Annotated in this window: 191 protein-coding genes, 1 tRNA gene, 2 pseudogenes and 1 riboswitch (2 of these 195 cut by a window edge); of the genes and pseudogenes, 97 read left to right on the plus strand and 97 right to left on the minus strand. The window is 70.9% G+C overall.

Annotated features, from left to right (window positions below; genetic code table 11):
- A protein-coding gene (locus EHO50_RS29090) for an O-acetyl-ADP-ribose deacetylase (protein WP_128434186.1) crosses the window boundary here: on the plus strand, positions 1-114 show its end. The gene continues 396 nt to the left of window position 1, outside the view; 114 of the gene's 510 nt are visible here — the last part of the coding sequence; its start codon lies beyond the left edge, outside the window; it ends in the stop codon at positions 112-114.
- Positions 115-223: 109 nt separating this feature from the next.
- Positions 224-820, plus strand: coding sequence for a response regulator transcription factor (locus EHO50_RS29095; protein WP_246101531.1), 597 nt, complete (start codon positions 224-226; stop codon positions 818-820).
- A gap of 81 nt (positions 821-901) precedes the next feature.
- On the opposite strand, the gene EHO50_RS29100 is transcribed toward EHO50_RS29095, so the two are convergent.
- The 4 genes from EHO50_RS29100 to lanKC (EHO50_RS29115) all read right to left on the minus strand — a co-directional run bounded on the left by EHO50_RS29100 (position 902) and on the right by lanKC (EHO50_RS29115) (position 7,341).
- Positions 902-2,740 (minus strand): ATP-binding cassette domain-containing protein, encoded by a 1,839-nt coding sequence (locus EHO50_RS29100; RefSeq protein ID WP_246101533.1) that lies wholly within the window; start codon positions 2,738-2,740, stop codon positions 902-904.
- Positions 2,740-4,461, minus strand: coding sequence for an ABC transporter ATP-binding protein (locus tag EHO50_RS29105; protein WP_128434189.1), 1,722 nt, complete (start codon positions 4,459-4,461; stop codon positions 2,740-2,742). The genes EHO50_RS29100 and EHO50_RS29105 overlap by 1 nt, the downstream gene beginning before the upstream one ends.
- A 115-nt stretch (positions 4,462-4,576) precedes the next feature.
- Complete coding sequence (locus tag EHO50_RS46120; protein ID WP_128434190.1) at positions 4,577-4,717, minus strand: SapB/AmfS family lanthipeptide; 141 nt, start codon at positions 4,715-4,717, stop codon at positions 4,577-4,579.
- A complete protein-coding gene (gene lanKC / locus EHO50_RS29115; RefSeq protein ID WP_128434411.1) occupies positions 4,714-7,341 on the minus strand; it encodes a class III lanthionine synthetase LanKC in 2,628 nt (875 codons plus the stop codon). The genes EHO50_RS46120 and lanKC (EHO50_RS29115) overlap by 4 nt, the downstream gene beginning before the upstream one ends.
- A gap of 287 nt (positions 7,342-7,628) precedes the next feature.
- Between lanKC (EHO50_RS29115) and EHO50_RS29120 the strand changes: the two genes are divergently transcribed.
- Both EHO50_RS29120 and EHO50_RS29125 read left to right on the plus strand, forming a co-directional pair.
- Positions 7,629-9,158, plus strand: coding sequence for an FAD-dependent monooxygenase (locus EHO50_RS29120; RefSeq protein WP_128434191.1), 1,530 nt, complete (start codon positions 7,629-7,631; stop codon positions 9,156-9,158).
- A gap of 41 nt (positions 9,159-9,199) precedes the next feature.
- On the plus strand, positions 9,200-9,682 hold the full coding sequence (locus EHO50_RS29125; protein WP_246101535.1) for a hypothetical protein: 483 nt from the start codon (positions 9,200-9,202) through the stop codon (positions 9,680-9,682).
- Position 9,683: 1 nt separating this feature from the next.
- Here the strand turns inward: EHO50_RS29125 and EHO50_RS29130 are convergent, their stop codons facing one another.
- Positions 9,684-10,052, minus strand: coding sequence for an ArsR/SmtB family transcription factor (locus tag EHO50_RS29130; protein ID WP_128434192.1), 369 nt, complete (start codon positions 10,050-10,052; stop codon positions 9,684-9,686).
- A gap of 178 nt (positions 10,053-10,230) precedes the next feature.
- On the opposite strand from EHO50_RS29130, the gene EHO50_RS29135 reads away from it, so the two are divergent.
- The 3 genes from EHO50_RS29135 to EHO50_RS29145 all read left to right on the plus strand — a co-directional run bounded on the left by EHO50_RS29135 (position 10,231) and on the right by EHO50_RS29145 (position 12,615).
- Complete coding sequence (locus EHO50_RS29135; RefSeq protein ID WP_128434413.1) at positions 10,231-11,709, plus strand: AlkA N-terminal domain-containing protein; 1,479 nt, start codon at positions 10,231-10,233, stop codon at positions 11,707-11,709.
- A 29-nt stretch (positions 11,710-11,738) separates the two neighbouring features.
- Positions 11,739-12,227, plus strand: a complete 489-nt coding sequence (locus tag EHO50_RS29140; RefSeq protein ID WP_128434193.1) for a methylated-DNA--[protein]-cysteine S-methyltransferase — start codon at positions 11,739-11,741, stop codon at positions 12,225-12,227.
- Positions 12,228-12,327: 100 nt separating this feature from the next.
- Entirely contained in the window at positions 12,328-12,615 is a 288-nt protein-coding gene (locus EHO50_RS29145; protein WP_128434194.1) for a hypothetical protein, read from the plus strand.
- A gap of 46 nt (positions 12,616-12,661) precedes the next feature.
- Here the strand turns inward: EHO50_RS29145 and EHO50_RS29150 are convergent, their stop codons facing one another.
- Positions 12,662-13,387: an SIR2 family NAD-dependent protein deacylase gene (locus tag EHO50_RS29150; protein ID WP_128434195.1), complete on the minus strand. Its 726-nt coding sequence runs from the start codon at positions 13,385-13,387 to the stop codon at positions 12,662-12,664.
- Positions 13,388-13,464: 77 nt separating this feature from the next.
- Between EHO50_RS29150 and EHO50_RS29155 the strand changes: the two genes are divergently transcribed.
- Both EHO50_RS29155 and EHO50_RS29160 read left to right on the plus strand, forming a co-directional pair.
- Entirely contained in the window at positions 13,465-13,665 is a 201-nt protein-coding gene (locus EHO50_RS29155) for a type II toxin-antitoxin system VapB family antitoxin (RefSeq protein ID WP_128434196.1), read from the plus strand.
- An 88-nt stretch (positions 13,666-13,753) separates the two neighbouring features.
- Complete coding sequence (locus EHO50_RS29160; RefSeq protein WP_128434197.1) at positions 13,754-14,608, plus strand: alpha/beta fold hydrolase; 855 nt, start codon at positions 13,754-13,756, stop codon at positions 14,606-14,608.
- 32 nt (positions 14,609-14,640) lie between these two features.
- On the opposite strand, the gene EHO50_RS29165 is transcribed toward EHO50_RS29160, so the two are convergent.
- The 12 genes from EHO50_RS29165 to EHO50_RS29220 all read right to left on the minus strand — a co-directional run bounded on the left by EHO50_RS29165 (position 14,641) and on the right by EHO50_RS29220 (position 32,897).
- Positions 14,641-16,041, minus strand: a complete 1,401-nt coding sequence (locus EHO50_RS29165; protein WP_128434198.1) for an aldehyde dehydrogenase family protein — start codon at positions 16,039-16,041, stop codon at positions 14,641-14,643.
- A complete protein-coding gene (locus EHO50_RS29170; RefSeq protein ID WP_128434199.1) occupies positions 16,041-16,415 on the minus strand; it encodes a nuclear transport factor 2 family protein in 375 nt (124 codons plus the stop codon). Before EHO50_RS29170 ends, EHO50_RS29165 begins: the two co-directional genes overlap by 1 nt.
- A 37-nt stretch (positions 16,416-16,452) precedes the next feature.
- Positions 16,453-17,736 carry an ATP-grasp domain-containing protein gene (locus tag EHO50_RS29175; RefSeq protein WP_128434200.1) on the minus strand — a complete coding sequence of 428 codons (1,284 nt, stop codon included), beginning with the start codon at positions 17,734-17,736 and terminating at the stop codon, positions 16,453-16,455.
- Positions 17,733-19,361, minus strand: a complete 1,629-nt coding sequence (locus EHO50_RS29180; RefSeq protein WP_128434201.1) for a condensation domain-containing protein — start codon at positions 19,359-19,361, stop codon at positions 17,733-17,735. Before EHO50_RS29180 ends, EHO50_RS29175 begins: the two co-directional genes overlap by 4 nt.
- Positions 19,362-19,371: 10 nt before the next feature.
- On the minus strand, positions 19,372-20,664 hold the full coding sequence (locus EHO50_RS29185; RefSeq protein ID WP_246101537.1) for a cytochrome P450: 1,293 nt from the start codon (positions 20,662-20,664) through the stop codon (positions 19,372-19,374).
- A complete protein-coding gene (locus tag EHO50_RS29190; RefSeq protein ID WP_128434415.1) occupies positions 20,661-22,427 on the minus strand; it encodes a non-ribosomal peptide synthetase in 1,767 nt (588 codons plus the stop codon). The genes EHO50_RS29185 and EHO50_RS29190 overlap by 4 nt, the downstream gene beginning before the upstream one ends.
- 2 nt (positions 22,428-22,429) lie before the next feature.
- Positions 22,430-23,221 carry a thioesterase II family protein gene (locus tag EHO50_RS29195; RefSeq protein ID WP_128434202.1) on the minus strand — a complete coding sequence of 264 codons (792 nt, stop codon included), beginning with the start codon at positions 23,219-23,221 and terminating at the stop codon, positions 22,430-22,432.
- Positions 23,218-24,090, minus strand: a complete 873-nt coding sequence (locus EHO50_RS29200) for a hypothetical protein (protein WP_128434203.1) — start codon at positions 24,088-24,090, stop codon at positions 23,218-23,220. The genes EHO50_RS29195 and EHO50_RS29200 overlap by 4 nt, the downstream gene beginning before the upstream one ends.
- Positions 24,087-25,412 (minus strand): MFS transporter, encoded by a 1,326-nt coding sequence (locus EHO50_RS29205; RefSeq protein ID WP_128434204.1) that lies wholly within the window; start codon positions 25,410-25,412, stop codon positions 24,087-24,089. The genes EHO50_RS29200 and EHO50_RS29205 overlap by 4 nt, the downstream gene beginning before the upstream one ends.
- A gap of 3 nt (positions 25,413-25,415) precedes the next feature.
- Positions 25,416-25,643 (minus strand): MbtH family protein, encoded by a 228-nt coding sequence (locus tag EHO50_RS29210; RefSeq protein ID WP_281288267.1) that lies wholly within the window; start codon positions 25,641-25,643, stop codon positions 25,416-25,418.
- Positions 25,643-31,555 (minus strand): amino acid adenylation domain-containing protein, encoded by a 5,913-nt coding sequence (locus EHO50_RS29215; protein WP_128434205.1) that lies wholly within the window; start codon positions 31,553-31,555, stop codon positions 25,643-25,645. Before EHO50_RS29215 ends, EHO50_RS29210 begins: the two co-directional genes overlap by 1 nt.
- A gap of 262 nt (positions 31,556-31,817) precedes the next feature.
- A complete protein-coding gene (locus EHO50_RS29220; RefSeq protein ID WP_128434206.1) occupies positions 31,818-32,897 on the minus strand; it encodes an ADP-ribosylglycohydrolase family protein in 1,080 nt (359 codons plus the stop codon).
- Between the two features lie 191 nt (positions 32,898-33,088).
- Here EHO50_RS29220 and EHO50_RS29225 point away from each other — a divergent pair, with 191 nt between their 5' ends.
- Positions 33,089-34,240 carry a glycerate kinase gene (locus tag EHO50_RS29225; protein WP_246101541.1) on the plus strand — a complete coding sequence of 384 codons (1,152 nt, stop codon included), beginning with the start codon at positions 33,089-33,091 and terminating at the stop codon, positions 34,238-34,240.
- Positions 34,241-34,346: 106 nt separating this feature from the next.
- Here EHO50_RS29225 and pssA read toward each other — a convergent pair whose 3' ends face one another.
- From pssA to EHO50_RS29280, 11 genes and pseudogenes are all read right to left on the minus strand, one after another.
- Complete coding sequence (pssA, locus tag EHO50_RS29230) at positions 34,347-35,201, minus strand: CDP-diacylglycerol--serine O-phosphatidyltransferase (RefSeq protein WP_234439685.1); 855 nt, start codon at positions 35,199-35,201, stop codon at positions 34,347-34,349.
- Positions 35,188-35,847, minus strand: a complete 660-nt coding sequence (locus tag EHO50_RS29235; protein ID WP_128434207.1) for a phosphatidylserine decarboxylase — start codon at positions 35,845-35,847, stop codon at positions 35,188-35,190. Before EHO50_RS29235 ends, pssA begins: the two co-directional genes overlap by 14 nt.
- 170 nt (positions 35,848-36,017) lie before the next feature.
- Positions 36,018-37,223: an acyl-CoA dehydrogenase family protein gene (locus tag EHO50_RS29240; protein ID WP_128434208.1), complete on the minus strand. Its 1,206-nt coding sequence runs from the start codon at positions 37,221-37,223 to the stop codon at positions 36,018-36,020.
- 3 nt (positions 37,224-37,226) lie between these two features.
- Positions 37,227-37,754 carry a MaoC family dehydratase gene (locus EHO50_RS29245; protein WP_030936941.1) on the minus strand — a complete coding sequence of 176 codons (528 nt, stop codon included), beginning with the start codon at positions 37,752-37,754 and terminating at the stop codon, positions 37,227-37,229.
- 5 nt (positions 37,755-37,759) lie between these two features.
- On the minus strand, positions 37,760-38,734 hold the full coding sequence (locus EHO50_RS29250; protein WP_128434209.1) for an HpcH/HpaI aldolase/citrate lyase family protein: 975 nt from the start codon (positions 38,732-38,734) through the stop codon (positions 37,760-37,762).
- Positions 38,731-40,779, minus strand: a complete 2,049-nt coding sequence (locus tag EHO50_RS29255; RefSeq protein WP_128434210.1) for a protein meaA — start codon at positions 40,777-40,779, stop codon at positions 38,731-38,733. Before EHO50_RS29255 ends, EHO50_RS29250 begins: the two co-directional genes overlap by 4 nt.
- A 31-nt stretch (positions 40,780-40,810) precedes the next feature.
- On the minus strand, positions 40,811-42,154 hold the full coding sequence (gene ccrA, locus EHO50_RS29260; protein WP_128434211.1) for a crotonyl-CoA carboxylase/reductase: 1,344 nt from the start codon (positions 42,152-42,154) through the stop codon (positions 40,811-40,813).
- Positions 42,155-42,523: 369 nt separating this feature from the next.
- Positions 42,524-42,712 (minus strand): hypothetical protein, encoded by a 189-nt coding sequence (locus tag EHO50_RS29265; RefSeq protein WP_128434212.1) that lies wholly within the window; start codon positions 42,710-42,712, stop codon positions 42,524-42,526.
- A gap of 633 nt (positions 42,713-43,345) precedes the next feature.
- A complete protein-coding gene (locus EHO50_RS29270) occupies positions 43,346-43,564 on the minus strand; it encodes a hypothetical protein (RefSeq protein ID WP_062716548.1) in 219 nt (72 codons plus the stop codon).
- A gap of 125 nt (positions 43,565-43,689) precedes the next feature.
- Positions 43,690-44,502 carry a TetR family transcriptional regulator gene (locus EHO50_RS29275; protein ID WP_181449713.1) on the minus strand — a complete coding sequence of 271 codons (813 nt, stop codon included), beginning with the start codon at positions 44,500-44,502 and terminating at the stop codon, positions 43,690-43,692.
- 211 nt (positions 44,503-44,713) lie between these two features.
- A pseudogene (locus EHO50_RS29280) lies at positions 44,714-46,528 on the minus strand (3-hydroxyacyl-CoA dehydrogenase family protein); the annotation flags it as partial.
- Positions 46,529-46,904: 376 nt separating this feature from the next.
- Here EHO50_RS29280 and EHO50_RS29285 point away from each other — a divergent pair.
- Positions 46,905-47,480 (plus strand): adenylosuccinate lyase, encoded by a 576-nt coding sequence (locus EHO50_RS29285; protein WP_128434213.1) that lies wholly within the window; start codon positions 46,905-46,907, stop codon positions 47,478-47,480.
- 56 nt (positions 47,481-47,536) lie between these two features.
- Here EHO50_RS29285 and EHO50_RS29290 read toward each other — a convergent pair whose 3' ends face one another.
- From EHO50_RS29290 to EHO50_RS29305, 4 genes are all read right to left on the minus strand, one after another.
- Positions 47,537-48,070, minus strand: a complete 534-nt coding sequence (locus EHO50_RS29290; protein ID WP_128434214.1) for a GNAT family N-acetyltransferase — start codon at positions 48,068-48,070, stop codon at positions 47,537-47,539.
- Positions 48,071-48,110: 40 nt separating this feature from the next.
- Positions 48,111-48,509 (minus strand): RidA family protein, encoded by a 399-nt coding sequence (locus EHO50_RS29295; protein ID WP_128434215.1) that lies wholly within the window; start codon positions 48,507-48,509, stop codon positions 48,111-48,113.
- A 52-nt stretch (positions 48,510-48,561) separates the two neighbouring features.
- Positions 48,562-50,139: an alpha/beta hydrolase gene (locus tag EHO50_RS29300; protein WP_128434216.1), complete on the minus strand. Its 1,578-nt coding sequence runs from the start codon at positions 50,137-50,139 to the stop codon at positions 48,562-48,564.
- A gap of 136 nt (positions 50,140-50,275) precedes the next feature.
- Positions 50,276-51,319: an Rv2578c family radical SAM protein gene (locus EHO50_RS29305; protein ID WP_128434217.1), complete on the minus strand. Its 1,044-nt coding sequence runs from the start codon at positions 51,317-51,319 to the stop codon at positions 50,276-50,278.
- Positions 51,320-51,512: 193 nt separating this feature from the next.
- On the opposite strand from EHO50_RS29305, the gene EHO50_RS29310 reads away from it, so the two are divergent.
- The 4 genes from EHO50_RS29310 to EHO50_RS29325 all read left to right on the plus strand — a co-directional run bounded on the left by EHO50_RS29310 (position 51,513) and on the right by EHO50_RS29325 (position 58,052).
- A complete protein-coding gene (locus EHO50_RS29310) occupies positions 51,513-51,956 on the plus strand; it encodes an SRPBCC family protein (protein WP_128434218.1) in 444 nt (147 codons plus the stop codon).
- Between the two features lie 146 nt (positions 51,957-52,102).
- Positions 52,103-54,487 (plus strand): MFS transporter, encoded by a 2,385-nt coding sequence (locus tag EHO50_RS29315; protein ID WP_164904974.1) that lies wholly within the window; start codon positions 52,103-52,105, stop codon positions 54,485-54,487.
- A 185-nt stretch (positions 54,488-54,672) separates the two neighbouring features.
- A complete protein-coding gene (locus tag EHO50_RS29320; protein WP_128434219.1) occupies positions 54,673-57,150 on the plus strand; it encodes an ATP-binding SpoIIE family protein phosphatase in 2,478 nt (825 codons plus the stop codon).
- A 176-nt stretch (positions 57,151-57,326) separates the two neighbouring features.
- Entirely contained in the window at positions 57,327-58,052 is a 726-nt protein-coding gene (locus EHO50_RS29325) for a class I SAM-dependent methyltransferase (RefSeq protein WP_128434220.1), read from the plus strand.
- A gap of 60 nt (positions 58,053-58,112) precedes the next feature.
- Here EHO50_RS29325 and EHO50_RS29330 read toward each other — a convergent pair whose 3' ends face one another.
- From EHO50_RS29330 to EHO50_RS29345, 4 genes are all read right to left on the minus strand, one after another.
- Positions 58,113-60,656, minus strand: a complete 2,544-nt coding sequence (locus tag EHO50_RS29330) for an immunoglobulin I-set domain protein (protein ID WP_128434221.1) — start codon at positions 60,654-60,656, stop codon at positions 58,113-58,115.
- Between the two features lie 32 nt (positions 60,657-60,688).
- A complete protein-coding gene (locus tag EHO50_RS29335) occupies positions 60,689-61,228 on the minus strand; it encodes a hypothetical protein (protein WP_128434222.1) in 540 nt (179 codons plus the stop codon).
- Positions 61,229-61,399: 171 nt separating this feature from the next.
- Positions 61,400-62,398, minus strand: coding sequence for an HtaA domain-containing protein (locus tag EHO50_RS29340; RefSeq protein ID WP_128434223.1), 999 nt, complete (start codon positions 62,396-62,398; stop codon positions 61,400-61,402).
- Between the two features lie 73 nt (positions 62,399-62,471).
- On the minus strand, positions 62,472-63,278 hold the full coding sequence (locus EHO50_RS29345; protein ID WP_128434224.1) for a hypothetical protein: 807 nt from the start codon (positions 63,276-63,278) through the stop codon (positions 62,472-62,474).
- A gap of 83 nt (positions 63,279-63,361) precedes the next feature.
- On the opposite strand from EHO50_RS29345, the gene EHO50_RS29350 reads away from it, so the two are divergent.
- Positions 63,362-64,390: a heme/hemin ABC transporter substrate-binding protein gene (locus tag EHO50_RS29350; RefSeq protein ID WP_128434225.1), complete on the plus strand. Its 1,029-nt coding sequence runs from the start codon at positions 63,362-63,364 to the stop codon at positions 64,388-64,390.
- A 54-nt stretch (positions 64,391-64,444) separates the two neighbouring features.
- Here the strand turns inward: EHO50_RS29350 and EHO50_RS29355 are convergent, their stop codons facing one another.
- The 6 genes from EHO50_RS29355 to EHO50_RS29380 form a co-directional block, all read right to left on the minus strand.
- A complete protein-coding gene (locus EHO50_RS29355; protein ID WP_246101544.1) occupies positions 64,445-65,119 on the minus strand; it encodes a formylglycine-generating enzyme family protein in 675 nt (224 codons plus the stop codon).
- Between the two features lie 12 nt (positions 65,120-65,131).
- Positions 65,132-66,634 carry an APC family permease gene (locus tag EHO50_RS29360; RefSeq protein WP_128434421.1) on the minus strand — a complete coding sequence of 501 codons (1,503 nt, stop codon included), beginning with the start codon at positions 66,632-66,634 and terminating at the stop codon, positions 65,132-65,134.
- Positions 66,635-66,756: 122 nt separating this feature from the next.
- Positions 66,757-67,605 carry an energy-coupling factor ABC transporter ATP-binding protein gene (locus EHO50_RS29365; protein WP_128434226.1) on the minus strand — a complete coding sequence of 283 codons (849 nt, stop codon included), beginning with the start codon at positions 67,603-67,605 and terminating at the stop codon, positions 66,757-66,759.
- Positions 67,602-68,351, minus strand: a complete 750-nt coding sequence (gene cbiQ / locus EHO50_RS29370; protein ID WP_128434227.1) for a cobalt ECF transporter T component CbiQ — start codon at positions 68,349-68,351, stop codon at positions 67,602-67,604. Before cbiQ ends, EHO50_RS29365 begins: the two co-directional genes overlap by 4 nt.
- 6 nt (positions 68,352-68,357) lie before the next feature.
- Positions 68,358-68,762, minus strand: a complete 405-nt coding sequence (locus tag EHO50_RS29375) for an energy-coupling factor ABC transporter substrate-binding protein (RefSeq protein ID WP_128434422.1) — start codon at positions 68,760-68,762, stop codon at positions 68,358-68,360.
- Between the two features lie 11 nt (positions 68,763-68,773).
- Positions 68,774-69,481: an energy-coupling factor ABC transporter permease gene (locus EHO50_RS29380; RefSeq protein WP_128434228.1), complete on the minus strand. Its 708-nt coding sequence runs from the start codon at positions 69,479-69,481 to the stop codon at positions 68,774-68,776.
- Positions 69,482-69,511: 30 nt separating this feature from the next.
- Positions 69,512-69,697, minus strand: a riboswitch (cobalamin riboswitch).
- 99 nt (positions 69,698-69,796) lie between these two features.
- Here EHO50_RS29380 and EHO50_RS29385 point away from each other — a divergent pair.
- From EHO50_RS29385 to EHO50_RS29420, 7 genes are all read left to right on the plus strand, one after another.
- On the plus strand, positions 69,797-70,630 hold the full coding sequence (locus EHO50_RS29385; RefSeq protein ID WP_128434229.1) for a M55 family metallopeptidase: 834 nt from the start codon (positions 69,797-69,799) through the stop codon (positions 70,628-70,630).
- Positions 70,623-71,936 carry a M20/M25/M40 family metallo-hydrolase gene (locus tag EHO50_RS29390; protein ID WP_128434230.1) on the plus strand — a complete coding sequence of 438 codons (1,314 nt, stop codon included), beginning with the start codon at positions 70,623-70,625 and terminating at the stop codon, positions 71,934-71,936. The genes EHO50_RS29385 and EHO50_RS29390 overlap by 8 nt, the downstream gene beginning before the upstream one ends.
- A complete protein-coding gene (locus EHO50_RS29395; RefSeq protein ID WP_128434231.1) occupies positions 71,933-73,897 on the plus strand; it encodes a S9 family peptidase in 1,965 nt (654 codons plus the stop codon). The genes EHO50_RS29390 and EHO50_RS29395 overlap by 4 nt, the downstream gene beginning before the upstream one ends.
- Complete coding sequence (locus EHO50_RS29400; RefSeq protein ID WP_128434232.1) at positions 73,894-74,829, plus strand: S66 peptidase family protein; 936 nt, start codon at positions 73,894-73,896, stop codon at positions 74,827-74,829. Before EHO50_RS29395 ends, EHO50_RS29400 begins: the two co-directional genes overlap by 4 nt.
- Positions 74,830-75,154: 325 nt before the next feature.
- Positions 75,155-76,924 (plus strand): CocE/NonD family hydrolase, encoded by a 1,770-nt coding sequence (locus tag EHO50_RS29410; RefSeq protein ID WP_181449720.1) that lies wholly within the window; start codon positions 75,155-75,157, stop codon positions 76,922-76,924.
- A 57-nt stretch (positions 76,925-76,981) separates the two neighbouring features.
- Complete coding sequence (locus EHO50_RS29415) at positions 76,982-77,236, plus strand: LapA family protein (protein WP_128434234.1); 255 nt, start codon at positions 76,982-76,984, stop codon at positions 77,234-77,236.
- Between the two features lie 19 nt (positions 77,237-77,255).
- On the plus strand, positions 77,256-77,822 hold the full coding sequence (locus EHO50_RS29420) for a GNAT family N-acetyltransferase (protein WP_128434235.1): 567 nt from the start codon (positions 77,256-77,258) through the stop codon (positions 77,820-77,822).
- A 15-nt stretch (positions 77,823-77,837) separates the two neighbouring features.
- Here the strand turns inward: EHO50_RS29420 and EHO50_RS29425 are convergent, their stop codons facing one another.
- The gene (locus EHO50_RS29425) at positions 77,838-78,185 is read right to left on the minus strand and encodes a VOC family protein (protein ID WP_128434236.1); all 348 of its coding nucleotides are present in this window, start codon (positions 78,183-78,185) and stop codon (positions 77,838-77,840) included.
- A gap of 150 nt (positions 78,186-78,335) precedes the next feature.
- Here EHO50_RS29425 and EHO50_RS29430 point away from each other — a divergent pair, with 150 nt between their 5' ends.
- Positions 78,336-78,857 carry a phage holin family protein gene (locus tag EHO50_RS29430; protein ID WP_128434237.1) on the plus strand — a complete coding sequence of 174 codons (522 nt, stop codon included), beginning with the start codon at positions 78,336-78,338 and terminating at the stop codon, positions 78,855-78,857.
- The gene (locus EHO50_RS29435) at positions 78,857-79,900 is read left to right on the plus strand and encodes an SDR family oxidoreductase (protein ID WP_128434424.1); all 1,044 of its coding nucleotides are present in this window, start codon (positions 78,857-78,859) and stop codon (positions 79,898-79,900) included. The genes EHO50_RS29430 and EHO50_RS29435 overlap by 1 nt, the downstream gene beginning before the upstream one ends.
- Here EHO50_RS29435 and EHO50_RS29440 read toward each other — a convergent pair.
- Both EHO50_RS29440 and EHO50_RS29445 read right to left on the minus strand, forming a co-directional pair.
- On the minus strand, positions 79,897-80,988 hold the full coding sequence (locus EHO50_RS29440) for an enolase C-terminal domain-like protein (RefSeq protein WP_128434238.1): 1,092 nt from the start codon (positions 80,986-80,988) through the stop codon (positions 79,897-79,899). The two genes, EHO50_RS29435 and EHO50_RS29440, sit on opposite strands and share 4 nt — an antisense overlap.
- Before the next feature lie 19 nt (positions 80,989-81,007).
- Positions 81,008-81,964 (minus strand): LLM class F420-dependent oxidoreductase, encoded by a 957-nt coding sequence (locus tag EHO50_RS29445; protein WP_128434239.1) that lies wholly within the window; start codon positions 81,962-81,964, stop codon positions 81,008-81,010.
- Between the two features lie 255 nt (positions 81,965-82,219).
- Between EHO50_RS29445 and EHO50_RS29450 the strand changes: the two genes are divergently transcribed.
- Genes EHO50_RS29450 through EHO50_RS29510 form a run of 13 tightly spaced genes read left to right on the plus strand, consistent with a single transcriptional unit; the run spans position 82,220 to position 92,511 of the window.
- Complete coding sequence (locus EHO50_RS29450) at positions 82,220-84,373, plus strand: NAD(P)/FAD-dependent oxidoreductase (protein WP_246101549.1); 2,154 nt, start codon at positions 82,220-82,222, stop codon at positions 84,371-84,373.
- Positions 84,370-86,217 (plus strand): transketolase, encoded by a 1,848-nt coding sequence (locus tag EHO50_RS29455; RefSeq protein WP_128434240.1) that lies wholly within the window; start codon positions 84,370-84,372, stop codon positions 86,215-86,217. Before EHO50_RS29450 ends, EHO50_RS29455 begins: the two co-directional genes overlap by 4 nt.
- The gene (gene ligD, locus EHO50_RS29460) at positions 86,214-87,143 is read left to right on the plus strand and encodes a non-homologous end-joining DNA ligase (protein WP_128434241.1); all 930 of its coding nucleotides are present in this window, start codon (positions 86,214-86,216) and stop codon (positions 87,141-87,143) included. Before EHO50_RS29455 ends, ligD begins: the two co-directional genes overlap by 4 nt.
- A 60-nt stretch (positions 87,144-87,203) precedes the next feature.
- The gene (locus EHO50_RS29465; RefSeq protein WP_128434242.1) at positions 87,204-87,536 is read left to right on the plus strand and encodes a gas vesicle protein GvpO; all 333 of its coding nucleotides are present in this window, start codon (positions 87,204-87,206) and stop codon (positions 87,534-87,536) included.
- A gap of 52 nt (positions 87,537-87,588) precedes the next feature.
- Entirely contained in the window at positions 87,589-88,014 is a 426-nt protein-coding gene (locus tag EHO50_RS29470) for a gas vesicle structural protein GvpA (protein ID WP_128434243.1), read from the plus strand.
- Positions 88,011-88,781, plus strand: a complete 771-nt coding sequence (locus EHO50_RS29475; protein ID WP_128434244.1) for a GvpL/GvpF family gas vesicle protein — start codon at positions 88,011-88,013, stop codon at positions 88,779-88,781. The genes EHO50_RS29470 and EHO50_RS29475 overlap by 4 nt, the downstream gene beginning before the upstream one ends.
- A gap of 4 nt (positions 88,782-88,785) precedes the next feature.
- Positions 88,786-89,049 carry a gas vesicle protein GvpG gene (locus EHO50_RS29480; RefSeq protein ID WP_128434245.1) on the plus strand — a complete coding sequence of 88 codons (264 nt, stop codon included), beginning with the start codon at positions 88,786-88,788 and terminating at the stop codon, positions 89,047-89,049.
- Positions 89,046-89,774, plus strand: coding sequence for a DNA primase (locus EHO50_RS29485; protein ID WP_128434246.1), 729 nt, complete (start codon positions 89,046-89,048; stop codon positions 89,772-89,774). Before EHO50_RS29480 ends, EHO50_RS29485 begins: the two co-directional genes overlap by 4 nt.
- A complete protein-coding gene (locus EHO50_RS29490) occupies positions 89,774-90,874 on the plus strand; it encodes an SRPBCC family protein (protein ID WP_128434247.1) in 1,101 nt (366 codons plus the stop codon). Before EHO50_RS29485 ends, EHO50_RS29490 begins: the two co-directional genes overlap by 1 nt.
- The gene (locus EHO50_RS29495; RefSeq protein ID WP_128434248.1) at positions 90,871-91,197 is read left to right on the plus strand and encodes a gas vesicle protein; all 327 of its coding nucleotides are present in this window, start codon (positions 90,871-90,873) and stop codon (positions 91,195-91,197) included. The genes EHO50_RS29490 and EHO50_RS29495 overlap by 4 nt, the downstream gene beginning before the upstream one ends.
- On the plus strand, positions 91,194-92,027 hold the full coding sequence (locus EHO50_RS29500; RefSeq protein ID WP_128434249.1) for a GvpL/GvpF family gas vesicle protein: 834 nt from the start codon (positions 91,194-91,196) through the stop codon (positions 92,025-92,027). Before EHO50_RS29495 ends, EHO50_RS29500 begins: the two co-directional genes overlap by 4 nt.
- Complete coding sequence (locus tag EHO50_RS29505) at positions 92,024-92,212, plus strand: gas vesicle protein (protein ID WP_128434250.1); 189 nt, start codon at positions 92,024-92,026, stop codon at positions 92,210-92,212. Before EHO50_RS29500 ends, EHO50_RS29505 begins: the two co-directional genes overlap by 4 nt.
- Positions 92,209-92,511, plus strand: a complete 303-nt coding sequence (locus tag EHO50_RS29510; protein ID WP_128434251.1) for a gas vesicle protein K — start codon at positions 92,209-92,211, stop codon at positions 92,509-92,511. The genes EHO50_RS29505 and EHO50_RS29510 overlap by 4 nt, the downstream gene beginning before the upstream one ends.
- Before the next feature lie 42 nt (positions 92,512-92,553).
- Here the strand turns inward: EHO50_RS29510 and EHO50_RS29515 are convergent, their stop codons facing one another.
- From EHO50_RS29515 to EHO50_RS29525, 3 genes are all read right to left on the minus strand, one after another.
- On the minus strand, positions 92,554-92,724 hold the full coding sequence (locus EHO50_RS29515; protein WP_128434252.1) for a hydrophobic protein: 171 nt from the start codon (positions 92,722-92,724) through the stop codon (positions 92,554-92,556).
- A 41-nt stretch (positions 92,725-92,765) separates the two neighbouring features.
- Entirely contained in the window at positions 92,766-93,608 is an 843-nt protein-coding gene (locus EHO50_RS29520) for a class I SAM-dependent methyltransferase (protein WP_128434253.1), read from the minus strand.
- Positions 93,609-93,732: 124 nt separating this feature from the next.
- Complete coding sequence (locus EHO50_RS29525) at positions 93,733-95,241, minus strand: bifunctional phosphatase PAP2/diacylglycerol kinase family protein (protein ID WP_128434254.1); 1,509 nt, start codon at positions 95,239-95,241, stop codon at positions 93,733-93,735.
- Between the two features lie 72 nt (positions 95,242-95,313).
- On the opposite strand from EHO50_RS29525, the gene EHO50_RS29530 reads away from it, so the two are divergent.
- Both EHO50_RS29530 and EHO50_RS29535 read left to right on the plus strand, forming a co-directional pair.
- Positions 95,314-95,967: a histidine phosphatase family protein gene (locus EHO50_RS29530; RefSeq protein ID WP_128434255.1), complete on the plus strand. Its 654-nt coding sequence runs from the start codon at positions 95,314-95,316 to the stop codon at positions 95,965-95,967.
- 272 nt (positions 95,968-96,239) lie between these two features.
- Positions 96,240-97,859, plus strand: coding sequence for an ABC-F family ATP-binding cassette domain-containing protein (locus tag EHO50_RS29535; protein WP_128434256.1), 1,620 nt, complete (start codon positions 96,240-96,242; stop codon positions 97,857-97,859).
- A 306-nt stretch (positions 97,860-98,165) separates the two neighbouring features.
- Here the strand turns inward: EHO50_RS29535 and EHO50_RS29540 are convergent, their stop codons facing one another.
- A complete protein-coding gene (locus tag EHO50_RS29540) occupies positions 98,166-99,272 on the minus strand; it encodes a baeRF2 domain-containing protein (protein WP_128434425.1) in 1,107 nt (368 codons plus the stop codon).
- A gap of 58 nt (positions 99,273-99,330) precedes the next feature.
- Here EHO50_RS29540 and EHO50_RS29545 point away from each other — a divergent pair, with 58 nt between their 5' ends.
- A complete protein-coding gene (locus EHO50_RS29545) occupies positions 99,331-99,615 on the plus strand; it encodes a DUF6158 family protein (protein ID WP_128434257.1) in 285 nt (94 codons plus the stop codon).
- Between the two features lie 66 nt (positions 99,616-99,681).
- Here EHO50_RS29545 and EHO50_RS29550 read toward each other — a convergent pair whose 3' ends face one another.
- The 4 genes from EHO50_RS29550 to EHO50_RS29565 all read right to left on the minus strand — a co-directional run bounded on the left by EHO50_RS29550 (position 99,682) and on the right by EHO50_RS29565 (position 103,529).
- Positions 99,682-101,775, minus strand: coding sequence for a catalase (locus tag EHO50_RS29550; protein WP_128434258.1), 2,094 nt, complete (start codon positions 101,773-101,775; stop codon positions 99,682-99,684).
- Positions 101,775-102,326, minus strand: a complete 552-nt coding sequence (locus tag EHO50_RS29555; protein ID WP_128434259.1) for a type 1 glutamine amidotransferase domain-containing protein — start codon at positions 102,324-102,326, stop codon at positions 101,775-101,777. Before EHO50_RS29555 ends, EHO50_RS29550 begins: the two co-directional genes overlap by 1 nt.
- 291 nt (positions 102,327-102,617) lie before the next feature.
- Positions 102,618-103,037: a CBS domain-containing protein gene (locus EHO50_RS29560; protein ID WP_128434260.1), complete on the minus strand. Its 420-nt coding sequence runs from the start codon at positions 103,035-103,037 to the stop codon at positions 102,618-102,620.
- Between the two features lie 87 nt (positions 103,038-103,124).
- Complete coding sequence (locus EHO50_RS29565; protein WP_128434261.1) at positions 103,125-103,529, minus strand: DUF2795 domain-containing protein; 405 nt, start codon at positions 103,527-103,529, stop codon at positions 103,125-103,127.
- 127 nt (positions 103,530-103,656) lie between these two features.
- Between EHO50_RS29565 and EHO50_RS44190 the strand changes: the two genes are divergently transcribed.
- Positions 103,657-103,797, plus strand: a complete 141-nt coding sequence (locus EHO50_RS44190; protein ID WP_164904975.1) for a hypothetical protein — start codon at positions 103,657-103,659, stop codon at positions 103,795-103,797.
- Positions 103,798-103,817: 20 nt separating this feature from the next.
- Here EHO50_RS44190 and EHO50_RS29570 read toward each other — a convergent pair whose 3' ends face one another.
- The 4 genes from EHO50_RS29570 to EHO50_RS29585 all read right to left on the minus strand — a co-directional run bounded on the left by EHO50_RS29570 (position 103,818) and on the right by EHO50_RS29585 (position 112,055).
- Positions 103,818-107,255, minus strand: a complete 3,438-nt coding sequence (locus EHO50_RS29570) for a toll/interleukin-1 receptor domain-containing protein (protein ID WP_128434262.1) — start codon at positions 107,253-107,255, stop codon at positions 103,818-103,820.
- Positions 107,252-108,358 carry an AAA family ATPase gene (locus EHO50_RS29575; protein WP_220096475.1) on the minus strand — a complete coding sequence of 369 codons (1,107 nt, stop codon included), beginning with the start codon at positions 108,356-108,358 and terminating at the stop codon, positions 107,252-107,254. Before EHO50_RS29575 ends, EHO50_RS29570 begins: the two co-directional genes overlap by 4 nt.
- 2 nt (positions 108,359-108,360) lie before the next feature.
- A complete protein-coding gene (locus EHO50_RS29580) occupies positions 108,361-110,166 on the minus strand; it encodes a VMAP-C domain-containing protein (protein WP_128434263.1) in 1,806 nt (601 codons plus the stop codon).
- A gap of 86 nt (positions 110,167-110,252) precedes the next feature.
- Positions 110,253-112,055, minus strand: a complete 1,803-nt coding sequence (locus EHO50_RS29585) for a thiamine pyrophosphate-requiring protein (RefSeq protein ID WP_128434264.1) — start codon at positions 112,053-112,055, stop codon at positions 110,253-110,255.
- Between the two features lie 248 nt (positions 112,056-112,303).
- Here EHO50_RS29585 and EHO50_RS29590 point away from each other — a divergent pair, with 248 nt between their 5' ends.
- Complete coding sequence (locus EHO50_RS29590) at positions 112,304-113,095, plus strand: RNA polymerase sigma factor SigF (RefSeq protein ID WP_128434265.1); 792 nt, start codon at positions 112,304-112,306, stop codon at positions 113,093-113,095.
- 60 nt (positions 113,096-113,155) lie between these two features.
- Here EHO50_RS29590 and EHO50_RS29595 read toward each other — a convergent pair whose 3' ends face one another.
- Positions 113,156-114,292: a GAF domain-containing protein gene (locus tag EHO50_RS29595; RefSeq protein ID WP_128434266.1), complete on the minus strand. Its 1,137-nt coding sequence runs from the start codon at positions 114,290-114,292 to the stop codon at positions 113,156-113,158.
- 152 nt (positions 114,293-114,444) lie between these two features.
- Between EHO50_RS29595 and EHO50_RS29600 the strand changes: the two genes are divergently transcribed.
- The 4 genes from EHO50_RS29600 to EHO50_RS29620 all read left to right on the plus strand — a co-directional run bounded on the left by EHO50_RS29600 (position 114,445) and on the right by EHO50_RS29620 (position 119,017).
- A complete protein-coding gene (locus EHO50_RS29600; RefSeq protein ID WP_128434267.1) occupies positions 114,445-115,161 on the plus strand; it encodes an ANTAR domain-containing response regulator in 717 nt (238 codons plus the stop codon).
- Positions 115,162-115,432: 271 nt separating this feature from the next.
- Positions 115,433-116,407 carry a hypothetical protein gene (locus tag EHO50_RS44560; RefSeq protein ID WP_181449724.1) on the plus strand — a complete coding sequence of 325 codons (975 nt, stop codon included), beginning with the start codon at positions 115,433-115,435 and terminating at the stop codon, positions 116,405-116,407.
- Positions 116,408-116,660: 253 nt separating this feature from the next.
- The gene (locus EHO50_RS29615; protein WP_128434268.1) at positions 116,661-117,908 is read left to right on the plus strand and encodes an aminotransferase class I/II-fold pyridoxal phosphate-dependent enzyme; all 1,248 of its coding nucleotides are present in this window, start codon (positions 116,661-116,663) and stop codon (positions 117,906-117,908) included.
- Positions 117,905-119,017, plus strand: coding sequence for an MBL fold metallo-hydrolase (locus EHO50_RS29620; protein WP_128434269.1), 1,113 nt, complete (start codon positions 117,905-117,907; stop codon positions 119,015-119,017). The genes EHO50_RS29615 and EHO50_RS29620 overlap by 4 nt, the downstream gene beginning before the upstream one ends.
- Before the next feature lie 104 nt (positions 119,018-119,121).
- On the opposite strand, the gene EHO50_RS29625 is transcribed toward EHO50_RS29620, so the two are convergent.
- Complete coding sequence (locus tag EHO50_RS29625; protein WP_128434270.1) at positions 119,122-119,742, minus strand: DedA family protein; 621 nt, start codon at positions 119,740-119,742, stop codon at positions 119,122-119,124.
- Positions 119,739-120,512 (minus strand): MBL fold metallo-hydrolase, encoded by a 774-nt coding sequence (locus tag EHO50_RS29630; RefSeq protein ID WP_128434271.1) that lies wholly within the window; start codon positions 120,510-120,512, stop codon positions 119,739-119,741. Before EHO50_RS29630 ends, EHO50_RS29625 begins: the two co-directional genes overlap by 4 nt.
- 83 nt (positions 120,513-120,595) lie before the next feature.
- Between EHO50_RS29630 and EHO50_RS29635 the strand changes: the two genes are divergently transcribed.
- From EHO50_RS29635 to dnaK, 6 genes are all read left to right on the plus strand, one after another.
- On the plus strand, positions 120,596-121,003 hold the full coding sequence (locus EHO50_RS29635) for a hypothetical protein (RefSeq protein WP_128434272.1): 408 nt from the start codon (positions 120,596-120,598) through the stop codon (positions 121,001-121,003).
- Positions 121,004-121,183: 180 nt separating this feature from the next.
- Positions 121,184-123,223, plus strand: coding sequence for a phage holin family protein (locus EHO50_RS29640; protein WP_181449721.1), 2,040 nt, complete (start codon positions 121,184-121,186; stop codon positions 123,221-123,223).
- A gap of 81 nt (positions 123,224-123,304) precedes the next feature.
- A complete protein-coding gene (locus EHO50_RS29645) occupies positions 123,305-124,366 on the plus strand; it encodes an ATP-binding protein (protein ID WP_128434274.1) in 1,062 nt (353 codons plus the stop codon).
- Complete coding sequence (locus EHO50_RS29650; protein ID WP_128434275.1) at positions 124,363-126,180, plus strand: vWA domain-containing protein; 1,818 nt, start codon at positions 124,363-124,365, stop codon at positions 126,178-126,180. The genes EHO50_RS29645 and EHO50_RS29650 overlap by 4 nt, the downstream gene beginning before the upstream one ends.
- A gap of 65 nt (positions 126,181-126,245) precedes the next feature.
- A complete protein-coding gene (locus EHO50_RS29655) occupies positions 126,246-126,674 on the plus strand; it encodes an OsmC family protein (RefSeq protein WP_128434276.1) in 429 nt (142 codons plus the stop codon).
- A gap of 237 nt (positions 126,675-126,911) precedes the next feature.
- A complete protein-coding gene (gene dnaK / locus EHO50_RS29660) occupies positions 126,912-128,786 on the plus strand; it encodes a molecular chaperone DnaK (protein ID WP_128434277.1) in 1,875 nt (624 codons plus the stop codon).
- 22 nt (positions 128,787-128,808) lie between these two features.
- Here dnaK and narI read toward each other — a convergent pair whose 3' ends face one another.
- The 6 genes from narI to EHO50_RS29690 form a co-directional block, all read right to left on the minus strand.
- The gene (narI, locus tag EHO50_RS29665) at positions 128,809-129,531 is read right to left on the minus strand and encodes a respiratory nitrate reductase subunit gamma (protein WP_128434278.1); all 723 of its coding nucleotides are present in this window, start codon (positions 129,529-129,531) and stop codon (positions 128,809-128,811) included.
- On the minus strand, positions 129,528-130,022 hold the full coding sequence (gene narJ, locus EHO50_RS29670) for a nitrate reductase molybdenum cofactor assembly chaperone (protein WP_128434279.1): 495 nt from the start codon (positions 130,020-130,022) through the stop codon (positions 129,528-129,530). Before narJ ends, narI begins: the two co-directional genes overlap by 4 nt.
- Positions 130,022-131,653: a nitrate reductase subunit beta gene (narH, locus tag EHO50_RS29675; RefSeq protein WP_128434280.1), complete on the minus strand. Its 1,632-nt coding sequence runs from the start codon at positions 131,651-131,653 to the stop codon at positions 130,022-130,024. The genes narJ and narH overlap by 1 nt, the downstream gene beginning before the upstream one ends.
- Complete coding sequence (locus EHO50_RS29680) at positions 131,653-135,294, minus strand: nitrate reductase subunit alpha (protein ID WP_128434427.1); 3,642 nt, start codon at positions 135,292-135,294, stop codon at positions 131,653-131,655. Before EHO50_RS29680 ends, narH begins: the two co-directional genes overlap by 1 nt.
- A gap of 201 nt (positions 135,295-135,495) precedes the next feature.
- Positions 135,496-136,311, minus strand: a complete 816-nt coding sequence (locus tag EHO50_RS29685) for an SAM-dependent methyltransferase (RefSeq protein ID WP_128434281.1) — start codon at positions 136,309-136,311, stop codon at positions 135,496-135,498.
- Between the two features lie 153 nt (positions 136,312-136,464).
- Positions 136,465-137,328, minus strand: a complete 864-nt coding sequence (locus EHO50_RS29690) for a helix-turn-helix domain-containing protein (protein WP_181449714.1) — start codon at positions 137,326-137,328, stop codon at positions 136,465-136,467.
- Between the two features lie 297 nt (positions 137,329-137,625).
- Here EHO50_RS29690 and EHO50_RS29695 point away from each other — a divergent pair, with 297 nt between their 5' ends.
- Positions 137,626-138,051: a hypothetical protein gene (locus EHO50_RS29695; protein WP_128434282.1), complete on the plus strand. Its 426-nt coding sequence runs from the start codon at positions 137,626-137,628 to the stop codon at positions 138,049-138,051.
- Here the strand turns inward: EHO50_RS29695 and EHO50_RS29700 are convergent.
- The gene (locus EHO50_RS29700) at positions 138,033-138,863 is read right to left on the minus strand and encodes a helix-turn-helix domain-containing protein (RefSeq protein ID WP_128434283.1); all 831 of its coding nucleotides are present in this window, start codon (positions 138,861-138,863) and stop codon (positions 138,033-138,035) included. The two genes, EHO50_RS29695 and EHO50_RS29700, sit on opposite strands and share 19 nt — an antisense overlap.
- Before the next feature lie 421 nt (positions 138,864-139,284).
- On the opposite strand from EHO50_RS29700, the gene EHO50_RS29705 reads away from it, so the two are divergent.
- The gene (locus tag EHO50_RS29705) at positions 139,285-139,587 is read left to right on the plus strand and encodes a 4a-hydroxytetrahydrobiopterin dehydratase (protein WP_128434284.1); all 303 of its coding nucleotides are present in this window, start codon (positions 139,285-139,287) and stop codon (positions 139,585-139,587) included.
- 37 nt (positions 139,588-139,624) lie between these two features.
- The gene (locus tag EHO50_RS29710) at positions 139,625-140,368 is read left to right on the plus strand and encodes a class I SAM-dependent methyltransferase (RefSeq protein WP_128434285.1); all 744 of its coding nucleotides are present in this window, start codon (positions 139,625-139,627) and stop codon (positions 140,366-140,368) included.
- Here the strand turns inward: EHO50_RS29710 and EHO50_RS29715 are convergent.
- Complete coding sequence (locus tag EHO50_RS29715) at positions 140,352-140,813, minus strand: hypothetical protein (protein WP_128434286.1); 462 nt, start codon at positions 140,811-140,813, stop codon at positions 140,352-140,354. The genes EHO50_RS29710 and EHO50_RS29715 overlap by 17 nt on opposite strands.
- A 548-nt stretch (positions 140,814-141,361) precedes the next feature.
- On the opposite strand from EHO50_RS29715, the gene EHO50_RS29725 reads away from it, so the two are divergent.
- The 3 genes from EHO50_RS29725 to EHO50_RS29735 all read left to right on the plus strand — a co-directional run bounded on the left by EHO50_RS29725 (position 141,362) and on the right by EHO50_RS29735 (position 144,998).
- The gene (locus EHO50_RS29725; protein WP_128434429.1) at positions 141,362-142,312 is read left to right on the plus strand and encodes a helix-turn-helix transcriptional regulator; all 951 of its coding nucleotides are present in this window, start codon (positions 141,362-141,364) and stop codon (positions 142,310-142,312) included.
- Between the two features lie 40 nt (positions 142,313-142,352).
- On the plus strand, positions 142,353-144,227 hold the full coding sequence (locus EHO50_RS29730; RefSeq protein WP_128434288.1) for a rhamnogalacturonan lyase: 1,875 nt from the start codon (positions 142,353-142,355) through the stop codon (positions 144,225-144,227).
- Positions 144,228-144,389: 162 nt separating this feature from the next.
- Positions 144,390-144,998: a DUF4352 domain-containing protein gene (locus EHO50_RS29735; protein ID WP_128434289.1), complete on the plus strand. Its 609-nt coding sequence runs from the start codon at positions 144,390-144,392 to the stop codon at positions 144,996-144,998.
- Between the two features lie 57 nt (positions 144,999-145,055).
- Here the strand turns inward: EHO50_RS29735 and EHO50_RS29740 are convergent, their stop codons facing one another.
- On the minus strand, positions 145,056-147,713 hold the full coding sequence (locus EHO50_RS29740) for a cellulose binding domain-containing protein (RefSeq protein ID WP_128434290.1): 2,658 nt from the start codon (positions 147,711-147,713) through the stop codon (positions 145,056-145,058).
- A gap of 222 nt (positions 147,714-147,935) precedes the next feature.
- On the minus strand, positions 147,936-150,851 hold the full coding sequence (locus EHO50_RS29745) for a glycoside hydrolase family 48 protein (RefSeq protein ID WP_128434291.1): 2,916 nt from the start codon (positions 150,849-150,851) through the stop codon (positions 147,936-147,938).
- 251 nt (positions 150,852-151,102) lie between these two features.
- On the opposite strand from EHO50_RS29745, the gene EHO50_RS29750 reads away from it, so the two are divergent.
- Entirely contained in the window at positions 151,103-152,617 is a 1,515-nt protein-coding gene (locus EHO50_RS29750; RefSeq protein WP_181449715.1) for a cellulase family glycosylhydrolase, read from the plus strand.
- Between the two features lie 30 nt (positions 152,618-152,647).
- A complete protein-coding gene (locus EHO50_RS29755; protein WP_128434292.1) occupies positions 152,648-154,372 on the plus strand; it encodes a glycoside hydrolase family 6 protein in 1,725 nt (574 codons plus the stop codon).
- A 111-nt stretch (positions 154,373-154,483) separates the two neighbouring features.
- Here the strand turns inward: EHO50_RS29755 and EHO50_RS29760 are convergent, their stop codons facing one another.
- Entirely contained in the window at positions 154,484-155,254 is a 771-nt protein-coding gene (locus tag EHO50_RS29760; RefSeq protein WP_246101551.1) for a phytanoyl-CoA dioxygenase family protein, read from the minus strand.
- 137 nt (positions 155,255-155,391) lie between these two features.
- On the opposite strand from EHO50_RS29760, the gene EHO50_RS29765 reads away from it, so the two are divergent.
- The 3 genes from EHO50_RS29765 to EHO50_RS29775 all read left to right on the plus strand — a co-directional run bounded on the left by EHO50_RS29765 (position 155,392) and on the right by EHO50_RS29775 (position 157,873).
- Positions 155,392-156,294 carry a class I SAM-dependent methyltransferase gene (locus EHO50_RS29765; RefSeq protein WP_128434294.1) on the plus strand — a complete coding sequence of 301 codons (903 nt, stop codon included), beginning with the start codon at positions 155,392-155,394 and terminating at the stop codon, positions 156,292-156,294.
- A gap of 67 nt (positions 156,295-156,361) precedes the next feature.
- Complete coding sequence (locus EHO50_RS29770) at positions 156,362-157,108, plus strand: SDR family oxidoreductase (RefSeq protein WP_246101553.1); 747 nt, start codon at positions 156,362-156,364, stop codon at positions 157,106-157,108.
- A gap of 153 nt (positions 157,109-157,261) precedes the next feature.
- A complete protein-coding gene (locus EHO50_RS29775; RefSeq protein WP_128434295.1) occupies positions 157,262-157,873 on the plus strand; it encodes a hypothetical protein in 612 nt (203 codons plus the stop codon).
- 71 nt (positions 157,874-157,944) lie between these two features.
- On the opposite strand, the gene EHO50_RS29780 is transcribed toward EHO50_RS29775, so the two are convergent.
- Together EHO50_RS29780 and EHO50_RS29785 are read right to left on the minus strand one after the other, a co-directional pair.
- Positions 157,945-158,781 (minus strand): aldo/keto reductase, encoded by an 837-nt coding sequence (locus EHO50_RS29780; protein ID WP_128434296.1) that lies wholly within the window; start codon positions 158,779-158,781, stop codon positions 157,945-157,947.
- Between the two features lie 131 nt (positions 158,782-158,912).
- Positions 158,913-160,739 carry an AMP-dependent synthetase/ligase gene (locus EHO50_RS29785; protein WP_128434297.1) on the minus strand — a complete coding sequence of 609 codons (1,827 nt, stop codon included), beginning with the start codon at positions 160,737-160,739 and terminating at the stop codon, positions 158,913-158,915.
- Positions 160,740-161,245: 506 nt separating this feature from the next.
- Between EHO50_RS29785 and EHO50_RS29790 the strand changes: the two genes are divergently transcribed.
- Entirely contained in the window at positions 161,246-164,869 is a 3,624-nt protein-coding gene (locus EHO50_RS29790) for an NACHT domain-containing protein (protein WP_128434298.1), read from the plus strand.
- Positions 164,870-164,943: 74 nt separating this feature from the next.
- Here EHO50_RS29790 and EHO50_RS29795 read toward each other — a convergent pair whose 3' ends face one another.
- Entirely contained in the window at positions 164,944-165,819 is an 876-nt protein-coding gene (locus EHO50_RS29795; protein ID WP_128434299.1) for a LysR substrate-binding domain-containing protein, read from the minus strand.
- A gap of 194 nt (positions 165,820-166,013) precedes the next feature.
- On the opposite strand from EHO50_RS29795, the gene EHO50_RS29800 reads away from it, so the two are divergent.
- The gene (locus EHO50_RS29800) at positions 166,014-167,063 is read left to right on the plus strand and encodes a bile acid:sodium symporter family protein (RefSeq protein WP_164904977.1); all 1,050 of its coding nucleotides are present in this window, start codon (positions 166,014-166,016) and stop codon (positions 167,061-167,063) included.
- Here EHO50_RS29800 and EHO50_RS29805 read toward each other — a convergent pair.
- The 3 genes from EHO50_RS29805 to EHO50_RS29815 form a co-directional block, all read right to left on the minus strand.
- A complete protein-coding gene (locus tag EHO50_RS29805; protein ID WP_128434301.1) occupies positions 166,999-168,237 on the minus strand; it encodes a DUF4185 domain-containing protein in 1,239 nt (412 codons plus the stop codon). The two genes, EHO50_RS29800 and EHO50_RS29805, sit on opposite strands and share 65 nt — an antisense overlap.
- A gap of 19 nt (positions 168,238-168,256) precedes the next feature.
- Positions 168,257-170,137 (minus strand): exo-alpha-sialidase, encoded by a 1,881-nt coding sequence (locus EHO50_RS29810; RefSeq protein ID WP_128434302.1) that lies wholly within the window; start codon positions 170,135-170,137, stop codon positions 168,257-168,259.
- Between the two features lie 132 nt (positions 170,138-170,269).
- Entirely contained in the window at positions 170,270-171,187 is a 918-nt protein-coding gene (locus tag EHO50_RS29815) for a quinone oxidoreductase family protein (protein WP_128434303.1), read from the minus strand.
- Between the two features lie 83 nt (positions 171,188-171,270).
- On the opposite strand from EHO50_RS29815, the gene EHO50_RS29820 reads away from it, so the two are divergent.
- Together EHO50_RS29820 and EHO50_RS29825 are read left to right on the plus strand one after the other, a co-directional pair.
- Positions 171,271-171,708, plus strand: coding sequence for a MarR family winged helix-turn-helix transcriptional regulator (locus EHO50_RS29820; RefSeq protein WP_128434304.1), 438 nt, complete (start codon positions 171,271-171,273; stop codon positions 171,706-171,708).
- 19 nt (positions 171,709-171,727) lie between these two features.
- Entirely contained in the window at positions 171,728-172,246 is a 519-nt protein-coding gene (locus EHO50_RS29825; RefSeq protein ID WP_128434305.1) for an isochorismatase family protein, read from the plus strand.
- A gap of 73 nt (positions 172,247-172,319) precedes the next feature.
- Here EHO50_RS29825 and fdhD read toward each other — a convergent pair whose 3' ends face one another.
- From fdhD to EHO50_RS29850, 5 genes are read right to left on the minus strand one after another with little or no spacing between them, the layout of a single operon-like run.
- Positions 172,320-173,183 carry a formate dehydrogenase accessory sulfurtransferase FdhD gene (gene fdhD / locus EHO50_RS29830; protein ID WP_128434306.1) on the minus strand — a complete coding sequence of 288 codons (864 nt, stop codon included), beginning with the start codon at positions 173,181-173,183 and terminating at the stop codon, positions 172,320-172,322.
- A gap of 23 nt (positions 173,184-173,206) precedes the next feature.
- On the minus strand, positions 173,207-174,067 hold the full coding sequence (locus EHO50_RS29835) for a 2Fe-2S iron-sulfur cluster-binding protein (protein WP_128434307.1): 861 nt from the start codon (positions 174,065-174,067) through the stop codon (positions 173,207-173,209).
- The gene (locus tag EHO50_RS29840; protein WP_128434308.1) at positions 174,064-175,887 is read right to left on the minus strand and encodes an NAD(P)H-dependent oxidoreductase subunit E; all 1,824 of its coding nucleotides are present in this window, start codon (positions 175,885-175,887) and stop codon (positions 174,064-174,066) included. Before EHO50_RS29840 ends, EHO50_RS29835 begins: the two co-directional genes overlap by 4 nt.
- Positions 175,888-175,892: 5 nt before the next feature.
- A complete protein-coding gene (locus EHO50_RS29845; protein ID WP_128434309.1) occupies positions 175,893-177,839 on the minus strand; it encodes a molybdopterin oxidoreductase family protein in 1,947 nt (648 codons plus the stop codon).
- Positions 177,836-178,807, minus strand: coding sequence for a 2-dehydropantoate 2-reductase (locus EHO50_RS29850; RefSeq protein WP_128434310.1), 972 nt, complete (start codon positions 178,805-178,807; stop codon positions 177,836-177,838). The genes EHO50_RS29845 and EHO50_RS29850 overlap by 4 nt, the downstream gene beginning before the upstream one ends.
- 236 nt (positions 178,808-179,043) lie before the next feature.
- Between EHO50_RS29850 and EHO50_RS29855 the strand changes: the two genes are divergently transcribed.
- From EHO50_RS29855 to EHO50_RS29875, 6 genes are all read left to right on the plus strand, one after another.
- Complete coding sequence (locus tag EHO50_RS29855) at positions 179,044-180,375, plus strand: OFA family MFS transporter (RefSeq protein ID WP_128434311.1); 1,332 nt, start codon at positions 179,044-179,046, stop codon at positions 180,373-180,375.
- The gene (locus EHO50_RS45690) at positions 180,350-180,478 is read left to right on the plus strand and encodes an MFS transporter small subunit (RefSeq protein ID WP_274245889.1); all 129 of its coding nucleotides are present in this window, start codon (positions 180,350-180,352) and stop codon (positions 180,476-180,478) included. The genes EHO50_RS29855 and EHO50_RS45690 overlap by 26 nt, the downstream gene beginning before the upstream one ends.
- Before the next feature lie 148 nt (positions 180,479-180,626).
- Positions 180,627-181,148 (plus strand): DUF6232 family protein, encoded by a 522-nt coding sequence (locus EHO50_RS29860; RefSeq protein ID WP_128434312.1) that lies wholly within the window; start codon positions 180,627-180,629, stop codon positions 181,146-181,148.
- A 23-nt stretch (positions 181,149-181,171) separates the two neighbouring features.
- Positions 181,172-181,498, plus strand: a complete 327-nt coding sequence (locus EHO50_RS29865; RefSeq protein ID WP_128434313.1) for a hypothetical protein — start codon at positions 181,172-181,174, stop codon at positions 181,496-181,498.
- A 175-nt stretch (positions 181,499-181,673) separates the two neighbouring features.
- The gene (locus EHO50_RS29870) at positions 181,674-182,612 is read left to right on the plus strand and encodes a beta-ketoacyl-ACP synthase III (RefSeq protein ID WP_128434314.1); all 939 of its coding nucleotides are present in this window, start codon (positions 181,674-181,676) and stop codon (positions 182,610-182,612) included.
- 178 nt (positions 182,613-182,790) lie between these two features.
- The gene (locus EHO50_RS29875; protein WP_128434315.1) at positions 182,791-183,468 is read left to right on the plus strand and encodes a GntR family transcriptional regulator; all 678 of its coding nucleotides are present in this window, start codon (positions 182,791-182,793) and stop codon (positions 183,466-183,468) included.
- Between the two features lie 15 nt (positions 183,469-183,483).
- On the opposite strand, the gene EHO50_RS29880 is transcribed toward EHO50_RS29875, so the two are convergent.
- Entirely contained in the window at positions 183,484-184,311 is an 828-nt protein-coding gene (locus EHO50_RS29880) for an NAD(P)H-binding protein (RefSeq protein ID WP_128434316.1), read from the minus strand.
- Positions 184,312-184,650: 339 nt separating this feature from the next.
- On the opposite strand from EHO50_RS29880, the gene EHO50_RS29885 reads away from it, so the two are divergent.
- The 16 genes from EHO50_RS29885 to EHO50_RS29960 all read left to right on the plus strand — a co-directional run bounded on the left by EHO50_RS29885 (position 184,651) and on the right by EHO50_RS29960 (position 205,508).
- Entirely contained in the window at positions 184,651-185,832 is a 1,182-nt protein-coding gene (locus tag EHO50_RS29885) for an ROK family transcriptional regulator (RefSeq protein WP_128434432.1), read from the plus strand.
- A 186-nt stretch (positions 185,833-186,018) separates the two neighbouring features.
- Positions 186,019-187,539: a sugar ABC transporter ATP-binding protein gene (locus tag EHO50_RS29890; protein ID WP_128434317.1), complete on the plus strand. Its 1,521-nt coding sequence runs from the start codon at positions 186,019-186,021 to the stop codon at positions 187,537-187,539.
- Positions 187,536-188,555 carry an ABC transporter permease gene (locus tag EHO50_RS29895; RefSeq protein ID WP_128434318.1) on the plus strand — a complete coding sequence of 340 codons (1,020 nt, stop codon included), beginning with the start codon at positions 187,536-187,538 and terminating at the stop codon, positions 188,553-188,555. The genes EHO50_RS29890 and EHO50_RS29895 overlap by 4 nt, the downstream gene beginning before the upstream one ends.
- Positions 188,556-188,604: 49 nt before the next feature.
- Positions 188,605-189,642: a substrate-binding domain-containing protein gene (locus tag EHO50_RS29900; protein WP_128434319.1), complete on the plus strand. Its 1,038-nt coding sequence runs from the start codon at positions 188,605-188,607 to the stop codon at positions 189,640-189,642.
- A 59-nt stretch (positions 189,643-189,701) separates the two neighbouring features.
- A complete protein-coding gene (locus EHO50_RS29905; RefSeq protein WP_128434433.1) occupies positions 189,702-190,916 on the plus strand; it encodes a Gfo/Idh/MocA family protein in 1,215 nt (404 codons plus the stop codon).
- Positions 190,917-190,930: 14 nt separating this feature from the next.
- Positions 190,931-191,929: a sugar phosphate isomerase/epimerase family protein gene (locus tag EHO50_RS29910; protein ID WP_128434320.1), complete on the plus strand. Its 999-nt coding sequence runs from the start codon at positions 190,931-190,933 to the stop codon at positions 191,927-191,929.
- A gap of 152 nt (positions 191,930-192,081) precedes the next feature.
- Positions 192,082-194,601 (plus strand): PQQ-dependent sugar dehydrogenase, encoded by a 2,520-nt coding sequence (locus EHO50_RS29915; protein WP_128434321.1) that lies wholly within the window; start codon positions 192,082-192,084, stop codon positions 194,599-194,601.
- Positions 194,602-194,616: 15 nt separating this feature from the next.
- Positions 194,617-195,996: a ThuA domain-containing protein gene (locus EHO50_RS29920; protein WP_128434322.1), complete on the plus strand. Its 1,380-nt coding sequence runs from the start codon at positions 194,617-194,619 to the stop codon at positions 195,994-195,996.
- Between the two features lie 107 nt (positions 195,997-196,103).
- Positions 196,104-197,441: an inositol-3-phosphate synthase gene (locus tag EHO50_RS29925; RefSeq protein ID WP_128434323.1), complete on the plus strand. Its 1,338-nt coding sequence runs from the start codon at positions 196,104-196,106 to the stop codon at positions 197,439-197,441.
- Between the two features lie 179 nt (positions 197,442-197,620).
- Positions 197,621-198,625: an SCO3242 family prenyltransferase gene (locus tag EHO50_RS29930; protein WP_246101578.1), complete on the plus strand. Its 1,005-nt coding sequence runs from the start codon at positions 197,621-197,623 to the stop codon at positions 198,623-198,625.
- Positions 198,622-199,650, plus strand: coding sequence for a sugar phosphate isomerase/epimerase family protein (locus EHO50_RS29935; RefSeq protein WP_128434325.1), 1,029 nt, complete (start codon positions 198,622-198,624; stop codon positions 199,648-199,650). Before EHO50_RS29930 ends, EHO50_RS29935 begins: the two co-directional genes overlap by 4 nt.
- Positions 199,651-200,048: 398 nt before the next feature.
- Positions 200,049-200,741: an EboA domain-containing protein gene (locus EHO50_RS29940; RefSeq protein ID WP_128434326.1), complete on the plus strand. Its 693-nt coding sequence runs from the start codon at positions 200,049-200,051 to the stop codon at positions 200,739-200,741.
- Positions 200,741-201,721, plus strand: a complete 981-nt coding sequence (locus EHO50_RS29945) for a TatD family hydrolase (protein ID WP_128434327.1) — start codon at positions 200,741-200,743, stop codon at positions 201,719-201,721. Before EHO50_RS29940 ends, EHO50_RS29945 begins: the two co-directional genes overlap by 1 nt.
- 3 nt (positions 201,722-201,724) lie before the next feature.
- Entirely contained in the window at positions 201,725-202,894 is a 1,170-nt protein-coding gene (eboE, locus tag EHO50_RS29950) for a metabolite traffic protein EboE (protein WP_128434328.1), read from the plus strand.
- Positions 202,891-204,351 (plus strand): alkaline phosphatase family protein, encoded by a 1,461-nt coding sequence (locus EHO50_RS29955; RefSeq protein WP_246101555.1) that lies wholly within the window; start codon positions 202,891-202,893, stop codon positions 204,349-204,351. Before eboE ends, EHO50_RS29955 begins: the two co-directional genes overlap by 4 nt.
- 116 nt (positions 204,352-204,467) lie before the next feature.
- Positions 204,468-205,508 carry a sugar phosphate isomerase/epimerase family protein gene (locus EHO50_RS29960; RefSeq protein WP_128434329.1) on the plus strand — a complete coding sequence of 347 codons (1,041 nt, stop codon included), beginning with the start codon at positions 204,468-204,470 and terminating at the stop codon, positions 205,506-205,508.
- A gap of 64 nt (positions 205,509-205,572) precedes the next feature.
- Here the strand turns inward: EHO50_RS29960 and EHO50_RS29965 are convergent, their stop codons facing one another.
- From EHO50_RS29965 to EHO50_RS29990, 5 genes are all read right to left on the minus strand, one after another.
- Positions 205,573-206,961, minus strand: a complete 1,389-nt coding sequence (locus EHO50_RS29965) for an OFA family MFS transporter (RefSeq protein ID WP_128434330.1) — start codon at positions 206,959-206,961, stop codon at positions 205,573-205,575.
- 1 nt (position 206,962) lies between these two features.
- Positions 206,963-208,348, minus strand: coding sequence for an OFA family MFS transporter (locus tag EHO50_RS29970; RefSeq protein ID WP_164904978.1), 1,386 nt, complete (start codon positions 208,346-208,348; stop codon positions 206,963-206,965).
- Positions 208,349-208,537: 189 nt separating this feature from the next.
- A complete protein-coding gene (locus EHO50_RS29980) occupies positions 208,538-210,682 on the minus strand; it encodes an acetate--CoA ligase family protein (RefSeq protein WP_128434435.1) in 2,145 nt (714 codons plus the stop codon).
- A gap of 4 nt (positions 210,683-210,686) precedes the next feature.
- The gene (gene frc / locus EHO50_RS29985; protein WP_128434331.1) at positions 210,687-211,919 is read right to left on the minus strand and encodes a formyl-CoA transferase; all 1,233 of its coding nucleotides are present in this window, start codon (positions 211,917-211,919) and stop codon (positions 210,687-210,689) included.
- A gap of 9 nt (positions 211,920-211,928) precedes the next feature.
- Positions 211,929-213,611 carry a thiamine pyrophosphate-binding protein gene (locus EHO50_RS29990; RefSeq protein WP_128434332.1) on the minus strand — a complete coding sequence of 561 codons (1,683 nt, stop codon included), beginning with the start codon at positions 213,609-213,611 and terminating at the stop codon, positions 211,929-211,931.
- A 145-nt stretch (positions 213,612-213,756) separates the two neighbouring features.
- Here EHO50_RS29990 and sucC point away from each other — a divergent pair, with 145 nt between their 5' ends.
- The 5 genes from sucC (at position 213,757) to EHO50_RS30015 (ending at position 218,916) form a co-directional block, all read left to right on the plus strand.
- A complete protein-coding gene (gene sucC, locus EHO50_RS29995) occupies positions 213,757-214,890 on the plus strand; it encodes an ADP-forming succinate--CoA ligase subunit beta (RefSeq protein ID WP_128434333.1) in 1,134 nt (377 codons plus the stop codon).
- 14 nt (positions 214,891-214,904) lie between these two features.
- Positions 214,905-215,822, plus strand: coding sequence for a succinate--CoA ligase subunit alpha (gene sucD / locus EHO50_RS30000; protein ID WP_128434334.1), 918 nt, complete (start codon positions 214,905-214,907; stop codon positions 215,820-215,822).
- A 110-nt stretch (positions 215,823-215,932) separates the two neighbouring features.
- Complete coding sequence (locus EHO50_RS30005) at positions 215,933-217,474, plus strand: aldehyde dehydrogenase family protein (protein WP_128434335.1); 1,542 nt, start codon at positions 215,933-215,935, stop codon at positions 217,472-217,474.
- A gap of 250 nt (positions 217,475-217,724) precedes the next feature.
- Positions 217,725-217,809: transfer RNA gene (locus EHO50_RS30010), tRNA-Leu, on the plus strand.
- Between the two features lie 501 nt (positions 217,810-218,310).
- Entirely contained in the window at positions 218,311-218,916 is a 606-nt protein-coding gene (locus tag EHO50_RS30015) for a response regulator transcription factor (protein WP_128434437.1), read from the plus strand.
- A 53-nt stretch (positions 218,917-218,969) separates the two neighbouring features.
- On the opposite strand, the gene EHO50_RS30020 is transcribed toward EHO50_RS30015, so the two are convergent.
- The 6 genes and pseudogenes from EHO50_RS30020 to EHO50_RS44565 form a co-directional block, all read right to left on the minus strand.
- A complete protein-coding gene (locus tag EHO50_RS30020) occupies positions 218,970-220,991 on the minus strand; it encodes an ATP-binding cassette domain-containing protein (RefSeq protein WP_246101557.1) in 2,022 nt (673 codons plus the stop codon).
- Positions 220,988-222,826 (minus strand): ABC transporter ATP-binding protein, encoded by a 1,839-nt coding sequence (locus tag EHO50_RS30025; protein WP_128434337.1) that lies wholly within the window; start codon positions 222,824-222,826, stop codon positions 220,988-220,990. The genes EHO50_RS30020 and EHO50_RS30025 overlap by 4 nt, the downstream gene beginning before the upstream one ends.
- Positions 222,827-222,947: 121 nt before the next feature.
- Positions 222,948-223,070, minus strand: coding sequence for a class III lanthipeptide (locus EHO50_RS30030; protein WP_128434338.1), 123 nt, complete (start codon positions 223,068-223,070; stop codon positions 222,948-222,950).
- Between the two features lie 6 nt (positions 223,071-223,076).
- A complete protein-coding gene (lanKC, locus tag EHO50_RS30035; RefSeq protein WP_128434339.1) occupies positions 223,077-225,692 on the minus strand; it encodes a class III lanthionine synthetase LanKC in 2,616 nt (871 codons plus the stop codon).
- A 236-nt stretch (positions 225,693-225,928) separates the two neighbouring features.
- Positions 225,929-226,144: pseudogene (locus EHO50_RS30040) on the minus strand (SDR family oxidoreductase); the annotation flags it as partial.
- A 172-nt stretch (positions 226,145-226,316) separates the two neighbouring features.
- Positions 226,317-226,484: a hypothetical protein gene (locus tag EHO50_RS44565; RefSeq protein WP_181449716.1), complete on the minus strand. Its 168-nt coding sequence runs from the start codon at positions 226,482-226,484 to the stop codon at positions 226,317-226,319.
- A gap of 371 nt (positions 226,485-226,855) precedes the next feature.
- On the opposite strand from EHO50_RS44565, the gene fusA reads away from it, so the two are divergent.
- Complete coding sequence (gene fusA / locus EHO50_RS30055; protein ID WP_128434340.1) at positions 226,856-228,904, plus strand: elongation factor G; 2,049 nt, start codon at positions 226,856-226,858, stop codon at positions 228,902-228,904.
- Between the two features lie 118 nt (positions 228,905-229,022).
- Here the strand turns inward: fusA and EHO50_RS30060 are convergent, their stop codons facing one another.
- Positions 229,023-229,538, minus strand: a complete 516-nt coding sequence (locus tag EHO50_RS30060; RefSeq protein WP_128434341.1) for a hypothetical protein — start codon at positions 229,536-229,538, stop codon at positions 229,023-229,025.
- Position 229,539: 1 nt separating this feature from the next.
- Entirely contained in the window at positions 229,540-230,568 is a 1,029-nt protein-coding gene (locus tag EHO50_RS46125; RefSeq protein ID WP_128434342.1) for a hypothetical protein, read from the minus strand.
- Positions 230,569-230,675: 107 nt separating this feature from the next.
- Between EHO50_RS46125 and EHO50_RS46130 the strand changes: the two genes are divergently transcribed.
- Positions 230,676-230,686 carry the start of a hypothetical protein gene (locus EHO50_RS46130; protein ID WP_128434343.1) on the plus strand. Its footprint extends 169 nt past the window's final position, so only the first 11 of its 180 coding nucleotides appear in the window; its start codon is at positions 230,676-230,678; the stop codon falls past the right edge of the window.

The following is a 230,686-nucleotide window of genomic DNA, read 5'->3' on the forward strand; positions in this document are numbered from 1 at the left end:
GGTGCCCGGATCGCGGTGGAGACGGTGCGGGCAGCGCACACGGCGGTCGAGGAGGTCCGGTTCGTGCTCTTCGACGAGCGGGCGTACGAGGCGTTCGCCGGGCACGTGCGCTGATCGCGGAGCGGCCGGATAATTGGCTCCGAAGGCGTCTGGAGAGTGCGGCACGCAGGGTGAGGTGTCTCGGCAGGCCGCGTAGCGCCAGGTGGGAGCGACATTGATCCGCGTGCTTCTGATCGGGAAAGCCCGCCTCATGAGGGGAGCGGTCGCCGCCCTCCTGTCTCGCGAAGAGGACATCGAAGTCGTCGCCGAAGTCGAAGGCAACGGGCAGGTGATCGCGCGGGCACTGATGTGCCGCCCCGACGTGCTGGTGATCGACGTCGACTCCAAGGAGGGCGAGGAACTCGCCGCGCACCGTGAGCTGAGGGTGCGGCTGCCGGACTGCCGGATGCTGCTGCTGATGGCCTCGACGACACCCGAGCGGCTCCGCCGCATCCTCGACCTGCACGCTGCCGGGGTCATCAGCACCAACGCGCCGGCGGACCGCTTGGTCCACGGCGTCCGCAAGCTGGTCAGGGGGCAGCGGTTCATCGACCCCGAGTTCGCACTGGTCGCGCTCGACGCCGGAGAGAACCCGCTGACCCCGCGGGACGTGGAAATCCTGAGAATGACCGCCGACGGCACGCCCACCCGGGAGATCGCCGAGCGGTTGTCCCTGTCCGTGGCCACGGTCCGCAACCATTTGTCGGCGATCACCAGGAAGACGGGCGGACGTAATCGGATCGACGCGATCCGGATCGCCAGGGAGTCGGGCTGGGTGTGACCGTTCGGAGGCGAGCGGCGAGCGTTCAAAGCTGAGCGGTGAGCGTTCAACGGTGAGCGTTCAACGGTGAGCGGCGAGCGTTCAACGGTGAGCGGTGAGCCGCAGGAGGACACGGACCGCATCCCGTACCCGTCCCGCACGTGTCATCGCCCCGACCGTTGGCGCAGAGGCGTTCGCAGCGCCCCAGTGGCCGACCAGGTCACGGTAGAGAGCGGAGCCGGCGAGCAACTCCGCGTGGGTGCCGAGGGCGACCCGCGTACCGTCGATGACGAGGATCCGGTCGGCCCGCAGTGCCGAACTGATGCGGTGGGCGACGACGACCAGGGTGCCCGGGCGGCGGGTGAAGGCCTCCTCGGCGACCGCTTCGGCGACCGGATCGAGATGACAGGTGGCCTCGTCCAGCAGGGCCAGTCGTGGTGCCGGGAGCAGGGCGCGGGCCAGGGCGACGAGCTGGCGCTCCCCGGCCGAGAGGTCTCGCGGGTCCACCGGCGCGTCGTAGCCGCCCAGCCGCTCCACGAGCGGTGCCGCGCCCACGGCACGGACCGCCGCCTGCACGTCCGCCGGGGCGGCGCCCGGCGCCAGGTAGGTGAGGTTCTCCTCCAGGGTGCCGGCGAAGACGTACGCCTCCTGCGGGATCAGCACGCGGTGCCGGGCCAGGTCGTCGCCGCCACCCAGCGCGAGGACCGGCGCGTCGTCGAGGCGCACCTGCCCCGCCTGCGGTTCGAGCACCCCCGCGAGCAGCGCGGCCAGGGTGGACTTCCCGGCGCCGCTCGGTCCCACCACGGCGAGGTGCTCGCCCGGGCGCAGGACGAGATCCAGGTCGCGGATCACCGGCTCCGCGGACTGTGCGTAACCGAAGGTGAGACCGCGGGCCTCCACGCGTGCACCCCCGGGCCGTACCGGAGTACGCCCCGTCGCCGCGCCGGTCCCCGCCTCGGCGGCCTCGGGTGCCGTCGCCTCGGGTTCGTCGGGGTCCACCGCGATCTCGGCCATCCGGCCGACGGTGACCAGGAGCCACAGCCCGCTGCTGCCAAGCCCCTGGACAAAGCCCTGCAGGGCGGGCTGGAGGCCCTGCGACACATAGGTCACCGCCCCCAGGATCGCTCCCGTCGTCACCCCGCTCCGCACCAGCCAGGGCGCCGCGATCAGGATCAGCAGGAGGGGCACCCAGCCGCTGATGCCCAAAGCGGCGGTCCGTACCGCGGTGAGCCGCGCCAGCGACACGGTCGCCCGGGCCGCGGCGTCGACCTGCGCACCCGTCTCGGCGCGTACCCGGTCCTCGGCGCCGCAGGCCACCACGTCCCGCAGCCCGCCGGTCAGGGCGCTCGCGGACTCGGCGATGCGCTCGTCCGCCAGGATGACCTCCCGCTGCCGTGCGGCCATCGCCCGCAGCGCCGCGGCGAACAGGGCGAGGCCGATCAGGAGCGGCGGCACGACGAGGGCGAGCAGCACCGGGTCGAGGCCGGCCAGACCCAGCAGCACGCCCCCGGCGGTGACCAGGAAGCCCTGGACGAACAGCACGATCGCGCCGTAGGCGTCCCGGGCCCGCTCCACATGCTCGGTGAGCCGTGCCACGCCCGCGGTGTCGGCCGGCTCGCCCAGCCGGGCGGACCGGTGCAGCGTGCCCGTGGTCACGAGCGTGACCAGCTCGTCCCGGAACGGTTCGATGAGTGAGGCCAGCCCCAGCACGGCGTGCCGGGTGCCCCAGGCTCCGACGAGGAAGGCGCCCGCCAGCGCGCCCAGCCAGAGGAAGCCGATGCCGGGCCGGTCGGCCAGGAACCCGCGGTCGACGGCGCGGGCCACGATCCACCCGGAGAGAAAGGCGGGCGCGGCCTGCACCAGTGACCAGGCCACGAGTCGGCGGTATTCCCGACGCCGACGGCTGAGCGAGGAGCGCAGGATCTGCACGGACCGCCGCATCACCGTGCGCCCCCCACCATCTCGGCGGCGGCAAGGCTGAACGGCTGGAACGTGGCACGGTACTCGGGATCCGCCCACAGCGCCCGATGCGGTCCCCGCCCCCGGACCGCGCCGTCGGCCAGCCAGACCACGATGTCCGCCCGTGCCGCCATGGAGGCCCGGTGCGCCACGACGATCCGCGTGCGGGCGGCGAGCGCACTGGTCAGGACCTGGCTGATGTGGTGCTCGGTCACGGTGTCCAGGCTGGCGGCCACGTCGTCGAGCACGAGCACCCGCCCGGCCTGGACGAAAGCGCGGGCCAGCCCGACCCGCTGCGCCTCGCCGCCGGAGATCGGTGTGTCGGCTACGCGGCTCGCGTATCCGGCGGGCATGTGGCGGATGAACGCGTCGGCACGGGCCGCCCTGGCCTGCGCCACGAGTACTTCCGCGGAGGGGGTCCGCGGGCCGAACCCGATGGCGTCGGCGAAGGTCTCCCCGAGCAGCACCGGGCGTTCGAAGCCGTACGCCACCGCCTGCCTGAGCTCCTCGCGGCCGAGGCAGCGCAGCGGCACGCCGTCGAGCAGCACCTCACCCTCGTCCGGGTCGACGAGACGCCCCGCCAGCGCGGCCAGCAGCGACTTGCCGGCCCCGGAACGGCCCACGACGGCGACGAGGGCGCCGCCCGGGACGATCAGGCTGAGGTCCTGGAGCACGGGGCCGTCCGTCCCCTGGACGGTCACGTGCCGGAACTCCAGCCTTCCGGGGCCTTCGGCAAGGCGCTCCCGGCCGTACGCCATGGGTGGTTCGGCGATCACCTCGGCGATCCGCCCCGCTGTCGTACGGGCCTGGGCCAGCTGGCTGAGCGACGACAGCACGCCGCCGATGCCGGCCGCCATGACGACGTACTCGCTCGCCGCGAGCACGTCGCCGGGTGTGATCCGGCCCTGGGTGAGCCCCAGTCCGGCCACTGCCAGGACGGCGACCACCAGCAGGGGGACCACCAGTTCTCCGCGCGCCGAGATCCGTGCGATCGCGTCCCACGCGCTCAGTCCGTGCCGACGCAGCTCGGGAAGGGGCGCGAGGACACGGTGCGCCTCGCGGTCGACGGTCCGGGCCGCGGTGATCGTCCGGATTCCGCCCAGGGCGTCGACGAGCCGTGCGGCGATGGTGCCCTGCACGCGGAAGTAGCCCTCGTTGGCGTCGGAGATGTCGCGGAGGAAGGCGCGCACCAGGAGCACCACGATCGGCATCCCGGCCAGGAAGGTGAGACACAGCCAGTAGTCGATGAACGCCAGGGCGACGATCGCGCCGAGCGGTGGGACCAGGCCCATGACGATCCACACCAGGCTCGACGCGCTGTTCCCGGTCCGGGCGGCGTTGCCGACCAGACGGCTGACCAGGTCGCCCGGCGTGAACCTGCGGGTGGCCCGGGTGCCCAGCGCCAGCACGTGCCCCAGCAGTGTGTGCCGCAGCCAGGCGGTCGACCGGGCCTCGGCGATCTGCCCGACGAGATCGTCCACGGCGTCGACGGCCACCAGGACGAAGATCAGCACTCCGGTGAAAGCGAGCCAGCGCGCCGAGTCGCCCTCACTGAGGACGGCGTCAAGGGTGCGGCCCATGACGGCCGGCAGTGCGAGGCCGGCGCCGGTGAGCAGCAACGAGGTGACCACCGTGACGCCCACCCAGACACCGCCCCGCCGGGCTGACGCCAGCAGCAGGCGGTCCGCCGCGCCAAGGCTCATGGCACCTCCCGGTCGTCCCGGTTATGACGGGTGGAAGTCGTGCGGAATCGACGTCGTACGGGATCGAAGAGGACGGTTATGGCGGGGGCGCACAAGGCGCCCCCGCGCCGGACACCTACTTGCCGCTGCAGAGCGCGATGCTCAGGGTGCTCGCCCCTCCATTGCACAGCGCAACGCTGAGGTTGCTGTGCCTCTTCGGAGGCTTGCTGCCGTAGGCGACAGTCGGATCGATTGCCTGCAGTTCGAGGAGTGTCATGGTGGTTCACCTCCTCCCTGACCTCGTGGGGACGGGGGTGTGTGGCCGTGCGGCGCGGCGCGTCGCTCGCTGGGAGCGAGGAACGGCAGTCGCACGGGGCTGTCGTGCAGCGCGGAGCCCACGGCGAGCAGGACGCCCGCGCTGCCGGTGGCCAGGTCGGTGGAGAGGCGCATCAGCTGATCGCCGGGGAAGGCCAAGTGGCCCTGGTAGGTGAGCGCGTGTCGTGACAGGCGGCGTATGTGCTCGGCGACCACCGGGTCCCGCTGTGCGGCCGTGCCCGGAGGATACGGCCGGCTGAGACACAGGATCATCCCGGCCAGCCCCTGGAAGAGCCCCGACTGGATGAAGAACCGGGCCGTGGCCGCCTGGCGGATCGCGTCGGCGGCGGCCTCGTGGAACAAGGCGTCCTCGCGGTGGGCGACGTAGTCGTCGAGCACGAGGCCGATACCCGCGCTGCCGACCGCCAGATACGGCAGGGTCCGCCAGCCCTCGTCGACTTCCATGGCCCCGCCCTGACGGACGACGCAGTGGCGCAGGTCCTGACGGAGCGCCCGGTCGGCCAGGTCGAGGAACGCCGGGTCGCCGGTGTACTCGTGCAGCCGCAGGAACATCAGGGCGGGCCCGGTCGCGCCGCGCAGCAGTCCGGCGTACGGGCTCCCGCTGTCGTCGTCCGCCGATCCGAGCCGGTCGGCGACGATGCCCGCCACCGAGAAGGCCGCGTCACGCAGCGCGGGGTCACCGGTGGCCGCGGCGAAGTGCTGGAGGTTCAGGCCGATACCCGCCAGGCCTCCGTAGAGGTCGGGTCCCAGCTGCTGCCACTGCTCGCCCAGAGCCATGTCGAGGACCTTCATCGCCACGTCGCGGTGACCGAGGCGGTCGAGCACGTAGGCGATGCCGTGGAGGCCGTCGTAGAAGCCGAGGCGCATTCCGGGCTCGGGGTGCAGGGCATGCCGTACGAGCCATTCGTCGTGGTCCGGGTAGCGGCCGGCACCGACCGCGTCCAGCGCGTACAGCACGCCCGCCGCACCGTGCGCGAGGCCCAGGCCCCCGCCCGGTGTGGCGAACTGCTCGACATCACCCGGGAAGAGCCGGTCGTCACGGTCCGGTGTGGCGGATGCCAGGATGGCCGCGGTCATGGACTCGCGTGTGCGTATCCAGCCCCGGCGGTCCGGTTCCAGCCACACCTGCGTGCCGGAGGCTGTCCGTGTGCCGGCGCCTTCCCCGGCGATCACTCGCACCGCGTCGTCGAAGAATCCGCGGGGAACCGGGAAGGTCCGGGGGATCTCGTCGGCGAACTGCCGGGCCTTTCTCGCGTCGAGCGGGAACAGGCTGGTGAGCGGCAAGAACAGGAAGAAGCGCAGACAGGCCAGTGCGTAGCGGTCGATGTCGATACCGGTCCGGCCACTGGGGACCACGAAGCCGGGGGCGGCGAGGCGCTGGTCCCCCTGGTCGGACACGTCCGCCGCGCCCTCGAAGTCGATCAGCACCACCCGGCCGTCGGGGCGGACCAGCATGTTGTCGGCATGGAGATCGCCGACGATCATGCCCCTGCCGTGCACGGCGTCGACGGCGCGCTCGACCTTGTCCAGCATGTCGAGGGCCCACGACGTGTAGGCCGCGGTGTCCATGTCCTCGGCTTCAGGAAGGACCAGGGGACATCGCTCGACGAACAGGCTGTTGAGCGTCGGCCCGTCGACGAACTCCTCGACCAGGAAGTGATGTTCCCCCAGGACGAAGTGGTCGAGCAGAGCGGGCACGCAGTCGAGCCCGCGCAGTCGTTCGAGGGCTTCCCGCTCGCGGCGTTGCCTGGTGACCGCGTCCGCGCAGTCCAGGGTGAGCCCCGCGTACGGCCGGGCCTCCTTGAGCACGACCCGCTGCCCCGTCCGTGTGTCCTGACCGGTGTAGAGGCCACCCCCGTTGGAGAAGTGCAGGGCGCTCTCGATGCGGTAGGGCAGGTCGGCGACGGTCGTGCTGTTGCGTGCGGTGAGGTGGGGTTCGAGGAAGGCGGGCAGCGTCACCCAGTCCGGCACCCGGAACGCGGGTCCGCGCACATCGGGCACGAGCCGGCCGGACGCGTCCTCGATCGCCGGCACCAGCTCCCCGTCGGGGGACACACAGGTCCGGAGGGCGAACCCGCCGTACCTGACGTACAGCGGACCGGATCCCCAGCGCAGATCACTGAGGACGTACGGGCCTGGCCGGCCGGCCAGGACGGAGCCCAGCTCGTGGAGGACCGCCTCGAGCTGGGCCTCGTCCGCCGGATAGATCGTCACGAACTTGCCGCTGGCTTCACGGGGGGCGTACTTCGCGTTGGAGAGGAGGAGGTTGTCCTCGCTCGGAAGAAACTTGAAGGCGACCCGGCGGGGGACGCAGTAGTCCCACACGGCGGTGAGGGTGTTCCGCGCGTCGTCGAGGCACGCCGATACGTGGATCTTCCAGCCCTGTAGGGGGAGGTCCACACCCTTGGGAGTGAGAACCACCCAGCTGTCCAGATCCGACCGCACCCACCCGTCCGGAGCCGGACACAGGGCCAGCTCGAAGTCGTCACTGCCACCCTTCGCACGAGCAGGCGTGTCGTAGAAGTCCGGGTCCATGAGGCAGTAGGCCTCGTAGCGCACATCCACGGGGGTCACCACATTCTCTGCTCATGGGCTCGCGGGCCCGTGGACAGACAACTGCTCCGGTGGTCCGAGGACCGTTTTCGGAGCTCAGGGGGAACATTCACCCGGGATCACTAACGAGGATTGCAGACTCCGCCCGCAGTGGAACACCACCGTTCATCACGCCTGCGCGGTGAGACCGTCTCCTCGGGGCCGGGAGAAACGAGGGCCCACCCCGGCCGTTCGTATGCGGTGGGTTACCGTCTCGCGGTCGTTGGCTGTGCTCAAGGCCCAGCTTCTACCGTGGATGCATGCCGGTATCGCTGGATGTACTGCTGGTGGGCGCGGGGCCCACAGGGCTCGCGCTCGCCGCGCAACTGCGTGCCTACGGCATCACGTTCCGCCTCGTCGACCGCTCCCTCGACCGGGTGCGCGAGTCCCGGGCGCTCGGCATCCAGCCCCGCACCCTGGAGGCACTGGCGGGCTTCGGCGTGACCGAGCGGCTGGTGGCCCGCGGCAATCCGGCGATGCGGCTGCGCCTGCACCTGCCCCGGCGCACGGTGTCGGTACCGCTCTTCGACATCGGGCTCACGGACACTCCGTACCCCTTCCTGCTGTTCCTCTCGCAGGCCGAGACGGAGAGCGTCCTCGGGGAGCACCTGGCCACGCGGGGTGTGTCTGTCGAACGCGGCACGGAGCTGGTCCGGCTGGATCAGCAGGGTCCACATGCCCTCTGCCGGCTGCGCGGCCGCGACGGCGCGGAGGAAGACGTGGTGGCGCGCTACGTCGTCGGCTGCGACGGCGCCCACAGCACCGTGCGAGCCCAGGCGGGCATCGACTTCGAGGGCTACGCCTATCCGCAGACGTACCTGCTCGCCGACCTGGACGTCGACGGGCTGGAGCCGGGTGCCGTGCACACGTACATGACGGGGGCCGGCATGCTGATCTTCTTCCCGCTCGGCTCGCCGGCACCCTGGCGGATGCTCGCCATCCGGCCGTCCGACGCCCCGGCCGACGAGGTGACGCTGCCGCTCCTGCAGCAGATCGCCGACCGGTACGGGGCTCGGGGACTGGTGCTGCGGGATCCGGTCTGGATGACCGACTTCCGGCTCCACAACCGCGGTGCCGCCCGCTACCGCTCCGGCCCCTGCTTCCTGGCCGGCGACGCGGCCCACATCCACAGCCCGGCCGGGGCGCAGGGCATGAACACCGGCATCCAGGACGCCCTCAACCTGGGCTGGAAGATCGCCCTCGTGTGCCGGGGCGCCGCACCGGAGGAACTGCTGGAGACGTACGGCATCGAACGCGCCCCGGTCGGCCGCGAGGTACGGCGGTTCACCGACCGCGCGTTCGCCATCGGCGCCGGCCCCCACCCCGTCCTCCGCTTCGCCCGTGCCCGGCTCATCCCGCGCATCGCCCCGTTGGCGGTGCGTGCGACGGCGCCCCGCAGGCGGGTCTTCCGTACCGTCTCCGAACTCGCCATCCACTACCGCCACAGCCCGGCCTCCACCACCGGCGGACGGCCGCCCCGCCACGGCCCGCGAGCCGGTGACCGGCTGCCGGACCTGCCGCAGGGGCTCCAGGCCCAGGTCGCCGCCCCCGGCTGGCACCTGCTCCTCACCGGCCCGCCGCACCTCTGGCCGGACCAGCGGCTCGCCCCCGTCCTGGACGGCCGGGCCGACCTGATCACCGTGCACCGCCTCGACGACCGCGGCCCCTGGCCGGACGTCGCCCAGGCACTCGTACGGCCCGACGGCCACGTCGGTTACGTCGCACGCGGTGCCGACCTGGAGGGGCTGCGGGCCTATGCCGCCCGCTGGCTGCCGATCGACACCGCGTGACATACGTGAACGGCTCCCGGCGTTGATCCGTACCACTTTTCGTGCAGTCACATCGAGGAATCGACCGAGGAAGCATCGGCCGTATCGCGACGGCGGCCGGCAGTCTGGTTCTTCTCCTCCTGGCAACCGCGTGCGGCGGGAGCGGGAGTGAGGACGCGGGCACCGCCGCGAAGAGCAGCCCGACGAACGTCTCCGCCACCGTGGCCGGCGTCGTGGCACCGGCGAAGGTCGAGGTGATCGCCGACCTGACGGGCTGCAAGGTCAAGATCCGGACCGACGCGGACGAACTGCGCGAGGGCGTCTGCCACTCGAAGAAGGGCGACTACCTCATCACCACGTTCCCGCAGGAGAAGTACAAGCTGACCTGGCTGGACGCGGCTGCCGTCTACGGCGGCAAGTACCTCGTCGGCCCCCGTTGGGTGGTCAGCGCGAAACCGGCGTTGTTGGAGCGGCTCCGTCCTCAACTGGGCGGAAAGATCCAGCAGTTGCGGGGCGTGGGCCCGGCTCCCGCGCCGACCGGGTGACTCACTCGGCCTCGGCCGCGTCGCTGATGCCCAGCCGCAGATGCTCCACGTGGTACACGGCCTGGTCGAGCAGCTCGGCGACATGGTGGTCGTGCAGTGCGTACACGACCGACCGGCCGCGCCGTTCACCCACCACCAGGCCCAGATTGCGCAGCAGTCGCAGCTGGTGCGAGCAGGCGGACTGCTCCATGCCCACCTCGGCCGCCAACTCCGTGGCGGGCAGCGGACCTTCGCGCAGCCGCGCCAGGATCAGCAGGCGGGAGGGGGTGGAGAGGGCCTGGAGGGTGGTGGCCACCTTGGCTACGTTGGCCGCGTCCAGGCGTACGCGCTCGGTGGCGTCCTGCGCGGCGGTGACGGCTCCATGACCCATGCCGGGTATCTTACTCATCGTACATGAACACATGAATGTCTCTTCATGTGTCGCCGGGTTCGGCTCGCGTCATCCGGCTCGGGTGATCCGGCAGCTCCCAGCACAGCCGAGGTCGATGTCGGATTCTCGCCAGCCCCGGTGGCCCTCGGTGGTCGATGCTGGACGCATGCAGAAGGGGATGCACATCGACACGGAGCGCTGCGTGCGCGCCGTCCAGTCCAAGGACGCCCGCTTCGACGGCTGGTTCTTCACGGCGGTCGTGACGACCGGGATCTACTGCCGGCCCAGCTGCCCGGTGGTCCCGCCCAAGCCCGAGAACATGCGGTTCTTCCCGAGCGCGGCCGCCTGCCAGCAGGACGGGTTCCGGGCCTGCAAGCGCTGCCGCCCGGACACCAGCCCCGGCTCCCCGGAGTGGAACCAGCGCGCCGACCTCGTGGCCCGAGCGATGCGCCTGATCGCCGACGGGGTCGTGGACCGCGAGGGCGTGCCCGGCCTCGCCGCCCGGCTCGGCTACAGCACCCGGCAGATCGAACGCCAGCTCCTCGCCGAACTGGGCGCCGGCCCGCTCGCCCTGGCCCGGGCCCAGCGCGCCCAGGCGGCCCGCCTCCTCATCGAGACGACGCCCCTGCCCATGGCGGACATCGCCTTCGCGGCCGGCTTCGCCTCCATCCGCACCTTCAACGACACCGTGCGCGAGGTCTTCGCCCTCGCCCCGACCGACCTGCGCGCCCGCGCCCCCCGCAGCAAACCGGGGACCCCGGCGAACACAGCGGGCGCCCTGACCCTGCGCCTGCCGTTCCGCGCCCCCCTCAACCCCGACAACCTCTTCGGCCACCTCGCGGCGACCGCCGTCCCCGGCGTCGAGGAATGGCGGGACGGCGCGTACCGGCGCGCGCTCCGGCTGCCGTACGGCCACGGCATCGTGGCCCTGACCCCGCAGCCCGACCACATCGCCTGCCGCCTCACCCTCGGCGACCTGCGCGATCTGACCGTCGCGATCAGCCGGTGCCGCCGGATGCTCGACCTGGACGCCGATCCGGTCGCCATCGACGACCAGTTGCGTACGGATCCGCTGCTCGCCCCCCTGGTCGACAAGGCGCCCGGCCGCCGGGTCCCGCGCACGGTCGACGAGGCGGAGTTCGCCGTACGGGCCGTGCTCGGCCAGCAGGTCTCCACGGCGGCCGCCCGCACCCACGCGGCCCGTCTGGTCACCGCCCACGGCGAGCGGATCGACGACGCCGAGGGCGGCCTCACCCACCTCTTCCCGGCCCCTGAGGCGCTGGCCTCGCTGGACCCGGAGTCACTGGCGATGCCCCGCACGCGCCGTACGACGTTCACGACCCTGGTGCGTCAACTCGCCGACGGTGAGGTGCGCCTGGGCCCGGACAGCGACTGGCCCAAGACCCGGGCCCGGCTGCTGGAACTGCCCGGCTTCGGCCCCTGGACGGTCGACGTCATCGCGATGCGCGCCCTCGGCGACCCCGACGCCTTCCTCCCCACCGACCTCGGAATCCGCCGTGCCGCCCAGGAGTTGGGCCTCCCGTCGACTCCGGCGGCCCTCACGGCCCGGGCAGCCGCCTGGCGCCCCTGGCGGGCGTACGCCGTCCAGTACCTGTGGGCGACGGACAGCCACCCGATCAACTTCCTTCCCGTGTAAACCCGTACAACGACCCAGGATCCAAGGACATGTCAGCGAAGCAGCACACCGTCATCGACAGCCCGTACGGCCCCCTCACCCTCGTCGCCGAGGGCGGCGTCCTGAGCGGCCTCTACATGACCGGCCAACGCCATCGCCCACCCGAGGAGACCTTCGGCGAGCCCGACGAGAGGCCCTTCGGGCCGGTCGTCGACCAGCTGGAGGCCTACTTCGCGGGCGAGTTGAAGGAGTTCACCCTCGAACTGCGGCTGAACGGGACCGCGTTCCAACGTCAGGTCTGGGACCAGCTGCGGCACATCCCCTACGGCGAGACCCGCTCCTACGGCGAACTGGCCGACGCCCTCGGCAACCCCGCCGCCTCCCGTGCCGTGGGCCTCGCCAACGGCAAGAACCCGATCGGCATCATCGTCCCCTGCCACCGCGTCGTCGGCGCCAACGGCAGCCTCACCGGGTACGGCGGCGGCCTGGACCGCAAGCAGCGGCTGCTGGACTTCGAGAGCGCAGCGGCGCTGTTCTAGACCGTTCGGCCGTACGAATGGTTGGTTCGATTTGCGGTTTTTCAGAAGGAATGCTGGGGAACTGTGGCGGCGACCTGTTGTCCCAGACAAGGCGGAAGCCATGCGTGCACGTAGAGCCCTGGCCATCGCGATCACCACGCCGTTCCTGCTCGCCACCATCGGAATGACCGGTGCGTCCGCGGCCACTGAGCCAAATCCCACCGTCGAGGGTCCGATCACCAGACCCGACCCCACCGCTGCCCGTACAGGCGGCGAGACCGACGAGTTCAGCGATGACGAAACGAGGCCGGAAGACGGCGTCGTCACCAGAGTCGCAGACCAGCTGTTGGGACACATTGCTCCTGGGAAACTCGGAAATACCGGGTTCTCGTCCCCAGGGAAGTCCTGAGAGTACAAAAGGTCCCGGCAATCCTGCGCATGTGCCGGGACCTCATCTAGTCGCCCAGCCCGCGCAGCAACTTCGGCAGCGCGGTGCCGATCGGCTCCCGGATCACCTCGTCGGCGCGGTCGTCGTACGGCGTCGGCTCGGCGTTGACGATGACGAGCCGGGCGCCGTGGTCGGCGGCGACGCCCGCGAGACCGGCGGCGGGCTGGACCTGGAGGCTGGTGCCGACGGCGATGAACACCTGGCACGCCTTGGTGATCGCGACCGCCTCACCGAGGACCACCGGATCGAGCCGCTCGCCGAACATGACGGTCGCCGACTTGAGGATGCCGCCGCACTCCAGGCACGCCGGATCCGCCTCCCCTGCCTCGACCCGCGCGAGGGCGTCCTCCATCGAACCGCGCACATGGCACTTCGTGCAGAGCACACTGCGCGCGCTGCCGTGCAGTTCGAGCACCTTGCGGGCGGGCATCCCGGCGAGCTGGTGCAGCCCGTCCACGTTCTGCGTGATCACCCGCACCGGCACCCCGGCCCGCTCCAGCTCGGCCACCGCCCGGTGCGCCGCGTTGGGCTCGGCCTTGAGCGTCCGGTTCTTCCGCCGCATCTGCCACGAGCGCCGCCGGATTTCCGGATCGCCCATGTAGTACTCGTACGTCACGAGCTTCTCGGCCTCCGGATCCCGCCGCCACAGTCCGTTCGGCCCGCGGTAGTCGGGGATACCCGAGTCGGTCGAGATACCGGCGCCACTGAGGACGGCGACGAGAGGCTTGGTCATGGTGCCGAGGGTAGGACGGGCCGGTGCGGGCGGCGAATGGATATTCGACCCGGCCGGTGTGGTGCTAGCGTCCCGCCATGGCCAAGGTCACCGTGTCACTCGATGCCGAACTCGTCGTGGAAGTCATGGTCCTCGCGGGCGTCGGCAATCCCCAGGACGCCGTCGAGCTCGTCGTCCGCGACTACATCGAGCGCGGCCACCGCACGGAGGCCCGGCTCGCCCAACGCGACGAGGCGCTGCGCGTGGTGGATGCCAAGCCCCGGGACGTAGAGGGCTGAACCCGCCGCATCCGCCACGAGCGCCGCCGGAGTGGTCGGCACGACTGGCCGTGCTGTCCGTCTCACAACTGCTCGGAGGAGTCCAGGAGTGCCGTACACCGTGGCACATGACGGGACGAAGATCGTGTTTCACATGGTCGGGCAGGGTCCGCCGCTGCTGTGCCTGGCCGGTGGGCCGGGAACGGACGTGCGGAGCCTGGGGAACCTCGGCGGGCTCGACCGGCATCGGACGCTCGTCCTGGTGGACGCGCGCGCAGCGGGGGCTTCGGACGTTCCGGCTGACCCGGCTGGATGCGCGTACACCGAACAGGTCCATGATCTGGAGGCGGTGCGTCGTCACCTGGGCGCCGGTCCCGTGGATGTGTTGGCGCACTCGGCAGGTGCCCTGACCGCCCAGCACCACGCCGCCTCCTACGCGAACGGAGTGCGCCGTCTCGTGCTGGTCACGCCTGCAGGCCGCATCGGGCGGGAGGTCGACGCGGCCGAGGTCGCCACCCTACGGGCGCGGCGCTCCGACGAGCCGTGGTACGACTCCGCCGCCGAGGCCGCCGAGCTGCTGGCCACGGGGGTGTCAGGCGTCGAAGCCGAAGAAGCGCAGCGGCGTTTGGCCCCCTTTCTCTACGGCAGGTGGACGGATGAGACGCGCGCTCACCATGACGCCGACCGCGTCCGGCCTCCCGCCTGGCTCTACGAGGCGTTCTACCGAGGGAACCCCGCCGAGCACGAGGCAGCGGAGCGGCTGCGGTTCCTGCGGTCGGTGTCAGTCCCGGTGCTGGCGCTGGCCGGCGCCGAGGACTGCGTCGCCGGTACCCGGCCGGCCGTGCTGACCGCGTCGCTCTACCGGCACGGCCGACTCGAAACCGTTCCGGGCGCCGGCCACCATCCGTGGCTCGACGGGCCGGAGTACTTCCGGGACTTGATCGAGAGCTTCCTCAGGGACTGACTCCGGGCCCGCGGAGGCCCGCCTCCGCTTCGTCAGGGGGCGTCGCTCGTGGGCCGGGCCAGGTGCTGCACCACCTTCAACGCGCCGAAGGACAACAGCCCTTGTACCCCGCCTTCATAGCCGTACCCGCTCGCCGCTCGTCCGCCCAGCGGAGCGTCGGGCGCTGCCCCCGGGGAGCAGTTGACGCCGACACTTCCGGCGTCGAGCAGCCCCGCCAGCTCACGTGCGCGGCCCGGCTCGCCGTAGACGTACGCGGACAGCGCGTACGCGCTGCTGTTGGCCAGCGTGAGGGCCTCGGCGTCATCGCGGTAGCGCATGACCGGCGCGACCGGGCCGAACGGCTCCTCGTGCAGGATCCGCGCCTGCGGCGGCACATCGCAGAGCACGGTGGCCGGGTAGTGGAAGCCGGGCGTATCGGGAATACGCCCACCGAGCACCAGACGCGCGCCGCCGCGCACGGCGTCCTCGACCAGGGAGTGCACCGCGTCTCGGCGGCGGGCATTGTTCAACGGCCCCATCGTGCCCCCCGGTTCGCTGTCCGGGGCGGGCGCGCGCCGTACCAGGCGCCGCACGAAGTCGTCGGCGACGCGCTCCTGCACGATGAAACGGCTCGGCGCTCCACAACTCTGCCCGGTCGACCCGAACTTGGCGATCGCCAGGGCGTCCACGGCGGCGTCGAGATCCGCGTCGTCGGTCACGATGACCGGGGCATGGCCGCCCAGTTCGAGAACGCACGGAGTGAGCTGCTCCGCCGCGGCCGCGGCCACCAGGCGGCCCACGCGGGTGGAGCCGGTGAAGGTGACGCGCCGGAACTCCGGGCGGCGTACCAGCGCCTCGGCGTCGGCCGGAGCCGCGTGCACCACCTGGACCAGACCGTCGGGCAGCCCGGCCTCGGCCGCCGCACGGGCCATCGCGGCAGGGACGCACGGAACCTCCTCGGGGCCCTTGACGACGACGGAGCAGCCCATGGCGAGCGCCGGGCCCAGCTTGCGGGCGAGGACCACGGCAGGGAAGTTCCACGGCACGATCGCCAACACCGGGCCGGCCGGGTCCACCACGACCTCACGCGCGATCCCGCCGCGTTCGGGCAGCGAGGTGGGCCGGGAGACCTCGAGAGCGGCGTCGGCGCTCCACCGCAGGGTCTCCACCGCCCGCTCCAGCTCCGCCATCGCCTCGGCCGGCGTCTTGCCGTGTTCCTGGCTGAACCGGGGCGCCAGGCCGGGCAGTCGACGGGCCAGGGCGTCGGCGAGATCCCGGATCTTGCGGGCCCGGTGGTCCACGGTCGTCCCCGCCCAGCCCGGCGCCGCCGCCGCGGCCGTTCGCGCGACCCGCGGTACGTCCGCCGCCGACAGCAGCGCAACCTCACCGACAGGCCGCCCCGTACGGGGATCGACCACGGCCGTGACCGCCTCGCGTCTCGTCTCGGTGACCATCAGATCGCCGGCCGGAAGAAGTACGTACGACGGCTGACGATCCGGCCGTCGCGAACGGTGTACGTGTCCGCGAACTGCTCGTCCAGGGGCCCACCGGTCCGGCTCGTGCCCACGAACCTGCCCCAGCAGGCGGCGGCTTCCAGGTCGCTGACGATGTGCAGCACATGATGGCGCCCGGAGGCGATGACGCGTTCGACGCGGTAGAACCGCTCGATCCGCGCCAAGCCCCGCAGGGGCTCGTAGCCGGGGCGATCGTAGACACAGTCCTCGGCGAAGACCCTGCTGAGGTCGTCCCAGCGTGCCGCGTCGATGATGGAGAAGAGTTCGGTCACCAGGCTCTCGGCCGACCGGGTGACGGTCGTCGGTGCAGCCATGTCTTCCTCTCTGCGCAGAGGGTTTCGTGAACCCGCGTCAGGCCAGCAGGGACGCGGCGGGCACCCGGCGGATGCCGTTCGCGTCCTCGAATTCGTAGGTGAGCACCGCCAGGGCCTTGGCGATCACGGCGGTCATCGCGTCGTGGTCGTCGCAGGCGCCCCACAGAATGTCCATCTCGTGGGTCATCACCCCGCCGGGCAGTTCGTCGCCGGGCCGCACGAAGGTGCGGTACCCGGAGATCCCGTCCACCTGCCGCACCTCCCGCCGACCGTGGACGGTGACGAAGCGGCAGGGGGTGACCGGTGCGAGCCCGTGATGCTGGAAGTGCACCCGCTCCGGTAGCAGTTCGCCGGCCTCGACGTCCTCGCCCAGTGCCTGCCGGCCCGCGAGCCGCACCAGGTCGACTCCGCAGGCCCGCCGGGACAGCTCGTTGATGTGTCCGCCGACGCGTCCGTTGACCTCGATGATCCGCGGTCCCGACGGGGTCAGCTTGATCTCGGTGTGGGTCAGGCCGGTGCGCACGCCCAGGGCCATGAGCGCCCGAGTCGTCAGATCGAGGATCTCCCGTCGTTCGGCGTCCAAGACCTGGGCCGGCCAGTACTGGCCGGGCTCCCGGAACGGGTCTACCAGCGGGAACTTACCGGTCAGCGCCAAGTGGACGACCCCGTCGGGGCCGCACAGGCTCTCCACGGACACGTAGTCACCCGACGCCAGGCCGGGCCTGCCCACCAGCAGTTCCTCGACGACGAACAGCGCCTCCCGGCCGGGAGACGCGCGCACCGCGGCGAACAGCTCCGCCAGCAGCGCCGGGGCCGTGCCGGCGTCGTGCACCGCGTGGGTGTTGCGGCTGCCCTCGCCCCTGACAGGCTTCACGATCGCGGGAAGACCGACCTTCGCGACCGCCGCGGGCCAGTCCCGCGGACCGCGCAGCGGCTCGCTGCGCACCTCGTCGACGCCGGCCTCCCGCAACCGCCGACGCTGGCGGACCTTGTCGGTGAGCAGCCGGGCCGTGTCCTCGTCGTGGAAGGGCAGAGCGAGATCGGCGGCGAGCCGGGCCGCGGTGCGCAGCATCGGCTCACTGAAGGTGACCAGCGCGGACGGCTCGTGCGCGCGTAGCGCGGCGGCGTCGGCCACCGGGTCGCCGGTGAGCGGGAGCACGGCGCCCAGGGTGCCCAGCACCTCCCCGAGCCGCGTCACATGATCGGTGGGTGCCACGACGAACACGATGTCCGCGAGGTCCCGCAGCCCGACGGCGATGTCACCGGCGGCCACGGCTCCTTTGTCGTAGACGACGGCGACGACCGGCCGACCCTTCGTCATGCGCGCACCGCCCGCGTCACGGAGGGCAGTCCGGCCGGGGCCAAGGGGTCCTCGGCCGCGGCGGCCAGCGCCTGCCGGTACAGCTCGGCGTAACGCCCCACCCGCCCCGGATCGACCAGTTCGGGGTCGAAGTCCACGACGACGCGGCTGCCGTCCTCCAGCCCGTCCACCTCGAAGTCGACGCGGAACGGGAAACTGGGCTTGCCCGCCATCCACCAGCCGTCGGCGCGCAGGGCGGTCAGGCCGGTGAGACCGTCGTAAAGGTGGAAGTCGGTGTAGTTGAACGTGACGTCGAAGGCCGGACGGCCGAGACGGTTCTCGATCTCGGCCAGCGGAAACGCACGATGGGGCATGGACCGCCGCTCCGCCGTCATCGCGTCCCCGGCGAGATCCGCCCACGTCGCCGCGGTCCGCGCGAACCGCATGGGAAGCGTGTTCAGGTGGAGGCCCACCACCAGGTCGGAGTCCGCCGTCTCCGGGCGGGTGCTGACCACCACGCCGGTGACGACGTCCTCGTCGCGGCCCAGCCAGGCGCCGAGCGTCCAGGCGTGCACGCCCAGCACGAAGGCCTTGAGTGACGCCCCCGAGCGCCGCGCCGCGGACCGCAACGCCTCGACCAGCTCCGGCTCCAGGCCGAAGGCGTGCTGGTCGATCGCGTTCGCCGCGGCCGGACGGACGGCCGGGTCGATCAGCAGCACGGGCACGTCCGCCTCGGTCCGCCAGAACTCCGCCGCCTCCAAGGAGGCGAGCGCCGCGGCCTCGGCGGCGGCGAAGTCCCGGTGGGCGCCGGCGGGCGGCTGCGGCAGACCGGGGGCGACACCGCGCAGCAACGCGTCGTACACCGTGAGCAGGTCCACGATCAGCCGGCCCAGCCCCCAGCCGTCGGCGATGGTGTGGTGGCAGGACAGCGCCACCTGGAAGGAGTCCCGCTCGGTCACGACATGGCAGCGCAGCAGCGGCGCGCCGCTCCAGTCGAAGGGGCGGTTCACCTGCTCCGCGCTCCACCGCCGGGCCATCTCGGCCGCCGCGTGCGGCCCGTCCGCGTCGGCCGACTCGACGGTGAGCCGCGGCTCTGCCTGGGCCCACACCAGCTGAGCGGGCACCGAGAAGGTCCCGAGGTCGAAGGAGGTGCGCAGCGCCGGGTGGCGGCGGGTCACCTCGGTCAGCGCTTCGCGGAACAGTGCCTCGTCGAAGGCGGCCCGGGTCCGCCAGCCCGTCCTGGAGTGGTACAGCTCCGGATCCCCGCTGGCCTCGCACAGGTAGATCATCCCGACCTGGAGCGCCGAGGCCGGTATCGCCTCGGTGACTCCGTCGGGCACCAGGGCCCGGTCGGCCGGGTCGAGCAGACCTTCGGGGGCCGGCCCGGCAGCACCGGACGCGGCTGCCACGGGGGTCTGCCCGGCGGTGGACTGTTCGATGTGGGCCGCCAGTTCCCGGGCCGTCGGGTAGTACAGGAGGTCCCGCAGGGAGACGGACAGGCCCCGGCTCTGCGCCTCGGTGACGACGCGCAGCGCGGTGAGCGAGTCCCCGCCCATCGCGTAGAAGTCGTCGTCCGGGCCGATCTCCTCGTCGCCCAGGTGCGTGCGCACGAGGTCCAGCAGCAGGTCGGTGACGGAGACAGTCATGGGCTCCCCCTCAGAGCGGACGGGCCCGGGTCGCGACGCGGTGGTGTGCGTCCGCGCGCAGCCGGGTGCGGACGGGCAGTCGGGTGAAGCCCGCGACGAAGTTGGACGCGAGCCGGCGCGGCGGCCCGGTCGGCTCGAACTCCTCGACCAAGGCGACGATCTCCTCGAACAGGACGCGCAGGGTCAGCCGGCCGACGGCCGCGCCCAGGCAGTAGTGGGGGCCGTAGCCGAACGCGATGTGCCGGTTGTCGGGCCGGGGCACGAGGAAGCGCTCCGGGTCGGCGAAGACGGTCTCGTCTCGGTTTGCGGAGCCGACCCACACCGCCACGGCGTCCCCGGCGGGCACCAGGCCACCGCTCAGTTCGACGTCTTGGACCGCGTGCCGCAGGAAGGAGCCGGCCGCAGACGTCCAGCGCAGTCCCTCCTCGACGAGCGCGGGGACGAGTTCCGGGTTCTCTCGCACCGCCCGGTACACCTGCGGGTTCCGGGCCAGCGCGAGCACGGTGCCCGCCGCGGTGTGCGGAGTGGTGGCGTTCGCACCGAGCAGCACGCTGTAGCAGTTGACGACGACTTCGTCCCGGGTGAGCGCGGTCCCGTCCACACAGACGGACGTCAGATGCCGGATGAGGTCCTCGCCCTCGGTGCCGGCCCTGGACCGGGCCTCGCGCGCGAAGTACTCGAACAGCTCGTGATGCGCGATGGCGAGCGTCGCGGCGCTGCTGCCCGTGCGGTGCACCGGGTCGTCGGGCGCCGCCGCCATGCCCGTCCACCGCACGAGATCCGGCCAGTCCTCCTCGGGCAGGTCCATCAGAGCCGCGGCCGCAGCCATGGGCAGCAGCGCGGCCTGCTCGCTCACGTCCCATGTCTCGTCGTCGGCGACGGAGCGCAGGACCGCGTGCACGGCCGCCCGGATCCGCTGCTCCGTCGCCGCCAGCGACGCGCCGCTGAACAGGGCGCGCAGCGGCCGGCGCAGCTCGCCGTGGCGGGGCGGGTCCGTGGCGACGAGCATCTTGCCGGCCGCCGCGTCACCCCGCCCGAGCTGCTGGAGGAGGCTGCCCCGCTCGGACGTGAACTCGCGGTGCTGACCGAGCACCCGGCAGGCGTCCTCATAGCGGGTGACCGACCAGAAGGCCCGTCCGTCGGGCAGTTCCTGGCGGTGCAGCGGCGCCCGGCGCCGCATCGCCGCCCACACCAGATGGGGGTCGCCCGCGGCGTGGAAGCCCGCGTCGAACAGGTCGACGTCGTCCAGGTCCACCGCGTCGAGGTCGGTCGCGGACCAGCCGCCCGCCGGGTTCTCCGTCACGATCGCGACCTCGCTTCCGCCACGGCACGGGCCAGCCCGGCGGGGCTGGGGTCCAGATAAAGGGAGCGTGGCGAGATCTCGACGCCGTACGCCCGCCGCAGTTCGCCCAGGATCGTGACGGCCAGCAGCGAATGCCCGCCGATCTCGAAGAAGTCGTCGTCGGCGCCGATGCCGACGACGCCGATGTGGTCCGTCCACAGCTGGACGATCGCGTGCTCCAACGGCGACTCGGGCGCCCGGTGGGGTGCGCTCAGCTCGGGCCTGTCCAGCACCGACGCGGCGGCCAGGGCGGCACGGTCCACCTTGCCGTTCGCGGTGAGCGGCAGCGTGTCGACGATCCGCACCAGGGCGGGCACACAGTAGTCCGGCAGCACGCGCTCCAGCCGCTCCCGCACGTCCAGCGCGGAGAGGTGACCGCCGTCGGCGGCGACCACATGGCCGATCAGCCGGCGTTCCCCGGACGGTGCCCGCTGGACGACGACCGCAGCCCGGGCCACGTCGGGCAGCGCGGCCAGCGCCGACTCCACCTCGCCGGTCTCGACCCGGAAGCCTCGGATCTTGACCTGGTCGTCGTCGCGCCCGAGGAACTCCAGCGTGCCGTCGGGCAGCCGCCGTACCCGGTCTCCGGTGCGGTACATACGGGCCCCGGGCTGCTGCGCGTACGGGTCGGCCACGAACCGCTCGGCCGTCCGTCCCGGGTCCCCTAGATAGCCGTGGGCCAGGCCCTCACCGGTGACGTACAGCTCGCCCTCCTCGCCGTCCGGCACAGGGCGCAGCCGCTCGTCCAGGACCCGTGCCCCGCTGCCCCTGATCGGCCGGCCGATCGGGACCGTGGGGGTGGTGGGCGCCTTCCGCACGGGGTGGCAGCAGCTGAACGTGGTGTTCTCCGTGGGGCCGTACCCGTTGACGACGGTGGTCTCGGGCAGGGCGGCGACGGCGCGGGCGACATGCGGCGCGGAGAGCACGTCGCCACCCGCCAGGAGACAGCGCAGCCCGCGGAGGTCGTCCAGACCGGTGTCGACGACCTGGTGGAACAGGCCGGCGGTCAGCCACATCACCGTGACACCCTCGCGGCCCGCGTACGCGGTCAGTTCGGCGGCGGACAGCTGCCCGGGCGGGGCCACGGCGAGCCGCGCCCCGGTCAGCAGCGCCCCCCAGACCTCCCAAGTGGACGCGTCGAAGGCGAGGGGCGCGAACTGGAGGAACACGTCGTCCCCGCGAAGATCGGCGATGTCCGTCCCGACCACCAGGCGCAGCACCGCCCGGTGCGGAACGCACACCCCCTTGGGACGGCCGGTGGACCCCGAGGTGTAGGCGACGTAGGCGATGTCGTCCGGTCCCGTCGTGGCGGCCGGCACCACGGCCGGGTCGTCGTCCGCCTGCACTCCGTCGTCCGGGGTGAGCACCGTACGGCCGTGGGGCGACATCTCGGCCGCCAGGTGGGGTGGTGACAGCACCACCTTCACCGAGGCGTCGTCGAGGATCGTCTGCCGCCGTTCGAAGGGCTGCCGGGCGTCCAGCGCCAGGAAGGCCGCGCCGGCCTTCAGCACGGCCAGAAGCATCACCACCGCCGCGGCGGAGCGTTCGGCGTGGACGGCGACGACGTCCCCGCGCCGCACCCCGTGCCGCCACAACCGCCGCGCAGTCCGGTCGGCCCCGGCGTCCAGTGCGGCGTAGGTCAGCTCGCCGTCGGGGGCGCTGACCGCGATCGCGTCGGGTGTCTCGCGGACCCGCTCGGCGAACACGCCCTGGATGCTCTGCATGGTCACCCGTGACCTCCTGTGTGACCGCTCCCCGCACCGCTCGGTTCCGGGCTCCTCGGTTCGGCGAGCAGCGCGGCGAAGAGGTCCATCAGCTGCTGCGGTGCGGAGAGGAAGGCGTAGTGCCCGCCGTCGAGCACGGAGAACCGGACGTCCGACGAGTACTCCCGCCACGGCCGGATCTGCTCCGGGGTGATCTCCTCGTCGTCGGCCCAGTGCAGCGCGGTGACGCCGACGGGCAGGACGAGCGGGCTCGGCCGACGGTAGACACGGTTGGCGTCGAGGTCCTGGTGCAGCACCTCAAGGGTCAGTTCGATCAGGGCGGGATGCGGTTCGCCGCCCCGTTCGACGATGATCCGGCCCAGTTCCCGGCCGAGTTGCTCGTCGTCCATGTCCAGGAAACGGTCCCGCGGACAGTGGTGCGGGGGCACCTGGGCCGAGACGACCAGCCGGTGCGGCAGCGGCAGGCCCCGCTCGGCCAGCAGGGCCGCCGTCTCGAACGCGGGCAGTGCGCCCGCGCAGTGTCCGAACAGCACGAACGGCCGGTCCAGATAGGGCAGCAGCTGTTCCACCAGCTCGGCCGCCAGCTCCTGGTAGGTGCCGTAGTGCGGCTCCCGCACCCGGTTCTCCCGGGCCGGGAGCTGGATCGGGCACACCTCGGCGGTGCCGATCGCGCGGGGCCACTGGCTGAACATCGAGCCGCCCACACCGGAGTACGGGAAGCAGAAGACACGGGCCTCGGCGTCCTCGGACGGCCTGCGCAGCAGCCGGGTGGGGAAGGGGCGTATGTCGCTCATGTCCAGGACACCACGGTCTTGTCGTCGACGAAGCCGAGGATGCCCGCCAGCGTGGTGCGGCGCAGCTGCGGATCGGTGTTGGGCTCGACCGCGTGGACGTGCGCGCCGTTGAACACGTAGACGTCCCCGGCGTGCACATCGACCCACTGGAGCTCGATGCCCTCCAGGGTGTCCAGCGGGTAGGGCGACCCCGTGTAGTGCAGGCCCAATGCGCGCTTGGACGCGTCGTCGGGCCGGATGTTCCAGTACGCGAGCCGGCCGCCGTCGCCGTTCTCCAGGCAGATGTTCAGTGCCGCGGGCTGGTATCCGGCCACCTTCTGCACCTCGAAGTCGGCCTGCTGCGGTTCGGTGCACTGGGACAGGTCGTCGTGCGGTGCCAGCGCGTACTCGCCCTGGCCGTGCCAGGAGCGCAGCAGGCCGCGGCAGGCCTCCCGGTTCCCGTGTCGGGCGAGCCGGACCGTGGCGCCGTCTTCGGCCAGCACGCCGTCCAGCCCTTCGTAGAAGATCTTCAGGGGATTGTCCGGAACGGCCAGGACGTGGTCGAGGGCCGCGGCCACCTCCGCGCTCTCCTCCAGGTACGCGGCGGTGGTCTTGTGGTAGTGGTAGGCGCCCAGGAAGTAGCCGGGTGCCTCCACGCCGCGGGTTTTCCTCGCCGGGCTGGCCCAGAACCGCTCGGCCAGCTCGGCGCACGTCCCGGGCGTCACCATGCCGCGGAACATGACTCCGGCGATCCGGCCGTGCAGGACGTCGAGCAGCGCCTTTGGCTCGAAGGTGTCGTACTCGCGGAATTCGAAGTAGTCGGCGTCGCCGCTCCAGCCGGTCAGCCTGCGGTGGGGCGCGGTGCTGTCGGTCGTGGCGAACGCGGTCATGATTCCTCCAGTCGGTGATCGTCGCGGTTCGGGCCGGCGCCGGATTCCGGGCCGTTCCCGAGCGGGCCGGAGACGGGGACGGAGGCCGCAGGCGGCGCGCTCGTCGGCGGCTGCCCTTCGTCGACCGCGCGCACCGAGGGCAGCAGCAGGACGAGGGGTCCCGCGAGCACGATGAGCGCTCCCGCCCAGATCAGCGCGGGGCCGACGCCGAGCGCCGCCGACGCGGGACCGGCGAGGGCGAGCCCGAGCGGAACGAAGGCGAAGGAGCCCACGGCCTCGTACGACATGACCCGGGCCAGCTTGTCCTCCGGCACGTTCTTCTGCAGGGCGGTGTCCAGCAGCACTTCGTAGACGTCGATGCAGATGCCGGCCACGAAGGCGAGCACGGCGACGGCGGCGACCGGCGCCTCGGCGGCGAGCAGGAACAGAGGCAGCGGGAAGCCCATGGTCAGCAGTGCGGCCAGCCGGATCGGGCGGCGCGTGCGCAGCCGTACGGCCGTGGTGCTGCCGACGACATAGCCGATGGCCTGGGCGGTCAGGATCAGGCTCCAGGCGGGCGCCCCGCCCAACTGGTCCTTGGCGACCACCGGGCCGAGCACGTAGAACCCGCCGGCCAGCAGTACGTTCACGACGCACAACTGGGCCACCATCACCCACACCCACTGGCGTGCCGTGAACTCCTGCCAGCCGTCCCGCAGTTGCCGCACGAGGGAAGCGGACGTACCGATCGGCGGCGTCGACTTGAGACGGATCCCCGTCAGGAGCACGGCGGAGACGAGGAAGGACGCCGCGTCGATGGCCAGGGTCGGCCCGGGGCCGACCAGGGCGACCAGGATGCCGGCGACGGCCGCACCGATGATGTTCCCGCCGCGCATGGCCAGTTGCAGCAGGCCATTGGCGGACTGCAGAACCTCCCCGGACACCAACTGCGGCATCACGGACCGGGACGCCGGTTCGAAGAGGGCGGCGGCGGCCCCGTTGACGCAGGCCAGCAGGGCCAGGGAGAGGGCGGAGGCATGCTCGGTGATCACCAGCGCCGCCGCCACGCTCTGCGCGAGCCCGGCCACGACGTCTGCACCCACCATCACCCGGTACTTGGGCCACCGGTCGGCGACCACGCCGCCCAGCAGAACGAACACCACCTGGCTCGCCAACCGGGCGGTGAGCACGAGACCGAGTGCGGTGGCCGACCCGTCCGGCAGGTCGAGCACGGTGAAGGCCAGGGCGACCGGGGCGATGGCGTTGCCGAGCAGGGAGACGGACCGGGCCGACAGCAGGCACAGCACCGAGCGGTCACGCAGGACACGCAGGTTCGACGACAACGGTCACCCACCCGTGCCATGGTTCGGGCGTCCGGAAGCCACCGGACCGGCCGGGCGGAGGTCGGTCCAGTGCTCCTCCACAAAGTCCACGCACTCCTGGCGGGGCCGGTCCGCGAGGACCAGGTCCCAGCCCGGCGGGAGGTCGGCGAAGGACGGCCAGAGGGAGTACCGGCCTTCCGCGTTGCGCAGGACCCGGTACAGCGCGTCCGGATCGTCGAAGGGGTTCGTCATCAGTGATCTCCGTTCGCGGGGGCCGTACCGGCTTCCCCGGGGAATGCCGACCGCTCGAGGGCCGCGGAGAGAAGGTGGCCGATTTCCGCGAGCGGGGCCGGGTGGTTCATGTTCGTGTGGGTGGCCTCGATCGGGTGCCAGATCACCTCGCCGTCCACGAACTCCTTCCAGACGTCGGGCATCGGCGCTCCCTCGGTGCGGCCCTGTGTCGCCATGAAGAACAGCACGTCGCCCGTGATCCGCTGCGGCTCGTAGGCGCCCACGATGTGCCGGTTGTGCGCCATCGCCGTCAGCAGGGCGACCAACTGCGGTTCCCGCAGGCTGGCGAGGGCCCCGGTGTCGTTCCGCAAGATCTCCACCGCCTTGGCGATCTCGGGCGAGCCCTCCTGCGGGACGACCTCCGGCCGGGACGGGTCCAGCAGCGCCGCCAGCATCTCCCGGTCGTCCAGGCGGTAGTGGTTGGGCACGCCCGGATAGCAGTCGAGCATGGTCAGCAGCGCCACCTCGTGGCCCTGCCGCTGCAGCTGGGCGGTCATCTCGAAGGCGACGATGCCGCCGAACGACCAGCCGAGGAGGTGGTAGGGGCCGGCGGGCTGGACGGCCCGGATCCGCTCGACATAGTCGGCGGCCATCTCCTCCACGGTGGCCGGCATGTCGTCCGGGTGGAGCAGACCTCGCGCCTGGATGCCGTAGACGGGGACGTCGCCGGGGACGTGCTTCAGGAAGCCCGCGTAGCTCCAGCTGAGGCCGCCACCGGGATGGATGCAGAACAGCGGGGGCCGCGTGCCGCCCGGCCGCAGCGGCAGTACGACCTCCAGTGCGCTGTCCCCGTTGTCGATGCCGGCGTGTTCCGCCAGCCCGGCCACGGTGGGCGCCTCGAACAGGGTGCGCATGCCGATCCGCAGCCCCAGGGTGGCACGCACCCGGCTGATCAGCCGGGCCGCCAGCAGGGAATGCCCGCCGAGCTGGAAGAAGTCGTCGTCGATGCCCACCGACTGCAGCCCGAGCACCTCCGCGAACAGCTCGCACAGCACTTCCTCACGCGGTGACCTGGGTCGCCGCGTGCTGACGTGGTCGGTGAGGTCCGGCGCCGGCAACAGGTCCCGGTTGAGCTTGCCGTTGCCGCGCAGCGGCAGCGTCTCCAGGCTCACGAACGCGGCCGGCACCATGTGGTCGGGCACCCGCGCGGAGAGATGGTCGCGCAGCTCGGCGGGACCGGGGCCGTCCGGCGATCCCGGCACCACGTAGGCGACGAGCCGCTTGTCACCCGGCCGGTCCTCGCGTACGACGACCGCCGCGCGCATGATGCCGGGATGCTCGGCCAGGACCGTCTCGATCTCGCCCAACTCGATGCGGAAACCACGCACCTTGACCTGGTCGTCGGCCCGGCCCGCGAACTCCAGGGTGCCGTCCCGCCGCCGGCGCGCCAGGTCCCCGCTTCGGTACATCCGCTCGCCGGGCGCCCCGAACGGATCGGCGACGAACCGCGCGGCGGTCAGTCCCGGTCGGCCCAGATAGCCGCGCCCGACACCGGCACCCGCCAGGTACAGCTCGCCGGTGACGCCCACCGGTACCGGGTTGAGCCACTGGTCGAGGACGTGGGCGCGGGTGTTGGCCAGCGGCCGGCCCACGGGGATCACACCGTCCAGGTCCTCCGGGCGCACCTGGTGGACGACGCTCATCATCGTGGTCTCGGTGGGACCGAGCTGGTTGACCACCTCGCAGCCCCAGCGGTCCAGCAGTTCCCGCGCCTCACCGGGACGCAGCGTCTCCCCGGCCGTTCCGACCAGGCGCAGTGAGGAGAAGTCGGCCGGGTCGGCCCCGTACACGATGATCGACTCCAGCAGCGAGGGCACGACGCAGAGGATGACCGTGGGACGGCTGTCACGGATCGTGCCGACGACCACACCCGGGTCCCGGCTGCCCTCCTCCGGCAGCAGCGCGACGGACGCCCCCACCGCCAGCGGACCGAAGATCTCGCGCACCGGAGGCTCGAAGGCCAAAGAGGTGATCTGCAGGCTGATGTCCTGGGCGGTGAGCCGGAACCGCCGTGCCATGTCGAGCAGTCGGTTCACCACACCGCCGTGCTCGATCAGCACACACTTGGGCCTGCCGGTGGAACCCGAGGTGTAGATGGCGTACGCCAGATCGCTCCCACCGGTGTCGCGGACGGGCCGCACGACCGGGGCGGCGTCGAGCCGCGCGTCGGAGTCCACCCGGACCACCTCGGTGCCGGCCGGCGCGATGCCGTCGGCGAGGTCGCCCCGGCTCAGCAGGAGGGCGGCCCCGCTGTCGGCGACCATGTACCGCAGCCGTTCCCCGGGCAGCTCCGGATCCAGCGGCACATACGCGCCGCCCGCCTTCCACACGCCGAGCAGGGCGGCCACGGCCTGCGGACCGCGAGGCAGACAGATCCCGACCACGGAGCCCGGGCCCACGCCCAGGTCGCGCAGCACATGGGCGTACTGGTTGGCCCGTTCCTCCAGGCGCCGGTATGTCCACCGCACGTCCTGCTGGATCAGGGCCGTCGCGTCGGGGGTGCGGTCGGTCTGCTCCTCGACCAGGTCCGCCACGGTCTTGTGGCGGGGGAAGGGCGCGTCCGTGTCGTTGCAGTCGGCCACCAGCAGCCGGTGTTCGGCCGGATCCAGGACGGCGAGACGGCCCAGCCGGGTGTCGGGCCGCGCCACCGCGTCCCGCAGCAGCCGGACCAGGCACGCCGCGATTCGCTCGGCGGTCTCCCGGTCGAAGAGGTCGCGGCTGTACTCCAGGTCGCCCAGGACGCGCCGCGGCGCGTTCGAAGCCCCGCTCCCGGTATCGAACTTGAAGGACAGGTCGAACTTGGCGGTGCCGGTGGTCACCGGCTGGGACGAGACCTCGAGCCCGGGCAGGGCGAAGTCCTCCGGGATGCCGCTCTGCGCCGCGAACATGACCTGGAAGAGCGGGTGACGGGCGGCCGAGCGGGGCGGGTTCAGCACCTCGACCAGCCGCTCGAACGGCAGGTCCTGGTGGTCGTACGCGGTGAGACTGCCCGTGCGCACCCGGCGCAGGAGCTCCGCGAAACTGGGATTGCCGGAGGTGTCGGTGCGCGTCACCACCGTGTTGACGAAGAAGCCCACGAGAGGGTGCAGCGCCTGATCGCCGCGCCCGGCGACGGCGTTGCCGATCGGCAGGTCGGTGCCCGCTCCCAGGCGGGTGAGCAGCGCGGCCACAGCCGCCTGGAGGACCATGTGGACCGTACAGCCGCTGCGCCGGGCCAGGCCGAACAGATCGGCGCCCAGCGTCTCGTCGAGGTCGACGGGCACCATGTCACCGAGGAAGCTGGGGTCGGACGGGCGGGGACGGTCCGCCGGCAGCGCCAGCTCCTCCGGAGCGTCCGCCAGCGCTTCACGCCAGTACGCGAGCTGCCTGGCCGCCAGAGTCCCGGGCCGGTCGTCACCCTCCAGCAGCTGCCGCTGCCACAAGGCGTAGTCGGCGTACTGGACGGGCAGGGGCGGCCACGCGGGCGCCGTGCCGGACAGCCGGGCTCCGTACGCCTGCGTCAGGTCCCGCATGAGCGGTTCGAGCGACCAGCCGTCGCCGGCGATGTGGTGGAGCACTAGGAGCAGCACGCTCCGTTCGGCACCCGTCTCGAAGAGCGTGGCACGCAGCGGCAGATCCGCCGCCAGGTCGAAGCTCCGCCGCGCCTCCTCGGTGAGCAGTCCGTCCACCTGGTCGGGGTCGGCACGGCGGACGACCAGCCGCACAGCGGCGTCCGCCGGGTCGAGGATCCTCTGGTAGGGCGTGCCGTCCCGGTCGACGTACAGCGTCCGCAGGATCTCGTGCCGCCGCACCACGTCCCGCAGGGCCGCTTCGAGAGCCGCCACGTCGACGCGACCGGTCAGGCGCAGGGCGTAGGGGATGTGGTAGGCCGGGTTCTTCCCGTGCACCTGCTGCAGGATCCACAGCCGCTGCTGGGCGAAGGACAGCGGGATGTCTCCGGACCGGTCCTCCGGGGTGAGGGCGGGCCGCGCGGAGTCCGAGCCCGTCTCCAGCCGGCGGGCCAGGGCCGCCGGGGTGCGGGCGTCGAACAGGTCCTTGAGGGCGACCTCCACGCCCAGCAGGGCCCGGATCCGGTTCACCACGCGGATGGCTGTCAGGGAGTGACCGCCGAGGGCGAAGAAGTCGTCGTCGGGGCCGAATCCGTCGCGGTCCAGCACGTGGGCGAACAGCTCGCGGATCAGCTCCTGCCGCAGGGAGCCGGAGAACGCGTCGTCCGGTGCCGGCAGAGCGTCGTCGGTGGCGCCGGGGAGCGACACCCCCTGTCCGACGAGCGCGTCCCGGTCCAGCTTTCCGTTGGGGGTGAGGGGCAGCGCCTCGATGGTCCGCAGGGCGGCGGGCACCATGTAGTCCGGTAACCGCTGCTGCAGGTGGGCGCGCAGTCCGGGTTCGTTCAGGGGGACCGACGGATCGGGTACGACATGGGCGACGAGGGTCGGGGTGCCGTCGGCGTCCTCCCGGGCGGCAGCGGCCTGGCGGACGGCGGGATGGGCCGTGAGTGCCGCCTCTATCTCACCCAGCTCGATGCGGAAGCCGCGGATCTTGACCTGGTCGTCGGCCCGGCCCAGGTACTCGATGTCGCCGTCGGGCAGCCGGCGCCCCAGGTCTCCGGAGCGGTAGCCGCGCACCTGGCGGCCGTCCGCGCCGGTGACCGTGACGAAACGCTGGGCCGTCAGTTCCGGGCGGCCGAGATAGCCCCTGGCGACGCCGGGACCGGTCACCACGATCTCGCCCGGCTGCCCGTCGGTGACGGGCGCCAGGGCGTCGTCGGCGATGAGCACGCCGAGATCGGGCAGCGGGCGGCCGATCAGGCTGCCACCGCGGTCCAGGTCCTCGCGCAGCACGCGCCGGAACGTGGCATGCACGGTGATCTCAGTGATGCCGTACATGTTCACGAGAGCCGGAGTCCGGTCCCCGTAGAGGTCGAACCACGGTGCGAGGTCCGTGAAGCGCAGCGCCTCTCCGCCGAACACCACCCACTTCAAGGGCAGCCGTTCGTCGTGCCGCCTCTCCTCGGCGACCAACTGGGCGAACGCGGTGGGAGTCTGGCTGAGGACGGACACCCTCTCCTCGGCCAGCAGCCGGCGGAACGCGGCCGGGTCGCGGGCGGTATCGCCGGGTACGACGACGATCCGGCCACCGTGCAGGAGGGCTCCCCACATCTCCCATACGGAGAAGTCGAAGGCGAACGAGTGGAAGAGGGACCACACGTCCTCGTGGTCGAAGCCGAAGAGGGCCTGGCTGCTCCGGAAGAGCCGCAGGACGTTGTGGTGCGTGACCTCGACGCCCTTGGGGCGGCCCGTGGTTCCGGACGTGAAGATGATGTAGGCCCGGCTCGAGGGCGCGATGTCCGGCGCCACGTACGTGCTGTCAACGAGTTCATCCGGTACGTCGTCGACGTACAGCACGGGTATGCCCGCGGGGATGCGGCCGGACAGCGAGCGTGAGGCCAGGACGAGGGGCGGTTCGGCGTCCTCGAGGATCGCCTGTGCTCTGGCGCGGGGGGTGGCGGGATCGAGAGGGACGTAGCAGTTCCCGGTCTTCAGCACGGCGATCGCGGCTGCCACCATGTCGGCTGAACGATTCAGCATGAGGGCGATCGGCTGATCCCGCAGCGATACGCGGGAAAGAATCCTTTGGGCCAGTGAATTTGCGCGTAAGTCCAGTTGGCGGTAGCTCAGACTTTCTCCGCCGCATCGAACCGCTTGCCTGTCGGGATATTTCGCCACCGTGGCCGAGAACGCGTCGAGAAGGTTCTCCGGGAATAAAGGACTACTTCCGGAATGATCGCCTTGCATTGGCGTCAATGCTCGGATACCCCCTCTTCGCGCCTTGGAAGGGCGCCGCGGGCCGTGCATATGCAGACCCGCGCGCATATCAGGACGCTAGCCGACCACCGAGGAAACGATCAACCACCCGTCTCTCTATGGCTGAAACGGACACGATATCCAGGCCGCCGGGGTGCTTTTGTCGCAGGTGGAAGGGGTTACTCGAAGCCTCGTGACAACTGTTGGGCATGGCTTGAAGCGAGGCGTTTTCCTTCTGGTGCGGCGGGTAAATGCAGCACTTTCGGCCGTGTACTGCGGGGGAGGTTTGGGTCGTGGAGATGTTGTGTGAAGCACGCTGCGGAGTCGGCCGCTAGACCTCCGCCTCCGCCTCCGCCAGTCGCACCGTGCGTTCCGCCAGCTCGCTGATCCGCACCCCGTCGAACCCGAACACCGCACTGCGCACCGTGTCCTCCAGCGGCCCCGTCCACTGGTCCGGGATCGCCTCCGCCCCGGTCAGCACACCCGCCACCGAACCGGCCGTCGCCCCGTTCGAGTCGGTGTCCAGGCCGCCGCGCACGGTGAGCGTGATGGTGCGGGTGAAGTCGCCGTCGCCGTACAGGAGCCCGGCGGTGAGCACGGCGGCGTTCGGGATGGTGTGGATCCAGCCGAGCCCGGCGGTCTCCTCGGCGACCGTGGCGAGCGTGTCCTCCCAGGTCATCCGGGTGTCGTGCAGCGAGACCACCCGGCGTACGGTGCGGGCGAGGCGGCTGCTTCCCGGAATGACGTCGAGTGCCCGGTCGATCGCCTTGCGGACCGTCGGCGCCGTGAACGCCGCCGCGATCAGCGCCGCCGCCCACATCGCGCCGTACACCCCGTTGCCGGTGTGCGACAGCACCGCGTCCCGGCGGGCGAGGGAGGCGGCGCGGCGCGGGGCGCCCGGGCAGGTCCAGCCGTAGATGTCGGCGCGGATGAGGGCGCCGATCCACTCCTGGTACGGGTTGTCGTACGTGGCCGTCAGCGGCGGTTTCAGACCGTTGGCGAGATTGCGGTACGCGGCCCGCTCCGCCGTGAAGGTCTGCAGGTACGGCAGCCGCAGCAGCCACAGGTCGCCGACCTGCTCGGTGCTGAAGCCGAAGCCGTGGGTCTCCAGCAGGTCGAGGCCGAGGATGGCGTAGTCGACGTCGTCGTCGCGGCAGCTGCCGTGGATCCGGCCGCGCACGCACTGGCGCCACTCGGGGCGCAGTTCGAAGCCGTCGCTCTCGCTGATCGGCTCGGGCAGATAGTCGGTGAGGGGCAGGGCTGCGGCCTGCCGCAGATAGCGGTCGATACGGTCCCGCGTCCACAGGTCGCCCTGCTCGACCGGCTTGCCGAGCATGTTGCCCGCGATCCGGCCCAGCCAGCCCCCGAGGACGCGGTCGGCGAGCTCTGGCTCAGTGCCCACAGGGGTCATAGGACCGGTTTACCCAATTCCGGGGGCGTCCGCTCGGGCTTCGCGCCCGGTTCGCGCCGGGTGCACAGCCGGCTCCCAGCCGGTTCCAGGGTGCGGGCAGCGCATGACGGCGAGGGCGAACTCCGGTTAAGGTCGCAGCGGCGCGACTGGCCCTGACGTGCGCGGGGCCCGGAGAGCAAGGGGAAAACAAGGTGGCGGACGCTGCAGTGAACGGTGCCCACAGGGTGCTCATCGCCGCGGACAAGTTCAAGGGCTCGCTCACGGCCGTGCAGGTCGCCGAGCGGGTGACGGCTGGTCTGCGCCGGGTCCTGCCGGACCTCGAGGTCGAGGCCATGCCCGTGGCCGACGGCGGCGACGGAACCGTGGACGCGGCGGTCGCGGCCGGCTTCGAGCGGCGGGAGGTACGGGTCGCCGGGCCCCTCGGGCACGAGGTGACGGCGGCCTTCGCGCTGCGCGGCGACACGGCGGTCGTGGAGATGGCGGAGGCGAGCGGCCTGCAGCGGCTGCCCGCGGGTGTCTTCGCGCCGCTCACGGCATCCACGTACGGCTCCGGCGAACTCCTGCGGGCCGCGCTGGACGCGGGCGCCCGCACCATCGTGTTCGGCGTGGGCGGCAGCGCCACCACGGACGGCGGCGCCGGCATGCTGACCGCGCTCGGCGCGCGCTTCCTGGACGCCGACGGGGAGCCGGTGACGCCGGGCGGCGGGGGCCTGGGTGACCTGGCCACCGCAGATCTTTCCGGCCTGGACCCGAGGCTGTCCGCCATCGACCTGGTGCTCGCCAGCGACGTCGACAACCCGCTGACCGGCCCGAAGGGCGCGCCGGCGGTGTACGGCCCGCAGAAGGGCGCCTCGCCGGACGACGTGGAGACGCTGGACGCGGCGCTCGCGCACTTCGCGAAGATCCTGGAGGAGTCGGCCGGCTCCAAGGCGGCGGAGCACGCCGCCGCACCGGGCGCGGGCGCCGCCGGCGGTATCGGCTACGGCGCCCTCCTCCTCGGCGCCCGCTTCCGCCCCGGCATCGAGGTCATGCTCGACGTCCTGGGCTTCGCGCCCGCGCTGGACCGGACCGACCTCGTCATCACCGGCGAGGGCTCCCTGGACGAGCAGACCCTCCACGGCAAGGCCCCGGCAGGCGTCGCGGCCGCCGCCCGCGCGGCCGGCAAGGAGGTCGTCGCCGTATGCGGCCGCCTCGCGCTGGCGCCGGAGGCACTGGGCCGGGCCGGGATCCGGCGGGCGTACCCGCTGACGGAGATCGAGCCGGACGTGGCCAAGTGCATCGCGGACGCGGGCCCGATCCTGGAGCGGTCGGCGGAGCGGATCGCGCGCGATTTCCTGAGCTGAGCCGACCACGGTACGTCGATCGAACATCGAACACGAAGGGCCCCGAACCAGTCGGTTCGGGGCCCTTCGTGTTGTCGTACGACCGCTTACAGCCGCGTACGGCCGCTTACGGAAGCTGTGCCGCCCGCGCCTCACGACGGTTGTCGCGGAAGTTGTTCACCCGACGGGCCGTGGCGAACAGTGGGATGACCGCGCCCATGACCAGCTGCAGCGCACAGCCCGTCTGGAGCAGCAGCTGGCCGCTGGGGGCACCGAAGGCCCAGGCGGCCAGGAGGCCCATCGCCAGGACGATCCAGGAGAGCATCGCCACCGCGAGGCGGCCCCGCGGCTTCGGGTACTCGACCCGGCTCACCATGAGCCACGCCGTACCCAGGATCGCCAGCAGTGTCGCCACGAAGGGCAGCTCCAGCAGCACGATCGCGACCACCGTCAGCGCGCCGAACGGCGACGGCATCCCCTGGAACATGCCGTTCGGAGGCGTCACACAGGAGAATCTCGCGAGCCGCAGCACCACCGCGAGCAGCACGACGATCGCGCCGACCGCCGCCACCCGCTGGTGCGCGTCGTCGGCGACCATGCCGTAGACCAGGACGAAGTACGCCGGCGCCAGGCCGAAGCTGATCAGGTCCGAGAGGTTGTCCAGCTCCGCGCCCATGGGGGAGGAGCGCAGCTTGCGCGCCACCAGGCCGTCGAAGAGGTCGAAGACCGCCGCGCACAGCATCAGGATGACCGCGGTGGCCGCGCTGTGGCGGGCCATGCCGGACTCCTGGCTTCCGGTGAGGGCCGGGATCAGGATGCCGGTGGTGGTGAAGTACACCGCCATGAAGCCGCACGTGGCGTTGCCGAGGGTGAGGGTGTCCGCTATCGACAAGCGAAGAGAAAGAGGCATCTCCTCCTCTTCGTCGACCTCGTCGGCCTCGGGCACCCAGCCCGGCTGAGTCTCTGGATCAATCACGGTCAATGCGAGTCACCCCAGCCACGGTCTTCTGGCCGACCTCGACCGCGACCTCCACGCCCTCGGGCAGGTAGATGTCGACGCGCGAGCCGAAGCGGATCAGACCGATGCGGTCACCCTGCTCGACCTTCGTGCCCTGCGGGATGTACGGCACGATGCGGCGGGCCACCGCGCCGGCGATCTGGATCATCTCGATGTCGCCGAGTTCGGTGTCGAAATGCCAGACTACGCGCTCGTTGTTCTCGCTCTCCTTGTTGAACGCCGGAACGAACCCGCCGGGGATGTGCTCCACGGACGTGACCGTGCCGGAGAGCGGCGCGCGGTTCACATGGACGTTGAGCGGGCTCATGAAGATCGCGACGCGGGTGCGGCCGTCCTTCCACGGCATGATGCTCTGCACCACACCGTCGGCGGGCGAGATGACCCGGCCCTGGGCGATCTCGCGCTCGGGGTCGCGGAAGAACCACAGCATGCCCGCCGCGAGAGCGGTGGCGGGCACGGCCACGGCCTTGGCGACGCCGGAACGGCGCGCACGGGCCAGGCTGAGGGCTGCGGTGGCGACGGTCGGGAGAAGCCACGGCGATGCTCCGCGCGCGAGGCGTACGCCGCCGACCTGGCTGTCGCGTGGTGCAGAGGTTTGGCTGTGGGGCATGGATGACCTTCGTAGCGGATGATGCCGCGCGGTATCAGGGGACGGCGGCTTTCCCGGGATCGTACCGGTCGCGGGCCACAACTGGGCAAGCCAGGAAGTCGAGTCGGCGGCTGAAGAGTGCTGACGGGGTGTGATCTTCTTCTCCAAGAAAACACCCCGTATGCGGACAATCAGCCCTGGAACCGATACTCTTCGAGCAACCTGCGACCGATGATCATTTTCTGGATCTCGGCGGTACCTTCACCGATAAGCAGCATCGGAGCCTCACGGTAGAGGCGCTCGATCTCGTACTCCTTGGAGAAGCCGTAGCCGCCGTGGATCCGGAAGGCGTCCTCCACGACCTCCTTGCAGTACTCGGAGGCGAGGTACTTCGCCATCCCAGCCTCAAGGTCGTTTCGTTCCCCGGAGTCCTTTTTGCGTGCCGCGTTCACCATCATGGCATGCGCGGCCTCGACCTTGGTAGCCATTTCGGCCAGCTTGAACTGGATCGCCTGGTGCTGGGCGATCGGCTTGCCGAAAGTGTGCCGCTGCTGGGCGTACTGGACACCGAGCTCGAACGCACGCTGAGCGACACCACAGCCACGTGCCGCCACATTGACGCGCCCGACCTCGACGCCGTCCATCATCTGGTAAAAACCTCGGCCCGTTTCGCCACCGAGCACCCGATTGGCCGGAATTCGCAGGCCGTCCATGATGAGCTCGGTCGTGTCGACGCCCTTGTAGCCCATCTTGTCGATCTTGCCCGGGATGGTGAGGCCGGGGCGGACCTCTCCGAAGCCGGGCTCCTTCTCGACCAGGAAGGTCGTCATCGACTTGTGGGGCGCGGTGCCCTCGGGGTGTCCTTCGTCACTTCGGACGAGTACGGCGACCAGACTTGACGTTCCGCCGTTCGTCAGCCACATCTTCTGGCCGTTCAGGACGTACTCCTCGCCGTCCTTCACCGCCTTCGACGTGATGGCCGACACATCGGAACCCAGGCCCGGCTCCGACATCGAGAAGGCGCCGCGGATGTCGCCGGCCGCCATGCGCGGCAGGAAGTGGTCCTTCTGCTCCTGCGTGCCGTGCTGCTTGAGCATGTACGCCACGATGAAGTGCGTGTTGATGATGCCGGAGACCGACATCCAGCCGCGGGCGATCTCCTCGACGCAGAGGGCGTACGTCAGGAGCGACTCGCCCAGACCGCCGTACTCCTCGGGGATCATCAGGCCGAACAGGCCCAATTCCTTGAGGCCGTCGACGATCTGCTGCGGGTACTCGTCGCGGTGCTCCAGCTCGGTGGCGACCGGGATGATCTCCTTGTCCACGAAGTCGCGGACGGTGGAGAGGATCTCCTGCTGGATGTCGGTCAGACCGGCGGTCTGGGCGAGACGGGCCATGGCTTACTTCTCCGACTTCTTTTCCGCAGGTGCGGTGAGCTCGGGGCGGCCGGGCTGCTCGCCGCCGCGCTCCTTGATGTACGTCTCGGTGGGGACCATGACCTTGCGGCGGAACACGCACACCAGCGTGCCGTCCTGCTTGTAGCCCTTGGTCTCGACGTAGACGATGCCGCGGTCGTTCTTCGACTTCGACGGCCACTTGTCGAGCACGGTCGTCTGGCCGTAGATCGTGTCGCCGTGGAAGGTCGGCGCCACGTGCTTGAGCGACTCGATCTCCAGGTTGGCGATCGCCTTGCCGGAGATGTCCGGCACGCTCATGCCGAGCAGCAGCGAGTAGATGTAGTTCCCGACGACGACGTTCTTGCCGAAGTCCGTCGTCTTCTCCGCATAGTTGGTGTCCATGTGGAGCGGGTGGTGGTTCATCGTCAGGAGACAGAACAGGTGGTCGTCGTACTCCGTGACCGTCTTGCCCGGCCAGTGCTTGTACGTCGCCCCGACCTCGAACTCCTCGTAGGTGCGTCCGAACTGCATCGCGCTCAGGCCTCCGGGATCTCGAACTTGCTGGTGCGCTGCATGCCGGCGGCGCGTCCCTTGCCGGAGATGACCAGGGCCATCTTGCGGCTGGCCTCGTCGATCATCTCGTCGCCGAGCATCGCGGAGCCCTTCTTGCCGCCCGCCTCGGACGTGTAGTAGTCGTACGCGTCCAGGATCAGCTCGGCGTGGTCGTAGTCCTCCTGAGACGGCGAGAAGATCTCGTTGGACGCCTCGACCTGGCCCGGGTGCAGCACCCACTTGCCGTCGAAGCCGAGGGCCGCGGCGCGCTGGGCCACCTCGCGGTAGCCGTCGATGTTGCGGATCTGCAGGTAGGGGCCGTCGATCGCCTGGAGGTTGTTGGCGCGGGCGGCCATCAGGATCTTCATCAGGATGTAGTGGTAGGCGTCCGCCGGGTAGCCGGGCGGCTGCTCGCCCACGACCAGCGACTTCATGTTGATCGACGCCATGAAGTCGGCCGGGCCGAAGATGATCGTCTCGACGCGCTGGGAGGCCGTCGCGATCTCGTTGACGTTGTTCAGGCCCTGGGCGTTCTCGATCTGCGCCTCGATGCCGATCTTGCCGACCTCGAAGCCCATCGTCTTCTCGATCTGCGTCAGCAGGAGGTCGAGGGCGACGACCTGCTGGGCGGTCTGCACCTTCGGCAGCATGATGCAGTCGAGGTTCTGGCCGGCTCCCTCGACGACCGTGACGACATCGCGGTACGTCCACTCGGTCGTCCAGTCGTTGACGCGCACGACCCTCGTCTTGCCCGTCCAGTCACCCTCGTTGAGGAACTTGACGATGGTGTGCCGCGCCTCGGGCTTGGCGAGCGGGGCGCAGGCGTCCTCCAGGTCCAGGAAGACCTGGTCGGCGGGGAGGCCCTGGGCCTTCTCCAGGAAGCGGGGGTTGCTTCCCGGCACGGCGAGGCAGGAGCGCCGCGGGCGAAGGCGGTTGACCTGCGGGGCGGGCGTGGTCATGCGGGGACCTCCAGGGGGTCGAGCTTGTTCGCTTTCCGGATCTCGTCGACGATGCGGCCGATGATTCCGGTGATGTCGAAGTCCTTCGGGGTGAAGACGGCGGCCACTCCGGCGGCCCTGAGCTGCTCGGCGTCACCATTCGGGATGATGCCACCGGCGATCACCGGTATATCTGTGGCACCGGCCACACGGAGCCGCTCCAGCACGTCCGGCACGAGCTGGGCGTGCGAGCCGGAGAGGATGGACAGCCCGACCGCGTGCACGTCCTCCGCGAGGGCCGCGTCCACGATCTGCTCGGGCGTCAGCCGGATCCCCTGGTAGACGACCTCGAAGCCGGCGTCACGGGCCCGCACGGCGATCTGCTCGGCGCCGTTGGAGTGCCCGTCCAGGCCGGGCTTGCCGACCAGGAAGCGGAGCTTGCCGACGCCCATGTCCTTGGCGGTCAGGTCGACCTTGCGGCGGACCAGCGACAGGGCCGAGCCCTCCTCGGCGGGGATCGCCACCGGGGCCGACGACACACCGGTCGGCGCCCGGAACTCGCCGAACACCTCGCGCAGCGCCCCGGCCCACTCGCCGGTCGTGACACCGGCGCGGGCGCACTCCAGGGTGGCCTCCATGAGGTTGCCGGTGCCCTTGGCGGCCTCCTTCAGCTTCTCCAGCGCCTTGCACGGGCGCGGGTGGTTGAAGGGCGGCTGGTAGCGGGTGTCGCGCCAGTTCTGGAGCCCGGCGATCACCCGGGCCTCGACGGCCGGGTCCACCGTCTGGATCGCCGTGTCCAGATCGGCGGTCAGCGGGTTCGGCTCAGTGCCCTCGAAGGCGTTGACACCGATGATCTTCTCCTGGCCGGACTCGATCCGGCCCCGGCGCTCGGCGTGCGAGGCGACCAGCTGCGACTTGAGGTAGCCGGACTCGACGGCGGCCATCGCGCCGCCCATCTCCTGGATGCGGTCGATCTCCGCGAGCGAGGCCTCGACCAGCTCGTCCACCTTCGCCTCGATCACCTTCGAGCCCTCGAAGATGTCCTCGTACTCCAGCAGGTCGCTCTCGTACGCCAGCACCTGCTGGATCCGCAGCGACCACTGCTGGTCCCAGGGCCGGGGCAGGCCCAGCGCCTCGTTCCAGGCGGGCAGCTGCACGGCACGCGCGCGTGCGTCCTTCGAGAGGGTCACGGCCAGCATCTCGAGGACGATCCGCTGGACGTTGTTCTCCGGCTGCGCCTCGGTCAGACCGAGGGAGTTGACCTGGACGCCGTACCGGAAGCGGCGCTGCTTGGGGTTCTCGATGCCGTACCGCTCGCGCGTGACCTTGTCCCAGATCCGCCCGAACGCCCGCATCTTGCACATCTCCTCGATGAAGCGGACGCCCGCGTTCACGAAGAAGGAGATACGGGCCACGACGTCCCCGAACTTCTCGGCGGGGACCTGCCCTGAGTCGCGCACGGCATCGAGAACCGCGATCGCGGTGGACATCGCGTACGCGATCTCCTGGACCGGCGTGGCGCCCGCCTCCTGCAGGTGGTAGCTGCAGATGTTGATCGGGTTCCACTTCGGGATGTGGGAGACGGTGTACGCGATCATGTCCGTCGTCAGCCGGAGTGAGGGCCCCGGCGGGAAGACATGGGTTCCCCGCGACAGGTATTCCTTGACGATGTCGTTCTGGGTCGTGCCCTGGAGCTTGGTGATGTCCGCGCCCTGCTCCTCGGCGACGACCTGGTAGAGCGCCAGCAGCCACATGGCGGTGGCGTTGATCGTCATCGAGGTGTTCATCTGCTCCAGGGGGATGTCCTGGAACAGCCGGCGCATGTCACCGAGGTGCGCGATCGGCACGCCGACCCGGCCGACCTCGCCGCGGGCGAGGATGTGGTCGGAGTCGTAGCCGGTCTGCGTCGGCAGGTCGAACGCGACCGACAGGCCGGTCTGCCCCTTGGCGAGGTTGCGCCGGTACAGCTCGTTGGACGCCTCGGCCGTGGAGTGACCGGCGTACGTGCGCATGAGCCACGGCCGGTCCTTCTCCCGCGCGCCTTCGGCGGGCTGACGCTCAGTCATCTATGACCTCGGGTGTCTCAGATGGTGCGGATCAGATGTTGCGGAAGCGGTTGATGGCGTCGATGTGCTTGGCGCGCATCTCCTCGTCGCGCACGCCGAGGCCCTCCTCGGGGGCGAGGCACAGGACGCCGACCTTGCCCTGGTGGAGGTTGCGGTGCACGTCGAACGCGGCCTGCCCGGTCTCCTCCAGGGAGTAGACCTTCGACAGCGTCGGGTGGATCTTGCCCTTCGCGATGAGCCGGTTGGCCTCCCAGGCCTCGCGGTAGTTGGCGAAGTGCGAGCCGATGATCCGCTTCAGCGACATCCACAGGTAGCGGTTGTCGTACTGGTGCATGTAGCCCGAGGTCGAGGCGCAGGTGGTGATGGTGCCGCCCTTGCGCGTGACGTAGACCGAGGCACCGAACGTCTCGCGGCCGGGGTGCTCGAAGACGATGTCGATGTCCTCACCGCCGGTGAGCTCGCGGATGCGCTTGCCGAAGCGCTTCCACTCCTTCGGGTCCTGGGTGTTCTCGTCCTTCCAGAACTTGTAGCCCTCGGCGTTGCGGTCGATGATCGCCTCGGCGCCCATCGACCGGCAGATGTCCGCCTTCTGGTCGCTGGAGACGACACAGATCGGGTTGGCGCCGCCGGCCAGCGCGAACTGCGTGGCGTACGAGCCGAGTCCGCCGCTCGCGCCCCAGATCAGGACGTTGTCGCCCTGCTTCATGCCGGCGCCGTTGCGGGAGACCAGCTGGCGGTAGGCGGTGGAGTTGACCAGACCGGGAGCGGCGGCCTCCTCCCAGCTCAGGTGGCCGGGCTTCGGCATCAGCTGGTTGGACTTGACCAGCGCGATCTCGGCGAGGCCGCCGAAGTTCGTCTCGAAGCCCCAGATCCGCTGCTCGGGGTCGAGCATCGTGTCGTTGTGACCGTCGCTGGACTCCAGCTCGACGGAGAGGCAGTGCGCGACGACCTCGTCACCGGGATTCCAGGAGTTCACGCCCGGGCCGGTGCGCAGGACGACGCCCGCGAGGTCGGAGCCGATGATGTGGTACGGCAGGTCGTGCCGCTTGGCCAGCTCGCTGGTGCGGCCGTAGCGCTCCAGGAACCCGAAGGTGGACAGCGGCTCGAAGATCGAGGTCCACACCGAGTTGTAGTTGACCGAGGAGGCCATGACGGCCACCAGGGCCTCGCCCGGGCCGAGCTCGGGCAGCGGCACGTCGTCGAGGTGGATCGACTTGCGCGGGTCCTTGTCGCGGGTCTCCAGACCCGCGAACATCTCCGTCTCGTCCTTGTGCACGGTGATCGCGCGGTACGACTCGGGGAGCGGCAGAGCGGCGAAGTCGGCCGGCGTCGATTCCGGCGACTGGATCGCGTCCAGAATGTCCTTCACGGTCACGGTGTTGCCTCCGGCGGTGAGCACCCTGAGGGAGGGGTGCTGAGGGTTACGTCGGTGCTGCTGAGGGTTTTTGGTGGGTGCCGTCGGTTCGGCGGGTGGTGCTGTTCGGCAGCGCTTTGTGGCGCGGGAGGTTGCCTGTGACGCAGGCGCCGGGCGCGCAGACCCCGGGAGGGGTTTGCGGGGACAGCCGACGTACGAAAGGTCTCTGCACGCCGGCCGCCCGGACTCTTTCAACGTATGGCACCGCGTGTCACGTGGCAAGGCACTGGGTGCCAGAACTTGCTCTCAGATGAAATCTTTACGTAACAAATGAGCGATGATCGATCAAAGCTACCTGTGAGTAGGTATCAATCGGTTGTTAATCGGTTGTTAAAGGGCGTCGGCCAGACAGGCCCGGGTCAGCTCCCCGTTCCGCTCGGCGCTCCGGACGAGCTGGAAGCCGCACTCCACCCACGCGATCAGCGTCTCCCGCGACGTCGTCCAGTCCTCGCGCTCGCGCAGCCCGCCCAGCGGGGTCGCCGCGTACCGGGCGCGTTCCAGCCGCACCGCCGACGCCACCAGCCCGTTCGTTGGTCCCCTGCTGCTCGCCGAGCCGGAGGGGGTGCTGCAGGGCGTGGCGCTGGCCGAGACGGAGCCTGCCCTGGGGCCCGCTGCCTGGGCCGGGTTCCTGGTGGAGCGTCAATGGGCCGTGGGTCCCGGGCAGTTCGTGGACACGTCGGCCGAGCGGCTGCGGCGCGGCGGGCCGAGCTGGTGGAGTAGGTGCGGGTGAAGGCGGGGCGGCGGGCGTCGAGGTCTGTACGAGCGCGGGGACCTGTCACGCGGACGCGGTGGTGATCGCCGCGGGTGTCTGGGGCCGGGAGGTGAGCGCCTCGCTGGGGGTGCGGATCGAGGTGGCTGCGGGGAAGGGCTACAGCTTCGCCGGGGCGGCCGAGTCGCTGCCGAGGAGCCGTCCCGTCGCCGGGGCCGACATGTTGTGGCCGGTGGCCAGCAGGACGCGAGGGCGGCCTGACACAGGGCCGATAAGGGGCAGCCCGTCCGGGCTCACCCGGCGCGGCCCTGCCGGAAGCGGCCCGGGTCCCGGTCGAACTCCATCGCCCCGGCGACCCGCACCCCCTTGCCCAGCAGCGCCAGCACCACCTTCACCGACCGGTTGGCGCCGGGCCGCTCCGTCCGACGTCTTCAGCGTCGGCGCTAGGCGCCCAGGCCGAGCAGCGCCACCTGCAGGGGGAGCGCAGGCTCCTCGGGGAGGGCGGGCGGCTCCTCACCGCGGCCCGTGTGCGTGGGCGGGACGGCGCGCAGGCCCTTGATGCCGTCGGCGGCCCACTTCGCGTCCGTCGCGGGGAGGGACAGGGTCATGCGCCGCCCGTCGGCCAGCGTGGCTTCGAGCTTGGTCGGGTCGTTCGCCTGCATGGCAACTCACTTCCGTCGCGCACCATGAAGATCCAGCTTCGATACGGAGGACGGACGTGCGTGCGAAATGGTTCCCTAAAGGGACACGCGGCGACGGCCTGGGTCCGGGCCTGCGGGCCTGCGCCCTAGGCCCGCTCCTTCAGCGCCTGCTCGATGGTGCGCATTACCTCGTCCAGTGGCGCGTCGGTCCTGGCCACCGCCACCAGCACTTCCCCCTGTGCGGCCACGGAGGCCGGCGTCGTGTGCGGCGTGGTCTCCCGGCCCGCCCCGATCCCCGTCCCGAAGGTCCGCCGTACGATCGCGAAGGCGTGGTCGAGCTGTGCCTCCACGTCGCCCTGGCCGCCCGCGCGCAGCCAGCGCCGCAGGACGTGGTTGTGCGCGGTGACCACGGCCGACGCGGCGACCTCCGCCAGCAGCGGGTCGTCGTTGGCGTCGTCGTCGTGCGCGTGCTCGTCGAAGTGGCCGAGGAGGTAGCGGGTGAAGAGGCGCTCATAGCGGGCCACCGACGCGATCTCGGCCTCGCGCAGCGTGGGCACCTCGCGCGTGAGCTTGTAGCGGGCGACCGAGATCTCCGGCCGGGCCGCGTACATCCGCATGACTTCCTTGATGCCGCGGCACACCGTGTCGAGCGGGTGCTCATGGGCCGGAGCGGCGTTCAGCACCGCCTCGGCGCGGATCAGGGTGTCGTCGTGGTCCGGGAAGATCGCCTCTTCCTTGGAGCGGAAGTGGCGGAAGAACGTGCGGCGGGCGACCCCGGCCGCGGCCGCGATCTCGTCGACGGTGGTCGCCTCGTACCCCTTGGTCGCGAACAGCTCCATCGCCGCTGCCGCCAGTTCGCGGCGCATCTTGAGCCGTTGGGCGGCCGCGCGACTGCCTGCGGCACTTTCCGGCGCGTCGGGCGTGGCTGGTGTACGTGAGGACTTGGCGGGCTGGGGCATGACCCGAACGTACTGCATGTGCGCAGCTTGATGCGCATGCACGGGGTTTCCCCCGCCCTGGGCAGGCGGGGGAGTGCCGGGGCGGGCGGGTGGCGGCGAGCTGCTTCGGTCGGCTGGGGGAGAGCTCCGCGGGGCGGGCGGGGGCGGGCCGCCGGGGTCCAGCAGCCCGCCCCACACCAGACCGCGGCTGAACCACTCGCCGGGCCGCGCAGCGCCCGGCCAAGTCGCGGAAGCCGCGGCCCGTCTTGCGGCCGAGGCAGCCCGCGGCCACCAGGTGCTCCAGGAGCGGCGCCGGAGCGAGGCCGGGGTCGCGGAACTCGCGGTGCAGGACCTTCTCGATCGCGAGGGAGACATCGAGCCCGACGACGTCCAGCAGCTCGAACGGACCCATCGGGTAGCCGCCGCCCAGCTTCATCGCCGCGTCGATGTCGTCGAGCGTCGCGTAGTGCTCCTGCACCATCTTGATCGCGTTGTTCAGGTACGGGAACAGCAGGGCGTTCACGATGAAGCCCGCACGGTCACCGCAGTCCACGGCGTGCTTCTTGATCTTGCCGCAGACCTCGCGGACCGTGGAGTGGACGTCGTCGGCCGTGAGCACCGTACGGACGACCTCGACCAGCTTCATCGCCGGCGCCGGGTTGAAGAAGTGCATGCCGATCACGTCCTGCGGACGCGAGGTGGCGCGGGCGCAGGCGACGACGGGCAGTGACGAGGTGGTGGTGGCCAGCACCGCGCCCGGCTTGCAGACCTTGTCCAGCGTGGCGAACAGCTGCTGCTTGATCTCCAGGTCCTCGGCGACGGCCTCGACGGCCAGATCGACGTCGGCGAACGCGTCGTACGAACCCGCCGCGGTGATCAGGTCCAGGGTCTGCGCGGCGGCCTCGGCGGTCATCCGCCCCTTGTCGACAGAGCGAGAAAGGGACTTGCCGATACGGGCCTTCGCGGCCTGCGCCTTCTCCTCGCTGCGGGCGGCGAGCACGACCTCGTACCCGGCCTTGGCGAAGACCTCGGCGATCCCGGAGGCCATGGTTCCGGAGCCCGCGACACCGACGGACCGGACCGTACGGCCGGGGGTCGGAGCAGCGCCGTCCAGCGGAGTCAGCGCGTCCCGCACGACGGTGGCGCTGCCCGGCGCCTCGTACGTGTAGAAGCCGCGGCCCGACTTACGGCCCGTCAGGCCCGCCTCGCTGAGCTGCTTGAGGATCGGGGCGGGGGCGTGCAGCCGGTCGTTGGACTCGGCGTACATGGCCTCCAGGACCCTGCGCGCGGTGTCGATGCCGATCAGGTCGAGCAGGGCCAGCGGGCCCATCGGCAGCCCGCAGCCGAGCCGCATCGCGGCGTCGATGTCCTCGCGGGAGGCGTACTTCGCCTCGTACATCGCGGCCGCCTGGTTGAGGTAGCCGAACAGCAGCCCGTCGGCGACGAAACCGGGCCGGTCGCCGACCGCGACGGGCTCCTTGCCGAGGTCGAGGGCGAGGTTCGTGACCGCGGTGACGGCCGTCGGTGCGGTCAGCACGGACGAGACGACCTCGACCAGCCGCATCGCCGGCGCCGGGTTGAAGAAGTGCAGTCCGAGCACGCGCTCGGGGCGGGACGAGTCGGCCGCCAGGCGCGTGACCGACAGGGCGTTGGTTCCGGTCGCCAGGATCGTCTCGGGGCGCACGATCCCGTCCAGCTCACGGAAGATCTGCTGCTTGATCTCGTACGACTCCGGCGCCACCTCGATGACCAGGTCGGCGTCGGCCGCGGCCCGCAGGTCGGTGAAGGTGCGGACCCGGGCGAGGGCGTCCGTGCGCTCGTCCTCGGTCAGCCGGCCGCGCTGCACGGCACGGGCGGTCGAGGTCTCCAGGGCGGCGACGGCATTGGCGGCAGCGGCCTCGCTGATGTCGATGCCGATGACCTCGCGACCGGCCTTGGCCAGGACCTCGGCGATGCCGGTGCCCATGGTGCCGAGGCCGACGACGGCAACGGTCTTGAGCGGGGACAGAGGGGTGTCGGACGCGGTGTCGGACAGGGGAGTGGCCATCGCGGGACTCCAGGAATGAGGGTGACGACTGGAAACGCGCCCGGGTGCGCCGAGGAGGCGCACCGGGTGCGGAAAGGAGTGAGTGCGGGTGTTGCCGGGCTACTGGCGCACACGCCCGGTGCCATCACCGGGGGCGCGCACACGCCCCGGGGAACGGCGGATCCGACCGGCCCTGTCCCGGAGCCGAGTCGTACTGAGGTACCTGATGTACCGAACCGACCAACACTCGCGGCGGCTGCGTCACCAGGCCGCTGCAAGCAAATCTGCGAGTGGGTGACTCGCTCGTATGAGCTTAACCGGTGGGTAACGAGCGCGCCAGACCTCGTCTTTGTGATGTAGGTCCCGCGAGGCGCGCCGCTTGCATACGCTCGGCTTCATGGACGAAGAGTTGCGATCACTCACGGAGCGCTTACGGCAGGAGTCCGGGGCGTCGGCCGCGTACGACCGCCTCGTGGTGACCGAGGACCTCGACGAACTCGCCGATGTGCTCACCGCGCCGGGACAGCCGCTGTGGGCCAGGGAGCTGGCCGCGTTCCGACTGGGCCTCGCCGGGGACCGCCGGGCCTTCGAGTCCCTCGTCCTGCTGCTCAACCACCGCGATCCGGAGCGCTGTGTCTCCGCCGCCCACGCCCTGGCCCGGCTCGGCGACCCACGCACGGCCCGCGCGGCGGCCGCGCTCGCCACCAACGAACTCCGCGTCGCCTACGCCCTGCACCCGGTCCGGCTCCTGGTCGAGCTGCGCGCCCCCGAGGCCGTACCCGCCCTCATCACCACCCTGGAGCGCCGGCTGCGCCCGCACGACCCCTACCGCCGCGTGGCCCTCGCCTGTGTGGAGGGCCTCGGCACACTCGGCGACACCCGGGCCAGACGCGTGCTGAACGAGGCGCTGGCCCACCCGGCACTCGCGGAGGCGGCGGTACACGCACTGGCGCGGATCCCGAGACAGCGGTAGGCCTGCGGAGGGGGCGACAACCTGCGGCGGCCGTCAGCGGCGACCCGCGCAGGCCGTCAGCCGGCACCCAGCTCCCGCGTGTACCGCACCTCGGGCACCTTGGTGCCGTCCACCTCGAACGGCTCCTCGGTGCCGTCCGCCCGGAACCCCGCCCGCTCGTAGAAGCGCCGGGCACGGGTGTTGTGCTCGAGGACCCAGAGCAGCATGCGAGCGTGCCCGGCGGTCGTGCACCGGCGTACCGATTCCTGGAGCAGGGCGTGGCCGATGCCGTCGCCGTACCGTCCGGGGTCCACGTAGAGGGCGTACAACTCGGCGTCCTCGGTGCGCGCCTCGCCGTCGCGGTATGGGCCGTGGCAGGCCCAGCCGACGATCTCGCCGCCCCGCTCGGCGACCAGGTTCACCACAGTCCCGTCGGCCTGCGAGAAGTGGGCGCGGCGGCGTTCGGCGTCCTGCGCGACGTCGAGGGCGTCCAGGTAGGACTGCGGCATCAGGCCCTTGTAGGCGCTCTGCCAGCCGCCGATGCGGATCTCGGCGACGCGGTCGCAGTCGGCCAGGGTCATGGGGCGGATCAGTATGCCTTCGTCGTCCATGACGGCACCGTAGACACCGCCCACCGGGGTTCGCCTGCGATTAACCCGGCACCACCGCGAACGCCTCGACCTCCATGAGGAACTCCGGCCGCACCAGCCCGGCGACCTGCACCGCCGAGGCGGCGGGCAGCCGGTCGTCGGGTATGTGCTCGGCGCGGGCCGCGCGGATCGCGGGCATGTGCGCCATGTCCGTGACGAAGTAGGTGAGTTTGACGACGTCGTCGAAGGTGGCGCCGGCCGCCGCCAGGCAGCGCCGCAGATTCTCGAAGACCTGGCGTGCCTGGGCCGCCGGGTCGCCCTCGCCGACGAGCTTGCCGTCCTCGTCCAGGGCGAGTTGGCCGGAGACGGCGACGAGACGGCCGGTGCCGAGCACGACATGCGTGTACTGCGCGGCGGGGGCGACCCCGTCGGGGGCGGGAATCCTGGTCAGCTCACTCATAGGTCCATGGTGGACCATGGGTCTGACAACGCCCCCGACGGGCCGTCAGGCGCTAGCGGCGGAAGCCCAGCAGCCCATGCAGTTCGGCGCCGCGTGACGACGTGGCGGCGACCTTGGAGCTCAGCGGCTTCGGGTCGGGCTGCGCCTCGCACACCGCGTCGACCGCACCTCGGCCGCGCGGCACCGTGCCGTCGGCGAGGTAGGCCGCGAGGTGCTTGTCCAGGCAGGCGTTCCCGCCCAGCGTGATGCCATGGTTACCGCCGCCCTGCTCGACCACCAGACTGGAGCGGGCCAGCAGCCGGTGCACCGTGACGGCACCCGCGTACGGGGTGGCCGCGTCCTCGGTCGCCTGGAACAGCAGCACCGGCGGCGCCTTGCTGTTGGCCACGCTGACCGAGGGGAGCGAACTCGTCGGCCAGAAGGCGCACGGCGCGTTGTACCAGGCGTTGTTCCAGGTCATGAACGGCGCCTTCGCGTACACGGCCCAGTTGTCCGTCCGCCACTCCTGCCAGTCGCGCGGCCAGGCGGCGTCACGGCACTGCACCGAGGTGTAGATGCTGTAGCCGTTGTCGTCGGACGCGTCGGCGGCACCGAACTTCTCGTACGCCTCGACCAACGGGTCGGCGTTCTTGCCGTTCACATACGCCGCGAAAACCTCGGCGAGGTAGGGCCAGTAGCCGTTGTAGTAGCCGCCGGGGATGTAGGTGTCCTCCAGCTCGGAGGCGCCCACCTTGCCGCCGGCCGCCCTCCTGGCCAGAGCCGCCCGCATCGCGTACCACTTGGCCTCGACCTTCTCCGGATCCCTGCCGAGCCGGTACGTCGTGTCGTGCTTGGCGATCCAAGCCATGAAGGCGCGGTGTCGGGCGTCGAAGGCGTGGTCCTGCGCGAGGTTGTCGTCGTACCAGACGCCGGTGGGGTCGACGACCGAGTCCAGGGCCGCGCGCCGCACCCGCTCCGGGAAGAGCTTCGCGTAGACCGCGCCGAGATAGGTGCCGTACGAGTAACCGAAGTAATTGATCTGCCGCGCGCCGAGTGCCGTACGGATGCGGTCCATGTCCCGCACGGAGCTGATGGTGTCGATGTACGGCAGCACGTCCCCGTACTTCTCGCCGCACGCCCGCGCGAAGGCCTCGGCGCGCAGGAGGTTGGCCTGCTCGATCTGCGACGTGCTCGGCACGGCGTCCCGGCGCACCGCGGCGAAGTGGCCGGGCTTGCAGTCGAGGGCCGGCTTGCTCTTGCCGACTCCGCGCGGGTCGAAGCCGATGACGTCGTACTGTGCCGCCACCGCCTTGGGCAGCGCGGAGGCCACGAATCCGGCGAGCGTCAGACCGCTGCCGCCGGGGCCGCCGGGGTTGACCAGAAGTGGGCCCTGGTACTTCTTCGCGGTGTGGGGGATGCGGGACAGCGCGAGCGTGATCTGCCGTCCCCGCGGACGGGAGTGGTCGAGCGGAACCTCCAGGGATGCGCACTGCAGCGTCGGGTACTTCTTGGTGCCGCACTTCTTCCAGGTGAGGGGGGCGGTGTGAGCGGTGTCCGCGGTGGACGGAGGGCTCGCCTCGGCGGGGACGGCCGTCAGGGCCCCGGCCACGACGGCGGCGGCGCCGCACAGTACGGCTGCGCGTTCTCTCATGGGGTCCTTCCAGGACGGAGGGGCACGGACCGCGAGTGTCGCGGTCCCTGCCGCATTCGTCCCGGAAAGGACGCCCGGAAGAACTCGTTCCGGCGGGACATGACCCGATTGGGTCGAGGGATGCGCCCCAATGCCCTCAGATGAGTGAGAGTTGGGTCGGTTCGGACCGCGTGTGCTCGGCGGGCTCCGGCTCCGGCTCACGGATCCGCCGCGGCATGCCCGCGCGCGCGGGGCCGATGCCGTACTCCTGCGCCAGCTCGTGGACCTGGCGGGTGATCCGGCGCTGGTACCACTTCGGCGCGTAGGCACCGTCCGCGTACAGCCGCTCGTAACGGCGGACCAGATACGGGTGGTGCCGGCCGAGCCAGGCCATGAACCACTCGCGGGCCCCCGGCCGCAGATGCAGCACCAGCGGCGTGACGGAAGTGGCCCCGGAGGCGGCGATCGCCCGCACGGTCGCGCGCAGTTGGGCCGGGTGGTCGCTCAGGAAGGGAATCACCGGCGCCATCAGCACACCGCACCCGAGGCCGTGCTCGGTCAGGGTGCGTACGACGTCGAGGCGGCGCTCGGGGGCGGGCGTGCCCGGCTCCACGGTGCGCCACAGCTCGGGGTCGGTGAAGCCGACCGAGACGGAGATGCCGACGTCCGTCACCTCGGAGGACTGCTTCAGCAGGTCGAGGTCGCGCAGGATCAGCGTGCCCTTCGTCAGGATCGAGTAGGGGTTGGCGTGGTCGCGCAGGGCGGCGAGGATGCCCGGCATCAGGCGGTAGCGGCCCTCGGCACGCTGGTAGCAGTCCACATTCGTGCCCATCGCTATGTGCTCGCCCTGCCAGCGCCGTGAGGAGAGCTGGCGGCGCAGCAGCTCCGGGGCGTTGACCTTGACCACGATCTGGGAGTCGAAGCCGAGCCCGGTGTCGAGGTCCAGATAGCTGTGGGTCTTGCGGGCGAAGCAGTACACGCACGCGTGCGAGCAGCCCCGATAGGGATTGACCGTCCACTCGAAGGGCATCCGCGAGGCGCCCGGCACCCGGTTGAGGATCGAGCGCGCCCGGATCTCGTGGAACGTGATGCCGGCGAATTCGGGCGTGTCGAAGGTGCGGGTCACTACGGCGTCCGCGCCGAACAGCGCGGAGTCGGCCCGGCTGTGGTCGGACTCCAGGGTGAGGTTCTCCCAGCGCATGAGGCCTCCTCGGTAGCACTGACCCCAGAATAGAACACATGTTCCCTTGATCGTGCGACCTATATCCCGCGCTTCGTTTTCGATCGATGTGTGATCGCTTCGGGGAGCCGATCGGGACCCCGATTTGGGCGGTCCGGGAGCGGGGTGGTTGGCTTGCCCCAACCCCCGAGAATTCTGGTCCTGGAGGAAGTCAATGGCGCAGGTCGAGGCCACTACGGAGCGGGTCGTCGCGGCGGACGCGGAGAAGGTGTTCGACGCCCTCGCCGACTACAGCGGCACGCGCGCGAATCTGCTCTCCGAGCACTTCAGCGAGTACGAGGTGCGCGAGGGCGGCGACGGCGAGGGCACCCTCGTCCACTGGAAGCTCCAGGCCACCAGCAAGCGCGTGCGCGACTGCCTTCTGGAGGTCAGTGAGCCCACCGACGGCGAGCTCGTCGAGAAGGACCGCAACTCCTCCATGGTCACCACCTGGCGGGTCACCCCGGCCGGCGAGGGCAAGTCCCGGGTCGTGGTCACCACCATCTGGCAGGGCGCCGGCGGCATCGGCGGCTTCTTCGAGAAGACCTTCGCGCCGAAGGGCCTCGGCCGGATCTACGACGCGGTGCTCACCAAGCTCGCCGCCGAGGTCGAGAAGTAAGTCCCCGGTGTCCGGGGGCCCTTGGCCTCCTCACCGGATCGAGTGGATCTCCGTCGTGTCCGGGATGGCCCCGTAACTCGCCGTGCTTGCTCGTAGTTGTCGCCTAATGCGGGAAATGTGAGCAGGTACGGCGAGGGGAGCGGTGCGTGAGCGGCATGACTTTGGTGCAGGACGAAACCGTCACCGCACCACCCCCACAGGCTCCGCCCCAAGGCGTCGAGCCTCAACTCGGCCCGCGCCGGGTGCGGTTGGTCTTCTTCGGGCTGATGCTCGCGCTGCTGCTGGCCGCGCTGGAGCAGATGATCGTCGCCACCGCGCTGCCGAAGATCGTCGGTGAACTGCACGGCCTGGACAGGATGTCCTGGGCGATCACCGCCTACCTGCTCACCGCCACCGTCGGCCTGCCCATCTACGGCAAGCTCGGCGATCTCCTCGGCCGCAAGGGCGTCTTCCAGTTCGCGATCGTCGTCTTCGTCGCCGGCTCCGCGCTCGCGGGCCGGGCCGAGACCATGGACCAGCTGATCGCCTACCGCGCGATCCAGGGCATCGGCGCCGGTGGGCTCATGATCGGCGTCCAGGCGATCATCGCGGACATCGTGCCGCCCCGGGAGCGCGGCCGCTTCATGGGCCTGATCGGCGCCGCGTTCGGCCTCGCCTCGGTCGCCGGCCCCCTGCTGGGCGGCTACTTCACGGACCACCTCTCCTGGCGGTGGTGCTTCTACATCAACGTCCCCTTCGGCCTCGTCACCCTGGCCGTCGTCACCGTCGTGCTGAAGCTGCCGAAGCCGCGGACCAGGGCCCGGCTGGACATCCTCGGCTCCCTCCTGCTCGCCGCCGCCTCCACCTGCCTGGTTCTGCTGACCAGTTGGGGCGGCACCGAGTACGCCTGGGACTCCCGCGTCATCCTGGGCCTCGGCGCGGGAGCGGTCGTCTCCATCGTCCTGTTCCTCGTCGTCGAGCACTTCGCCGTCGAACCCCTCATCCCGCTGCGGCTGTTCAGGGACTCCGTCTTCAACGTCACCGGTCTGGTCGGCCTCGTGATCGGCGTCGCGCTGTTCGGCGCGGCCAGCTATCTGCCGACGTTCCTGCAGATGGTCGACGGGGCCACGGCCACCGAGTCGGGCCTGCTGATGCTGCCGATGATGGCCGGCATCGTCGGCACCTCGATCGTCGCCGGTCAACTCATCAGCCACACCGGCCGCTACAAGATCTACCCCGTGCTCGGCAGCGCGCTCTCGGCCGTCGGCATGTGGCTGCTGTCCCGCCTCGAGGTCGACACGCCCCGGCTGCACTACAGCATCTGGATGGCCGTCCTCGGCGCCGGCATCGGCATGGTGATGCCGGTCCTGATCCTCGCCGTGCAGAACTCCGTACGCCCCGCCGACCTCGGCACCGCCACCAGCGCCAACAACTACTTCCGGCAGATCGGCGGCAGCGTCGGCGCGGCGATCTTCGGCACCCTCTTCGCCGCCCGACTCGCCGACGCCCTCGCCGAACGCCTGCCCACGCGCCCGGGCGGCGAGCTGCCCGACCCCGAGTCCATCACCCCGCAACTCGTCCACGCCATGCCCCCGGCACTGCGCGACGACTACATCCGGGCCTACGCCGACGCCATGCCGAGGATCTTCCTCTACCTCGTGCCGGTGCTCGTACTCGGCCTGCTCATCGCCTTCTTCCTCAAGGAGAAGCCCCTGGCGTCCCACGACGCCCCGGCCCCGGAGACGGATACGGCGCCCGTGGACGGCCAGGTCCCGCAGGCCCGTTCGCCGTACGCCGCCGGGGTCCCCGTCCGCGGCACGGTTCAGCACCCGGACGCCACGGGCGTACCGCGCGCGGCGCTCACGCTCATCGACGTCGCCGGCCAGCAGGTCGGGCGCGGCGCGAGCGGCGAGGACGGGCGGTACGGGCTGGCGACGCCGGGCTCGGGGACGTACGTGCTGATCGCCGCGGCCGGCGGTCACCAGCCGCAGGCCGTCTCCGTGACCGTCGGCGAGCACCCCGTCGAGGTGGACATCGTCCTCGGCGGCGCCGGACGCCTCGCCGGGAGCGTGCACACCCCGGACGGCACGCCCGTCGATGCCACCGTCACACTCACCGACGTACACGGCGAGGTCGTCGCCACGACCCGCAGCGGCAGCGACGGCGGCTATGTCATCACCGAGTTGGTGGCCGGCCAGTACACCCTCGCGGCGAGCTCGCCCGCCTTCCGCCCGGCCGCCGTCCCCGTCACCGTCCAGGTGGCCCGCGAGACCCGCCAGGACATCGAACTCGCCGGCGGCGCCCTCCTGCACGGCACCGTGCGGGCGGGCGGTGGGCGGCCCGTCGAGGACGCGCGCGTGACGCTGCTCGACCCGGCCGGCAACGTCAGGGACACGTTCACCACCGGCCCCGACGGCACCTTCCGGTTCGTCGACCTGTCCTGCGGCGAGTACACCGTCGTCGCCGCGGGCTATCCGCCGGTCGCCACCGTGCTCCAGGTCGCCGGAGGAGGCCGAACGGAACGCGACCTTCAGCTCGGGCACGACGACTGAGCCGGCCACCGCCACCCCGGCTGTCCTGCGCGGACGTGGCACGGGCGGGTCATGCGAACCCATCATGCGCAGCCCCGATCCCGTCACCCCAATTCCCCTATTGCCGCACATCACCTCCGCCGGGAGCCGTACGGTGGAGCAGGGGCACAGATCTTGCGGAGCCGTGGGGAGAGAGGGCCTGGGCCATGGACCGTGGCACCGAGAGGGACGGCGCGGGGACGGAACACGCCGCGGCCGGCCGCATCCCGCTGGCCGTGGTCGTGGTGAACCGCGAGGGCCTCGTCTCCCACTGGAGCTCCGGCGCACGCCGCCTGTTCGGCGCCGCCAAGGAGGAAGCGATCGGACGCCCGGCCGTCGATCTGCTGCCCGTCTCCGGAGCACTGCCGGAGGAGGACGACGACACGCCGTACGGGGCGTACGGGGCATACGACGGGTTCGGTCACGATCTCGAATCGTCCCTCGACGGGCGGCTGTTCTACCCTGCCGCGGGTCGCGCCCGCCTCACTGTGCCCGAGCGAAGCGAGATGGGGGCACCCCCGCCCGAAGGGTGGGGGAGGGACCGCGTCGACGTCCTGTGGTGGGCCTACCCGTTGGTGGGGCCCGGGCCGGAGCGGCTGCTGGTGCTCGGCGCCGATGTCGGCGGACTCCAACAGGGCGGCGAGCCCGACGAGCACACCGGCTTCGAGCGCGTCGCACCCGGCTTCGCCCTGCACACCGACTTCCCCGGCGCCGAGGAACTCGCCCGCCGCCTCCCCGAGATCCTGCCCAGCATGAGCGTCGAGGAGGGCGCCCGCATCGTCGGGCAGATCCTCGAACTCGGCTATCCGGTACTGGAGTTCAGCCAGAACGACCGGGTGCCCGTCACCCCCGACTGGGGCGTTCCCCGGCGCGTCGAGCGCAGGGCCCGTCGGGAGCGGGCCGCCCGGGCCGCCGCTGAAGGCCTGCCGTTACCGCAGGAATACGCCGACGACGTCGAGGACCTCGAGTACGCCGCCGTACGCGAACGCCTGGAGTTCCTCAACGAGGTCAGCGGCCGCATCGGCACCTCCCTCGACCTGGCGCAGACCATCATCGAGGTCAGCAAGGCTGTCGTGCCCCGCTTCACCGACGTCGCCGGCACCTATCTGCGCGAACAGGTCGTCGCCGGCGAGGGGTTCCCCGACGGCGTACCGGACACGACCACCATGTGGCACCGGGTCGCCGTCGAGCACACCGACGAACCCGGCCGCTGGGACGACGTCGTGCCGGTCGGCGAGGCCATGCCGTTCCCCGCGCACACGCCGTTCTTCCAGTGCATGACCACCGGCGAGCCCGTTCTCGTGCCGCGCATCAGCGAGCAGCTGGGCCACGCGATCGCCTCGCAGTTCGAGAAGCGCGACATCCGGCCGCTCATCACCGGCCGTTCGATGCTGGTGGTGCCCCTCAAGGCGCGCCAAGTCGTCCTCGGCTTCATGATCCTGCTGCGGCACCCGGAGCGCGTCGAGTTCAACGACATGGACCGCGTCACCGGCGCCGAACTCGCCGCCCGCGCGGGCCTCGTCCTCGACAACGCGCGCATGTACACCTACCAGGAGAGCGTCGCCGAGACCCTCCAGGACAGCATGCTGCCGCACATCCCGCCGCGCATGGCGGGCTGCGACATCGCCACCCGCTATCTGCCGGGCACCCTCCTCGGCCGGGTCGGCGGCGACTGGTTCGACTCCGTCAAACTGCCCGGCGCCCGCACCGCCCTCGTCGTCGGCGACGTCATGGGCCACGGCCTCAACTCGGCCGCCATGATGGGCCAGTTGCGCACGGCCGTCCAGACCATGGCCGCCCTCGACCTGCCGCCGGCCCAGCTGCTGCGCAACCTCGACGACCTCGCCCAGCGCCTCGGCGACACCTACCTCGCGACCTGCCTGTACGCCGTCTACGACCCGATCGCGAGCGAACTGCACATCGCCAACGCCGGTCACATCCCGCCCGTACTGGTCCGTGCCGAGGACGGGCGCAGCGAGCTGCTCGACCTGCCCACGGGTGCGCCGATCGGCGTCGGTGGAGTGCCCTTCGAGGCGGTACGCGTGCGTGTGGAGCCCGGCGACCGGATCGTGATGTGCACCGACGGGCTGGTCGAAGTGCGGGGCGAGGACATCGGTGTCGGTCTCGCGACCCTGTGCGAGTCCGCCGCCCACCCGGCCGCGTCCATGGACTCCGCCTGCGACACGATCATCCGGGCCCTCAACACACGCGGCGGCCGCAAGGACGACGTCGCCCTGCTGATGGCCCGCCTCAACGGCATCGAGCCGGACGACGTCGCCGAGTGGCGCATCGACCTCGACCCGAGACAGGTCGGCCGAGCCCGCTCCGTCGTCCGGGAACAGCTGCACGAGTGGGGCCTGTCCCGCCTCGTCCACACCGCCCAACTGCTGGTCAGCGAGCTCGTCACCAACGCCGTACGGCACTCCCACGGCCGTCCCGTCGAACTGCGCCTGGTCCGTGGCGACACACTGCTGTGCGAGGTGGACGACGACGATCACGAACTGCCGACGCTGCTCAACGCCGGTCCGGGCGACGAGTCCGGGCGTGGGCTGTGTGTGGTGAGCACGCTGGCGCGCGAGTGGGGCACGAGCCGTACGAGCGCCGGAAAGACCGTCTGGTTCGAACTCACGCTCCCGCGACGCTGACACCTTGTGCCCCGACGGGCGTACGACTGGTGCCCCACAGGGCGTACGACGGCGCACGAGTGTCGAATGCGGAGTGAAGGTATGCGCCACGCGCTTGTAGCCGTGACCAGGCCGCGATAAACCGTACTCGCCCGTCACTCGACGGCGGGTCGGCGTCGCACCCTGGGGAGTTGGGCATGAGCGTGACCAGTCGATACCGGGAGGCCTGGGAGGGTTTCTGGAGTGAAGCCCCCGACGAACAGGGGGCGGTGTTCTGGGATGCGGAGCCGGCCCTGACCGCCGGCCGTCACCTGGCCCTCTTCGAGGCGCACCTGGCCGATCCCGGTCTGCCGATGGTGGACCTCGGCTGCGGCAACGGCACCCAGACCCGTTTCCTCGCCGACCGCTTCCCGCGCGTCCTCGGCGCGGACCTGTCCGCCGCGGCCCTCGACCACGCCCGGCAGGCAGACCCCGCCGGACAGGCGACGTACCGGCTGTTCGACGCCGTGGAGAAGACCGAGGCCGAGACGCTGCACGCCGAACTCGGCGACACCAACATCTATATGCGCGGCGTGCTGCACCAGGCCGAGCCCGACGACCGGCAGCCCATGGTGAACGGCATCGCCACGCTGGTCGGCGAACGCGGTCGCGCCTTCCTCGTGGAACTCTCCGAGTCCGCCAAGCCCGTCCTCATGGGCCTCGCCCAGAACCCGGCGGGACCGCCGCCCAAGCTCGCGCCCATCTTCCGGCACGGCATCGCCCCGGGCGAGGTCGCCGACGACGCGTTGCCCGAGTACCTGCGCGCGGCCGGGCTCACCATCCTCGCGAGCGGCGAACTGCCGCTCGTCACCACCGAGTACGGGCCCGACGGCACGCGGATCGAGCTGCCGTCGAAGTGGGTGGTGGCGGGCCGGACCGTCTGACCGCGGTGGCCCTCCGCCGCGCCCGTGCGTGCCGGAGGGCCAACTCGCGCTGTCCGTCGGTCAGTTGACGGTACGGCCCCTGCGGTACGCCACCCAGCCGGTGGCCAGCAGCGCGGCCGCGAGTGCTGCGACGGAGAGCACCGTCACGCCGGTGGAGGCGAGGCTTCCGCCCGCGGTGGAGGTGCCGGTGCTGCCGGATCCGCCCGTGGTGGTGGGACTCGTGCCGCCTGTGCCTCCGCCCGTCGTGGTCGTACCGGAACCGCCGTTCCCACCCGTGCCTCCGGTGTCGTCGTCCGTGTCCACCGGGTCCTGCCCGACGAAGCCGACCGGGACCTTCACGTCCTGGGAGCGGTCGCCGGAGAGCGTGTGGTCGTTGCGGGTCGCCAGGACGCACGTGGCCTTGAAGCAGTCGGTGTAGTCGTCCTTGGCGTCGACGGTCAGCTCGACCTCGAAGGTGCCGCCCTCGCCGTACGGGATCGCCAGGTCCTCGCCGTAGTCCGGCGGGTTGGAGGAGATCCACGCGGACGAGTGCGAGCCGCCGGTCATGTCGACGCCGCCGACGCACGGCGTGGGCAGTTCGCCGTCGCCGTTGTCGACGCACAGGGCGACGTAGATGCCCTTCTTCGTGTCATAGCCGGTGCCGGTGATCTTGAGGGTCTGGTTCTCGGTGGCGAGGTTGTTGACCGGGGTGACGGTGAGCTTCTGGCCGTTCGGGCCGGTGACGGTCTTGGTGCCCGACGGCTGGTTGTTCTGGCCGTCATCGCCGTCGTTGCCCCCGTCGTCGCCGCCACCGGGCTCGGTGACCGTGAGGGTGATCGGTGAAGTGCGGGTCGTGCCCGTCGAGTTGGTGAACTCGGCGCGGTACCGGTAGCCGTCCTGCGCCGCCTTCGCGGTGAAGGAGTACGCGTTCTGCGTCGCGGCCTCCACCGTGGACCAGGTCTGTCCGCCGTCGGGGCTGACCTGCCAGCGCACGGTGGGCTCCGGGGCGCCCTCGGCGGCCGCGACGAAGGTGACCTTGTCGCCGGGCGCGACGGACTGGTCGGTGGGGGACTGGACGACCTTCGGGGAGACGCGGCGGTCCAGCTTGACGACCTTGCTCTCGGCCTGGTCGGTGACGTAGACGGACGTGGCGCCGGGGGTCACGGCGACGCCCGCGTAGGCTCCGGCGCGGCTGCCGGGCAGGGCGACGGGCTCGGCCGCCTGCTGGGCCGTGGCGCTGTCGTAGACCTCCAGCGCGCCGACATTGTCCGCGCCGTCCTGGGCGGTGCCCCAGTCCTCGCGCAGGACGAAGGCCTCGCCGGTGACCTTGTCGAAGGCCATGGCCGTGGCCCGGTCCTCGCCGGTCAGCTTGGCCAGTTGCTTGCCGTCCTTGTCGAAGACGAGCACGTCGTACGCGCTGCCCACCCAGACGTTGCCGGTCGCCGGGTCCGTCTCGACGAAGTAGACGGAAGCCGCCGGGAGTTCGGCGGTCGCGGTCACGGTGAGGGTGTCGGTGTCGACGCGGTACAGCTTTCCGCCCGGGGTGTTCGCCGACCATGCGGTGCCGCGCGCGGTGTCCACGCCGATGATGCCGCCGCCTTCCAGGGCGGCGGACTTCTTGACCGCGCCGGTGGCGGTCTCGACCTGGGACAGCACGGCGCCCTGGGCCACGAGTGTGGTGGACGCGTCGCTGCCGGGGCCGACACCCGTGACCGTGCCGCCCGTCAGCCACACGCCCTTCGCGTTCGCGTCGCCGACCTTCGCGGTGCCCATGCCGCGCAGCGGGTAGTGGAAGACGACGCCGTCGCCGGCCAGCGGGGCGGCGATCCAGCGGACCACGCGGGCCGCGAGCGCGCCGGTGGCACCGGGGGCCTGCTGGATGTGGCCGAGGAGTCTGCCGTCCTTCGGATCGAGGGCGTACAGGCCCTGCTCGGCGACGTCCGCGGTGTCGGGGATGTTGTCCGAACCTACGTACAGCTTCCCGGAGTCGGGGTGCAGCAGCAGGTCCAGCGGGCGGCCCGCGGTGGTGAACTCGGCGGCCTGCGCGTAGCTGACGGTGCCCGGCGGCACGTCCACGCCGTCGCCGCCGTCGTCCCCGTCGCCGGGGTCCTGGCCCTCGAAGGCGACCGGGATGCGGACGTCCTGGGAGCGGTCGCCGGGGTTGCGGTGGTCGACGCGGGTGACGACCGAGCAGGTGACCTTGGTGCAGTCGAGGCCGCTGTCCTTGGCCTTGACATCGAGCCCTACGTCGAAGGTGCCGCCCTCGCCCCAGTGCACGGCCAGGTCGCCCGCGTACTCGTCGCCCTCGGGGACGATCCACTGCGAGGAGCTTTTGGTGCCGGTCTCGTCGGCGCCGCCGAGGCACGGGGTGGGGACGCGGTTGTCGCCGTTGTCCTTGCACAGGGCGACGTAGACGGCCTTGGTCGCGTCGTAGCCGGAGCCGGTGACGCGGAGCGTCTCGCCGCCGGGGGAGAGGTTCGCGGAGGCGGAGACGGTGAGCTTCTGACCGTCCTTGCCGAGGGCCGTCTTCGGTGTGTCGGAGGCCTGCGCGGCCGTACCGACGGCCACGCAGGCGGCCACGAGCGCGGCGGCGCCCAGGAGCGCCGCCGGTCGTCTGTACTGCATGAAAGTCCCTCCGATCCCTCCGATCCCTCCGATCACTGGAAGGTGATCGGGACGTGCACGTCGTACTTGCGGTCCTCGCTGTCGAAGTGGTCCGCCCGCGTCACCACGGCGCACTCGACGTCCTGGCCGCACACGCTGCCGTCGTCGAGGGTGGCCTTGACGTAGATCTGCACGCTGAAGGTGCCGCCCGTGCCGAACTTGGAGCTGTTGGCGAACAGGCCGCCGAAGGTGTTGTTGACCCAGTGCGAGGCACCGGTGGAGCCGTCCTCGTCCTGGCCGCCCAGACACGGGGTGGGCTTGTTGGCGCCCTGCGCCCCGTCGACCACGCACAGGCTGACGTAGATGCCCTGGCCGGTGTTGTAGCCGGAGCCGGAGACGGTGATGACCTGGCCCGCGGCGGCGGCCGTGTTGGGCGAGTTCAGCGACAGGTTGTACGTCGTGCCGCCGTCGGTGACCGTGCGGGTCGAGGTGGCGGCGGAGGCCGACGTGGCCAGACCCAGGGTCAGGGCGGCGGAGGCGGCTACGGCGAGGGCGCCGCGGGCGGCGGTACGGGCGGAGGGAACGGGTCTCATGGTGAGCTGGTCACCTTTCTCGGTGTGGGCGCCTCTGCGTCGAGCGAGGAGCCGTCGGGGTTAGGTAAGGCAAACCTAAGTACGAGGTCCGTGTGTTTGTCAATGGACGGCAAAGGAGATCCATCAGCCCCAACTCCCGTAAATCACAAGGGATTTGGGTATGCCGAGGACCTACGCCGGTGCCCGCACGCCGAAGTCCACGACAGCCCTGCGCTCCCCGGTCACCGTGGAGATCTCGACGGTGTGCGCGCCCGCGGTGGCAGTGGTGTACACCGGGAACGTCCGGGAGATCCGTCCCTCCTCGTCGGCCACCGCCTGGTACCTGGTGTCCCCGTCGATCGCGACGAGAACGACCTCGCCGGGCTCGAACCCCGCCCCGGTGACGGTCTGTTCGCCGCCCGCCGTCAGTTCCTCGACCCCGACGGCAGCAGTGGGGGTCGACTGTTTCGGTTCCTGTGGGGCGGTGGTGGTCGGTGCCGGTGCCGGTGCCGGTGTCGCGGCGGGCGGTTTCGAGTCGGTGGGCGCGGGGGCGGTCGTGCTCCCGGTCCCGACCGTCACATCGAGCAGGCCCAACCCGTCGCCCTCGGCGAACGGCTCCCCGCTCCACTCCTCCAGCAGCCGCGCACCCTCGTCCGTGAGCGACGCCCGCAGACCGGTCCACGTCACCCCGCCCGCCCGTACGGCAGGACCGGCGTCGCTCGCGGCGACGTCTGCCAGCGTCACCGCGCGGGCTTGGCCGTCGGCGGTCGTGCGAGCGTAGAGCGCACCGCTGTTGCCGCCGTTGCCGCCGTTGTCGTCCAGGCGCAGACGCAGGCCGCCGAGCGTCAACGGCGGTACCGAGCCTGCCGACGGAACGAACCGGGCCGCGCCGCCCAACTCCACATCCACGGCGCCGGTTTCGGGGTCCGTGCTGCCGCCGGTGGCCGGGAACCAGGCGCGGTCCGTGGATCCCCGTACGGCGGGTTCGGTGACGTCGATCGACATGCCGTGGTCGGTCGGCTGCGCGTCGGCGGTCGTCCAGCTCGCGTACCCGCCGGACACCGCGCGTGGGAACGCCAGGGCGTCCTGCGTGGCCGGCGTGTCCTGGGCGACCGCCGATCCCGCGCCCGGGCACAGCAGCGCGAGCAGGGCGCCGCCCGTCACGGCGGCGGCGCCGGGTCTTTTCGCCATCTTCAAGTCTCCCTGCCGAATGTGAGTCGAGTGCGGGGGAGTCCGCGAGTTCGTGTCGGCCCGCGGGTGCGTGTCAGTCCGCGTTCGCCGTGCGGCGCCTGCGTGCCCAGAGCCAGGTTCCGGTGCCGGCCGCGACCAGGGCCGTCGCGGTCGCGCCGGCCGTCAGGGCCACGGAACCGGTGCTGGCGAGCGGGCCGTTGGAGGCCGTGTCGGTGCCGTCGCTCGAACTGCCGGTGCCGCCGGTCGTGCTCGCGCCGGCCGTCGCGGTCGGTGTTGCCGTGGCACCGTCGCCACTCGACGCGCTTCCGCCGCTGCCGACCGTGCCGTCGAAGGCCACCGGGATCCGTACGGTCTGGCTCTGGTCGCCGCCCCGGGTGTGGTCGTTGCGGGTGATGACGGCGCATTTCATGCCGGACTTGGTGCAGTCGGTGTTCGCGTCCTTGGCGCGGACCTTGAGCTGCACGCTGAACGAGCCCTTGTGGCCGCTGCCTTCGTACGGTTTCGCCAATCCTTCGCCGTACGAGGGCGGGTTGGAGGAGATCCAGGCGGACGCCCCGGACTCGCCGGACATGTCCACTCCGCCCACGCAGGGCGTGGGGGTCTTGCCGGCGCCGTTGTCCACGCAGAAGGCGACGTAGATGCCCTTCTCGGTGTTGTAGCCGGTGCCGGACACGGTGACCGTCTCGCCGGCCGGGTCGAGGCCGGAGGACTTGGAGACGGTGAGTTTCTGGCCCTCGGGGCCCGTGGCCGCGCCGCCCGCCGCCATGGCCGGCCCGGTGGCCACAAGCAGCAGGGCCGTCACGCCCGCGAACCCGAGGATCGGTCCAACTGCCTTGTTCGGGCCAACTCCCTTGCGGTGCAGGCCACTTGCCCACGCCATGGAACACCCCCACCAGAGGAAACTAAGGGAAGGCTAACCTAAACTATTGCTCAGTTGTGTGCCAGGAGAGAGGAAGGAAACGCATGCGCGCATCCCAAAGACGTCTCGCCGTCCTCGGTCTGACGCTCGCGCTGCTGACGGGCGCCTGTGGTGGGGGCGGGGCCGCGTCGGGCGGTTCGGACCCGTCACCCGCCTCCGCGAGCGAGCGCGCGGCCGCTGCCGAGAAGCAACTCGCGAAGAACACCCTCGTCACGCTCGAAGGCGAGCCGCCCACCCCGAAGTTGCCGGTCACCGTCGACTCCTCCGACGGGCGCGAGGTGACGGTGCAGGACGCCTCGCGCATCCTGCCGCTCAACGGCGGTGTCGCGGAGATCGTGTTCACGCTGGGCCTCGGCGACCGCGTCGTCGGCCGCGACATCACTGCCACCTTCGCGGAGGCGAAGAAGCTCCCGCAGGTCACCAAGGCGCACGACGTGAGCGCGGAGAGCGTGCTCTCGCTGCGGCCGACGGTCGTGCTGGCCGACACCGACACCGGCCCCTCGGAGGCCATCGACCAGATCCGCGACGCCGGCGTCCCCGTCGTCGTTCTCGATCCGGCCACCGAACTCGCCGACGTCACCACGCGCACCACCCGTATCGCAGAGGCGCTCGGTGTCCCCGAGGCGGGCAAGGCCCTCAACAAGCGCATGAGCGACGAACTCGCCGCGGCCCGCGCCGCCGTGCCCGAGGGCAGCAAGCCCAGGGTCGCCTTCCTGTACATGCGCGGCAGCGCGGCCGTCTATCTGATCGGCGGCAAGGGCTCGGGCGCCGACTCGCTGATCGAGGCGGCGGGGGCGGTGGACGCGGGCAAGGAAGCCGGGCTGGACAAGCCGTTCACGCCGATCACCAGCGAGGCCCTGGTGCGGGCGCAGCCGGAGGTGATCCTGATGATGACCAAGGGGTTGGAGTCGGTCGGCGGCGTCGACGGGCTGGTCGACATTCCCGGGATCGGCCAGACGCCGGCGGGGATGAATCGGCGGGTCGTGGACATGGAGGACGGGGTGTTGCTGGGGTACGGGCCGCGGACGCCGTTGGTGATCGACATCCTGGTGGACCGGATCCATCGGAGGTGAGCCCGCGCCGACGGGTTCACGCACCCGGCCCTGGGCCGCCGTTCACGTTGCCGATCAGCGCAGCACGGAACGTGCGATACGGAATCCGACATCGTCGACCCGGAAAGTGGGGTGACTGCGGCGCCTTACGGAGGCCCGGCAACTCCAGTGCTCATCGAACCAGCCGCCACCGCGCAGCACGCGGTAGGTCCCGTAGACCTCGGCGTCGTAGATGTCCCAGCACCACTCCCACACATTGCCCAGCATGTCGTGCAGGCCCCAGGGATTGGATCGCTTGCCTCCCACCCCATGAAGCTTCTCTTCCGAGTTGCCTCGATACCAGGCGATCTCGTCGAGGGAGCCGTAACGCGGTCCGTCCGTACCGGCCCGGCAGGCGTACTCCCACTCCGCTTCGGTCGGCAGCCGGTACCCGTCGGCAGACAGGTCCCATTCGATGCTGTCGCCGTCGCCGTGCGGGCGATAGGCAGGCGTAAGCCCCTCGCGTTCGGACAAGGCGTTGCAGAATTCGGCCGCGTCCCACCAGGAGACGTTCTCGACGGGCAACCGGTCCCCACGGGCGGAGCTTGGATGCGCGCCGGTGACCTGTGCGTACAGCGCTTGGGTTACGGGGTACGTCGCGAGCTGGTAGGGGGCCAGCTCGACGGCCCAACTCCGCTGTGTCCGCCGGTCCGACAGCGTGACCTGCCCCGCCGGGACTGCGATCATCTCGGGCCCCGCACTCGTATTCATGAGGAGACGATCTTACGGTCCCTCGCTCGAACGACTGCTCTCCGGCTCGACCACGCCGGGCCGTTCCGACCAGTACGCGGGAGCCACCAGCCGCCGCAGGACCATGAGGACCACGCCTGTGGCGGTGATGCCGATACCGATGACGAGTGGGGGGCCCAGCCCGAACCACGAGTCGCCGCTGTAGGAGTTGGCGGGGTCGGACATGTCGATGACCGATTCCACCAGCAGCCAGGTCAGCAGCCCGGCGCCGACGAGCGGACCGAGGCCGATGAAGACGAAGTGGTGGACGGTTGTGGTGAGTTGGCGGCGGTAGTAGACGGCGCAGGCGACTCCGGTGAGTGCGTAGTAGAACGCGATCAGCAGCGAGAGCGCGGTGAGCGAGTCGAACAGCGCGTTGGCGCTGATCTCGTTGACGACGAGGTACCAGGCGATGGCGATGGCGGCGACCCACCAGGTGCTCACGTCGGGTGTGCGGAACCGCGGATGGATGCGGGCGAAGTGCGCGGGCAGCGCATGACGGCGTGCCATGGACAGCGCCGTGCGGGACGCCGGGATGATCGTCGTCTGTGTGGACGCCAGCGCGGACGTCGAGACCGCGAGCAGGACGACCCAGTCCCAGCGGCCCATCGCCTCTTCGGCGAGCAGGGCGAAGATGAACTCCTCCTCCGCCGCGTTCTCGGCCAGATAAGCCGTTCCGGCGTAGGCGACCACCGCGAAACCGACCGCCACGTAGGTCACCAGCAGAATGACCGTCGACCACACGGCCGCCTTGCCCGGAGCGGTGGCGGAGTCCTCGACCTCCTCGGTGAGATTGACCGCCGACTCCCAGCCCCAGTAGATGAACACGCCCAGCAGCAGGGCTCCGGTCAGGGACGCTCCGCCGGCTCCGAAGGGGTCCAGCCAGCCGATCGACGGTTCGACGGAGTCGAGCGTGCCGGTGTCGGCGTAGACCCGGTACAGCGCCACCACGGCGAAGACGAGCAGGCAGACGACCTGGGCGATGATCAGGACGTTCTGCACCTTGGCCGACGCCTCGGTGCCGATGACACAGACAGCCGTCATCACCAGGATGAGCAGCACCGTGAGCAGTCGGCGTACGGCGTCGTTGTCGGCCCAGCTGTCGAGGCCGAAGGCGAGCAGGGCGAAGGTCACGGCGACGTCCGCCAGCGACCCGACGACCAGCACGCCGGTCATCGCGATGGCCCAGCCGCCGAGCCACCCGGCCCAGGGCCCCATGGCCCGGGTGACCCAGGAGAAGGTGGTGCCGCAGTCCTGGTCGGCCTTGTTGAGGTAGTAGAACGCCGAGGCGATCAGCAGCATCGGCACGAACGACGCCAGCATCACGCCGGGGGCGTAGATCCCCACCAGTGCCACGACCGGGCCGATGACCGCCGCGACCGAGTACGCCGGGGAGGTGGAGTTGAGCCCGATGACGAGCGCGTCCACGAACCCGATCGCATCGGGCTTCAAGCCGGTGGTCGGCGATGGGCCGGCGTCCCCGATGTCATCGGCCATGTCGTCGGTCATGTTCCTTCGCTCCCTGTCGTACGTGAATCCATACAACAGGGAGCAAAGGGTCATTCAGGTCATTGACGCCTCTGGTGCCTCCGGACCCCTCGACGTGGCCGAAGGCCGGGTCAGCCCTCGGCGGGGGCCGAGACGAGGGCGGCCAGGTCCTCGGCGGTGCGCGGGCCCGCTGCCGTCTCGGTCAACATGCCGTGCGATCGCAGGAGTTGGGCGGCTGCGACCCCCCACGGCAGCCGTAGTCCGGCCTGCTGGAGCAGATCGGTGCGGGCCAGCATGGTGGGCGCCGGCCCGGTGAGTGCGCCGGACGGGGTGAGGAGCGCCGCGTCGTCGGCCCAGCGCAGGGCGAGGTCGACGTCGTGGGTGGCCATGACCACCGTGGTGCCGGCGGCGCGCAGCCCGTCGAGGGTGGCGAGCAGGCGTTCCTGGCCGTCCGGGTCGAGTCCGGCGGTCGGTTCGTCCAGGATCAGCACGCGGGGCCGCATCGCGACGGCGCCCGCGATGGCCGTGCGCTTGCGCTGCCCGTACGACAGCAGGTGCGTGGGCCGGTCGGCCAGCGCGGTGATGTCCAGGGCGGCGAGCGCCTCGTCGACCCGCGCGCGCACCTCGGGATCGGGCAGACCGAGGTTCAGCGGACCGAAGGAGACGTCCTGGGCGACGGAGGCGGCGAAGAGCTGGTCGTCGGGATCCTGCACCACCAGCTGCACGGTCGTCCGCAGCCGGGTCAGGCCCTTGCGGTCGTACGTGACCGGCGCACCCTCCACCGTCAACCGGCCCTCGTGCGGGCGCAGTCCGCCGCTGAGCAGCCGCATCAGCGTGGTCTTGCCGCTGCCGTTGCGACCGAGCAGCGCGAGCGCGCGTCCCTCGGGCACGTCGAAGTCGAGGTCGTCGAGTACGACGGGACCGTCCTCGTAGGCGTAGGACGCGCCCCGCAGGGCGACCAGTGCGGTGGGCTCGCTCATGGCAGGGCCCTTTCCAGTACGAGAGTGAGGGCGGCCAGCGTCGCAAGCAGTGCGCAACTCGCGGCCGTGAAGGGGACGGAGACCCGGGCCTCGGGCACCAGGACGCGCAGGGTGCCGTCGTAGCCGCGCCCGGCGAGCCCGGCCTGGAGCCGGGTGGCCCGGTCGAAGGCCCGCACGAAGGCGGTGGCGCCGAGCCCGGCCAGGGAACGCCACTCCGCGGCCCGGTCGGTGTGCCCGAGCCGGGCCGCCTGGGCCTCCCGGATGCGACGCATGGAGTCCAGGAGCAGGAAGCTCATGCGGTACGTCACCAGGGCGACATCGACGACGGGCGCGGGCACCCCGGCCTTCACCAGACGGGGCAGCAGGTCGGACATCGGGGTGGTGAAGGCGAACAACAGCACCCCGAGCGAGGCGGCCGAGGTGCGCAGCAGCAGCTCCCCGGCACGCAGGGGACCGTCCTCGGCGAGGGACACGAAGCCCTCCGGCCCGCCGACCTGGACGAGCAGGGTGGCCGCGCCGGTCACGCAGAAGCCCAGCGGTACGCGGTAGGCGCGCCACAGCCGGCGACCGGGCACGCCCGCCGGCCCGAGCAGCACCACGAGGGAGGTCAGGAGCACCAGGGCCGCGCCCGGCCAGGGCGGCAGCGAGATCGCGAGCACGGTGAGCCCGAGCCCGAGCACGGCCTTGTCCACGGGGTGACGGCGGCGCCAGCGACTGCTGTGCGCCGCCGCGTCGATCGGCAGCATGCGGGCTCAGTCCCCTTCGGCGGGGGACTTTCCGGCGGTCTTCCCGGCGGTGGCGCCGGCCACGCTCTCGGCGTCCCGCTCCCGGTCCCGGTCCCGTTCCCGCTCCAGCGCCCGCTGCTCTCCTTGCCGCCGCCCTCGGTGCAGACCGAAGTAGTAGGCGAGGACCCCGGCACCGAGGGCCGCCTGGAGAGAGAAGAGCGCCGACTCGATCTCACCGGACGGCGGTTCGTACAGCGGCGAGAACCACGGCTTGTAGTCCGGCTCGATCTCGGTGATCGCCGACTCCGCCTCACCGTCGGAGCCGGCGAACGGCTCCTCCTTGTGGTCGCCGAGGCCGAGAGCGAGCGGCAGCACGGCGAGCGCGGCCACGACGAGCAGCAGCAGGACGTTGATCTTCGTGTTCTTGCTCATCGTCTTCTTGCTCATCGGGCCACCGCCTCGGTCTCCGTCCCGGTCCCGGACCGCTTCTTGGCGAGGAGTACGCCCAGCCGGGTCAGTTCGCCCTTGCTGGACTGCACCAGCAGCCGCATCACCAGCACCGTGAGCAGGCCCTCGCTCACCGCGAGGGGGATCTGGGTGACGGCGAAGATGGAGCCGAACTTGCCGAGCGCGCCAAGGAATCCGCTGCTCGGGTCCGGGAAGGCGAGCGCCAGCTGGACGCTGGTGACGCAGTAGGTGGACAGGTCGGCGAGGAACGCCCCGAAGAACACCGCCACCATCAGCGGCACGTCGTACCGCCGCAGCAGTTTGTAGATGGCGTATCCGGCCCAGGGCCCGACGATCGCCATCGAGAAGACGTTGGCGCCGAGCGTGGTCAGGCCGCCGTGCGCGAGCAGCAGCGCCTGGAAGAGCAGGGTGATGGTGCCCAGGACCGCCATGATCGGCGGCCGGAAGAGGATGGCGCCGAGCCCGGTGCCGGTGGGGTGGGAGCAGCTGCCGGTCACCGAGGGCAGTTTCAGCGCGGACAGGACGAAGGTGAAGGCTCCGGAGGCGCCGAGGAGCAGTGTGCTCTCGGGGTGCTCCCTGACCTCACGGGTGAGTGAACGGACTCCGTGTACGACGAACGGCGCGGACGCGACGCCCCAGGCGACGGCGTGCGCCGGAGGCAGGAAACCCTCGGCTATGTGCATGGCTCAGCAGACCCTCTCCAGCACCTCGTGGATGGTTGACGCGCCTTGGCCGGTCTCCTGGCTGACGGGTAGCACCGCCCGTGCTCCGCCTTCCCGGGCCCCGAAGGACCCAGTGGCTGCCCGTGAGGGCCGGAGCCGGACTTCCCGATTCACAGTGGCGAGGGCCGCACCGGCATCACACCGGGTTTCCCGTTCACCAAGGCGTGGTGACAGTAGTGCCCGCGCACGGTGGCTGACAAGCGCGCCTGGGGGCGTGAAAGGGGCGTTCGCCCGCTTCATGGCGGGTTCGCCCGGCGGCGCGTAACGTGACGGAACATGAAGATCCTCATCAGTGCCGACATGGAGGGCGCCACCGGTGTGACCTGGCCGGCCGATGTGCTGCCGGGGACGCCTCAGTGGGAGCGGTGCCGGGGGATGTTCACCTCCGACGTCAATGCCGCAGTGCGGGGATTCTTCGACGGCGGTGCCGACGAGGTCGTCATCAACGAGGCCCACTGGACCATGCGCAATCTGCTGCTCGAACGGCTCGACGAGCGGGCCGAGATGCTCACCGGCCGGCACAAGACGCTCTCCATGGTCGAGGGCGTGCAGCACGGCGACGTCGACGGCATCGCCTTCGTCGGCTACCACGCGGGCGCCGGCATGGAGGGCGTCCTCGCGCACACCTACCTCGCGAACTCCATCACCGGGGTGTGGCTGAACGACGTACGGGCGAGCGAGGGGCTGCTGAACGCGCACGTCGTCGCCGAGTACGGCGTGCCCGTCGTGCTGGTCACCGGCGACGACGTGGCCTGCGAGGACGCGCTCGGATACGCGCCTCAGGCGCTGAAGGTCGCCGTCAAGGACCATGTCTCGCGGTACGCGGCCGTGTGCCGTACGCCGGCCAGGACCGCCGCCGACATCCGGGCCGCAGCCAAGGAGGCGGCCGCACTGGCGGCCCGTCAGGAGCCGGTGAGCGACGGCCCGTTCACCGTCGCCGTCGAGTTCGACGCCGAGCATCTCGCGATGGCCGCAACCGTCGTCCCGGGTGTCGAACGTATCGGCGAGCGAAAGGTGGCGTACACCAGCGAGCGCATGTACGAGGGAATCCGTACCTTCAAGGCAGTGACCACGATCGCCTCGGCCGCGGTGGAGGAGCAGTATGGCTGATCAGCAGGCGCTGGACGAGGTCGTGACGTTCACCTCCGACCTCATCCGCATCGACACGACCAACCGGGGCGGCGGCGACTGCCAGGAGCGCCCGGCCGCCGAGTACGTCGCCGCGCGGCTCGCCGAGGCGGGCCTGGAGCCCACGCTGCTGGAGCGCACCAAGGGCCGTACGAACGTCGTCGCCCGTGTCGAGGGCAGCGACCCGTCGGCGGACGCGCTGCTCGTCCACGGTCATCTGGACGTGGTGCCCGCGCAGGCCGCCGAGTGGAGCGTGCACCCCTTCTCCGGGGAGATCCGCGACGGCGTGGTCTGGGGCCGGGGAGCGGTCGACATGAAGAACATGGACGCGATGATCCTCGCCGTCGTCCGGGCCTGGGCCCGGGAAGGCGTACGACCCCGGCGGGACGTCGTGATCGCGTTCACCGCCGACGAGGAGGCGAGCGCCGAGGACGGCTCCGGATTCCTCGCCGACCGGCATGCGGGGCTGTTCGAGGGCTGCACCGAGGGCATCAGCGAGGCCGGCGCGTTCACCGTCCACGACGGAAGCGGGCGGCAGATCTACCCCATCGCGGCGGGGGAGCGGGGCACCGGCTGGGTCAAGCTCACGGCACGCGGGCGAGCCGCGCACGGCTCCCGGCCCAACCGGGAGAACGCGGTGACCCGCCTCGCCGCCGCCGTCACCCGGATCGGCGCCCACGAGTGGCCGCTGCGGCTGACCCCGACGGTCCGCGCCGCCCTCACCGAACTCGCCGCGCTGTACGGTCTGCAGGCCGACCTGGACGACGTGGACGGCCTGCTGGACAAGCTCGGCCCGGCGGCCAGGCTCGTCGAGGCGACCGTCCGCAACAGCGCCAACCCGACCATGCTGGAGGCGGGTTACAAGGTCAACGTCATCCCGGGGGAGGCCGTGGCCTACGTCGACGGCCGGTATCTCCCCGGCGTCGAGGACGAGTTCCGCGTCACCCTCGACGAACTCACCGGCCCCGACGTGGAATGGGAGTTCCACCACCGCGAGGTGGCCCTCCAGTCGCCGGTGGACTCTCCGACATACGCCCGCATGCGCGCCGCCGTCGAGGAGTTCGCGCCCGAAGGGCACGTCGTGCCGTACTGCATGCCCGGCGGCACGGACGCCAAGCAGTTCTCACGGCTCGGCATCACCGGCTACGGCTTCTCTCCGCTGAAGCTGCCGGAGGGCTACGACTACGGGGCCATGTTCCACGGCGTCGACGAGCGCGTGCCGATCGAGGCGCTGCACTTCGGCGTCCGGGTACTCGACCGCTTTCTGCGTACGGCCCAGGGGAGTTGAGGCAGACAGTGCGGACGCTGGCGTACGGTTCCTGGCCCTCGCCCATCGACGCGGCCCTCGCCGCCACACACGACGGGCACCCCGAGTACGTGGGCTTCGTCGGCGACGAGGTCTGGTGGACCGAGCCGCGGCCCACGGAGGGCGGGCGGCGCACCCTCGTGCGGCGGCGGGTGGACGGCCGGGAGGAGTCGGTGCTGCCCGCGCCGTGGAACGTGCGCAGCCGGGTCGTCGAGTACGGCGGACAGCCCTGGGCGGGCGTGGTGGCCGACGGGCGACCCCTCGTCGTCTTCGTCGACTTCGCCGACCAGCGGCTCTACCGCTATGAGGAGGACGGCGAGCCGCGTCCGCTCACCCCCGTGTCTCCGGTGGGCGGTGGACTGCGCTGGGTGGAGCCGCAGTTGCGGCCCGAGCGCGGTGAAGTGTGGTGCGTGCTGGAGGAGTTCACGGGAGACGGCCCCACCGATGTGCGGCGCGTCCTGGCGGCCGTTCCACTGGACGGCTCGGCGGCCGAGGACCGGGACGGCGTACGCGAACTCACCGACGACCGGCACCGGTTCGTCACCGGGCCGCGGATCTCGCCCGACGGGCAGCGGGCGGCATGGCTCGCCTGGGACCATCCGCGGATGCCGTGGGACGGTACGGAGCTGCTGGTCGCGGATGTCGGCGCCGACGGCACGCTCGGCGTCCCGCGGACCGTCGCCGGGGGACCGCAGGAATCGATCGCCCAGGTCGACTGGTCGGGCGACGGCCGGCTGCTGTACGCGAGCGACCGCAGCGGCTGGTGGAACCTCTACCGGGACGGCGAACCCCTGTGCCCGCGCGAGGAGGAGTTCGGCGGGCCGCTGTGGAAACCCGGCCTGCGCTGGTTCGCCCCGTTGGCGGACGGGCTCATCGCCGTCGTGCACGGACGCGGGTCGACCGCCCTCGGAGTGCTGGATCCGGAGACCGGCGAGATCGTCGACGCGGCCGGCCCCTGGACCGAGTTCGAGCCCACGCTCGCGGTGTACGGCGAGCGCATTGTCGCCGTCGGCGCCAGTCCCCGCAGCGCGCACGAGGTGGTCGAACTCGACACCTGTACCGGACGGGCCCGGGTCATCGGCGCCGAGCACGACGACGCCGTCGACCCCGCCTACTACCCCGAGCCGCAGATCCGCACCTTCACCGGCCCCGCCGGACACGACATCCACGCGCACATCTACCCGCCCCACAACCCCGGCTGCGTGGCCCCCGGCGACAGACCGCCGCCGTACGTCGTCTGGGCGCACGGCGGCCCGACCGGCCGGGCGCCCCTCGTGCTCGACCTGGCCATCGCCTACTTCACCTCGCGCGGCATCGGGGTCGCCGAGGTCAACTACGGCGGCTCCACGGGTTACGGCAGGGCGTACCGCAACCGGCTGCGCGAGCAGTGGGGCGTGGTCGACGTCGAGGACTGCGCCGCGGTCGCGCTGGCCCTCGCCGACGAGGGCACCGCCGACCGCGACCGGCTCGCCATCCGCGGTGGCAGCGCGGGCGGCTGGACCGCGGCCGCCTCGCTCACCACCACCGACGTCTACGCGTGCGGCACGATCCTCTACCCCGTCCTCGACCTGGCCGGCTGGGGCGACGGAGAGACCCACGACCTGGAGTCGCAGTACCTGGAGACCCTGGTCGGACCGCTCGCCGAAGTCCCGGGACGCTACGCGGAACGCTCACCCGCCGCGCACGCCGACCGTCTCACCGTGCCCTTCCTGCTGCTCCAGGGCCTGGACGACGTCATCTGCCCGCCCACCCAGTGCGAGCGGTTCCTGGCCCGCATGGCGGGACGCCGGGTGCCGCGCGCCTACATCGCCTTCGAGGGGGAGGGCCACGGATTCCGGCGGGCGGAGACGATGATCCGCGTCCTGGAGTCCGAACTCTCCCTGTATGCCCAGGTCTTCGGACTGAACCCGCCCGGGATCCCCACTCTGGAGCTGACCAAGTGAACCAGTCCGTACGGCCACTGGTACGGCCGTCCCGACTCGCCCCCGGCGCCCGCGTGGCCGTCGTCGCCCCCAGCGGGCCCGTGCTCGAGGAGCGGCTGCAGGCCGGGCTCGACGTGCTGCGCGGCTGGGACCTCGACCCGGTCGCGGCACCTCATGTGCTCGACCGGCACGGCGAGTTCGACCACCTGGCGGGCACGGATGCCGACCGGGCCGCCGATCTGCAGACGGCCTGGTGCGATCCGTCCGTGGACGCGGTGCTGTGCGCCCGGGGTGGTTACGGGGCACAGCGCATGGTCGACCTCCTCGACTGGGAGGCGATGCGTGCGGCCGGGCCGAAGGTGTTCGTCGGGTTCAGCGACATCACGGTGCTGCACCAGGCCTTCGCCACCCGGCTGGGCCTGGTCACACTGCACGGGCCGGCGGCGGCCGGGGTCGACTTCGTCAAGAACGCCCGGGCGCAGGAGCACCTGAAGGCCACGCTCTTCGCTCCGGAGACGGTCCGCGTGATCCCCTCCGGCGGTACGGCCATGGTTCCCGGACGGGCCCGTGGCATCACCCTCGGCGGCTGCCTGAGCATGCTCACCTCCGATCTCGGCACGCCGCACGCCCGAAGCGGTGTGCGGGGCGGGCTGGTTCTGATCGAGGACGTCGGTGAGCAGCCGTACCGTATCGACCGGATGCTCACCCAACTCCTGCGCACGGGATGGCTCGACGGGGCCGCCGGGATCGCGCTCGGGTCCTGGGCGCGGTGCGGTCCGTACGACGCGGTGCGTCCGGTCCTCGTCGACCGGCTCGGCGGCCTCGGTGTGCCCGTCGTGGAGGAGTTCGGCTTCGGGCACTGTGAAGGCGCGCTGACGATTCCCTTCGGGGTGGGCGCCGAACTCGACGCCGATGCGGGGACCTTGACCCTCGACGAGCCGGCCCTCGTCTGACCCGCCTTCACTGAATTTCCGTCAAGAAACCTCCGTCACGGCGATTGACCCCCGTCTGACACGTGTCACACCATGGCAACCGGCCAGTACTTACTGGTCGGTAAGCAGGGCTGTCCCAGCGTGCCTCAGTGTGGAGGTCTCCGTGTCCCGTCGTGTGCCCAGATCCCCAGGGCCTGCCGCCGAATTCCCCTCTGCTCGGCGACGCCCGGCACGCGCATCTGCGGCGTTGTCGTCAGTCGCCGACGCTCCGCGTCGACTCCCTCCTCCGCCTTGCAGCTGCACGCACCGGACGCCGCCGAGCCCGCCCTTCGGGCGGACGAGGGGAATTCGGCGGCAGGCCCTGGCCCCACTCGCTCTCGTCCTCGGCGCCACGCTCACCGCACCCCTCGCCCTCACCGCTCCGGCCGCCGCCGCGACCGGCCAGTTCACCGTCACCGCCCTGAAGTTCACCGTCCAGGCAGGCGGCCGTACCTGCACGGTCGACGCCGACCTGTACCGGCCCGCGGGCGTGGACCGCGCCCACCCCGCGCCCGCCGTCCTCGCCACCAACGGCTTCGGCGGAAGCAAGTCCGACGGCTCGACCGACGCCATCGGCAAGGCCTTCGCCCAGCGCGGCTACGTCTCCCTCGTCTACTCAGGGCTCGGCTTCGGCAAGTCCGGCTGCCTGATCTCGCTCGACGCCCCCACCATCGACGGCGTCGCCGCCTCGCGCCTGGTCGACTTCCTGGGCGGCAGACGCGCCGCCGACGACGGCACGAAGGCCGACTTCGTCACCCTCGACGCCCCCGGCGACCCACGCGTCGGCATGGTCGGCGGCTCCTACGGCGGAGCCATCCAGCTGGCCACGGCCGCGGTCGACCAGCGCCTCGACGCGCTGGTGCCGATGATCACCTGGAACGACCTGGCGTACTCCCTCGACCCGAACAACGCCATAGGCAGCGCCGGCGTGCCCGGCGCGTTCAAATGGCAGTGGGCCAACGGCTTCTACCTCATCGGCGAGGGCCAGCCCCTGCTGGAACCGAGCCTCGACCCCTCCCGCATCAACTCCCTCGCCTGCCTGCACTTCGTCACCAAGGCCTGCGACACCGTGCGCACCCTCAACTCCGGCCGCTACCCGGCGAAGCAGACCGCCGACCTGCTCGCCTACGCACGCAGCGTCTCGCCGGTGTCGTACCTGAACCGCGTCAAGGCACCCACCCTCCTCGTCCAGGGCCAGGCCGACAGCCTCTTCAACCTCAACGAGGCGACGGCGACGTACAAAACCCTCAAAGCCCAGGGGACACCGGCCAAGATGATCTGGCAGTCCTGGGGCCACAGCGGCGGCATCACCGCCCCGGCCGCCGGTGAACTCAACCTCGGCCAGGGCAACTTGGAGACCAGTTACGTCGGCCGCCGCATCCTCGCCTGGTTCGACCGCTACCTGGGGAAGAAGAACGTCGACACGGGACCCGCCTTCGCCTACTACCGCGACTGGATCACCGACCCCGACGGCACCTACGCCACCGCCGACCGCGTCCCCGCCCCGACCCGGACGCTCTACCTCTCCGGCGACGGCAAACTCGTCGACAACCGCAGCAAGGTGGCGCGCGGCAGCCGCACCTACTCCAACTGGCTCGTCTCCACGAGCCATTCGGAGAGCTCGCTGTACGGGATCCTCGGGCTGCCGGACCCGGCGCCGTACGACACCCAGGGCACCTACCTCGGCTGGACCAGCGAGCCGCTCGCGCGTACCACCGACGTCGTGGGCGCGCCCCGGGCCACGCTGAAGGTCGTCTCCCCGAAAGCCGAGCGGACCCAGCACTCGGGGGACGCCGCCGACAAGCTCGTCCTGTTCGCCAAGCTGTACGACGTCGCCCCCGACGGCAGCAGGACGCTGGTGCACCGGCTGGTCGCGCCGGTGCGGGTGCCCGACGTCACGAAGAGCTTCACCGTGACCCTGCCGGGGATCGTGCACCGGTACGAGAAGGGGCACCGGTTGCGGTTCGTGATCGCCGCGAGTGACGACGCGTACTTCGGGAACCGCGGGATCAAGCCGGTGACGGTGGTCAGCGCACCCGGGGACACGGGGGTGCTCCAGCTGCCGGTGATCGACTGAGGGCCCCCGCGGGCCACTCACCGTGCGGGAGCGCGTCTTGGGGAGCATCCTTGTCATATGGCCGCGAAGACGTCGAAGATCGGTGGGAAGGCCGGCGGGCAGTGGGCCGGCCTGCGCGAGGCGCTGACCCCTGCCAGGGTCGCCGTCCTGGTGCTCGTCGCCCTCGCCCTGATCTTCATCTTCGAGAACACCCGCAAGACCGAGATCCGGCTGCTGATCCCCTTGGTGACGATGCCGCTGTGGCTGGCGCTGCTCGCCACGGGCGTCGTCGGAGCGCTGTTCGGGGCGTTCTTCATGAGGCGGCGCCGCTAGCGGGTCGTAGGCTGGCGAAATGCCGCACTCCGCGTCCCGTTATCTCGCCGAAGGCCCCCGTGTGGGCCTACGCCACTTCACCTACGAGGACGGTGGCGAGTTCACCGCGCGTGCCCGGGAGAGCAAGGAACTGCACCAGCCGTGGCTCTTCCCGCCGGACAGCACCGCGGCGTACGCCGCCTACGCCGGGCGGCTGATCGAGGATCCGACCAAGGCGGGGTTCCTGGTCTGCGAGAAGGACGACGGCGGGGGCATCGCCGGGTTCATCAACATCAACAACATCGTCGCGGGCGCCTTCCAGAGCGGCGCCCTCGGCTACGGCGCCTTCGCCCACGCGGCCGGGCGGGGCCTGATGCGCGAAGGCCTGGACCTGGTGGTGCGCCACGCCTTCGGGCCGATGCGGCTGCACCGGCTGGAGATCAACGTCCAGCCCGCCAACACCGCCTCGATCGCCCTCGCCCGCGCCTGCGGCTTCCGCCTGGAGGGCTTCTCGCCGAGCATGCTCTTCATCGACGGGGCCTGGCGGGACCATCAGCGGTGGGCCGTCACCACCGAGATGCGGACGGCTCCGCCGGACGGTCCGTGATCCGCCGTGGGTGGATCAGCCCTGCCGGTCCACGTACTCGTAGATCGCCCCGTCCGGATGCATGGCGATCAGATTGCGGCCCACCGGCGTCGCGACCGGACCCGCGATGATGTGCGCGCCCAGCTCGCCGAGCACCTGGTGGGCCTCCTCGACGTCCTTGACGGCGATCGTCGCCGCGACCTTGCGCAGCACCTCCAGCTCGGCCTCCGGACCGCTCATCAGCAGGAAGCAGCCGATCGCCGCCACCTGCACGCCGCCGCGTTCGAAGCGGAGGGCTGTGCCGCCCGCGAGGCGCTCGTAGAAGGGGACTGCCCTCTCCAGGTCGTCGACGCAGACGCGCAGCGTGGTTCCCAGGATGTCCATGCGGACGAGCCTAGTTGGGGCCGCTCGGTCAGGGAGATCGTTTCACGCGATCCCCTCACGCGATCCCCTCACTCCGGCGGCGGGTTCACGCCCCGGTACGGGGCGTCACGGAGCGCGTTATGCGTACGCGCGTACGGGTACTCGGCGGCCATGAACCGCTTGGATCATCTTGAGCACCTGGACAAGCAACTCGTCGACGAGCTGGCGCAGGTGGCGCGCGAGACCGTGCGTGACGAACTGCGCGAGCAGACGCGCAGGCAGCGCCGCCGGGCCATGCTGTACGCCGGCTCCGGCGCCGTCGCCCTGTACGCGGGCGCGTCCCTCGCGCTCGCCCTGGGGCTGGGCCTCGCCACCGGGCTGCCGGACTGGGCCGCCGCGCTGATCACCGCGGTCATCCTCGGCGTGGTGGCGTATGTGCTGCGGGGCGTGGCGCGCCCGTCGGCGTCCCGGCCGACGCCGGAGCACGAGGCCGAGTTGGCCGCCGCCCATGGACGCACCGTCGGCGGCACGGCACCGGCCGCCCCGCCCGGCGGGCTCGGCCTGCCGTACCCGCCGATGCCGGCCGGTCCGCCCGGGACGGCAGTACCCGGCGCGGTGACACCGGACATGCCCGATGCGCGGACGCCGCATCCGGACGACATCGACCCCGAGCAGCCGCACCACCGGGCATGATGCGTGTGCGCAGGCCGTGGGAGGGCGCCCGGCCGGGGCGCGGCAGGGTCGTCGTGGTCACGGGGGCCAGTGGCGGCGTCGGCCGGGCCGCGGCCCTCGCCTTCGCCACGCGGGGCGACCGGGTCGCCCTGCTGGCCCGGGGCCGCGAGGGCCTCGCCGGGGCGGCGGACGAGGTGCAGCGGGCCGGCGGTGAGGCCCTCGTCGTGAGCGTGGACATGGCCGACGCGAAGGCCGTCGACGACGCGGCGCAGAAGGTCGTCGACGCGTTCGGGCGCATCGACGTCTGGGTCAACAACGCCTTCGCCGGGATCTACGCGCCGTTCACCGAGGTCACCCCGGACGAGTTCCGGCGGGTGACCGAAGTGACGTACCTGGGCTATGTGTTCGGCACCCGGGCCGCCCTGCACCACATGCTGCCGCGCGACCGGGGCACGATCGTGCAGGTCGGGTCCGCGCTCGCCTACCGGGGGATTCCGCTGCAGTCGGCGTACTGCGGCGCCAAGCACGCCATCCAGGGCTTCAACGAGTCACTGCGGTGCGAGCTGCTCCGCGAGGGCAGCCGGGTGCGTACGACGATGGTGCAGCTGCCGGCGCTCAACACCCCCCAGTTCGACTGGGTGTTGAACCGCCTCCCAGGGCGGGCCCGGCCGGTGGCGCCGGTGTACCAGCCCGAGGTCGCCGCGCGGGCGATCGTGCATGCGGCGGGGCACGGGCGACGGCGGGAGTACTGGGTGGGGGGCTCCACGGTGGCGACCCTGATGGCCAACGCGGTCGTTCCCGGCTTGCTCGACCGGTATCTGGCGAGGACCGGCTTCGAGGCACAGCAGGACGAGGGCGAGCAGACGGGGCCGGGGAACCTGTGGACGCCGGCGGACGGCGCGCGGGGGCGGGACTTCGGGGCGCACGGTCGTTTCGACGAGGAGTCCCATCGGGGCAGCTCACAGGAGTGGCTCTCCCGCAATCGTGGCAGGGTGGGGCAGGCACTCACGCTCGGCGCCGGTGTTCTGGCGGCACGACGGCTGACCCGCCTGGCTCGCCGCTAGGCGACCCGGTACTCCTGTACCTCCTCCGCCCTCAGCGTCAGCCCGTGGCCGATGCCGTGCGTCGGGGTCACCGTGCCGCCCGTCGGGTCCAGGGCGCCGTCGAAGAACATGTCCTCCACGCGGACGTGGTCGTGGAACCACTCGATGTGCCGGAGGTTGGGGATCGCGGCGGCAGCGGCGGCGTGGGCGTGCGGGGCGCAGTGGGCCGAGACCTGCAGGCCGTGAGCCTGGGCCAGGGCGGCGGCGCGCAGGAAGTCGGTCAGGCCGCCGCAGCGGGTCGCGTCGATCTGGAGGCAGTCGACCGCGCCCGCGGCGATCATGCGGGCGAAGTACGGGAGGTCGTAGCCGTATTCGCCGGCCGTGATGTCGCACGGCAGGGCGTCACGTACCAGGCGCAGGCCGGTCAGGTCGTCCGAGGACACCGGCTCCTCGAACCAGCCGACGCCGTGCTCGGCGAGGGACCGGCCGACACGGACCGCCTGCTTGCGGGTGTAGGCGCCATTGGCGTCGACGTACAACTCGGCCTCGGGGCCGATCACTTGGCGTGCCCCTTCGACCCGGGAGATGTCGCGCAGGACCGCACGGCCCCAGTCCTCGCCGATCTTGATCTTCACGCGCGGGATGTGCTGGCCGTGCACCCAGCCGTTCAACTGCGCGGCCAGATGCTTGTCGTGGTACGTCGTGAACCCTCCGCTGCCGTAGACCGGGACGCGTTCGCGGCAGCTGCCCAGCAGCCGGGCCAGGGGCAGTTCGAGGAGGCGGGCCTTGAGGTCCCACAGGGCGATGTCCAGCGCCGAGATCGCACAGGCGGCGACGCCCGGGCGGCCCGCGTTGCGGATCGCGCGGGACATCGCCTCGTGCACGGCCGGGATGTCCAGGGCGCTGCTTCCCTCGACCAAGGGCGCGAGGTGGTCGCGCAGGAAGTCGCCGACCGCCGCCGGGCCGTACGTCCAGCCGGTGCCGGTCGCGTCGCCCGCAGTCACCTCGGCGATCACCACGGTCGTGGAGTTCCAGGCCAACGTGCCGTCCGCCTCGGGGGCGTCGGTGGGCACCGCGTAGACGGAGACGACGGGAAGGTGGAGTTTCATCGCGTGGGCCCGCCCCTCGTCACCGCTGCAGCTGCGGCAGCACCTTCGTACGGTAGAAGTCGAAGAAACCGCGCTGGTCGGGGCCGATCTGGCTGACGTAGACCCGGTCGAAGCCCGCGTCGGCGAAGGCGTTCAGCTCGGACAGGTGCTCGTCGATGTCGTCCCCGCACACCGTGTTCTCGCTCACCATCTGCTCGGTGACCAGCGGTTCCAGCTGCTCGAAGTGGCGCGGCGAGGGCAGGATCTGGGCCATCTCGCCGGGCAGCAGCTGGTTGGACCACAGTCGGCGCACCGTGCGTACGGCCTCGTCGCGGTCGGTGCCGTAGCAGACCTTCGTGCCGCCCATGACCGGCTTGGCGTGCCCGCCGCCCTTGCGGAACTGGGTCACCAGCTCCTCGTCCGGCATCATCGTGATGAAGCCGTCGCCGACCCGGGCCGCGAGCGATGTCGCCGCCGGGCCGAAGCCGGAGATGTCGATCTGGACCGGCTCGTCGGGGACCGTGTAGAGGCGGGCGTTCTCCACCCGGTAGTGGGCGCCGTAATGGCTGACCTCCTCGCCGGTGAACAGCCGGCGCATGATCAGGATCGCCTCCTCCAGCATCTCCAGGCGTACGCTCGCGGGCGGCCAGATATGGCCGAGGACGTGCTCGTTGAGGGCCTCACCGCTGCCGACGCCGAGCCGGAAACGGCCGTTCGTCATGACCGCGGAGGTCGCCGCCGCCTGCGCCACCACCGAGGGGTGTATCCGCACGGTCGGGCAGGTCACGGCCGTCTCGATCGGCAGCGACACCGCCTCCGAGATCGCGCCGATCACCGACCACACGAACGGGCTCTCGCCCTGTGCGTCGTTCCACGGGTGGTAGTGGTCCGAGATCCACAGCGACTGGAATCCGGCCTGTTCCGCCATCCTCGCCTGCTCGACGAGTTCGGCGGGACGGAACTCCTCGCACGCCAGGAAGTAGCCGTACTCGGGCATGGGGACACCTCCGGGACTGCCGCGTCGAGTCAGCGGCGGGAACGGGTCGCCGTCCGGGTACCCGGCGGCCCGGCGGGAAACCGGGCCGGCACACGGCTGTCCGGGTCGGTGTGCCGGAAACCGGCGTCGGCCCGGGGCGACGTTTGGCGGCCTTGACCAGGGGGACGCGGAAGGCTCCCGAGGCACGCGACGGCGAGTGAGCCGGAGGCGCGTGCCCAAAGGCGCATGAGCCATCAACAACGTCGGAGGCCAACCGTGAGTCGACCCCGCATCGTGATCGTCGGCGCAGGATTCGCCGGGTACCGGGCGGCCCGCACCCTGTCCCGGCTCACCCGGAACAAGGCCGACATCACCCTGCTGAACCCGACCGACTACTTCCTGTATCTGCCGCTGCTGCCCCAGGTCGCCGCCGGCATCCTGGAACCGCGCCGGGTGACCGTCTCGCTCTCCGGCACCCTGCCCCATGTGCGGCTGGTGCTGGGCGAGGCCGACGCCATCGACCTCGACGGGCGCACCGTGCACTACACCGGCCCGGAGGGGGACGGCGGGGCGCTGGCCTTCGACCGGCTGATCCTCGCCGCGGGCAGCGTCAACAAGCTGCTGCCCATCCCCGGCGTCGCCGAGCACGCGCACGGCTTCCGCGGCCTGCCCGAGGCGCTGTATCTGCGTGACCACGTGACCCGGCAGGTGGAACTGGCGGCCGCCGCCGACGACCCCGAGAACTGCTCGGCGCGGTGCACCTTCGTGGTGGTGGGCGCCGGGTACACCGGTACGGAGGTCGCGGCGCAGGGCAAGCTGTTCACCGACTCCCAGGTGCGCAAACACCCCCTGCGGGCAGGCATACGGCCGCGCTGGCTGCTGCTCGACATCGCCGAACGCGTCCTGCCCGAACTGGACGAGCGGCTGTCGCGCACCGCCGACCGTGTGCTGCGCCAGCGGGGCGTGGAGGTGCGGATGGGCACCTCCGTGAAGGAGGCCACGCACGGTGGAGTGCTGCTGACCGACGGCGAGTTCGTCGACACGCGCACGCTGGTGTGGTGCGTCGGCGTACGGCCCGATCCGCTCGCCGAGTCCCTGGGGCTGCCGCTGGAGCGGGGCCGCCTCCTTGTCGACCCGCACCTCCAAGTGCCGGGCCGGCCCGAGGTGTTCGCCGCCGGGGACGGGGCCGCCGTGCCCGACCTGGAGAAGCCCGGCGAGTACACGCCGATGACCGCCCAGCACGCCTGGCGGCAGGGCAAGGCCGTGGCCCACAACGTCGCCGCGTCCCTGGGCATCGGGGAGCGGCGCGCCTACCGCCACCGCGACATGGGCTTCGTCGTGGACCTGGGAGGCGTCAAGGCGGCCGCCAACCCGCTCGGCGTCAACCTGTCCGGCGTGGCGGCGGGCGCGGTCACCCGCGGCTACCACCTCGCCGCGATGCCCGGCAACCGCATCCGCGTCGCCGCCGACTGGCTCCTGGACGCCGTACTGCCACGCCAGGCCGTGCAGTTGGGCCTCGTGCGGGCCTGGTCGGTACCACTGGACACCGCGTCACCGGAGGTGGCCCGGGTGCCCGGGCGGGCGGAGAAGGAGGGGGAGCGGGGAGGGGCGAGCCGGCCTGGTGGCGAGGCTGCGACGGGCCGGGCTGGTGGTGAGCTTGCGGGGAGCCGGTCTGGTGGTGAGCCTGCGAAGAGCCAGCCCGGTGGTGAGCCTGCGAGGAACCAGCCTGGCGGGGAGCCTGCGAGGAACCAGCCTGGCGGTGAACCCGCGAAGAGCCAGCCCGGCGGCGAGCCCGCGAGGAACCAGCCCGGCGGCGAGCCCGCCAAGGGCTCCGGACCAAGGCCCGCCGACGCCGCGGGGCCAGTCGAGCATGCCCATGCCGCCAGGAACCCCGGAGCTGCTGGCGCGGGCGGGGACCCGGCCGCCGCGAAGCGCTCCGAAGCGCCGAGCCCCGCAGACCACCCCGATGCCGTTGAGGCCCAGGACAGCAAGCGCTTCGGCGCGCCCCTTTCCGTACGGCGCCCCGATGCCGTGAAGGGTGGCGGGGCGTCACGCCGGGGCGGTCGCGCCGGCACCCCCGAGAAGGCCGAACCCTCCGACCCCGTCCAGGACCCCGACGCCGCCAAGCACGCCGAGCCCCCTGGCCCCGTGAAGCGGCCTGATCTCCGGCAGGGCGGCGAGGCGGGTCCTGGCTCTTCCGCGGGCGGCGAGCCGCGTCCCGGGACCCCGGCAGGCAGCGGCCCCCGCCCCAGCGCCCCAGCAGGCCCGCGCCTCGGCACCCCCGGCGGCGGGGAGCCATCCACCGCCACCCCCACCACCCCCTCCACCGGCGAACCACCCCCCGGCACTCCCTCCATCCACAAGCCCCGCCCCGACGCCCCCACAGCCCCCGAACCCCGCTCCCACAACCCCTCGGAAGGAGCCTCATGAACACCGCTGAACTCGTCGAGCTCGCCCAGCAGTTGCGGGTGGACAGTGTGCGGGCCTCAGCTGCGGCCGGGTCGGGGCATCCGACGTCGTCGATGTCGGCCGCCGATCTGACGGCCGTACTCCTCGCGAACCACCTTCGCTACGACTTCGACCGGCCCGCCCACCCCGCCAACGACCGCCTCGTCCTGTCCAAGGGGCACGCCTCGCCCCTCCTGTACTCGGCCTACAAGGCGGCGGGCGCCATAGAGGACGGCGAACTGCTCACGTTCCGCAAGATCGGCAGCCGTCTCGAAGGGCATCCGACGCCGCGTCGGCTGCCGTGGCTGGAGACGGCGACCGGATCGCTCGGGCAAGGGCTGCCGATCGGGGTCGGGATCGCGCTGGCCGGCAAGCGGCTGGATCGGGCCGGGTACCGGGTGTGGGTGCTGTGCGGGGACAGTGAGCTCGCCGAGGGGTCCGTGTGGGAGGCCGCCGAGCACGCGGCGTACGAGCATCTGGACAACCTCACCGCGATCGTCGACGTGAACCGGCTGGGCCAGCGCGGCCCGACCCGGCACGGTCATGATCTCGACGCCTACGCCCGCCGCTTCCAGGCCTTCGGATGGCACACCATCGAGGTGGACGGGCATGACGTGGACGCCGTCGACCGGGCGCTCGGGGAGGCGCGGTCCACCAGCGGGCAGCCCACTGTCGTCCTCGCCCGCACGCTCAAGGGCAAGGGCGTCCAATCCGTCCAGGACCGCGAAGGACTGCACGGAAAGCCGCTGCCGGACCCCGAGGAGGCGATCGCCGAGCTCGGCGGCCCCCGCGACATCAACGTCCGTGTCCACGAGCCGCCCGCCGCCCGCATGCTGCACGCCGTCCCCGCCGGGCACGTCGAACTGCCCCGCTGGGAGAAGGGGGAGGAGGTCGCCACGCGGAACGCCTACGGCGAGGCGCTCGCCGCCCTCGGCAGCGGTCGCGGTGACGTCGTCGCCCTCGACGGCGAGGTCGGCGACTCCACCCGCGCCGAGTTCTTCGCCAAGGAACACCCGGACCGCTACTTCGAGTGCTACATCGCCGAGCAGCAGATGGTCGCCACCGCGGTGGGGCTCGCGACGCGCGGCTGGGTGCCGTACGCCGCGACCTTCGCCGCCTTCCTCACACGCGCGTACGACTTCGTGCGCATGGCGTCGGTCAGCGGCGCCGACATCAACCTCGTCGGCTCGCACGCCGGCGTGGCGATCGGGCAGGACGGGCCGAGCCAGATGGGCCTGGAGGACCTGGCGATGATGCGGGCCGTTCACGGCTCGACCGTGCTGTACCCGTGCGACGCCAACCAGACCGCCCAGCTCGTCGCCGCCATGGCCGGCCTGGAAGGCGTCCGCTATCTGCGCACCTCGCGCGGCGCGAGCCCGGTCATCTACGGCCCCGACGAGGAGTTCCCCGTCGGTGGCAGCAAGGTGCTGCGCTCCAGCCCCTACGACCGGCTGACCGTCGTCGCCGCCGGCGTCACCGTGCACGAGGCCCTCGCCGCCGCCGACACCCTGGACCGCGAGGGCATCCAGGTCAGGGTCGTCGACCTCTACTCCGTCAAGCCCGTCGACCGGGCCACCCTGCGCCAGGCCGCCGAGGACACCGGCTGCCTGCTCACCGTGGAGGACCACCACGAGGAGGGCGGCATCGGCGACGCCGTCCTCGACGCCTTCCTCGACGGGCGCCCCGTGCCGCGCCTGGTGCGCCTCGCCGTCCGCATGATGCCGGGCTCGGCGTCCCCGGACGAGCAGCTGCACGCGGCGGGCATCGACGCCGCATCCATCGCCGCCGCGGGCAAGCTGCTGGTGGAGGAGGCCGTCGTACGATGACCGGCGACGACGCCACGAGGAAGGTGCGGGCCGGTCGCCGTACGGTCGAGGTCAAACGCATCGACAAGGTGCTCTTTCCCGGTGGCGGCGGCGCCAAGGAGTACACCAAGGGCGACCTCATCGACTACTACCGGTCCGTCGCCCCGTTCATGCTGCCGCATCTGCGCGGCCGCCCCCTGATGCTGGAGCGGCTTCCGGACGGCATCGACGGGCCGAAGTTCATGCAGAAGAACACCCCGGAGAACTACCCGGAGTGGATCACCCGTGTCGAGGTGGCCAAAGAGGACGGCACCGTCTGTCACACGGTCTGCGACGACACCGCCACCCTCGTCTTCCTCACCGACCAGGCCTGCCTCACCCTGCACCGCTGGCTCTCCCGCACCGACCGTCTCGACCGGCCCGACCGGTTGGTCTTCGACCTCGACCCGGCCGAGGACTCCTTCGCGCAGGTCAGGGAGGCTGCCGGGCTGCTCGGCGAACTGCTCGACGAGCTGGGGCTGCCCTCGGCGCCGATGACCACCGGATCGCGCGGGCTGCACATCGTCGTACCGCTGAACGGGCACCACGACTTCGACGAGGTCAGGGAATTCGCCAAGGACGTCGCCGGCCTGCTGGAGTCGGCCCACCCGGACCGGCTCACCACCGCCGCCCGTAAGAAGGACCGCGGCGACCGCCTCTACCTCGACGTGCAGCGCAACGCCTACGCCCAGACCGCCGTCGTCCCCTACACCGTCCGCGCCCGGCCCGGCGCACCCGTCGCCACGCCTCTGACCTGGGCCGAACTGGACGACCCGGACCTGGACGCCCGCCGCTGGAGCATCGCCGACGCCGTGGAGCACGCCCGCACCAACCCCTGGGCCGGGCTGCTGGACCGGGGCCGCGCCCTCGGACCGGCTCGGCGCCGGCTCGACGCACTGCGGGGTTGAAGAAGCCGCCCCAGAGGGTTTGGCCCGCGCCTTCCTGGCCACTCGGCGCAGGAGGCGCCCATGAATGATTCACAGAACACACCCAAGTCATCCAGACGGCAGACGGGCGGGGCGGACAAGCAGCCGACCCCCATGGAGATCCTGCGTCAGGCACGGAGCCAGCTTGCCGAACTCACCGGCATGAACGCGGAGACGGTGTCGTCCTTCGAGCAGACGGAGGACGGCTGGACGCTCGAGATCGAGGTCCTGGAACTGGTACGCGTCCCCGACACGATGAGTCTGCTGGCGAGCTACCAGGTCGATCTCGACCCCGAGGGGCAGCTCACCGGGTATCGGCGCGTGCGCCGCTACGAACGTGGCCGTTCCGACGCACACAGGCCCGGCGGTCGGTAGGCCGCCCGCCCACCCCAAGCATCCCGTCATGAGACAAGGAGGAACGGTCGGCATGACCGTTGTCCCGGCACAGCAGACCGGCGGCGGAGGCGGCAGCAGCGGCCTCTACGACGTACTGGAACTCGTCCTCGACAGGGGGCTCGTCATTGACGCATTCGTGCGAGTCTCCCTGGTCGGCATCGAAATCCTGAAGATCGACATCCGAGTCGTCGTAGCCAGCGTCGACACCTATCTCCGCTTCGCCGAAGCGTGCAACCGGCTCGACCTGGAGGCCGGGCCGCGCAAGGCCCCGGGCCTGCCCGACCTGGTCGGCGAGATCACCGAGTCCGGCGCGCGCGGCAAGTCCAAGGGCGCGCTGTCCGGCGCCGCCGAGACCATCTCCGACGCCTTCAAGCAGGCACGTGAGGAAGGCGAGGAGCAGCCCAGGCAGCGGACCCGCAAGTCCTCCACGACGCGCCGGAAGGAGGAGCAGGAGTGAGCACGTATGTGTACGGCATCACCGCGAGCTCGCATGCCGACGTTCCGAAGGACCTGGCCGGCGTCGGAGACCCGCCGCGCCCGGTGCGCGTCCTGACGGAGGGCGCGCTCGCCGCCCTGGTGAGCGACGCCCCCGAAGACCTGCGCCCCAAGCGCAGGGAACTGCTCGCCCACTCCAACGTGCTCGCCGAGGCGGGCGCGACCGGCTGCGTACTGCCCATGCGGTTCGGCAGCGTCGCCCCCGACGACGACACGGTCACCGGGGTGCTCGCCGAACGCGGGAAGCACTACGAGGAACGCCTGCGGGCCCTCGACGGCAAGGTCGAGTACAACGTGAAGGCGACGCACGCCGAGGAGGCGGTGCTGCACCGCGTCCTGGCCGAGAACCCGGAGATCCGGGCCATGACGCAGGCCAACCGGCAGTCCGGCGGCGGCACCTACGAGGAGCGGCTCCGGCTCGGCGAGATGGTGGTCGCCGCGGTCAAGGCCCAGGAGGCCGAGGACGCGACCGACGTCCAGCACACGCTGGAACCGGTCGCGGACGCGGTCAGCGTGGGTCCCGAGTCCACCGGCTGGCTCGCCAATGTGTCGTTCCTGGTCGCCCGGGACTCGGCCGAGACGTTCATGACCGCCGTCGAGCAGCTCCGCAAGGGCCATCCGCACCTCGACCTGCGGGTCAACGGCCCGCTGCCGCCGTACAGCTTCGTCGAGCCCGGCCCCGCCGAGCCCGCGGACAGCATGTCCGGCGGCGAAACGGCGAAGGAGTGAGGCCGTGGGACTGATCGGAGAGGTCCTGCTGCTGCCGTTCGCCCCGGTGCGCGGCAGCGGCTGGGTGATCAGACAGGTGCTGCGTGAGGCGGAACGCATCTACTACGACCCCTCCGCCGTGCGGGCCGAACTGGCGAGCCTGGAGGAGCAGTTGACCTCGGGCGAGATCGACGAGGAGGAGTTCGACCGGCGCGAGGACGAGCTCCTCGACCGGCTGGAGATCGGCCTGCGCGCAGGCTACGGGAACGGCGACGGGACGGCACGATGAACCGAGTGGGACTGGGCCTCGCGGTAGGGGCCGGATACGTCCTCGGACGGACGAAGAAGATGAAACTGGCGTTCGCCGTCGGCTCCCTCGTGGCCGGCAAGCGGATGCATCTGAGCCCGCGGGCCGTCGCGGACATGGTGTCCCAACAGCTCCAGAACAACCCGCAGATCAAGGAGATCGGGGAACAGCTGCGCGAGGACCTGCGCGGCGTCGGCGGGGCGGCCTCCGGCGCCCTGGTCGAGCGACGGCTCGACGCGCTCGCCGACCGGCTGCACGGACGCACCGCCGAGGTGCGCGAGCAGCTGTCGGGCGCGGTGCCGACGCCGGACCTCGGCGCGCAGGACGAGGAGCCCGACGAGGAGACCGAGGACACCGAGGACGAAGAGCCGCGCGCCGAGGACGAGGACCGCGAGTCCGACGAACCCGAGGGGCATGAGGAGTCCGAGGAAGCCGAGGAGGAATCCGAGGAGGAGCCCGAGGACGAGGAGCCGTCCGGGAAGGCGGCATCGAAGCGGGCCGCGCCGGAGAAGACCGCCAAGAAGGCGGCCAAGAAGGCCCCCGCGAAGAAGACGGCGGCGAAGAAGACCACCGCCGGCAGGACAGCGCCCAAGAAGGCCGCGGCGAAGCGGAGCGGGACCGGCAAGTCGACCACCAGGAAGACGGCCGGGGCTCGCGGAGCCGCCCGCAGCGGCCGGGCGCGTCAGTCGAAGGGCGGTGACGGGTGATGACCGAGACGCTCGGCTCCGCGGGCTCCGCGGCCCGCGGAGCAGCGAAGCAACCACTCGCCGGCGTGGCCCACAGCGAGGCCGCCGACCGGCTCAAGGCCGAACTCCAGGAGTACCTCGCCGCGCAGGCCCAGCGGATGCTGGTCGGCGCCGGCCGCAAACTCGGCGAGGCCACGGTCAAGCTGACCGATGTCGCCGAGGGGCGCAGCCCGGGGCTGGGCAAGCTCGCCCTCGAAGGCGGCCGCAAGCTCGCCGAAGGCAAGGGCCCACTGCGCACCGCGCTGGAGGTCGGCGCCGGACACGCCAAGGACAGCGTGGTCGGCGCGTTCAAGAAGCTCGGCGGCGGCAAGGGCAAACGCAAGGGCGGGGCGGGCAACAAGCCCACCGTCATCATCGAGTACGTCGACGTGGGCGTACCGCTGCGCACCGCCTACGACCAGTGGACCCAGTACCAGGACTTCAGCACCTTCGCGAAGGGCGTGAAGAGCGCGAACCGCGCCGACGACACGACCTCCGACTGGCAGCTGAAGGTCTTCTGGTCCAACCGCAGCTGGAAGGCGCAGACCACCGAGCAGGTGCCCGACGACCGGATCGCCTGGAAGTCGGAGGGCGCGAAGGGCACCACGAAGGGCGTCGTCTCCTTCCACCGGCTCGACGACAGCCTCACCCGCGTCCTGCTGGTCATCGAGTACTACCCCCAGGGCCTGTTCGAGAAGACCGGCAACCTCTGGCGCGCCCAGGGCCGCCGGGCCCGCCTCGACCTCAAGAACTACGTCCGCTTCGTCACCCTCAAGGGAGAGGCCGAGGACGGCTGGCGCGGCGAGATCCGCGACGGCGAGGTCGTCCGCAGCCATGAGGACGCGGTCGCGGAAGAGGAGGAGGACGAGGAGGAGTACGACGAGAACGAGGAGAACGGCGAGACCGGCGAGACCGGCGAGTACGCGGAGGACGAGGAGCCCGAGGACGCGTACGAGGAAGACGAAGGGGACGAGGACGAAGAGCGCGAGGACGAAGAGGAACCCGAGGACGCGTACGAGGAGGAGGACGAGTACGAGGACGAGACCGAGCCCGAGTACGCCGCCGGCGGGAGCCGACGATGACGATGTCCAGCCGGCTCCCCGAGCCCTACGGCCAGGGCAGCGGCGCCAACCTCGCCGACATCCTGGAAAGGGTGCTGGACAAGGGCATCGTCATCGCGGGCGACATCCGGATCAACCTGCTCGACATCGAACTCCTCACCATCAAGCTGCGCCTCATCGTCGCCTCGGTCGACAAGGCGAAGGAGATGGGCATCGACTGGTGGGAGGACGACCCGGCACTGTCCTCCGGTGCCCGCCGCAAAGAACTCGCCCGGGAAAACGCCGAGTTGCGCGAGCGTCTGGCCCAGCTGGAGTCCGCCGAGGAAGAGGAGGAGGCCCCATGACCGGCCTGCGCTACGTCTACGCCGTCTGCCGCCCCTTTCGCTCCGCGCTGCAGGCCCAGCTGTCCGGGGTCGCCGGGGCGCCGCCGAAGCAGCTGACGCACCACGGCCTGATCGCCGTCGTCAGTACGGTGCCGGAGGCGGACTTCGCCGAGGAGCCGCTGCGCGCCCACCTGGAGGACCTGGACTGGCTCACCGCGACGGCCCGCGCCCACCAGACCGTCATCGACGCGCTCACCGCCGTCACCACACCGCTGCCGTTGCGGCTGGCCACCGTCTTCCGGGACGACAGCGGCGTACGGACCATGATGGAGGCCCGCGAGGAGGACTTCCGCCGTGTGCTCGACCGGCTGGAGGGGCGGGTGGAGTGGGGCGTCAAGGTGTACGCCGAAACGGAGCCGACGGAGGCTGGGAAGCCCACCGAGCCCGCGAAGCCCACGGGACTCACGGAACCCGCGGAGGCCGGCCGGCCGGAGCCGAAGGCCGTGTCCGGTCGCGATTATCTGCGTCGGCGCCGTATGCAGACGCGGGCCCGCGAGGACGTGTGGCACAGGGCCGCCGCATTCGCCGGCCGACTTCACGAAAAGCTTTCCTCGTTCGCCGAGGATTCCCGGCTGCACGCCCCGCAGAACTCCGCGCTTTCCCGGGCGCCCGGGCAGAATGTGCTCAACGCCGCCTATCTGGTGCCGCGCGCGGATTCCGAGGAATTCGTGGAACTGGTCGACCGGGCCAAGGACGACGCCCCGGGAATCCGGGTCGAACTCACCGGGCCCTGGGCGGCCTATTCCTTCACGGGGGAGTTCGCGCAGGAGGAGCCGGAGGTGGGGTCGTGACCGCCGTCGAACGCCGTGAGATCGCCCTCGTCGACCTCCTCGACCGGCTGCTCGCCGGAGGCGTCGTCGTCACGGGGGACATCACCTTGCGCATCGCGGACGTCGACCTCGTCCGCATCGACCTGAACGCGCTGATCAGCTCCGTCAACGAGCAGGTCCCGTCACCCTGGGGGGAGTTGACATGACGTCACAGCACAACCGGACGTCACGCCACAACCGGCTGGACCTCGAACCCGACACCGTGGAGCGCGACCTCGTGAAGCTCGTCCTGACGGTCGTGGAGCTGCTGCGCCAGCTCATGGAGCGCCAGGCGCTGCGCCGCTTCGACGAGGGCGATCTGAGCGAGGAGCAGGAGGAACGGATCGGGCTGACGCTGATGCTGCTCGACGACCGTATGACCGAGCTGCGCGAGCGCTACGGACTGCGGCCCGAGGACCTGAACCTGGACCTCGGGCCGCTGGGACCGCTGCTTCCCAGGGAGTGAATTCAAGGAGTGAAATCAAGCTTCCCCGGGAGGGAATTCAACTCACCACCGATACCAGCGGCCCCTGCCGCCCGCGGTGGTCGTGCCACGCATGAGGAAGCCCAGGAGCCACACCACGAGAACCGCGATCGCGATCCACCACAGGGCCTTCAGCGCGAATCCGGCACCGAAGAGAATCAGAGCCAGTAGCAACACGAGCAGAATAGGAACCATAATCTGACCTCCTGTTCGCCGAGTTACCAGAAATTCGCGATTCAGGCTTCCTTACGGCACAGAATCTCCCCGTGCAGCACGCTGAACCAGCCGTCCTCCTGCCGTCCCCACTCCCGCCACGCCTGCGACACGGCCCGCAGCTGCTCGGCACTCGCGTGTCCGCCCTCCGTGGCCCGCTCGGCATACGCCGAGGCCAGCGTGCGATCCGCCCACAGGCCGCTCCACCAGGCCCGCTCGTCCGGCGTGGCGAAGGTCCAGGTGCTCGAGCCGGCCGTGACGTCCGTGAGCCCCGCCCGCAGCGCCCAGGACTTCAGCCGTCGCCCGGCGTCCGGTTCGCCGCCGTTGGCGCGGGCGACCCGGCGGTACAGGTCCAGCCAGTCGTCCATCCCCTGGGATGCGGGGTACCAGGTCATGGCCGCGTAGTCCGAGTCGCGGACCGCGATGAACCCGCCCGGCTTGGTGACCCGCCTCATCTCGCGCAGCGCCCCGACCGGATCGCCGACGTGCTGGAGCACCTGGTGGGCGTGGACCACACAGAACGTGTCGTCGGGGAAGTCCAGGGCGTGCACGTCCGCGACGGCGAACTCGATGTTCGCCAGACCCCGTCCGGCGGCCGTGGCCCGGGCCTGCTCCAGGATCTCCGGCGCCTGATCGACGCCGGTGACGTGCCCCTCGGGGACCAGGGCCGCCAGGTCGGCGGTGATCGTGCCCGGGCCGCAGCCGACGTCCAGGATCTTCATGTGCGGCTTCAGCGAGCCGAGCAGATAGGCCGCCGAGTTGGCGGCGGTGCGCCACGTGTGCGAACGCAGCACGGACTCGTGGTGCCCGTGCGTGTAGACGGCGGTCTCCTGTGCCTTCGACTGTGCCGACTGTGCCTGCGACATGGCCGTCCCCTCGTCTAGTCGTACCGGCTCACGGGGCTCACGGCCCCGCCGGGCGGTACTCGACACCGTACGCCCGCATGTCGAATGGTGAGACCTGCGTTTTACTATCTGGACTGACGGGGGATCAGGATCGGGATGCCGGCGAGCCGGGCAGCGGGCGGTAGACCGTCAGCGCCTCCGGCAGCTTCTCCAGCGTCACCTCGCCCCCCACCTCGGTGACTTCACCGTCGTACGCGAGGAGCGCGCCCGGTGTGACCCCCGACAGGTGCAGCCGGCCCACCTGGACCGCCGCATGGGCCGGCGAGCGGGTCAGCGGGCCCGCGACGGCGGCCGCGAGCAGGCGCAGGGCGGGTCGGCGGCCGCCGTGCACGACCCGTACGTCGAGCACGCCGTCCCCGAGGTCCAGACGCCGGGCGGGGGCGAGGCCCAGCCGGTGGTAGGTGCCGTTCCCGGCGAACAGCAGCCACAACGGGTGGGCGCGGCCGGCGACTTCGGCGTGCAGCGGGTGGCGGTCGCTGCGCAGGACGCGCAGGGCCGCGACCACGCCGGCCGGCCAGGCGCCGATCCTGGGCGAGATGCGGTCGCGCATGCGCACCAGCTCCGGATACACGCCCAGGCTGCAGGTGTTGAGAAACAGGCCGTGCTGTCCGTCGCAGGTGAACCGGCCCACGTCCACGCGCACGGCCTCGCCCCGCTGGAGGGCGCGGACCAGATCGCGTTCGTCCTCCACGCCGAGGTCATTGGCGAAGTGGTTCAGCGTGCCGCCGGGCAGCACCGCGAGGGGCAGACCGTGTCGCAGGGCCACCTCGGCGGCCGCGTTCACCGTGCCGTCGCCACCGCACACGCCGAGTACCCGCGCACGGGCCGCCGCCTTGTGCAACTCGGCGCGGGTATCGCCCGGTTCGCACTCGACGACCTCGGCGAGCGGCAGCGCGTCCAGCAGGGCGTGCACCCGGTCTGCCGAGCGCGCCCCCTTGTTGGCCACCACGACGAGCCCGGCTCCGTCCGGCAGCGCCGGAACGTCCGTACGGGGCCCGGCCGCTGGGATCAGCCGGTCACGCGTCGGCACGATGCCCCGCACCGCGAACGCCGCACCCGCGCCCAGGGCCGCGCCCGCCAGCACGTCGCTCGGGAAGTGCACGCCGGTGTACACGCGGGACAGCGCGACCGACCACGCGATCGGGGCCACCGCCAGGCCCCACGCCGGCGACTCCAGGGCGACACCGGTCGCGAACGCGGCCGCCGACGCGGCGTGACCAGAAGGGAACGAGGTGGTGATCGGCTGCCGCTTCAGCTGCCGGACCAGCGGTACGGGGTCCAGGACGGGGCGGGGGCGACGTACCGACCGTTTGCCGAGGGTGTTGATCGTCAGCGAGGCCAGGCTCAACGAGGCGAGACCCCGGGCAGCGGCCCGGCGCCCCCGTGGTGTGCGGCCGGCGGCGATCACGGCGGCCGTCGCGAACCACAGCACCCCGTGGTTCGCGCTCCGGCTCAGCCGTGGCAGGACCTGTTCCGCATACGGCCAGTTCCGTTCGGCGGCGAACTCGAACAGCCGGGAATCGAGGGCGAGGAGCCGGTTGCGCAGGGCATGCCGGCCGGGCTTCGGGACGGTGAGGTCGACGTCTGGGCTCATACAGGGCTGGGTACCCTGAAGTGGCCGATTCCTGTCCGGCCGACGGTGACCGACACACGGAGGAACCCGCACATGCGCCTGCTCCTCGTCCGCCACGGCCAGACCCCGACCAACGTGGACTATTTGCTGGACACGGCCGTCCCCGGCCCCGGCCTGACCGCACTCGGCGAACAGCAGGCCGCGGCTCTCCCCGAGGCGCTGGCCGACGAGGACATCGCGGCGATCTACGCCTCCACCCTGATCCGTACCCAGCTCACCGCCGCCCCGCTGGCCGCCGCGCGCGGGGTCGACGTGCTCGTACGTGACGGCATCCGTGAGGTGTCCGCGGGCGACCTGGAGATGCTGCCCGGTGACACGGAGGCCGGGCACGCCTACATGAAGACGGTGTTCGCCTGGGCGGCCGGTGACACGGGGCTGCGCATGCCGGGTGGCGAGAGCGGGGCGGAGGTGCTGGCGCGCTATGACGCCGTGGTGGCGGAGGCCGCCGACAGTGGGGCCGGGGTCGTCGCGATGGTCAGCCACGGCGCGGCGATCCGTATGTGGACGGCGGCGCGGGTGGCCAACGTCGACGTCGCCTTCGCCGCCGCACGTCCGCTCGACAACACCGGTGTGGTGATCCTGGAGGGGGCGCCGTCCGAGGGGTGGAAGGCGTTGACGTGGGCGGGGGCCGTGGTGGCTCCGGCGGGGGAGGGTGGGCCGACGGGGCGGCCGGTGGACGCCGAGTAGGGTGCGCGCGGAGGGATCTCGCCCCCGCCGCCCCTACCCTTCCCGTCCTTGAAGGGGCTCCGCCCCTTCCACCCCGCCAGGGGGCTCCGCCCCCTGGACCCCCGTCGGCCCTGAACGGGCCTCGTCCTCAAACTCCCCCAGAGGGGGCACCCCCAGACGGGCTGAAATGCACGGACCGGCGTTGAGAAGCGAAGCTCCCAGCGGATGTGGGGTCCGTGTGTGCCGAATATGCGTTTGCCTGGTACCGGCGGCGGACCGCACAATGCGGCCCCATGGGACATCTGGAAGCCGCGCACCTCGAGTACTACCTCCCCGACGGGAGGGCGTTGCTCGGCGACGTGTCCTTCCGGGTGGGGGAGGGCGCCGCTGTGGCGCTCGTCGGGCCCAATGGCGCGGGCAAGACGACCCTGCTGCGGCTGATCTCCGGGGAACTGAAACCGCACGGCGGCACCGTCACCGTCAGTGGCGGCCTCGGCGTGATGAGGCAGTTCGTGGGATCCGTACGGGACGAGACGACCGTACGGGACCTGCTCGTGTCGGTCGCGCCGCCCCGCATCCGCGAGGCCGCCCAAGCCGTGGACGCCGCCGAGCACGCCATGATGACCGTCGACGACGAGGCCGCCCAGCTCAAGTACGCGCAGGCGCTCTCCGACTGGGCCGAGGCGCGCGGGTACGAGGCCGAGACGCTGTGGGACATGTGCACCATGGCCGCGCTCGGCGTGCCGTACGAGAAGGCGCAGTGGCGGCAGGTGCGGACCCTGTCGGGCGGCGAGCAGAAGCGGCTGGTGCTGGAGGCGCTGCTGCGCGGCACCGACGAGGTGCTGCTGCTCGACGAGCCCGACAACTACCTCGACGTACCCGGCAAGCGGTGGCTGGAGGAGCGGCTGAAGGAGACCCGCAAGACGGTCCTGTTCGTCTCCCACGACCGTGAACTCCTCGCCCGTGCCGCCGAGAAGATCGTGTCGGTGGAGCCTTCGCCGGCGGGAGCGGACGCCTGGGTGCACGGCGGTGGCTTCGCGACCTACCACGAGGCCAGGCAGGCCCGGTTCGCCCGCTTCGAGGAGTTGCGCAAGCGCTGGGACGAGAAACACGCCCAGCTGAAGAAGCTGGTGCTGACACTCCGTCAAGCCGCCGAGAACAGCCCCGACATGGCCTCCCGCTACCGGGCCGCCCAGACCCGGCTGCGCAAGTTCGAAGAGGCGGGACCGCCGCCGGAGCCGCCGCGCGAGCAGGACATCAGGATGCGGCTGAAGGGCGGCCGTACCGGGGTGAGGGCCGTCACCTGCGAGGGACTCGAACTCACGGGGCTGATGAAGCCGTTCTCCCTGGAGGTCTTCTACGGCGAACGCGTCGCCGTCCTCGGCTCCAACGGCTCCGGCAAGTCGCACTTCCTGCGCCTGCTGGCCGGCGAGAACGTGACACACACGGGGGAGTGGAAGCTGGGTGCGCGCGTCGTGCCCGGTCACTTCGCGCAGACGCACGCGCACCCCGAGCTGATGGGCCGGACCCTCCTCGACATTCTGTGGAAGGAGCACGCCCAGGACCGGGGCGCCGCGATGTCCCGGTTGCGGCGTTACGAGCTCACCCATCAGGCCGAGCAGACCTTCGACCGCCTCTCCGGCGGCCAGCAGGCCCGGTTCCAGATCCTCCTGCTGGAGCTGGAGGGGGTCACGGCCCTGCTCCTCGACGAGCCGACCGACAACCTCGACCTGGAGTCCGCGGAGGCGCTCCAGGAGGGGCTGGAGGCCTTCGAGGGCACGGTGCTGGCGGTCACGCACGACCGCTGGTTCGCGCGGTCCTTCGACCGGTACCTGGTCTTCGGCAGCGACGGCCGGGTGCGGGAGACGCCGGAGCCGGTGTGGGACGAGCGGAGGGTGGAACGGGCGCGATAGTTTTCGCCCCCGCCGCCCCTACCCGTCCCTGGGGGCCTGCGGCCCCCAGACCCCCGCTTCGGCCCTGAAGGGGCCTCGTCCTCAAACGCCGGACGGGCTGGATGATGCTGGCCGGCGCTGAGAGGTGAGGCCCCCTCGTCTTCGAATGCCGGGCGGGCTGAAAAACTCAGCCCCTCCGGCGTTTGAGGAGCGGGGGTCCAGGGGGCGGAGCCCCCTGGCGGGGTCGAAGGGGCGGAGCCCCTTCAAGGACGGGAGGGGTAGGGGCGGCGGGGGCGAGGAAGCTCCCGGCCCCGCCACGACGGCCGGTCACGTCCAGCGCAACAGTGCTCCCAGCCCACCCGCCGGCTCCGTGCCCGGATCCGCCGGTGTGACGGACAGGGCCGCGGCCCCCGTCGCGACCGCGCAGCGGATCAGCGCGTCATCCGCGCGAGCCGCCCAGGATCGCTGTTCGCCGAGAACCTTCAGATCTGTACGGCGTACCGCCACCTGGTCCGGATCCTCGCCGATCCACACCTCACGGTGCGCGTCGGGCCCGTCCGGGCGGATCAGGAGCTCGTCGATACGGTGCTCCCGAGCGGCCTCGATCAGCGCGGGCACCCCCTCCACCGCGGCGGAGCGCCCGTCGGGATCCGGCGCGCGGGCCGCCAGGAACCGCTCCAGCTCACGCTCCGCCCGCTGCCGGACATGGTCCTCGCGCGCGTGTTCGACATCCTCGTCGAGCAGCCTGCTGCCGGTGCCGTGCGGGGCCTCGACCACGAGGTCGTGCAGCCGCTGCGGCAGCCGTTCGTGCACGGTCCGCCGCTCCCGGTCGTCACCCACGAGGATCAGCAGGTCGGCACGGGTCTCCTCCTGGCAGACGGTGAGCGCGTCGGCGATCTCGGCCGCGTTGTGCTCCCAGGTGTTCTCCACCTTGAGCTGGAAGTGCCGCTCGGACCAGTCGACCGTGCTCGTCCGGTGGATCGGATGCTGCCGGCCGGTGACCGAACCGACGTCCTGACGCCCCAGCGCGGTGCGCAGCTCGAAGGCGGCGCCCCTGCGATCGACGTAGGCCACCACGCAGACCGGGTCCTCTCCCGCCAGCTCCAGCAGCGGCGCGGTGTGCGGCAGCGGCGCCCAATGGGCGCTGTCGCGCAGCGGGGGGCGGGCCAGCGGCGGATCCAGGACCACCTCACCCGCTCGGGCGAAGACCGCACGTCCATGAGGCTCGGAGGAGTGCTCCAGCTCCTCCAGCGCGTTCCGTACGGCCCGGCAGGTCGCGTCGTCGGCGCCCTGCTCGGCCAGTTCCCGGGAGAGGGCCTGGGCGGTCAGCCGGCGCTCATGCGGTGTGTCCTCCGTGTGCCGGGAAGTGTCCACGTACACGGAGGCCCAAGGCCCGGAGTGTTCGTACAGTGGATGCAGAAAGGCGAGATCCATGGTCTCTCCCGTACGCCGCTCGGGGGCTGTGTGCTCGACGGGCGGGTACCCGGACCGCATGAATGAACACGACGAGCGGGGCACCACCATGACCGGAGTCGACCCCGGCCGGCTGGACGACCAACAGCTCATGAAAGAGCTGGAGACCATCCACCGGACGCGCCACGACACGCTGCTGTACGGCTCGAACGACGCGCTGCGGGCCCACAACGAACGCATGGCGCAGCTGGAGGGCGAGTACCTGCGCCGCAACCCACGCCGCACCGTGGCAGCGGGCCGAACCCGAGAGGGCGCGCGCGACCGCGGCGCGGGCAGCCCGGAGCCCACGGTCCCGCCGGTGTGAGCCGCAGCGGGGCCGCCCGTAGACGGGACGAGGTCGGGCCGCAGCCCAGCCTCGTCGTTCGCCTGCTCAGCAGTGCACCGGCGATCGGCCCCAGTGCCGGTGGGCCGACAGCGCCGAGGTGAAGGCGCGGAGGAAGTCCTCGCTCGCCGGGCCCGGGGACGTGTCCGTCACCACGCCCTGGTCGGTCACCGTGTGGTGGAACTCGGCGGACAGGCGCAGACCCTCCGGCTTCAGGGAGGAGAGGACCCCCACGCCCGAGCCGAGCGCGCCGACCGGCTTGCCGTGCCGGTAGGCGTCCCGTACGAAGCGCATCGCGTCCTGGTCGGCGGCCGTGGCCGGGGTGCCGACGGGGCCGCCGGGCAGCAGTACGGCGTCGTACAGCACGGAGGCGACGGTCGGCAGCGCGCGGTCCACCGCAAGCCGGTCACCGTTGGCACCAGCGACCGTGCCGTCCGTCGGTGCCAGTACCTCGACGACGGCGCCCTCGGCCGTGAGTGCCTCACGCGCCGACGCGACCTGGGCGGTGTCGACGCCGTCGGCGACGAGTACCGCGACCTGCCGGGTGCGGATCGAGCCGTCGCCGCGCAGCGACTCCAGGCTCAGCGCGGGGGAGGACAGCTTGTCCGCGGCCTCGGTCCCGGACGGTTCGGGCACCCCGATGCCGCGTGCCACCTCGACCGCCAACTCGCCGTTCACCTGGGCGAGATGCTCGACCGTACGGGCCCGCACCGCCTTCGCCCCGACCTTGCCGAGCTCGAACCGGAACGCGGCGACGATGTGCTGCTTCTCCCAGTCCGCCATGCTGTTCCAGAACATCGCCGGCTGGCTGTAGTGATCCTGGAAACTCGGGCTGCGGCGGCGGATCTTGGCACCGTCGACACGTTCCGCGTAGTGCGTGTACGCGTGCCCGTCGACACCGGCGTGCGCGGGGCAGCCGCCGCCGAGGGAGTTCGGGAAGTAGTTCGTGCCCCGGTGGATGGCGCTCTGGTGGTGGCCGTCGCGCTGGTTGGTGCGGACAGGCGCCACCGGGCGGTTCACCGGCAGCTGCGCGAAGTTGGGACCACCCAGCCGGGTCAACTGCGTGTCCAGGTAGGAGAAGTTGCGGGCCTGGAGCAGCGGGTCGTTGGTGAAGTCGATACCGGGGACGACGTTCGCCGTGTGGAACGCGACCTGTTCGGTCTCCGCGAAGAAATTCTCCGGGTTGCGGTTCAGCACCATCCGGCCGATCGGCCGCACCGGCACCTGCTCCTCCGGGATGACCTTCGTGGCGTCGAGCAGATCGAAGTCGAACGCGAACTCGTCCTCCTCCGGCACGAGTTGGACACCCAGTTCCCACTCCGGGTACTCGCCCGCCTCGATCGCGTCCCACAGATCACGCCGGTTGAAGTCCGGGTCACGGCCCTGGCACTCCTGCGCCTCGTCCCACACCAGCGAGTGCACGCCGAGCTTCGGCTTCCAGTGGAACTTGACGAAGGTGCCCTTCCCGTCGGCGTTCACGAACCGGAAGGTGTGCACGCCGAAGCCCTGCATCATGCGGTAGCTGCGCGGGATCGCCCGGTCCGACATCAGCCACATGATCGCGTGCAGCGTCTCCGGCTGAAGCGACACGAAGTCCCACAGGGTGTCGTGCGCGGAGGCGCCGGTCGGGATGTCGTTGTGCGGCTCCGGCTTCACCGCGTGCACGAAGTCGGGGAACTTGATGCCGTCCTGGATGAAGAAGACCGGGAAGTTGTTGCCGACCAGGTCGTAATTCCCCTCCGACGTATAGAACTTGGTCGCGAAGCCGCGCACGTCCCGCACGGTGTCCGCCGACCCCTTCGGCCCCTGCACGGTGGAGAACCGCACGAAGACCGGGGTCTGCACGGACGGATCCTGGAGGAAGGCCGCGCGTGTGAACTCCTCGCAGCTCTCGTACGGTTCGAAGTAGCCGTACGCTCCCGCGCCCCGCGCATGCACCACCCGTTCCGGGATCCGCTCGTGGTCGAAGTGGGTGAGCTTCTCCCGGAAGTGGAAGTCCTCCATCAGCGTCGGCCCGCGCTCGCCGGCGGCCAGGGAGTCGTCGGTGTGGTCGACCTCCACACCCTGGTCGGTGGTGAGCGGCCCGACGGTCGGGTCGTCGGCCCGGAAGGTCTCCCTCTGCTCCTGCTTGCGGTCTCCCATCAGGCTGCCTCCTCGGACTCCTTGGCGAACACGTCGAGGAACGTCTCGCAGAACGCCTTCAGGTCGTCCGGCCTACGGCTGGTGACCAGCTTGTTGGGGCCGTGGTCGCAGATGCGCACCTGCTCGTCGACCCAGGTGCCGCCCGCGTTGCGGATGTCGGTCTGCAGACTCGGCCAGGAGGTCAGCACCCGGCCGCGTACGACGTCCGCCTCCACCAGCGTCCACGCCGCGTGGCAGATCGAGGCGACCGGCCGGCCCTGCTCGAAGAAGTCCCGCACGAACGCGACGGCCTTGCGGTTCATCCGCAGATAGTCCGGGTTGGCGACCCCGCCCGGCAGTACGAGCCCGCCGAAGGAGTCGGCCGACGTCTCGCCGACGACCTCCTGCACGGGGAACTTGTCCGCCTTGTCGAGATGGTGGAACGCCTGGATCGTGCCCGGCTTCGTCGACACGAGTACCGGCTCGTGCCCCGCGTCCACCGCCGCCTGCCACGGATCGGTCAGCTCGACCTGCTCGACGCCCTCGGGTGCGGTCAGAAATGCGATACGCATGATGTCTCAACGTCCTTCCGTGCCTGTGAGTGGGCCTGAGCGGGCCCGAGTGGGCCCAAGTGGGCCTTGGGGCCGACCGGGCGCTCTCGCTCCGTCGAGCGGCCGCAGACATACGGAGCCGCGGTCCTGCGGCCGTACTGCCCTGCTGCAGGACCGCACGGCCGCAGGAGCACCGGGCGACGCCGTGCCGCAGCGCAACGGGGACCGCAAGGGCCTCAGCGGCCCGGCCTCGGCCCCGTCTCACGGGCCTCACCAGTCACTGGTCACTCGGCACACGTCACTCGGCACACGTCAGTCGTCCGGAGTGGCCCGGCTGATCTCGGCCAGTGCGGATTCGGGGTCCTGGGTCTCGGCCAGGTCGCCGAGGCTGACCACGCCGACCGGCAGGCCGTTCTCCACGACCGGCAGCCGCCGTACCGCGTGCTCGCGCATCAGGGAGACCGCGACGGACACGCGCTCGCCCGGGTCGATCACCACCGGGTCCCGGGTGCAGACCGACTCGGCGCTCACCGTCAGCGGATCGGCGCCGTCCGCGACCGCCCGCACCGTGATGTCACGGTCGGTGAGCACACCCACGACCTGCTGTCCGTCGGCCACCACCACATCGCCGATGTCCTGCGCGCGCATCAGCTGCGCGGCCTCGACGAGCGAGGCGTCCGGACGGACCGCGACCACCCCCGGAGTCATGACTTCCCTCACGAAATCAGCCATCACTGGGTCCTCCTGCGTTCCCCGGCCGGTATGGGCGCCGCGGCCGCCTCGACGTGACCCCGCCCGCAGTACCCACCGGCCGGGCCGCTATGCGTTCCTGCGCCGCGTGGACCGCTCGGCCCCGGTCAGCGCCTCGGCCAGTTCCTGCACGTTGGCGTAGCGCGACGAGCGCGGCAGCTGCTCCAACGACTCGACCAGGGCGTCGGGCGCGTACCCGCGGCGCAGCGCGACGATCAGCTCCCGTGGGGTCGCCGGGAAGGAGGTACGGCCCAGAATCCGGGCCAGCTCCAGCCGGACCGTCGCCAGGGACGCCGCCGACGGCCCAGGCCACCCCACCGGCCCGTGCGCGACCTGCGGATCGTCCTCGGCGGACGGCTCCGGGTCGTGCCACTCCTCGGTCCGCGTGGGGTGCCCGGACCGCAGCAGCCCTTGCAGTTCGTGCTTCATCTCGTCGTCACGGTGAACGCTCAGCCGGTCACTGCCTCGCTGCATGACTCCCTCCAGATCTTCGGCGGTGCGCACCGCGTACCCGCGCTCCGGGGGCCGACACAGGGTTTGCACCCCGGAAAGAGGGAGACCCGGCTCTCACCCCCCGCACGTTCTGGGGAAGGACCAGGCCATGGCGCTGCTAGCTGTGCTGCTTCCGCTTCTCATGCTCGGCGTGGTGCTGGCGCTGGGGCGGTACGAGGAGTTGCTGTTGCCGAAGGAACAGGACGAGCAGGCGGCGGAGAGGGCGAAGCGGGCGGCGCTGGGGCACTGAGCGCCGGGCGGCCACCGCTCTCAGGAGTTGATCAGGCGCGCCGTGCGGAGAGTGTCGGGGTGGTTCGCGCCGAGGGCGCGCAGCTGGTGGGAGTACACGACGGCCAGGAGACTCCGGGCTGCGGGGGTGTCGCCGTTCTCGGCGCGGGCCTGAGCCAGATAGGTGCCGGCCCACAGGGTGTGCTGGTGGTCCGCGCCAAGCGCCTGGCTCCATGCCAGGTACAGCTGCTGCAACCGGCCCAGGGCGGTTCCTGTGTCACCGTGGTCGGACAGGCGCCGGCAGGCATCCAGGGCAGCGAGGCGCGCACCGGCAGAGGCGAGGTCGGTGGGCTCGATGGCCAGGAGATGGGGCAGTACACCGGCCCAGCGGGGCCAGGCGGCGGGATCCGAGGCACTGCCGGGGGCCGCGGCTTCCAGCAGCTGGCTCGCGTAATGGGCGGCTCGGCCGCGCTCCCCGGCTGTGAGTCCCTCGCGCAAGGCGACGATGGTCGAAGGCCGCAGTTGCAGGTGGTCGGACGAGAACTCGGCCAGGTCGAATTCGGACAGTGCCGACAGCACACGAGTCCTGGTCAGCCGGTCGGTCAGCAGGCGTGCGCCGGGAGGTGCGAAGGGCGGCTTCGCCAGCGTGTTGATCGGGAAGGGCTCAGGCGCCAACAGCACGCAGGCGTTCAGCAGATCGGCGGCCTCGGGGTCCGTCCTGCGCAGGCGGGCCGCATTCCGCTGGATCCTCGTGAACGGCTGCTGCTCCGACGACGGCTCGCTCGGCGATCTGGCTTCCAAGGCCTCGACGGCTTGGACCAAGGCCTGCGGCAGGTCGTCGGCGGACTGCGCGAGCCGGCCGGCCTCGGCCGGCGGTAGGTAGGGCGCGTGGTTCCGCAAGAAGGTCAGCGACTCGTCGCGGGTGAGCCCGGGGACGTCGAGTCGCTGGGTCGTGCGGGGCCACCGCTGGCTGCGGGACGTGATCAGCACATGTCCGTTTCCGGTCGGCAAGAGGTCGGCCAGATCGGCGTAGCTCTCGGCACCGTCGAAGACGATCAGCCAGGGCCCCGTACCTCGCAGACGCGACCGCAAGGCCCGACCCACGAACTCGCGCGGGCTTGCGAAATCGACGGGGCCGCTCAGGTCGTCGTCGAGGGGGAAGGCCAGCGTGGCGAGCTGGTGGGTGATCGACACGGCACCCTGCGCGTCCACCCACCACGCCAGCTCGTACTGCAACCGGTAGCGATGGGCGTACTGGACGGCCAGCTCGCTCTTGCCCACCCCACCGGGGCCGACCAGCGCCACGGGCCGACCGTCCGCCAGCAGGGTGTGGATGTCACCCAGCAGCACTTCCCGGCCCACGAACCGAGGATTCACCTCGGGCAGGTTCGACACGGGGGGCCACTCGTCGGGCGGCGAGGGGCGCGCGGACGCCACCGCGTCCAACAGCACCTGGCGGGCCTTCGCCTTGGCCAGCCCGAACAGGGCCGGTGCCTCGAACAACGCCTGCGCCACATAGGGCCGCAGCAGCGGAGACGGCCCGACGGCCCCGACCCGTATCGGAATCAGCCTTCCCCTGCTTCGGTTCATCAGCGCCTGCCATCCGTGCGCCGACCACCCGTCGGGGCCGAAGTAGTCGGTCGAGAACAGGGCCACCGTCACGCCGCGTGCCAGGTATCCGTTCATGCGCTGCATCAGGTCGTCCCCGGCGTTCAAACGCCAGACGGCCGGCTCCACCCGGTACCCCGCCTCCTCCAGCTGCCGGGTCACCCACTGGGCCCACTCCCGATCCGCCTCGGCATGACTGACGAAGATCCGCCCGCCCGCGGCGGGCTCCGCGCCCAGCTGTGTCACCCCGGCCTCGGACGGGGTGGCGAAGGCTTCGCCCGCATACGGAACCGTCGCCCGCTCCGGCGGCTCCCCGGTCAACGCCGCGGCGAAGTCGCGCGGTTGCCCGTAGCGGGATTCCAGGCGCTCCGAGACGCGCTCGCGGACCAGGGCGCGGACCTCGCTGACGTCGTCGCTGTACTGGGCGTTGAGGAGAGCCTCCCGAACCTCGGGCAGGAACTCGAAGCAGGGTTCCGCCGGTTCCGCGACGTCGGCCGTGCGGTGCAGCAGCCCGCCCAGGAACACCTCGGCCAGTTCGCTGCGGCCGGGGCCGCCCAGCATGGCCTGCTGCACGAGCCGGGCCACGGGCAGGGTGACGGTGGAGAGCGCGGAGAGATAGCCCGCCAGCTGCCAGGAGGTAGGGGACGACGACGACCGGAACCGGTGGATCAGCTCCTCCGTCGCCGGTGGTGGTGCGTTCTGCGCCTGGGCGACACGGTCGCCGCGGCCCGGCGTCGGGCACTGCGTCAGCAGCATGGCAGCCGTCCACGTCCAGCGGCCGCTGCCCGCGGTCATATCGGCCCACGCCCGCAATGACCGTGGCCTGAAGTCGACGACCGGTACCGGCAGACCGAGCCGTCGGCGGGGGGCCGTGCGGTCGGGGAGTACGACGCCCCAGCGGGCGTTGGGGGCGCCGGGCTGGGGGATGTGCAGGGAGGCCGGCGTCGGTGTGGCGCCCCCGCGGTTCCACAGCGGGGCGGGGAGCAGGTGGGCCACGGCGACCTGGGAGCGGTGGGCCCAGTCGAGGAGGAGGCGCTCGGCCGCGCCGGTGTGCCAGACGGAGCCGACGGTGTCGCTGACGACCACGATCAGCTGGTGCCCCGTCGGCTCCACGATCTCCAGATGGTGCCGTGGCGGCCGGCCCACCGAGGGATGAGGACGCAGTTCGACCGCGGAGCCGTCCTCGGTGCCGGACAGGTTCCAGCGACGGATGTCGCGGAACGCCCCCAGGCGGGCCAGACCCTGTTCGAGCTCGCGGACCTCGCTCCGCCACAGCGTCATCGACGGACCGGTGTCGACGACCAGTGTGACGGTGAGCCAGCGGCTGGGCTCGGGCCGCAGCACCGGCACCATGATGTTCTCGTCGACGAGCCGGGCGACGGTGGCCTCTTCGTCGAGTTCGAACGCCGTGGCCGAAGGCACCTTGCGGGTGAGGGGTTTGAGCGCCCGGGCCAGCTCGAGGGAGTGGGGCAGCGCCGCCTCAGCGGGCACGCGGACGGGGGCGGCCAGCGATTCGGCCGGACCGGCCGGACGCGCGCTGCGCACGTGCAGGGCTGCTCGGGGCAGCGCGGGCGGCGATAAGTCAGGAGGTACGAGGTCCTCGGCCGGGGGTCCCGGTGCGTCGTCCGCCGGGGGCGTCGGCGGCTCGGCTGCGGGCGGGGTGGCCGGACGGTCGGGGTCCGGGGCGGCGGGCGGGGTGTCGCCGTCGCTGTCACCGCCGCCGGGGTCGGAGGCGGCGCTGTCCGTCCTCTCGTACGGCCGCGGCTCACCGGGCAGGACGTACTGGGCCAGCCACAGGACGTCCGCGAGTTCATCGGCGCCGGCCTCGTCGACGCCGCCTTCCCGCAGGAGATCCAGCAGGCAGCTGATCACGTGGCATCCGGCCCGCTGAGCGGCTGCAGGGTTGCCTGGACCAGGTGCTCGACATCCTCCGGAGCGGTCCACGCGCCGGCCAGGCGCAGTTGCACCGCGTTGAGCAGCTGGTCCGTGCCCAGCTCACCTCGTTCGCGCCGCTTCAGGAACGAACTGATCAGGCCTTCCCGACCGACGGCCGCGGCCGCAGCCTCCGCGCCGATGCGCTGCTCGATGATGCGCCGGAGTTTGTCCTCGCTGGGCCGCCCGATGGTGAGCCTGATGCACCGCCGCAGGAACGCCGGAGGGAACTCCCGTTCGCCATTGCTCGTCAGAACCACCACCGGAAAGGCCTGACACTGCACCCGGCCCGCGCGGATCCGCGCCCGGGACCCCGGATCGTCGGTGCCCACGGTCACGACCGGCTGGTGCTCGGCCAGCCGGGCCAGTTCCGGGATCTCGTACCGCCCCTCGTCCAGGACGGTGAGCAGGTCGCCCGGCAGGTCGATGTCGCACTTGTCGATCTCGTCGACGAGCAGCACACGTGGCTGTTCGGAAGGCAGGAACGCCGTACCCAGCGGGCCGAGTTGGAGATAACGGCCGATACCGTCACCGGACTGCTCCAGCGGAGCGCCGGCCGTCGTGGCGGGCGAGTCGGCGTGCAGCCGCTGGAGGTTGGCGTCCTCCAGGCGGCGCAACGCGTCATAGCGGTACAGGCCGTCGCGGAGCGTGGCGCGAGAGGTGATCGGCCAGCGCAGCACCGGTCCGAGCCCGAGATCCTGCGCGATGCTGTACGCCAGCGTCGACTTGCCCACGCCGGGTACGCCCGTGACGAGGAGTGGACGCCGTAGATGAAGGGCGGTGTTGACGAGATCGATCTCGGTGTCTTCGGCGATGTAGCCCGCCCCGCGCCGACGTTCCGCCGCGTGCCGCTCGTCGTCGAGCGACGGGACGCGGTACTCCGGGTCGACCTCGCCGTCGAACGTGCGCCAGGGCGGGCGGAGCCGGGCCAGCCGGTCGAGGCGTTCGCCGGGTGACTCGGCCGGCGTTCCCTTGTAGATCCACCAGTCCTTCACGGCACCTCCGGTCGGTCCCGGCGGCCTGCCGGGCTGATCACTGGTCATGGTCAGGCGATGAGGTTCGCGTCGCTCAGCGGCTGCGGGGTCATCGAGTGGTCGGGGTCGTCCCACAACAGGACCACACTCGACCGCTCCCGAGCGGGACGCTTGCGGTCTCTGCGCAACTTCCAGACGAGCAAGGGGAGTTGCGAGGCGTCACCGATCTCCAGCAGGCCCCGGAGGGGAGGCACCGAGGGATCGTTGCGATGCTCCTCACGCTGCCAGACAACCACCGGCATGGCGGCGTCCAGGGCGGCCGCCACACCGTGCTGGGCCTGCTTCATCGACACCGCGACGCCGACGGGATGGTCCGTCTCGGACCACTCGCCGACGAGGTCGTCCAGGCAGTCGGCGTGCTCGTCCTCGACCCACACCATGGCGCGTTCGTCCCCGCCGCCCTGCCGGGTCAGCCACCTCCACCGGCCGGCCCAACGCCCGGCCAGATCGACGCCCCGGCGCTGGTCCAGGCAGCGGACCACGACCTCGTACATCTTGCCGAGCACACGCTCCTCCCGCCGCAGGCGCACCAGCCACTGATCGAACGCCTCCTCCAGCAGCCTGTCCGAGACGGCGAACTCGATCCGCTGCAAGCGCGGCGCGGCGGCGCGGCCCCCGATGCCGAACGCCTCGGCCAGATCCCGCATGCAGTTCTCGAGGAGCAGGCGTACACCCTCCAGGTCCGCCGTGAGCGAGGCCGAGGAGGGCGGCGGTTGCAGACGCCGGGGGCGTCTGCCGTCCATGGTGCGCAGCCAGACCTCCGCGTAGAACACGTCCGGCCGCTGCGCGTGTTCGACGAGCCGCACGGTCAGCGTGGCCTCGGTGCGTTCGATCCGCGGCGTCGGCGGCGGGGGCAGGCTGTGGTGGCTCACGAAGTGGTCGGCCCACGCATGCAGCCGCCGGGCGCGCAGCCGGTCGGCGGGACTCTCTCCGGCGGCGTAGCCCACCGCCAGCGCATGCGCGAAGGTGACCGGCTTCGGCAGCGTGCCCGGCACATGGCGGCGCCGGCCGAGGTCCCACGCCCAGTCGTACAGGTCGCCGTCCGGCAGGTGGAACGGGGCGGCGGCCTGGCTCGTGCTTCCCGCCGCTCCGAAGGACCACTGGTAGGCCTGCTCGGCCCAGCCTTCGGGGGCCACTCCGCCGAGCAGGTGGGCCAGCTGCCGCCAGTCGGTCTCGTCCAGGCCGCCCGACTCCGTCGCCGCCCCGCCGACCGGGGGCGCGTCCGGCTCCGTCGTGTCGCTCGATCCACTCGCGTCGTCGAGCACCAGCGGCGGCCGGGGAGCGTACACCGGGATCGGCCCGATCTCCGGCTCGATCCGGTACGGCTGCTTCCACATGTACCGGACGAGCTCCTCGATACCCGCCGCGTCGAGCGTGGCCACATCGAAGCGGCTCATCCTCGGCGCGCCGAAGAACCCCGGCAGTTCGTGCGCGCTCCGCCCCGGCAGGACGACCAACAGCACCTTCTCGAACCACGTCTTGTGGTTCTCGTAGATCCAGGTGCGCAGCAACCGGGCTTCCCAGGCGACCCCGAGCCCCGCACCGTCCTGCTCCTCGTGCTCGGCGCGGAGCTTGTACTTGGGGGAGGCGATGACCAGCGTGTAATCGGCCTCGGCACACTGCTGTTCCATCCAGTGCGCCCAGTCCTGAGGTCTGGCGCCCGCGTACATGTCGAGCTGCGCGTCCACCCCGCCCTTCTTGCGCAGCAGTTCGTACAGCGTCTCGACCTGTTCGATGTGGGCGTCGTCGTCATGGGCGTACGAGATGAACACCCGCGGCCTACGCTGTTCCGCCGCCGCGTCCGCCCCGTGCCCCATCCCCCGAGCCCCCTTCCACGCAGGTGCTCAGGGTAGACGGTCGAGGCAGGTGGACGCGCCGGTCCGCCGTGTCGCCCGCAGGTACTTCAGCGGTGCTTCTTCTCCCGCCCCGGCAAGAACTCCTGCACCTTCGCCTTGAACCCCTGCCGGACCATCGACCCCCGGTCGGCGTCCCCCTTCAGGATCGACTCCGCCGTCGCCTCCATCTGCTCCCACGTGGCATGCGGCGGGATCGGCGGTACGGCGGGGTCGGTGAGGAACTCGATCACCGCGGGGCCGTCCGCCTCCAGGCCCGCGCGCCAGCCCGCCTCGACGTCCTCGGGCTTCTCCACGCGGATGCCGGTCAGGCCGAGGGAGCGGGCGAAGGCGGCGTACTGGACGTCCGGGAGTTCCTGGGAGGGAAGGAAGGACGGGGCGCCCTCCATGGCGCGCATCTCCCAGGTGACCTGATTGAGGTCGTGGTTGTTCCAGATGCCGACGACCAGGCGCGGGTCCTCCCACAGGTCCTTGTACTTCGCCGCCGTGATCAGCTCCGCCATGCCGTTCATCTGCATGGCGCCGTCCCCGACCAACGCGATCGCCGGCCGGTCCGGGTGCGCGAACTTGGCGCCGATCGCGTACGGCACCCCGCAGCCCATCGTCGCCAGCGTCCCCGACAGCGACGAGCGCATGCCGACGCGCATCGTCAGGTGGCGGGCGTACCAGTTGGCCGCCGACCCCGAGTCGGAGCTGATGATGGCGTTGCCGGGGAGGAGCGGGTCCAGGGCGCGAGCGACGTACTCCGGGTTGATCGGGTGGGCCGACAGGTTCGCCCGTCGTTCCATGACCTCGTGCCAGGTCGTCACGTTGTCGCACACCGTGTCGTACCACTCGCGGCCGCGCTCGGCGGAGTCGATCAGTGGGATCAGCCGCTCCAGCGTCGCCCTCGCATCGCCGACGAGATTCACCTCGTACGGATAGCGCATCCCGACCATGTGCGGGTCGATGTCGATCTGCACGCCCCGTGCCTTGTCGAAGTCCGGCAGGAACTGCGTGTACGGGAAGGAGGACCCGATGGTCAGCAGGGTGTCGCAGTCCCGCATCAGTTCGTACGAGGGGCGGGTGCCCAGCAGGCCTATCGAGCCGGTGACGTACGGCAGTTCGTCGCTCAGGGCGTCCTTGCCGAGCAGCGCCTTGGCCACGCCGGCGCCGAGCAGTTCGGCGATCTGCTCCACCTCGGCCCGTGCGCCGGACGCGCCCTGGCCGATCAGGATCGCCACCTTGTCACCGGTGTTGAGGATGTCGGCCGCCCGGCGGATCGAGTCGTCCGAGGGGACCGCCGTCCAACTGCTGCGGTCCAGGCTGGAGGGCACCATCTTGAACTCGTGCGTCGGCGGCGAGTAGTCGAGCTCCTGCACGTCGCCGGGGATGATGATCGCCGTGGGGGCGCGGCGCGCGTACGCGGTGCGGATCGCCCGGTCCAGGACGTTCGGCAGCTGTTCGGGAACCGTCACCGTCTCCACGAAGTCCGAGGCCACGTCCTTGAACAGCGTGTGCAGGTCCACCTCCTGCTGGTACGAGCCGCCCATCGCGGTGCGGTGCGTCTGGCCGACGATCGCGAGAACGGGGACGTGGTCGAGCTTGGCGTCGTACAGGCCGTTCAGGAGGTGGATCGCGCCGGGGCCGGACGTCGCCGCGCACACTCCGACACGGCCGCTGAACTTCGCGTAACCGACCGCCTGGAACGCGGACATCTCCTCGTGCCGGGACTGGATGAAACGGGGCTGGTTCTCGGCCCGGCCCCAGGCGGCGAGCAGACCGTTGATGCCGTCGCCGGGATAGCCGAAGACGTGCTCCACACCCCACTCGCGAAGGCGCTGCAGGACATGGTCGGCGACCTTGGTGCTCATGCGGGACCTCCTGGATCCGGTGGGGGACTGCGCGGCTCCGCTCCGAGTGACCCTGCGGGACGGTGGAAAACCTGCCCGGGGGTTTGCGGCCCGGGGGCGGGGGCAGGCGAAGAAACAGTGCTTCGGACAGGAGGCACGTCCGTGGGAGCGGGGATCCCCCGCCACGGGTGTGTCCGGCTTCGGTGCGCGCCCGCACTCCCATGGTGACCGTCCAAGCCAGAGCACAACCAAGGGAGTTGCGACGCACGATGCCCACTTCAGTGAGCGCGAAGCACCACCCGCACGACGACGCCCCCGACACCGCGGAGGACTTCCGCACACTCGCCGCGCTGCCCGACGGCCAGCAGCGCGACACCCTCCGCGACAAGATCGTCGAGGCGTGGCTGCCCATGGCCGACCGGCTCGCCGGGCGGTTCCGCAGCCGCGGCGAGAGCTTCGACGACCTGCGGCAGGTCGCCGCCCTCGGGCTGGTCAAGGCCGTCGACCGGTACGACCCCGAGCGCGGCAACGCCTTCGAGAGCTACGCCGTGCCGACCATCACCGGCGAGATCAAGCGGCACTTCCGCGACCACATGTGGACGCTGCATGTGCCGCGCCGGGTGCAGGACCTGCGTAACCGTGTGCGCTTCGCCGTCCAGGACCTGCAGACCGTCTCCGGTCGCCGGCCGACGGTCGCCGAGATCGCCGCGCACGCGGACATGAGCGAGGCCGACGTCAAGGTCGGACTGGAGGCACTGGAGAGTTTCACCGCCCTGTCGCTGGACGCGGAGCTGCCCGGCAGCGAGGACGGGTATTCGCTGAGCGACGCGCTGGGCTCCGCCGATCCCGCGCTGGACACTGTCGTCGATCGTGAGGCGGTCGCGCCTCGGCTGGCGGCGCTGCCCGAGCGTGAGCGGGCGATTTTGTACATGCGGTTCTTCGGGGACATGACGCAGAGCCGGATCGCCGAGCAGCTCGGGATCTCGCAGATGCATGTGTCCCGGCTCATCAGCCGGTGCTGCAGCCGGGTGCGGGAACAGGTGCTCAACGACGTGGCGTAGGCCTGCCGGGTAGCGCCGTGGGGCGTGGGGCGTCCGGCAGATCGACTCGGCCCACGCCCTTCAGGGCGTTCCTGCGGCCGCCAGTGCCATGTGACGGGACATCGTGTCCATCGCCTTGGCCTCTGCCATGGAGAACGCCGGCCGGGCTCCGCATCTGAACAGCGTCAGGACGCCTTGTACGGTGCCGTCGACCGTCAGAGGTACGCACAGCAGTGACGTGACGTCTGCCTGTACGAGGACGGGGGCGCCCTCGGCGTTGTGGCCGAAGGCCGCCGGGTCCGGGGGACGGACCTGGAGGGACGGAGAAGCGGTGCGCGCCGTCTGTACGACGAGGGGGCACGCCGTGGGGGCCTGGGCCGCCAGAGTCTTCGCCTCCTTCTCCGACGGGGCCAGCACCGTCGTACGGGAGAGCTCGGCCGTGCCCGTGTCGGCGATCACCCAGTCCGCGAAGCGGCCGTGCAGGACCTGGGCCGCCCGCTGGAGGACCGCCTCACGGTCGCCGCGTGGTGCGGTCAGCAGGGTCGCGGTCATCTCGTCCAGGAGGTCCATCAGGGCCGCGTGCCGGGTGGTCTCGCCGAGGTCGGGAACCTGGGCCGTGGGGCTCTCGCTCGCACCCGGGGCCCCGGCCTTGCTGAGGTCGCCGGGCTGCAGCACCACCAGCACGGTGGTGTGCGGCTCCCCACTCGGGCGTACGGCGGCCAGGGTCGCGTGGACCGGTGTGGACGGGCGCTGCTGGAGGCGCACGGTGAGGCTGCGGTCGCCCTCGCCGCGCGCCACCGCCGCGGCCTGGGAACGGAAGGCCGCCCGGTCGGCGTGGGCGAGGAAACCGGTCAGGGGCCGGCCGGTCGCATAGCCCGCCCGGACGCCGGTGAAGGATGTCGCCGCGAAGTTCAGCCGGCGCACCACCGCCTCCCGGTCCACCAGCGCCACCGGCAGCGGAAACCGCTGGAACACCGCCCGCAGCAGATGGTGCTCCTGACGGTCGGCGGACGCCGTACGGGGCAGTGCGCCCGAGGAGCCCGAGGACAGCCGCTCGTACCAGGGCCACAACTGGTCGGCGACATGGTCGAGTTCGAAGATGGCCGCGTCCAGGACCGTCGGCAGGTCCCCTCCCGACAGGGACCGCGCCGCTTTGAGTTCCGCGACACGGCGCACGAAATCCGCGAGCTCTTCACCGAATTCGTCCGTCTGCGCCATGAGGACGAACCTAGCTGGCCGTGATGCGTTCCGGGGCGCCGGGTGGCGAACTGCTTCTCCCTGGTCCCCTCTCCCTTCTGCCTGCTCCCTGCCGCTTTCCCTGTTTTCCCCGCGCGGGACCGGGAAGGCGCACGGAAGAGGAGGAGTTGAGGATGCCCGCTCACGAACAGGTGGGTCACTGGGGTGACGAGTCCGCCGAAGCCGCTCTGCCGGGACGCAGGTTGTCCGAGTTGGTCGAACAGGCCGTGCGCTGTACCGCCGACTGCTGCGGAGCGAGCAGCATGGTGGCCGAGCCGGGCGCCGAGCGGCCCGCCGCCGTCACCCATCCCGACCTCGCCGGGCTCGTCGCCGTGCAGCTGCGGTCCGGGGACGGGCCCATTCCGGCCGCCCTGGAACGAGGCAGGCCCGTCGACTCGGCCGACCTGCTGCGTGAGGAGCGCTGGCCGGAGTACCGCGCCATGGCGCTCGACTCGGGCGTGCGCTCCAGCGTCACGCTCCCGTTCCGCCGATCCGGTCTGACGGTCACGCTCAGTCTCTACAGCTTCCGGCCCGGCGCCCTCGAGGACGCCCCGCACGGGCCCGTGCACGCCTTGGGCGAACTCGCCGCGAGCTGCCTGGTCCGCGACCGCTCCTACCGCGCCGCGCTCACCGAGCTCGACCACCTGGGCACCGCCCTGCGCTCCCGGCCCGTAGTCGACCAGGCCTGCGGCATCGTCATGCACGTCCTCGGCTGCGACGCCGACGCCGCCTTCGGTGTACTGCGCCGCATCTCGCAGGGCACCAACCGCAAGCTGTCGGACGTCGCGGCCGGCGTCGTCAGCAGGCGGGGGCGGGGGTTGGAGCGGGATCTGGCGGCGCTGATGAACTGAGGGGGTGGGTGGGGCAGCGGATTCGGCGGGATGAGCCGGTTCGGAAATCCAACTCGCCGCGGGCGGAGTCGGTTCGGGAGTCCAACTCGCCGGGCGGGGTCGGTTCGGAAATCCAACTTGCTTGCGGCGGCCCCTCCGCGTCACCCACTCGGCCGTCCCCCGTCCCGCGAATGGTGCCCGGCCGCGCGCGCCCCGACGCCGGGCGGGCTGTCATGGCTGCGGGGGCACGAATGCCGTACCCCCGCAGTCGTCGGCCGAAGGAGTTCACCCCATGCGCCGCACCGCCCGCGCCCTGTCCGTCGCCGCTCTGGCCGGTGCCGTCGTCGGCAGTGCCGCCCCGGCCGCCTTCGCGGACCCGGCCGCGGAGGTCAGCCCCGGCACCGTCTCGCCGGGCGGCAGCGTCACCGTCTCGGTCTCCTGCGACCCCCTCGGCGGGGCCGCGCCGGCCACCCTCGAAGCGACCTCGCAGGCGTTCGAGGAGGGCACGGTCCAGCTGAAGCAGGTCTCCGGCAAGGACGAGAAGGAGGCCGGGGCCGCCTACAGCGGCACCGCTCGCGTCCCCCCGGCCGAGAACCTCGAGGGCGATCCGGACGCGGTCGGAGCGGAGTCTGCCTGGACGGTCGACGGCACGTGCCCGGCTGCATCCGGAGGGGAGGGCAAGCCGTGGAGCGCGACGTTCACGGTGGCCGGCGACAGCGGCGGCGACAGTGGCGGCGGCAAGGGCGGCGCGGAAGGGGTCGGGGGTGGCACCGACGGCGGCACGGGCGACACCGAAGGCGGCAAAGACGGCGCTGAGAGTGGCGGGAACGACGCCGGGAGCGGCGGGAACGGCGCCGATGGCGGTAATGGCGGCGCCGACGGAGGTGGGGGCGGGGCTGACGGAGGTGGGGGCGGGGCTGACGCCGGGGCCGAGGGCGCGGGTGGCACCGATGGCGGCTGGGGCAGCAGCGAGGGCAGCAGCCGTCCCTGCAGCGAGCAGCACTTGGACAAGGCCGCCCCCTACCTGGACACGTCCGAACCCGACGACGAACCCGACGCGCACGAAACCGGGCGCCGCTCAGACACCAGCGGGCAGCACTCGGAAGACTGCGGCAGCGAGTCGAACCATCGCGGCGTACAGGCCGGCGCGGGCGGTGCCTTCACCGACTCCGTCCCCGCCCTGGTCGCCGGAGGCGTCCTGATCGCGGGCGCGTTCGGCGGTGCGGTGTACCGGCTGCGCCGCAAGACGCCCACCGCGCAGGAGTGACCCGTAAGGCACGGCCACCGCGTCCGGCCGACCGTGCCGACACCCACGACGACCGACGCTGTGACGGGCGCAACCTCAGCGGGCGCCCATGGGGTTGCGCCACGATGGGTACGCAGAGCGGAAGGGTACGCAACGCACCGGGCGCACCCCTCACCCGTACGAACCTCGGAGCACGCCCCACGGAACACCGACCCTCACGGAGCACCGGACCACGACGAACCACCACGGCACCAGGCACAGCGCGGAGGCACGGATGCGCCGGACGGACCCCGAAGACCACGGCCCCGTCCGTTTCGGGCCGCCGCTCCCCGACGACGGGCTGCCCGTGCTACCCGAGCTGGCCGCAGTGCTCGCCGCGGCCGCGGGGCGGGCCGAGAGCGAGCCGGTCGGTGGCGGTGCCGCGCTCCTGGAGGCCGCGTGCGGCTACTGGGACCGGCGTGGCCTGCCGACCGAGCCCGCCCGGGCGGTGGCCGCTCCCGGGGCGCCCGCGCTGCTGCTCGCGCTGACCGCCGCACTGGGCGGCGACGTCCTGGTGCCGCGGCCCTGCGCCGCCTGGTGGGCGCCGTACGCACGCCTGTTGGGCAGACCCGTCTTCCATGTGGCGACACCGGCCGAGTGCGGCGGTGTCCCGGATCCGTACGCCCTTCTGGAGACCGTCCGCCGAGTCCGCGCGGAGGGTGGTGACCCGCGGCTGCTCGTGCTGTCCGTCGCCGACGACCCCACCGCCACGGTGGCCCCGCCCGAAGTGCTGCACGAGACCCTGGAGGCCGCCACCGACGAGGGGCTGCACATCGTCAGCGACGAGACCTGGCGCGACACCGTGCACGCCCCGCACGACACCGTGCTGCTCAGCCCCGCCGAGATGCTGCCCGAACAGGTCACCGTCGTCACCGACCTGTCCGGCGCCCACCTCCCGCAGGGCTGGCCGGCCGCGGTCGCCCGGTTCCCCGTGGGCGAGGTCGGCAACAGCCTCCACGCGCGCGTGCTCGACGTGCTCACCGCGCTCGGCGCCCGCGTCGCCGGCCCGGTCGCCCTCGCGGCCGGGTATGCGCTGGCCGAGCCCGAGCCGGTCACCGCGCGGGTCACCGCCGCCGTCCGACTGCACGCGCGCGTGGCCGGCGCCGTGCACGCGGCCGCCGTAGGGGCCGGCGCCCTCGCACGGCCCCCGCAGGCCGGGCGGCACCTGTACCTCGACCTCGGCCCGCTGCGCGCCGGGCTGTCCGCGCACGACGTGGGGGACGCGCAGGACCTGGAGGACTTCCTCGCCGCCCGGCTCGGCATGCCGGCGCCGGGCGGGCACCGCTTCGGCGACGACCTCGGCGCGCTGCGCGTACGGCTGTCCACCGGACCGCTGCTGTCCGGCAGCGACGAGGAACGCGCGGAATGCATCACTTCACCCTCGCCGTTGGAACTGCCACACGTGCAACGGGCGTTGATCCACATGAAGTCGGTCTTCGACGATCTCCGCGACGAAGCTCAGCGATGGGAGCCTCCTCGATGACGCAGCAGTCCGAGTCAGCCACGTCGACCACGCCGCGTACGACCACCACGCGTACGACCACCACGAGCGCGCCCACCACGCGTACGACCCCCCGGGAAGCCGGCGCTCCGGCCGGCCCGTCGCCCTTCGCGCCCCCGTCGCCGCCGCTCGCCGCACCCCGTCCGCTGGGCGAACGCCGGGTGTGGCCGCGGACCTTCCACGACCGTCTCACCGCCCCGCTGCCCGGCATCAAGACCCTCGCCCGCTTCGCCCGCGAAGGCGCCGTACGCCCCGGCCGCGAGGGCCTCGCCGACATCCCGCGGCTGCCCTTCGAACCGGCCCCGCTGCCCCGCGTGGACGCGCGCACCGTCGCCGTCTCCTGGGCGGGGCACGCCAGTTGGGTCGTCAGGATCGGCGGACTGACCGTCCTCACCGACCCCGTCTGGTCACGCCGCATCCTCGGCACCCCGGCCCGCATCACCCCCGTCGGCGTCGCCTGGAGCGCCCTGCCGCGCGTCGACGCCGTCGTCATCAGCCACAACCACTACGACCACCTGGACGCCCCCACATTGCGCCGACTCCCGCGCGACACCCCCGTGTTCGTACCGGCCGGCCTCGCGGGCTGGTTCAGGCGCCGCCGGTTCACGCAGGTCACCGAGCTCGACTGGTGGGAGGCGGCCGAACTGTCCGGCGTCCGCTTCGACTTCGTGCCCGCCCACCACTGGTCCAAGCGCACCCTCGCCGACACCTGCCGCAGCCTGTGGGGCGGTTGGGTGCTCACCGCCCCCGACGGACAGCGCGTGTACTTCGCCGGCGACACGGGCTACGGCCACTGGTTCACCCACATCGGCGAGCGCTACCCCGGCATCGACCTCGCCCTGCTCCCCATCGGCGCCTACGACCCCCGCTGGTGGCTCAGCGACGTCCACTGCGACCCGGAGGAGGCGGTCCGCGCCGCCCAGGACCTCGGCGCGCGCAGGATGGCGCCGATGCACTGGGCCACGTTCGTGCTGTCGGCTGAGCCGGTCCTGGAACCGCTCACACGCGTGCGTGCGGCGTGGGAGAAGGCGGGACTGGACCGGGGGGACCTGTGGGACCTGCCGGTAGGGGGATCGCGCGTACTGAACTAGCGAACGGTCAGGGTGCCGACCCAGGGGCGCGGGTCCGTATCGATATGCGGCTCCGCCGCGTGGGCGCGACCAGCCACAACGAACCCGCGCCCCGCAACGCGACATCACCGGGCAGGTCGAACCCGCCTCCACACACTCGGCGCCGCGCTGATGACCAGCGTCAGCGCCACGGCCGCGACCACACCCTCCCACGGCTCATCGAACAACGAGCCACCCAGGATCCCGATCAACTGGTACGTCACCGCCCAGGCGAGGCAAGCCGGGAAGTTGCCGCGGGCAAACCGTCGCATCGGCCACTTCGCCAGCAGACAGGCCAGCATCACCGGCAGCCGCCCGGCCGGCACCAGCCGGGACAGCACCAGCACGGCCACCCCGTGGTCGGCGAGCTTCTCCTGCGCCTGCGCGAGCCGCTCCTCCGGCGCGCGCGAGCGGATCGCCTCCAGCCACCGCGAGCCGTTCCTCGAGCGCATACCGCGCCGCCCCAGCCAGTACAGCGTCGCATCGCCCAGGAACGCGGCCGTCGACGCCGTCACGAACACCAGCGCCAGCGAGAACGGCGCCGTCTGGTGGAACGCCACCACCGCCGCCGAACTCACCAGCGCCCCCGTAGGCACGATCGGCACCAGCGCCCCGATCAGCACCAGCAGGAACAGCGACGGATAGCCGATCGCCTGCTGCGTCGACTCGGTCGGCACCACGGTCGCGGTGGCGGCCAGTATCGTCACCGGGCCACCTCCAGGCGCACGCTCTCCCCGTGCGCGAGCCGGTGCACCGACACGCCGGGCGCGCGCTCCGCCGCGAGCCGCGCGAACTCGTCGCCCGGCGCATGGAATTCATGGGGGCGCACGGCGTCCATGCCGATCGGCCAGTACGTGCCGTAGTGCACCGGCACCGCACTGCGCGGCGCGAGCCGGGCGAGTGCCTCGGCGGCCCGCCCCGCGTCGAGATGGCCTTCCCCGAGATACGGCCCCCAGCCGCCCACCGGCAGCAGCGCCACGTCGACCGGACCGACCTCCTTCGCCATCGACTCGAACAGGCCGGTGTCCCCGGCGAAGTACGTGCGCCCCTCGCCCTCGATGACAAAACCGAGGGCGGGGGAGCGGTGCGGCCCGACGGGCAGCCGCCGCCCGTCATGCCGCGCGGACACGGCCCGTACGGCCAGCTCGCCCACCGTCGTCACGTCCCCGGGCGCCATCTCGGTCACCGTCAGATGCGCGAGTCGGCGCAGGGCCGGCACCGCACGGGGAGCGCCCCGGGGCACGAGCAGGCGGGTGCCCTGCGCCAGCCTCGCCAGGGACGGAACATGCAGGTGGTCCGCGTGGAGGTGGGAGACCACGGCGACGTCCGCACGCCAGGCACCGGGCGGCGGCAGCGCGCCCCGGCGGCGGCGCAGGTGGGCGAGCCGACGCGCGAACAGGGGGTCGGTGAGAACGCGTACGTTCGAATCGTCGACCGTGCAAGTGGCGTGACCCCACCAGGTGATCTCCACCGGCACCTCTTTGCCTCCTTCGCACGACTCCCCGAAGCGTACGGGCTGGAGTAGGGTCGGCGGCGAAACCCGGAGGTGAGGGGGACGCCATGGGGTCATCCGTAGTGCGCGTCACGGCGATCGCCAGTCTGACGCCTCTCGAAGAGCTGGACGCCGACCCCTTCCTGGTGGACTCCCGCAGCCAGCACGCGATGTGCGCGCGCTGGGCCGCCGAGCACGGGTACGTCGTCGCGCGCGAGCTCCTCGTACGCCGGTTGCGGGCGGACCACAGCGTGCTGTGGGAGGGCGTCCGGCCGGGCCTCGACCTGTTCGTGGCGCCCAGCCGGAGGGTGCTGGAGAGCGCGTTGTCGTCCGTCGAGGAGTTCACCGCGGAGTGCGCCCGGCGGGGGGTGCGGGTGGAGATCGTGGGGCGCGCGGAGCCGCTGTACGACGCGCAGATGAAGGCCCGGGTGCATCGGAGGCTGTCGATGCCGACGGCCGGGTACGACGGGCGTTGACGATCACCCTTCTGACTTCGCCTCTGGTCGCCGGTCCGTGAATCTCAGGTGTCGGTGGCGTGTGCCAGGCTGGGGGCGTAAAGGCCCGTTTCGGGGTGGTGGGTCGGGACGTGAGGTGGGCTGGGCGTGCGTGGTGGGCGTTGGCGGCGGGTTGCCAGTCAGGTCGGGCGGAGCGTCACCGTGTGGGCGGTCTCCACCGTCACCATGCTCGTGCTGGCCGGGATCCTGCCCGACTTCCAGCTCCAGTCCGCGGACGGCGACAGTGCGACCAGTATCGCCGTCACCGCGGCCCTCGGCGCCGGCGCGTTCGGTCTGCTCTCGGCGATCTTCTGGCCCCTCCTGGTACGGCTTCTGCTGCTGGTGCCCGCCCTCGTGCTCGGCCTGCTGGTGTTCTTCCTCAACGGCTCGCTGCTCATCGTCGCCCTGCGCCTCGTCCCCTCCGGCGACAGTGAGGCCGCCCCCGAGACCGCCGTCATCGTCGCCGCCGTGATGTCCGCCGTCGCCTCGGCCACCGGCGCCGCCCTCGCCGTACGGGACGACGACGCGTACCGGCGCCGGCTGTACCGCCTGGCCGACCGCCGACGAAGAGCCCTGCCGCCCGGCCCGTCCAGCCCCGGCACCGTCTTCGTGCAGCTCGACGGCGTCGGCCACGACGTCCTCCTCGACGCCGTCGGCAAGGACCTGATGCCCACCGTCGCCCGCTGGCTCGGCAACGGCAACGGCACCGGCGCCCGCCCCACCCACCGGCTCACCCCTTGGCGCACGGACTGGTCCAGCCAGACCGGTGCCAGCCAGCTCGGCATCCTGCACGGCAGCAACCACGACATCCCCGCCTTCCGCTGGTACGAGAAGGCCGGCCGCGAGGTGATGGTCTGCAACCGCCCCACCAGCGCCGCCGAACTCCAGCGCCGCGCCATCGACCGGACCGGCGACGGCGGCCTGCTCACCGCCGACGGCGCCAGCCGCGGCAATCTCTTCAGCGGCGGCGCCGACGAGCAGGCCCTCGTGCTGTCCATCGCCACCAAGCGCCGCAGCCGCGAGAACCGCTCCCGGGCGGGCTACTTCGCCTACTTCTCCGACCCGGCCAACGCCGTGCGCACCGCCCTGTCCTTCGTCGCCGAGGTCGGGCGCGAGATCGGCCAGTCCACCCGGGCCCGCGTCCGCAAGGTCCGGCCGAGGGTCTCGCGCGGCGGCCTCTATCCGTTCGTCCGCGCCTTCGCGACCGTCGTCGAGCGGGACGTCGTCGTGGCCGCGGTGATGGGCGACATGCTCGCCGGGCGCACCTCCGTCTACGCCGACCTCGTGGCCTACGACGAAGTGGCACACCACTCCGGGCCGTGCAGCGGGGACGCCGAGAAGGTCCTCGAACGCCTCGACCGGGCGCTGGCGTTGATCGAGAACGTCGCCGAGCACGCGCCGCGGCCGTACCGGATCGTCGTGCTGTCGGATCACGGCCAGAGCCCCGGCGAGACCTTCCGCGCCCGCTACGGTCTCGGCCTCGGCGATCTGGTGCGGGCCGGCTGCGGGCTGCCCGTGCCGCGCAAGGCGCGCCGCACCCACAGCGGCGCCGAGGCCCGCGCGGCCGTGCGCGCCGCGCTGCGCCGGCCCGTCGAGGAGGGCGGTGAGCAGCATCGCCCCTCCCGCCGCAGCTCGGAGCCGCTCGTGCTCGCCTCCGGCAACCTCGGCCTGGTCTCCTTCCCGGACGTGCCGCACCGCATGACCAAGGAGGAGATCGACGCCCGCCACCCGGCCCTGCTCACCACCCTCGCCAACCACCCCGGCGTCGGCTTCGTGCTCGTCCGCAGCGAGGAGCACGGCGGGCTCGTGCTCGGCGCGTACGGCGCCGAGATCCCGCTGGACCAACTCGACCACAATCCCGGACCGTTGGGGGTCTTCGGGCCGGGTGCCGCCGACGCCGTACGCCGCACACACTCCTTCCCGAACGCCGCCGACATCATGGTCAACTCCGCGTACGACCCGGCCGACGGCGGCGAGGTCCTCGCCTTCGAGGAGCAGATCGGCTCGCACGGCGGCCTCGGCGGCGCGCAGGGCAAGCCTTTCCTGCTGTCGCCGCTCGCCCTCTCCGCGCCGGTCGACGACGGGGAGGACCTCGCCGGCGCCGAGCAAGTGCACCGCGTGCTACGCCGCTGGCTGCGTGAGTCGAACGGCCCCCAGGTGCCCTTGGAGGCGGAGCCGGAGCCGGAGGACCGGGCCGCCTGAAAAATCGGCTGCGTCCGAGGGGCTGCGGGCACACACTGTTCGAGTCGAAAACCTCTCGAACACCCCCAAGGAGTCCCTGCTTTGCAGGCAGCCGTTACCGTCACGCCCGTCCGTATCCCCGAGCTTCTCCTCGGCCTCGCCACCGTGCGGCCGGTCTTCATCTGGGGCGCCCCCGGCATCGGAAAGTCCTCGCTCGTCAGGGACTTCGCCGAGTCGCTGGGGCTGGAGTGCGTGAGCCTGCTCGGCACCCAGCTCGCGCCGGAGGACCTGATCGGCGTGCCGCAGATCCGTGACGGGCGGTCGGTGTTCTGCCCGCCGGAGGCGATCGCCCGCGACGAGCCGTACTGCCTGTTCCTGGACGAGCTGAACGCGGCCACCCCGGATGTGCAGAAGGCGTTCTACTCGCTGATCCTGGACCGCCGTATCGGCAACTACGAGCTGCCCAAGGGGTCCATCGTCATCGGTGCGGGCAACCGGGCCACCGACAACGCGCTCGCCCGCCCCATCGCGTCCGCGCTCGTCAACCGCCTCACCCACGTCCACCTGGAGGCCTCCGCCAAGGACTGGCTGACCTGGGCCGCGAACAACGGCATCCACCCGTGGATCCTGGACCACCTCACCGACCGGCCCGACCACCTGTGGTCCAAGCCGCCGAAGACCGAGGAGCCGTTCTCCACGCCCCGCTCCTGGCACATGCTCTCCGACGCCCTGCACTCCTTCGGCCAGGGCCTCGACGAGGAGACGCTGAAGGTGCTCGCGCACGGCACGCTGACGCCCGTGCACGCCACCGCGTTCTGCGGCTACGTCAAGATCGTGCGCAGCCAGTTCGGCATCGAGGCGATCATCAAGGGCGACGCCCGCTGGCCGCACCGCATGGAGGACCGCGACCTGCTCTACTACCTCGCCGAGTCCTTCCGCGGGCGCCTGATCAAGGAACTCCCGGTCAGCAAGGAGCACATGTCGGCGAGCGGCCGGCAGACCGCGTACCGCGCGAAGTCGCTGCTGGTGCAGCTCGCGGAGATCTCCGTCGAGGTCGCCCAGAGCGTCATCGCCTCCGACGCCGACGGGAACCCGGTGCTGCCCGCCTGGTTCCTGGTCGAGGCGGCGCGGGACATGCCGCGGCTGGTCGAGGCGCGGCGATGAGCCGCACCGGCGGCCAGGGGAACAAGAAGGGCAAGGGGCAGAAGAAGCGCGACCTGGCGGCGGAGGCCTTCGCGGAGGGGATGCGGCTGGTGCGGGCCAACCCGGCGCTCGCCGCCGTCGAGTTCGTCGTCTGCCGCCACGAGAACTGCGAACAGGCGCCCCGTGACGGCCTCGTCCGCGTCGACTCCGACGGCGACCTGCACGCCCACCCGCATCGCATCGCCGAACCCGCCCACTGGGCCTGGGCGATAGCGCATGCCGTCCTGCACCTCGGCTTCGGCCACGTCCCCTCGGCGAAGGGCAGGCCCGTGCAGCCCGACCGCGCCGACCTGGCCGCCCGCTGCGTCGTCGTCAACCGCTTCCTGCTCACCTTCCCGGTCGGGCAGGCCCCGGACCACCTCCCCCTGGCCTACCCGGACGGCGACGAGGAACAGCTCGCCACGCGCTGGCGGCGGGACGGCGTTCCGGCCGTGTACGAGCACTGCGGCACGGCGGGTTCGGAGCCCGACCTGCTGCTCGTGGAGTGGACGGGCTGGTTCGGGTCACCGCCGGACCACCAACTCGCCTTCGCCACCGCGCTGACCCGCACCGTCTCCTCCGCGATGGACATGGCGGGCGGCCGCCGCGACTCCCTGGACGGCGAGCCGCTCAAGAAGCGGCCCTGGCAGTGGGCGCTGGAGTGGTTCATCACGTCCTACCCGCTGCTCGGCGGCATCGCGGCCGGCATCAAGCTGGTCGCCGACGCCGAACTCGCCCGCGCGCACGGCATCTCCGTCGCCGCCGTCAACGCCGAGGCCGGCGAGATCTACATCAACCCGCTGCGGACCTTCGAGTCCGAGGAATGGCGGTTCATCCTCGCCCACGAGATGCTGCACGCCGCCCTGCGCCACGGCGACCGCTGCGGCACCCGCGACCCGTACCTGTTCAACGTCGCCTGCGACTACGTCATCAACGGCTGGCTGCGCGAGATGCAGGTCGGGGAGATGCCCCAAGGCCTGCTGTACGACGCGCAGTTCAGCGGTCTGTCCGCCGAGGAGGTGTACGACCGGATCGCCGGCGATCTGCGCCGGATGCGCCGGCTGGCCACCCTGCGCGGCAAGGGCGTCGGTGATGTGCTCGGCGCTCCGCTCGCCCCGCCCGGCGACTATGTCGACCTCGACGAGTTCTATCGCCGGGGCCTGTGCCAGGGCCTGGACCTGCACCAGCAGCAGGAACGCGGGTTCCTTCCGGGCGGCCTGGTCCAGGAGATCCGCGCGCTCAGCCATCCCCCGCTGCCCTGGGACGCCCGACTCGCCCGCTGGTTCGACGAGTTCGTGCCGCGCCCGGAGCCCGTCCGGACCTACGCCCGCCCCTCGCGCCGCCAGTCGTCCACGCCCGACATCCCGCGCGCGGGCCGCTACTTCCCGCCCGAGGAGATCGCCCGCTGCACCTTCGGCGTCGTCCTGGACACCTCCGGCTCGATGGGCGCCGGCCTGCTCGGCAAGGCGCTGGGCGCCATCGCCTCCTACGCCGCGGCCCGGGACGTACCGGCGGCGCGGGTGGTGTTCTGCGACGCGGCGCCGTACGACGCGGGGTATGTGCCGGTCACGGACATCGCCGGGCGGGTGCGGGTGCACGGCCGGGGCGGTACCGTCCTGCAGCCCGGGATCGACCTGCTGCAGCGCGCGGACGACTTCCCGCCGGGCGCGCCCGTCCTGGTCATCACGGACGGGTGGTGCGACGTTCTGCGGGTGCGGCGCGAGCACGCGTACCTGATCCCCCAGGGTCGTCGCCTGCCGTTCACCCCGCGTGGGCCGGTCTTCCGGGTGCAGTGAGCCGGAGTGTGATCGGATGGGGGGCACGGACCCAGGAAACGGGCCCCCACGCGAAAGGAAGAATCGTGGCTACCACGCGCTCCGCACACACCGTCTGGGAAGGCAACCTGCTCGAGGGCAACGGTGTCGTCAACTTCGACTCCTCGGGAGCCATCGCCGCCCAGCCGGTCACGTGGGCCTCGCGCTCCCAGGAGGCGAACGGCAAGACCAGCCCCGAGGAGCTGATCGCTGCCGCGCACTCCAGCTGCTTCTCCATGGCGCTGTCGCACGCCCTGGCGGGTGCCGGCACCCCGCCCACCAAGCTGGTCACCTCGGCCGACGTGAGCTTCCAGCCGGGGGAGGGGATCACCGGCAGCCACCTCACTGTCGAGGGCACGGTTCCCGGCATCGACGAGGAGACCTTCGTCGCCGCGGCGGAGGATGCCAAGAAGAACTGCCCGGTCAGTCAGGCGCTGACGGGCACGACGATCACGTTGTCCGCGAAGCTGGCGTAGCGGTTCGCCTACAGGGGTGCCGCGGAGGGCTGTGTGGCGTCTGCGGCGGCGTCGTGGCTTGTCGCGCAGTTCCCCGCGCCCCTCGGGGGGCGCGGCCCTTCGGGCCTGCCCCCCGAACACTGAGCGGGCGCTCACTTCCGTTTGGTACCCGTCCCCCCGGTCACCCGTCCCATTGACAAGAACCCGCTCAAGTTTTGTGCTGGAGTTCAAGGGGCGCCCTGGCGGAAGGGGACAGCGATGGCACGCGCGGTCGGGATCGATCTCGGGACCACGAACTCGGTGGTGGCCGTCCTGGAGGGCGGCGAGCCCACGGTCGTCGCCAACGCGGAGGGGGCCAGGACCACACCGTCGGTCGTGGCCTTCGCCAAGAACGGCGAGGTGCTGGTGGGGGAGGTGGCCAAGCGGCAGGCGGTGACGAACGTCGAGCGCACCGCCCGCTCGATGAAGCGGCACATGGGTGACGGACCCTGGCGCTTCCCGGAACAGGGGAACATCGACGGCACCCGCTACCGGGCGCAGGAGCTGTCGGCCCGGGTGCTGCAGAAGCTGAAGCGGGACGCCGAGTCCTACCTCGGCGAGGACGTCACCGACGCGGTGATCACCGTGCCCGCCTACTTCGACGACGCCCAGCGGCAGGCCACCAAGGAGGCCGGGGAGATCGCGGGCCTGAAGGTCCTCAGGATCATCAACGAGCCCACGGCCGCCGCCCTCGCCTACGGCCTCGACCGAGGCGAGGAGCAGACGGTCCTCGTCTTCGACCTCGGCGGCGGCACCTTCGACGTCTCGCTGCTGGAGATCGGCGACGGCGTCATCGAGGTCAAGGCCACCAACGGTGACACGCACCTGGGCGGCGACGACTGGGACCAGCGGATCGTCGAGCACCTCGTGAAGAAGTTCAAGGGGTCGTACGGCATCGACCTCGGCAACGACAAGATGGCGCTGCAGCGGCTGCGCGAAGGTGCCGAGAAAGCCAAGATCGAGCTGTCCAGCTCCTCCGAGACGACGATCAACCTGCCCTACATCACCGCCTCCGCCGAGGGCCCCCTCCACCTCGACGAGAAGCTGACCCGCGCCCAGTTGCAGGAGCTCACCGCGGACCTCCTCGACCGCTGCAAGACCCCCTTCCACCAGGCGGTCAAGGACGCCGGCATCAAGCTCTCCGCGGTCGACCACGTCATCCTCGTCGGCGGCTCCACCCGCATGCCCGCCGTCACCGACCTCGTCAAGGAACTCACCGGCAAGGACCCGCACAAGGGCGTCAACCCCGACGAGGTCGTGGCCGTCGGCGCGGCCCTCCAGGCGGGCGTCATCCGCGGCGACGTCAAGGACGTCCTGCTCCTCGACGTCACCCCGCTGTCCCTCGGTATCGAGACCAAGGGCGGCATCATGACGAAGCTCATCGAGCGCAACACGACGATCCCGACCCGGCGTTCGGAGATCTTCACCACGGCCACCGACAACCAGCCCTCCGTCGGCATCCAGGTCTACCAGGGCGAACGCGAGATCGCCGCGTACAACAAGAAGCTCGGCGTCTTCGACCTCACCGGTCTGCCCCCGGCCCCGCGCGGGGTCCCGCAGATCGAGGTCGCGTTCGACATCGACGCCAACGGGATCATGCACGTCTCCGCCAAGGACCTCGCGACGGGCCGCGAGCAGAAGATGACGGTGACGGGCGGCTCGGCGCTCCCGAAGGACGACATCGACCGCATGATGCGGGAGGCCGAACAGTACGCCGAGGAGGACCGCAACCGCCGCGAGGCGGCCGAGACCCGCAACCAGGCCGAGCAACTCGTCTACCAGACCGAGAAGTTCATCCGCGACAACGAGGACAAGGTCCCGGCGGACACCAGGTCCGAGGTCGAGTCGGCGGTCACGGAACTCAAGCAGCAACTGGAGCAGAACGCCGAGACGAGCGCCCTGCGCACCGGAATCGAGAAACTCGCCTCAGTCAGCCAGAAGATGGGCCAGGCCATGTACGCCCAGACCCAGCAGACCCCGACGGACAGCGCCACCGGCGCGGGTACGGAGCAGACCTCACCGCAGGACGACGAGGGCGTGGTGGACGCGGAGATCGTCGACGACGAGAAGGAACAGAAGGGCGGAGCCGCCTAGGACCCGGCCCTGGCACCCGGCCCTAGGACCCGGCCCTCTCCCAGCCCCGCCGCTCCGGCCGCGGCCCCAGTTGCTCGGGGTCGCGGCTGCGGTACACCACATACGGCCGGAACAGGTACTGGACCGGCGCGCTGAACATGTGGACCAGCCGGGTGTACGGCACCAGGGCGATGAGGGCCATGCCGAACACCACGTGGATCTGGTACAGGACCGGGACGCCTCCCATCAGGTCGGTGTCCGGGCTGAGGGTGAACAGGCTGCGGGCCCAAGGGGCGATGGACTGGCGGTAGTCGTAGCCGTCGCCGGAGGTGTGGGACAGCTTGGCGACCATGCCCAGCACGATCGCCGCGACCAGCACCACGTACATCATCTTGTCGTTGACGGTGGTCGCGCGGAACACCGGTGCCCGGGTGCGGCGGCGGTAGACCAGCAGCGCGATCCCGCCGACCGTGACGATGCCGGCCGCCGTGCCGCCGTAGAGGGAGCACAGGTGGTAGGCGTGCTCACTGACGCCGCCGGCGTCCGTCCACGACTCGGGGATGAACAGGCCGACGATGTGGCCCACCAGCACGAACAGGATGCCGTAGTGGAAGGCGGGCGAGGCGATGTTCAGGAGCCTCGACTCGTACACCCGGGATGAGCGGGTCGTCCAGCCGAACCTGTCGTAGCGGTGGCGCCAGACCAGGCCGGCGACGAGCACGGCGAGGGTGACGTAGGGCAGGACGCCCCACAGGAGCGTGGTCATGGGCGCGCCCCCGGGTGGTCGGTCGGAAGGGTGGCGCACACGGCGTCCAGGACGGACGCGTACGGTGTGCCGAAGTCGGTGAGCCGGGCGCGGAGTTGCTCCAGGCACTCCCGGTGCTCCAGCAGGAGGTCGGTGTCGCCGGTGCGGGCCGTGAACTCCAGTACCGCGGGCAGGAAGTCGGGCAGTTCCTCGCCGGCGAACTCCAGGCCGTGGGCGCGGTAGACGTCCTTGAAGCGGACCAGAGACATGCCGCGCCGCCGGGTGTCCCCGTCGCGCCACCAGCTCAGGTACAGGCTGTGGCGGTTCGTGAAGTCGAAGACCTGGACGTAGTGGGCGGCCAGTTCGTCGGGTGGCGTCGCAGCCGCGTGGTCGGTGAACTCCCGCAACTGCGGGGCCGCCTCGCGCAGGAGTGGCAGGCGGGCGCGGAAGTCGTCGTCGGGGTAGGTCAGGCAGAGCGCGGCCGCCTGGTACAGCACCTCGAAGGACGGCATCAGGCCTCCTCGGCGTCGGTTGTGGGGGTGATGGAGGTTGTGTCGGCCGTGTCGTCCGCGGTCTGTCGTCCGCGCAGGAGGTGGAAGTTCTCCACCGGCACCAGCGGCAGCAGCTTGCGGCCCGAGTCCCGGCCGAAGGGCCCGTCCCCGCCCATCCCGGGCCCGCCGTCGTAGTCCAGGCTGCAGCCCTGCGGGAGCGCCGACTCCTCCAGGCGCCGGGCGTCGCCGACGGCGGCCGTCGGGATCACGTACCGGTCCTCGTACTTGGCGATCGCCAGCAGCCGGTACATCGACTCGATCTCGTAGGTTCCCATGCCCACGGCGCCCGGCACCGAGGGGTCCGGCTCCTCCCCGAGGTTGATCGCCCGCATGTGGGAGCGCATCGCGGCGAGCCTCTCCAGCGAGGACCGGACCGGGCCGACGTCGCCCGCCGTGAACAACTCCGCCAGGTACTCCAGCGGGATGCGCAGACTGTCGATCGCGCCGAACAGGTTCCGGGCGTCCTCACCGTCGTGCCCGCTCTCCGTCAGCGCGTCCACCACCGGGGAGAGCGGCGGGATGTACCAGACCATCGGCATCGTCCGGTACTCCGGGTGCAGCGGAAGCGCCACCCGGTACTTGCTGATCAGCGCGTGCACGGGCGAGCGACGGGCCGCCTCCAGCCAGTCGTACGGGATCCCCGCCTCCTCGCACGCCCGCCGCACCCCGGTGTCCTCGGGGTCGAGGAACACACCCAACTGCGCCTCGTACAGGTCCCGTTCGCTGCGCATCGAGGCGGCGGCCGTCACCTTGTCGGCGTCGTACAGGATCACCCCGAGGTAGCGCAGCCGGCCCACGCATGTCTCCGAGCAGACCGTCGGCAGTCCGACCTCGACGCGCGGATAGCACAGCGTGCACTTCTCGGCCTTGCCGGTGCGGTGGTTGAAGTACACCTTCTTGTACGGGCATCCCGTCACGCACATCCGCCAGCCCCGGCACCGGTCCTGGTCGACGAGGACGATGCCGTCCTCCGCCCGCTTGTACATCGCCCCGGACGGGCACGACGCCACGCAGGACGGGTTGAGGCAGTGCTCGCAGATGCGCGGCAGATAGAACATGAAGGTCTGCTCGAACTCGAACCGCACCTTGTCCGAGGCCTGTCTGCGTGCCCGCTCGACCATCGGGTCGAGGTCGCCGTGGGCCGGGGCGCCGGCGAGGTTGTCGTCCCAGTTCGCCGACCACTCGATCTTCATCGGTTTGCTGTCGAGCTGCGAGATCGGCTGGGCGACCGGGAAGTCGTCGCCCAGCGGGGCGTCGGTGAGGTTCTTGTAGTCGTAGGTCCAGGGCTCGTAGTAGTCCTTGATCTCCGGCAGTTCGGGGTTGGAGAAGATCCCGGCGAGCTTGCGCAGCCGGCCGCCCGCCTTGAGCTTCAGCGCGCCGCGCCGGTTCAGCTCCCAGCCGCCGCGCCAGCGCTCCTGGTCCTCGTAGCGGCGTGGATAGCCCTGGCCGGGGCGGGTCTCGACGTTGTTGAACCAGACGTGCTCCATGCCCTGCCGGTTGGTCCACGCCTGTTTGCAGGTGACCGAGCAGGTGTGGCAGCCGATGCACTTGTCGAGGTTCATCACCATCGCGATCTGGGCCATCGGACGCATCAGTACTCGACCTCCTGGCTGCGGCGGCGGATCACCGTCACCTCGTCGCGCTGGTTGCCCGTCGGGCCCAGGTAGTTGAACGCCCAGGACAACTGGGCGTAGCCGCCGATGAGATGGGACGGCTTGAGGATCAGCCTGGTCAGCGAGTTGTGGATGCCGCCGCGCTTGCCGGTGGCCTCCGTCTTCGGGACGGCGACCGTGCGTTCCTGCGCGTGGTGCATGTAGACGGTGCCGGGCGGCATCCGGTGCGAGACGACGGCCCGGGCGACGACCACGCCGTTGCGGTTGACCGCTTCCACCCAGTCGTTGTCCACGACGCCGATCGCATCCGCGTCCTGCGGGGACATCCAGATGTTCTGGCCGCCGCGCGAGAGCGCCAGCATGAACAGGTTGTCCTGGTACTCGGAGTGGATGGACCACTTGTTGTGCGGGGTGAGGTAACGGACCGTCACCTCCCGCTGTCCGTCGGGGCCCAGGCGTGGCTCGCCGAACAGCTTGTTCATGTCCAGCGGCGGCCGGTAGACGGGGAGCGCCTCACCCAGCTCGTGGATCCAGTCGTGGTCGAGGAAGAAGTGCTGGCGGCCGGTGAGGGTGTGCCAGGGCTTGAGGTGCTCGGTGTTGAGGGTGAACGCGGTGTAGCGCCGCCCGCCCGACTCGCTGCCCGACCATTCCGGCGAGGTGATCACCGGCACGGGTGCCGCCTGGGTGTCCGCGTACGTGATGCGCTTGCCCTCGTGCTCGGCGGCCAGGTGCGCCATCTCCTGACCGGTGCGGGCCTGAAGGGTGCGGAAGCCCTGGGTGGCGAGGCGGCCGTTGGTGGTGCCGGAGAGGGCGAGGATGGTGTTCGCCGCCTTCACGGCCGTGTCGAGGCGGGGGCGGCCGTCGGGTGTGACGCCGTTCAGGTGTCGGAGGTCCTCGACCTCCTCGTCCGGCTGCAGCGTGATTCCCTTGGCGGGCAGGCCGAGTTGCTCCACCAGTGGGCCCAGCGCCGTGAACTTGGTGCCGATGGCGGTGTAGTCCCGCTCCACGACGGTCAGGTTCGGCATGGTCTTCCCGGGCACGGGATCGCACTCGCCCCGCTTCCAGTCCAGGACGACCCCGCCCGGCTGGGCGATCTCGCCCGGGGTGTCGTGCTGGAGCGGAGTCGCGACCAGGTCCTTCCGCACGCCCAGATGGTCGACGGCGAGCTCACTCAGCTTCTCGGCCAGCGCCTTGAACGTGTCGAAGTCGGTGCGCGCCTGCCACGGCGGATCCACGGCCGGGGTGAAGGAGTGCACGAAGGGGTGCATGTCCGTGCTGGACAGGTCGTGCTTCTCGTACCAGGTCGCGGCCGGCAGGACGACGTCCGACAGCAGCGTGGACGACGTCTGCCGGAAGTCCAGCGACAGCAGCAGATCGAGCTTGCCCTCGGGCGCCTCGTCGCGCCAGGCCACATCTCGCGGCCGTACGTCCTCGGGAGCCTCCTCCGCCTGCAGGGAGGAATGCGTGCCGAGCAGGTGTCGGGTGAAGTACTCGGCGCCCTTCGCCGACGAACCCAGCAGGTTGGCCCGCCACAGTGTCAGCACGCGCGGCCAGTTCTCCGGCGCGTCCGGGTCCTCGCAGGCGAACTTCAAGGTGCCCGCCCGCAGTTCGGCCACCACCCGCGACACCGGATCACCGAACACCTCGCCCAGCTCCAGCGGATTGCGGTCGAACGTCGGATACGACGGCATCCACCCCGCACGCGCCGACAGCGCGAGACAGTCCGCGCCCGTCATCCCCCGCAGCCGGCCCGCACCGAGCGGCGAGGCCAGCACGTCGGCCGTGAACCGGTCGTAGCGCCACTGGTCGGTGTTGAGGAACCAGTACGCCGTGCCGATCATCTGGCGCGCCGGCCGCGACCAGTCCGACGCCGCCGCGAGCGTCGCCCAGCCGGTCACCGGACGGCACTTCTCCTGGCCCACGTAGTGTGCCCAGCCGCCGCCGTTGCGGCCCTGACAGCCGGTGAGCTGGAGCAGGGCGAGGAAGGCGCGGTAGATCGTCTCGGAGTGGAACCAGTGGTTGGTGCCGGCCCCCATCAGGATCATGCAGCGGCCCTTCGACCGCTCGGCGGTCCGCGCGAACTCCCGTGCAATGCGTATGCACTTGGCCGCCGGTACCGAGGTGTGCACCTCCTGCCAGGCGGGCGTGCCCGGCGCGTCACGGTCGTCGTACGACACGGGCCAGCGGCCCGGCAGCCCCTCCCGTGCCACCCCGTACTGGGCGAGCAGCAGGTCGAAGACCGTCGTCACCAGCGGCCCGCGCGCACCGCCGAGCTTCGTCGCCGGGACACCGCGTCGTACGACGTCCCCGCGGCCCTGCCCGTGCGGGCCGCCCTCGGTGTCGAAACGGGGCAGCAGCACCTCGACGCCTGCGGCGACCTCACTGCCGTAAAGGCTCAACTGCGGGCGTATGCCGCCCAGTTCGAGGTTCCATCTGCCCTCGCCGGACTCGGGCCAGCGGAAGCCGAGGGAGCCGTTCGGGGCGACCGCGCGGCCCGTCGCCTCGTCCAGCACGACCGTCTTCCACTCGGCGCTCTCGCCCGCCTTCCCGAGGTCCGAGGCGCGTAGGAACTTCGCCGGGACGTAAGCCCCGTCCCGCTCCTCCAGGGTGACGAGGAACGGCAGGTCGGTGAACTGCCTTACGTAGTCCGCGAAGAACGGTGTCTCGCGGTCGACGAAAAACTCCTTGAGGACGACGTGCCCCATCGCCAGGGCCAGCGCGCCGTCCGTGCCCGGGTGCGGGTGCAGCCACTCGTCGGCGAACTTGGCGTTGTCGGCGTAGTCGGGGGCGACCACCACGACCTTCTGACCCCGGTAGCGGGCCTCCGCCATCCAGTGCGCGTCGGGCGTGCGGGTCACCGGTATGTTCGAGCCCCACATCATCAGATACGCCGCGTCCCACCAGTCGCCCGACTCCGGCACGTCGGTCTGGTCGCCGAACACCTGCGGGGAGGCGACGGGGAGGTCGGCGTACCAGTCGTAGAAGGACAGCATCGGGGCGCCGATCAGGGAGTGGAAGCGGGCGCCCGCCGCATGCGACACCATCGACATCGCGGGGATGGGGGAGAAACCGGCGATGCGGTCGGGGCCGTACGTCTTGATGGTGTGGACGTGTGCGGCGGCGACGAGCTCGATCGCCTCGTCCCAACTCGCCCGCACCAGGCCGCCCTTGCCGCGCGCCCGCTGGTAGCGGCGGCGGCGCTCGGGGTCGCTCTGGACATCGGCCCAGGCCAGGACGGGGTCGCGCAGGCGTTGCTTCGCCTCCCGGTACATCTCCATCAGGACACCGCGGACGTACGGGTAGCGCACCCGGGTGGGGGAGTAGGTGTACCAGGAGAAGGCGGCGCCGCGAGGGCAGCCGCGGGGCTCGTACTCGGGGCGGTCGGGGCCGACGCTCGGATAGTCGGTCTGCTGGGTCTCCCAGGTGATGATGCCGTCCTTGACGTACACCTTCCAGCGGCAGGAGCCGGTGCAGTTCACGCCGTGCGTGGAGTTCACGACCTTGTCGTGGCTCCAGCGGCCCCGGTAGAAGGCGTCCGCCTCCCGCCCGCCTGTCAGCCGGACGCTGTGCAGATCGGGCGCGGGCGTGCCCGGCTGGAAGAACCGGCCGGCCTTCAGCAGCGCCGCGCCCGGCTCGGCGGGCGGCTCGGCGGGCGGCTCGGTAGGCGCCTCTGCGGGCGGTTCGGCGGGCGGGGTGGGCGGTATCCGGGTGTCGGTCACAGGCGCTCCCTTGCTTGCCCTGGTCCCGAACCTAGGGCGGGGCGCGGGAGCGCACCCGTTCACGGCGCCCGTACGGGTCACCCCTGTACGGGACCCGTCGGGTCAGACCTTGCGGGCGACCCCCGCGTACACGGGCACGATGCCCTCGGCCTGGGCCGCCACGTCCTCCGGCTCCGGACGCCAGCCGTAGACGGGGATGACGCCGGGGCCGAGCAGCTCCAGGCCGTCGAAGAAGCGGGAGAACTCGGCGAGCGAGCGGGGGAAGAAGGGGGTGCCGCTGCGCCGGAAGTGGTTGGCCGCCTTCTCGATGGCCTCCGGGCTGAGGTCGGGGGTGACCTGGGACAGGATCAGACAGCTGCCCGGGGCGAGCGCGGCGACGTACTTCCCGAGCAGGCCGTACACGTCGTCGCCCTCGGGGTCGTCGCTCAGATAGTGGGTCAGCGCGACCAGCGACAGCGCGACCGGCTCGGCGAAGTCCAGCAACTCGCTCGCTCGGCCCAGCAGGGCATCGACGTCGCGGACGTCGGCGTGCACGTAGTCCGTGCTGCCCTCGGCGGTGCCGTGCAGCAGCGCCTCCGCATGCCGCAGCACGATCGGGTCGTTGTCCGCGTACACGACCTTGGACTCCGGGGCGACGCCCTGCGCCACCTGATGCAGGTTGGGCTCGGTGGGGATGCCCGTGCCGATGTCCAGGAACTGGCGTATCCCGGCCTCGGCGGCCGTGCGCACGGCCCGGTGCATGAACCGGCGGTTTGCGCGCGCCCCGCGTAAGACCGTGCCGTCCACGGCCAGGATCTTCCGGGCCAGCTCCTCGTCCACCGGGTAGTTGTCCTTGCCGCCCAGCCACCAGTCGTAGACGCGGGCCGGGTGCGGCCTGCTGGTGTCGACGCGGGTGGGCGCGGCCTTGGATCCGGTCATTCGGTGTGTTCTCCTCGGGTCTCGGAACGGAGCTGGGGTGAGTCACTCAAGAGTCGCCGCACAGGGCATGAAGGTTGCCGCACGGGGCACGAAGGTTGCCGCAAAGGGCCCGGCAAGACCGCCATGGACCGTCGCCGCACATCGCTACGCCGCTCAGAAGTCCTCGCGATGCTCCCGCAGGATCTTCTTCGTGCGCTCGGCCGACGCGGCTGCCGTCGACATGTGGTCCAGGACCTCCAGATGCGCGGCGACCTCTTTGCGGGAGTCGAGATACAGGGCGCCGGTCAGGTACTCGGTGTAGACCATGTCGGGCAGCTCCGGCTCGGCGAAACGGAACAGGGTGAAGGGGGCGTACGTCCCCGGGTGCGGGCCGGAGGCGAACTCGGCGATCTGCAGCGTGACCCGGTCGCGCTCGGCGAACTCCAGGAGCCTGTCCAGCTGGTCGCGCATCACCTCGCCGCGGTCGCTCACCGGGCGCCGCAGCACCGTCTCGTCCATGATCACCCACAGGTGGGGCGGGTCGGGGCGCTCCAGCAGCCGCTGCCGTTCCATCCGCAACGACACATGCCGCTCGATGGTCTCCGGTCCCGTCTGCCCGATCGTCCCGGCCTCCATCACGGCACGCGCGTACTCCTCCGTCTGCAGCAGACCGGGCACGAAGTGCGGCTCGTAGGAGCGGATGATGCGGGCGGCGCCCTCCAGGCTGACGTACAGGCTGAACCAGTCCGGCAGCACGTCGTGGAACCGCTGCCACCAGCCCGGCAGGTTGGCCTCCTCGGCCAGGGCGACGAACGCGGCGGCGTCCGCCTCGGGCACGCCGTACGTCTCCAGCAGTACCTGCACGTACGGGATCTTCAGTGCGACCTCGGCCGTCTCCATCCGCCGTACGGTCGCCGAGGCCACCCGCAGGACCCGTGCGGCCTCGTCGCGGCCCAGCCCGGCCGCCTCGCGCAGCTCCTGCAGGCGCTTGCCGAGCACCACCTGGCCCACGGTGGGCGCGGGCCGCCGCTCACTCACGCCACGCCTCCCCTACGCGCCGGAAGTACGGGTGCAGTGTGCCATGGTCCGGAGTCTCATGGGGGTGGTCAGTGTTGTATGCCGGCTGCGGGCGTGTGGGGGCTGGTCGCGCAGTTCCCCGCGCCCCTGGAGGGCGTTGCCCGCACGTCGGCCGAACAGCCGACCGCATTACCTTGCGGGTAATCGACCCATCTGCCCATTCGCGGGATCGTGAAGGTACCGAGTTCCGGGACGGCGCACTCCGTCCCGGGATCCGGTCCACCACCGCAACTCGACCTCGACGGAGGGTGATTCGTCATGTCCGCCACCTCGCTTGCCGCGCTTGCCCGGACCTCCGACCCGCAGACCGTGCTGCGCCGTTTCCTGGCCCTGGACGCGGTGGTGACCGGGGCGAACGGGATCGCCTATCTCGTCGCGTCCGGCCCGCTCGGCCGGCTCCTCGGCGTCGACTCGACGCTGCTGCTGGGGCTCGGTGCGTTCCTCGCGGTGTACGCGGGCGGGGTCGGTCTGCTCGCCTCGCGTGCCCGTCCCGCCGCGTTCCCGGTGCGCGCCGTCATCGAGGCCAACCTCGCCTGGGCCGCGCTGAGTGTCGTCGCCCTCGCGGTGTGGCTGTCGCCGACGACGCCGGGCGCGATGTGGACCGTGCTCCAGGCGCTCACCGTGGCCGGGTTCGCCGGGTTGCAGTGGGCGGCCCTGAGGGCCCGTCAGGGCAGCAGCGACTGAAGGTACTTGACCGTCGCCGGGTCGGCCGGGAGGAACGTCTCGATGGCCAGCTCGGCGACGGTCACGTCCATCGGGGTGTTGAAGGTGGAGATGGAGGAGACGAAGGACAGGACGCGGCCCTCGTGCTCGATCTGCAGCGGCAGCGCGAAGTACGGGACGGGTTCGCCCGGTTCGGCGCCGGGGCTCTCCTGCGGCACCGGGTACGCCGCCACCTCCTCGTACAGCCGGCGCAGCGGCGCGGAACGGTGCAGCGCGATCTGCCGGTCCATCTGGGCGAGCAGGTGCCCGCGCCACTCACGCAGGTTGCGGATGCGCGGCGCGAGGCCCTCCGGGTGCAGGGTCAGGCGCATCGCGTTGAGCGGGGGCGCGAGAAGGTGCTCGGGGATGCCGTCGAGCAGCATCAGGATGCCCCGGTTGGCCGCGTGGACGTTGTACATCCCGTCGACCACGAGGGCCGGGTAGGGCTCGTAGCCCTGGATCAGCTGCTCCATGCCCGCGCGGACGGCGTCCAGTGCGGGATCGTCCAGCGGGGTCTCCGGGTAGCGAGGGGCGTATCCGGCCGCCAGCAGCAGCGCGTTGCGCTCGCGCACCGGCACCTCCAGGTGCTCGGCCAGCCGCAGCACCATCTCCTCGCTGGGCCGCGAACGGCCCGTCTCGATGAAGCTGATGTGCCGCGCCGAGGAGTCGGCCCGCAGCGCCAACTCCAGCTGACTGACCCGCCGTTGCTCCCGCCAGGCCCGCAGCAGAGGGCCCACGCCCTGGTCGGTGTGAGTGGCGGCGGGCACGGCGTTGCCGGACGGGACGGTGGTCATGAGTACGACCGTAGTCGAGAGCGCCTGGAATGACCGGGCCGTGGATGTCGCCCCTGTCCGGCGAGGCCGCGTACCGCGCCCGGGTGCGTGCTGTCTCCTCGGCGGGGCGGTCGGTGACGCCCTCGGCTACCCGATCGAGTCAGCTGGCTGGACGCCTGCCTGTCCGGCGTAGCCCTGGGGGCACCCCTCGGTCATGCGCCCGGCCCCCTCCGGCCTCACGAACTCCGCCGACGCACGTCGTCACGGGCGGTTCCGCGGGTCGGGGGACGGGCACCGATCGCCGCCCTCGCCGCCCTCGCCGACGACCGGGCGGCTGAATTCGTCCGCCGCTGACCACCGGGGAGCCGTCTGACCAGGGCCGCCACGCTCCGTCTGTGGCAGGCTGAAGACGAACCCGCCAGTTCTGGAAGGAGCGAGGCCCATGCCCCTCGAACCGCTGTCGCAGAAGGAGATCGAGGACCGGCTCGCGGAGCTGCCGGGCTGGTCACTGGACGGAGACCGCATCGCCCGCTCCTACCAGCTCCCCTCGCACTTCGCGGCCACGGCGATGGTCGTGCACATCGCCCAGGTCCAGGAGCAGCTCGACCACCACTCCGACCTCACCCTCGGCTACAACACGGTGTCACTCACCGTGAACACCCACACCGTGGGCGCCGTGACCGAGCGGGACTTCGCCCTCGCCCGGAAAATCGAGGATCTCGCCCCTGGCCACGGGGCACACTGACGCGCGGGCCGGACTACGACGAGGAACTCTGACGCGCGTGCTGGATTACAACAAGGAAGCGGAGCGGTACGACGCCTCGCGCGGCGGCGAGCCCCGGGCGGTGGCCGCGGCGGAGGCGGTGCTGGGGCTCCTGCCGGACGGGACCCGGCGCCTGCTCGACGTCGCGTGCGGCACCGGCATCGTGACGCGTCGGCTCGCCGCCGGACGGGACGGCCTGTGCGTGACCGGCGTCGACCTCGCGCCCGGCATGGCCCGGCAGGCCGCCGCCCGTCTGCCCGGCGCCGTCGTGCTCGCCGACAGCCGTCGGCTGCCGCTGCGGGACGGCCGGTTCGACGCCGTGAGCAGCGTGTGGCTGCTGCACCTGGCGCGGACGGACGACGACGTGCGGACCACCGTCGGGGAGTGCGCTCGCGTGCTGCGGCCCGGCGGTGTCTACGTCACCACGGTCGACAAGGCCGCCGCACACAACGTGGGCAGTGACATCGATGCCGTGCTGGCCTCCCGCCCACGCCGCCCGGCCCGGGACGAGGCGGCGCTCGTCGAGTCGTACGCCCTCGACCACGGCCTGGTCCCGGCCGGGCAGGCCCGTTTCACCGGCCGGGGCCAGGGCCGCAGCCCCCGCCGCACGGTCGCCGACCTGCGCCGGGGCTGGTTCGTCGCCCTGCCGCCCGGCGGCGCGCTCGCCGACGAGTTCGCCGCCCGGCTGGCGGAACTGCCGGACCAGGACCGACCCCGGCCGGACCCGGTGTTCAGCCTCCGGGCGTTCAGGAAGCCCGAGTGAACTCCATGACCCAGTTGGTCACCCAGGTCTCCCCGCCGTCGACGCAGAACGCCTGCTCCCAGCGGGCCGCGCCGGCGGACACGCCCGACCAGACGAACCGCACCCGCACGTCCTTGCCGTCGTACGTGTCGTCGCCGTAGAACTCGCCGCGGTCGCCCTCGAACCGGCCGATGACCGGCGGGAACAGCTTCCCGCTGCCGCTGGCGGACCAGTTCAGCGACCATCGCTCGGTCTCCCGGTCGAACAGGCGCAACGTCAGCCCCTTGGAGCCCAGGTACGGCATGTCGATCTCGTCGACATTGGCGGCGCCGTCGAACAGCGGCCAACAGCGGCTCGTGGCCGGGAACTCCACCCAGTCGCTGTCCGGGTCGAGGAAGTCGGTGCGGCGGCGGTTGACGACGTCCCAGTCCCCGTGGAAGAAGTCGAAGTCGTGCGGGCTGCTCATGGGCGGTCTCCCGTGGTTCCTTCGGGTAGCAAGTCGGCCAAGTAGGACTGCAGGTCCGGGACTTCGGGCGCGAGCATGTGCCGTACCCAGGCGTCCCGTTCGTGCAGGATCGGCGGGAGTTCCCAGACGCAGAGATGCCTTGGCAGGCTGCCTTGACCGTGGGATGAGGTGGGCGCGGTCGGGGCAGCCGAGGTTCGGCTGCCCGCCGCGGCGCCGCCAGGGTCGGCGGTGACGTGTTGACGCCCTCGCCCGTGCAGACACGGACGATTCTGGTCGGCACCCCTACGAGTGCCACCACGGGTTCCTGCTTCGCAGGCCCTCGCCACTCCCAGGAAGGGAACGGTCTTACACGGGCCTCCACAGGCGTCACTTTCCGCCCGCCCGGCGGTAGGTCCGCCAACTCGGTTGTCGGACAAGCCGACGGTAGTGGCTGGTGTGAGGGGTGAGGGTGTTTCACCCTCTTGATTCACCCTGAAGGGTGGCGCTCGATGGTGTGTGGGAGAAGTCACGTTGTGACGCTAGGCCCGCTTCACTGACACCATATGTCAGTGAAGTCCGGCCGACTCGTCTCCATCCTCCTGCTGCTCCAGACCCGCGGCAGGATGACCGCCGCCCAGCTCGCCGAGGAACTGGAGGTGTCGGTGCGCACGGTCTACCGCGATGTCGAGGCGCTGAGCGCCGCCGGCGTCCCGCTGTACGGCGACGCGGGTCACGCCGGCGGCTACCGCCTCCTCGACGGCTACCGCACCCGCCTCACCGGACTCACCGCCGACGAGGCCGAGGCGCTCTTCCTCGCCGGGGCGCCCGGACCCGCGGCCCAGCTCGGCCTCGGCTCGGTCCTGGCCGCCGCCCAGCTCAAGGTCCGCGCCGCCCTGCCGCAGGAGCTGCGCATCCACGCCGACCGGATCAGCGGCCGCTTCCACCTCGACGCACCCGGCTGGTACGCCGACGCCGACGAGACGCCGTACCTCCCCGCGGTGGCCGACGCCGTCTGGAACAGCCGCGTCCTGCACGTCCTGTACCGCCGCTGGCGTGAACCCACCGACGTGGAGCGCCGCCTCGAGCCGTACGGACTCGTCCTCAAGGCGGGTCGCTGGTACGTCGTCGCGGGCCCCGAACCTCGTACGTACCGTGTCGACCAGATCCTCCGACTCACCGCCACCGGCGAGGAGTTCACCCGCCCCGACGGCTTCGATCTCGCCGCGCACTGGGCGGCGTACCAGCGTGACTTCCACGACCGGTTGTACCGCGGGGAGGCGGTGGTGCGGCTGGCTCCCGGAGTGACCCTCGATCGCGCGGTCAACCACCGTACGGAGAACGGCGGTTGGACCCGCGCCGACGTCCCCATCGAGTCCGTCGACCACGCCCACGCCGAGTTCCTGCGCCTGGGCACCGGCATCGAGGTGCTCGAACCGCCCGAGCTGCGCGAGAAGATCGCTCGGACGGTGGCCGAACTGGCCGAAAGGTACGGCAACTCGGGGGCGTACGGCGGCGACTGAGGGAACGGAACCCGTCCGTCCTCCCGAGGAGGTACGTCACGTGCAGCACCCGCGCAAGCACCGCAGACGTCGAGCCGCCCTCTCCGCGACCCTCGCCACGGCCGCCCTGGTCGCCGCCGGGCTCACCACGCTGAACGGCGCCGGCGTCGCGGAGGCCGCCACCGCCCGCCAGGTCGAGGCCCTCGACCGGGGCGTGGTCAGCGTCCACACGGCCGACGGCAACCTGGTCAGCTGGCGATGGCTCGGCACCGACCCGAACGACGTCTCCTTCAACGTCTACCGGGCCGGCACGAAGGTCAACTCGACCCCGATCACCGGCTCCACGAACTACTTCCACTCCGGCGCCCCCGAGCAGGCCGACTACACCGTCCGCGCGATCGTGAACGGAGTGGAGCAGGGCGACTCCGTGCACGCCGTCCAGTTCCGCACGGGGTACAAGGACGTCCCGATCAGCCCGCCGGCAGGCGGCACGACACCGGACGGGGTGGCCTACACCTACGAGGCCAACGACGCCTCCGTCGGCGATCTCGACGGCGACGGCGCCCTCGACATCGTCCTCAAGTGGCAGCCCACCAACGCCAAGGACAACTCCCAGTCCGGCTACACCGGCAACACCGTCGTCGACGGCATCAAGCTCGACGGCACCCGGCTGTGGCGCATCGACCTGGGCCGCAACATCCGCTCCGGCGCGCACTACACGCAGTTCCAGGTGTACGACTACGACGGCGACCGCAAGGCCGAGGTCGCCATGAAGACGGCCGACGGCACGGTCGACGGGACGGGCGCGGTGATCGGGAGCTCGTCCGCCGATCACCGGAACTCGAGCGGCTACGTCCTCTCCGGGCCCGAGTACCTGACCATGTTCAACGGGCAGACCGGCAAGGCGATGGGGACGGTGGACTACGTCCCGGCCCGAGGCACGGTCTCGTCCTGGGGCGACTCCTACGGCAACCGAGTCGACCGATTCCTCGCCGGTACCGCCTACTTGGACGGTGCCCGGCCCTCCCTGATCATGGCCCGCGGCTACTACACCCGCACGGTCATCGCCGCCTGGGACTGGCGAGGCGGCAGCTTCACCCGCCGCTGGACCTTCGACACCAACTCCTCCACCAACACCGGCAAGGGATTCGACGGCCAGGGCTCGCACAGCCTGTCCGTCGGGGACGTCGACGGCGACGGCAAGGACGAGATCGTGTACGGCGCGATGGCCGTCGACGACAACGGCAACGGCCTGTGGACCACGAAGACCGGGCACGGCGACGCCCAGCACCTCGGCGACCTCGACCCCTCGCACGCGGGCCTGGAGTACTTCAAGGTCTCGGAGTCGACCAGCCAGCCGGCCGAGCTGTACATCAACCCGGCCAACGGCACGGTCAACTGGAAGCTCGCCGCCTGCTGCGACAACGGTCGCGGAGTCGCCGGGGACATCTGGGCGGGCAACGACGGTGCCGAGGTGTGGTCCGCCTCCGACACCTCCATCCGCGACGAGGCCGGCGCCACCAAGGGGCGTGAGCCGTCCTCCGTCAACTTCCTGTCCTGGTGGGACGGCGACACCGTCCGCGAACTCCTCGACGGCACCCGCATCGACAAGTACGGCACCTCGTCCGACACCCGCCTGCTGACCGGCTCCGGCGTCTCCTCCAACAACAGCACCAAGGCCACCCCCGTGCTGTCCGGCGACATCCTCGGCGACTGGCGCGAGGAGGTCATCTGGCGCACCAGCGGCAACACGGCGCTCAGGATCTACTCGACGCCGTACGAAACGAGCACGAAGATCACGACCCTGCTCCACGACCCGATGTACCGCACGGGCCTGGCCTGGCAGAACACCGGCTACAACCAGCCCCCGCACCCGAGCTTCTTCATCGGCAACGGCATGCCGACGGCGCCCCGGCCGACGGTGTACACGCCCTGAGCATCGGCGACGGGCTCGACCTTGCTCGACCCGCCTGGCAGCCCGGACGTCATGACGGGCTGCCAGGTTGCTTTGCGGGCCCGACTTTTTTCGGTGCTCCGTGCAACCATGCGGGTTCTTCACGGGTCCTTCACATGCGTACCACCGAAACCTGGGGAGAACATGGTCCACCACACCCGCATACGTCTCGCCGCCACCGCGGCCGTCGCCGTCGCCGCGCTCGGCCTGAGCGCCTGTGGTTCCGGCTCCGGCGACGAGGTCGTCGACAAGCCCAAGGCGAAGGCCTCCGCCAAGGCCGACAGCGGCAGCGGCAACGAGAAGGAGCCCGCCGCCGAGAAGAGCAGCGCCGCGCCCGACGTCGCCAAGGTCGGTGACACGCTCGCGCTCAAGGGCATGGAGAGCGGCAGCGGCCTCGACGTCACCGTCGTCAAGGTCGTCGACAACGCCAAGTCCAGTGACGAGTTCTTCGCCCCCGAGTCCGGCAACCGGTGGATCGGTGTGCAGCTCCAACTCGTCAACACCGGCACCAAGGTCTACTCCGACGCTCCCGTGAACGGGGCGAAGATGGCCGACGACCAGGGCCAGCAGTTCGGGACCGTCCTCGCCGACATCACGGCCGGCCCGTCGATGTCGTCGGACGTCCGGCTCAAGCCGGGCGCGAAGGCGCTGGGCTGGGTCGTGTTCGAGGTGCCGAAGGCGTCGAAGGCGGCCACGGTCACGTGGGGGATGGACTCCGGCTTCGCCGAGCAGATCGGGGAGTGGAAGCTGTAGGCGACAGCACCGAGGGCGCGTACCGGCGAACGGCACGCGCCCTCGGGCTCGCTCGGCTCAACTCACCGCGCAGCTCTGGTCACCCAGCTTGAAGGCGGTCGGTTTCGCGTTCGTCCCCGACCAGCTTCCCGTGAATCCGAAGCTGACGGACGAGCCGGCCGCCACGCTGCCGTTCCAGCCCACGTTCTTCGCGGTCACCGCCGAGCCCGACTGCGTATGGTCGGCGTTCCACACCTGTGTGATCCGCTGCCCGTCCGCGAAGGTCCAGCCGAGGGACCAGCCACTCCAGGCACTGGAACCGGTGTTGGACAGCTGGACGTCCGCCTGGAAACCGCCCGACCACTGGTTGGTGACCTTGTACGTCACCGTGCAGGCGCCGGTCGGCGTCGGGTCCGGATCCGGGTCGGGATCCGTGGTGCCGCCGCCGGCCGTGTCGCCGTAGATGACGCCCCGGCCGTTCGTTGCCACGTAGACCCGCCCGTACACCCGGGGGTCACCCGTGATCGCCGCGCCCGTCCAACCCCACTGGTGGGCGTCGTCGTTGACGCGGGTCCAGGTGACGCCCTTGTCGACGGAGCGGAAGATGCCGCGTACGCCGCCGATCTTCGCGCTGGTGTAGAGGGTTTGGTACGACGCGCCCGTCGCCGCCTTGCCGAAGCCGATGGCGTCGGCTTGCTCGACGTTCGAGAGTTTCGTGAAGCTCGCGCCCCCATCGGTCGAGTGCCACAGACCGTACGCCCCGTCCGTCGCACCACCCGCCAGCCACACGTCCCCCTTCACCCCGGGCAGCGCCTTGAAGCGGACGCTGTCACCGCTCGGCAGCCCGGCCGCCGAGGACGCGGTGAAGGTCGCGCCGCCGTCCGAACTCACGTAAAACTTGCCGGACTTGAAGCCGTAGAAGACCTTCGGGTCGACCCGATCCGACTCGACGATCGCCCCGGCCGGAATCCCGCTCGACGCCTGCCACGAGTTGCCGAACCCCGTCGTGTACTGCACGCCCGTGCCGGCAGGGCTCCACACGAACCGGCTGCCGTCGGCCGCCGCGGCCACCGTGCCGCCCTCGCTGACGCCCGACGGGTCGGTCCCCGCAAACCAGTTGGCGCCGTTGTCCGTCGAGAACGCGATGTGCGGTCCGGAGTCGAGATTGCCGACCCGGACGACCGTGTCGGGGTTGGACTCGGCGTAGTCCAGGCTCGTCGTCGTGGTGAAGTTCGGCTGTGTGAACATCATCGACGGCACCTTGGTGAGGTCCGTGTGGCGGAAGCCGCCGATGTCACCGAGGGCGCTCAGGAGCGGGGCGCCCGACGGGGGAGAGGCGAGGTCGTTGACCGCCGTCTCCTCCAGGCCCTGCACCATCGGCTTGATGGTGAACTGGCTCCCGCTGTCCCACTTCGTCAGGTCCTCGGTGCCGTAGATCGTCGCGCCCGTCCCGTACATCATCCGGTTGGAGTTGAACGGGTCGATCTCCAAGGCCTCGGTCATCCAGCCCAGTTTCGGCGTCTGCTCGGGCGGTGACGGATTCGCGCCCCAGGTCAGCCACGGCGACGACGAGACGTCCATGGTGTAGCGGTTGGCGCGGTTGGGATACGATGTGTAGTCCCACGCCTTGGTCCAGGTGCCGCCGCTGTCCGTCGAGCGGAAGATCTGAGTGTCCGGCCACCAGGAGCTGTACGCCGTCGCCATCACCGTGCCGGGCTTCTGCCGGTCGAGGGTCAGACCGGCGAAGCCGTAGTAGGTGTCGGCCTCGGCGACCGGGCTGATGTTCGTCCAGGTGCCGGTCGCGGTCGCGTACCGCCACAGCTGGCCCTTGCCGCCGTCGTACGGGCCGCCCTTGTCGCTGTAGGCGAGGTAGAGGTAGCCGTTCGTCGCGTCCAGGACACCCTTGTGGGCCAGGTAGCCCGTCGGCTGCCCGGCGACCCGCGACCAGGTCGCGCCCGCGTCGGTCGACCGGTACACGGCGTTGTCCTTGTCGGCGACCCCGACGTAGATGGTCTTCGTCGCGTTCCCGGACGTCCCCGTGGACTCGTCGAAGGTGACCCAGACGATGCCTTGGTTGTCGCTGGCGTACCCGCTCGTGTCGCTCGGATCCTGCACGTAGTTGCCGACGTTGGGGAAGTTCGCCACCTGCGACCAGGACGCCCCGGAGTCCGTCGACCGCCACAGCCCCTTGCCGCTCGGGGCGCCCAGATACAGCACGCTGTTCTTGTTCGGGTCGACCGCCAGCCGCTCACCCATGCCGCGTCCGGGCATGTTGCCGCCCAGCTTGAACGGCAGGTCGGTCTTCTGCCAGCTCGCGCCCCGGTCGGAGGAGCGCATGACCGCGCCGTTGTTCGGGTCCCAGCTGTTGGTGTACGTCCCGACCGCCGCGTACACCTTGTTCGGGTCGGCCGAGTCGGACGCCAGGCTCACCACACCCGTGTGCCCCCAGTCACCCCAGCCGACCGAGTCCAGCAGCGGCGTCCAGGTCTTCGACGACTCCTGCCAGCGGTAGGCGCCGCCGATGTCGGTACGCGCGTAGGCGAGGTTCTTCTCCTTGCGGTTGAAGACGATGCCGGGGACAAAGCCGCCCCCGTCGATACGGGCGTTCTTCCAGGTGTAGGTGTCGGCGGCGATCGACACCTTCTGCGTGGCAGGGGCGGCCAGTGCGGGCGGGGTGCCCGCGAGCAGCCCTGCCGCGAGGGCCAGCGCGGCGGTGAGGATGCGGGTTCTTCGCACGGTGGGGGTCCTCTCCGGGGTGCGGGGGGGGGGGATGGAAGTGACATGGGGAAAGCGCTTTCCGATGAGGGCGAAGATGGCCGGGCGATCCCCAGTGCGGGTGGGGACCGCCCGGCCGACGGGGCGGTGACGCCCCAAGGGGCGCGGGGAACTGCGCGACCAGCCACGGCGGACCCGCAGTCGAACGCGGCCCCTCCCGCGGAGCTCCCTAGCGGGGGCTGGTTATTCGAGGAGCTCCGCGTACGAGCCCATGGCGAGCGCGATGTCCGCCTGGGCCCAGAACCGGTGATACGTGAACGACGGCGCCGCACCACCCGCGAGATACGCCTCGATCTTCGACCAGGCCGGGTCGTCCTCATAGAACGAGCGGATCGAGTCGAAGGTCGACGACGAGTTGATCGCGTCGCCGTTCGGCATGGTGCCGGTCCAGCCGCTCGGGACGTAGATCCCGTCGTCGAAGCGGTTGTAGTCGGCGCGGGTCTCCGGGACGGCGATACCGAGGTCGTCCTGGTAGTTGTCCCACATGCCGTCCAGCAAGGCCTTCGCCGTCGTCGCGGCCGCCGTGTCACCGGAGCGGTCGGCGTAGTACGTCAGGGTCTTGGCGTACGCGGCCGCCACACCGACGTCGTTGGTGTAGTCGGCGACGGTGACGTGAAGCCCGTTGTTCGCGCCCGGACTTGACGCGTTCCAGGTGTCGGGCTGCCCCGACCACTGGAGCGTGGACGGGATCCGGTACGTACCGTCCGGGTTGACGGTCGTCTCGGACAGCGCCCAGTCGACCCACTTGTCGAGGACAGCCTTCGCGGCCGCGTTCCCCGTCTGCTGGTAGTACTCGGCCACCCGCTCCATCGACCACGCCTGGAAGCCGAACCACTGGTTGGACGGCGGGTCGTGGTAGACGGGCTGCTGGTCGTAGTACATGCCGTAGAAGGTGGACTTCCCGGCCGGCGGCGTCGCGTACCGGCCCGCCCAGCTGTTGGTCGCACCGCCCGCGATCGCGCCCTCGCTGGACTGCAGCCAGCGGTAGAACTCGACCTGCCGCTCCAGCGACTTGGCCCAGTCCGCCTGTCCCGTCGCCGACTTGGGCTTCAGATCGGCGTAGTTGGACAGGGCGTACGCGGCCATCGGGTTCTGGTAGCCGCCGTGCGCATGGCTGGAGCCGATGCGCCAGGCCCAGCCCGCCGAGGTGTCGGTGGCACCGCCCCACGCGTAGTACCAGGACAGCAGGTAGAACGAGGCGTCCTTGCCGGTGCCCGCCGGGCAGGAGGAGGCCCCGACGCAATTGCCGACCTTCTTGAAGTACTTGTCGTACATCGCGTAACGCAGGTAGTCGCCCATCTTCGCGGCCTTGGCCACGGTCGCGGAGATGTCGCCGCCCTTGCCCTGCTCGTCGGCCCACTTGTCGGCCCAGTACGCGGCCTGCACCGCACGGGCGTCGGCGTCCGGGGCGTTGGTGAACTTCCACTGCTTGGCGTAGGAGGCGTCACCGGTGAAGAGGTCCAGGTACCCGTTCTTCCCGCCGTACTTGAAGGCGTCGCAGGTCGGCTGCGGCACCGTCTCCCACACCGACTCCTGCGCGCCGCGCTGGAAGGTGTTGATGTACGACGGCCCGGTGTCCGTCGGCCCCGCCTCGCACTTGCCCGGCGAGTTGCCGTAGCCGTAGACGTTGTCGACGTCCTGCAGCCAGTGCATGCCGTAGACGTCGTCCGTGCCGTACGCGCTCTTCAGCTCACCTGCGATCGGGTCCGAGCCGACCGAGACCGACGAGTCGAGCTTCGCCGGGTACTCGTTCGGGGTGTCCAGCTCGGGCGCGTAGGTCGCCGGCTTCGAGGCGTTGTAGAAGGAGTTCGTCGGCTGGTCGGCGTGGGTCGGGATCATGTACTTCTCCATGATCTCCCAGGCGCCGTTGAACTTGGCCCAGTCGCCCGTGACCTTGCCGTACATGGCCTGTAGCCAGAGAAGGTAGCTGTAGGCCTCCGACGTGGTCTCGTGACCGTGGTCCGGCGCCTCGACGATCAGCGTCTCCACCGAGTGGTAGGGAATGCCCTCGGGTGAGAAGTAGCCGTTCGCCGGGTTGGTGATCTTGCCGTACAGCTCCAGGAAGCGGGCGTCGTACGCCTTCGTCGCCGCGATCTGGGTCGCCGTGACCGACGCCTTCGCATGCCCGGTGGCGGTCGACTCGAAGGTCGCCGCGCCGGTGCCGGAGGAGTCGGCGGTGATGGTCACCTTCTGGGCCGTGTTCCAGTTCGAGGGCGTGAAGGTGAGCGAGGCGCCGCCGGTCACCGACAGGCCCGAGTTGCCGCTCGCGCGTGCGGTGGTGACGGTGACGTTGGCCGACGGCTGCGTCGACAGCTTGATGTCGTACGAGGCCGTCTTGCCCTGCTGGACCGGGAGTTGGGTCTGCGAGGCCACCACGGCGGGACCCGAGGCGACCGTGATGCCGACCGGCGTGGACTCCGCGGACGCGCCCAGGCTGTCGTACGCCTTCGCGAGGAGCGAATGACTGCCCACGGTCAAGCTTGAGGCCGAGAGCGAGTACGGCGCCGTCGTGTCCGTGCCCAGCAGCGTGGTGTTGTCGTAGAACTCCACCTTGCTGATCGTCGCGTTGTCCGCGGCCGCGGCGGTGGCCGCGAGCGGGACGGCGTCGCCCTGCGAGTAGACGGCGCCCGCCGCCGGGCTGGTCAGCACGGTGATGGGGGGTTGGTGGGCGCCGGTGCAGCTGGTGCCGTTGATCGCGAAGTTCGCCGGGGCGGCGTTGCTGCCGCTGTACGTGAACTGCGCGCCGGTGGTGACCGCGGCTCCGGCGGCGATCCGGCCGTTGTAGCCGGCGTCCTTCACCGTGATCGACTGGCCGGACTGGGACCAGGTGCCGTTCCAGCCGTTGCTGAGCTTCTGGTTGCCCGCGTAGCCGTACGTCAGGGTCCAGCCGTCGATGACATCCGTACCGCGGTTGGTGATCGTCAGATCCGCGGTGAAGCCGGAGCCCCAGTCATTGGTCTTGTAGTCGACACTGCACTGAACTGCCGCTGCCTGAGCGGGTGTCGAACCCGTGCTCAGCATGGTCAAGGGAAGCGCCAGGGCCGCTGCGACGGCCGTCCACAACCGCCGTACGGCTCTGCGTCTGCGTGGGGGATGCACGTGCTGGTTCCTCCTTGCGGCTCGGAGAAGTCAAGGCTTGAACCAGTGGGAGCGCTCCCATAGTGAGGATGGGGGTGCAAAGGGTCAAGGTGCTTGAAGAGTCGAAAAGATTCGATGAGTTCAGTTGAGGGAAAGTCAGTAACTCCTCTGTCCTTTACCGTCACTTGGCGCTAGCTTCATTGACACCAGTGGGAGCGATTCCATCAGTCGACGCGGCCGTCACGGCGCGCCTGATCTGCAAGGAGTCGCTCATGCGACACCTCCCGCGTTCAGTACTTTTAGCCGTCGCCGGTGCGGTCGCCCTCATCGCGGCCGTGACGGTGCCGGTGGTCACGGCGCAGGGAGCCACCCCCGCGTGCACGGTGCAGTACTCCGTCACCAGCCAGTGGGACAGCGGCTTCCAAGGTGCCGTGGAGATCACCAACAACACCGCCGCTGTGAGCAGTTGGAGCCTGAGCTTCGACTTCGCGGGCAGCCAGAAGGTCACCCAGGGCTGGAACGCCAAGTGGTCCCAGTCAGGTACGACGGTGACCGCGACCAACGAGAGCTGGAACGGCGCGCTCGGCACCGGCGCGCGTGTCAGTGCCGGGTTCATCGCGTCCTGGTCGGGGAGCAATGCCGTACCGAAGGCGTTCAAGCTCAACGGCACCACCTGCAATGTCGACGCCGAACCGTCGCCGACCGACCCGACGGACCCCACGGACCCCACGGATCCGACCGATCCGACCGATCCGCCGGGCCCCGGTGACGGCACGGTGCCGGCCCTGCACGTCTCCGGGAACAAGCTCGTGGACGCCGACGGCACCACCCGTCGCCTGCTCGGCGTCAATCGTTCCGGCGGCGAGTTCATGTGCGTCCAGGGTTACGGCATCTGGGACGGCCCCGTCGACGACGCCGCCATCAAGGCGATCGCCGACTGGAACGCCAACACCGTCCGCATTCCGCTGAACGAGGAGTGCTGGCTCGGCCTGTCCAACATCAAGCCCGAGTACGGCGGCGCGAACTACATAGGCGCCGTCAAGGATCTGGTGGCCAGGGTGAAGGCGCACGGCATGACGCCGATGCTCGAACTCCACTGGACCTGGGGCCAGTACACCGGCAACTCGGCGGGCTGCTCCGACGTGCACGCCGGCTGCCAGAAGCCGATGCCCGACATGCAGTACACACCCGCGTTCTGGACGTCGGTCGCGAGCACCTTCAAGGACGACCCGACGGTTGTGTTCGACCTGTTCAACGAGCCCTACCCGGACCGCGCGACCTCCACGACCACCCAGGCGTGGCAGTGCTGGCGGGACGGCGGCACCTGTCCCGGCATCGGGTACGAGGTCGCCGGCATGCAGGACCTCGTCGACGCGGTACGGGGCACCGGCGCCGACAACCTGATCCTGCTCGGCGGGATCGCGTACTCGAACGACCTCAGCCAGTGGCTGACGTACAAGCCCATCGACCCGGCGGGCAATCTCGCCGCGGCGTGGCACGTCTACAACTTCAACACCTGCGCGAACGAGAGCTGCTGGAACTCCACGCTGGCCCCCGTCGCGGCCCAAGTGCCGCTGGTGGCGGGGGAGATCGGGGAGAACACCTGCGCGCACTCCTTCGTCGACCAGGTCATGAAGTGGTTCGACGACCGTGATCTGTCCTACCTGGGCTGGACCTGGAACACCTGGAACTGCAACTCCGGTCCGGCGCTGATCACCGCCTACGACGGGACCCCCACGTCGTACGGCATCGGGCTGCGTGATCACCTGCGCGCCCTTGACGGATAACTCCCCTCACGGAGAAGGAAACCCGCACTCATGAGTCGTACCAGAACTGCGATGCTCGCCGCCCTGGCGCTGGTCGCCGGTGCCTCGGGGACCGCGCTCGCCGCGACCGTCCCCGCGGACGTCGGCACGGCAGCCGTCCCGTGCACCGTCGACTACAAGGTGCAGAACCAGTGGGACACCGGCTTCACCGCCGCCGTGACGGTCACCAACCAGGGGGCCGCCAAGTCGAACTGGTCGGTGAAGTGGTCGTACGCCGGAAACCAGAAGATCACCAACGGCTGGAACGCCAAGATCAGCCAGAGTGGCGCCGCCGTCACCGCCGCCAACGAGACCTACAACGGCACGCTGGCGACCGGCGGTTCGGTCAGCTTCGGCTTCCAGGGCACCTACAGCGGCACCAACGCGATCCCGGCCACCTTCACCCTCGACGGCGTGACCTGCAACGTCGACGGCGGCGGCGGACCCACGGACCCGCCCGACCCCGACCCCGGCCCCACCGGGCCGAAGGCCGACAACCCGTACTCCGGCGCCAAGGTGTACGTGAACCCGGAGTGGTCCGCCAACGCCGCCGCCGAGCCGGGCGGCAGTCGCATCGCCAACCAGCCCACCGGCGTGTGGCTGGACCGGATCGCCGCGATCAACGGCGCCGGCGGCAAGATGGGCCTGCGCGCCCACCTCGACGAGGCCCTGAAGCAGAAGGGCAGCGGCGAGCTCGTCGTCCAGCTGGTGATCTACAACCTGCCGGGCCGCGACTGCGCCGCGCTCGCCTCCAACGGTGAGCTCGGGCCGACGGAGATCGACAAGTACAAGACGCAGTACATCGACCCGATCGCCGCGATCCTCGCCGATCCCAAGTATGCCTCGCTGCGGATCGTCAACACGGTCGAACTCGACTCGCTGCCGAACCTCGTCACCAACGTCTCGCCGCGGGTCACGGCCACCCCGAACTGCGACACGATGAAGGCCAACGGCAACTACATCAAGGGTGTCGGCTACGCGCTGAACAAGCTCGGTGACATCGCCAACGTCTACAACTACGTGGACGCCGGGCACCACGGCTGGCTCGGCTGGGACGACAACTTCTCGGCGAGCGTCCAGTTGATCAAGCAGGCCGCGACGGCCGAAGGCGCCACCGTCAACGACGTGGCCGGTTTCATCACCAACACCGCCAACTACAGCGCGCTGAAGGAGCAGTACTTCACCATCAGCGACTCCGTGAACGGCAAGTCCGTGCGCGAGTCGAAGTGGGTGGACTGGAACCGTTACGTCGACGAGCTCTCCTACGCCCAGGCCTTCCGGGCGGAGGCCGTGAACCAGGGCTTCCCCTCGGGCGTCGGCATGCTGATCGACACCTCCCGCAACGGCTGGGGCGGCAGCGCCCGGCCGACCGGTCCGGGCGCCATGACGGACGTGGACACCTACGTCAACGGCGGTCGCATCGACCGGCGCATCAACACCGGCAACTGGTGCAACCAGTCCGGAGCCGGTCTCGGCGAGCGCCCGCAGGCCTCCCCGGCGGCCGGGATCGACGCCTACGTGTGGATCAAGCCCCCGGGTGAGTCCGACGGCGCCAGCAGCGAGATCCCGAACGACGAGGGCAAAGGCTTCGACCGGATGTGCGACCCGACGTACACCGGCAACCCGCGCAACAACAACAACATGTCCGGCGCCCTGGCGAACGCCCCGCTGTCCGGCCACTGGTTCTCGGCGCAGTTCCAGCAGCTGATGCAGAACGCGTACCCGCCGTTGTCGTAGCGGTGTGGCGGCGGCTGCCGGTCCGTTGTGGCTGGTCGCGCCCGCGCGGCGGAGCCGCAAATAGATGCAGCCCCGCGCCCCTTGGGGGGCGCGGTAGTCGCCGGGGTCTGGTCAGATCTCTTGGGCCAGGCCCCGGCGGATTGCGAATTCCACCGCCGAGTAGTTGCCGTCGGGCCGCTCCAGCTCATGAGGCACCGCCGTGAGCAGGGGCGGCTGGGCCATGAAGCGTGGCCGGGTGCCGTGGTGGGGCTGGGCGGCGTGGACCAGGAACGGATGGCAGAGGTAGACGTCGCCGGGGCGACCGGTGGCGTGGGCGAGCGGGCGGTGCGCGGAGGCCTCGGCGACCTTCGGGCCGAGCTCCAGGAAGGAGGCGCCCGCTTCGCCGTACGGCTCCAGGACCGGCGGTACGTCGAGATGCGAGCCGACCCGGATCCGGGTCGGGGCGTCGTCCTCGGTGACCTCGCTGAACAGGAACAGCATCAGCAGCGCACGGTCCTTGGAGTGCACGTTCGTGTGCGGGTGCTCGGCGCCTTCGGGCACGTAACTGCCCTCGATGTGCCAGCCCGCGTCGTTCGGTTCCTCCTCGTGCGGGAACCGCAGCGGGAAACTGCCCAGCGAATAGCGTGACTGCCAGCGGTCCTCACCCACCAGCACATCGAAGGCCTCGTGCAGGACGGGCGTGTTGACGGCCGCCGCGAAGGGGCCCTGCGCCATGTCGTACACCCAGTGCACGGGGTCCTTCCAGGTGCCCGGGTCCTGCGGGTCGTACCCCGTCTCGCGCCACAGCAGCCGCGCGCAGTGCTCGGCGACGCGCGGCGGAAAGGCGCCCTCGATCTTCACGAACCCGTCATCGAGGAACCGCTTCACCATCTCGTCGTCCATCGGGCCATCGTGGGCGATCGGACATGCGGGCCGCATCCCGTTTTCCTTGCCGCCGTTTTGCCGTTACGGCAACGACGGTGGCCCCGCGCCGGTGCGTCGGCGCACGCTGGCCCCATCCGAAGGAGAGGCTGACGAGCATGGCGCACCACCACCACGGAGACCACCAGGCCGGTCACCAGCACCGTCACCACGACCACACCGACATCGACTGGAACGAGGTGGCCCCGCAGCTGGAGGCACAGGCGGAGCTGTTCACGCCCCTGTACGAGCACGCCATGGCCTGGCTGGCCAAGCGGCAGACCGAGCCCGGGCTGATCGTGGACGTGGGCAGCGGACCCGGCGTCATCGCCTGTCTGCTCGCCGACACCTTCCCCGGCGCGCGGATCGTCGCCGTCGACGGTTCCGCACCGCTCCTCGACCGGGCAAGGGCGCGGGCCGAGCGACTGGGCGTCGCCGACCGCTTCGGCACCGTCGCCGGTGAACTCCCGGACGCACTCGACGACTTGGACTACCCGGCCGATCTGCTCTGGGTCAGCCGCAGTCTGCACCACCTCGGCGACCAGCGTGCCGCCCTCGCCGCGTTCGCCGCCCGCCTCACGCCCGGCGGCACCCTGGCCCTCCAGGAGGGCGGCCTGCCGGCCCGGTTCCTGCCGCGCGACCTCGGCTTCGGGCGGCCCGGACTGCAGGCGCGCCTCGACGCGCTGGAGGAGGAGCGGTTCGCCGCGATGCGCGCGGATCTGCCCGGCTCCGTCGCCGAGACCGAGGACTGGCCGGCGCTGCTCAGCTCCGCAGGCCTCAGGCCCACCGGCACCCGCACCTTCCTCCTCGACCTGCCCGCCCCGACCACGGACCGGGCCCGCGCCTACGTCGTCGCCTCTCTGACCCGTATCCGCGAGGGCTTCGGAGACCACCTCGACGCCGATGACCGCGCGACCCTCGACCGGCTCCTCGACCCGGACGACAAGGCGAGCGTGTACCACCGGCCGGATGTGTTCGTCCTGGCGGCGCAGACGGTGTACACGGCGGTACGGACGAAGTGACCTTGACTTCGAGAACTCTCCAAGTGATGGAATCCCCGTCGTCCGAACGAAACACAGGGGGATCATCATGACCGGATCGACCATGACCGGCTCAACCTTGACCGGATCGACCGCGACCGACTCTCCGGTCGCCCTCATCACCGGCGGCGGCAGCGGCATCGGCGCCGCGGTCGCGCGACAGCTGCTGGCCGCCGGACACCGGGTCACCGTCACCGGCCGCGGCGAGGAGCGGCTGCGGGCCTTCGCCGCGGAACTCGGGGAGCCGGACGGTCTGTTGACGATCGCCGGGAACGCCGCCGAGTACGGCGACGTACAGGCGGCCGTCGACAAGACGCTGAAGGCCTTCGGCCGACTCGACACCGTCGTCGCCAACGCCGGTTTCGCCACCCACGACTCGGTCGCCGAGGGCGACCCGTCCGGCTGGACCGAGATGGTGCTGACCAACGTCCTCGGCCCGGCCCTGCTGATCCGCGCCTCCATCGACGCCCTCAAGGAGACCCGCGGCCGGATCGTCCTCGTCGGCAGCGTCGCCGGGTTCGTGCCCGGGCCGGGCAACATCTACGGGGCGACGAAATGGGCGGTGACCGGGCTCGCCGAGAACACCCGGCGGCAGGTGACCGACTGGGGCGTCGGCGTGACCCACATCGCGCCCGGCCGCGTCGAGACACCGTTCTGGGACAGCTACGGCAGCCTGCCGCCGGGGCACCTGCTGACCGCCGACCAGATCGCCGACTCGGTGGTGTGGGCCATCCGGCAGCCCGACGGCGTCGACATCAACACCGTCGTCGTACGGCCGCTCGGACAGCCCAACTGACGCCGACGAAAGACGGCGTCGCCGGCCTGGCAATGCGAGGGCCTATCTATTAGGAAAGTTTCCTTACCTGCGCTGATTGCGGGGTCATGCCCCCGGTAGAAGACTGGACATGCCGAAGATTTCGGATGTGGGCCCGGATTTCCGGGAGGTGTCATGTTCGTACGCGCCATCTACACGACCGGCGATCCCACGAAGATCGACGCGGCCATCAGGGCCTTGAACACCGAGGGGCGGGACCTGTTGGAAGACCGTCCGGGGTACCGCGGAGCAAGTGTCTTCGTGGACCGGGCGCTCGGGAAACTGCTCGCGGCGAGCTGGTGGGAGTCGGAGCAGGACCGGCGCAACAGCGACGAGGTGTTGCGCGAGCGGCGGGCGGCCATGCTGGAGCCGTTCGCGGGAACACTGGCGGTCTTCAACTACGAGGCGTTGGTCTTCCACCAGGTCCGGCAGCCGCAAGCGGGCGGCGGACTGCGGCTGACCAGGCTGGAGTTCGACCCCATGGACACGGACCTGCTCGCCGACACGTTCCGGGCGACGGTGGTGCCCAAGCTGGACACCCTCCCGGGGCTGGCCAGGGCGTCGCTGATGGTCGACCGGGAACGGGGGCGCGGGATGGTCGGAGCGGTCTTCGTCGACCAGGCCTCCCTGGCGGCGTCCCGCGCGGGCCAGGCGGCCGCCCGGCATGAGGGCGCGGCCAAGGCGCATGTGACCGTCACCGGGCTGGAGGAGTTCGAGGTCGTCTTCACCGACGTGCGCGGTGACTGAGGCGCCCCGTACGCGTCCGCCCGCCGCTCAGGCAGCTGAGCGGCGGGCGGACGGTCGTACCGAAGCGGGCGTCAGGCCACGTCGAACGTCGCCGGGTCCGGGCCGATCCGCCGGTCCTCGTTCAGCGCGCTGATCGCCGCGAGGTCCTCGGCGTCCAGGCTGAAGTCGAAGACCTCGATGTTCTCCTTGATCCGCGACGGGGTCACGGACTTCGGGATCACCACATTGCCCAGCTGGAGGTGCCAGCGCAGCACGATCTGGGCCGGGGTACGGCCGTGCTTCTGCGCGATGGCGACGATCGCCGGGACCTCCAGCAGCCCCTTGCCCTGGCCGAGCGGCGACCAGGCCTCGGTGGCGATGCCCTGCGCGGCGTGGTACTCGCGGGAGGCGTGCTGCTGCAGGTGCGGGTGCAGCTCGATCTGGTTGACCGCCGGGACGACCGACGTCTCGCCGATCAGCCGCTCCAGATGCTCCGGAAGGAAGTTGGACACACCGATCGCGCGGATGCGGCCGTCGGCGTGGAGCTTCTCGAAGGCCTTGTAGGTGTCGACGTAGGTGTCGCGGGCCGGCAGTGGCCAGTGGATGAGGTACAGATCGACGTAGTCCAGGCCCAGCTTCCCCAGTGACACGTCGAAGGCGCGCAGCGTGGAGTCGTATCCCTGGTCGCCGTTCCAGAGCTTGGTGGTGACGAAGATGTCCTCGCGGGGGATGCCGGCGGCGGTGATGGCCTTGCCGGTGCCCTCCTCGTTGCCGTAGATCGCCGCTGTGTCGATGCTGCGGTACCCGGCCTCCAGCGCCGTGCTGACCGCCTGCTGCGCGTCGTCGTCCGGCACCTGCCAGACGCCGAAGCCCAGCTGGGGCATCTCGACGCCGTTGTTGAGGGTGATCGGGGGGACCTTGCTGCTCACGAGCTCTTGATCCTTACGGTTGTCGTCAGGTGGTACTCATATCGTCAACGATCACGTGGCGTGATGCATTCCTGACGGCGAAATCCGATCGAAACCGCGTCGGCTCTGCGGTCGGCGACCCCTGGGCCGGCTCAGGCCCGGTACAGCGCCTCGACCTCGTTGGCATACGCGTTCTCGATCGCCTTGCGCTTCAGCTTCAGCGACGGCGTGAGCAGTCCGTGCTCCTCGGTGAAGGGCTGCGCGAGGATACGGAAGGTGCGGATCGACTCGGCCTGGGAGACGAGAGTGTTGGCGGCGACGACCGCGCGCCGCACCTCGGTCTCCAGGTCGGCATCGCGAACCAGCTGGGCCGGGGTCATCTGGGGCTTGTCGCGCATCATCAGCCAGTGCTCGACGGCCTCCTGGTCGAGGGTGACCAGAGCCGCGATGTACGGGCGGTCATTGCCCACGACGATGCACTGGGCGACCAGGGGATGGTCCCGGACGCGCTCCTCCAGCACGCCCGGCGAGACGCTCTTGCCGCCGGACGTGACCAGGATCTCCTTCTTACGGCCGGTGATGGTCAGGTAGCCGTCCTCGTCGAGGGAGCCGAGGTCGCCGGTGGCGAGCCAGCCGTCGTGCAGGGCCGCGTCGGTGGCCTTCTGGTTGTTGAGGTAGCCCTGGAAGACGTTGGCGCCGTGCAGCCAGATCTCGCCGTCGTCCGCGATGTGCACGGTCGTGCCCGGGATGGGCTGGCCGACGGTGCCGTAGCGGGTGCGATACGGCGGGTTGGCGGTCGCGGCCGCCGTGGACTCGGTGAGGCCGTACCCCTCGTAGACATGGACGCCGGCGCCCGCGAAGAACAGACCCAGCCGGCGGTCCATCCCCGAACCACCGGTCATCGCCTGCCGGATGCGGCCGCCCATCGCCGCCCGCATCTTGGAGTAGACGAGCTTGTCGAAGAGCTGGTGCTGCATGCGCAGACCGGCCGACGGGCCGGGGCCGATGCCCCACGCCTTGGCCTCCATGGCGTCCGCGTACTTCACGGCCACCTCGACGGCCTTCTCGAAGGCGCCCGACCTGCCCTCCTTCTCGGCCTTGCGGCGGGCGGCGTTGAAGACCTTCTCGAAGATGTACGGCACGGCCAGGAAGAACGTCGGCTTGAACGCGGCGAGGTCCGGCAGCAGGGCGGCCGCGTTCATCTGCGGCTGGTGACCGAAGCGGACCTTGCCGCGGATCGCGGCGACCTGCACCATCCGCCCGAAGACGTGCGCGAGCGGCAGGAACAGCAGGGTCGCCGCCTCGTCGCCCTTCTTGGAGTGGAACACCGGCTCCCAGCGTTCGATGACGGTGTCCGCCTCGTACATGAAGTTGCCGTGCGAGATGACACAGCCCTTGGGGCGCCCCGTGGTGCCCGAGGTGTAGATGATCGTCGCGACGGAGTCGGGGGTGACCGCCTGCCGGTGGCGGTGGACCACCTCGTCGTCGAGGTGGGCACCGGCGTCGTACAGCTCCTGCACCGCGCCCGAGTCCAGCTGCCACAGCTGGTGCAGCCGGGGCAGCCGGTCGATGACGGTGGCGATCGTCATCGCGTGGTCCTCGTGCTCCACGATCGCCGCCGAGCACTCGGCGTCGTACAGCGTCCAGAAACACTGCTCGGCCGAGGAGGTGGGGTAGATCGGCACGACCTGGGCGCCGATCGTCCACAGGGCGAAGTCGAAGAGCGTCCACTCGTACCGCGTACGGGACATGATCGCGACCCGGTCGCCGAACCGGATGCCCCGGGCGAGCAGGCCCTTGGCCAGGGCGAGCACCTCGTCCCGGAACTCGGCGGCGGTGACGTCCCGCCACTGTCCGTCCTCGTCCTTGCGGCCGAGGGCGACATACAGCGGATCCTCCTGAGCATGCTCGAAGACGACGTCTGCCAGGCCGCCCACCGGCGGTGCCAACGCCAACGGAGGGTTGGTGAACTCGCGCAAACCCCGCTCCCCGCTCCGAATGCCTCGGCTGAAGCTCCGCTCAGCGCCGTGAAAGCTACCCCACCCGCGTTTCGGACGGGAGGGGGCCGGAAATCGAGGGGTGCTCAGGTACGCACTGGTCAGCGCGGGAAAATGCGCTCACATGGGGAAGGGTCGGACAGAAAACTGACGGTTGAGTAAGTTTCGGTCCCGTAATCTCCACCGAATCTGTACGACCCGATTACGGGGTACGACCCCTGTTGATCATGGCATCCACGGGCGCGCCGTCGACGCTCCCTCGCCTCTTCCCTCGTCTAGTGCCTCGTCTCTTCCGCCCTCTCCCATGTCAGCGTGCGCGTGGCCGAACCTGTCACTCCGGTTTCCGCCCCGACCCTCCTGACCAGGGCGAGCACGGGGAGGCGTCGTTGTTCCTGCGGCGGGTCGAGCAGGTGACGTACCGGACCGTCCGGTAGCCGGTATCGTCGGTCAACCGCTTTGTGCCGTAGCGGAGGGTCGGGGGGTGGCCGGTGGCCGAGATCGTGACCGCGGCTTTGGGGATCGTCGGCAAGCTGGTGGCCAAGCCGGCGTCGGAGGCGGCGCTGCGCAAGGAGCGCGTCGTTCAGGCGCTGAAGACGCTCCGCCTGGATCCGCATGTGCCGCCGCAGGATTTCGACAGCCTGTACGCGTACACGCTCGTCGAGTACTGCGCGGACCGGCCGACGCCCGTGCTCGCCGTGTTCCGGGACGAGTACGTCATGGCCGCCTTCCGGCGTTCCTTCGGCAGCGCCGACGGATGGCGGCGGTTGCGTGAGGAGGTGCTGACGGCCGTTGAGCGCAATCGGGAGACGGGTGAGTTCGGGCGCCTCGACCACGGTTTCGTGGAGACGCACGTCGAGGGCTTCGCCACGGCGTTCCAGGCCCTGGTCGACCGGAGCCGGGCACCCCACGAGACCCGCCTGGAACAGAAGGTCGACGCGCTGCTGGAGCAGGTGAGCCGGACGCGGGACGAGGAGGAGAGCCACCGGGCCCGGACCGAGCCGGGGCGCGCCGCGCTGTCTCCCGCCGAGCGGCTGATGGAGGACGCCAGGGACTGGTTCCTCGCCGTCGGCTACCGGATCGAGCGCACGTGGGAGACCGCCGACGACAGCGTCGCCCTGCTCGTCCACGTGCCGCAACGGCGCCCTGGGCGCTTCGACGTGACGGTCATGCTCTGCGTCGAGGGCGAACTCCAGCGGCACCACCTGGAGTTCCTCGACCGGCTGGTGCGGGACGAGGCGGCAGCCGAGGGCTGGGGCCTCGCCCGGACCCGGGTCAGCGAGGCGGCCAGGCGGTTCGCCAAGGCCGGCGACGACCGGCTGTTCTGCTACACCTTCGACGAACTCATCGAGCTGGAAGCCGACTTCGAGCCGTACATCGCGTGGGTGGAGGAGGAGGTCCGCCGCCGCGGGGTCGACGTCCGGTACGTCCCGCTGTCCTGCCGCAAGGACGAGATCGACCCGGCGACTCAGCAGCATCTCGACACCAGCGTGTACGACTGGCGCGAAGGAGGGCTCGACGACTACGTGGCCGGCTGGCTGGAGGATCCGACCAAGAAACACCTCTCCCTGCTCGGCGAGTTCGGCATGGGCAAGTCGTGGTTCGCCCTCCATCTCGCGGGAGAGATGGCGCGCGGATGGCGCGACGCCAAGCGCCGGGGCGTGCCGCGCCCCCGCATCCCGTTGCTGATCCCGCTCCGCGACTACGCCAAGCAGACCTCGGTGGAGGCGCTGCTCTCGGAGTTCTTCTTCAACAAACACAAGATCAATCTGCGCAGTTACGACGTGTTCCGAGTCCTGAATCGGATGCGTCGGTTGCTGCTGATCTTCGACGGCTTCGACGAGATGGCCGCGCGGGTCGACCACAACACGGTCGTCGCCAACTTCTGGGAGTTGGCCAAGGCGGTGGAGCCCGGGGCGAAGGTTCTGCTGAGCAGCCGGACCGAGCACTTCCCCGACGCGCAGGTGGCCCGTGAGGTGTTCGGCGCGAAGGCGTCGGCGTCGGTGCGACGGGAGGAGGGACCGACGTTCGAGATCGTCGAGCTGGTGCCGTTCGACGACGAGCAGATCGAGCGCATGCTGGGTCATGTGCTGACCGAGGACAAGGTGCGCACGGTCATGGACAACGAGGAGGTCCGCGACCTCATGCGGCGTCCGGTGATGTCCGAGCTGGTGATCGACGCGCTGCCCGAGATCGAGCAGGGGGCGGAGATCGATCTCGCGCGCATCTATCTGTACGCGATCCAGCGGAAGATGGACCGGGACATCCAGGACGGGCGCACCTTCACGTCCCGCGCCGACAAGGTGTACTTCCTGTGCGAGGTCGCCTGGGAGATGCTCTCCAGCGATCGGCTCTCCCTCAACTACCGGGATTTCCCCGACCGGCTGAAAGCGTGCTTCGGTACGGCGGTGGAGAGCGCGAAGGCACTCGACTACTGGGACCAGGACATGCGCGGCCAGGGCATGCTGGTCCGCAACGCCGAGGGCGACTACGGGCCCTCCCACAAGTCCCTGGTGGAATTCCTGGTCGCGTTCAAGTTCGCGGCGGAACTCGGGCTGCTGAGCGGGGACTTCCTGGGGATGATGCCGAAAGCCCGGGATGTGGCCGGGGCCGTGTACACATGGGCGGATTACTTCGCCGCGCGTTCTGCCGAGGGAGAGCTTCCTGCGCTGAGGACCTTCGGACCGGAATCCCTCGAGACGCTCTGCCAGAACTTCGGCTCGCTCGGCCTGAACGAGGTCGTCTACCAGTTCCTGGCGGCCATGGTGCGCCAGCACCCCGATGTGCAGAAGCAGCTGCTGGACGTCATCGGCAGGATGAGGCAGTTCAAGCCCACGAGCGGGACCGCCCTCACCGGCAACTGCGCCAACCTCGTCCTCGCCAGCGGCGGAAGCCTGGAGGGCGCGGATTTGTCGGAGGTGGACCTCGGCGGCTTCCTGCCGCTGGCTTTCGTACCGACGGCATCCCTGGCGGGCGCCGTATTGCGCGGCTCCGAGCTCGGCCGCGCGACACTGGCGGACGTCGACCTGTCCGGAGCCGATTTCACACGAGCCCGTGTGGTGCCGTCGACGCTGGTGGATTCACTGTTGCTGCAGGGAGGTCTGGCTCACTCCTCCGGTGCGGTGGTGTTGCGTACCGCGAGCGAGCTGTGGCACTGGCCGGACGGTGATGTGGCCGGAGAACCATTGCGCATTCCCACCGAACAGGTCAGGGACACGTCCCAGAGGGCCCCGGTGTTCTGGGACGAGGACACCTGGGCATTCGTGAACGGTTCGGACTGGTCTCTCGTGGACGCGAAATCCGGGCAGATCATCGGGAGCGCAGGGCACCGCGGCGATTTCCCCCTGCGCTGGCGGGGGCGGACCGTCCTGGGCGAGTGGGAATCAGAGACGCTCACAGTCCTGGATCCCGAATCCGGTGAGGTGATCGATGCGGTACGGAAGCCTGATCTTCTCGTTTCCGAGTTCTACTTCTCCTCGGGCCGTGGAGGCCTGGGCGCCCTGACGGTCGGACAGTCGAAGGCCCGGCACCTTGTCCTCGACGACGCGTCCCACTGGCTCACCGTTGCCGAGATAGCGGCTGAGTCGCTGCGTGAGTGGATGGTGTGGTCGGCCCACGACGACGCCCTTCTGTGCGCAGGTGGTCGTATGTTCGGTGCTGTCGATTCCGCAGGGCTGCGCGTCGTGTTCTACACGGCGGGGGTGCCCGTGCCGGAATGGACGCCGAGGGGGATCAAAGGCTTCGTCTACCGCGCGGCGTCGGGCATGGCGGCCATGGCTGTGGAGACGGACCTGTATCTGTGGAGGCCGGCCGATACCGCCGGGGCCGGAGAGTGGGAGACGGTGGCCTGGCTCGGGCAGCGCCACACGGTTCCCGCCGGCACAGCCGCCCTCTGGTCCCCACCCGCCGGCGACCGTCTGGTCGTCCTCTCCCGGATGGGCGAACTCACCGTCCTCGACTTCCGCACCGGCGAGATCCTCTCCCGCCGCATGCTCACCACCCGCTTCAAGGGCACCCGCTTCTCCCGCTTCTGCGGCTACGACGACGCCACCTTGGAGGCCCTCACCCGGGCCGGAGCCGTGATCGTCGACGACGCTCGTGATCAATACGACTAGGGCCTGTCCGCTCTCGGCCGCACTCGAGCAGGGGGCACACCCCACCGGAGCCGGCCTGACCCGCAGGACAGGCGCTAGCCGGCCGCGCTTCGCCGATGCAGCCGGTCACCGCCCGCCAGGATCGCCGCCGCCAGCGCGTCCGCCGCGCTCTGTGCGGCGGTGCGGCGGTGGCCATGGACCAGTACGAAATCGACCCGGCCCAGCTCCGGCAGCCCGGCCCGGTCGGGCACGCGCACCAGTCCCGGCGGAATCAGGCCACGTGAGTGTGCCATCACGCCCAACCCGGCCCGTGCCGCCGCGACGAGGCCGTTGAGGCTGCCGCTCGTGCACACGATCCGCCACTCACGCCCCTGCCGCTCCAGCGCCTCCAATGCGAGTGCCCGAGTGATGCCCGGCGGCGGATAGACGATCAACGGCACCGGACGGTCCGGCTCCAGGCGTAGCCGCTCCGCGCCGATCCACACCAGCCGGTCGTGCCAGACCAGCTCGCCCCGTGGATCCTCGGGGCGCCGCTTGGCGAGCACCAGGTCGAGTTTTCCGGCGGACAGTTGCTCGTGCAGTGTGCCCGAGAGTTCGACCGTCAGTTCCAGGTCGACCTCCGGGTGGTCGTAGCGGAAGCCCTCCAGGATCTCCGGCAGCCGGGTCAGCACGAAGTCCTCCGACGCGCCGAAGCGGAGCCGGCCGCGCAGCCGGGTGCCGGTGAAGAACGCCGTCGCCTGCTCGTGCACCTCCAGGATCCGGCGGGCGAAGCCCAGCATCGCCTCGCCGTCCTCGGTCAGCTCCACGGAGTGGGTGTCCCGGGCGAACAGCGGCCGCCCGGTGGCATCCTCCAGGCGCCGTACGTGCTGGCTGACGGTCGACTGGCGCAGGCCGAGACGGCGGGCCGCCTGCGTGAAGCTCAGCGTCTGGGCCACCGCGAGGAACGTACGCAGATGGGAGGGGTCGTACACGCTCCCAGGCTACCCGCTGTTATCGCGGAACGTGATGACAGTCAGAGTGGTATGCCGGATTCCCGATCGCTGATCGCCGGAGGACGATGGAGAGGGCACGTCCGTGCCGGGAACCCGAAGTTCAGCGAAGCGACAGCCGAGTCAAGACAGCGAAGTAGTGGAGCACAGTGAAACGCCTGCAATGGCCGCGTTGGATGCCGATCGACCCGTACATCCTGCTGTTGCTCGGGACCGTGGGCCTGGCGGCCCTGTTCCCGGCGCGCGGGACGGCCTCCGATGTGGCGTCCGGTGCCTCCACGGCCGCGATCGCCTTCCTCTTCTTCCTCTACGGCGCCCGGCTGTCCACCCGTGAGGCGCTGGACGGGCTGAAGCACTGGCGGCTTCACGTCACCGTTCTGGCCTGCACCTTCGTCGTCTTCCCGCTGCTCGGGCTGGCCGCCCGCGGCCTCGTCCCGGTGGTTTTGACGCACCCGCTCTACCAGGGCCTGCTCTTCCTCACCCTCGTGCCGTCGACGATCCAGTCGTCCATAGCCTTCACCTCGATGGCGCGCGGCAACGTGCCCGCAGCGATCTGCGCGGGCTCCTTCTCCTCGCTCGTCGGCATCGTCATCACCCCGCTCCTCGCGGCGGCCGTGCTCGGCAGCAGCGCGGGCGGTTTCTCCGCCGACTCGGTGGTCCAGATCGTGCTGCAGCTGCTGGTGCCGTTCGTCGCCGGGCAGGTGCTGCGGCGCTGGATCGGGGGGTTCGTCGCCCGGCACAAGAAGGTGCTCGGGCTGGTCGACCGTGGCTCGATCCTGCTGGTCGTCTACACCGCGTTCAGCGAGGGCATGGTCCAGGGCATCTGGCACCAGGTGAGCCCGATCCGGCTGGCCGGCCTGCTCGCCGTCGAGGCCGTGCTGCTGGCCGTGATGCTCGCCCTGACCTGGTACGGCGCCAAGGCGCTGCGCTTCGACCGCGAGGACCGCATCGCGATCCAGTTCGCCGGCTCCAAGAAGTCCCTCGCCTCCGGCCTGCCCATGGCGAGTGTCCTGTTCGGCGCGCACGCCTCGCTGGCCGTGCTGCCGCTGATGCTCTTCCACCAGATGCAGCTGATGGTGTGCGCGGTCATCGCCAAGCGCCGGGCCCATGACGCCGAGGCCGACGCCGAAGCCGGGGCCGACGTCGACGCCCCGGAGCCGGTCACCGCGTCGGCGTCAGCCGCAGCGTCACGAACCGCGGTCGGTACAGGGACACGTTCCGGTTGAGCTGCGCCGCGGCGCCGCCCGTCTCCAGCCAGTTGACGTCGTAGCTGACGACGAGACGTCCGTCGCCGCTCAGCTCGGGGTGCGTCTGCGGGTTGTACGCGGCGACCTGGCCGCCCTGCGGCAGCGACGGGCTGAAGTCCTTGGTCGGCCCGTGCCAGGGGCCGGCGGGGGAGCAGGCCCAGTACGACGTCACGGTGGTCAGCCCCTCGGTACCCGCGGCCATCGTGAACAGGACGTACGTCCCCCGCACCCGCGCCACCGAGAACGCGCTGCCCACCCCCTGGCGCTGCCCGTCCCCGAGCACCGCACGCGGCCGGGCAGCGCCGGCCCTGGCCCACGCGGAGCCGTTCCAGTACTGCCAGGCCCCCGCCTCGGCCAGCCTGCCCTCGGGCACGCGCGCGACGTACGCGTGCGAGGCCGGCCGGGACGCGGCCTGGCCGTCGTCGCCCCCGAAGACGTACGTCCACCCGCCCTCCTCGACCAGCGTCGTGCCGAACAGGACCCGCCGGGAGGGATCCGGCACCAACTGCTGGTCGAGGACCTTGACGACCGACTCGACCCGCAGGTCGGGCAGCGAGAGCGTGGCGACCTCGGTGGCGGTGGGCACACCGTAGATCCACGGGGACTGTCCGGCCGTGCGCACCCACAGCAGCACCCGCAGGACCTGCTCGGAGGAGCCGGGGGAGCGGGGCTCGACCCGGGCGGCCACCGGCCAGCGCCACTGGTTCGGGGCAGGGTCGGGGAAGAGCGGGGTGGGCAGGGTGCGCTCCAGGCGCCCGTCGCGCATGACGACCGCCGAGTTGCGCACCAGGGGAGCGGTCGTGTCCCGCCAGGTGTGGGACTCGCCGAACGGGTTGGGCGGGGCGTACACCTGGCCCAGGTAGGTGTCGGAGAACAGCCACAGCAGCCGGCCGTCCGGCAGCCGCACCGAGTGGGTGCCGTCGCCGCCGGTCCAGTCGTCGGTGCGGGAGGGGTCGTCGCCGTAGCGGGCGAACTCGGCGGTGAGGCCGTCGTCGGCCTTCCAGGACGCGACCGAGTGCGGTGCGCACGTGCCACCGCCCTCCCGTTCGCCGTCGTCCGGGAGGGCGGTGAGCAGCACGGCCCCGAGAACCAGGGCCAGCAGGAGTCCGAGGCCGGTTCCCGTGCGCTGCCGTGCTCGTGTGTCGTCGGGCACGCCCGGGACGTTAGTGGTCTCAGCGCACCTGGTCCATGGGCAGCCACAGGACGGTATCGGCAGTGGCCGAACCCTTACGGGCGGTGACCTGTGCCGCGGCGTTGATTTCCGCGTCGCCGAGTGCCCGGTTCCACACATGGACGTCGTCGATCGCGCCGGTGAGGAAGGCCCGGCTGTCCATGCGCTGGCCGACGTGCACGCCGAACGGCGAGTTCCGGCTGACCGAACCGGGCACGTCCGCGGTGCTGATCGCCGTACCGTCCAGGAAGAGCGTCAGCTGTCCCCCACCGCGCCGCAGGGCGAGGTGGTGCCACTCGCCGTCGTTGTGGGCGTCGGTGGCCCACAGGGATGCGGTGCGCACGGTCCCGAATCCCTGCCGGGTGGTGATCAGGGCACGCACCCGGTCGTTGTCGGGCTCGCCGCGCAGCCAGACCTGGGGCTGGGTGGAGCCGATCCCGCCCATCCACAGGAACGGCTGCTCGCCGCTGGTGGCGGAGTAGCGGAAGAACAACGAAGCCGTGAATTCACCGGCGCCGAGCGGAAGTCGGGACCGATACGGCAGGCGTACGGCGTCGTCGTCGCCGTCGAACTCCAGGGCGTTGCCGAGCACGCCGTCCGTCGTCTCGGCGCCCCCGAGGACGGTCGCGCGGGGTGCGCTCGCGGCGAGGTCGGGAGTGGTCGGGTCGGGGGCGCGGCGCGGGCCGAGCCAAGCCTCGTTGAAGCGGGCGAAGCGGATCTCGTCGCGCGCGTCGACGGTGCCGCCCTCGTACATCAGGCCCACCGTGGACGCGTCGATGTCCACCATGTCGGAGTAGCCCGACCAGTCCGTCGTCACGACCTTGCCGCGGTCCACGCTGTCCCACGTGGTGCCGCCGTTCCAGGACGACCGGATCATCATGGTCCGTCGGCGGTCCGGGTCGCCGGGCGCGGACAGCAGGAGGCGATTGCCCAGGCGGAGCGTGGCGCCCTGGACCTGGGGCGTGTAGAGGTCAGGAATGTCCCGGAAGGGGCCGGTGAAGCTGTCACCGCCGTCACGGCTGTACGTCTGGGAGCGGTGGCCGAGGTCGGTGCCGTCCTGTTCCCGGCCGCTGATGAGGATCGTGCCGTCCGTGCGCTCGGTGAGGGTCACTTCGGACGGCTTCTGCCGGAAGGTGCCGTCGGCGGCGGCGATGGGCCAGGAGTCCTTCGCGCCGATCCGCCAGTGGTCACCGCCGTCGTCGCTGACGATGAGGGCGGCGTGGTTGGCGGTGACCCGACTGCCGTCCCAGGTCTCGGTGTTGACGCCGAAGACGAGGCGTCCGGCGTGCTTGCCCCTGGTGAGCTGGATGCCGTGCACGGGGCCGGTGGCGTACCAGGAGTTCCAGTTCGCCGGCAGTATCTCGTCGCTCAGATCGCGTGGCTCGGACCAGGTCCGACCGTCGTCGTCGCTGTACTGGAGATGGGGGGTGCGCTCGCACGGTACGGAGCAACTGCCGCTGTCCGTACGGCCCGTGTTGTACGTCTCCGCCAGCAGGATGCGTCCGGTCTCGCGGTCCACGATCGGTGCCGGGTTGCCGTGCGTGTCGCCGTCGCCCTCGTTGACGACCTGGAGTGGCCCCCAGGTGCGGCCGCCATCCGTGGACCGCTTGAGAACGATGTCGATGTCGGCGGCGTCACCGCAGTTGAGCACCCGCCCCTCGGCGAACGCCAGCAGCGTGCCGTCCTTGGTCTTCACGATCGCCGGGATCCGGAAGCAGGCGTACCCGGGGTCCTGGGAGGCCTTGAAGAGCAGCTGCTGCTCGAACAGCGGTGTCCGGGTGGTGGGTTGGGACTGCGCCGGACCTAAGGTCGCGGCCGTCGCCGTGGTGGCGACGGCCGCGACGAGGGCAGCTCTGAGACGTGCGCGAACTCTTGACGGCATGGTGCGGCCCGCCCTTCATCGTCTGGTCATGCGTCCAGGCATCTGAACATTCGGACATCCCACGTCCAAAGTGCGCATCACAGACGTTAGTTGGGCTATCGCACACATCACAAGAACCGTGCACGTGTCACGTCACGGATGGAGTACCACTTTCCCTCGGTTGCTCCGCGACTCGATCGCCGCGTGCGCCTCGGCCGCCTCCTGGAGCCCGAACTCCCCGTGTACGGCAGGCTTCAGCGCGCCCTCGGCGAACAGCTCCCACAACTCCCTGCGCCACCGCTCGTACAACTCCGGCTCCCCGCGGGCGATGCGCGCCATCTGGAACCCGACGACGGACTTGGCTCCCACGAGAAGGTCGTACGCCTGGATCGTCCCGCCGCCCGAGCTGTACGCCACGAGCCGCCCGCCCGGGGCGAGCGCGGCGAGGGCCGGGGTGAGGAGCTCGCCGCCGACCGCATCGAGGACGTAGTCGACGGGGGCTCCCCAAGTGCCCTCCCCGTACGCGACGACCTCGTCTGCGCCGAGGGAGCGCACGAAGTCCGCCTTGGCCGGATCGGACACGGCACCCACGACCCGCCCCGCGCCCCGGGCTCGCGCGAGCTGCACGGCGAGATGCCCGACGCCGCTCGCCGCCGCGGTGACCAGTGCCGCCTCCCCGCGCTCGGGCCGAGCGGCCTCCAGCGCGCCGAGTGCGACCAGGCCGCTGCGGACCAGGGCCACCGCGTCGACGGCCGAGGCGTCGTCCGGCACCGGGGAGGCCATGGTCTCCAACAGCGGTGCGAAGTCGGCGTACCCGTGCCCGAAGCACAGTCCCGTCACCCGGTCGCCCACCCGGAACCGGCTGACCCCCGCGCCGATGGCCACGACCTCCCCGGCGATCTCTCCCCCGAGCGCGACCGGCTCCGCCGCCTCGGTGACCTTGCGTACGACGGGAAGGGTGACGCCGATCGCCTCGCAGCGGACGAGGAGCTCGCCGACGGCCGGTTCGGGGACGGGGGCCTCCTCCATGAAGAGCGGGCCGCCCGGGGAGTCGTACCGGACACGACGCATCAACCACACCTCCAGAACGTTGGTGGTCCCGATAGATGCCGAGTCGTTGGGAAGTCCAATGACTTTCGGTTAGGCTGCGATGCATGCCCGAAGCCCCTCTCCCCGCGATCCGCTCCCTGTCCAGCTGGCTGCTCGGACGTGCGGCCGCGCGCGGCCGGGCCCTGGTGGCCGAGGCGCTGGCCGCGGAGGGGATGAAGATGTGGCACCACGTCGTACTCTCCGCCGTGCGTGACCTCGCTCCCGTCGCGCAGGCCGATCTCGGGCGCAGCGTCCAGCTCGACCCCAAGGACCTGGTCGGGATCCTCAACGACCTTCAGGCGCGGGCACTGGTGGTCCGCGCGCCGGATCCGAACGACCGGCGGAAGAACGCGGTCTCCCTCACCGATGAGGGCGCACGCCTGCTGGAGCGCTGCGAGAAGGCGGCCCGCGAGGCCAACGACGCGCTCCTCGCGCCCCTCTCGCCGGCCGAGCGCGACCGGTTCATGGACCTGTTGATCCGGATTTCCGGTACGCAGCGCTGACGGCGGATAACGTTCCGTCATGACCGCACCACTCGCGCTGGACCCCGCGCGCACCGCCCTCGTGCTCGTCGACCTGATGGACCGGATCGTCGCGCTGCCCCTGGAGCCCCGTAAGGGAACCGAAGTCCTCGTGACGTGCGAGGAGTTGGCCGCCGCATTCCGCTCCGCGGGGGCGACCGTCGTCCTCGTCCGTGTCGAACGCCCCTCGGTCGCCGAGCAGCCGCCCGGCAGCGGTCTGGTGGCAGGGCTGCTGAAGGAGGGCGACCTCGAGATCGTGAAGCGCACGATCGGCGGCTTCCAGGGCACGGGCCTGGACGACCGCCTCCGCGAACGAGGCGTCACCACCCTGGTGTTCGGCGGCGTCGCCACCAACCTCGGCGTCGAGTCCACCGCCCGCGCCGCCGGCGACCTCGGCTACGAGCTGGTCTTCGTCGAGGACGCGATGACGGCGTTCACGGCGGCCGAGCACGAGGCTTCGGTGCGGCTCGACTTCCCGCGGTTGGGGACGGTCGTGACGGCAGCGCAGTTGGTCCTCTGAGACGGGGCCCCTTTCGGCGCAGGGGGCGCTCCCCGCCGGTCGGGGGCCCCGCCGCCGTGTCGCGGGGAGCCGGTCAGGCCTGGGCGGCCGCGGTCCGCAGGGCGAGCCGGTGTTCTCCCGCGTACACGTTCATGGAGCTGCCCCGCAGGAAGCCCACCAGCGTCAGACCCGTCTCCGCGGCCAGGTCCACCGCGAGGGACGAGGGCGCCGAGACCGCCGCCAGGACCGGGATGCCGGCCATGACCGCCTTCTGGGCGAGCTCGAAGCTGGCCCGGCCGGAGACGAGAAGGACCGTGCGGGACAGGGGCAGGTCGCCGTTCTGCAACGCCCGCCCGACCAGCTTGTCGACCGCGTTGTGCCGGCCCACGTCCTCCCGTATGTCCAGCAGCTCGCCGTCCTCGGTGAACAGGGCCGCCGCGTGCAGGCCCCCGGTCCGGTCGAAGACCCGCTGGGCCGCGCGCAGCCGGTCGGGGAGGCCCGCGAGCAGTTCGGGGTCGAGCCGGACCGGGGGAGTGTCGCCGCCGTGGGTGTCGTCGATGGGCCAGCGGGCCGTCGTACGCACCGCGTCCAGCGACGCCTTGCCGCACAGCCCGCAGGACGAGGTCGTGTACACATTGCGCTCGAGCGTGATCTCCGGAATCACCACGCCCGACGCCGTCCTCACGTCCACCACGTTGTACGTGTTCGAGCCGTCCACCGTGGCGCCCGCGCAGTACACGATGTTCTGCAGATCGCCCTGCTCGGCAAGCACCCCCTCGCTCACCAGGAATCCGGCAGCGAGTGCGAAGTCGTCGCCGGGCGTGCGCATGGTGATCGCCAGCGGCTTGCCGTTGAGCCGGATCTCCAGGGGTTCCTCGGCGACGAGTGTGTCCGGCCGGGTGGAGACGGCGCCGTCCCGGATCCGGATCACCTTGCGTCGTTCCGTGACTCGTCCCATGTCCCTGTCCCCACCAGTCCTGATCAGTCCCGGTTCTGTACGTGCTGGTAGCCGAAGCGGCCCTTGATGCACAGATTGCCGTGGGTCACCGGATTGTCGTGCGGCGAGGTGACCTTCACGATCTCATTGTCCTGCACGTGCAGGGTGAGGTTGCAGCCCACTCCGCAGTACGCGCACACGGTGGTCGTCTCCGTCTGCGCCGACTCGTCCCAGGTACCCGCCGCCCGCATGTCGAACTCCGACTTGAAGGACAGGGCCCCCGTCGGGCACACCTCGATGCAGTTCCCGCAGTACACGCACGCCGATTCGGTCAGCGGAGCGTCCTGCTCGACCGCGATGCGCGCGTCGAATCCCCGGCCGGCCACCGAGATCGCGAAGCTGTTCTGCCACTGGTCCCCACACGCGTCCACGCACTTGTAGCAGAGGATGCACTTGTCGTAGTCGCGCACGTACAGGTCGTTGTCGATCTTCGGTTCTTCGTTGAGGCGCGCCGCGTCGGGGCCGAAGCGGTCCGGCTTCGCCTCGTATTCCTTGATCCACTCGGCGACCTTCGGGGTCGTCGACAGGTCGACCGACGAGGCGAGCAGTTCGAGGACGATTCTGCGGCTGTGCCGGGCACGCTCGGTGTCGGTCTTCACCTCCATGCCGGGCTCGGCCTTGCGCGAGCAGGCCGGGACCAGGGTCCGGGATCCCTCGACCTCGACGACGCACACACGGCAGGCGTTCTTCGGCCTCAGGGTGTCCCCTTCGCACAGGGTCGGGATGTCCTTCCCGGCCGCTCGGCAGGCGTCGAGGATCGTGGAGCCCTCTGTCGTGCGCACGGGTTCCCCGTCGATGGTGAACTCCAGCAGCCGGCGCGGGATCCCCAGCGGTATCACGGTCATTCGTACGCCCCCAGACGGTCGATGGCGGATTCCACGGCGTTCCACGCGGTCTGCCCCAGACCGCAGATCGAGGCGTCCCGCATCGCGCGGCCGACCTCCCTGAGCAGGGCGATGTCATCGGCGGCCGCCGCACCCGTGCGCTGAACGATCCGGTGCAGCGCCTCCTCCTGCCGCACGGTCCCGACCCGGCACGGCACGCACTGCCCGCACGACTCGTCGCGGAAGAACTCGGCGATGCGCAGCAGCAGCCGGGGCAGCGGCACCGTGTCGTCGAAGGCCATGACCACGCCCGAGCCGAGCGTCGTGCCCGCCTCCCGCGTGCCTTCGAAGGTGAGCGGGATGTCCAGCTCGTCCGGCCGTACGAAGCCGCCCGCCGCACCGCCCAGCAGCACCGCCCGCAGCCGCTCCCGCACTCCGGCCAGCTCCAGCAGCTCGCCCAGCGTCGCGCCGAAGGGCAGCTCGTAGATGCCGGGCCGCTCCACGCTCCCGGACACGCAGAACAGCTTCGGCCCGGTCGACTTGGCCGTGCCGATGGCGGCGTACGCCGGTGCTCCCATGGTCAGGATCGGCAGTACGTTGACCAGCGTCTCCACGTTGTTCTCCACCGTCGGCTTGCCGAACAGCCCCTTCTCCACGGGGAACGGCGGCTTCGAGCGCGGCTCGCCCCGATAGCCCTCGATGGAGTTGAACAGGGCCGTCTCCTCGCCGCAGATGTACGCGCCCGCACCCCGCCGGATCTCGATGTCGAAGGCGTATCCCTGGCCGAGCACGTCGTCGCCGAGCAGTCCACGCGCGCGTGCCTGCGCGATCGCGTGCTCCAGTCGCCGCAGCGCACGGGGGTACTCGCCGCGCAGATACAGGTAGCCCTTGTGGGCACCCGTCGCGTACGCCGCGATCGTCATCGCCTCGACCAGCGCGAACGGGTCGCCCTCCATGATCACGCGGTCCTTGAAGGTGCCCGGCTCGGATTCGTCGGCGTTGCAGACGAGGTAGTGCGGATGGTCGGGCTGCGACGCGGTGGCCTGCCATTTGCGGCCGGTGGGGAAGGCGGCGCCGCCCCGCCCGACCAGGCCGGAGTCGGTGACCTCGCGGATGACTCCGGCGGGACCGAGTTCGAAGGCCCGGCGCAGGGCGGTGTAGCCGCCGTGGGCGCGGTAGTCGTCCAGCGACGACGGGTCGACGACTCCTACGCGCCGGAGCAGGGCCAGCGAGGGATCCCCCGCCTGCGGTACGGCCATCGCGGCCGACGGCTCCTCGGGCGCCGAGTCCGGCGCGCTCGCGGCGAGGACGGCGTCGTGCACGGTCGCCGGTGCCGAGACCGCCGTACGCACCGGATCCCCGGCCCTGATCGCGAGCGCCGCCGGAGCCCTCTCGCACAGGCCCAGACACGGACTGCGCTCGACCGACACACCACTGCCGAGTCCGAGCCGCGCCTCGATCCCGGCGCACAGCTCGCTCGCCCCGGCGGCCGCGCAGGCGAGGTCCGTGCACACGTGGAGCACGGTCGCGGGGCGTGGCTTGACCGAGAACATGGCGTAGAAGGTGGCGACGCCGTACGCCTCCGCCGGCGGAACCGTCAGCCGTCGGCACAGGTAGTCGAGGGCGCCCTCGCTGATCCAGCCGACCTGGTCGTTGATCGCGTGCAGCCCCGGCAACAGCAGGTCGCGGCGGTCCCGGGCCTCGCGTCCGCCCCTGGCCCACCTGAGGTCGGCGTCGGATCGGTCGGCGCCCTCCCAGGAGGACTCGGGCGGGCCCAACAACGCATCCACGGCCGCCCGTTCGTCGTCCGTCGGTTTGCTGTCGCCGAAGTGCAGGTCCACTTACGTCACCTCACGATGGTCGCGACGGGAAGCTTCTCGATCCGGATCGCCGACGCCTTGAACTCCGCCGTCCCCGCGATCGGGCAGTTCGCCTCGATCGTCAGCTGGTTGGTGTCCACCTCGTCGGGAAAGTGCATGGTCATGAAGGCCAGCCCGGGCCGTAGCGCGGTGTCGACCCACACCGGCGCGACGACCGACCCGCGCCGCGAGGTCACCTGGACCTCCTCGCCGACCACGACCCCGTACCGCTCGGCGTCCTCCGGGCACAGCTCGACGAACTCGCCGCGCCGCAGCGGGGAGGCGAAACTCCCGCTCTGCACCCCGGTGTTGTAGGAGTCGAGCCGCCGCCCGGTGGTGAGCCGGATCGGATACTCCTCGTCGGTGAGGTCGACCGGCGGATCGTGCTGGACGATCCCGAACGGCGCCGGCGTCCCGCGCTTCGCCGGGTCCCCCTCCCACAACCGGCCGTGCAGATACGTCGGTTCGAGCTGATCGGTGCTCGGGCACGGCCACTGGATGCCCTGGTGCTCCGCCAGGCGTTCGTACGTCATCCCGTAGTGGTCCGGCGAGACGGACCTGAGCTCGTTCCAGACCGCCTCGGCGTCGGCGTACTTCCACTCGTGGCCGAGCCGCGCCGCCAGCTCACAGATGATGTCGATGTCCTCACGCGCCTCGCCGGGCGGAGTGACCGCGCGCCGTACGCGCTGAACTCGACGCTCACTGTTGGTCGTTGTGCCGTCGGTCTCCGCCCACCCGGCGGTCGCGGGGAGGATGACGTCCGCCAGCTGGGCCGTCTTCGTCAGGAAGATGTCCTGGACGACGAGGAAGTCCAGCTGTCGCATGCGCCGTACGGCCTGCTCGCTGTCCGCCTCGGACTGCGCCGGGTTCTCGCCGATGCAGTAGACGGCCTTGAGGGAGCCCTCCTCCATCGCCTCGAACATCTCGGTGAGGTTGAGCCCGTAGTGCGGCTGGATGACGGTGTTCCAGGCCGACTCGAACTTCAGCCGGGAGTCGTGGTCGAGGATGTCCTGGAAGCCGGGGAGGCGGTTGGGGATGGCGCCCATGTCACCGCCGCCCTGCACGTTGTTCTGGCCGCGCAGGGGCTGCAACCCGCTGCCGTAGCGGCCCACATGCCCGGTCAGCAGGGAGAGGTTGATCAGCGCGCGGACGTTGTCGGTGCCGTTGTGGTGCTCGGTGATGCCGAGGGTCCAGCACAGCTGGGCGCGCTCGGCGCGGGCGTAGGCGTGCGCCAACTCCCGTATGGCGGCGGCCGGTACGCCCGTCACCTTCTCGGCGAGGGACAGCGTCCAGGGCTCGACCAGCGCCTTGTACTCCTCGAAGCCGCTCGTCGCCCGCTCGATGAACGCCTCGTTCGCGAGGCCCGCGTGGATGATCTCGCGGCCGATCGCGTGCGCCATCGGGATGTCCGTGCCGACGTTCAGGCCGAGCCAGCTCTCCGCCCACTCGGCGGTGGAGGTGCGGCGCGGGTCGACGGCGTACATGCGGGCGCCGTTCCTGATGCCCTTCAGCACGTGCTGGAAGAAGATCGGGTGCGCGAAGCGGGCGTTGGAGCCCCACATCACGATGACGTCGGTGTGCTCGATCTCCTCGTAGGAGGAGGTGCCCCCGCCCGAGCCGAAGGCCGCCGACAGGCCCGCCACGCTGGGCGCGTGGCAGGTGCGGTTGCAGGAGTCGACGTTGTTGGTGCCCATCACGACGCGGGCGAACTTCTGGGCGACGTAGTTCATCTCGTTGGTGGCGCGGGCACAGGAGAACATGCCGAAGGCGTCGCGGTTGCGTGCCAGCCCCCGGGCCGCCCGGTCCAGCGCCTCCTCCCAGCTCGCCTGTCGGAAGGGCTCGTCGCGTGAGTCCCGGACGAGGGGATGGGTGAGCCGGGTGTAGGTCTTCGGGGTGCGGTCGCGTTTCCTCGTGCGGCGTTCGTCAGAGTTCATGCGGCGCTCCTCAGCGCGAGCAGGTCCGAGATGGCGTGCACGGTGCGCAGGGTGGGCACCTGAACGCCGGTGATCTCCGCCAACTCGACGACGGCCGCGAGGAGTACGTCGAGTTCGAGCGGCTTGCCGCGCTCCAGGTCCTGGAGCGTGGAGGTGCGGTGGTCGCCGACCCGCTCCGCGCCCGCGAGCCGGCGCTCGATGGAGACACCGACCTCGCAGCCGAGGGCCTCGGCGACCGAGAGCGTCTCGGTCATCATGATCTCGATGACCTTGCGGGTGCCGCCGTGCAGGCACATCTGCCGCATGGTGGCGCGGGCCAGCGCGCTGATCGGGTTGAAGGAGATGTTGCCGAGCAGTTTGAGCCAGATGTCGTTGCGCAGGTCGGGCTCCACCGGGCACTTCAGGCCACCGGCGATCATGGCCTCGCTGAGTGCGAGACAGCGCCTGGACACGCTGCGGTCGGGCTCGCCGATGGAGAACCGGGTGCCTTCCAAGTGCCGTACGACACCCGGCCCTTCGAGTTCGGTGGCCGCGTAGACCACGCAGCCGACGGCCCGTTCGGGCGCGAGCACCGCACTGACCGCGCCGTCCGGGTCCACACTCTCGACGCGGTGGCCGTCGTGGGGGCCGCCGTGCCGGTGGAAGTACCACCAGGGGATGCCGTTCTGGGCCGCCACGACCGCCGTGGTGTCGTGCAGCAGCGGCTCGATCAGCGGCCCGCACGCCGCGTACGAGTTGGCTTTCAGACCCAGGAAGACGTAGTCGACCGGGCCGACTTCGGCCGGGTCGTCGGTCGCGTGCGCGCGGGCGGTGAAGTCGCCGCGCGGACTGAGCACCCGCACCCCGTGCTGCCTCATGGCCGCCAGATGCGGTCCACGGGCGATGAGGTGCACATCGGCGCCCGCGCGATGCAGCGCGGCTCCGACGTAGGCGCCGATGGCACCGGCGCCGAGAACTGCAACTTTCACTTCGGAACGCTCCGTTCGGTCGAGGGAGTACCGCGGAGGTGTTGCTGGGAAGCGACGACTGGCTGGGAAGTTGCTGCCGAATCCTGTCGACGGAATATTGTCTACAGTATGGATAGAGGGTCAGCAAGGGTTCGCGCACGGCGTTCGACCGTTCGTCGCGTCCGGCATACCGTTCATCGCATACGGTCGACGCGCCGCCTTCTCAACTCCGCTGCTCCTCCCTACCGTTCGGGATCATGAGTCCCCCTGTCGCTCCCCCGGGATGGAGCCGCTGGCTGGTTCCGCCCGCCGCTCTGTCGGTCCATCTGTCCATCGGCCAGGCCTACGCCTGGAGCGTGTTCAAGCCCCCGCTCGAGTCCGCGCTCGGCCTCAGCGGCACGCAGAGCGCGCTGCCGTTCCAACTCGGCATCGTCATGCTCGGCCTGTCGGCCGCGTTCGGCGGCACGCTGGTGGAGCGCAACGGCCCGCGCTGGGCGATGACCGTCGCCCTGATCTGCTTCTCGTCCGGCTTCCTGCTCTCCGCGCTCGGCGCGGCCACCGAGCAGTACTGGCTGATCGTCCTCGGCTACGGCTTCGTCGGCGGGATCGGCCTCGGCATCGGCTACATCTCGCCGGTCTCGACACTGATCAAGTGGTTCCCGGACCGGCCCGGCATGGCCACCGGCATCGCCATCATGGGCTTCGGCGGCGGCGCGCTGATCGCCTCGCCCTGGTCGGCGCAGATGCTGGAGTCGTTCGGCGCCGACAGCTCCGGGATCGCGCTGGCGTTCCTGGTGCACGGGCTGTCGTACGCCGTCTTCATGCTGCTCGGTGTGCTGCTGGTCCGGGTGCCGCGCACCGAGAAGCCGGTCGGTGACGGGCCCAGCGTCTTCGACGGACCGCAGGTGTCCGCCCGCAACGCCGTGCGCACACCGCAGTTCTGGTGTCTGTGGGTCGTGCTCTGCATGAACGTGACCGCGGGCATCGGCATCCTGGAGAAGGCCGCACCCATGATCACGGACTTCTTCGCGAACACCTCGACAACGGTGTCGGCGTCGGCCGCGGCAGGCTTCGTCGCTCTGCTGTCCGCTGCCAACATGGCGGGCCGGATCGGCTGGTCGTCGACTTCCGACCTGATCGGACGCAAGAACATCTACCGGCTGTACCTGGGCGCGGGCGCCCTCATGTACGGGCTGATCGCGCTGGCCGGCGACTCGTCGAAGCCGCTGTTCATCCTGTGCGCGCTGGTGATCCTGTCCTTCTACGGCGGCGGCTTCGCGACGATCCCCGCGTATCTGAAGGACCTCTTCGGGACCTACCAGGTCGGCGCCATCCACGGGCGGCTGCTCACCGCCTGGTCGACGGCCGGCGTCCTCGGGCCGTTGATCGTCAACTGGATCGCCGACCGGCAGGAGGAGGCGGGCAAGGACGGCTCGTCCCTGTACACGATGTCCCTGTTCATCATGATCGGGCTGCTCGCCGTCGGCTTCGTCGCCAACGAACTCGTCCGGCCCGTCCACCCCCGCCACCACATCCCCGCCCCGGAGTCGAAGGAGGCCCCAGATGTCCAGCGACAGCAGCCCGCCTAGCCGACGGGGGCTCATCGCCTTCGCCTGGGTCTGGGTGGGAGTACCGCTCGCCTATGGGCTGTACGAACTCGTACAGAAGGCGACGCAGTTGTTCACCGGATGAGGAACTGATGTCGGACACATGAGGACGGTGCGCCGCGCGGTGCAGAAGTCGTCGTTCCCGAAATCGTGAATCCTGTTGTCGGGGCGGGCTTCCGGGAGGATCCTGGTTCGCGCGCGGCACCGGCCGCGGCGAAATCGGGGGAATCGCAGTGGCATTCAAAAGAGAAGTCATCAGTGTCCGCGTCAGTCGCCGCATTCTGTGGATCGGCGCGGAGGCATATCCGCTGAACAACATCGCGCGGGCACAGGTCATCAAGATCGTGCCCGCGCGTGCCGCCGCTGTGGGGCGTTTCCTTTCGCAGGTTCTGCTCTGCGTGGTGATCTGGGTGGCGGCCAGGATCCTGTCGGGGGAGGAGCAGGCCCTTTCGTACGCCGGACCGGGCTTCCTGACCATCGCGACCGCCGTCGTTCTCGGCGTGCTCGTCATCGCCACCGTGAAACTCCTCAGCGTTCTGCTGAGGCGCCATTATTTCGCGCTGGTGATCGAAACGGCGGGTACTCCGCGTACCGCGCTGGTGAGTGCCGATCCGAATCTCGTGGACCAGCTTGTCGTCAACATCATGGACGCGATCGACAATCCGCAGGCCGCTTTCAGTATGCAGGTCGAAAACTTCCATCTCGGCGACAAGATTCAGCAATTCGGCGACCGGAACGTGGGCAAGGTCGCCTGAATATGAACGGGGAAGGTGACGTGATGAGCGGCGGCATTCACTTCGGCGACGAGGTCACCCAGTTCGGCGACCACAATGTCGGCATGATCAAGAACCAGGCTCCCGTGGACCCCCGCACCGCACTGCGGGAGATGGTCACCGCCGTGCGGGTGCTGCGGGGTGAGCTGTCGCCCGCGGATCTGCAGGTCGTCGACGAGTCGCTGGGCGCCATCGGAGACGGCCAGAACGTCGACCGCGGGACACTGCGCCGTGCTCTCGGCGCCATCGCGGGAGTCGCCGCCATGGTCGGTCAGGTCGGCGTCCCCGTGCTGGAGGCGGTGCGCCGGGCGACGGCGGCCTTCGGCATGTGACGGCGGGCCCCTCGGGTTCCTGCACAGGGTGGCCCGACTGCTAGGACGTTCGACGGCCTGAGGGAAATCGACAACCCAGGGGGCCCATTCCTGTGCCATCACCTGCACCGCTACTCGTGAGTCACTGATCAGACTGGTGAATCCCGCTACCCAAGGCAACGAGGGGGATCCACCCATGAACGGCTCGCGCATCGCCGCTGTCGGCCACTACCAGCCCGCCAAGGTGCTCACCAACGAGGACCTGGCGGGCATGGTGGCCACCAGTGACGAGTGGATCACGAGCCGGGTGGGCATCCGTACGCGCCACATCGCCGGGCCCGACGAGCCGGTCGACGAACTGGCCGCACACGCCGCCGCCAAGGCGCTCGCCGCGGCGGGCATCGCGCCCGGCGACATCGACCTGGTCCTGGTCGCCACCTCCACCGCCATCGACCGTTCCCCGAACATGGCCGCCCGGGTCGCGGCCCGGCTCGGCATCCCGTCGCCCGCCGCGATGGACGTCAACGTCGTCTGCGCGGGATTCACCCATGCCCTGGCCACCGCCGACCACGCCGTCCGTGCGGGCGCCGCGGCACGGGCGCTGGTGATCGGCGCCGACAAGATGTCCGACGTGACCGACTGGAGCGACCGTACGACCTGTGTGCTGGTCGGGGACGGGGCCGGCGCGGCTGTGGTGGAGGCGTCCCAGGAGGCTGCCATCGGGCCCGTGTTGTGGGGTTCGGTGCCCGAGATGGGGCACGCCGTGCGTATCGAGGGTCAGCCCGCGCGGTTCGCGCAGGAGGGGCAGAGCGTCTACCGCTGGGCGACGACTCAGCTGCCGGCCATCGCCCGCAGGGCCTGCGAGCGGGCCGGCCTCGCGCCCGAGGACCTCGCCGGAGTCGTCCTGCACCAGGCCAACCTGCGCATCATCGAGCCCCTCGCCGCCAAGCTCGGCGCCGTCAACGCCGTGGTCGCGCGCGATGTCGCCGAGTCCGGGAACACCTCGGCGGCGAGCATTCCGCTGGCGCTCTCCAAACTCGTGGAACAGGGGCGGATCTCGTCCGGGGATCCGGTACTGCTCTTCGGGTTCGGGGGGAACCTGTCGTACGCGGGACAGGTCGTCCGCTGTCCCTGACCTCTGGTGTCCCTCTTTGTCCGTGTGAGCACGTGTGACGAGGCCAACTCCCCGGTTCCCTGGCCTTTGTGCGCCGTAGACTGTAGACGAAAGACAATCGATACTGGCTTCCAGTGACGGTTGGCTACCGGATGCAGTCACCCGGTGCTCGCCCGGTGTTCGCCCAGGAGGGGGACCGATGTTGTCGACAGGACTGCCGCAGGGTGCGGTGCCCAAGCTCGAACGGCCAGGTCCGCTGCGCGACCGCGTCTACGAGGCGCTGCTCGAACTCATCACCACCCGCGCCCTCCAGCCGGGCCAGCACCTGGTCGAGAGCGAACTGGCAGGTCACCTCGGTGTGTCCCGGCAGCCGGTGCGCGAGGCGCTGCAGCGGCTGAACACCGAGGGCTGGGTCGATCTGCGCCCCGCGCAGGGCGCGTTCGTGCACGAGCCGACGGAGGAGGAGGCCGATCAACTCCTCACCGTCCGCACACTCCTGGAGGCCGAGGCCGCCCGGCTCGCAGCCGCCCACGCCGACAGCGCCGGCATCGCGGTCCTGGAGTCGCTGTGCGCGGAGGGCGAGAAGGCCGTCGCCGCCGACGACGTGGACGCGGCCGTCGCTCTCAACGCCCGCTTCCACGCGAAGATCATGGAACTCGCGGGCAACGCGGTGCTCGCCGAGCTCGCCGCACAGGTCGACCGCCGCGTCCGCTGGTACTACACCCCCGTCGCCCGCCAGCGCGGACAGCAGTCCTGGACCGAGCACCGAGGCATGATCGCCGCGATCACCGAGCGGGACGAGCGGCGGGCCACGGAGCTGATGCGGGAGCACACGGAGCACACGCGGCGCTCGTATCACGCACGCCAGGGGTCATAGTCCCCAGAGGTTCCCTCAGAAGGCGTCCGCGTGCGCCCGAGCCCACTGCTCGAAGGTGCGTGGCTCCCGGCCCGTGACCTCCCGCACCGTCGGCAGCACCACCGACTCGTCCAGCGTGCCGTCGACGAAGAAGCCGAAGAAGGCGTCGACATAGGGCTTCGGCATACGGGCCTCCATCGCGGCGCGCGCCTCCTCATGCGCGAGCCCGACGGCACTGAGGTCCCGGCCCAGCACCTCGCCGAGAACGCGGACGCGGTCTGCCGGCAACAGCGCCTCGGGCCCGGTCGGTTCGAGGGCGCGGCCCGCGTACGCGTCCGACACCAGGGCGCGCAGGGCGACCTGCGCGATGTCGTGCGGGTCGACGTCGGCGGTGCGGACGTCCGGGAACGGCACCCGCACGGCGTCACCCTTGCGGATCTGGTCCGCGAGTTGCAGCGCGTTCGACATGAAGCTCGTCGGCCGCAGGAACGTCCACGGCAGCCCCGACTCGCGTACGGCGGTCTCGGCGTCGATCAGATAACCGGCGACCGCGTTGCCCGTGTCGCCTGTCCCGGCCGACTTCCCGGACAGCAGCACGATCCGCTCGACTCCCGCCGCCCGGGCGTCGGTCAGGATCTGCCGCTGGCCGGCGTAACCGGGCATGAGGAACATGGCCCGTACGCCGTCGAGCGCCTCCCGCACCGTCTCGGGCCGGTTGAGATCGCCCGCGACGGCAGTCACACCCGCGGGCAACCCCTCCGCCAGGCCCGAGCGGCTCATCGCGCGCGCCGGCTCCCCGGCTTCCGCCAGGGCCCTCACGAGCTCGGCCCCCACGTTCCCCGTGGCACCCGTCACCAGAAACACCCGGTCCCCCTCTCCCCGCCCGGACCGCGGCAGGCCCGGCGTCGTGCCCCATCGTGCGGGGTCGGGGGCGATGACACCAGGGCGCCGCGGGGTTGAGGGTCGGCGACGCCAGGGCGCTGCGGGGTGGGGGTCGGCGACGCCAGGGCGCTGCGGGGTGGGGGCGAGGCGGCCTCGGGCCGCGTCTTTGTCCTGAGAGTGGAGAAAGTTGAGGGCAATCTCTGCGCAACTTCTTCCCACTCCCGGCAGCCACTGCTACGTTCCCCTCGAAAGCAAGCCACGCAAGTGGCTGAAATCCGGCGCGCACAGGCCGATCGAGGCGGGGAGGGGCTCGTGAGACGTATGACGGCGCGACCCGCGAACGCCCACCAGGCCCGGCTGCTCAAGCTGCTGCGCGACGGTGGGCCCAACTCCCGGGCCCAGTTGGGCGACCAGATCGACCTGTCGCGGTCCAAGCTGGCCGTGGAGGTCGACCGCCTGCTGGAGACGGGACTGGTCGTGGCCGACGGACTCGCCGCCTCGCGCGGTGGCCGCCGTTCCCACAACGTCCGGCTCAACCCCGGGCTGCGTTTCCTCGGCGTCGACATCGGCGCGACCTCGGTCGACGTCGCCGTCACCAACGCCGAACTGGAGATCCTGGGACACCTCAACCAGCCCATGGACGTCCGCGAGGGCCCGGTCGCGGTCTTCGAGCAAGTCCTGTCCATGGCAGCGAAGTTGAGGGCCTCCGGGCTCGCGGAGGGGTACGACGGCGCCGGCATCGGCGTCCCCGGACCGGTCCGCTTCCCCGAGGGTGTCCCGGTGGCTCCGCCGATCATGCCGGGCTGGGACGGCTTCCCGGTGCGCGAGGCACTCAGCCAGGAACTCGGCTGCCCGGTCATGGTCGACAACGACGTGAACCTGATGGCGATGGGGGAGCAGCACGCGGGCGTCGCACGCTCCGTGGGCGACTTCCTCTGCGTCAAGATCGGCACCGGCATCGGCTGTGGCATCGTCGCCGGCGGTGACGTCCACCGTGGTGTCACCGGCAGCGCGGGCGACATCGGGCACATCCAGGCCGTGCCCGACGGCCGCCCCTGTGCCTGCGGCAACCGGGGTTGCCTGGAGGCCCACTTCAGTGGGGCGGCCCTCGCCCGGGACGCCGTGGAGGCGGCCCAGCAGGGGCTGTCGGAGGAACTCGCCTCGCGGCTGGAGGCGGGCGGCACCCTGACCGCCGTGGACGTCGCCGCCGCGGCCGCCGCGGGCGACGCCACCGCCCTCGACCTGATCCGCGAGGGCGGCAACCGCGTCGGCCAGGTCATCGCCGGACTCGTCAGCTTCTTCAACCCCGGCCTGGTGGTGATCGGCGGCGGGGTGACCGGCCTCGGCCACACCCTGCTCGCCGCGATCCGCACCCAGGTCTACCGCCAGTCGCTGCCCCTCGCGACCGGCAACCTGCCCATCGTTCTGGGTGAGTTGGGCCCCACCGCCGGGGTCATCGGCGCGGCCCGGCTCATCAGCGATCACCTGTTCTCACCCGCGTAAGCGACTCGCTCGAACACGGTTCACCTGCACGACCCGCTGCTCCGCCCTGCCCTGCTCCACTCCGCCGTGCCCTGCTCCACTCTGCATTGCTCGGCACCCTGCATTGCTCGGCCCTGCCCCACTTTGCCCCGCCCTGCCCTGCCTGCTCTGCCCTGAACCGGCCCGCACGCCCGCCAAGGGGACCTCATGGCATCAGAACCACCGCTGCTCAGCATGTCCGGCATCACCAAGTCGTTCCCCGGAGTCCGCGCCCTCGACGGCGTCGACCTCGACGTCCAGGCCGGTGAAGTGCACTGCCTGCTCGGCCAGAACGGCGCCGGCAAGTCCACTCTCATCAAGGTCCTGGCCGGCGCCCACCAGCCCGACACCGGCACGATCCACTGGCGCGGCGAGGCGGTCACCCTCCGCTCGCCGATCGCCGCGATGCGCCTCGGCATCGCCACCATCTACCAGGAACTCGACCTGGTGGAGCACTTGTCGGTGGCCGAGAACGTCCACCTCGGCCATGAACCCACGGCCGCCGGTTTCGTCGTACGCGGAAAGGTCGCCCGCGCGTCAACAGCGCAGCTTCTCAAGCGACTTGGACACCCGGAGATCGATCCGGCGCGCCTGGTCGGGGAGTTGTCGGCGGCGCAGCAGCAGATCGTCTCCATGGCGCGGGCGCTCTCCCACGACGTACGGCTGATCGTGATGGACGAGCCGTCCGCCGCCCTCGACCCGGACGAGGTCGACAACCTCTTCCGCATAGTCGGCGACCTCACCGCCGACGGCGTCGCCGTGGTCTACATCTCGCACCGGCTGGAGGAGATCCGCCGGATCGGCGACCGGGTGACGGTGCTGAAGGACGGGCGGGCCGTGGCGGGCGGGCTGCCGGCGAAGACGACGCCGACGCGCGAGGTCGTGGCGCTGATGACCGGACGCAACGTCGAGTACGTCTTCCCCGAGCGGCCGACCAAGGACGTGGCGGCCGACAAGCCGCTGCTTGAGGTGCGCGGACTTGCCCGGGACGGCGAGTTCGAGCCGCTCGACCTGAGCGTGCGGCCCGGGGAGATCGTCGGGCTCGCCGGACTGGTGGGCTCGGGGCGCTCGGAGATCCTGGAGACGATCTACGGGGCCAGGAAGCCCCGCGCCGGTCAAGTGCTCGTGGACGGGCGGGCGTTGAGGCCAGGGAGCGTACGGGCTGCCGTGCGCGCCGGGCTCGGGCTCGCGCCCGAGGAGCGCAAGGCGCAGGCGCTGCTGATGCTGGAGTCCGTCACCCGCAACGTCTCCGTCTCCTCCATGTCCCGCTTCTCGCGCGGCGGCTGGATCGACCGGACCGCCGAACTGGGGGCCGCGCGGGCCGCCACCCGCGAGCTGTCGCTGCGGCCCGACAACCCGAACGTGCCGGTCCGCACCCTCTCCGGCGGCAACCAGCAAAAGGCCGTCCTGGCCCGCTGGCTGCTGCGCGGCTGCCGCGTCCTGCTGCTCGACGAACCCACCCGTGGCGTCGACGTCGGCGCCCGCGCCGAGCTGTACGCGGTGGTCCGGCGACTGGCGGACGAAGGCCTTGCCGTCCTGCTCGTCTCCAGCGAAGTGCCCGAGGTGCTGGGCCTCGCCGACCGCGTCCTGGTGCTGCGCGAAGGCTGTGTCGTGCACACGGCGCCCGCGCGCGAACTCGACGAACACCGTGTACTCGACCTCGTCATGGAAGGAAGCCCGGCGTCATGACGCAGCACGCCTCCCCGCCCCGGGACAGCACCGACAAGGTGCCGTCGACCGGCGCACCGCCCGCCTGGCGGGGCCTGATGGCCCGCGCCGATGTCCGCACCCTCTCCCTGCTCGGCGTCCTCGCCGTACTGATCATCATCGGCGGCATCACCAAGCCGGACGAGTTCCTGGACACCCGCAACCTCCAACTCGTCCTGACCCAGGCGTCCGTGATCGGCGTCGTCACCGTCGGCATGACCTTCGTCATCACCTCCGGCGGCATCGACCTGTCCGTCGGCGCGATCGTCGCGCTCGCCTCGGTGTGGGCGACGACGGTGGCGACCCAGGAGTACGGCTTCGGTGGCATCCTGTTCACCGCGGTGCTCGTCGGCCTCGGATGCGGCCTGGTCAACGGACTGCTGATCGCGTACGGCGGCATGGTCCCGTTCATCGCCACGCTCGCCATGCTGGCCTCCGCGCGCGGACTGGCGCTGCAGATCACCGACGGCAAGACGCAGATCGTCACGATCCCCTCCGTCCTGGACCTCGGCGAGCGCGACGCGTATGTGCTCGGTGTTCCGCCGCTGGTCATGGTGTTCGCGGTCGTGACGATCATCGGCTGGCTGATCCTGAACCGCACCACCTTCGGACGCCGCACAGTGGCGGTCGGCGGCAACGCGGAGGCGGCCCGGCTCGCCGGCATCGACGTACGGCGCCAGCGGCTGTACCTCTATCTGCTGTCCGGCCTGTGCTGCGGCGTCGCCGCCTTCCTGCTGATCGTCCTGGCCGGATCCGGCCAGAACACCAACGGCAACCTCTACGAACTCGACGCCATCGCGGCCGCGATCATCGGCGGCACGCTGCTCAGCGGGGGGCGCGGCACCATCACCGGCTCCGTGCTCGGTGTTCTGATCTTCACCACGATCACCAACATCTTCGCCCTGAACAACCTGCAGAGCGACGTCCAGCAGATCGCCAAGGGCGCGATCATCGTCGCCGCCGTGCTGGTCCAGCGCCGTACCGCAAGCACGACCTGAGGGTCGTACCGCTCTCTCTCAGCACGACCTGAGGAAAGGGTTCACCGCCATGCCAGAGCTCACCAGTCGCAGAGGGCTGCTGTTCGGATCCGCCGCCATAGGAGCGGGTGCCCTCCTCGTGGGTTGCACGAGCAACGAGTCCGACGACGAGCCGGCCGCGAACGACCAGCCGGCCGCCGACGACAAGCCCGGCAAGCAGGTCACCATCGGCTTCGCGGGACCGCAGGCCGACCACGGCTGGCTCAACGCCATCAACGACAACGCCAAGAGCCGCGCGAAGAAGTACTCCGACGTCACCTTGGAGATCACCGAGGGGTCGAACGACACCGCCGCGCAGATCGGCCAGATCGAGACGCTGATCAACAAGAAGGTCGATGTGCTGGTGGTGCTGCCGGCCGACGGCAAGGCGCTCACCCAGGTCGGTCTGAAGGCGATGCGGGCCGGGATCCCGGTCATCAACCTCGACCGGGTCTTCAACACCCCGCAGGCGTACCGCTGCTGGATCGGCGGCGACAACTACGGCATGGGCCTCAACGCCGGGCACTACATCGGCGAGAAGCTCAAGGGGAAGTCGAACGCCAAGGTCATCGAGCTGGCCGGGCTGGACAACCTGGAGCTGACCAAGCAGCGCACGCAGGGCTTCGACGACGCGCTGAAGAACTACCCCAACATCAAGAAGGTGGCCCGTCAGGCCGCCGAGTTCACGGTCGAGTCGGGGCAGGCCAAGATGGCCCAGCTCTTGCAGGCGCAGTCGAAGTTCGACGCGCTGTGGAACCACGACGACGACCAGGGCGTGGGCGCGCTGCGCGCCATCGAGCAGGCCGGGCGCGACGACTTCCTGATGGTCGGCGGCGCGGGCGCGCTGTCCGCATTCCAGGCGATCAAGCAGGACAGCGGCGTGCTGAAGGCGACCGTTCTGTACCCGCCGACCATGGCCGCCTCCGCGATCGACCTGGCCCGCGCGCTGGGCCAGGGCAACGGCATCGGCGGCATGGCCGAGTTCGAGATCCCGGCCTCGATCACGCTCTACTCGGCGGTCGTCGACAAGACCAACGTCGACCAGTACATGTCCACCGGCTTCAAGTGATCCGTTCCGCCCGCACCCCCCACGTGCGCCACCCCGACCAGGACGAGGAGGACTCCCACATGGGACAGCCGCAGCAGCAGTCAGAAGGGACCGAGGCAGGCAAGCCACCCCTGCGCGTGGGGATGGTCGGCTATGCCTTCATGGGTGCCGCCCACTCCCAGGGCTGGCGCACCGCGGGCCGCGTCTTCGACCTGCCGCTGAACCCCGTGCAGGCCGTGATCTGCGGCCGGGACGCCACCGCCGTACGGGCGGCGGCCGACCGGCACGGCTGGGCGTCCGTCGAGACCGACTGGCGTGCCCTCGTCGAACGGGACGACATCGACCTCGTCGACATCTGCACCCCCGGCGACAGCCACGCCGAGATCGCGCTCGCCGCGCTGGCCGCCGGAAAGCACGTCCTGTGCGAGAAGCCCCTCGCGAACAGTGCGGAGGAGGCCGAGGCCATGGCGGCGGCGGCCGAAGCGGCGTACGGGCGCGGACAGTTGGCGATGGTCGGGTTCAACTACCGCCGGGTGCCGGCCACCGCGCTGGCACGCAGCATGGTCGCCGAGGGCCGGCTCGGCAGCCTGCGCCATGTGCGGGTGACGTACCTTCAGGACTGGCTGGTGGACCCGGAGTTCCCGCTCACCTGGCGGCTGCGCAAGGAGCTGGCCGGCTCGGGCGCGCTCGGTGACCTCGGCGCGCACATCATCGACCTCGCCCAGTACCTGGCGGGGGAGCAGCTGACCGGGGTGTCCGCGCTGACGGAGACCTTCGTGAAGGAACGCCCGCTGCCCGGCGGGGCCGTGAAGGGGCTGTCCGCCGTCTCGGCCGAGGGCGCCACCGGCCAGGTCACCGTGGACGACGCCGCCCTGTTCACCGGACGCTTCCCCTCCGGCGCCCTCGCCTCCTTCGAGGCCACCCGCTACGCCACCGGCCGCAAGAACGCCCTGCGCGTCGAACTCAACGGTGAGCGCGGCTCGTTGGCCTTCGACCTGGAGCGCCTCAACGAGCTTTCGTACCACGACGGGACGGAACCCGCAGCGCACGCCGGTTTCCGCCGCATCCTCGTCACCGAACCCGACCACCCCTACCTGGACGCCTGGTGGCCCCCGGGGCACGGCCTCGGCTACGAGCACACCTTCGTCCACCAGGCCCGCGACCTGGTCCATGCCATCGCCGAGGGCCGGCAGCCCGAACCCTCCTTCGCCGACGGGCTGCAGGTGCAGCGCGTACTGGCGGCGGTGGAGGAGAGCGCCGAGAAGAACTCCGTCTACACGCCCATAGCGGTCTGAGGAGGCCGACGAGAATGCCGCGCACCTTCACGCTCTTCACCGGCCAGTGGGCCGACCTCCCGCTGGAGGAGGTCTGCCGGCTCGCCCGCGACTTCGGCTACGACGGACTCGAACTCGCCTGCTGGGGCGACCATTTCGAGGTCGACAAGGCCCTGGCGGACCCGACGTACATCGACTCCCGCAAGGCGCTGCTCGACAAGTACGGCCTCAAGTGCTGGGCCATCTCCAACCACCTGGTCGGCCAGGCCGTCTGCGACGCCATCATCGACGAACGCCACCAGGCCATCCTGCCGGCCGAGGTGTGGGCCGACGGAGACCCGGAGGGGGTTCGCAGGCGGGCCGCCGACCGGATGAAGGACACCGCGCGGGCCGCGGCGGCCTTCGGGGTGAACACCGTCATCGGCTTCACCGGCTCCGCCATCTGGCACCTCGTCGCCATGTTCCCGCCCGCGCCCGAGTCGATGATCGAGCGCGGCTACGAGGACTTCGCGACACGCTGGAACCCCATCCTGGACGTCTTCGACGAGGAGGGCGTGCGGTTCGCGCACGAGGTCCATCCCAGCGAGATCGCCTACGACTACTGGACGACCCGGCGGGCCCTGGAGGCAGTTGGGGGCCGCCCCGCCTTCGGCCTGAACTTCGACCCGTCGCACTTCGTGTGGCAGGACCTGGACCCGGTCGGCTTCCTGTGGGACTTCCGCGACCGCATCTACCACGTCGACTGCAAGGAGGCCCGCAAGCGCCTCGACGGTCGCAACGGCCGCCTCGGCTCCCACCTGCCCTGGGGCGACCCGCGCCGCGGCTGGGACTTTGTGTCGGCCGGGCACGGCGACGTCCCCTGGGAGGACGTCTTCCGGATGCTGCGCTCCATCGACTACCAGGGCCCCATCTCCGTGGAGTGGGAGGACGCCGGCATGGACCGGCTCCAGGGTGCCCCCGAGGCGCTGACCCGTCTCAAGGCGTACGACTTCGAGCCGCCGTCGGCCTCCTTCGACGCGGCGTTCGGCAACTGACCCATTCTGGCCCGCTCTGATCTGTTCTTCTCTGTTCTGTTCCTTTCTGGCCTGTTCAGAGGCTCGTCGAGCCCTGCTCCGACTCTCCGGGATGACGGCGCATCCCGGCGTACGCACCCGCCCGTACAACCGGCCCCTTTCTGGAGGCACTCGTGCACGGGAACGACCGCACCACCAGCACCGACAGAAACGAGACCCACAGAGGACGCCCGTCCTTCCGTAAGGCGGTGGCGCTGATCAGCGGCGCACTGCTGGCGGGCGCCACTCTCACCTTCACCGCACCCCAGGCCGGCGCAGCCGTCGCCGACGAGGGGAGTGTCGCTGCTGCTGCCCGGGCCGCCGCGGCCGAGGACTTCCAGCAGGTCACCCTCGCCAAGGGCGAGCCGGAGGTCGGCGAGCCCATGTCGCTCGCCGTCCTCCCGGACCGCTCGGTCCTGCACACCTCCCGCGACGGCGAACTGCGCATCACCGACGCGGCCGGCAACACCAAGCTCGCGGGCAAGCTCGACGTGTACACCCACGACGAGGAGGGCCTGCAGGGCATCGGCGTCGACCCCGGATTCGCCCAGAACCGCTTCATCTACCTCTACTACGCACCCCCGCTCGACACCCCTGCCGGTGACGCCCCCGAGACCGGAACGGCGGCGGACTTCGCCCCGTTCGACGGCGTCAACCGGCTTTCCCGCTTCGTCCTGAAGACCGACGGCACGCTGGATGCAGCCAGCGAGACGAAGATCCTCGACATTCCCGCCTCCCGCGGCCTGTGCTGCCATGTCGGCGGCGACATCGACTTCGACGCGGCGGGCAATCTGTATCTCTCAACGGGCGACGACACCAATCCGTTCCAGTCGGACGGCTTCACCCCGATCGACGAGCGCTCGAACCGCAACCCGGCCTTCGACGCCCAGCGTTCCTCCGGCAACACCAACGACCTGCGCGGCAAGCTGCTGCGCATCAAGGTGAACGCCGACGGCTCGTACTCGATCCCCGACGGCAACCTCTTCGCGCCCGGCACGGACAAGACACGGCCCGAGATCTACGCGATGGGCTTCCGCAACCCGTTCCGCTTCAGCGTCGACAAGGAGACGGGGATCGTCTACGTCGGCGACTACGGCCCCGACGCCGGCGCCGCCGACCCGGCGCGCGGCCCGGCCGGACAGGTCGAGTTCGCCCGCGTCACCGGCCCCGGCAACTACGGGTGGCCGTACTGCACCGGCGACAACGACGCCTACGTCGACTACGACTTCGCGACCGGCCAGTCCGGCGCGTCCTTCGACTGCGCCGCGCCGAAGAACACCTCACCGCACAACACCGGTCTGACCGACCTTCCCCCGGCCCAGGCCGCCTGGATCCCCTACGACGGCGGATCCGTGCCCGAGTTCGGCACCGGCTCCGAGTCCCCGATGGGCGGCCCGGTCTACCACTACGACGCCTCGCTCGACTCGCCGGTGAAGTTCCCCGAGGCCTACGACGGGAACTTCTTCGCCGGGGAGTTCGGCCGCCGCTGGATCAAGCGGATCGTGAGCGACGACGCCGGGACCGTGCAGTCGATCAACGACGTCCCGTGGACCGGCACCCAGATCATGGACATGGCTTTCGGACCGGATGGTGCGCTGTACGTCCTCGACTACGGCGTCTCCTGGTTCGGCGGTGACGAGCACTCGGCTCTGTACCGCATCGAGAACGCCACCGACGGCCACTCGCCCGTGGCGCAGGCCGCGGCGAACAAGACCTCGGGGACGGCGCCGCTGAGGGTGCAGTTCTCCTCGGAGGGCACGACCGACCAGGACGGCGACGCCCTGACCTACAGCTGGGACTTCGGCGACGGCGGCAAGTCGACGGCGGCGGACCCGACCTACCGCTACAAGAAGAACGGCACCTACACCGCGACCCTGACCGCCAAGGACACCACCGGCCGCACCGGCAGCGCCAGCGTGCAGATCGTCGTCGGCAACACCGCGCCCAAGGTGACCCTGGAACTCCCGCAGGACGGGCAGCTGTTCAGCTTCGGCGACGCGATCCCCTTCAAGGTGCGGGTGAGCGACCCCGAGGACCAGACCATCGACTGCGCGAAGGTCAAGGTCACCTTCATCCTCGGCCACGACAGTCACGGCCACCCGGTGACCTCGGCGAACGGCTGCACCGGCACCATCCAGACCAGCGCCGACGGCGGCCACGACGAGGACGCCAACATCTTCGGCGTCATGGATGCCGAGTACACCGACGGCGGAGGCGGCGGACAGGCCCCGCTCACCACGCACGACCAGAACGTCGTCCAGCCCAGGCACCGCCAGGCCGAGCACTTCGGCAACGGCTCCGGCGTCTCGATCATCACCAAGGCCACCGCGCACGGCGGCAGGACCGTCGGCGACATCAACAACGGCGACTGGATCTCCTTCACGCCGTACGCCCTGAGCAACGCCAAGAAGATCACCGCCCGGATCTCCTCCGGCGGCGCGGGCGGCACGCTGGAGATCCGGGCGGGGTCCTCGACGGGCACCCTGCTCGGCAAGGCGACCGTGCCGGTGACCGGCGGTTGGGAGACCTTCCAGGACGTCACCGCCGACCTGTCCCGCGCGCCCAGGGGCACGACCATGCTCTACCTCGTGTTCAAGGGGAGCGGCACGGGCGCCCTGTTCGATGTGGACGACTTCACCTTCACCACCGGCTGAGAGGAGGTACGGAAGATGCGTCCAACCGGACGACTGACAACCGCAGTTGTGGGAGCCGCCGTACTCCTCGGCTGCGTCTCGGAACCGGCCGCGTCTCAGGCCCCGCGGCCCGGTGCTGACGGCAAGCGGGTCCTGGTCTTCTCCAAGACGGCCGGCTTCCGCCACGACTCGATCCCCGACGGAGTCGCCGCGGTGAAACAGCTCGGCGAGACGGGCGGCTTCACGGTCGACGCGACGGAGGACGCCGCGGCCTTCACCGCCGGCAACCTGCGCCGCTACGCCGCGGTCGTGTTCCTCTCGACGACCGGAGACGTCCTGGACGCCGCCCAGCAGGCGGCCTTCGAGGGCTACATCCGGCGTGGCGGCGGCTACGTCGGCATCCACGCGGCCGCCGACACCGAGTACGACTGGGCGTTCTACGGCGGCCTCGCCGGCGCCTACTTCCAGTCGCACCCGGCGATCCAGCCGGCGACCGTCGACGTCGAGGACCACGCCCACCCGGCGACATCGGGGCTGGCGCAGACGTGGAACCGCACGGACGAGTGGTACAACTACCGCTCGAATCCCCGGGAGAGGGCACATGTCCTCGCGTCCCTCGACGAGTCCTCGTACACCGGCGGCACCATGAACGGCGACCATCCGATCGCCTGGTGCCAGAACTACCAGGGCGGCCGCGCCTTCTACACCGGCGGCGGCCACACCAAGGAGTCCTACGCCGAGCCCCTGTTCCGCGAGCACCTGCTGGGCGGAATCCGCTGGGCCGTCGGCGACGCCGAGGCCGACTGCCGCCCGGAGAACGGCTACCGCCCGCTCTTCGACGGCACGCAGGCCTCGCTGGACGGCTGGCGCCAGGCGGGCCCGGGCTCCTTCACCCTGTCCGACGACGGCACACTCACGTCGACCGGCGGCATGGGCATGCTCTGGTACGCCGCCTCGGCCTTCGGGTCGTACTCCCTGAAGCTCGACTGGAGGATGGCCGGCGACGACAACTCCGGTGTGTTCGTGGGCTTCCCGCCCTCGGACGACCCGTGGTCGGCTGTCAACAACGGTTACGAGATCCAGATCGACGCGACCGACGCCCCCGAGCGCACCACCGGGGCCGTGTACGGCTTCCAGTCCGCCGACGTCAAGAAGCGCGACCGTGCGCTGAACCCGCCGGGGGAGTGGAACACGTACGAGATCCGCGTGGAGGGCGAACGTCTCCGCGTCTATCTCAACGGCGTGAAGATCAACGATTTCACCAACACCGATCCGGCCCGGAGCCTCACCGACGGACACATCGGCATCCAGAACCACGGAGCCGACGACGAGGTGTCCATCCGTGACGTCCGGATCAAGGAACTGCCCACGAAGACCGCGAAGTCCTCCGGACTCATGGCTTCGCAGGGCGACTGAGCGACGGCGGGCGGGGGACGCCGGACTCCCGCCCGCCGTCTTTTCCCCACGGGACCTTGCCAGAACCCGTGGGGTCCACATACGACGCGTTCGACAAGGAGGCCGCCATGTCCGCGTCCGTTTCCCCGTCCGACTCGCGCGTCGGCGTCTGGCTGATCGGGGCGCGCGGCTCCGTCGCCACGAGCGTCGTCGCCGGGTGCGCCGCCGTCACCGCGGGCCTGCACCCGCCGACGGGCCTGGTCACCGAGACGCCGATGTTCACGGACAGCGGCCTGCCTCCGCTGGCGTCCCTCGTCTTCGGCGGCCACGACACGGTGGACTGCCCCCTGCCCAAACGCGCGGAGGCCCTGGCCGCAGGCGGCGTCCTGCCTCCCGGTCTCACCACGGCGGTACGGGCCGAACTCGCCGGCGCCGACCACGAGATCAGGCCCGGCGGCCCGCTCCCCGGAGACACACGCGGCGAGGAGGAGCTCATCGCCGCCTTCGCCTCCGACATACAGGACTTCATACGGCGGAACGAGCTCGCCCGGGCCGTCGTCGTGAACGTGGCCTCCACCGAGCCCGCCCCCACCGGCACTGCCCTGCCCCCGAGTTCCCTGTACGCGGCGGCGGCCCTGCGCGCGGGCTGCCCGTACGTGAACTTCACCCCGTCGACGGGCCTGAACCACCCCGCGCTGGCTCCCCTGGCCTCGTCGACCCGCCTCCCGTACGCGGGCCGCGACGGCAAGACGGGCCAGACACTGCTCCGCTCGGTGCTGGCCCCGATGTTCGCCCAGCGGGCACTGGCGGTCCGCGCCTGGTCCGGCACGAATCTGCTCGGCGGCGGCGACGGCGCCTCCCTGGCCGACCCGGCCGCCGCGGCGGCCAAGAACGCCGGCAAGGAGAGGGTGCTGGCGGACGTGCTGGGCGAGGTGCCCGAGGGCGAGGTCCATATCGACGACGTCCCGGCGCTCGGCGACTGGAAGACCGCCTGGGACCACATCGCCTTCGACGGCTTTCTCGGCACCCGCATGATCCTCCAAACCATTTGGCAGGGCTGCGACTCGGCCCTCGCGGCCCCCCTGGTCCTCGACCTCGCCCGCCTGACGAGCCGCGCCCACGAGGCGGGCCTGTCCGGACCGCTCGGCGAACTCGCCTTCTACTTCAAGGATCCAGCGGGGGACGGGCCGGGGGCGCTGGCCGAGCAGTACGCGGCACTGGGTCGCTTCGCGCAGCGGCTACGGGGAGCCGGGGCTGAGCCGCCGGACGGGGGAGGAGCCGGGGCTGAGTCGCCGGACGACCGTCCCGGCCGGCTGGGCGAGCGCGGTGATGCCGGCCGTCTCGGCGAGCGTGGTGGTGCCGGCCGTCTCGGCGAGCGTGGTGGTGCCGGCCGTCTCGGCGAGCGTGGTGGTGCCGGCCGTCTCGGCGAGCGTGGTGGTGCCGACCCTTCCGAGGAGCAGCGGTGATGGGGCGCGGGGAACGGCGCTCGTTGGGGTTGCCTGGGGGGAGGGCCCGGGGACCCGTGACGGGCTGGGGTGTCGGCGCGCGCTGGTCGTGGTCGGGTACTGACTGGTCCTCCGTTGCGGAGGCGGGCCGGGATGAGCACATGCGCTCGTCGACGGCCCTGGCCAAGCCCACCCGGGCCATGAGCATGCGACCGGAGCGCGCCGAGGAGCCGAACCCCCGCCTGGCCTGGGCCGAACTCCTGCGCCTCCCGGCCCTGTTCACCGTCCCTGGCGACGCCCTCGCAGGCGCCGCCGCGACCGCCGCACACCCCAACTCCCGCACCCTGCTTGCCATCGGTTCCTCCCTGTGCCTGTACGAGGCCGGCATGGCCCTCAACGACTGGGCGGATCGCGAGGAGGACGCCGCGGAACGCCCTCACCGCCCCCTGCCTTCCGGCCGCATCCGCCCCGCCGCCGCTCTCACCGCGGCCTGCGCTCTGACCGGCGCGGGCCTGGCCCTTGCCGCCGGCGCCGGTCGTCCCGCCCTGGCGGTCGCCGCGCCTCTCGCGGCCACGGTCTGGGCCTACGACCTGGCCCTGAAACACACCCCCGCCGGACCGGCAGCGATGGCCACCGCCCGTGCCCTCGACCTCCTCCTCGGCGCCGCGGCCACCACCGGCCACATCCGTGAGGCACTCCCGTCAGCCGCCCTCCTCGGCACCCACACGCTCGCGCTCACCGCGGTGTCCCGCCAGGAGACGAAGGGCGGTTCATCCCTGGCACCCCTCGCGGCCCTGGCCACCACGGCCCTCCTCACCCGTCTGCTGGCACACCGCCCCAACCGACGCCCGGCAGACCTTCGGGAAGCAGCCGCCGACGGCCTACCGGGCCCTCGCCCCGACGCCCTCACGTCCGCCACCGGTCCTCGCCGAGGCCGTTGGTCCGGCCCGTCCCGGCCGCCCGCCGAGACCTTGAGCACAGCCCTCGCGGCCGCCTACGCCGCAACGGCCGCCCGTCCGTACTTCCACGCCACTCTCAACCCTTCACCCCCGCTCACCCAACGAGCCGTCGGCGGCGGCATCCGCGCCACGATCCCCCTCCAGGCCGCGCTGACCGCCCGATCCGGCGCTGTCCTCGCCGCCCTGTTCGTGGCAGGTCTCGCCCCGCTCGGTCGACGGTTCGGAAGGAAGGTGAGCGTCACATGAGCCATACGACGATCGGCAGCCCAGCCCCGTCCCCCGAGGTGCCGGGGGCCGGCGGCGACCCTCACGACTCCAGCGCCGAGCACGCCACTGCCGTCTCCCAAGGACCCGCCGTAACCCCCCTCCGTTTCGGCTACGGCACCAACGGTCTCGCCGACCTCCGCCTCGACGACGCCCTGGCCCTGCTCGCCGACCTCGGCTACGACGGCGTGGGCCTGACCCTCGACCACATGCACCTGGACCCGCTCGCCGCGGACCTCACCGCCCGCACCCGCCGCCTCGCGCAGCGCCTGGACGCGCTCGGGCTGGACGTCACCGTGGAGACAGGCGCCCGCTATGTGCTCGACCCGCGTCGCAAACACGGCCCCTCCCTCCTGGACCCCGATCCGGACGACCGCGCCCGCCGCGTCGACCTGCTGATCCGTGCCGTCCAGGTAGCGGCCGACCTCGGCGCCCACGCAGTCCACTGCTTCAGCGGCATCACGCCGCCGGGAACCCACCCCGAGACCGCCTGGCACCGCCTGGCCGACACACTCACTCCCGTCCTGGACGCAGCCGCCACCGCCGGCATCCCCCTCGCCATCGAACCCGAACCGGGCCACCTCCTCGCCACCCTCGCCGACTTCCACCGGCTCCGTCGCGCGCTCGGCGACCCCGAACACCTCGGCCTGACCCTCGACATCGGCCACTGCCAGTGCCTCGAACCCCTCTCTCCCGCCGACTGCGTACGCGCCGCCGCCCCTTGGCTGCGGCACGTCCAGATCGAGGACATGTGCCGCGGCATCCATGAACACCTTCCCTTCGGCGACGGCGAGATCGACTTCCCGCCCGTGCTCGCCGCCCTCGCCGCCACCGGCTACCAGGGCCTGGCCGTCGTCGAACTGCCCCGCCACTCCCACGCAGGCCCTCACTTCGCCGAACTCTCCCTCCCGTTCCTGCGCCGCGCCGAAGCCACGGCCACCCGATCACCCGTACTCGTCCCAGCCCATGGCGATCCCTCCGCCACCCCTGAAGGGAGCACCTCATGACCCCCTCCCGCAGCACCCCGGCAACCCCGGATGCGGACACCAAGGGCCGCCCGCTCACCGACCCCCAGGCGGGCACCGAGTCCCGCCCAGGCGCCGACGACCCCGCGGGTGCCGGGAGCCGTCCGGACACGAAGGCTCGGCCGAGCGGCCGGGGCGGGGCGGGGGCGGAGGCTCGGCCGAGCGGCGAGGGCGAAGCGGGAACGGAGGCTCGGCCGGGCGCCGGGGGTCTGGCAGGCACTGAGGCTCGGCCGGGCACCGGGGGCGCCGGGGGCGAGGCGGGCGCGGAGGGTGGGACAGGTGCCGAGCGCGGGGCAGGCACTGAGGCTCCGACAGGCGCCGGGGGTCTGTCAGCCACGGAGGCCCGGCCAAGCGCCGAGGGCCGGCCACATGCCCAGAGCTTGCCGGACACCCCGGGCACAGCCCTCGCCCTCACCCCGCCCGCCGAACTGCGCAGCCACCTCACCGCCCGCCTCGATACCGCCGCCCGGGCGTGGCTCCACCGGGCCCTCGACGAGGCCGCCGCCCATCCCGGCACCCACGGGCCCATCTCCGTCTGGGAGTTGCGCATCGCCGAGGCCGGACGCCGCTGTGGTTCCGAGTACGCCGACGCCGCCCGCGTCCTCATCCTGCACGCGGCCCGCGCCGATGCGGACGCCGTCACCCGGGTCTACTTCCAGGGCACCGCCGCTGAACGCCGCGCCGTCCTGCACGCACTGCCCCACCTCGTGCCCGGCCCACAGGCCCTCCCGCTCATCGAGGACGCCCTGCGCACCAACGACACCCGGCTCCTCGCCGCCGCCGTCGGCCCGTACGCCGCCCGTCACCTCGACACTCACCAGTGGCGCCACGCCGTCTTGAAGTGCCTGTTCACCGGTGTGCCCGTCGGCGCGGTCGCCGACCTGAACCGCCGCGCCCACCGTGACGCCGAACTCGCCCGCATGCTCGGTGACTACGCCGCCGAACGCACCGCCGCCGGCCGCCCCGTGCCCGAAGACCTGCACCGCGTCCTGACCCTCACCGACCCCACGGCCACCCCACCCGCGCCCACCGCCGAGTGCGGCACCCGCGGCACCGACGGCAAGGAGTCCTGATGCGCCTCTTCGACCCCCACATCCACATGACGTCACGCACCACCGACGACTACGAGGCCATGCACGCCGCCGGCGTCCGCGCTGTCGTCGAGCCCTCCTTCTGGCTCGGCCAGCCCCGCACCTCTCCCGCCTCCTTCCTCGACTACTTCGACTCCCTCCTGGGCTGGGAGCCCTTCCGCGCCGCCCAGTACGGCATCGCCCACCACTGCACCCTGGCCCTCAACCCCAAGGAGGCCAACGACCCGCGCTGCACCCCGGTCCTGGACGAACTGCCCCGCTATCTGGTCAAGGACCAGGTCGTCGCCGTCGGTGAGATCGGCTACGACTCCATGACCCCCGCCGAGGACACCGCGCTTGCCGCCCAGCTTCAGCTCGCCGCCGACCACGAACTGCCCGCGCTCGTCCACACCCCGCACCGCGACAAGCTGGCCGGTCTGCGCCGCACCCTCGACGTCGTCCGGGAGTCCGCCCTGCCCCCGGACCGCGTCCTGGTCGACCACCTCAACGAGACGACGGTCAAGGAAGCCAAGGACAGCGGCTGCTGGCTGGGCTTCTCCGTCTACCCCGACACCAAGATGGACGAGGAGCGGATGCTCGCGATCCTCCGCGCGTACGGGCCCGAGCAGGTGCTGGTGAACTCCGCTGCCGACTGGGGTAAGAGCGATCCCCTGAAGACCCGCAAGGTTGCCGACCTGATGCTTGCCGAAGGCTTCGGCGAGGACGACGTCGACCTGGTGCTGTGGCGCAACCCCATCGCCTTCTACGGGCTCAGCGGCCGCCTCACTCTCGATGTCGCGCCCCCGGAGGCGACCCATGAGGGCAACTCCATCCTCCGTGGCGCTCCGAAAGAGCCCGGAGGACCGGCTGGCGCACCGAGGGGGTCGGACGATCCGGTCGGCGCACCGCGCGTGTCGGACGCCCCGGCCGGCGCAGCAAGAGAGTGGGACGACCCGACCGCCGCCCCGGCCCCGGGGGCGTGAGCCATGCGCTTCCGCCACCCCGACGGCTCCACCGTCCACCTCGCCTACTGCACCAACGTCCACCCGGCCGAAACCCTCGACGGCGTCCTCGCCCAACTCCGCGACCACTGCGAACCCGTCCGCCGACGGCTCGGCCGTGACCGCCTCGGCATCGGCCTGTGGCTTGCCAAGGACGCTGCCCACGCCCTCGTCTCGGACCCGTCCGCCCTGCGCGGCCTGCGCACCGAACTCGACCGGCGCGGCCTCGAGGTCGTCACCCTCAACGGCTTCCCGTATGAGGGCTTCGGTGCCGAAGAGGTCAAGTACCGCGTCTACAAGCCGGACTGGGCCGATCCCGAACGCCTCGACCACACCACCTCCCTGGCCCGCGTCCTCGCCGGTCTCCTCCCCGACGACGTCATCCAGGGCAGCGTCTCCACCCTGCCCCTCGCCTGGCGCACCCACTACGACGACGGCCGCGCAGAAACCGCCCGCACCGCCCTGGTCACCCTTGCCGAACGCCTCGACGCCTTGCAGGAGTTGACCGGCCGCGACATCCGCGTCGGCCTCGAACCCGAACCCGGCTGCATCGTCGAAACCACCGCCGACGCCATCGCACCGCTCTCCGCAGTCGGGCACGACCGCATCGGCATCTGCGTCGACACCTGTCACCTCGCCACCTCCTTCGAAGATCCGCACACTGCCCTGGACGCCCTCGCCGAAGCCCGCGTCCCCGTCGTCAAATCGCAGCTCTCAGCTGCCCTGCACGCCGAACACCCCCATCTCCCCGAGGTCCGTGAGGCCCTCGCCGCCTTCGACGAACCCCGCTTCCTGCACCAGACCCGCACCGCCACCGCCGCCGGCCTGCGCGGCACCGACGACCTCGGTGAGGCCCTCAAGGGCGAGGCCCTGCCCGACGCCTCTCCGTGGCGCGCTCACTTCCACGTCCCACTTCACGCGGCCCCCGCCGCGCCCCTCACCTCCACACTCCCCGTCCTCAAGGCCGCACTCACCCAGCTCGTCGGCGGCCCACACCCGCTCACCCGCCATCTCGAGGTCGAGACCTACACCTGGCAGGCCCTCCCGGCCGAACTGCGACCCCGCGCCCGCAGTCAGCTCGCCGACGGCATCGCCGCCGAACTCACCCTCGCCCGAGACCTTTTGACGGACCTCGGCCTGAAGGAGCTGCCATGACCGAGCAACCCGACTCGGCAGCCCAGACCACCTCGCCGCGTGGCCGCCCAGCCCCCCGACCGGACGCCGCCACTGTCAGGCGCCGTCCCACCCCTCTCCTCGTCCTGGACGTCGTCGGCCTCACCCCCCGTCTCCTCGACCACATGCCCCACCTCAAGAGACTCGCCCAGTCCGGCTCCCGCGCGCCGCTCGGGACGGTCCTGCCCGCTGTCACCTGCGCCGCCCAGTCCACCTTCCTCACCGGCACCCACCCGTCGGAGCACGGCATCGTCGGCAACGGCTGGTACTTCCGCGACCTCGGCGACGTACTCCTGTGGCGCCAGCACAACGGCCTGGTCGCCGGCGACAAACTCTGGGACGCCGCCCGCCGCGCGTACCCCGGCTACACCGTCGCCAATATCTGCTGGTGGTACGCCATGGGCGCCGACACCGACATCACCGTCACCCCCCGTCCGATCTACTACTCCGACGGCCGCAAGGAACCCGACTGCTACACCCGGCCGCCCGCCCTGCACGACGAACTCACCGAGAAGCTGGGCACTTTCCCGCTGTTCCACTTCTGGGGCCCCGGCGCGAACCTCGTCTCCAGCCGCTGGATCATCGACGCGACCCGCCACATCATCCGCACCCGCCACCCCGACCTGACCCTCTGCTACCTCCCTCACCTCGACTACGACCTACAACGCTTCGGCCCCGACGACCCCCGATCCCTGAAAGCAGCCGCCGACCTGGACATGGCCATGGCCCCGCTGCTGGACGACGCACGCACCGAGGGCCGTACCGTCGTCGGGCTGTCCGAGTACGGCATCACCCGCGTGAACCGGCCCGTCGACATCAACCGGGCCCTGCGGCGGGCAGGCCTGCTGGAGGTGCACACCCAGGACGGCATGGAGTACCTCGACCCGATGGCGTCACGTGCCTTCGCTGTCGCCGACCACCAGATCGCCCACGTCTATGTGCGCCGACCGGAGGACCTCGACGCGGTCCGGGCCGCACTGGACGGTCTGCCCGGCATCGAGCAACTCCTGGACGACGAGGGCAAGAAGGCCCACCGTCTCGACCATCCGCGCTCCGGCGAGCTCGTCGCCGTCGCGCAGCCCGATGCCTGGTTCACGTACTACTACTGGCTCGACGACCTCCGCGCTCCCGACTTCGCGCGACTCGTCGAGATCCACCGCAAACCCGGCTACGACCCGGTCGAACTCTTCATGGATCCCCTCGACCCCTACGTCAAGGTCAAGGCGGCGACCGCGCTCGCCCGCAAGAAGCTGGGCATGCGCTACCGCATGGCGGTCGTGCCCCTGGATCCGTCCCCTATTCGCGGCAGCCACGGCCGCCTTCCCGCGAGCGACGACGACGGTCCGCTCCTCATCTGCTCCACCCCCCGCGCTGTCGGCGACCGCGTCGCGGCCACCGATGTGAAGTCACTCCTGCTCCAACTCGCCGGTCTCGGCTGACCGGTCACGACCGGCGCACATCAACTCGCCGGCCCCACCGACCCGTCTCTTTTCGACTGGTCACAAGTGAAGCACTCACCACTGACAACGGCCTTCGATCACAGGGAGTTCCAGGCATGAGCCGCTTTTCCCAGACGGATCCCGAACTCACCCACCGCCTCACCAGACGAGGCATGCTCGGCGTGGCCGCCGGTGCCACCGCCGCCGCGCTGCTCGGCGCCGCCGCGGCCCCCGTGTCGGCCGCCACCCCGGCCGGGACCACGGCCGCCGGCCGCGGCCGCCCCGTCCTCCCGCCCGGCCGGCTCGGCATCCAGCTCTACAGTCTGCGCGACAAGGTCTCCACGCTCGGCTTCGCCCCCGTCTTCGCCGAGTTGGAGAAGTACGGCTACGACGAGGTGGAATTCGCCGGATACACCCAGGGGTCGGCCGGCCCGATCACGCTCGCCCAGCTCAAGCGGCTGGCCAGGAACCACGGCCTGAACCCGATCGGCAGCCACGTCGGCTACTACTCCAACGACCCGGGCGCCTACACCTTCGCCCAGAACCTCACCAAGGTGCTCGACGACGCCCAGGCCCTCGGCCTGAAGCACATAGGCACCGCCTCCGGGCCGTTCCGCTACGGCTCCACCGTCGATGCCTGGAAGCGCGCCGCCGAGGAGTTCAACACCTACGGCGCGGCGGCGAAGGCGCGCGGCATGAAGTTCTACCAGCACAACCACTCCGAGGAGTTCTCCTTCGCCACCGACAACCCCAAGGTTCGTCTCTACGATGTGCTGCTCGCCGAGACCGACCCCGACCTCGTCTTCCTGGAGATGGACATTTTCTGGGCGTACTCGGGCCAGTTCCGTTTCTCGAAGCGGCCCGACGGATCGGCCGCCCCCTTCGAGCCGCTGGACTACGTGCTGAAGCAGCCCCACCGCTACCCGCTCTTCCACGTCAAGGACGGCGTGAACGACTCGGCCAACCAGTACGGCTACCGCATGGTCGACGTCGGCGACGGTGATATCGACTACCAGCGGTTCATCTCCGCCGTAACCAGGCTGCGTGGCCAGCGATTCGCCCATCACTGGCAGGCGGAGCACGACAACCCGACGGAGTCCTTCACCTTTGCACGGCGTTCGAGTGAGCATCTGCACTCGCTGCGCGAGAAGTGCTGACGGCCGTACCGACGTGAGGAGGCCCTCCCCGAGACGGGGAGGGCCTCCTCAGGTTCGCGAGTCGTCAGCCCGCGACATGCGGCGGCGGCGTCCGACCCGGCTGCCGCAGCAGCAACGCGATCGCCGCTGCCACCAGCGACACGCCCCCGGCCAGCGCGTACGCGCCGTCGTAGCCCCAGGCCGCGACCACCATGGAGCCCAGGCCGCCGCCGAACAGGCCACTGATCAGTTTGCCGCTGTAGACGAGGCCGTAGTTGGTGGCGTTGTAGTTCTCCCCGAAGTAGTCCGGGGTGAGCGCCGCGAAGAGCGGGTAGAACGCGCCGCCGCCGAAGCCGGAGAGGAACGCGAAGGACAAAAACAGCCATTCGCTCTTCAGGTCTCCGGCCCAGATCACGCCGAACTGGGCGAGACCCAGCACGACGATCACGAACACCAGGGTGGACTTGCGGCCCCAACGGTCGGAGAGCCAGCCCACGACTCCGCGGCCGATGCCGTTGATGACCGCCATCACACCCATCGACGACGCCGCGACCAGTGGGCCGAAGCCCACCTCCTTGGCGTAGTCGACCTGGAAGGAGATACCGAAGATCGACACACCGGCGGTCAGTACGACGGACAGCCACATCAGCGGCAGCATGCCCGTCCGGATGGCCTCCCGGGGCGTGTACTGCTTCACCGCCGGAGGGTTCTTGGCCAGGCTCGTCGCGTTCTTCTGGCTGCCTGTGTACGTCAGCGGATCGACGTCCGAGGGCCACCAGTTCTTCGGGGGGTCCTTGAAGAAGAACGCGCATCCCAGAACGACGATCATGATGTAGCAGCCGATCAGGTCCAGCACCCGGTGATAGTTCGCGGTGTCGAACCCGTAGTTGAAGATGAAGATGAACGGCAGTGATCCGTACGCGAACCCGCCGTTGACGAACCCGGTCCGCGCGCCGCGCCGCTCGGGGAACCACTTGCCGACCATGTTGATGCAGGTCGCGTAGACCAGTCCGGCGCCGATGCCGCCGATGACGCCGAAGCCGACGATGGCGAGCCAGACGTTACCCAGGTGCGACAGGGCGAGGAAGCCCAGCAAGCACAGGCCCGAGCCTGCGTACATCGCCGTGCGGGCTGTCAGGATGCCTTTCTCCCGTAGCCAGCCCGCCGGGAAGGCGATGCCGGCCTGGAAGAACACCCAGACGCTGAGGATCCAGAAGGTGTTGCTCTGCGTCCAGCCGTGCGCGTGGGACAGGGTGTCCTCCGCGGAGCCGTACGCGTATTCGAAGACGCTGATGGCCATCATGGCGATCCACGGCAGATACACCATGAGCTTGCGGGAGTGGCCGAGGATGTCGCGGTCGGTCTCGCCGATGCGGTAGACGCGGCCTCGCGCGTCGGTCACTTCGCGGTAGGGACGGTGTGCGGCGTCGGAGTGTGTGGACGAGCTGCTTGCAGCGTACGGATCTGCCGTCATGTCAGGCCATGTCCTCGCCGAGCGGTTGTGGGTTGGGAGCGATGCGCGTTTCCTTGTCACGTCCCGGCGGGCTGAGGAACAGTGCCACGCAGCCGGCGAAGAGCGAGATGGAGCCGGCCAGGATGAAGGCACCGGAGTGCCCCCAGGCACTGACGACCACGGCGCCCATGCCCGCGCCCAGACCTGAGACGAGCTTGGCGCTGTAGACCATGCCGTAGTTGGACGCGTTGTTGTTCTCGCCGAAGTAGTCGGCGGTGAGCGCCGCGAACATCGGGAAGATGGCGCCGCCGCCGAAGCCGGAGATCGCGGAGAAGATCAGGAAGAGGGTCAGGTTCTTGCTGTCCGCCGACCAGAGGATGCCGAACTGGGCGAGGCCCAGGATGACGCACACGGCGAGCAGGCACCGCTTGCGGCCGTAGAGGTCGGAGAGCCAGCCGATGACGCCACGGCCGGTACCGTTGACGATCGCCTTGAGGGACATGGCCGTGGCCACGATCCCGCCCGCGAATCCGGCCTCCTCGCCGATGTCCACCTGGAACGCGATACCGAAGATGTTCACCCCGGACGTGCACGCCAGACAGAACCACATCAGGGCCACCCGACCGGTGTTCCACGCCTCCTTGGGGGAGTACTGGCGGACCGCCGGCGGGTTCATCCGCAGCGAGCGCGCCGCGCGCGGGTCGTTCGGCGGATTGAGCGGGTCGATCGAGGCGGGCCACCAGTTCTTCGGCGGGTCCTTGAAGAAGTATCCGGAGAACGCGACGATTCCGGCCAGGAACACACCCACCGAGACCAGCACCCAGCGGAAGTTGGTCAGGTCCATGTAGCCGTTGAAGAGGAAGACGAAGGGCACCGAACCGTAGGCGAAACCGCCGTTGACGAAGCCGGTCTTGCCGCCCTTGCGCTCCGGATACCACTTGCCCACCATGTTGACGCAAGTGGCGTACACCATGCCGGCGCCCATGCCGCTGAACATGCTGAAGCCGATATAGGCGAAGACGACATGCGGCGCGAAGGCCAGCGACAGATAGCCGAGCAATGTGCCCGCGGCGCCGCACATCATCGCCCACCGGGCCGGCAGCCTTCCGCTCTCACGCAGCTTGCCCGCGGGGAAGGCCACCGCGGCCTGGAAGAAGACCCACACGGTCATCATCCAGAAGATGTGCATGCTGTTCCAGTGATGCGCCGTGTGCAGGGTGTCCTCGGCGGACGCGAACGCGTACTCGGCGGACGAGATGCCCATCATGCCGATCCAGGGCAGGATCACCATCCACTTGCGTTTGCGACCCATGATGTCGATGTCGGACTCGCCGACCCGATAGACGCGTCCGTTCTTGTCGGTCACCTCGCGATAGGCGACGACCCGTGGAACGTCGGTTGTTGTCACGTTAGTTGCACCCCTTGCGTCGAAAGTTCTGGCCAGCGCCCCCTGTCCAATGCCTTTCGTGTGCGCACGGGTCCCGGGGTGGGGCCCCGCCCCCCCCCCGGCCCCCCCCCCCCCCCCCCCCCCCAAACCCACCCCCCCCCCCCCCCCCCCCCCCCCCGCCCCGGCGCCCGACCCCGCGCTCGACTCACCTCATGAACCGCCCCCCAACATCCCCGCCGCCCGGGCCCAGCGGTACTTCGCGCCGAGCACGGCCACCGGCTTCTCGGTGGTGTACGGGTATGCCACGACCCCCCGCTCGTACAGGTACTGGCAGGCCTCCTCGACCTCGACGTCGCCCGCGAGCGATGCGACGACGGGCTTCTCTATGCCGCGCTCCCGGAATTCGGCCACCACGCGCGCGGTGAGCTCCGCGAAGACCATCGGTGGAGTGACGATCGTGTGCCAGTAGCCCAGCACGAGCGCGTGGATGCGCGGATCCTCCAGACCGAGCCGGATCGTCGCCTCGTACGTCGACGGCGGCTCGCCCCCCGTGATGTCCACCGGGTTGCCCGCGGCCCCGAAGGGCGGGATGAACTTCCGGAACGCCTCATCCAGGTCCGGCGGGATCTCCATCAGGGACAGCCCATTGTCGGTCACGGCGTCCGACAGCAGTACGCCGCTGCCGCCGGCACCCGTGATGATCACGACGTTGTCGCCCTTGGGGGTGGGTAGCACCGGCAACGCGCGCGCGTACTCCAGCATTTCGTTCAGCCCGGGCGCCCGGATGACGCCGGCCTGCTTCAGGATGTCGTCGTACACGGCGTCGTCGCCGGCCAGAGCGCCGGTGTGCGAGCCGGCAGCCTTCGCGCCCGCCGCCGTACGCCCAGCCTTGAGGACCACGACCGGCTTCTTCGGTACGGTCGCCCGCGCGGCCTCGACGAAGGCGCGCCCGTCCTTGAGGTCCTCCAGGTGCATCGCGATGCACTCGGTGTGCGGATCCTCGCCGAACCAGGTCAGCAGGTCGTCCTCGTCCAGGTCCGACTTGTTGCCGAGGCCCACGATCGCCGACACGCCCGTCTTCGTGGTCCGCGCGAAGCCCAGGATGGCCATGCCGATGCCACCGGACTGCGAGGTCAGCGCCACCCCGCCCTTGACGTCGTACGGCGTGCAGAACGTGGCACACAGGTCCTGCCACGTCGAGTAGTAGCCGTAGATGTTCGGTCCGAGGAGGCGTATGCCGTGCCGCTCGGCGATCTCCACGATCTCCGCCTGGAGTTCGTGCTCACCGGTCTCCGCGAACCCGGAGGGGATCAGCACGGCGTTGGGGATCTTCTTACGTCCCACCTCCTCCAGGGCCGAGGCCACGAACTTGGCGGGGATAGCGAAGACCGCCACATCCACCTCACCGGGAACGTCCGTGACACTCTTGTACGCCTTGCGGCCCAGAATGTCATCGGCCTTGGGGTTCACCGGATGGATCTCTCCGGCGAAGCCGCCGTCGATGAGGTTGCGCATCACCGAATTGCCGATCTTGCCCTGCTCGTTGGAGGCCCCGACGACGGCGACCGACGCCGGCTGCATCAGGCGGCGCATGGAGGTGAGGATCTCCTCGCGCGAGTAGCGGCGACGTGGCTTCGCGGGCGCCTCGGAGAGGATCACGCGGATGTCGGCAGCGACCGCGCCCTCCGCCGTGGCGATCACCGGGTTGAGGTCCACCTCGGCGATCTCCGGGAAGTCCGCGACCAGCTGCGAGACCCGCCGGATCTGCTCGGCGACCGCCCACCGGTCCACGGCTGCCTGGCCGCGTACCCCGCGCAGGATCTCCGCCGCCCGGATCGAGTCCAGCATGGACAGCGCCTCGTCGGCGGTCACGGGAGCGAGCCGGAAGGTGACGTCCTTGAGGACCTCGACGAGCACTCCGCCGAGCCCGAAGGCGACGACCTTTCCGAACGTCGGGTCGGTGACCGCGCCGACGATGACCTCCTGCCCCTTCGGGAGCAGTTCCTGGACCTGCACGCCCTCGATACGGGCATCCGCGTTGTACGCGCGCGCGTTGTCGATGATTTTGTGGAACGCGGCCCGTACGTCCGTGGCGCCCTCGACGCCTACGATCACTCCGCCGGCGTCGGTCTTGTGGAGGATGTCGGGCGAGACGATCTTCATGACGACCGGTCCGCCGAAGCGTGCCGCATACGCCACCGCCTCGTCGACGTCGGTCGCGAGCTCCTCGCCCGGTACGGCGATCCCGTACGCGTCGGCGACCACCTTGCCCTCGGGCGCGGTCAGCGCCGTGCGTCCCCCCGCCCGCACGGAGTCGAGGAGCGTCCGCACCCTCAGGACGCGGTCTTCGGCCATCACGTCAGATCACTCCGTTCGACTTGAGCAGGCGCAGCTCCTCGTCACCGAGGCCGAGCTCGCCGATGTAGACCTCTTCGTTGTGCTCGCCGAGCAGCGGTGAACTGGACACCTCGACGGGGGAGTCGGAGAGCTTGAGCGGGCTGCCGACGGTCACGAACTCGCCCCGCTCGGGGTGCGGCACGGTGACGACCATCTCGTTGGCGACCAGCGAGGAATCCTCGATGATCTCCTTGGTGGACAGGATCGGCCCGCACGGGATGTTGTGCGCGTTGAGCTTCTCCAGCACCTCCCACTTGGGCAGGGTCGAGGACCACTCCTCGATCAGCTGGAACATCTTGTTGAGCTTGGGCAGCCGAGCCTCCGGCGTCGCCCACTCGGGGTCGTCGGCGAGTTCGGGCCGGCCGATGAGCTCGCTGATCGGCTGCCAGCCGACGGGCTGCACGATGACGTACACATAGTCGTTCGGGCCGCCCGGCGCGCACTTGACCGCCCAGCCGGGCTGACCGCCGCCGGACGCGTTTCCCGAGCGGGGAACTTCCGTGCCGAAGTCCTCGTTCGGATATTCAGCAAGCGGCCCGTGTGCCAGGCGCTGCTGGTCCCTCAGCTTCACCCGGCACAGGTTGAGTACAGCGTGCTGCATGGCCACGTTGACCCGCTGCCCACGCCCGGTGTTCTCGCGCTGGAACAGTGCCGCGAGAATCCCCGCCACGGCGTGCACTCCGGTCCCCGAGTCCCCGATCTGGGCTCCGGTCGCCATCGGTGGCCCGTCCTCGAAACCGGTGGTCGACATCGACCCGCCCATGGCCTGCGCGACGACTTCGTACGCCTTGAAGTTGGTGTACGGGCCCTCGCCGAACCCCTTGATGGAGGCATAGACGATACGTGGATTGATCTCCTGGATGCGGTCCCAGGTGAAGCCCATCCGGTCGACCGCGCCCGGTCCGAAGTTCTCGACCATGACGTCGGAACGCCGGATCAGCTCGGTGAGGATCTCCTTGCCGCGCTCGGTCTTGGTGTTGAGGGTGATGCTCCGCTTGTTGCAGTTGAGCATCGTGAAGTAGAGGGAGTCGACGTCCGGGAGGTCGCGCAACTGCTTGCGCGTGATGTCACCGGTCGGCGCCTCCAGCTTGACGACGTCCGCGCCGAGCCAGGCGAGCAGCTGGGTCGCGGAGGGACCGGACTGGACGTGGGTCATGTCCAGGACGCGGATGCCTTCGAGAGCCTTGGTCGTCACCGGGTCACCTCACTTGTACATGGTCTGGTTCATGGTTCCGGGGGCGTACGCGTCCGGGTCGACCCAGACGTTGATCAGCGACGGCTTCCCTGACTCGCGGGCGCGCCGCAGCGCGGGGCCGATGTCGCCGGGGTCGCGGACCTCCTCGCCGTAACCGCCCAGCATCTGCGCGAACTTGTCGTAGTGGACGTCGCCGAGGGTGTTGCCGACCCGCTCGCGCTCCAGGCCGTACTTCTGGGCCTGGCCGTAGCGGATCTGGTTCATGGAGGAGTTGTTGCCGACGATGCCGACGAAGGGGAGGTCGTAGCGGACGAGAGTCTCGAAGTCCCAGCCGGTGAGGGAGAACGCGCCGTCGCCGAACAGCGCGACGACCTCCTTGTCCGGTCGCGCCTGCTTGGCCGCGAGCACGAACGGCACCCCGACGCCGAGCGTGCCGAGGGGGCCCGGGTCCATCCAGTGCCCGGGCGACTTGGGCTGCACGACCTGTCCGGAGAAGGTGACGATGTCTCCGCCGTCGCCGATGTAGATCGAGTCCTCGGTGAGGAAGTCGTTGATCTCGCTGACCAGCCGGTACGGGTGGATCGGCGCGGCGTCCGACTTCAGGCTCGGCAGCCGCTTCTCCAAGGCGGTCTGCTCGGCCGCGCGCAGCTCGTCGAGCCACTCCTTGCGCTTGGACGCGCCGCCGTTGACGCGGCCGGAGGCCGCCTCGGTCACCGACTTCAGCACCAGCCCGGCGTCGCCCACGATGCCTAGGTCGATGTCGCGGTTCTTGCCGACGGTGCGGTAGTCGAGATCGATCTGCACGACGGTCGCGTCCGGTGACAGCCGCTTGCCGTAGCCCATGCGGAAGTCGAAGGGTGTGCCGACGATGACGATGACGTCGGCGTTGGAGAAGGCGTACCGGCGTGACAGCTGGAAGTGATGCGGGTCGCCGGGTGGCAGGGTGCCGCGGCCGGCGCCGTTCATATAGGCGGGGATGTTGAGGGTGCGGACGAGCTCGATGGCCGCCTCGGTGCCGCGTGTCGTCCACACCTGGCTGCCGAGCAGGATGGCCGGCTTCTCGGCGTGGACCAGCAGGTCGGCGAGCTTCTCGATGGCCTCGGGGTCGCCCGTCGAGCGGGTGGAGGCACGGTAGGCGCCCTCCTTGGGCACGCGCGCCTTGCTCACCGGCACCTTGGCGTCGAGGACGTCGCGCGGGATCTCCAGGAAGGAGGGCCCGGGTGCTCCGTGGTAGCACTCGCGAAACGCCATGGACACCATGTCCGCCGCGCGCGCCGTGTCCGGCACGGCCGCCGCGAACTTGGTGATCGGCGTCATCATGTCGACGTGCGGCAGGTCCTGCAGGGACCCCATCTTGTGCTGGGTGAGGGCGCCCTGACCGCCGATGAGCAGCATCGGGGACTCGGCGCGGAAGGCGTTCGCGACACCGGTGACGGCGTCGGTGGTGCCGGGACCCGCGGTGACGACCGCGCAACCGGGCTTGCCGGTGATACGGGCGTAACCGTCGGCGGCGTGGGCGGCGACCTGCTCGTGGCGGACGTCGACGACCTCGATGCCCTCGTCGACGCAGCCGTCGTAGATGTCGATGATGTGGCCGCCGCACAACGTGTAGATGCGGTCGACCCCCTCGGCCTTCAGCGCCTTGGCAACGAGATGACCACCGGAAATGACGTCCTGGGTGTCGTCGGGCATGGCGAAGTCCTGTCCCTTCGTAGGGGGTTGGAACGGCTCTCGCGGTACATTGCATACAGTCGACGAATACTGTATGAACCTTGTTATCCCGCATCCGGTGGGTGGTGTCCAGGGGGCGTGCGGCACTTTTGAGTCAGGAGCCGGAATGGACCTGTACGAACACCAGGCAAGGGAACTCTTCGAAGAACACGGCATCTTGGTGCCACGGGCAGAGGTGACGGACTCACCCAAGGAAGCCCGCGAGATCGCACGTCGGCTCGGCGGCCGGGTCGTGGTAAAGGCGCAGGTGAAGACCGGTGGCCGCGGCAAGGCGGGCGGTGTGAAGCTCGCCGCGGACCCCGCAGCCGCCGAGATCACGGCACGTCAGATCCTCGGCATGGACATCAAGGGCCACACGGTCGGCAAGGTGATGCTGGCCCAACCCGTGGCCATAGAGACCGAGTTCTATGTGTCCTACGTACTCGACCGCGCGGCGGGCGGCTTTCTCGCCATCGCCTCGGCCGAGGGCGGCATGGAGATAGAGGAGGTCGCCGCCGGCCGGCCCGAGGCGGTGGCCCGTATCCCTGTCGACCCGACCGAGGGCGTCACCTCCGCGAAGGCGGGCGCGATCGCCGCAGCGGCCGGACTGCCGCCGCAGACCGTCGACGTCCTCGTACGGCTCTGGGAGGTACTGGTCCGCGAGGACGCCCTCCTCGTCGAGGTGAACCCGCTGGTCCGCACCGCGCAGGGCCAGATCCTCGCCCTTGACGGCAAGGTCACCCTCGACGACAACGCCCGCTTCCGGCAGTCACGTTGGGGCGACGGCGGCGTGGAGCACGACGACGCGCTGGAGGCGGTGGCCGCCGCCAAGGGCCTCAACTACGTCAAGCTCGACGGCGAGGTCGGCATCATCGGCAACGGCGCCGGACTCGTCATGTCGACCCTCGATGTCGTCGCCGGCTGCGGTGCACGGCCCGCCAACTTCCTCGACATCGGCGGCGGGGCATCGGCCCAGATCATGGCCGACGGGCTCTCCGTCATCCTCTCCGACCCGGCCGTGAAGTCGGTCTTCGTCAACGTCTTCGGCGGGATCACCGCGTGCGACGCGGTCGCCGACGGCATCGTGCAGGCCCTGGACAGCGTCCAGTTGACCAAGCCGCTCGTCGTCCGCCTCGACGGCAACAACGCCGCCCGTGGCCGCGCCATTCTCGACGACCGTGCCCACCCCCTGGTCCAGCAGGCCACCACCATGGACGGCGCCGCGCTGCGGGCCGCCCAACTCGCCGCCGCCACAGCCTGAGGAGACACGACGACATGGCCATCTACCTCACCAAGGAGAGCAAGGTCCTCGTCCAGGGCATGACCGGCGGCGAGGGCATGAAGCACACCCGGCGCATGCTCGCCGCCGGCACGAACGTCGTGGGCGGCGTCAACCCGCGCAAGGCCGGACACACCGTCGACTTCGACGTCCCCCAGTGCCTTAAGGGCCTGGGAGGTACCCCCATCGCCGTCCCCGTCTTCGGGTCGGTCGCCGCCGGCATACGCGCGACCGGCGCCGACGTGACCGTCGTCTTCGTGCCGCCCGCCTTCGCCAAGGCAGCCGTCGTCGAGGCCGCCGACGCCGGCATCGGACTCGCCGTCGTGATCACCGAGGGCATCCCGGTCCACGACTCCGTCGCCTTCACCTCGTACGCGAAGACCAAGGGCACCCGCATCATCGGCCCCAACTGCCCCGGCCTGATCACGCCCGGCCAGTCCAACGCCGGCATCATCCCCGCCGACATCACCAAACCCGGCCGCATCGGCCTGGTCTCCAAGTCCGGCACGCTCACCTACCAACTGATGTACGAGCTCCGCGACATCGGCTTCTCGACCTGCGTCGGCATCGGCGGCGACCCGGTCGTCGGCACGAGCCACATCGACTGCCTGGCCGCTTTCCAGGACGACCCGGACACCGAACTCATCGTCCTCATCGGAGAGATCGGCGGCGACGCCGAGGAACGCGCGGCCGCCTACATCCGCGACCACGTCACCAAGCCGGTCGTCGGCTACATCGCCGGATTCACCGCGCCCGAGGGGAAGACGATGGGGCACGCGGGCGCGATCGTGTCCGGCTCGTCCGGTACGGCGGCAGCGAAGAAGGAGGCGCTGGAGGCGGTGGGGGTACGGGTCGGCAGTACACCCACCGAGACCGCCCGCCTGGTGCTGGACCGCCTGGGCGTCGGGACGTGACATCACTCATAGTCGACGTGAGGTCACTTTCAGGAGTTGCCGCACGTCTCTAGCTTCTGCCGCAGCCATGCAATACCGCCCCCGACTGTGCACCGAGAGCGGAGAACCCGATGGCAACCACCCTCACCCTCAAATCCGGCACCTCCTGGACCGACGCCTGGCAGCGCTGCCTCGCCGTCGCACCGGAGGCCTTCCGGGACGACCGAGTCCTCAACCTCTGGAACTCCACCTGGCAGGCGGACGGCCGTGCGCTGCCCGCCACCAGCCCCGTCGACGGCAGCCCGATCCCCGGCCCCCCGCGCCTGGACCGGGCCACCGCCCACCAGGCCGTACGCGCCTCGCTCGATCAGCACCGCGCATGGCGGCACATCCCTTTGGAGGAGCGCCGGGCCCGCGTCGCAGCCACCCTCGACGCCCTGACCCAGCACCGGGATCTGCTCGCGCTGCTTCTCGTCTGGGAGATCGGCAAGCCCTGGCGGCTCGCCCAGGCGGACGTCGACCGGGCCATCGACGGCGTGCGCTGGTACGTCGACGGCATCGAACCGATGCTCGCCGGGCGGGCCCCGCTGACCGGTCCGGTATCCAACATCGCGAGCTGGAACTACCCGATGAGCGTGCTCGTTCACGCAGTGTTGGTACAAGCACTGGCAGGCAACGCGGTCATCGCCAAGACCCCGACCGACGGTGGTGTCGCCTGTCTGACCCTGGCCTGTGCGCTTGCTGCCCGCGAGGGAATTCCCGTCACCCTCGTCAGCGGCAGCGGAGGCGAGCTGTCGGAGGCGCTGGTGCGGGCGCCCGAGATCGGCTGCGTCTCCTTCGTCGGCGGCCGCGACACCGGCGCCGCAGTGGCCACGGCCGTCGCCGACCTCGGCAAACGACACGTACTCGAACAGGAAGGACTGAACACCTGGGGCATCTGGAACCACACGGACTGGGACGCGCTCACGGCGGTCATCCCCAAGCTCTTCGACTACGGCAAACAACGCTGCACGGCGTACCCGCGCTTCGTCGTCCAGCGTGAGCTGTTCGACGAGTTCCTGGCGGCCTACCTCCCAGCGGTGCGCACACTGAGCGTCGGCCACCCCCTGGCGGTCGAGAAGCGGGACGACCCGTACCCGCAGCTGGACTTCGGGCCGGTGATCAACGCCGCCAAGGCGAAGGAGCTGCAGGACCAGGTCGCCGAGGCGATCGACCGCGGCGCAGTCCCACTGCACCGGGGTCGGCTGTCGGACGCCCGATTCCTGCCCGGCCAGGACACCTCGGCGTACGTCCAACCGGTCACGCTGCTGAACCCGCCGCCGTCCTCCCCGCTCCACCACGCGGAGCCGTTCGGCCCGGTCGACACGATCGTCCTGGTCGACACGGAGGCGGAGCTGCTGGCGGCGATGAACGCGTCCAACGGCGCGCTCGTCGCCACCCTGTCCACGGACGACCGGGCGACGTACGACCGCCTGGCCCCTCAGATCCGCGCGTTCAAGGTCGGCCACGGCAAACCGCGCTCCCGCGGTGATCGCGACGAGCTGTTCGGCGGCTTCGGCGCGTCCTGGCGCGGGGCGTTCGTCGGCGGCGAGCTGCTGGTGCGCGCGGTGACGCAGGGGCCGGCGGGGGAGCGGCTGCCCGGGAACTTCCCGGACTACCACCTCATGCCGTGACGTGATCCGTCGCGCCGTGACGGGACCCGGTGGCGCCCGCTTCGCAGGGGCGCCACCGGCTGATCTCACCCGTACGTGATCACAGGATCACGCGAGGTGAAGCCCTTTGATCGGCCTCGCTTCCCCGGCTCGCGTCGCCCGTCGAGCCGCCGTCCGACGGACGGATATGCAGGTGAAGGGCACTCCGAAACCTTGGTATTGTTGTCCATGTCGCCGCGGGGATGACCCCCCGCAAGGCGGCAGACACCTAGTCCGGGTGGCGGAATGGCAGACGCGCTAGCTTGAGGTGCTAGTGCCCTTTATCGGGCGTGGGGGTTCAAGTCCCCCCTCGGACACAGATCGTTTTCCAGCTCATGCGGGCCGAGGGTTACCTCGACCCGCATGAGCTGTTTTGTGGGGTGTGTCCATGCCGCGTTGCGGCGTCGGAGCGGAGCCGTCCACCAAAGGCCGAGCGCACCGGCCTTCCGATGCGCAGGCGGCCGGCGCCCACTGCAACTCGCCGCCGCCGGGGGTTCCCGGATGCCGGCCCGCCTGGCCGAGATGGCCCACCCCGCGGTGACCGACTCCGACTCCCGCCCCGAGCGACGGCTCGCTGAACTCGCCGTCCGTGAAGGGGAGATCGCCGGTCTCGTCGCCGACGGCTTCACCAGCCCGGTGAGGTGCGGCCGGGCGGGCGTTCAGCGGTTGAGCCATGTGCTGGACGTGGACTCGGTGGCGGTGGTCGGGGCGGCTCCCGGTGAATGGGTGGAAAGGTGGAGATACTTCGTGAGGCGCCGTCGGAGTGTCCGGGGCGCGCTGCGTCATGGAGGCCGCGTTCGGCCGGGTAGGGAGCGATGTTGATCCGTGTTCTTCTCGTCGAGGAGGCAGGACTGGTGCGCGGGGCACTCGCCGCCCTGCTCACACGTGAGAAGGACATCGAGGTGGTTCCGGCGTCGCCGGAGCACAGCCAGACGGTCGTTCAGGCGCTGTCGTACCGGCCCGACGTGGTCGTCATCGACGTCGACGGTGGTGATGACCGTGCCCTCGGTATCTCCCTGGAACTGGCCACGAGGCTGCCGGACTGCCGAACCCTGCTGGTGGTCGGGTTGGCCACCCCCGACTATCTGCGGCGGGCGCTGGCGCGTAGCGTGGCGGGCCTCATCGGCAGGAACAGCCCCTGCGACATCCTGCCCCAGGGGGTCCGCAAGGTGGCGGCGGGCGAACGGTTCATCGACCCGGGCCTGGCCCTGCTGGCGCTCTCCTCGGCGGAGAACCCGCTGACCGGGAGAGAGCTCGAGGTGCTGCGGCTGGCGGCGGACGGCACGCCCACGCGTGAGATCGCCGACCGGCTGTCGCTGTCCGTGGGAACGGTCCGTAATCACCTGAACGCGGTCTCCAGGAAGGCCGGGGCACGCAATCGCATCGACGCGATCCGGATCGCCCGGGAGTCGGGCTGGCTGTAGTCCGGCCGGTGGTAAGGGATGCTGCATTGCACGTCGGTCGTCGGCGTCGGTCGTCAGCGTCGGACGTCAGTCGCCATCAGGTCCCAGTGGCCGATCAGGTCGCGGTACAGGGCACAGTCGGCCAGCAGTTGGTCGTGGGTGCCGAGCTGGCAACGTGGGCCGTCCATGACGAGGACGAGGTCGGCACGCAGGGCTGAGCTGATCCGGTGGGCGCAGACGATCAGGGTGGACGGTCGGCTGGCGAAGGCCCGTTCGGCGACCGCCTCGGCGGCCGGGTCGAGGTGGCAGGTGGCCTCGTCCAGCAGGACCAGCGGGGCGGGCGGCAGCAGGGCGCGGACGAGGGCGATCAGCTGGCGCTCACCCGCGGACAGCAGGGCCGGGTTCACCGGCACGTCGTATCCGCCGAGGCGTTCCACCAGCGCGGTGGCGCCGATTGCGTGGACCGCCGAGTCGAGGTCGGGTGGGGTTGCCGTCGGGTGCAGGTAGGCGAGGTTCTCGTGAAGGGTGCCGGCGACGATGTACGCCTCCTGCGGGATCAGCACGCGGAACCGGGCGAGTCGGCCGATGTCCAGGGAGCGGACCGGGACGCCGCCCAGGTGTACCTGGCCGACCTGTGGGTCGACTACCCCGGCGATGAGCGCGGCCAGCGTGGACTTGCCCGCGCCACTGGGGCCGACCACCGCCAGGTGGGTGCCCGATGCGAGGGACAGGTCGAGATCCCGGACGACCGGTTCGGCGGAGGGGGCATAGCCGAAGGTGACACCGTGCAGCTCGACACGGCCGTCACGCGGGCGTGTGGCGTCCTGCGTTTCCGCCGTTGCTGGGGGCGATGGTGCGGCGGCGCGGGGTTTTCCGGGGGCCGGTGCGACTGAGACGGGGGCGAGCCGGGGGCTGCCTGCTCTGCTGCCGGCGGCTCGCGACGGCGACGCACCCCGGGTACCGGCCACCGCCGACGCCCCGGTCACCCATGACGTCACAGTCACCGGCAATGACCTTGCCGCCCCCGCAGGCCCCGCCGCGTCCGCCTTCCGTGCTGCCCCTGCAGGCCCTGTCGGCTCCGCCGTCCTCGCCATCCCCGCCGCCCCCGATGGCCCCGTCACCCCCGCAGGCCACACCGCCTCCCCCACCCCGGCCGCCTCCAAGATCCGTCCGAGTGTGACCAGCAGCCACAACCCGCTCCCCCCGAGTCCCTGGACGAAGCCGCGCAGCGCCGGTTGCAGGCTCTGGGAGACGTAAGTCAGCGCGCCGAGGATCGCGCCGGCCGTCACCCCGCCCCGCACCAGCCAGGGCGTGCCGGCCAGGATGAGCACGATCGGGAGCCAGCCGCCGACACCCAGCGCGGCCGTGCGCAACGCGGTGAGCCGGGCCAGGGCGCGGGCAGCGCGCGCCGCCTCGTCGATACGGGCGCCTGCTCGACGGCGTACCGTCGCCTCGGCGCCGCATGCCGTCACGTCCCGCAGTCCGCCGGCCACCGTGCTCACCTGCTCGGCGATGGCCTCGTCGGCGAGGACGACCGCCCGCTGCCGGGCCGCCATCGCCCGCAGGGCCAGCAGGAAGAGTGCGAGCCCGGCCGTGAGGGGTGGCACGACGAACAGCAGCAGGGCCGGATCCAGCGCGGCGAGCCCCAGCATCACGCTCACCGTCGTGACCGCGAAACTCTGCACGAACATCACGACCGCTCCGTACGACTCACGGGCGATCTCCACCTGTTCGGTCAGCCGGGCCACGCCCGCCGTGTCGGCGGTCTGCCCGACGCGGGCGGAGCGGTGCAGGGTGCCGGTGGTGACGAGCGTGACCAGGTCGTCGCGGAACGGCTCGACGACCGCGGCCAGTTGGAGGGTGGACTGCCGGGTGCCCCAGGCGCCGACGAGGACGGCGCAGGCCAGCAGGCCGAGCCAGCCGAAGCCCTCGGTGGTGCGGTCGGCGAGGAAGCCGTCGTCGACGGCACGGGCGACCAGCCAGCCGGACAGCAGCGCGGGGACGGCCTCGACCAGCGACCAGCCGGTGAGTCGTATGAACTCCCGGCGGCGCGTGCGCAGCGTGGAGCGCAGCAGGACCCCGGGCGCCGGGCTCACCACACGCCTCCGTCGCATTGCGATGACGGTTCCGATTCCGGTGACGCTTCCGATCGCCCATCCGGTGTCGGGGCCGGATGTGCCCCCTGATGCTGATCCAGCTCCGTACCCGCCTCCCCGACACCCCCTGACTCCGGCCGGAACACCGCCCGATACCCCTCCTCCATCCACAGATCCCGATGCGTCCCCACCCCCCGCACCCGGCCCGCGTCGAGCCAGACCACGGCCTCCGCGTCGGCCGCCGTGGAGGCGCGGTGGGTCACGACCAGTCGGGACCGGCCGGCGAGGGGACCGGTGCCGGTCAGGGCCTGGCTGATGTGGTGCTCGGTGACGGTGTCGAGGCTGGCCGTCACGTCGTCCAGCACCAGGAGGCGGCCGTTCGGTGCGGACTGGACGAACGCGCGTGCCAGGCCGATGCGTTGGTACTCGCCGCCGGACAGCGGCGCACGGGTGAGCGGGGTGCCGTAGCCCTCGGGTGTGGTCCGGATGAAGGCGTCCGCGCGTGCCGCGGTGGCCCCCGCGCGGACCTCCCCACCGCCGGGCGTGCGCGGCCCGAATCCGATCGCGTCGGCGAAGGTTCCGCCCAGCAGCACCGGGCGTTCGAAGCCGTAGGCGACGGCCCGCCGCAGCTCCGCGCGGTCCACCTCGCGCAGCGGCACTCCGTCGAGCCGTATCTCGCCCTCGTCCGGGTCGGCGAGCCGTCCGGCCAGTGCGGCCAGCAGGGATTTGCCGGATCCCGAGCGTCCTACGACCGCGGTCAGCGCGCCCGCCGGTAGGTCCAGGTCGATGCCGTCCAGCGCGGCGTCGCCCTCGGCGGTGCGTACCGTGACCCCGTGGAACTGCAGCCGGCCGCCACCCCCGCAGGGCAGACGAGCGTCGCCGTACGCGACCGTGGGCTCGCTCAGCACCTCGGCGATCCGCCCCGCGGTGGCGCGTGCGAAGGCCAGCCGGTTCACCGAGGCCACCAGCGAACTCACGCCGGTGGCCAGGAGCACGTACCCGCTCGCGGCGAGCATCTGACCCGGTGTGATGCGGCCCCCGGCGAGCCCAAGACCGGCCACGGCCAGTACGGCGACCTCCAGCAGGGGGACGATCGCCGCGTCCCGTGCGGAGACCCGGGCGAACGCGCGCCACATGCCCAGGCCGTGGCGGTGCAGTTCGGGCAGCGGCTCCAGTACCCGCTCGGCCTCGCGGGGCATGGTCCCGGCGGCCGTGATGGTCCGGATTCCGGTGAGGGCGTCGACGAGCCGGGTGGCGATGCGGCCCTGCGTGGCGAAGTAGCGGTCGTTGAGGTCGGAGACATCGCGGACGAAGGCGCGGACCACGAGGACGACCAGGGGCAGTCCGGCCACGAAGGTGAGGCACAGCCACGGGTCGATGAGGGCCAGGGCCACCACGGCCCCGACCGGGGGGAGCAGTTCGGTCACCGCCCACACCAGGCCCGACGGGGCGCTGCCGGCCCGGGCGGTGTTGCCCACCAGGCGGGCCACCAGGTCGCCGGGGGTGTGCCGGCGGGCGGCGGGGGCGCCCAGGTCGAGGACATGGCGGAGCAGGGTGTGCCGCAGCCATGCCGTGCAGCGGGCGTTGGCCACGGCGCCCGCGTAGTCGTCCGCGGCGTCGCACACCACCAGCAGGGTGACGGTTACGGCGGACAGCGTGAGCCACGGCGTGGTGTCGCCGCGCCCGAGCACGGCGTCGACGGTGCGGCCCATGACGGCCGGCAGGAGTATGTAGACGCCTGCCAGCAGGACGGACGTGGCGGCCTGGACCCCGCCCCATGCACCGCCTCGCCGGACCGCCGTCAGCAGCAGACGGTCCGCCGCGCGTCGGTCCACCGGCTGCTCCCGTCGTCGTACGGTTTCAGACCAAGTCGTACGGGTTCAGGTAAAAAAGTCGTACGGTTTCACGTAAATAGAGGCGGGGGCGCAAAGAGAGCCCCCGCCTTGTCTGTCAGGACTAGCAGAGCAGCAGGCTGAGCCGGCTGCCTCCGCCACACCCCTTGCTGGCCCGGCTGCCCGGCGGCGGACGGTACCCGGTCTCGGACTCGGTGGTCAGACCCTGTAGTTCGAGGAGCGACATGTGTCCTCACCTCCTCTCTCGAACTCGCGTGGGGACGGGTGGGTCATGAGCGGGCCGTAGGCCCGGGGTCAGGAACGGCAGCCCGGTGGGCCGGGAGTGGAAGGCGGCGCCCAGGGCCAGCAGTACGCCCGCGGTGCCGGTGGCCAGGTCCATCGACAGCCGTAGCAACTGCTCGCCGGGGAAGGCGAGACGGCCGTCCAGCAGGCAGGCGTGGCGCTCCAGGTGGCGTACGTGGTCCGCGATCACGGGGTCGCGCGCGGCGGCAGTGCCCGGCGGGTGTGCGCGGCTGAGGTGGAGGATCATTCCGGCGACGCCGTCGAAGAGTCCGGGTTCGATGTAGAACGATGCCCTCGCGGCCCTGCGGATCGCCTGGGCGGCGGCCGAGAACCGCTCGTCCGACCGGTGGGTGAGGTACTCGTCGAGAACCATGCCGATGCCCACGCTGCCGTCGGCGAGATAGGGCATGGTGCGCCAGCCCTCGTTCACCTCCATCGACCCGTCCGGGCGCTCCAGGCAGCGGCGCAGGTCCTGGCGCAGCGCGGTGGCGGCCAGGTCGAGCAGTACCGGGTCGCCGCTGTGCTCGTACAGACGCAGGAACAGCAGCGCGGGCCCGGACGAGCCGTACATCAGCCCGGCTCTCGGGTGGGCGCCGCCGCTGGTCTCGGGCACGCCGTCGGCCGGGCCGAGGCGGTCGGCGACGGTCTGTGCCACGTCCAGGGCGGCGTCACCGCAGGCGGCGTCGCCGAGGGTGGTGGCGAAGTGCAGCAGGTTGAGCCCGATGCCGGACAGGCCGCCCTTGAGGTCCAGGGCGAGGGCTTCCCAGTGCTCGCCCAGGCACATGTCGAGGACCTTGGCAGCCTCCTCGTGGTGCCCGAGGTGTTCGAGGACGTACGCGACGCCGTGCAACCCGTCGTAGAAACCGAGGCGGGTTCCTGGTTCCGGGTGCAGTGCGCGCCGGATCAGCCAGTCCTCGTGTTCGGGGTGGCGTCCGGCGCCGGCCGCGTCCAGCGCGTACAGCACGCCCGCCGCACCGTGGGCCAGATCGAGGCCGCCGCCCGGGAGGGTGAACTGCTCGATGTCGCCCGGGAAGAGCCGGTCGCGGCGCTCGGGTGTGGCGGCGGCCAGGACGGCGTCGGACATCGAGGTGCGGGCGCGCAGCCAGCCGGAGTGGTCGGCCTCCAAGTGGGGTCCGTCGTCCGCGCCCGCGGCCATTCCGCCGTCGCCGGTGAGCGTGCGGACCGCCTCGTCGAGGAACTGCCGGGGAACGGGGAACAGCCGGGCGGCCTCCCTGGCGAGCTGCCCCGCCTTGCCGCCGTCCAGGTCGATGAGGCCCGTCAGCGGCATGAAGAGGAAGATCCTCATGCAGGCCAGCGCATACCGGTCGATGTCGAAGCCGGTGGCCCCGCTGGGGGCGATGAAACCCGGGGCCGCGAGGACCTGGCGCCCCGCCTGCGTCACGTCCGACGCGCCCTCGAAGTCGATCAGCACCACCCTGCCGTCGGGACGGACCAGGACGTTGTACGTGTGCACGTCGCCGATGACGATGCCCCGCTCATGGATCGCGGCGACCGCTTCCTCCACCTGCCGGTGGATGTCGAGGGCCCAGGAGGCGTAGTCGGCGAAGGCCGCCGCGTCGGCGTCCAGGTCGGTCGGCGGATAGCGTTCGACGAACACCTCGTGCAGGGCCCTTCCCTCGATGAACTCCTCGACGAGGAAGTGGTGACCGCCCAGTTCGAAGTGGTCGCGGACCTCGGGTACGCAGGGCAGTCCGCGCAGCCGTTCCAGGGCCGTCCGCTCGCGCTCCAGTCGGGTGACGGCGTCCGCGCCGTCGGTGGTGAGTCCCGCGTGGGGCCGGGCCTCCTTGAGGACCACACGTTCCTCGGTGCGGGTGTCGACCGCGGCGTACAGTCCGCCGCCGTTGGAGAAGTGCAGTGCCCTCTCGATCCGGTAGGGCAGGTCGGCGACGGTGGTCCGGTGGCGCTCGGCGAGATGCGGTTCGAGGAATCCGGGCAACGGCACCCACTCGGGAACCTGGAAGGTGGGACCTCGCACATCCGGTACCAGACGTCCGGAGGGGTCCTCCACCGCCTGCTCCAGCACACCGTCGGCCGAGACGCAGTACCGGTCGGCGAAGGCGCCGTACCTGACGTACAGCGGACCGGCGCCCCAGCGCAGATCGCTGAGAATGTACGGCCCCTGCAGACCGTCGAGGGCGGTGCCGAGCTCGGTGAGTATGCGCTCGCACTCGGCCTCGTCCGCCGGGTACATGGTCACGAACTTGCCGCTGGACCCGCGGTGCGCGTACTTGGCGTTGGCGAGGAACAGGGTGTCCAGGCCGGGCAGGAACTTGAAGGCGATACGACGCTGGACGCAGTAGTCCCACACCGCGTCCAGGATCAGCTGCGCGTTGTCCGGACACGCCGAGGCGTGGATCTTCCAGCCCTGTCGGGGAAGTTGCGTGTCGACGGGACGGTAGACCACCCAGTCGCCGAGTTCCTCGCGCAACCACGAGGCAGGGGGCGGGCGCAGGGTCTGGTGGAAGCGGCCGCGCGTCCGGCCGTGGGACGGCGTGTCGTAGAAGTGCGGATGAGTGAGGCAGTACACCTCGTACCGCTTGTCCACGATGAGCCTCCCGCGAGGGGACGGGCTGGCGGTCGGGGGCGGGCCCCTGACCAGCGCCTCTTACCTACCACGATGGCAGAACAGGGGACCGCGGGGCATCGTTCGTCTGTCACCGGACGCCTATGAGAATCGCACTGCCCGCCTGTATGAATCGCATGGCCCGCGGAGATGCCGAAGCGGGTCGTCCGGGGGAGGGGTCGGTCTGGGGGAGGGGCTCGGCTCGCCGGCGCGGCCGGTCAGGCGGACGGGCTGGGCGGGCCGGCGCGCAGGGCTGCGACGACTCCGCCGTCGACGAGGAGGTCGGTGCCGCTGACGAACGTCGAGTCGGGACCCAGGAGGAACGCGGTCGCGGCGGCGATGTCGGCCGGTGTGCCCAGCCGTCCGGCGGCCGAGGCGTCGATCATCGCGCGCATCGCGGTGCCGCTGTCGCCCGCGAGTTCCTGCTGTCCCATGACGGCGCCTGACCTGTCGTCAGTCGTGGTCGGCGGGCCCCGCACTCAATGCGGATGTGCGTTCATGGTCCGCATCGGTCGCGTTCCTCGGCCACGGGCGCCAGGTGATGCGCTCGATGTCGGTGTTGAACTGCCGTAGATCGGCGGTGAACCGTCCCAGGCGCTCGGGCGTTCAGTCGGCCACGACCGTGGACAGGCCGGTGACGATTTCCTCGCGCTGTTCTGTGAGGAGCCTGAAGTCACTCTCCTCGAACCGAGCCCCGCAGTGGACCTGCTCGCGGCCGTACGCGAGGCTGCCGCTGTCTGCCCCGCCTCGGCCATCACGATCGACGACGACCACTGAAAATCAGCTGCTTCGACCCCGCCCGGCTCCCTACACTCACCACGCAGCAACGCGCCGCACCACCATCAACGGCGCGTCACCGTGATGAGTCGAGGGGAGCCGGGCCGTGTGTGACCGCACCGCCGTCGTCGTCTCCCCCTCCCGGTACGACGTGATCCTCGTGTCCTGGTCCTCCCGGTGCCCGCTGCGCGGTCGGCACCGGATGCCCGTGACGAGCACCTGAGAGCGCCCGAACACGTCAACGCCCCTGCCTTCTCCCGATTCTGATCGGGCGGCAGGTCGTGCTCATGTGCGCGGACGCGCCGTCCGGGAATCGCGCTGACCCTTTTCGTTCCGGATCAACCGGATCATTCGAAAGGCCAAGGGCCGTGCGCACCAACCTCAACACCCTCGCCGTCATCCGCAACCTGGGAATCCTCGCCCACGTGGACGCCGGCAAGACCACCGTCACCGAGCGGATCCTGTACGCCACCGGGACCACCCACAAGCGGGGCGAGGTCCACGACGGTACGACCGTCACCGACTTCGACCCGCAGGAGCGCGATCGCGGTATCACCATCTTCGCCGCGGCCGTCAGCTGCGCCTGGGACGGTCACCGGATCAACCTCATCGACACGCCGGGGCACGTCGACTTCGCCGACGAGGTGGAGCGTTCGCTGCGTGTCCTGGACGGCGCGGTCGCCGTCTTCGACGCCGTCGCGGGGGTCGAGCCGCAGAGCGAGTCGGTGTGGCGGCAGGCCGATCGGCACGGTGTGCCGAGGATCGCGTTCGTCAACAAGCTGGACCGCGCCGGGGCGGACCTCGACACGGCCGTCGCCTCGATCCGGGAACGGCTGCACCCGGCGCCGCTGGTCGTGCAGTTGCCCATCGGAGCGGAGGACGGCTTCCGCGGTGTCGTGGACCTCGTACGGATGCGGGCACTGGTGTGGGCCGACGGCGCCGACACGGCCGTAGAAGAACAAGTGCCTGAGGAGATGCGGAAGGAGGCGCACCGGCGGCGGCGGCTTCTGGAAGAGGCGGTGGCCGAACTGCATGCCGGCGCACTGGAGGAGTTCTGCGCGCGGTCGACGCTCTCGCCGCAGACCCTCGTCGCCGCCCTGCGCGACCTGACCGGCAGTGGGGACGGTGTGGTCGTGCTGTGCGGCTCGGCCTACCGCAACCGTGGGATCGAGCCGTTGCTCGACGCGGTCGTGGCGTATCTGCCCTCGCCGCTCGACGTACCGGCCGTGCGCGGCCTGCGCGACGGGGTGGAGGAGGACAGGCCGGCCGACCCGTCGGCGCCGTTCGCGGCGCTGGCGTTCAAGGTGAGTGCCACGTCGACAGGGCGGCTCACCTACCTGCGCGTGTACTCGGGAACGATCGAGAAGGGAGCCACGGTATTCGACTCGGGCGCGCGGCGCGGTGAACGGATCGGGCGGATCCTGCAGGTCCAGGCCGACCGCCACGCCCAGGTGGACCGGGCGGTCGCCGGGGACATCGTGGCCGTGGTCGGCCTGAAGTCGGCCCGTCCGGGCGCCACGCTCTGCGCGCCGGAAGCCCCGCTCGTCCTCGAACCGCCGAGCGTGGCCGACCCGGTGGTGTCCGTGGCGATCGAGGCCCACAGGTCCACCGACACCGACCGTCTGGCCTCCGCGCTGGCACGGCTGGCCGAGGAGGACCCGTCCCTGGTCGTACGGACCGACGCCGAGACCGGCCAGACGGTGCTGTCCGGCATGGGTGAACTGCACCTGGAGGTCGCGGTGGAGAAGATCCGGCGGGAGGTCGGGCTGGACGTCAACGTCGGCCGACCCCGGGTCTCCTACCGCGAGACGGTCGGCCGAGGGGTGTCCGGCTTCGTCTTCCGGCACGTCAAACAGGACGGCGGAGCAGGGCAGTTCGCGCATGTGGTCCTCGACGTGGAACCCCTGGAAACGGGATCGGGCTTCGAGTTCCGCTCGACCGTCGTCGGAGGTCGCGTGCCGCAGGAGTACATCCGTGCCGTGGAGGCCGGCTGCCGGGACGCCCTCGCCGAAGGCCCGCTCGGCGGTCACCCGGTGACCGGGCTGCGCGTCACCCTCACCGACGGCTCGACCCACGTGAAGGACTCCTCCGACACGGCCTTCCGCACGGCCGGCCGACTCGGTCTCCGGGATGCCCTGCGCACCTGCGCGATGGTCCTCCTGGAGCCGGTCGTCGAGGTCACGGTCACCGTGCCCGAGGACGCCGTCGGCACCGTCCTCGGCGACCTGGCGGCACGCCGCGGCCGCGTCTCTGGCTCGGCCACGCGGACGGGCTCGGCGGTCGTGACGGCGACCGTGCCGCTCGCGGAACTGTTCGGCTACGCGACGCGGTTGCGCAGCCGGACGCAGGGGCGGGGGACGTTCACTGCTCGGCCGACCGGGTATGCGCCGGCGCCGGTCGCGGCGGTGCCGCGGTAGGCCGGGAGGGCACTGTCCCCTCGGGGACAGTGCCCGTCGCCGACCACAGGCGGCCCCTCCCCGCACGAGGGAGGGGCCGCCGGCCGCGGAGCCCACCGCCCTGGCAGCCGCATGGAACTCAGGGCGGCGATGAGTCAAGTCCTGTACTCGGGCCGAAGCGCAGAAAGCCCAGTTGGGCCGCTGCCCACTCGGGCCAACCCGGCTCGTCCGGAAGGGAGGGGCTGGGTCCGGGCGAGCGCGGCGTCGCTCCCTTCACCTTGGCCGCCCAGCTCGCCAGGGTCTTCAGGGTCGGGGCGAGCAGCGCTTCCGGGACAGGCACACCGTCTCGGGCGAGCTTGGCAACCATCACCGCGGCCGGTCTACGGCGCCGCGCGGACCAGGACGTCAGCAGAGAGAGGACGACACGGGGGGAACGCCGGACCAGGTGTTCCGCACAGAACAGGGCGTGATCCTCGGCGTGGCTCTTCATGCAGTTCTCGGCGATCTCCCGGACGTCCCTCTCATCCGGCCGGGGGCGTTGTTCCAGCCAGTGGCGGGCCGCGAAGTAGGCGTCCAACAGCTTGTGCGAGAAGGGATGTTCGTCGGGTGCGTCGGGCGCGAGCAGCCCGGAGCCATAGAGATGGGCGCGGACCATCTCACTCCACCGCGCCTGGGAAGGCGTCGTGCGTTCCCGGTCCAACATTCTGTCGATCAGGTCGTCCAGCGTCAGCGGCACCTGATGGGGCCGGCCGCGCTCGCCTGCGTGGGTCACCAGCAACTCGCGCAGGCGGCCCGGCTTGACGTCGACCGCGGACTCCCGCCGGGCCGCGCCGACCAGCATGATCTCGGTGAGCACGTCGAACAGCGCCCCCGCGGCCCGCCGGCAGCGCTCTCCCTCCGTCCTCGGCGAACACCCTGCACAACGCCACGCAGAACATCGGCTGCATCGCGAGGCCCGTGAGCCGACGGGCCTCGAGCTCGGCGAGGAAGGCGGTCACGACGTCCTCGCCGCTGAGACCGAATGCGGTGAGGTACTTGGACACAAGGGACCGGTGCACGTCCAGGTTCAGCCGGCACAGTCGCAGGCTCTCCAGCCAGACCTGCTCGATTCCCCGCGACCAGAACCAGTCGCGGCTGGTGACCACCAGCGTCAGATGCGGGGTGCTGGCGTACTTGGTCAGCGCGTCCTCCAACAGGTCGCGCAGCTGGGCGTCGTGCACCTCGTCGACCGCGTCCACCAGGACGAGCCACTTCCTGGCCGGGAACGGCGGATCCTCGAAGGCGCTCGCCAATGGGCTCTTCCCGGTCCGGCCGGGCTGCAGCGCCAGCGCGCGCCGCAGGTCCGCTGCCACGGCGGACTCCAGCATGGCGAACGGATCCCAACGGCCCTGCGGGCTCATGACGACTTGATCCACGACGAGGCGTCCGTCGTCCTGATCAAGGTGCTCGGCGAATTGCTCGGCCCTGTCTTCGTCGGCGCCTGCTTCGTCTTCGGCTGGATGGCGTACGAGTACCAGGGCACCCGCCGGTTCACCGGCCTGCTGTGGGACGTCACCACCTTCTGGCCGCGTGCCGCCCAGCCGTTCGCCCCGCCGTGCCTCGCCGAGCGGATCGTGCCCGATCTGCAGTGGCGGGCCACCGTGTGGGAACGGGCCAACGGTGGCGTCCTGTTGCTCTCCGGCCACGGACAGGGATCCGTCTGGGCCGTGGCCGCGATCCTCCAGATGAGCCCGCGGATCCGGCGCAGGATCACCCTCCTGACGTACGGCTCCCCGCCCACAGTGGCCCCCTCGTGGACGCCGA

The sequence above is a fragment of the Streptomyces cyaneus genome, assembly GCF_004028635.1.
In the GTDB taxonomy this organism is placed as follows: Bacteria; Actinomycetota; Actinomycetes; order Streptomycetales; family Streptomycetaceae; genus Streptomyces; species Streptomyces cyaneus.

Bases quoted from the DNA above. Each gene is read 5' to 3' on its own strand.
- EHO50_RS29335 (WP_128434222.1), bottom strand. From the start codon at position 61,228: ATGAGACCCGTTCCCTCCGCCCGTACCGCCGCCCGCGGCGCCCTCGCC.
- EHO50_RS29350 (WP_128434225.1), top strand. From the start codon at position 63,362: ATGCGCGCATCCCAAAGACGTCTCGCCGTCCTCGGTCTGACGCTCGCG.
- EHO50_RS29215 (WP_128434205.1), bottom strand. From the start codon at position 31,555: ATGCGCGCGGGTCTGCATATGCACGGCCCGCGGCGCCCTTCCAAGGCG.
- EHO50_RS29325 (WP_128434220.1), top strand. From the start codon at position 57,327: ATGAGCGTGACCAGTCGATACCGGGAGGCCTGGGAGGGTTTCTGGAGT.
- EHO50_RS29545 (WP_128434257.1), top strand. From the start codon at position 99,331: ATGAATGAACACGACGAGCGGGGCACCACCATGACCGGAGTCGACCCC.
- EHO50_RS29870 (WP_128434314.1), top strand. From the start codon at position 181,674: ATGAACGGCTCGCGCATCGCCGCTGTCGGCCACTACCAGCCCGCCAAG.
- EHO50_RS29255 (WP_128434210.1), bottom strand. From the start codon at position 40,779: ATGACTGAGCGTCAGCCCGCCGAAGGCGCGCGGGAGAAGGACCGGCCG.
- EHO50_RS29220 (WP_128434206.1), bottom strand. From the start codon at position 32,897: ATGACCCCTGTGGGCACTGAGCCAGAGCTCGCCGACCGCGTCCTCGGG.
- EHO50_RS29355 (WP_246101544.1), bottom strand. From the start codon at position 65,119: ATGAATACGAGTGCGGGGCCCGAGATGATCGCAGTCCCGGCGGGGCAG.
- EHO50_RS29310 (WP_128434218.1), top strand. From the start codon at position 51,513: ATGGCGCAGGTCGAGGCCACTACGGAGCGGGTCGTCGCGGCGGACGCG.
- EHO50_RS29130 (WP_128434192.1), bottom strand. From the start codon at position 10,052: ATGGGTCATGGAGCCGTCACCGCCGCGCAGGACGCCACCGAGCGCGTA.
- EHO50_RS30005 (WP_128434335.1), top strand. From the start codon at position 215,933: ATGGCAACCACCCTCACCCTCAAATCCGGCACCTCCTGGACCGACGCC.
- EHO50_RS29240 (WP_128434208.1), bottom strand. From the start codon at position 37,223: ATGGCCCGTCTCGCCCAGACCGCCGGTCTGACCGACATCCAGCAGGAG.
- EHO50_RS46120 (WP_128434190.1), bottom strand. From the start codon at position 4,717: ATGACACTCCTCGAACTGCAGGCAATCGATCCGACTGTCGCCTACGGC.
- EHO50_RS29515 (WP_128434252.1), bottom strand. From the start codon at position 92,724: ATGGTTCCTATTCTGCTCGTGTTGCTACTGGCTCTGATTCTCTTCGGT.
- EHO50_RS29885 (WP_128434432.1), top strand. From the start codon at position 184,651: ATGACGGCGCGACCCGCGAACGCCCACCAGGCCCGGCTGCTCAAGCTG.
- EHO50_RS29155 (WP_128434196.1), top strand. From the start codon at position 13,465: ATGGCCAAGGTCACCGTGTCACTCGATGCCGAACTCGTCGTGGAAGTC.
- narJ (WP_128434279.1), bottom strand. From the start codon at position 130,022: ATGCCGTCCTTCGAGGTGCTGTACCAGGCGGCCGCGCTCTGCCTGACC.
- EHO50_RS29760 (WP_246101551.1), bottom strand. From the start codon at position 155,254: ATGGACGACGAGATGGTGAAGCGGTTCCTCGATGACGGGTTCGTGAAG.
- EHO50_RS29510 (WP_128434251.1), top strand. From the start codon at position 92,209: ATGACGTCACAGCACAACCGGACGTCACGCCACAACCGGCTGGACCTC.
- EHO50_RS29530 (WP_128434255.1), top strand. From the start codon at position 95,314: ATGCGCCTGCTCCTCGTCCGCCACGGCCAGACCCCGACCAACGTGGAC.
- dnaK (WP_128434277.1), top strand. From the start codon at position 126,912: ATGGCACGCGCGGTCGGGATCGATCTCGGGACCACGAACTCGGTGGTG.
- EHO50_RS29290 (WP_128434214.1), bottom strand. From the start codon at position 48,070: ATGGACGACGAAGGCATACTGATCCGCCCCATGACCCTGGCCGACTGC.
- EHO50_RS29925 (WP_128434323.1), top strand. From the start codon at position 196,104: ATGTCCGCGTCCGTTTCCCCGTCCGACTCGCGCGTCGGCGTCTGGCTG.
- EHO50_RS29615 (WP_128434268.1), top strand. From the start codon at position 116,661: ATGCGCCGGACGGACCCCGAAGACCACGGCCCCGTCCGTTTCGGGCCG.
- EHO50_RS29580 (WP_128434263.1), bottom strand. From the start codon at position 110,166: ATGGGGCACGGGGCGGACGCGGCGGCGGAACAGCGTAGGCCGCGGGTG.
- EHO50_RS29340 (WP_128434223.1), bottom strand. From the start codon at position 62,398: ATGGCGAAAAGACCCGGCGCCGCCGCCGTGACGGGCGGCGCCCTGCTC.
- EHO50_RS29965 (WP_128434330.1), bottom strand. From the start codon at position 206,961: ATGACGGCAGATCCGTACGCTGCAAGCAGCTCGTCCACACACTCCGAC.
- EHO50_RS29650 (WP_128434275.1), top strand. From the start codon at position 124,363: ATGAGCCGCACCGGCGGCCAGGGGAACAAGAAGGGCAAGGGGCAGAAG.
- ligD (WP_128434241.1), top strand. From the start codon at position 86,214: ATGACCGGCGACGACGCCACGAGGAAGGTGCGGGCCGGTCGCCGTACG.
- EHO50_RS29135 (WP_128434413.1), top strand. From the start codon at position 10,231: ATGCACATCGACACGGAGCGCTGCGTGCGCGCCGTCCAGTCCAAGGAC.
- EHO50_RS29295 (WP_128434215.1), bottom strand. From the start codon at position 48,509: ATGAGTGAGCTGACCAGGATTCCCGCCCCCGACGGGGTCGCCCCCGCC.
- EHO50_RS29385 (WP_128434229.1), top strand. From the start codon at position 69,797: ATGAAGATCCTCATCAGTGCCGACATGGAGGGCGCCACCGGTGTGACC.
- EHO50_RS29250 (WP_128434209.1), bottom strand. From the start codon at position 38,734: ATGACCACGCCCGCCCCGCAGGTCAACCGCCTTCGCCCGCGGCGCTCC.
- EHO50_RS29990 (WP_128434332.1), bottom strand. From the start codon at position 213,611: ATGCCCGACGACACCCAGGACGTCATTTCCGGTGGTCATCTCGTTGCC.
- EHO50_RS29485 (WP_128434246.1), top strand. From the start codon at position 89,046: ATGAACCGAGTGGGACTGGGCCTCGCGGTAGGGGCCGGATACGTCCTC.
- EHO50_RS29835 (WP_128434307.1), bottom strand. From the start codon at position 174,067: ATGACCGTGATACCGCTGGGGATCCCGCGCCGGCTGCTGGAGTTCACC.
- EHO50_RS29815 (WP_128434303.1), bottom strand. From the start codon at position 171,187: ATGCGTCGTGTCCGGTACGACTCCCCGGGCGGCCCGCTCTTCATGGAG.
- EHO50_RS29910 (WP_128434320.1), top strand. From the start codon at position 190,931: ATGCCGCGCACCTTCACGCTCTTCACCGGCCAGTGGGCCGACCTCCCG.
- EHO50_RS29275 (WP_181449713.1), bottom strand. From the start codon at position 44,502: ATGCCCCAGCCCGCCAAGTCCTCACGTACACCAGCCACGCCCGACGCG.
- EHO50_RS29565 (WP_128434261.1), bottom strand. From the start codon at position 103,529: ATGCAGCGAGGCAGTGACCGGCTGAGCGTTCACCGTGACGACGAGATG.
- EHO50_RS29755 (WP_128434292.1), top strand. From the start codon at position 152,648: ATGAGTCGTACCAGAACTGCGATGCTCGCCGCCCTGGCGCTGGTCGCC.
- EHO50_RS29715 (WP_128434286.1), bottom strand. From the start codon at position 140,813: ATGAGCAGCCCGCACGACTTCGACTTCTTCCACGGGGACTGGGACGTC.
- EHO50_RS29800 (WP_164904977.1), top strand. From the start codon at position 166,014: ATGCCGATCGACCCGTACATCCTGCTGTTGCTCGGGACCGTGGGCCTG.
- EHO50_RS29180 (WP_128434201.1), bottom strand. From the start codon at position 19,361: ATGACTGTCTCCGTCACCGACCTGCTGCTGGACCTCGTGCGCACGCAC.
- EHO50_RS29555 (WP_128434259.1), bottom strand. From the start codon at position 102,326: ATGCGTATCGCATTTCTGACCGCACCCGAGGGCGTCGAGCAGGTCGAG.
- EHO50_RS29855 (WP_128434311.1), top strand. From the start codon at position 179,044: ATGAGTCCCCCTGTCGCTCCCCCGGGATGGAGCCGCTGGCTGGTTCCG.
- EHO50_RS29865 (WP_128434313.1), top strand. From the start codon at position 181,172: ATGAGCGGCGGCATTCACTTCGGCGACGAGGTCACCCAGTTCGGCGAC.
- EHO50_RS29245 (WP_030936941.1), bottom strand. From the start codon at position 37,754: ATGCAGTTCGGACGCACCTACGAGGAGTTCGAGGTCGGGGCGACGTAC.
- EHO50_RS29750 (WP_181449715.1), top strand. From the start codon at position 151,103: ATGCGACACCTCCCGCGTTCAGTACTTTTAGCCGTCGCCGGTGCGGTC.
- EHO50_RS29105 (WP_128434189.1), bottom strand. From the start codon at position 4,461: ATGAGCCTTGGCGCGGCGGACCGCCTGCTGCTGGCGTCAGCCCGGCGG.
- EHO50_RS45690 (WP_274245889.1), top strand. From the start codon at position 180,350: ATGTCCAGCGACAGCAGCCCGCCTAGCCGACGGGGGCTCATCGCCTTC.
- EHO50_RS29165 (WP_128434198.1), bottom strand. From the start codon at position 16,041: ATGGTCACCGAGACGAGACGCGAGGCGGTCACGGCCGTGGTCGATCCC.
- cbiQ (WP_128434227.1), bottom strand. From the start codon at position 68,351: ATGCTGCCGATCGACGCGGCGGCGCACAGCAGTCGCTGGCGCCGCCGT.
- EHO50_RS29190 (WP_128434415.1), bottom strand. From the start codon at position 22,427: ATGCAGAGCATCCAGGGCGTGTTCGCCGAGCGGGTCCGCGAGACACCC.
- EHO50_RS29770 (WP_246101553.1), top strand. From the start codon at position 156,362: ATGACCGGATCGACCATGACCGGCTCAACCTTGACCGGATCGACCGCG.
- EHO50_RS29445 (WP_128434239.1), bottom strand. From the start codon at position 81,964: ATGCCCGAGTACGGCTACTTCCTGGCGTGCGAGGAGTTCCGTCCCGCC.
- EHO50_RS29920 (WP_128434322.1), top strand. From the start codon at position 194,617: ATGCGTCCAACCGGACGACTGACAACCGCAGTTGTGGGAGCCGCCGTA.
- EHO50_RS29120 (WP_128434191.1), top strand. From the start codon at position 7,629: ATGCCGGTATCGCTGGATGTACTGCTGGTGGGCGCGGGGCCCACAGGG.
- EHO50_RS29820 (WP_128434304.1), top strand. From the start codon at position 171,271: ATGCCCGAAGCCCCTCTCCCCGCGATCCGCTCCCTGTCCAGCTGGCTG.
- eboE (WP_128434328.1), top strand. From the start codon at position 201,725: ATGCGCTTCCGCCACCCCGACGGCTCCACCGTCCACCTCGCCTACTGC.
- EHO50_RS29930 (WP_246101578.1), top strand. From the start codon at position 197,621: ATGAGCATGCGACCGGAGCGCGCCGAGGAGCCGAACCCCCGCCTGGCC.
- EHO50_RS29285 (WP_128434213.1), top strand. From the start codon at position 46,905: ATGGACGAAGAGTTGCGATCACTCACGGAGCGCTTACGGCAGGAGTCC.
- EHO50_RS29575 (WP_220096475.1), bottom strand. From the start codon at position 108,358: ATGACCAGTGATCAGCCCGGCAGGCCGCCGGGACCGACCGGAGGTGCC.
- narI (WP_128434278.1), bottom strand. From the start codon at position 129,531: ATGACCACGCTCCTGTGGGGCGTCCTGCCCTACGTCACCCTCGCCGTG.
- EHO50_RS29495 (WP_128434248.1), top strand. From the start codon at position 90,871: ATGACGATGTCCAGCCGGCTCCCCGAGCCCTACGGCCAGGGCAGCGGC.
- sucD (WP_128434334.1), top strand. From the start codon at position 214,905: ATGGCCATCTACCTCACCAAGGAGAGCAAGGTCCTCGTCCAGGGCATG.
- EHO50_RS29585 (WP_128434264.1), bottom strand. From the start codon at position 112,055: ATGAGCACCAAGGTCGCCGACCATGTCCTGCAGCGCCTTCGCGAGTGG.
- EHO50_RS29320 (WP_128434219.1), top strand. From the start codon at position 54,673: ATGGACCGTGGCACCGAGAGGGACGGCGCGGGGACGGAACACGCCGCG.
- EHO50_RS29465 (WP_128434242.1), top strand. From the start codon at position 87,204: ATGAATGATTCACAGAACACACCCAAGTCATCCAGACGGCAGACGGGC.
- EHO50_RS29935 (WP_128434325.1), top strand. From the start codon at position 198,622: ATGAGCCATACGACGATCGGCAGCCCAGCCCCGTCCCCCGAGGTGCCG.
- EHO50_RS29170 (WP_128434199.1), bottom strand. From the start codon at position 16,415: ATGGCTGCACCGACGACCGTCACCCGGTCGGCCGAGAGCCTGGTGACC.
- EHO50_RS29845 (WP_128434309.1), bottom strand. From the start codon at position 177,839: ATGAACTCTGACGAACGCCGCACGAGGAAACGCGACCGCACCCCGAAG.
- EHO50_RS29440 (WP_128434238.1), bottom strand. From the start codon at position 80,988: ATGAAACTCCACCTTCCCGTCGTCTCCGTCTACGCGGTGCCCACCGAC.
- EHO50_RS29685 (WP_128434281.1), bottom strand. From the start codon at position 136,311: ATGACCGGATCCAAGGCCGCGCCCACCCGCGTCGACACCAGCAGGCCG.
- EHO50_RS29270 (WP_062716548.1), bottom strand. From the start codon at position 43,564: ATGCAGGCGAACGACCCGACCAAGCTCGAAGCCACGCTGGCCGACGGG.
- EHO50_RS29175 (WP_128434200.1), bottom strand. From the start codon at position 17,736: ATGACGAAGGGTCGGCCGGTCGTCGCCGTCGTCTACGACAAAGGAGCC.
- EHO50_RS29330 (WP_128434221.1), bottom strand. From the start codon at position 60,656: ATGCAGTACAGACGACCGGCGGCGCTCCTGGGCGCCGCCGCGCTCGTG.
- EHO50_RS29900 (WP_128434319.1), top strand. From the start codon at position 188,605: ATGCCAGAGCTCACCAGTCGCAGAGGGCTGCTGTTCGGATCCGCCGCC.
- EHO50_RS44190 (WP_164904975.1), top strand. From the start codon at position 103,657: ATGGCGCTGCTAGCTGTGCTGCTTCCGCTTCTCATGCTCGGCGTGGTG.
- EHO50_RS29490 (WP_128434247.1), top strand. From the start codon at position 89,774: ATGACCGAGACGCTCGGCTCCGCGGGCTCCGCGGCCCGCGGAGCAGCG.
- narH (WP_128434280.1), bottom strand. From the start codon at position 131,653: ATGCGTCCGATGGCCCAGATCGCGATGGTGATGAACCTCGACAAGTGC.
- EHO50_RS29590 (WP_128434265.1), top strand. From the start codon at position 112,304: ATGCCCACTTCAGTGAGCGCGAAGCACCACCCGCACGACGACGCCCCC.
- EHO50_RS29525 (WP_128434254.1), bottom strand. From the start codon at position 95,241: ATGAGCCCAGACGTCGACCTCACCGTCCCGAAGCCCGGCCGGCATGCC.
- EHO50_RS29595 (WP_128434266.1), bottom strand. From the start codon at position 114,292: ATGGCGCAGACGGACGAATTCGGTGAAGAGCTCGCGGATTTCGTGCGC.
- EHO50_RS29635 (WP_128434272.1), top strand. From the start codon at position 120,596: ATGGGGTCATCCGTAGTGCGCGTCACGGCGATCGCCAGTCTGACGCCT.
- EHO50_RS29305 (WP_128434217.1), bottom strand. From the start codon at position 51,319: ATGCGCTGGGAGAACCTCACCCTGGAGTCCGACCACAGCCGGGCCGAC.
- EHO50_RS29415 (WP_128434234.1), top strand. From the start codon at position 76,982: ATGGCCGCGAAGACGTCGAAGATCGGTGGGAAGGCCGGCGGGCAGTGG.
- EHO50_RS29145 (WP_128434194.1), top strand. From the start codon at position 12,328: ATGCGTGCACGTAGAGCCCTGGCCATCGCGATCACCACGCCGTTCCTG.
- EHO50_RS29955 (WP_246101555.1), top strand. From the start codon at position 202,891: ATGACCGAGCAACCCGACTCGGCAGCCCAGACCACCTCGCCGCGTGGC.
- EHO50_RS29600 (WP_128434267.1), top strand. From the start codon at position 114,445: ATGCCCGCTCACGAACAGGTGGGTCACTGGGGTGACGAGTCCGCCGAA.
- sucC (WP_128434333.1), top strand. From the start codon at position 213,757: ATGGACCTGTACGAACACCAGGCAAGGGAACTCTTCGAAGAACACGGC.
- EHO50_RS29455 (WP_128434240.1), top strand. From the start codon at position 84,370: ATGAACACCGCTGAACTCGTCGAGCTCGCCCAGCAGTTGCGGGTGGAC.
- EHO50_RS29500 (WP_128434249.1), top strand. From the start codon at position 91,194: ATGACCGGCCTGCGCTACGTCTACGCCGTCTGCCGCCCCTTTCGCTCC.
- EHO50_RS29300 (WP_128434216.1), bottom strand. From the start codon at position 50,139: ATGAGAGAACGCGCAGCCGTACTGTGCGGCGCCGCCGCCGTCGTGGCC.
- EHO50_RS29875 (WP_128434315.1), top strand. From the start codon at position 182,791: ATGTTGTCGACAGGACTGCCGCAGGGTGCGGTGCCCAAGCTCGAACGG.
- EHO50_RS29890 (WP_128434317.1), top strand. From the start codon at position 186,019: ATGGCATCAGAACCACCGCTGCTCAGCATGTCCGGCATCACCAAGTCG.
- EHO50_RS29365 (WP_128434226.1), bottom strand. From the start codon at position 67,605: ATGAGCGAGCCCACCGCACTGGTCGCCCTGCGGGGCGCGTCCTACGCC.
- EHO50_RS29735 (WP_128434289.1), top strand. From the start codon at position 144,390: ATGGTCCACCACACCCGCATACGTCTCGCCGCCACCGCGGCCGTCGCC.
- EHO50_RS29420 (WP_128434235.1), top strand. From the start codon at position 77,256: ATGCCGCACTCCGCGTCCCGTTATCTCGCCGAAGGCCCCCGTGTGGGC.
- EHO50_RS29550 (WP_128434258.1), bottom strand. From the start codon at position 101,775: ATGGGAGACCGCAAGCAGGAGCAGAGGGAGACCTTCCGGGCCGACGAC.
- EHO50_RS29825 (WP_128434305.1), top strand. From the start codon at position 171,728: ATGACCGCACCACTCGCGCTGGACCCCGCGCGCACCGCCCTCGTGCTC.
- EHO50_RS29140 (WP_128434193.1), top strand. From the start codon at position 11,739: ATGTCAGCGAAGCAGCACACCGTCATCGACAGCCCGTACGGCCCCCTC.
- EHO50_RS29775 (WP_128434295.1), top strand. From the start codon at position 157,262: ATGTTCGTACGCGCCATCTACACGACCGGCGATCCCACGAAGATCGAC.
- EHO50_RS29560 (WP_128434260.1), bottom strand. From the start codon at position 103,037: ATGGCTGATTTCGTGAGGGAAGTCATGACTCCGGGGGTGGTCGCGGTC.
- EHO50_RS29425 (WP_128434236.1), bottom strand. From the start codon at position 78,185: ATGGACATCCTGGGAACCACGCTGCGCGTCTGCGTCGACGACCTGGAG.
- EHO50_RS29705 (WP_128434284.1), top strand. From the start codon at position 139,285: ATGCCCCTCGAACCGCTGTCGCAGAAGGAGATCGAGGACCGGCTCGCG.
- EHO50_RS29535 (WP_128434256.1), top strand. From the start codon at position 96,240: ATGGGACATCTGGAAGCCGCGCACCTCGAGTACTACCTCCCCGACGGG.
- EHO50_RS29430 (WP_128434237.1), top strand. From the start codon at position 78,336: ATGAACCGCTTGGATCATCTTGAGCACCTGGACAAGCAACTCGTCGAC.
- EHO50_RS29200 (WP_128434203.1), bottom strand. From the start codon at position 24,090: ATGACCGCGTTCGCCACGACCGACAGCACCGCGCCCCACCGCAGGCTG.
- EHO50_RS29360 (WP_128434421.1), bottom strand. From the start codon at position 66,634: ATGGCCGATGACATCGGGGACGCCGGCCCATCGCCGACCACCGGCTTG.
- EHO50_RS29520 (WP_128434253.1), bottom strand. From the start codon at position 93,608: ATGTCGCAGGCACAGTCGGCACAGTCGAAGGCACAGGAGACCGCCGTC.
- EHO50_RS30060 (WP_128434341.1), bottom strand. From the start codon at position 229,538: ATGGTCCGCGCCCATCTCTATGGCTCCGGGCTGCTCGCGCCCGACGCA.
- EHO50_RS29765 (WP_128434294.1), top strand. From the start codon at position 155,392: ATGGCGCACCACCACCACGGAGACCACCAGGCCGGTCACCAGCACCGT.
- EHO50_RS30030 (WP_128434338.1), bottom strand. From the start codon at position 223,070: ATGTCGCTCCTCGAACTACAGGGTCTGACCACCGAGTCCGAGACCGGG.
- EHO50_RS29960 (WP_128434329.1), top strand. From the start codon at position 204,468: ATGAGCCGCTTTTCCCAGACGGATCCCGAACTCACCCACCGCCTCACC.
- EHO50_RS29470 (WP_128434243.1), top strand. From the start codon at position 87,589: ATGACCGTTGTCCCGGCACAGCAGACCGGCGGCGGAGGCGGCAGCAGC.
- EHO50_RS29195 (WP_128434202.1), bottom strand. From the start codon at position 23,221: ATGAGCGACATACGCCCCTTCCCCACCCGGCTGCTGCGCAGGCCGTCC.
- EHO50_RS29345 (WP_128434224.1), bottom strand. From the start codon at position 63,278: ATGGCGTGGGCAAGTGGCCTGCACCGCAAGGGAGTTGGCCCGAACAAG.
- EHO50_RS29235 (WP_128434207.1), bottom strand. From the start codon at position 35,847: ATGCCCCACAGCCAAACCTCTGCACCACGCGACAGCCAGGTCGGCGGC.
- EHO50_RS29810 (WP_128434302.1), bottom strand. From the start codon at position 170,137: ATGCCGTCAAGAGTTCGCGCACGTCTCAGAGCTGCCCTCGTCGCGGCC.
- EHO50_RS29380 (WP_128434228.1), bottom strand. From the start codon at position 69,481: ATGCACATAGCCGAGGGTTTCCTGCCTCCGGCGCACGCCGTCGCCTGG.
- EHO50_RS29210 (WP_281288267.1), bottom strand. From the start codon at position 25,643: ATGACGAACCCCTTCGACGATCCGGACGCGCTGTACCGGGTCCTGCGC.
- EHO50_RS29100 (WP_246101533.1), bottom strand. From the start codon at position 2,740: ATGCGGCGGTCCGTGCAGATCCTGCGCTCCTCGCTCAGCCGTCGGCGT.
- EHO50_RS29375 (WP_128434422.1), bottom strand. From the start codon at position 68,762: ATGAGCAAGAACACGAAGATCAACGTCCTGCTGCTGCTCGTCGTGGCC.
- EHO50_RS29540 (WP_128434425.1), bottom strand. From the start codon at position 99,272: ATGGATCTCGCCTTTCTGCATCCACTGTACGAACACTCCGGGCCTTGG.
- EHO50_RS29700 (WP_128434283.1), bottom strand. From the start codon at position 138,863: ATGACCACCGTCCCGTCCGGCAACGCCGTGCCCGCCGCCACTCACACC.
- EHO50_RS29945 (WP_128434327.1), top strand. From the start codon at position 200,741: ATGCGCCTCTTCGACCCCCACATCCACATGACGTCACGCACCACCGAC.
- EHO50_RS29435 (WP_128434424.1), top strand. From the start codon at position 78,857: ATGCGTGTGCGCAGGCCGTGGGAGGGCGCCCGGCCGGGGCGCGGCAGG.
- EHO50_RS44560 (WP_181449724.1), top strand. From the start codon at position 115,433: ATGCGCCGCACCGCCCGCGCCCTGTCCGTCGCCGCTCTGGCCGGTGCC.
- EHO50_RS29695 (WP_128434282.1), top strand. From the start codon at position 137,626: ATGTCCGCCACCTCGCTTGCCGCGCTTGCCCGGACCTCCGACCCGCAG.
- EHO50_RS29905 (WP_128434433.1), top strand. From the start codon at position 189,702: ATGGGACAGCCGCAGCAGCAGTCAGAAGGGACCGAGGCAGGCAAGCCA.
- EHO50_RS29895 (WP_128434318.1), top strand. From the start codon at position 187,536: ATGACGCAGCACGCCTCCCCGCCCCGGGACAGCACCGACAAGGTGCCG.
- EHO50_RS29390 (WP_128434230.1), top strand. From the start codon at position 70,623: ATGGCTGATCAGCAGGCGCTGGACGAGGTCGTGACGTTCACCTCCGAC.
- EHO50_RS29980 (WP_128434435.1), bottom strand. From the start codon at position 210,682: ATGGCCGAAGACCGCGTCCTGAGGGTGCGGACGCTCCTCGACTCCGTG.
- fdhD (WP_128434306.1), bottom strand. From the start codon at position 173,183: ATGGGACGAGTCACGGAACGACGCAAGGTGATCCGGATCCGGGACGGC.
- EHO50_RS29620 (WP_128434269.1), top strand. From the start codon at position 117,905: ATGACGCAGCAGTCCGAGTCAGCCACGTCGACCACGCCGCGTACGACC.
- EHO50_RS29150 (WP_128434195.1), bottom strand. From the start codon at position 13,387: ATGACCAAGCCTCTCGTCGCCGTCCTCAGTGGCGCCGGTATCTCGACC.